This window comes from Variovorax sp. ZS18.2.2 (assembly GCF_024701975.1).
Classification (GTDB): domain Bacteria; phylum Pseudomonadota; class Gammaproteobacteria; order Burkholderiales; family Burkholderiaceae_C; genus Variovorax.
The window spans coordinates 56407-287092 of the sequence record NZ_JANLNM010000007.1; the positions used below are offsets into that span (position 1 = coordinate 56407).

General features: G+C 67.6%; 181 protein-coding genes, 1 tRNA gene, 4 pseudogenes and 1 riboswitch (2 of these 187 running past the window's edge). Of the genes and pseudogenes, 87 read left to right on the forward strand and 99 right to left on the reverse strand.

The annotated features are described in order from the left end of the window. The 8 genes from fabF to NU688_RS24160 all read right to left on the reverse strand — a co-directional run. On the reverse strand, positions 1-414 hold the beginning of the coding sequence (fabF, locus tag NU688_RS24125; protein WP_257863350.1) for a beta-ketoacyl-ACP synthase II. The gene continues 831 nt to the left of window position 1, outside the view; the window shows 414 of its 1245 coding nt (coding positions 1-414); it begins with the start codon at positions 412-414; its stop codon lies beyond the left edge, outside the window. A gap of 96 nt (positions 415-510) precedes the next feature. Further along, positions 511-750, reverse strand: coding sequence for an acyl carrier protein (acpP, locus tag NU688_RS24130; RefSeq protein WP_007830471.1), 240 nt, complete (start codon positions 748-750; stop codon positions 511-513). Between the two features lie 98 nt (positions 751-848). Further along, positions 849-1592, reverse strand: coding sequence for a 3-oxoacyl-ACP reductase FabG (gene fabG, locus NU688_RS24135; protein ID WP_093434874.1), 744 nt, complete (start codon positions 1590-1592; stop codon positions 849-851). 26 nt (positions 1593-1618) lie between these two features. Then, positions 1619-2572, reverse strand: a complete 954-nt coding sequence (gene fabD, locus NU688_RS24140) for an ACP S-malonyltransferase (protein WP_257863354.1) — start codon at positions 2570-2572, stop codon at positions 1619-1621. Between the two features lie 49 nt (positions 2573-2621). Beyond that, on the reverse strand, positions 2622-3599 hold the full coding sequence (locus NU688_RS24145) for a beta-ketoacyl-ACP synthase III (protein ID WP_257863355.1): 978 nt from the start codon (positions 3597-3599) through the stop codon (positions 2622-2624). Beyond that, positions 3599-4696 (reverse strand): phosphate acyltransferase PlsX, encoded by a 1098-nt coding sequence (gene plsX, locus NU688_RS24150; RefSeq protein WP_206177785.1) that lies wholly within the window; start codon positions 4694-4696, stop codon positions 3599-3601. The genes NU688_RS24145 and plsX overlap by 1 nt, the downstream gene beginning before the upstream one ends. A 61-nt stretch (positions 4697-4757) precedes the next feature. Beyond that, a complete protein-coding gene (gene rpmF, locus NU688_RS24155) occupies positions 4758-4940 on the reverse strand; it encodes a 50S ribosomal protein L32 (RefSeq protein WP_007830466.1) in 183 nt (60 codons plus the stop codon). Between the two features lie 164 nt (positions 4941-5104). Further along, entirely contained in the window at positions 5105-5662 is a 558-nt protein-coding gene (locus NU688_RS24160; protein ID WP_257863356.1) for a DUF177 domain-containing protein, read from the reverse strand. A gap of 83 nt (positions 5663-5745) precedes the next feature. Here NU688_RS24160 and NU688_RS24165 point away from each other — a divergent pair, with 83 nt between their 5' ends. The 3 genes from NU688_RS24165 to NU688_RS24175 are packed head-to-tail and all read left to right on the forward strand — an operon-like array spanning position 5746 to position 8236. Further along, positions 5746-6327 (forward strand): nucleoside triphosphate pyrophosphatase, encoded by a 582-nt coding sequence (locus tag NU688_RS24165; RefSeq protein WP_257863357.1) that lies wholly within the window; start codon positions 5746-5748, stop codon positions 6325-6327. Then, entirely contained in the window at positions 6288-7085 is a 798-nt protein-coding gene (locus NU688_RS24170) for an SAM-dependent methyltransferase (protein WP_257863358.1), read from the forward strand. The genes NU688_RS24165 and NU688_RS24170 overlap by 40 nt, the downstream gene beginning before the upstream one ends. A gap of 2 nt (positions 7086-7087) precedes the next feature. After that, entirely contained in the window at positions 7088-8236 is a 1149-nt protein-coding gene (locus NU688_RS24175; protein WP_257863359.1) for an MFS transporter, read from the forward strand. A 15-nt stretch (positions 8237-8251) separates the two neighbouring features. On the opposite strand, the gene NU688_RS24180 is transcribed toward NU688_RS24175, so the two are convergent. Genes NU688_RS24180 through NU688_RS24195 form a run of 4 tightly spaced genes read right to left on the reverse strand, consistent with a single transcriptional unit; the run spans position 8252 to position 11430 of the window. Then, positions 8252-9283, reverse strand: coding sequence for a S49 family peptidase (locus NU688_RS24180; RefSeq protein WP_257863360.1), 1032 nt, complete (start codon positions 9281-9283; stop codon positions 8252-8254). A gap of 3 nt (positions 9284-9286) precedes the next feature. Beyond that, a complete protein-coding gene (locus NU688_RS24185) occupies positions 9287-9655 on the reverse strand; it encodes a Rieske 2Fe-2S domain-containing protein (protein ID WP_257863361.1) in 369 nt (122 codons plus the stop codon). A gap of 10 nt (positions 9656-9665) precedes the next feature. Further along, complete coding sequence (locus tag NU688_RS24190) at positions 9666-10340, reverse strand: HAD family hydrolase (protein ID WP_257863362.1); 675 nt, start codon at positions 10338-10340, stop codon at positions 9666-9668. After that, the gene (locus NU688_RS24195) at positions 10333-11430 is read right to left on the reverse strand and encodes an RluA family pseudouridine synthase (RefSeq protein WP_257863363.1); all 1098 of its coding nucleotides are present in this window, start codon (positions 11428-11430) and stop codon (positions 10333-10335) included. The genes NU688_RS24190 and NU688_RS24195 overlap by 8 nt, the downstream gene beginning before the upstream one ends. 548 nt (positions 11431-11978) lie before the next feature. On the opposite strand from NU688_RS24195, the gene NU688_RS24200 reads away from it, so the two are divergent. Continuing rightward, positions 11979-15260 carry an Rne/Rng family ribonuclease gene (locus NU688_RS24200; protein ID WP_257863364.1) on the forward strand — a complete coding sequence of 1094 codons (3282 nt, stop codon included), beginning with the start codon at positions 11979-11981 and terminating at the stop codon, positions 15258-15260. 58 nt (positions 15261-15318) lie between these two features. Here NU688_RS24200 and NU688_RS24205 read toward each other — a convergent pair whose 3' ends face one another. Further along, positions 15319-16185 (reverse strand): LysR family transcriptional regulator, encoded by an 867-nt coding sequence (locus NU688_RS24205; RefSeq protein ID WP_257863365.1) that lies wholly within the window; start codon positions 16183-16185, stop codon positions 15319-15321. Positions 16186-16293: 108 nt separating this feature from the next. On the opposite strand from NU688_RS24205, the gene NU688_RS24210 reads away from it, so the two are divergent. Next, positions 16294-17841, forward strand: a complete 1548-nt coding sequence (locus tag NU688_RS24210; RefSeq protein WP_257863366.1) for an MFS transporter — start codon at positions 16294-16296, stop codon at positions 17839-17841. Positions 17842-17847: 6 nt separating this feature from the next. Here NU688_RS24210 and NU688_RS24215 read toward each other — a convergent pair whose 3' ends face one another. From NU688_RS24215 to hemC, 4 genes are read right to left on the reverse strand one after another with little or no spacing between them, the layout of a single operon-like run. Beyond that, positions 17848-19131, reverse strand: a complete 1284-nt coding sequence (locus tag NU688_RS24215; protein ID WP_257863367.1) for a heme biosynthesis protein HemY — start codon at positions 19129-19131, stop codon at positions 17848-17850. Positions 19132-19138: 7 nt separating this feature from the next. After that, positions 19139-20239, reverse strand: coding sequence for a uroporphyrinogen-III C-methyltransferase (locus NU688_RS24220; RefSeq protein ID WP_257863368.1), 1101 nt, complete (start codon positions 20237-20239; stop codon positions 19139-19141). Beyond that, positions 20236-21018 (reverse strand): uroporphyrinogen-III synthase, encoded by a 783-nt coding sequence (locus NU688_RS24225; protein ID WP_257863369.1) that lies wholly within the window; start codon positions 21016-21018, stop codon positions 20236-20238. Before NU688_RS24225 ends, NU688_RS24220 begins: the two co-directional genes overlap by 4 nt. Before the next feature lie 16 nt (positions 21019-21034). Continuing rightward, positions 21035-21961 carry a hydroxymethylbilane synthase gene (gene hemC, locus NU688_RS24230; RefSeq protein ID WP_257863370.1) on the reverse strand — a complete coding sequence of 309 codons (927 nt, stop codon included), beginning with the start codon at positions 21959-21961 and terminating at the stop codon, positions 21035-21037. 83 nt (positions 21962-22044) lie between these two features. Here hemC and ppc point away from each other — a divergent pair, with 83 nt between their 5' ends. From ppc to NU688_RS24255, 5 genes are all read left to right on the forward strand, one after another. After that, positions 22045-24888 (forward strand): phosphoenolpyruvate carboxylase, encoded by a 2844-nt coding sequence (ppc, locus tag NU688_RS24235; RefSeq protein ID WP_257863371.1) that lies wholly within the window; start codon positions 22045-22047, stop codon positions 24886-24888. A gap of 165 nt (positions 24889-25053) precedes the next feature. Then, positions 25054-25272 (forward strand): hypothetical protein, encoded by a 219-nt coding sequence (locus NU688_RS24240; RefSeq protein ID WP_257863372.1) that lies wholly within the window; start codon positions 25054-25056, stop codon positions 25270-25272. Beyond that, the gene (locus NU688_RS24245) at positions 25269-33464 is read left to right on the forward strand and encodes a GH36-type glycosyl hydrolase domain-containing protein (protein ID WP_257863373.1); all 8196 of its coding nucleotides are present in this window, start codon (positions 25269-25271) and stop codon (positions 33462-33464) included. The genes NU688_RS24240 and NU688_RS24245 overlap by 4 nt, the downstream gene beginning before the upstream one ends. A gap of 30 nt (positions 33465-33494) precedes the next feature. Continuing rightward, the gene (locus NU688_RS24250) at positions 33495-34031 is read left to right on the forward strand and encodes a hypothetical protein (protein ID WP_257863374.1); all 537 of its coding nucleotides are present in this window, start codon (positions 33495-33497) and stop codon (positions 34029-34031) included. A gap of 196 nt (positions 34032-34227) precedes the next feature. Then, positions 34228-35469 (forward strand): MFS transporter, encoded by a 1242-nt coding sequence (locus NU688_RS24255; RefSeq protein ID WP_257863378.1) that lies wholly within the window; start codon positions 34228-34230, stop codon positions 35467-35469. A 136-nt stretch (positions 35470-35605) separates the two neighbouring features. On the opposite strand, the gene NU688_RS24260 is transcribed toward NU688_RS24255, so the two are convergent. Further along, complete coding sequence (locus tag NU688_RS24260; RefSeq protein ID WP_257863610.1) at positions 35606-35998, reverse strand: tautomerase; 393 nt, start codon at positions 35996-35998, stop codon at positions 35606-35608. Positions 35999-36095: 97 nt separating this feature from the next. Between NU688_RS24260 and NU688_RS24265 the strand changes: the two genes are divergently transcribed. Then, positions 36096-36578 (forward strand): helix-turn-helix domain-containing protein, encoded by a 483-nt coding sequence (locus NU688_RS24265; RefSeq protein ID WP_257863379.1) that lies wholly within the window; start codon positions 36096-36098, stop codon positions 36576-36578. 6 nt (positions 36579-36584) lie between these two features. Here NU688_RS24265 and NU688_RS24270 read toward each other — a convergent pair whose 3' ends face one another. From NU688_RS24270 to NU688_RS24280, 3 genes are read right to left on the reverse strand one after another with little or no spacing between them, the layout of a single operon-like run. Further along, positions 36585-37880, reverse strand: a complete 1296-nt coding sequence (locus NU688_RS24270) for an AI-2E family transporter (protein ID WP_257863380.1) — start codon at positions 37878-37880, stop codon at positions 36585-36587. Next, a complete protein-coding gene (locus NU688_RS24275) occupies positions 37877-38623 on the reverse strand; it encodes a LytTR family DNA-binding domain-containing protein (RefSeq protein WP_257863381.1) in 747 nt (248 codons plus the stop codon). The genes NU688_RS24270 and NU688_RS24275 overlap by 4 nt, the downstream gene beginning before the upstream one ends. Then, the gene (locus tag NU688_RS24280; RefSeq protein WP_257863382.1) at positions 38620-39729 is read right to left on the reverse strand and encodes a sensor histidine kinase; all 1110 of its coding nucleotides are present in this window, start codon (positions 39727-39729) and stop codon (positions 38620-38622) included. Before NU688_RS24280 ends, NU688_RS24275 begins: the two co-directional genes overlap by 4 nt. Before the next feature lie 22 nt (positions 39730-39751). On the opposite strand from NU688_RS24280, the gene argH reads away from it, so the two are divergent. The 5 genes and pseudogenes from argH (at position 39752) to NU688_RS24305 (ending at position 48800) form a co-directional block, all read left to right on the forward strand. After that, positions 39752-41149, forward strand: coding sequence for an argininosuccinate lyase (gene argH / locus NU688_RS24285; RefSeq protein WP_257863383.1), 1398 nt, complete (start codon positions 39752-39754; stop codon positions 41147-41149). A gap of 134 nt (positions 41150-41283) precedes the next feature. Continuing rightward, entirely contained in the window at positions 41284-42762 is a 1479-nt protein-coding gene (locus NU688_RS24290; protein WP_257863384.1) for a rhomboid family intramembrane serine protease, read from the forward strand. A gap of 182 nt (positions 42763-42944) precedes the next feature. After that, the gene (locus NU688_RS24295; protein WP_257863385.1) at positions 42945-44171 is read left to right on the forward strand and encodes an efflux RND transporter periplasmic adaptor subunit; all 1227 of its coding nucleotides are present in this window, start codon (positions 42945-42947) and stop codon (positions 44169-44171) included. 9 nt (positions 44172-44180) lie between these two features. Next, positions 44181-47361: pseudogene (locus NU688_RS24300) on the forward strand (efflux RND transporter permease subunit). Continuing rightward, positions 47361-48800: an efflux transporter outer membrane subunit gene (locus NU688_RS24305; protein WP_257863386.1), complete on the forward strand. Its 1440-nt coding sequence runs from the start codon at positions 47361-47363 to the stop codon at positions 48798-48800. The pseudogene NU688_RS24300 and the gene NU688_RS24305 overlap by 1 nt, the downstream one beginning before the upstream one ends. A 3-nt stretch (positions 48801-48803) precedes the next feature. Here NU688_RS24305 and NU688_RS24310 read toward each other — a convergent pair whose 3' ends face one another. Beyond that, on the reverse strand, positions 48804-50114 hold the full coding sequence (locus NU688_RS24310) for a DUF4013 domain-containing protein (RefSeq protein WP_257863387.1): 1311 nt from the start codon (positions 50112-50114) through the stop codon (positions 48804-48806). Positions 50115-50123: 9 nt separating this feature from the next. After that, positions 50124-50663, reverse strand: a complete 540-nt coding sequence (locus tag NU688_RS24315) for a hypothetical protein (RefSeq protein ID WP_257863388.1) — start codon at positions 50661-50663, stop codon at positions 50124-50126. 157 nt (positions 50664-50820) lie between these two features. Between NU688_RS24315 and NU688_RS24320 the strand changes: the two genes are divergently transcribed. The 3 genes from NU688_RS24320 to NU688_RS24330 are packed head-to-tail and all read left to right on the forward strand — an operon-like array spanning position 50821 to position 52988. Continuing rightward, a complete protein-coding gene (locus tag NU688_RS24320) occupies positions 50821-51396 on the forward strand; it encodes an RNA polymerase sigma factor (RefSeq protein WP_256219423.1) in 576 nt (191 codons plus the stop codon). Positions 51397-51421: 25 nt separating this feature from the next. Further along, complete coding sequence (locus NU688_RS24325) at positions 51422-52189, forward strand: anti-sigma factor domain-containing protein (protein WP_257863389.1); 768 nt, start codon at positions 51422-51424, stop codon at positions 52187-52189. Between the two features lie 31 nt (positions 52190-52220). Then, complete coding sequence (locus NU688_RS24330) at positions 52221-52988, forward strand: SGNH/GDSL hydrolase family protein (protein ID WP_257863390.1); 768 nt, start codon at positions 52221-52223, stop codon at positions 52986-52988. A 7-nt stretch (positions 52989-52995) separates the two neighbouring features. On the opposite strand, the gene opgC is transcribed toward NU688_RS24330, so the two are convergent. Next, the gene (opgC, locus tag NU688_RS24335; RefSeq protein WP_257863391.1) at positions 52996-54138 is read right to left on the reverse strand and encodes an OpgC domain-containing protein; all 1143 of its coding nucleotides are present in this window, start codon (positions 54136-54138) and stop codon (positions 52996-52998) included. Positions 54139-54319: 181 nt separating this feature from the next. Between opgC and NU688_RS24340 the strand changes: the two genes are divergently transcribed. The 17 genes from NU688_RS24340 (at position 54320) to NU688_RS24420 (ending at position 71183) form a co-directional block, all read left to right on the forward strand. Next, a complete protein-coding gene (locus NU688_RS24340; RefSeq protein ID WP_257863392.1) occupies positions 54320-60349 on the forward strand; it encodes an alpha-2-macroglobulin in 6030 nt (2009 codons plus the stop codon). Positions 60350-60437: 88 nt separating this feature from the next. Beyond that, positions 60438-61082, forward strand: a complete 645-nt coding sequence (locus NU688_RS24345) for a hypothetical protein (RefSeq protein ID WP_257863393.1) — start codon at positions 60438-60440, stop codon at positions 61080-61082. 46 nt (positions 61083-61128) lie between these two features. Next, entirely contained in the window at positions 61129-61632 is a 504-nt protein-coding gene (locus tag NU688_RS24350; RefSeq protein WP_257863394.1) for a hypothetical protein, read from the forward strand. Then, complete coding sequence (locus NU688_RS24355; RefSeq protein WP_257863395.1) at positions 61629-62033, forward strand: VOC family protein; 405 nt, start codon at positions 61629-61631, stop codon at positions 62031-62033. Before NU688_RS24350 ends, NU688_RS24355 begins: the two co-directional genes overlap by 4 nt. A 19-nt stretch (positions 62034-62052) precedes the next feature. Continuing rightward, the gene (locus tag NU688_RS24360; protein WP_257863396.1) at positions 62053-62409 is read left to right on the forward strand and encodes an NIPSNAP family protein; all 357 of its coding nucleotides are present in this window, start codon (positions 62053-62055) and stop codon (positions 62407-62409) included. A 71-nt stretch (positions 62410-62480) separates the two neighbouring features. Beyond that, entirely contained in the window at positions 62481-62846 is a 366-nt protein-coding gene (locus NU688_RS24365) for a nuclear transport factor 2 family protein (protein ID WP_257863397.1), read from the forward strand. A gap of 9 nt (positions 62847-62855) precedes the next feature. After that, positions 62856-63311: a GNAT family N-acetyltransferase gene (locus NU688_RS24370; protein WP_257863398.1), complete on the forward strand. Its 456-nt coding sequence runs from the start codon at positions 62856-62858 to the stop codon at positions 63309-63311. Between the two features lie 86 nt (positions 63312-63397). Next, the gene (locus tag NU688_RS24375) at positions 63398-64315 is read left to right on the forward strand and encodes a LysR family transcriptional regulator (RefSeq protein ID WP_257863399.1); all 918 of its coding nucleotides are present in this window, start codon (positions 63398-63400) and stop codon (positions 64313-64315) included. 144 nt (positions 64316-64459) lie between these two features. Next, positions 64460-65137, forward strand: a complete 678-nt coding sequence (locus tag NU688_RS24380; protein WP_257863400.1) for a DUF4286 family protein — start codon at positions 64460-64462, stop codon at positions 65135-65137. A gap of 47 nt (positions 65138-65184) precedes the next feature. Beyond that, complete coding sequence (locus tag NU688_RS24385) at positions 65185-66495, forward strand: MFS transporter (RefSeq protein ID WP_257863401.1); 1311 nt, start codon at positions 65185-65187, stop codon at positions 66493-66495. A 7-nt stretch (positions 66496-66502) separates the two neighbouring features. Continuing rightward, positions 66503-67216 (forward strand): DUF2848 domain-containing protein, encoded by a 714-nt coding sequence (locus NU688_RS24390; RefSeq protein ID WP_257863402.1) that lies wholly within the window; start codon positions 66503-66505, stop codon positions 67214-67216. Further along, entirely contained in the window at positions 67216-68559 is a 1344-nt protein-coding gene (locus NU688_RS24395) for an amidase (protein ID WP_257863403.1), read from the forward strand. The genes NU688_RS24390 and NU688_RS24395 overlap by 1 nt, the downstream gene beginning before the upstream one ends. 69 nt (positions 68560-68628) lie before the next feature. Next, entirely contained in the window at positions 68629-69213 is a 585-nt protein-coding gene (locus NU688_RS24400; RefSeq protein ID WP_257863405.1) for a GNAT family N-acetyltransferase, read from the forward strand. Next, positions 69210-69704, forward strand: coding sequence for a GNAT family N-acetyltransferase (locus NU688_RS24405; RefSeq protein ID WP_257863406.1), 495 nt, complete (start codon positions 69210-69212; stop codon positions 69702-69704). The genes NU688_RS24400 and NU688_RS24405 overlap by 4 nt, the downstream gene beginning before the upstream one ends. A gap of 35 nt (positions 69705-69739) precedes the next feature. After that, on the forward strand, positions 69740-70018 hold the full coding sequence (locus tag NU688_RS24410; protein WP_257863407.1) for a DUF2277 domain-containing protein: 279 nt from the start codon (positions 69740-69742) through the stop codon (positions 70016-70018). Between the two features lie 87 nt (positions 70019-70105). Next, the gene (locus NU688_RS24415) at positions 70106-70507 is read left to right on the forward strand and encodes a GFA family protein (RefSeq protein WP_257863408.1); all 402 of its coding nucleotides are present in this window, start codon (positions 70106-70108) and stop codon (positions 70505-70507) included. A gap of 49 nt (positions 70508-70556) precedes the next feature. Next, positions 70557-71183 carry a LysE family translocator gene (locus NU688_RS24420; protein ID WP_257863409.1) on the forward strand — a complete coding sequence of 209 codons (627 nt, stop codon included), beginning with the start codon at positions 70557-70559 and terminating at the stop codon, positions 71181-71183. A gap of 56 nt (positions 71184-71239) precedes the next feature. Here NU688_RS24420 and NU688_RS24425 read toward each other — a convergent pair whose 3' ends face one another. Continuing rightward, the gene (locus NU688_RS24425; protein WP_374684683.1) at positions 71240-71443 is read right to left on the reverse strand and encodes a thrombospondin type 3 repeat-containing protein; all 204 of its coding nucleotides are present in this window, start codon (positions 71441-71443) and stop codon (positions 71240-71242) included. A gap of 264 nt (positions 71444-71707) precedes the next feature. Between NU688_RS24425 and pbpC the strand changes: the two genes are divergently transcribed. The 5 genes from pbpC to NU688_RS24450 all read left to right on the forward strand — a co-directional run bounded on the left by pbpC (position 71708) and on the right by NU688_RS24450 (position 78575). Continuing rightward, entirely contained in the window at positions 71708-73951 is a 2244-nt protein-coding gene (gene pbpC, locus NU688_RS24430) for a penicillin-binding protein 1C (RefSeq protein ID WP_257863410.1), read from the forward strand. Beyond that, entirely contained in the window at positions 73948-75405 is a 1458-nt protein-coding gene (locus tag NU688_RS24435; RefSeq protein ID WP_257863411.1) for a TPM domain-containing protein, read from the forward strand. Before pbpC ends, NU688_RS24435 begins: the two co-directional genes overlap by 4 nt. An 88-nt stretch (positions 75406-75493) precedes the next feature. Then, the gene (locus tag NU688_RS24440; protein ID WP_257863412.1) at positions 75494-76414 is read left to right on the forward strand and encodes a hypothetical protein; all 921 of its coding nucleotides are present in this window, start codon (positions 75494-75496) and stop codon (positions 76412-76414) included. A 102-nt stretch (positions 76415-76516) separates the two neighbouring features. Next, positions 76517-77197, forward strand: coding sequence for a FadR/GntR family transcriptional regulator (locus tag NU688_RS24445; RefSeq protein ID WP_257863413.1), 681 nt, complete (start codon positions 76517-76519; stop codon positions 77195-77197). A gap of 61 nt (positions 77198-77258) precedes the next feature. Continuing rightward, positions 77259-78575: an MFS transporter gene (locus NU688_RS24450; RefSeq protein ID WP_257863414.1), complete on the forward strand. Its 1317-nt coding sequence runs from the start codon at positions 77259-77261 to the stop codon at positions 78573-78575. Positions 78576-78578: 3 nt separating this feature from the next. Here the strand turns inward: NU688_RS24450 and NU688_RS24455 are convergent, their stop codons facing one another. From NU688_RS24455 to NU688_RS24480, 6 genes are all read right to left on the reverse strand, one after another. Beyond that, complete coding sequence (locus NU688_RS24455; protein ID WP_374684686.1) at positions 78579-79730, reverse strand: M20 aminoacylase family protein; 1152 nt, start codon at positions 79728-79730, stop codon at positions 78579-78581. A gap of 73 nt (positions 79731-79803) precedes the next feature. Then, the gene (locus NU688_RS24460; protein WP_257863416.1) at positions 79804-81306 is read right to left on the reverse strand and encodes a M81 family metallopeptidase; all 1503 of its coding nucleotides are present in this window, start codon (positions 81304-81306) and stop codon (positions 79804-79806) included. Positions 81307-81344: 38 nt separating this feature from the next. Continuing rightward, the gene (locus NU688_RS24465) at positions 81345-82961 is read right to left on the reverse strand and encodes an ABC transporter ATP-binding protein (RefSeq protein WP_257863417.1); all 1617 of its coding nucleotides are present in this window, start codon (positions 82959-82961) and stop codon (positions 81345-81347) included. A 2-nt stretch (positions 82962-82963) separates the two neighbouring features. Continuing rightward, on the reverse strand, positions 82964-83911 hold the full coding sequence (locus NU688_RS24470) for an ABC transporter permease (protein ID WP_257863418.1): 948 nt from the start codon (positions 83909-83911) through the stop codon (positions 82964-82966). A gap of 16 nt (positions 83912-83927) precedes the next feature. Beyond that, positions 83928-84869: an ABC transporter permease gene (locus tag NU688_RS24475; RefSeq protein WP_257863419.1), complete on the reverse strand. Its 942-nt coding sequence runs from the start codon at positions 84867-84869 to the stop codon at positions 83928-83930. Between the two features lie 19 nt (positions 84870-84888). Then, the gene (locus tag NU688_RS24480; RefSeq protein ID WP_257863420.1) at positions 84889-86475 is read right to left on the reverse strand and encodes an ABC transporter substrate-binding protein; all 1587 of its coding nucleotides are present in this window, start codon (positions 86473-86475) and stop codon (positions 84889-84891) included. A 162-nt stretch (positions 86476-86637) separates the two neighbouring features. Further along, positions 86638-86762, reverse strand: a riboswitch (glycine riboswitch). Positions 86763-86845: 83 nt separating this feature from the next. Here NU688_RS24480 and NU688_RS24485 point away from each other — a divergent pair. From NU688_RS24485 to NU688_RS24505, 5 genes are all read left to right on the forward strand, one after another. Beyond that, entirely contained in the window at positions 86846-87553 is a 708-nt protein-coding gene (locus NU688_RS24485) for an ATP-binding cassette domain-containing protein (RefSeq protein ID WP_257863421.1), read from the forward strand. A gap of 149 nt (positions 87554-87702) precedes the next feature. Then, on the forward strand, positions 87703-89940 hold the full coding sequence (locus tag NU688_RS24490) for an NADP-dependent isocitrate dehydrogenase (RefSeq protein WP_257863422.1): 2238 nt from the start codon (positions 87703-87705) through the stop codon (positions 89938-89940). A 142-nt stretch (positions 89941-90082) separates the two neighbouring features. After that, complete coding sequence (locus tag NU688_RS24495) at positions 90083-90481, forward strand: GNAT family N-acetyltransferase (RefSeq protein WP_257863423.1); 399 nt, start codon at positions 90083-90085, stop codon at positions 90479-90481. Between the two features lie 41 nt (positions 90482-90522). Beyond that, positions 90523-90858: a DUF1161 domain-containing protein gene (locus NU688_RS24500; RefSeq protein WP_257863424.1), complete on the forward strand. Its 336-nt coding sequence runs from the start codon at positions 90523-90525 to the stop codon at positions 90856-90858. Between the two features lie 19 nt (positions 90859-90877). Continuing rightward, entirely contained in the window at positions 90878-91468 is a 591-nt protein-coding gene (locus tag NU688_RS24505) for an NADPH-dependent FMN reductase (RefSeq protein WP_257863425.1), read from the forward strand. On the opposite strand, the gene NU688_RS24510 is transcribed toward NU688_RS24505, so the two are convergent. After that, positions 91462-92004 carry a nucleoside 2-deoxyribosyltransferase gene (locus NU688_RS24510; RefSeq protein WP_257863426.1) on the reverse strand — a complete coding sequence of 181 codons (543 nt, stop codon included), beginning with the start codon at positions 92002-92004 and terminating at the stop codon, positions 91462-91464. The genes NU688_RS24505 and NU688_RS24510 overlap by 7 nt on opposite strands. Positions 92005-92073: 69 nt before the next feature. Then, the gene (locus tag NU688_RS24515; protein WP_257863427.1) at positions 92074-92472 is read right to left on the reverse strand and encodes a YbaN family protein; all 399 of its coding nucleotides are present in this window, start codon (positions 92470-92472) and stop codon (positions 92074-92076) included. Between the two features lie 202 nt (positions 92473-92674). Between NU688_RS24515 and NU688_RS24520 the strand changes: the two genes are divergently transcribed. The 4 genes from NU688_RS24520 to NU688_RS24535 all read left to right on the forward strand — a co-directional run bounded on the left by NU688_RS24520 (position 92675) and on the right by NU688_RS24535 (position 94896). Continuing rightward, the gene (locus tag NU688_RS24520; protein ID WP_257863428.1) at positions 92675-93025 is read left to right on the forward strand and encodes an Atu4866 domain-containing protein; all 351 of its coding nucleotides are present in this window, start codon (positions 92675-92677) and stop codon (positions 93023-93025) included. A 79-nt stretch (positions 93026-93104) separates the two neighbouring features. Further along, entirely contained in the window at positions 93105-93470 is a 366-nt protein-coding gene (locus tag NU688_RS24525; protein WP_257863429.1) for a glutaredoxin domain-containing protein, read from the forward strand. 95 nt (positions 93471-93565) lie between these two features. Then, positions 93566-93985, forward strand: a complete 420-nt coding sequence (locus tag NU688_RS24530) for a hypothetical protein (RefSeq protein WP_257863430.1) — start codon at positions 93566-93568, stop codon at positions 93983-93985. A 161-nt stretch (positions 93986-94146) separates the two neighbouring features. Beyond that, positions 94147-94896: an SDR family oxidoreductase gene (locus NU688_RS24535; RefSeq protein ID WP_257863432.1), complete on the forward strand. Its 750-nt coding sequence runs from the start codon at positions 94147-94149 to the stop codon at positions 94894-94896. Between the two features lie 22 nt (positions 94897-94918). Here NU688_RS24535 and cynS read toward each other — a convergent pair whose 3' ends face one another. From cynS to NU688_RS24570, 7 genes are all read right to left on the reverse strand, one after another. Then, positions 94919-95362: a cyanase gene (cynS, locus tag NU688_RS24540; protein WP_257863433.1), complete on the reverse strand. Its 444-nt coding sequence runs from the start codon at positions 95360-95362 to the stop codon at positions 94919-94921. A gap of 57 nt (positions 95363-95419) precedes the next feature. Continuing rightward, on the reverse strand, positions 95420-96247 hold the full coding sequence (locus NU688_RS24545) for an ABC transporter ATP-binding protein (protein ID WP_257863434.1): 828 nt from the start codon (positions 96245-96247) through the stop codon (positions 95420-95422). A 25-nt stretch (positions 96248-96272) separates the two neighbouring features. After that, positions 96273-97142: a nitrate ABC transporter permease gene (ntrB, locus tag NU688_RS24550; RefSeq protein ID WP_257863435.1), complete on the reverse strand. Its 870-nt coding sequence runs from the start codon at positions 97140-97142 to the stop codon at positions 96273-96275. A gap of 3 nt (positions 97143-97145) precedes the next feature. After that, positions 97146-98501: a CmpA/NrtA family ABC transporter substrate-binding protein gene (locus NU688_RS24555; RefSeq protein ID WP_257863436.1), complete on the reverse strand. Its 1356-nt coding sequence runs from the start codon at positions 98499-98501 to the stop codon at positions 97146-97148. Positions 98502-98649: 148 nt separating this feature from the next. Continuing rightward, the gene (locus tag NU688_RS24560) at positions 98650-99318 is read right to left on the reverse strand and encodes a response regulator transcription factor (protein WP_257863437.1); all 669 of its coding nucleotides are present in this window, start codon (positions 99316-99318) and stop codon (positions 98650-98652) included. Position 99319: 1 nt separating this feature from the next. Continuing rightward, positions 99320-100507 carry a PAS domain-containing sensor histidine kinase gene (locus NU688_RS24565; RefSeq protein WP_257863438.1) on the reverse strand — a complete coding sequence of 396 codons (1188 nt, stop codon included), beginning with the start codon at positions 100505-100507 and terminating at the stop codon, positions 99320-99322. 158 nt (positions 100508-100665) lie between these two features. Further along, the gene (locus tag NU688_RS24570) at positions 100666-101088 is read right to left on the reverse strand and encodes a nuclear transport factor 2 family protein (protein ID WP_257863439.1); all 423 of its coding nucleotides are present in this window, start codon (positions 101086-101088) and stop codon (positions 100666-100668) included. Positions 101089-101175: 87 nt separating this feature from the next. Between NU688_RS24570 and NU688_RS24575 the strand changes: the two genes are divergently transcribed. The 5 genes from NU688_RS24575 to NU688_RS24595 all read left to right on the forward strand — a co-directional run bounded on the left by NU688_RS24575 (position 101176) and on the right by NU688_RS24595 (position 106478). Further along, positions 101176-101778, forward strand: coding sequence for a TetR/AcrR family transcriptional regulator (locus tag NU688_RS24575; protein ID WP_257863441.1), 603 nt, complete (start codon positions 101176-101178; stop codon positions 101776-101778). 23 nt (positions 101779-101801) lie between these two features. After that, the gene (locus NU688_RS24580; protein WP_257863442.1) at positions 101802-102686 is read left to right on the forward strand and encodes a LysR substrate-binding domain-containing protein; all 885 of its coding nucleotides are present in this window, start codon (positions 101802-101804) and stop codon (positions 102684-102686) included. A gap of 147 nt (positions 102687-102833) precedes the next feature. Beyond that, positions 102834-103991 carry an alpha-hydroxy acid oxidase gene (locus NU688_RS24585; protein ID WP_257863443.1) on the forward strand — a complete coding sequence of 386 codons (1158 nt, stop codon included), beginning with the start codon at positions 102834-102836 and terminating at the stop codon, positions 103989-103991. 113 nt (positions 103992-104104) lie between these two features. After that, on the forward strand, positions 104105-105439 hold the full coding sequence (locus tag NU688_RS24590; protein WP_257863444.1) for an MFS family transporter: 1335 nt from the start codon (positions 104105-104107) through the stop codon (positions 105437-105439). A 136-nt stretch (positions 105440-105575) separates the two neighbouring features. Continuing rightward, entirely contained in the window at positions 105576-106478 is a 903-nt protein-coding gene (locus tag NU688_RS24595) for a DUF3108 domain-containing protein (RefSeq protein ID WP_257863445.1), read from the forward strand. 48 nt (positions 106479-106526) lie between these two features. Here NU688_RS24595 and NU688_RS24600 read toward each other — a convergent pair whose 3' ends face one another. The 11 genes from NU688_RS24600 to NU688_RS24650 all read right to left on the reverse strand — a co-directional run bounded on the left by NU688_RS24600 (position 106527) and on the right by NU688_RS24650 (position 121152). Beyond that, positions 106527-106856 (reverse strand): L-rhamnose mutarotase, encoded by a 330-nt coding sequence (locus NU688_RS24600; RefSeq protein ID WP_257863446.1) that lies wholly within the window; start codon positions 106854-106856, stop codon positions 106527-106529. Between the two features lie 34 nt (positions 106857-106890). After that, the gene (locus NU688_RS24605; RefSeq protein WP_257863447.1) at positions 106891-107670 is read right to left on the reverse strand and encodes an SDR family oxidoreductase; all 780 of its coding nucleotides are present in this window, start codon (positions 107668-107670) and stop codon (positions 106891-106893) included. A gap of 32 nt (positions 107671-107702) precedes the next feature. Continuing rightward, entirely contained in the window at positions 107703-108983 is a 1281-nt protein-coding gene (locus NU688_RS24610; protein WP_257863448.1) for an L-fuconate dehydratase, read from the reverse strand. Between the two features lie 26 nt (positions 108984-109009). After that, on the reverse strand, positions 109010-109912 hold the full coding sequence (locus NU688_RS24615; protein WP_374684687.1) for an ABC transporter substrate-binding protein: 903 nt from the start codon (positions 109910-109912) through the stop codon (positions 109010-109012). A gap of 89 nt (positions 109913-110001) precedes the next feature. Continuing rightward, positions 110002-111030 carry an ABC transporter permease gene (locus tag NU688_RS24620; protein WP_257863451.1) on the reverse strand — a complete coding sequence of 343 codons (1029 nt, stop codon included), beginning with the start codon at positions 111028-111030 and terminating at the stop codon, positions 110002-110004. A 17-nt stretch (positions 111031-111047) separates the two neighbouring features. Continuing rightward, the gene (locus NU688_RS24625) at positions 111048-112559 is read right to left on the reverse strand and encodes a sugar ABC transporter ATP-binding protein (RefSeq protein ID WP_257863452.1); all 1512 of its coding nucleotides are present in this window, start codon (positions 112557-112559) and stop codon (positions 111048-111050) included. A 19-nt stretch (positions 112560-112578) separates the two neighbouring features. Next, complete coding sequence (locus tag NU688_RS24630) at positions 112579-113463, reverse strand: amidohydrolase (protein WP_257863453.1); 885 nt, start codon at positions 113461-113463, stop codon at positions 112579-112581. Between the two features lie 25 nt (positions 113464-113488). After that, entirely contained in the window at positions 113489-114250 is a 762-nt protein-coding gene (locus NU688_RS24635; RefSeq protein ID WP_257863454.1) for an SDR family oxidoreductase, read from the reverse strand. A 4-nt stretch (positions 114251-114254) separates the two neighbouring features. After that, the gene (locus NU688_RS24640; protein WP_257863455.1) at positions 114255-117227 is read right to left on the reverse strand and encodes a right-handed parallel beta-helix repeat-containing protein; all 2973 of its coding nucleotides are present in this window, start codon (positions 117225-117227) and stop codon (positions 114255-114257) included. 43 nt (positions 117228-117270) lie between these two features. Further along, a complete protein-coding gene (locus NU688_RS24645; RefSeq protein ID WP_257863456.1) occupies positions 117271-120096 on the reverse strand; it encodes a glycoside hydrolase N-terminal domain-containing protein in 2826 nt (941 codons plus the stop codon). A 15-nt stretch (positions 120097-120111) separates the two neighbouring features. Next, positions 120112-121152, reverse strand: a complete 1041-nt coding sequence (locus tag NU688_RS24650; protein WP_257863612.1) for a porin — start codon at positions 121150-121152, stop codon at positions 120112-120114. A gap of 272 nt (positions 121153-121424) precedes the next feature. Between NU688_RS24650 and NU688_RS24655 the strand changes: the two genes are divergently transcribed. Then, on the forward strand, positions 121425-122138 hold the full coding sequence (locus NU688_RS24655; RefSeq protein ID WP_257863457.1) for a FadR/GntR family transcriptional regulator: 714 nt from the start codon (positions 121425-121427) through the stop codon (positions 122136-122138). A 60-nt stretch (positions 122139-122198) separates the two neighbouring features. Here NU688_RS24655 and NU688_RS24660 read toward each other — a convergent pair whose 3' ends face one another. The 3 genes from NU688_RS24660 to NU688_RS24670 are packed head-to-tail and all read right to left on the reverse strand — an operon-like array spanning position 122199 to position 127326. Further along, the gene (locus tag NU688_RS24660; protein ID WP_257863458.1) at positions 122199-123173 is read right to left on the reverse strand and encodes a tripartite tricarboxylate transporter substrate-binding protein; all 975 of its coding nucleotides are present in this window, start codon (positions 123171-123173) and stop codon (positions 122199-122201) included. Positions 123174-123205: 32 nt separating this feature from the next. Beyond that, a complete protein-coding gene (locus tag NU688_RS24665) occupies positions 123206-124555 on the reverse strand; it encodes a S9 family peptidase (protein WP_257863460.1) in 1350 nt (449 codons plus the stop codon). Further along, entirely contained in the window at positions 124552-127326 is a 2775-nt protein-coding gene (locus NU688_RS24670; RefSeq protein WP_257863461.1) for a tannase/feruloyl esterase family alpha/beta hydrolase, read from the reverse strand. Before NU688_RS24670 ends, NU688_RS24665 begins: the two co-directional genes overlap by 4 nt. Positions 127327-127460: 134 nt before the next feature. Here NU688_RS24670 and NU688_RS24675 point away from each other — a divergent pair, with 134 nt between their 5' ends. Further along, positions 127461-128381 carry a LysR substrate-binding domain-containing protein gene (locus NU688_RS24675; protein WP_257863462.1) on the forward strand — a complete coding sequence of 307 codons (921 nt, stop codon included), beginning with the start codon at positions 127461-127463 and terminating at the stop codon, positions 128379-128381. Beyond that, the gene (locus tag NU688_RS24680; protein ID WP_257863463.1) at positions 128378-129385 is read left to right on the forward strand and encodes a tripartite tricarboxylate transporter substrate binding protein; all 1008 of its coding nucleotides are present in this window, start codon (positions 128378-128380) and stop codon (positions 129383-129385) included. Before NU688_RS24675 ends, NU688_RS24680 begins: the two co-directional genes overlap by 4 nt. On the opposite strand, the gene NU688_RS24685 is transcribed toward NU688_RS24680, so the two are convergent. Continuing rightward, positions 129382-129945 carry a putative glycolipid-binding domain-containing protein gene (locus NU688_RS24685; RefSeq protein WP_257863464.1) on the reverse strand — a complete coding sequence of 188 codons (564 nt, stop codon included), beginning with the start codon at positions 129943-129945 and terminating at the stop codon, positions 129382-129384. The two genes, NU688_RS24680 and NU688_RS24685, sit on opposite strands and share 4 nt — an antisense overlap. A 61-nt stretch (positions 129946-130006) precedes the next feature. Between NU688_RS24685 and NU688_RS24690 the strand changes: the two genes are divergently transcribed. Genes NU688_RS24690 through NU688_RS24700 form a run of 3 tightly spaced genes read left to right on the forward strand, consistent with a single transcriptional unit; the run spans position 130007 to position 132612 of the window. Then, the gene (locus tag NU688_RS24690; RefSeq protein WP_257863465.1) at positions 130007-130624 is read left to right on the forward strand and encodes a YiiX family permuted papain-like enzyme; all 618 of its coding nucleotides are present in this window, start codon (positions 130007-130009) and stop codon (positions 130622-130624) included. A 52-nt stretch (positions 130625-130676) separates the two neighbouring features. Beyond that, positions 130677-131918 (forward strand): DNA polymerase IV, encoded by a 1242-nt coding sequence (gene dinB, locus NU688_RS24695; RefSeq protein ID WP_374684684.1) that lies wholly within the window; start codon positions 130677-130679, stop codon positions 131916-131918. 10 nt (positions 131919-131928) lie between these two features. Continuing rightward, positions 131929-132612, forward strand: coding sequence for a TIGR02117 family protein (locus NU688_RS24700; RefSeq protein ID WP_257863466.1), 684 nt, complete (start codon positions 131929-131931; stop codon positions 132610-132612). A 13-nt stretch (positions 132613-132625) separates the two neighbouring features. Here NU688_RS24700 and NU688_RS24705 read toward each other — a convergent pair whose 3' ends face one another. Both NU688_RS24705 and NU688_RS24710 read right to left on the reverse strand, forming a co-directional pair. Next, positions 132626-133030, reverse strand: coding sequence for a hypothetical protein (locus tag NU688_RS24705; protein WP_257863467.1), 405 nt, complete (start codon positions 133028-133030; stop codon positions 132626-132628). A 187-nt stretch (positions 133031-133217) separates the two neighbouring features. Next, positions 133218-134255, reverse strand: a complete 1038-nt coding sequence (locus NU688_RS24710; protein WP_257863468.1) for a purine nucleoside permease — start codon at positions 134253-134255, stop codon at positions 133218-133220. 110 nt (positions 134256-134365) lie between these two features. Here NU688_RS24710 and NU688_RS24715 point away from each other — a divergent pair, with 110 nt between their 5' ends. Next, entirely contained in the window at positions 134366-135577 is a 1212-nt protein-coding gene (locus NU688_RS24715; protein WP_257863469.1) for a DNA topoisomerase IB, read from the forward strand. Here NU688_RS24715 and NU688_RS24720 read toward each other — a convergent pair. Both NU688_RS24720 and NU688_RS24725 read right to left on the reverse strand, forming a co-directional pair. Further along, complete coding sequence (locus NU688_RS24720; protein ID WP_257863470.1) at positions 135523-136203, reverse strand: hypothetical protein; 681 nt, start codon at positions 136201-136203, stop codon at positions 135523-135525. The genes NU688_RS24715 and NU688_RS24720 overlap by 55 nt on opposite strands. Positions 136204-136376: 173 nt before the next feature. Beyond that, a complete protein-coding gene (locus NU688_RS24725; protein WP_042578428.1) occupies positions 136377-136556 on the reverse strand; it encodes a DUF3606 domain-containing protein in 180 nt (59 codons plus the stop codon). A gap of 192 nt (positions 136557-136748) precedes the next feature. Here NU688_RS24725 and NU688_RS24730 point away from each other — a divergent pair, with 192 nt between their 5' ends. Further along, complete coding sequence (locus tag NU688_RS24730) at positions 136749-137216, forward strand: nuclear transport factor 2 family protein (protein ID WP_257863471.1); 468 nt, start codon at positions 136749-136751, stop codon at positions 137214-137216. On the opposite strand, the gene NU688_RS24735 is transcribed toward NU688_RS24730, so the two are convergent. The 3 genes from NU688_RS24735 to NU688_RS24745 are packed head-to-tail and all read right to left on the reverse strand — an operon-like array spanning position 137155 to position 142052. Beyond that, positions 137155-138678 carry a class I adenylate-forming enzyme family protein gene (locus NU688_RS24735; RefSeq protein ID WP_257863472.1) on the reverse strand — a complete coding sequence of 508 codons (1524 nt, stop codon included), beginning with the start codon at positions 138676-138678 and terminating at the stop codon, positions 137155-137157. The genes NU688_RS24730 and NU688_RS24735 overlap by 62 nt on opposite strands. A 3-nt stretch (positions 138679-138681) precedes the next feature. Further along, positions 138682-139677 (reverse strand): tripartite tricarboxylate transporter substrate binding protein, encoded by a 996-nt coding sequence (locus tag NU688_RS24740; protein WP_257863473.1) that lies wholly within the window; start codon positions 139675-139677, stop codon positions 138682-138684. 44 nt (positions 139678-139721) lie between these two features. Then, on the reverse strand, positions 139722-142052 hold the full coding sequence (locus tag NU688_RS24745; protein ID WP_257863474.1) for an acyl-CoA dehydrogenase: 2331 nt from the start codon (positions 142050-142052) through the stop codon (positions 139722-139724). A gap of 106 nt (positions 142053-142158) precedes the next feature. Between NU688_RS24745 and NU688_RS24750 the strand changes: the two genes are divergently transcribed. The 3 genes from NU688_RS24750 to NU688_RS24760 are packed head-to-tail and all read left to right on the forward strand — an operon-like array spanning position 142159 to position 145505. Further along, on the forward strand, positions 142159-142944 hold the full coding sequence (locus tag NU688_RS24750; protein WP_257863475.1) for a citryl-CoA lyase: 786 nt from the start codon (positions 142159-142161) through the stop codon (positions 142942-142944). A gap of 22 nt (positions 142945-142966) precedes the next feature. Further along, entirely contained in the window at positions 142967-144130 is a 1164-nt protein-coding gene (locus NU688_RS24755; protein ID WP_176661520.1) for an acyl-CoA dehydrogenase family protein, read from the forward strand. A gap of 13 nt (positions 144131-144143) precedes the next feature. Next, positions 144144-145505, forward strand: coding sequence for an MmgE/PrpD family protein (locus NU688_RS24760; RefSeq protein WP_257863476.1), 1362 nt, complete (start codon positions 144144-144146; stop codon positions 145503-145505). A 6-nt stretch (positions 145506-145511) separates the two neighbouring features. On the opposite strand, the gene NU688_RS24765 is transcribed toward NU688_RS24760, so the two are convergent. The 18 genes and pseudogenes from NU688_RS24765 to yaaA form a co-directional block, all read right to left on the reverse strand. Then, complete coding sequence (locus tag NU688_RS24765; RefSeq protein ID WP_257863477.1) at positions 145512-146213, reverse strand: arylmalonate decarboxylase; 702 nt, start codon at positions 146211-146213, stop codon at positions 145512-145514. Position 146214: 1 nt separating this feature from the next. Continuing rightward, the gene (locus NU688_RS24770; protein WP_257863478.1) at positions 146215-147219 is read right to left on the reverse strand and encodes a tripartite tricarboxylate transporter substrate binding protein; all 1005 of its coding nucleotides are present in this window, start codon (positions 147217-147219) and stop codon (positions 146215-146217) included. 38 nt (positions 147220-147257) lie between these two features. Next, complete coding sequence (locus NU688_RS24775) at positions 147258-148412, reverse strand: mandelate racemase/muconate lactonizing enzyme family protein (RefSeq protein WP_257863479.1); 1155 nt, start codon at positions 148410-148412, stop codon at positions 147258-147260. 101 nt (positions 148413-148513) lie between these two features. Next, entirely contained in the window at positions 148514-149401 is an 888-nt protein-coding gene (locus tag NU688_RS24780; RefSeq protein ID WP_257863480.1) for a LysR family transcriptional regulator, read from the reverse strand. A 9-nt stretch (positions 149402-149410) separates the two neighbouring features. Further along, the gene (locus tag NU688_RS24785) at positions 149411-150301 is read right to left on the reverse strand and encodes a LysR substrate-binding domain-containing protein (protein WP_257863481.1); all 891 of its coding nucleotides are present in this window, start codon (positions 150299-150301) and stop codon (positions 149411-149413) included. Positions 150302-150388: 87 nt separating this feature from the next. Beyond that, positions 150389-151294 (reverse strand): SDR family NAD(P)-dependent oxidoreductase, encoded by a 906-nt coding sequence (locus NU688_RS24790; protein WP_257863482.1) that lies wholly within the window; start codon positions 151292-151294, stop codon positions 150389-150391. Between the two features lie 137 nt (positions 151295-151431). Next, entirely contained in the window at positions 151432-152727 is a 1296-nt protein-coding gene (locus NU688_RS24795) for a hypothetical protein (RefSeq protein WP_257863614.1), read from the reverse strand. 112 nt (positions 152728-152839) lie between these two features. Further along, positions 152840-154015 (reverse strand): hypothetical protein, encoded by a 1176-nt coding sequence (locus NU688_RS24800; RefSeq protein WP_257863483.1) that lies wholly within the window; start codon positions 154013-154015, stop codon positions 152840-152842. A 313-nt stretch (positions 154016-154328) separates the two neighbouring features. Beyond that, entirely contained in the window at positions 154329-155264 is a 936-nt protein-coding gene (locus NU688_RS24805; RefSeq protein ID WP_257863484.1) for a TauD/TfdA family dioxygenase, read from the reverse strand. 44 nt (positions 155265-155308) lie between these two features. After that, on the reverse strand, positions 155309-156271 hold the full coding sequence (locus tag NU688_RS24810) for a TauD/TfdA family dioxygenase (protein WP_257863485.1): 963 nt from the start codon (positions 156269-156271) through the stop codon (positions 155309-155311). A 41-nt stretch (positions 156272-156312) separates the two neighbouring features. Then, a pseudogene (locus NU688_RS24815) lies at positions 156313-164352 on the reverse strand (amino acid adenylation domain-containing protein); the annotation flags it as partial. A 395-nt stretch (positions 164353-164747) separates the two neighbouring features. Continuing rightward, a pseudogene (locus NU688_RS24820) lies at positions 164748-167912 on the reverse strand (amino acid adenylation domain-containing protein); the annotation flags it as partial. A 212-nt stretch (positions 167913-168124) separates the two neighbouring features. After that, positions 168125-184207: a non-ribosomal peptide synthase/polyketide synthase gene (locus NU688_RS24825; protein WP_257863488.1), complete on the reverse strand. Its 16083-nt coding sequence runs from the start codon at positions 184205-184207 to the stop codon at positions 168125-168127. Next, positions 184204-185586, reverse strand: coding sequence for an MFS transporter (locus NU688_RS24830; RefSeq protein ID WP_257863489.1), 1383 nt, complete (start codon positions 185584-185586; stop codon positions 184204-184206). Before NU688_RS24830 ends, NU688_RS24825 begins: the two co-directional genes overlap by 4 nt. Before the next feature lie 738 nt (positions 185587-186324). Continuing rightward, the gene (gene queF, locus NU688_RS24835) at positions 186325-187200 is read right to left on the reverse strand and encodes an NADPH-dependent 7-cyano-7-deazaguanine reductase QueF (RefSeq protein WP_257863490.1); all 876 of its coding nucleotides are present in this window, start codon (positions 187198-187200) and stop codon (positions 186325-186327) included. Next, a complete protein-coding gene (locus NU688_RS24840; RefSeq protein WP_257863491.1) occupies positions 187197-188120 on the reverse strand; it encodes an alpha/beta fold hydrolase in 924 nt (307 codons plus the stop codon). The genes queF and NU688_RS24840 overlap by 4 nt, the downstream gene beginning before the upstream one ends. A gap of 17 nt (positions 188121-188137) precedes the next feature. Then, complete coding sequence (locus NU688_RS24845) at positions 188138-188980, reverse strand: 2OG-Fe(II) oxygenase (RefSeq protein WP_257863492.1); 843 nt, start codon at positions 188978-188980, stop codon at positions 188138-188140. Next, on the reverse strand, positions 188980-189762 hold the full coding sequence (yaaA, locus tag NU688_RS24850; protein WP_257863493.1) for a peroxide stress protein YaaA: 783 nt from the start codon (positions 189760-189762) through the stop codon (positions 188980-188982). Before yaaA ends, NU688_RS24845 begins: the two co-directional genes overlap by 1 nt. 107 nt (positions 189763-189869) lie before the next feature. Between yaaA and NU688_RS24855 the strand changes: the two genes are divergently transcribed. Together NU688_RS24855 and galU are read left to right on the forward strand one after the other, a co-directional pair. Next, the gene (locus NU688_RS24855; RefSeq protein ID WP_257863494.1) at positions 189870-192749 is read left to right on the forward strand and encodes a valine--tRNA ligase; all 2880 of its coding nucleotides are present in this window, start codon (positions 189870-189872) and stop codon (positions 192747-192749) included. Between the two features lie 100 nt (positions 192750-192849). After that, entirely contained in the window at positions 192850-193740 is an 891-nt protein-coding gene (galU, locus tag NU688_RS24860) for a UTP--glucose-1-phosphate uridylyltransferase GalU (protein ID WP_257863495.1), read from the forward strand. 62 nt (positions 193741-193802) lie between these two features. On the opposite strand, the gene NU688_RS24865 is transcribed toward galU, so the two are convergent. The 3 genes from NU688_RS24865 to cysM all read right to left on the reverse strand — a co-directional run bounded on the left by NU688_RS24865 (position 193803) and on the right by cysM (position 195563). Further along, entirely contained in the window at positions 193803-194030 is a 228-nt protein-coding gene (locus tag NU688_RS24865) for a sulfurtransferase TusA family protein (protein WP_013539858.1), read from the reverse strand. Next, on the reverse strand, positions 194020-194598 hold the full coding sequence (locus NU688_RS24870; protein ID WP_257863496.1) for an NUDIX domain-containing protein: 579 nt from the start codon (positions 194596-194598) through the stop codon (positions 194020-194022). Before NU688_RS24870 ends, NU688_RS24865 begins: the two co-directional genes overlap by 11 nt. A gap of 62 nt (positions 194599-194660) precedes the next feature. After that, positions 194661-195563, reverse strand: a complete 903-nt coding sequence (gene cysM / locus NU688_RS24875) for a cysteine synthase CysM (protein WP_257863497.1) — start codon at positions 195561-195563, stop codon at positions 194661-194663. A gap of 42 nt (positions 195564-195605) precedes the next feature. Between cysM and NU688_RS24880 the strand changes: the two genes are divergently transcribed. Both NU688_RS24880 and NU688_RS24885 read left to right on the forward strand, forming a co-directional pair. Then, positions 195606-195690: transfer RNA gene (locus NU688_RS24880), tRNA-Leu, on the forward strand. A gap of 67 nt (positions 195691-195757) precedes the next feature. Then, positions 195758-196405, forward strand: coding sequence for an SGNH/GDSL hydrolase family protein (locus NU688_RS24885; protein WP_257863498.1), 648 nt, complete (start codon positions 195758-195760; stop codon positions 196403-196405). A gap of 120 nt (positions 196406-196525) precedes the next feature. Here NU688_RS24885 and NU688_RS34085 read toward each other — a convergent pair. Beyond that, positions 196526-197023 (reverse strand): annotated as a pseudogene (locus tag NU688_RS34085) (hypothetical protein); the annotation flags it as partial. 7 nt (positions 197024-197030) lie between these two features. After that, positions 197031-197963, reverse strand: coding sequence for an SDR family oxidoreductase (locus tag NU688_RS24890; RefSeq protein WP_257863500.1), 933 nt, complete (start codon positions 197961-197963; stop codon positions 197031-197033). 56 nt (positions 197964-198019) lie between these two features. Between NU688_RS24890 and NU688_RS24895 the strand changes: the two genes are divergently transcribed. Both NU688_RS24895 and NU688_RS24900 read left to right on the forward strand, forming a co-directional pair. Next, entirely contained in the window at positions 198020-199084 is a 1065-nt protein-coding gene (locus NU688_RS24895; RefSeq protein ID WP_257863501.1) for a CDP-6-deoxy-delta-3,4-glucoseen reductase, read from the forward strand. Between the two features lie 62 nt (positions 199085-199146). Then, positions 199147-200121, forward strand: a complete 975-nt coding sequence (locus tag NU688_RS24900) for a tripartite tricarboxylate transporter substrate binding protein (protein ID WP_257863502.1) — start codon at positions 199147-199149, stop codon at positions 200119-200121. A gap of 1 nt (position 200122) precedes the next feature. On the opposite strand, the gene NU688_RS24905 is transcribed toward NU688_RS24900, so the two are convergent. The 8 genes from NU688_RS24905 to NU688_RS24940 form a co-directional block, all read right to left on the reverse strand. Then, complete coding sequence (locus NU688_RS24905; RefSeq protein WP_257863503.1) at positions 200123-200887, reverse strand: ABC transporter ATP-binding protein; 765 nt, start codon at positions 200885-200887, stop codon at positions 200123-200125. Between the two features lie 16 nt (positions 200888-200903). Further along, positions 200904-201683 (reverse strand): ABC transporter ATP-binding protein, encoded by a 780-nt coding sequence (locus NU688_RS24910; RefSeq protein ID WP_257863504.1) that lies wholly within the window; start codon positions 201681-201683, stop codon positions 200904-200906. Between the two features lie 17 nt (positions 201684-201700). Beyond that, a complete protein-coding gene (locus NU688_RS24915) occupies positions 201701-202909 on the reverse strand; it encodes a branched-chain amino acid ABC transporter permease (RefSeq protein WP_257863505.1) in 1209 nt (402 codons plus the stop codon). 10 nt (positions 202910-202919) lie between these two features. Beyond that, on the reverse strand, positions 202920-203849 hold the full coding sequence (locus tag NU688_RS24920; protein ID WP_013539848.1) for a branched-chain amino acid ABC transporter permease: 930 nt from the start codon (positions 203847-203849) through the stop codon (positions 202920-202922). A gap of 241 nt (positions 203850-204090) precedes the next feature. Next, entirely contained in the window at positions 204091-205383 is a 1293-nt protein-coding gene (locus NU688_RS24925) for a replication-associated recombination protein A (protein WP_257863507.1), read from the reverse strand. Between the two features lie 12 nt (positions 205384-205395). Next, positions 205396-206028, reverse strand: coding sequence for an outer membrane lipoprotein chaperone LolA (lolA, locus tag NU688_RS24930; protein WP_042580842.1), 633 nt, complete (start codon positions 206026-206028; stop codon positions 205396-205398). Between the two features lie 161 nt (positions 206029-206189). Beyond that, the gene (locus tag NU688_RS24935) at positions 206190-208610 is read right to left on the reverse strand and encodes a DNA translocase FtsK (RefSeq protein ID WP_257863508.1); all 2421 of its coding nucleotides are present in this window, start codon (positions 208608-208610) and stop codon (positions 206190-206192) included. Positions 208611-208704: 94 nt separating this feature from the next. Further along, positions 208705-209379 carry a Crp/Fnr family transcriptional regulator gene (locus NU688_RS24940; protein ID WP_013539844.1) on the reverse strand — a complete coding sequence of 225 codons (675 nt, stop codon included), beginning with the start codon at positions 209377-209379 and terminating at the stop codon, positions 208705-208707. A 182-nt stretch (positions 209380-209561) separates the two neighbouring features. On the opposite strand from NU688_RS24940, the gene trxB reads away from it, so the two are divergent. From trxB to rpmG, 3 genes are all read left to right on the forward strand, one after another. Then, a complete protein-coding gene (gene trxB, locus NU688_RS24945; RefSeq protein ID WP_257863509.1) occupies positions 209562-210521 on the forward strand; it encodes a thioredoxin-disulfide reductase in 960 nt (319 codons plus the stop codon). A 183-nt stretch (positions 210522-210704) separates the two neighbouring features. Further along, positions 210705-210938 (forward strand): 50S ribosomal protein L28, encoded by a 234-nt coding sequence (gene rpmB, locus NU688_RS24950; protein ID WP_007830293.1) that lies wholly within the window; start codon positions 210705-210707, stop codon positions 210936-210938. An 11-nt stretch (positions 210939-210949) separates the two neighbouring features. Beyond that, complete coding sequence (gene rpmG / locus NU688_RS24955) at positions 210950-211123, forward strand: 50S ribosomal protein L33 (protein ID WP_007830291.1); 174 nt, start codon at positions 210950-210952, stop codon at positions 211121-211123. Positions 211124-211292: 169 nt separating this feature from the next. On the opposite strand, the gene NU688_RS24960 is transcribed toward rpmG, so the two are convergent. The 3 genes from NU688_RS24960 to NU688_RS24970 all read right to left on the reverse strand — a co-directional run bounded on the left by NU688_RS24960 (position 211293) and on the right by NU688_RS24970 (position 215793). Further along, positions 211293-212507 (reverse strand): fatty acid desaturase, encoded by a 1215-nt coding sequence (locus NU688_RS24960; RefSeq protein WP_257863511.1) that lies wholly within the window; start codon positions 212505-212507, stop codon positions 211293-211295. A gap of 132 nt (positions 212508-212639) precedes the next feature. After that, the gene (locus NU688_RS24965) at positions 212640-213911 is read right to left on the reverse strand and encodes an RsmB/NOP family class I SAM-dependent RNA methyltransferase (protein WP_257863512.1); all 1272 of its coding nucleotides are present in this window, start codon (positions 213909-213911) and stop codon (positions 212640-212642) included. Between the two features lie 28 nt (positions 213912-213939). Then, the gene (locus NU688_RS24970; protein ID WP_257863513.1) at positions 213940-215793 is read right to left on the reverse strand and encodes a M48 family metallopeptidase; all 1854 of its coding nucleotides are present in this window, start codon (positions 215791-215793) and stop codon (positions 213940-213942) included. Between the two features lie 51 nt (positions 215794-215844). Here NU688_RS24970 and NU688_RS24975 point away from each other — a divergent pair, with 51 nt between their 5' ends. Continuing rightward, on the forward strand, positions 215845-216078 hold the full coding sequence (locus tag NU688_RS24975) for a DUF1653 domain-containing protein (protein WP_257863514.1): 234 nt from the start codon (positions 215845-215847) through the stop codon (positions 216076-216078). Positions 216079-216098: 20 nt separating this feature from the next. On the opposite strand, the gene NU688_RS24980 is transcribed toward NU688_RS24975, so the two are convergent. Both NU688_RS24980 and purN read right to left on the reverse strand, forming a co-directional pair. After that, positions 216099-216431 (reverse strand): I78 family peptidase inhibitor, encoded by a 333-nt coding sequence (locus NU688_RS24980; protein ID WP_374684685.1) that lies wholly within the window; start codon positions 216429-216431, stop codon positions 216099-216101. 35 nt (positions 216432-216466) lie between these two features. Further along, a complete protein-coding gene (gene purN / locus NU688_RS24985; protein ID WP_257863515.1) occupies positions 216467-217063 on the reverse strand; it encodes a phosphoribosylglycinamide formyltransferase in 597 nt (198 codons plus the stop codon). 228 nt (positions 217064-217291) lie between these two features. Here purN and NU688_RS24990 point away from each other — a divergent pair, with 228 nt between their 5' ends. The 4 genes from NU688_RS24990 to NU688_RS25005 all read left to right on the forward strand — a co-directional run bounded on the left by NU688_RS24990 (position 217292) and on the right by NU688_RS25005 (position 221836). Next, the gene (locus NU688_RS24990; protein ID WP_257863516.1) at positions 217292-218473 is read left to right on the forward strand and encodes an acyl-CoA dehydrogenase family protein; all 1182 of its coding nucleotides are present in this window, start codon (positions 217292-217294) and stop codon (positions 218471-218473) included. Between the two features lie 12 nt (positions 218474-218485). Beyond that, positions 218486-219601, forward strand: coding sequence for an acyl-CoA dehydrogenase family protein (locus NU688_RS24995; protein ID WP_257863517.1), 1116 nt, complete (start codon positions 218486-218488; stop codon positions 219599-219601). Between the two features lie 82 nt (positions 219602-219683). After that, positions 219684-221036 carry an alpha/beta fold hydrolase gene (locus NU688_RS25000; RefSeq protein WP_257863518.1) on the forward strand — a complete coding sequence of 451 codons (1353 nt, stop codon included), beginning with the start codon at positions 219684-219686 and terminating at the stop codon, positions 221034-221036. An 11-nt stretch (positions 221037-221047) separates the two neighbouring features. After that, positions 221048-221836 (forward strand): enoyl-CoA hydratase, encoded by a 789-nt coding sequence (locus NU688_RS25005; protein ID WP_257863519.1) that lies wholly within the window; start codon positions 221048-221050, stop codon positions 221834-221836. A gap of 2 nt (positions 221837-221838) precedes the next feature. Here the strand turns inward: NU688_RS25005 and NU688_RS25010 are convergent, their stop codons facing one another. Then, positions 221839-222399 carry an HNH endonuclease gene (locus tag NU688_RS25010; protein ID WP_257863520.1) on the reverse strand — a complete coding sequence of 187 codons (561 nt, stop codon included), beginning with the start codon at positions 222397-222399 and terminating at the stop codon, positions 221839-221841. A gap of 167 nt (positions 222400-222566) precedes the next feature. On the opposite strand from NU688_RS25010, the gene NU688_RS25015 reads away from it, so the two are divergent. From NU688_RS25015 to NU688_RS25045, 7 genes are all read left to right on the forward strand, one after another. Then, positions 222567-223604, forward strand: a complete 1038-nt coding sequence (locus tag NU688_RS25015) for a bifunctional riboflavin kinase/FAD synthetase (protein ID WP_257863521.1) — start codon at positions 222567-222569, stop codon at positions 223602-223604. Positions 223605-223727: 123 nt separating this feature from the next. Next, positions 223728-226577 carry an isoleucine--tRNA ligase gene (gene ileS, locus NU688_RS25020; protein WP_257863522.1) on the forward strand — a complete coding sequence of 950 codons (2850 nt, stop codon included), beginning with the start codon at positions 223728-223730 and terminating at the stop codon, positions 226575-226577. Further along, positions 226577-227095: a signal peptidase II gene (gene lspA, locus NU688_RS25025; protein WP_257863523.1), complete on the forward strand. Its 519-nt coding sequence runs from the start codon at positions 226577-226579 to the stop codon at positions 227093-227095. Before ileS ends, lspA begins: the two co-directional genes overlap by 1 nt. Positions 227096-227252: 157 nt before the next feature. After that, the gene (locus NU688_RS25030; protein ID WP_257863524.1) at positions 227253-228263 is read left to right on the forward strand and encodes a LacI family DNA-binding transcriptional regulator; all 1011 of its coding nucleotides are present in this window, start codon (positions 227253-227255) and stop codon (positions 228261-228263) included. Positions 228264-228303: 40 nt separating this feature from the next. Next, entirely contained in the window at positions 228304-229326 is a 1023-nt protein-coding gene (locus tag NU688_RS25035; protein ID WP_257863525.1) for an ABC transporter substrate-binding protein, read from the forward strand. A 12-nt stretch (positions 229327-229338) separates the two neighbouring features. Continuing rightward, positions 229339-230160, forward strand: a complete 822-nt coding sequence (locus NU688_RS25040) for an iron ABC transporter permease (RefSeq protein ID WP_257863526.1) — start codon at positions 229339-229341, stop codon at positions 230158-230160. A 12-nt stretch (positions 230161-230172) separates the two neighbouring features. Further along, positions 230173-230686: the 5' portion of an ABC transporter permease gene (locus NU688_RS25045; protein WP_257863527.1), read on the forward strand. It continues 287 nt past the right edge of the window; the window shows 514 of its 801 coding nt (coding positions 1-514); it begins with the start codon at positions 230173-230175; the stop codon falls past the right edge of the window.

Below are 230686 nucleotides of genomic sequence, written 5' to 3' on the forward strand. Positions count from 1 at the left end.
GAAGAACGGCGAAATGCGGCGCGGGCCGCGACTCGCGTATTCGGCGTGCGTTTGTTCGATCATCGGCAGACCGCCGATGCCCGAGCCGATGTTGCAGCCGATGCGAACGGCCTTTTCATAGGACAGCGCTTCGCCGGTTGGCAGTCCGCTGTCCTGCACCGCCTGGATGGCGGCGGCAAGCCCCAGATGAATGAAGCGGTCCATGTGACGCGCTTCTTTCTCCGAGATGTATTGGGTGATGTCGAAACCCTTCACCTCACCGGCGAACTTGCAGGCGAAGGCGCTTGCATCGAACGCGGTGATGTTCGCAATGCCCGATTTCCCGGCCAACAAGTTGGCCCAGGATTCGGTTGCGGTGTTTCCGACAGGAGCGATGCAACCGAGTCCGGTCACGACGACGCGGCGTTTGGTCATGCCGGCAAACCTTTCTGGAAGCGCTGAACAGTTGCTGGTCGGCGCGTGCGGTTCGATAAAAAGCCGCCGGCCGCAGTCGCAGTGTCAGCTGGCCTATCAGGCCTTTTGATTCTTGGTGGCGTAGTCGACGGCGTTTTGCACCGTGGTGATCTTCTCGGCATCTTCATCGGGGATCTCAATGCCGAACTCGTCTTCGAGTGCCATCACGAGTTCGACCGTGTCGAGCGAGTCAGCGCCGAGGTCGGCCACGAAAGCCTTTTCGTTCGTCACTTGGGACTCTTCCACGCCGAGTTGCTCGGCGATGATTTTCTTGACACGTGCTTCGATATCGCTCATTTGGTTCCCTCTGAGGGTTGTAGGTAATCGGTGGATTTTAGCCGGGCGGATTGTGGCATTTGCCTCACCCCCGGTACGGGAAAGATTGCGCCTTGCGGCTACATGTGCATGCCGCCATTCACATGCAACTCCTGCCCGGTCACGTAGGACGCCTGGGGCGATGCGAGGTACGCCACCGCATGCGCGATGTCGGCCGGCTTGCCCAGATGTCCCAGCGGGATCTGCTGCAGGAGTGCTTGTTGCTGCGCCTCGGGGAGGCTCGCCGTCATGTCGGTTTCGATGAAGCCCGGCGCGACGCAGTTGACGGTGATGTTGCGGCTGCCCAGTTCGCGGGCCAGGGCGCGGGTCATGCCCGCGACACCGGCCTTGGCGGCTGCGTAGTTGGCCTGGCCGGCATTGCCGGAGGCGCCCACCACGCTCGTGATGCTGATGATGCGGCCGTAGCGCTGCTTCATCATCGGGCGGATCACCGCGCGCGAGAGGCGGAACACGGCCTTGAGATTGGTGTCGAGCACCGCATCCCAGTCGTCGTCCTTCATGCGCATGGCGAGCGTGTCGCGCGTGATGCCGGCGTTGTTGACCAGCACGTGGATCGCGCCGTAGGCCTGGACGATCTCGTCGATCAGCGCCTCGACGGCTGCGGCGTCATTCACGTTGAGTGCACGGCCACGGCCGTCGAATGCGCTCAGGGCCGAAGTGATCTTCGCCGCGCTGTCCTCGGTGGTGCCGGTGCCGACCACCTTGAGGCCGCGTTGCGCCAGCTCGAGCGCAATCGCTGCGCCGATACCGCGCGATGCGCCGGTGACCAGAGCGACTTGCCCTTCGAATTTGGGAATGCTCATATAAAAAGTATCGGGTCCTGCGCCGTTCAGCCGGCGAGCGATTGTCGGGTGTCCGCGAGCGTCGCCGGGTCGTACACCGACGCAGCTTCGAGATCGGGGGCGATGCGCTTGACCATACCGGCCAGCACCTTGCCGGGCCCGCACTCGATGATGGCGGCTACACCGCGCAGTTTCAAGGCCTGCACGCTCTCGACCCAGCGAACCGGGCCGGCCGCCTGGCGCACCAGGGCGTCGCGGATGCGGTCCGGGTCGCTTTCGACGGCCACGTCGATGTTGTTCAGCACTGGAATCTGCGGCGCGGCGAGGGTAAGGCTGGCGAGTTTTTCGCGCAGCGCTTCTGCGGCAGGCTTCATCAGGCTCGAATGGAAAGGCGCCGAAACGGGCAGCAGCAGCGCGCGCTTCGCGCCATTGGCCTTGAGCAACTCGCAAGCCTTGTCGACGGCCGCCTTGCTGCCGGCGATCACGGTCTGCGCCGGATCGTTGAAATTCACGGCCTCGACGATTTCAGCGCTGCCTGCGCCGAAGGAGGCCGTCGCTTCCGCGCAGCCTGCCACGACCTTGCCAGACTCCATGCCCAGCACAGCGGCCATGGCGCCGACACCGACAGGCACGGCCTGCTGCATCGCCTGTGCACGGAAGCGCACCAGTGGCGCGGCTTGCGCCAGCGTCAACACGCCGGAAGCCACCAGCGCCGAGTACTCGCCCAGCGAATGACCTGCCACGACGGAAGGCATTGCGCCGCCTTCGGACAACCAGGCGCGCCAGGCTGCGACACCGGCGACCAGCATCACGGGCTGCGTATTGGTGGTGAGTGCCAGATCTTCCTTCGGGCCGTTCTTGATCAGCGCGCCGACGTCTTCGCCCAGCGCTGCGGAAGCCTCGCGCAGCGTTTCCGCGACTGCCGGATGGTCGCCCCAGGCGTCGAGCATGCCGACAGCCTGCGAGCCCTGACCCGGGAATACAAAAGCAAAGGATTTCATTGTTCTATGCGTCATATCGCATCGCAGCCCTGGAGAGGACCGCAATACGCTACAGATTAAGCAGCACGGCGCCCCAGGTGAAACCACCGCCCACGCCTTCGAGCATGAGGGTTTCGCCCTTCTTCACCTTGCCGGAGCGCACCGCTTCGTCGAGCGCCAGCGGAATCGACGCGGCCGAGGTGTTGCCGTGCTCATTGACCGTGACAATCAGTTTCTCGCGCGGCAGCTTCAGCTTCTTGGCCGTGCCTTCCATGATGCGGATGTTGGCCTGGTGCGGAATCAGCCAGTCGATATCCGCCTCAGTCTTGCCGGCCTTGGCCAGCGCAGTGCGCGCGGCCTCTTCGAGCACCCGAACCGCCAGCTTGAACACGGCTTGCCCATCCATATGCAGCAGCGGCGTGCCCAGCACATTGCCACCGGACACATGCCCCGGCACGCACAGGATGCCGACGTGCTTGCCGTCCGCATGCAGATCGCTCGACAGGATGCCGGGCTCGTCGCTGGCCTCCAGCACCACCGCGCCCGCGCCGTCACCGAACAACACGCAGGTGGTGCGGTCGTTGAAATCGAGGATGCGGGAGAACACTTCGGCGCCGATCACCAGTGCACAGCGCGCAGTGCCGGTGCGGATCATGGCGTCGGCCACGGTCAGCGCGTAAACGAAGCCACTGCAGACCGCCTGGACATCGAAGGCCGGGCAGCCGGCAATGCCGAGCTTGTTCTGGAGGATGGCGGCCGACGACGGAAACACCATGTCGGGCGTCGAGGTCGCAACGATGATCAGGTCGACGTCGCTGGGCTTGCGGCCCGCCGCTTCGAGTGCGTGCTTCGCGGCCTCGAGACCGAGATCGCTGCTGCCGACATCCGGCGCGGCAAAGTGGCGCGCATGGATGCCGGTGCGCTCGACGATCCACTGATCGGAGGTTTCGATGCCGCGCGACGCCAGTTCCTTGGCGAGATCGTCATTGGTCACGCGGCGTGGGGGCAGATAACTGCCGGTGCCGGTGATGCGTGAAAAAGGGGTCATCAAACGTGAAGGGCCGTCGCGTCGACCGGCACCGCCGGTTCCTGCCGCGCGAGCAAAGGCGCGGCGTGGGCGATGCGGGCCCGCACGCGATCGAGCAGGTTGTTGCGAGCGGCATCATAAGCGCGATCCAGCGCATGCCCGAAAGCCACTTCGTCGGCCGAGCCATGGCTCTTGAAAACCAGTCCACGGAGGCCCAGCAAGGCAGCCCCGTTGTATCGACGGTGATCCAGACGGCTTTTGAACGCCTTTAGAACCGGGTAAGCAACAATTGCCGCAATCTTGGTGAAAATGCTTCGCGAAAATTCAACGCGAATGAACTCGCCAATCATCGAGGCCACGCCTTCGCTGGCCTTCAGCGCAACATTTCCGACGAAGCCGTCGCAAACGACGATATCGGTCGTGCCCTTGAAAATATCGTTGCCTTCGACGTTGCCGTAGAAGTTCAAATCCTTGGAATTAGCGGCCGTACGCAGCAATTGACTTGCCTTTTTGATCGTTTCGCTGCCCTTGATGGCTTCTTCACCAATATTGAGCAGACCCACCGAAGGCGCTTCGTTGCCAGTCAGCGCCGAAACCAGCGCCGAGCCGAGCACGGCGAATTGAAGCAGGTCTTCGGCATCGCAATCGACGTTCGCACCCAGATCGAGCACGGTGGTCGCGCCACCTTTCGCGTTCGGGAGTTGCGGCGCGATCGCGGGGCGATCGATGCCGTCGAGCGTCTTGAGCAGGTAACGGGCGATCGCCATCAAGGCGCCGGTGTTGCCAGCGGAGATTGCTGCTTGCGCAGCGCCATCCTTGACCTGCTGGATCGCGACACGCATCGAAGAATCCTTCTTCTTGCGCAGCGCAATTTCAATGGGATCGTCCATGCCCACCACTTCGCTGGCGGCAACGATGCGGGCGCGTGGATGTGCAGCGAAACCCGCCAGCGCGGCCGGCGCACCGACCAGCAGCAACGAGGCTTCGCTGTGCCGCTCGAGAAACGCGCGGCAGGCCGCGAGCGTGACGCGCGGCCCATGGTCGCCTCCCATGCAATCCACGGCGAGCGTGATTGCAGAAGGCGCAGCAGTGAATTCGGGAGAAGAAGGCGTAGCCATCAAAACAAAGGCCCGACGCTACAGGGAAAGTAGCTTCGGGCCTTGGCCTTGGAGTGCGAGATCAGGCTTCGGACTTGTTCTTGAGCACCTGACGGCCACGGTAGAAACCGTTGGGGCTGATGTGGTGGCGCAGATGCGTTTCGCCAGTGGTCGGCTCCACGGCGATGCCGGGCACGACCAGTGCATTGTGGGAACGGTGCATGCCGCGCTTGGAAGGCGACTTCTTGTTTTGCTGGACGGCCATGATGGCTCCTGGACTGTTAGGTGAGTGACTGGATACGGGCTCAAGCGGTGGCGATACAAAAAAGTGAGCGGCATGTATGGAATGCCCCTGCCTGTTATCTCTGTATCGCTGCTCACGGCGGCGCGCGCGAAGCCCATGATTATAGCCTAGCCGCCGGAAAAGGGCTACTTGCCCTCTTCCGGCTTGCGCGAACGCAACGCTCCGAGCACCGCGAACGGGTTCGGCTTGGCTTCCTCGGCCGCCAGGAAATCGTCATCGCTGGACGACAGGCGAACTGGCTCGGGGCAGACGTCATGGACGGGCATGACGGGAATCTCCATCAACAGCTCGTCCTCGATCAGGGTGTGCAGGTCGAAATCCCTGCTGATAACCAGCAGGTCTTCGTCGGATTCATCGTCTTCGGCCTCCGCCGTGGCCTCGTCGGCAACGAAACGGAACCAGCGATCGACCACGAGTTCCGCCTCGACAGGCGCAAGGCAGCGCTGGCACGTCAACGGAACGATCGCCTCGGCTTCCAGGTGCAGCCAGGGCGCGGCCTTGCCGTCGGCGCCCGGGCGCTCCTCGCCGGTGGCGTCCCAGTGGACGACGGCATCGACAGCCGGATCCGCCAGTTCGGCGACAAGGCGCACATAGTTAGGGACCGGGTCGGCGGCATTCAGGGTTGCGGCTGCGGCGGCAAAGCCGGCCACGTCGAGCCGTTCGGGGGCAAATTCTCTCTTCATCCGCGCCAGTCTAGCGCGCCAGCCGCTTCACCGGCATGGTGCGTGCCAGAAGGTTTTTGCGCGGCTCACGCACAATCGTCTCCATGCAACGCCCCGTGATCCTCGCCTCGACCTCGCGCTATCGCCGCGAATTGATGACCCGCCTGCGCCTGCCCTTCGATGTGCACGCCCCGGAAGTCGATGAAACCGCACTGGACGGCGAAACGCCCCGCGCGCTGGCCGAACGCCTCGCATTGGAAAAAGCCAACGCAGTCGCCGCCCGCTTCCCCGAAGCGGTGGTCATCGGCTCCGACCAGGTGGCTGACCTCGCCGGCGAGGCGCTCGGCAAGCCCGGCGACCACACCCGCGCCACCGCCCAATTGCGCCGGATGCGCGGCCAGACGCTGATCTTCCAGACGGCAGTCGCCGTCGTCTGCCACGCCACCAGCTTCGTCCAGCGCGACCTGGCGCCCGTGCGCGTCGTGTTCCGCGAACTCAGCGACGCCGCCATCGAGCGTTATCTCCAGGCCGAGCAGCCCTACGACTGCGCCGGCAGCGCCAAGAGCGAAGGCCTCGGCATCGCATTGCTGAATGCCATCGACAGCGACGACCCGACCGCACTGGTCGGCCTCCCGCTGATCCGCACATGCCAGATGCTGCGCGCCGCGGGGGTCGAACTCCTGTGACCCACGGCAAGCTCTACCTCGTCCCCGCGCCGCTCGATTTCGGCTGCGACGTGCAGGCCCCGCTGCAGGACGCGCTGCCGCTCGGCACCCTGCAGGTGGCCGCCGGCATCACGCACTGGATCTGCGAGAACGCAAAATCCGCCCGCGCCTACCTCAAGCGCATCGACGCCGTCGCGCCGCTGGCCGCCCCGCTGCAAGCGCAGGACATCCAGGAACTCCCGCGCGAAGTGCACAAGAAAGGTGATCACGCCGGCCAGTTCGACGCCCGGCCGCTGCTGGCCGCAGCGCTCGAAGGCCACGACATTGGCCTGCTGAGCGAAGCCGGCATGCCGGCGGTGGCCGACCCAGGCTCCTCGGTGGCGCGCGCCGCGCACGACCTGGGGATCACCGTCGTGCCTCTCACCGGTCCGGTCTCGTTGCTGCTGGCGCTGGCCGCGAGCGGCCTGAACGGCCAGAACTTCGCCTTCGTCGGCTACCTGCCGCAGGACGCGAGCGAGCGCCAGACCCGCATCCGCGAGCTCGAAGCGATCGCCCTCAAGACCGGTCAGACGCAGCTGTTCATCGAAACGCCCTATCGCAATGCCGCCCTGTTGCAGGCGCTGGTTCAAACCATGCACCAGAACACCCGCCTTGCCGTCGCACGCGGCCTGACCCTCGCAACGTCCCATGTGCGCAGCGAGACCGTGAAATCCTGGCGCGCCAAGCCCCAGACCGCCACCGACGAACGCCTGCCCGCCGTGTTCGCGATCGGGCGCTGACGATGGTGGTGGTGACCGCCGGCACGCGCTGGGCCTCGCGCGCGCAATTCTTTTCTTCAGGCTTCATCTTCGCGACCTGGGGCGTGCATGTGCCCACGGTCAAAGCGCACTACGGCCTCGACGAAGCCCAACTCGGGCTGGCCCTGCTCGCCGCAGGCGCCGGCGCAATGTTCGGCCTGACCAGCGCGGGCCGCTGGATCGGTCGCCACGGCCCGCGCCGGATCGCCGCCCTTTTCGGCTGCGTCTATGCGCTATTGCTTGCCGGCCTGATCGCCATGCCGGGCTACTTCGCACTGATGGGCCTGCTGGCCGCGTTCGGCCTCGTCACCAGCGTGTTCGACGTGGCCATCAACACCGAGGCGGCCCAACTCGAGATGCAAAGCGGCACGCCCCTGATGAGCGGCATGCACGGCATGTTCAGCCTGGGCGGCATGGCTGGTGCTGCGAGCGGCAGTGCGGTGCTTGCAGCGGGAATGGGTGCACAGACGCACCTGCTGCTTGTCACCGTGGCGATGGTGCTGCTGGTTGCCCTGTCCTCGACACGCATGCTGCCCAAGGCGGCCACGGGCAACACAACCGGTGCCGACCACAGCTTTCGCCTGCCCCGCGGCCCGCTCGCGGTGCTCGGCGTGCTGGCCGCACTGGGCCTGATCGCCGAAGGCGCGATCTACGACTGGAGCGTTCTCTATATGCAGCAGGAGCTCGGCAGCCCGCAGAAGCAGGCGGCGCTGGCCTATGCGGCGTTCTCCGCGGCCATGGCGGCTGCGCGCTTCGGCGGTGACGCGATGCGCGCCCGCTTCACCCCGGTTGCCTTGCTGCGCGGAAGCGGTGTGCTCGCGGCCGCCGCGATGACGCTGGTGCTGCTGACCGACCTCCCCTGGCTCGCGCTGATCGGCTTCGCCGGCGTCGGGATCGGTTTTGCGAACGTGGTGCCGATCCTGTTCGGCGCTTCGGCCCGCGTTCCGGGCGTCGAACCCGCCAGCGGCATCGCGTCGGTGTCGGCCGTGGCCTACCTGGGATTCATGGCCGGCCCCGCGGTGATCGGCCTGCTGGCGCGGGCCAGTTCGCTGACCGCCGCGCTCTACGTGGTGGTGATCTTCGCCGCAGCGCTGGCCGCTTCAGCCCGCTTCACGCGCAGCGAAGCGGCCTGAGGGTTTTTATCTGCTTCAGCGCAGCGCGGGCGTCGCGACCTGCAGCGAACGCACCGAGGCTTCGCCCATCGCGGCGCCGAACTTCTTGGCCAGCTTCTCGGCCACGTTGTCGCGGCGGGTGTAGTCGATGACCTCTTCGGCCTTGATCACCTCGCGCGCGACGAAATCGACGTTGCCGAGCTGGTCGGCCAGCCCGTATTCGACCGCCTGCTCGCCGCTCCAGAAGAGGCCGCTGAACAGGCCGGGAGTGTCGAGCTTCAGCCGATCGCCGCGGCCGGTCTTCACCACGTTGATGAACTGCGCGTGGATCTGGTTGAGCATCGTCTGGGCGTGTGCACGCTGCGCGTCGCTCATCGGGCTGAACGGATCGAGGAAGCCCTTGTTCTCGCCGGCCGTGAGCAGGCGCCGCTCCACGCCGACCTTGTCCATCACGCCGGTGAAGCCGAAGCCGTCCATCAGCACGCCGATGCTGCCGACGATGCTGGCCTTGTCGACGAAGATCTTGTCGGCGCCGGCGGCAATGTAATAAGCCGCCGAAGCGCAGGTCTCCTCGACCACCGCGTAGACCGGCTTCTTGTGCTTGGCCTTCAGGCGCTTGATCTCGTCATTGATGATGCCGGCCTGCACGGGGCTGCCGCCCGGCGAGTTGATCAGCAGCACCACGCCCTTGGCGCCTTCGTCCTCGAAGGCCGTCTTCATGGCGGCCACGACGAATTCGGCGCTGGCGTCGCCGCCGGCTGCGATCTCGCCCTTGATCTCGACGACCGCCGTGTGGGCCGTCGTCTTGGCGGTGCTCGGCGTGCTGCGCGAGAGCGCGAACCACGCCAGGAAGATGAAGAAGGCGAGCCACGAAAGACGCACGAAGGTCTTCCAGCGGCGGGTGGCCTTCTGCTCGCCGAGCGCGGCGAAGGCGAGCTTTTCAAGCGTTGCGCGCTCCCAGCCGGGGCGCTGTGTAGGGTCTTGAGCCATGTTCTTGGGGGTGGTGAGGGGAGCTACCGGTTCCAACGGATCGAAACCCTCGGGTTCCCTGCGATTCGGGTCGGTCATGTGTCAGAAGGTGAGAGGTTGGAGGTTCCAGGCAGTATGCCAGTGCACCACGCCGTCGCGTTCGCTCAAGGCGATCTTCACGAGGCCGCCGCGGCAGGGGCCGCCCATGCATTCGCCGGTGTCGGGCTGGTAGACCGCGCCGTGCGTGGCGCACAGCAGCCACTGGCCTGTGTCGTCGAAGAAGCGGTCGGGCTGGAAGTCCATTTCCATCGCCACGTGGCTGCACCGATTGAGGTACGCATGCGGCTGGCCCTCGAAACGCACCGCGAAGGCACGGCAGGTTTCGCCGCCGTGAACCACATCGAAAGGCACGGCGCGGCCGCCTTCGACGAGGTCCGCGGCATTGCACAGCGGGATGTGCGCTTCGCTCATGACGAAATCTTCAGGCGTTGTCGAGGAGCCACGTTTCGAGCGCGGGCACCGTGTGGGCGACGAACAGCGGCTTGAATTCGTCGAAGCTCGCGGGCTCGTGCGCGCCGTAGCTCACGCCCACGCTGGCGCAGCCGGCATTCATCGCCAACTGCAGGTCGTGCGTGGTGTCGCCGATCATCAACGTGCGCTCGGCAGGCACGTCGAGCTCTTCCATCAGCTCCAGCAGCATGCGCGGATGCGGCTTGCCGAAGGTCTCGTCGGCGGTGCGCGAGGCGTCGAAGCGGTCGCGCAGTGCCACCGACTTCAGCGCCTCGTTCAACCCGCGGCGCGACTTGCCGGTGGCCACGGCCAGCTTGTGGCCGCGCGCGCGCAGGGCGTCGAGCATCTGCAGCACGCCGTCGAACAGCACCAGGTCATCTTGATGCTGCAGGTAGTGATAGCGGTAGCGCGCGCCGAGCTCGGCGTACTTTTCCTTCGGCACATCGGGCGCCGCACGTGCGAGGGCTTCCGCGAGCCCGAGGCCGATCACCCAGGCGGCATCGTTCTCGGTGGGCTTGGCGCCGCCGACATCGATGACCGCGGCCTGTATGCATCGCACGATCAGGCGTGTGGAATCGTAAAGCGTGCCGTCCCAGTCGAAGGCGATCAGGTCGAAGCGGGGAGGTCTTGCGGAGGAATCAGTCATGGGCCGTGGGAGTGGGGTGTTGGGCCAGCGCCTGGAGCGCGGAGGGCGGCATCAGCGCGTGCAGTTCGGGCGGCAGGTCGGCCTGCAGCGCGATGCGCTCGCCGCCCGCCGGGTGGTTGAACTGCAATCGCCATGCGTGGAGAAACATGCGCTTCAAGCCGAGTTTCTGCAATGCGCGCTGGCGCTCGAAATCGCCGTATTTGTCGTCGCCCGCGATCGCATGGCCGGCCGAGGCCAGGTGCACGCGAATCTGGTGGGTGCGTCCGGTCTTGATCGTCACCGCCAGCAGTGACAGCGGCGTGGCGTCGCCCGGCAACGTGAGCCGCGCGAGCACGCGAACCAGCGTGATGGCGCGCATCGCGTCGGGATGGTCCTTGGGGACCACGCGCACGCGGCGTTCGCCGGCACCGGCGCCGGAACCGTCGGGCAGCAAATATTTGGCGAGCGGCGCATCGAGCACCTTCTTGTTGGCAGGCCAGTCGCCTTCGACCAGCGCCAGGTAGGTCTTGCCGGTTTCGCGCTCGCGGAACTGGTCCTGCAGCGCAACCAGCGCGCTACGCTTCTTGGCGACCAGCAGGATGCCGGAGGTTTCGCGGTCCAGCCGGTGGACCAGTTCCAGGAATCTGGCGCCCGGCCGCGCCGTGCGCAGCTGCTCGATCACACCGAAGCTCACACCGCTGCCGCCGTGCACTGCCACGCCGGCGGGCTTGTCGATGGCCAGGACGGCATCGTCTTCGAGCAGCACCGGGAATTCACGGGCCGGTGCGGGAGGTGTTGCGCCCTCCTCCGCGCGCGGAGAAATCCGCACCGGCGGGAGCCTGAGCACGTCGCCCACCTCGATCCGGGTCTCTGCCTGCACACGCCCCTTGTTGATACGAACCTCGCCCGACCGGATGATCCGGTAGACATGCGTCTTCGGCACGCCTTTCAGATGGCGAAAAAGAAAATTGTCGAGGCGCTGCCCCGCCGACTCCGCGTCGACGGTGATGAATTTGATGGCCCCGTGCGCACCTGCCTCGGTCCCGGCATTTCGATCTGCGGGATTTGGAGCGGTCTCGGGGCTTTGCTTCGCACCTATAATGTTTTTCACCAGCGCGGTCGTGTAAGTGCTTGATTAGACAGAAGTTTAGAGCACTGACGACCATGCTGTGAGGTCGATGCCGCTTTGGCGCCGAGCTGCAAACCCCGCGCAATTGCGCAAAGTGGCAGGCCCGGCACCCAAGTCAAGCCGACACCCACGAAACACCGATACGGAATACCCAGCCTGCAGCTTCCAAGCTGCCGGCGGATCGAAGCGAGTCCCTTGTTGTGTTGATGCTGCTGATTCAAATATGCCTTCGCTGGCCGACCTGGCTTCTGCCAGCGGCCTCCGGCATTGGATCTTTTGCAGCGCGCGCCCCCCTTGCGCAACCGGCGATCGAAAAGATCGCCACTCAACACCGAATCTGGCTCGCGCCCATCCACGCGCCCCCACCCCGGCTGTCTTCTTGAGCTGACGCTCGAGAGGCCTGCTCGCGCCTGGCGCGGCAGTCACAGCATCCGGGGCCAAGCGGCAATTCCCTGGTTTCGCGGGCGTCGTCCGTGCATCGTTGGCCCGTCATGGGCTGCAGAGAACGATACATATAAGGACAACGCATCATGAAGCGGATGCTGATCAATGCCACGCAAGCCGAAGAACGGCGCCTGGCCATCGTCGACGGGCAAAAGCTCCTCGACTACGAAATCGAGATCGAAGGGCGCGAACAGCGCAAGGGCAACATCTACAAGGCGGTCGTGACCCGCGTCGAGCCCAGCCTCGAAGCCTGTTTCGTCGACTACGGCGAAGACCGCCACGGCTTCCTGCCGTTCAAGGAAATCTCCAAGCAGTACTTCGCCGAAGGCGTGTCGGCCAGCCAGGCCCGCATCCAGGACGCGATCCGCGAAGGCCAGGAACTCACCGTCCAGGTCGAAAAAGAAGAACGCGGCAACAAGGGCGCGGCCCTCACCACCTTCATCTCGCTGGCCGGCCGCTATGTCGTGCTGATGCCCAACAACCCCCGTGGCGGTGGCGTTTCGCGCCGCATCGAGGGCGATGACCGCGCCGAGCTCAAAGAGGCGATGGACCAGCTCGAGTACCCCAAGGGCATGAGCATCATCGCGCGCACCGCCGGCATCGGCCGCTCGGCGCCCGAACTCCAGTGGGACCTGAACTACCTGCTCAAGCTGTGGACCGCCATCGACGGCGCGGGCAAGGGCGGCAAGGGCGCCTTCCTGATCTACCAGGAATCGTCGCTCGTGATCCGCGCCATCCGTGATTACTTCAATCACGACATCGGCGACATCCTGATCGACACCGACGACATCTACGACCAGGCGCAGCAGTTCATGGCGCACGTCATGCCCGAGCATGCCGCCCGCGTGAAACGCTACCGCGACGACGCGGCGTTGTTCAGCCGCTTCCAGATCGAGCACCAGATCGAATCGGCCTACGCCCGCACCGTGCAGTTGCCCTCGGGCGGCGCCATCGTGATCGACCACACCGAGGCGCTGGTCTCGGTCGACGTCAACTCGGCCCGCGCCATCAAGGGCGGCGACATCGAAGAGACCGCCACCCGCACCAACCTCGAAGCCGCCGACGAAGTGGCCCGCCAGATGCGCCTGCGCGACCTGGGCGGCCTGATCGTCATCGACTTCATCGACATGGACGAGTCGAAGAACCGCCGCGAAGTCGAAAGCCGCCTGCGCGACGCGCTGCGCCAAGACCGCGCCCGCGTGCAGTTCGGCTCGATCAGCAAGTTCGGCCTGATGGAAATGAGCCGCCAGCGCCTGAAACCGGCACTGAGCGAAGGCTCGTCGATCCCCTGCCCCCGTTGCGGCGGCTCGGGCCACATCCGCGACACCGAATCGAGCGCGCTGCAGATCCTGCGCATCATTCAAGAGGAGTGCCTCAAGGACAACACGGCTGCCGTGCACGTCCAGGTGCCGGTCGAAGTGGCGTCGTTCCTCTTGAACGAAAAGCGCCCCGAGATCGCCAAGATCGAACTCAAGCAGCGCGTCACCGTGCTGATGGTGCCCAACAAGACGCTCGAAACCCCGAACTACAAGCTCGAGCGCCTGAAGCACGACGACCCCCGTCTCGATCACATCGAAGCCAGCTACAAGATGGCCGACGAGATCGAAGACCCGACGGCCGTCACCCGCCGCTCGCAGGAGCCGACCAACAAGCAGACGCCGGTCATCAAGGGCGTGCTGCCCGACGCACCCGCGCCGGTCGTTCCGCCCAAGCCCGAAGCGGTGCGCGCGCCTGTCGTAGCACCCGCACCGGTCGCGCCGCCCGTCGTGAGCGCGCCGGTTCCGGCACAGAGCGGCTTCTTCGGTTGGATCAAGAGCCTGTTCGGCAGCACGCCGGCCGAAGCGAAGGCGCCCGCGCCGTCCGCGATTCCGGTCGAGGCACCGAAGCCCCGTCGCGATGGCCGTCCGGGCCGCGATGGCGAAGCCCGCGGCGGTGCACGTGACGGCGAACAGCGCCGTGGCGGCCGTGGTGGCGAAGGCCGCGGCGAAGCGCGCGGTGAAGGCGGCGAACGCCGTGGTGGTCGCGACGGCGAACGCCGCGGCGGCCGCGGTGGCGAGCGCCGCGAAGGTGGCCGTGGCGAAGGACGCAGCGAGAACCGCGAAGGCCGCAGCAGCGAACTGCGCAACGATGCAGCCGCAGGCCAGCCGCGTGAACAACGCGAGCCGCGCGAGCAACGTGAACCCCGCGAACCGCGTGAGGCACGCGCACCGCGCGACGGCGAACAACGCCGTGGCGGCCGTGGCGAGCGCCGCGAAGGCGAAGGCCGCAACGCACCGGCAGAGGCACTGGTCGACGGCAACGTCAACCTCGAAGCCCAGCAGGCAGCGCCCGGCGCCGACGAAGGCAACGCAGCCGAGCGCGCACCGCGCGCCCGCGGCGAGCGTCGTGAACGCGGCGAACGCGGTGGTGACCGTGGCGAACGCGGTGAACGCAGCAACGACCGCGGCGGCGAACGCAACGGCGATGCACAGCCGCGCAGCGAAGCCGTCGCCGGTGAAGACGCCCCGCAAGGCGAACGCCAGCCCCGCAACGGCCGCGACGAGCAACGCGCACCGCGCGGTGACCGTGGCGAACGCGGCGAGCGCAACGACGGCCGCCGCGAGCGCCGCAACGACGCACCGCCCGCCGCCAACGAAGGCGAAGCGCGCGTGGCCGAAGTGGCATCCGCCGAGGGCGAACAAGGCAGCGAGAACGCCGGCAACGACCAGGCACCGCGCCGCGAGGGCGAAGAGCGCCGTGGCCGTTCGCGTGACCGCTACGGCCGCGACCGCCGCGAACGTGGTCCGCGCGACGAGAACGAAGCCAGCAACGCAGCCGAGACACCGGCAGCCGAAGGCGCCGTCGCAGCTGCCATGGAAGCCACCGGCGAGTCGTACGAAGCGCCGGTCGCGCGCCAGCAGCAGCAACTGCCGCTGGCTTCAGAACCTGTCGCCGAACGCCAGGTGAGCGAAGTCGCCGCAGCCCCCGAAGTGCGCGAACCCGCACCGCAGCAGCAGCCACGCTTCGAGCGCCCTGCGCCTGCACCGGTCGCAGCGCCCATCGTGGTCGAAACTGCCAAGGCAGCGCCCGCCGGCAACGGCCGCGCACTGCCCAAGGTGCAGGCCTTCGAACTGCCGCTGAACGAACTCGCGCAGATCGCCGAGGGCTCGGGCCTGCAGTGGGTCAACTCGGATGCCGATCGCATCGCGCAAGCGCGCGCCGCCATCGCCGCCGAGCCGAAGCCGGTGCATGTGCCGCGCGAACGCCCGCCGGCGATCGTGCTCGACGAAGGTCCGCTGGTGCTGGTCGAAACCCGCCGCGACCTGGGCTCGATGTCGCTGCCGTTCGAGAAGACGGCCACCGACGCACAGGCGCCGGGCGCGCACTGAGCACGAAGCAAGCTCGAAAAGCTCGCAAATGAAGAACGGCGCCTCTGGCGCCGTTTTTTTATGCCTGCGCGCCGACCGTCAGGTCCGGCATCTCCAGGATCATCTGGCCGAAGCGGCAGGCGCACGGCGTCTTGCCGCTCTCGCTCCAGATCAGCGCGAACTCGACGCTCGGCAACGGCGGCAGGCCGTAGCGGCCATCGACGATCTTCATGCCCGGCTCGACCTCTTCACGCGTCAGCACCGTCACCGCGAGCCCCGCGAGCACGGCCGCGCGAATGCCCTGCGGGCTGGCCGAGGTGAAGACCACGTGCCAGTCGATCGCCGTGAGGTCGAGCGCCGATCCGGCCACCTGCCGGTTGACGCAGGGCTTGGGAAAGAAGGCCAGCGGCAGCGATGCGCCCTTGGGCGCCTCGAAGGTTTCGGCCGCGGCCCAGACCAGCTGCGTGCGCCGCAGGCGCGTGCCCTCCGCCACGTTGGGCGGCGACATCACCACCGCGAGATCGAGCTCGCCGGCCCGGATCGCCGCGCGCAGGTCGGTATGCATGCTCACACAGACCTCCATTCGCACCGCGGGAAACGCCCGCGCGAACTGCGACAGCAAGGGCGGCAGGCGGTCGCCCATGAAGTTGTCCGGCACGCCGAAACGCACCACGCCCGTGATCGGCGAGGGCTGGAAGCGCCGGGTCATCGCGTCGAGCGTGTCGAGGATCTGCTGCGCATAGCGCAGGAAGTCCTCGCCGTCTTCCGTCACGGTGAGGCGGCGCGTCGTGCGGTGCAGAAGCTGTCGGCCCACCTGCTCCTCGAGCTTGCGGATCTGGTGGCTGACGGCGGACTGCGTCAGGTGCAGCCGCTCCGCCGCGCGCGTGAAGCCGCCGGTTTCCTTGACGGCCACGAAGGCGCGCAGAAGCGTGGGGTCGAAGTCCATGGCTGGCTATAGATGATGGTTTGAAATGAATTCCAGCAAATTAAATCATTTCCATCATGAGGACGCATTCCACAGAATGGCCCGGACCTGATTTCCGAAAGCCTTTCGATGCCTCTCTCCCACGCCGGCAAGAACCGCATTGCCCTCGCCGCGGTCTGCCTCGTCGCCCTCATGTTCGGCCTGGAAATCTCCAGCGTGCCGGTGATCCTGCCCACACTCGAGAAAGTCCTGCACGGCGACTTCAAGGACATGCAGTGGATCATGAACGCCTACACCATCGCCTGCACCACGGTGTTGATGGCCGCCGGCACGCTGGCCGACCGCTACGGCCGCAAGCGCATCCTTGTGGTCGGCATCGTCCTGTTCGGCGTCACCTCGCTGGTCTGCGGTATCGCGCAGAGCGCGCCGGTGCTGATCGCGAGCCGCTTCCTGCAGGGCCTGAGCGGCGGCGTGATGCTGATCTGCCAGCTCGCGGTGCTGTCGCACCAGTTCCAGGAGGGACGCGAGCGCAGCAAGGCCTTCGCGATCTGGGGCGTGGTCTTCGGCATGGGCCTGGGTTTCGGGCCGATCATCGGCGGCGCCATCGCGGCGCTGGCGAGCTGGGAATGGGTTTTCCTGGTGCATGTGCCACTGAGCGTGCTCGCATTGGCGCTCGTGCTGGGCAGCATCGAGGAGTCGCGCGACCCGCATGCGAAGCGCCTCGACCTGCCGGGCATCGTCACGCTGTCGCTGGCGGTGTTCGGGCTCACTTGGTTCATCACGCAGGGGGCGGACCTCGGTTTCACGAGCCCGCTAGGGCTCGGCATCGTCGCCGCGTCGGCCGCGAGCTTCGCGGTGTTCCTGTGGGTCGAAAAGATCAATCCCCACCCGATGTTCGACTTCTCGGTCTTCCGCATCCGCAATTTCTCGGGCGCGATCCTCGGCTCCATTGGCATGAACTTCAGCTTCTGGCCGTTCATGATCTACCTGCCGATCTACTTCCAGAGCGGCCTGGGCTACGACGCGGTCACCGCCGGGTCGGCCCTGCTGGCCTACACGCTGCCCACGCTGCTGATGCCGCCGCTGGCCGAGCGCCTCTCGCTGCGCTGGCGGCCGGGCGCGGTCATTCCGCTGGGCATGTTCGTGATCGGCGTGGGCTTCTTCGCGATGCGCTACGGCAGCAGCGCAGCGCATGCGAGCTGGATGACGATGCTGCCCGGCTGCCTGCTGGCCGGCATCGGCCTCGGCCTGACCAACACGCCGGTAACGAACACCACGACCGGCTCCGTGCCCAGCAACCGCGCGGGCATGGCGTCGGGCATCGACATGAGTGCGCGGCTGATCACGCTGGCGGTCAACATCGCGCTGATGGGGTTCATCCTGCTCGAGGGCATCTTCTCGTCGCTGAGGAATGCCCTGCCCGCGTCTTTCGACGCGCAGCAGTTGCGCCCACTCGCGGAGAAGATCGCGGCCGGCAATTTCGCCGCGCTCGCGCAGGGCTTTCCGGCACTGGCGCAGCTCGATCCCTCCGGTGCGATCGTCCATGCGGCGCTGGTGCACGGCTTCGGGCTGGTGATGCTCTATGGCGCCGCCGGCATCTGGGTGCTGGCGGCGATCAGCTTCGCGATCTTCGGCAGCCGCAGGCCGTCGGTGCAGGCTTCGGGCGCTTGCCCCTGAATCAGATCAAGTACTGGGCGCTTGTGCCGCGCGCTTCCACGCAGCGGCGGCCTGCTCGGCATCCTCGCGCGCTTCGGCCAGTTCGGCCAGTGCGAGCCAGGCGCGGCGATAGAGTTCTGCGTCCTGCAACGCGAGCCCTGCCTGCGTCAGCAGTTGCTGCGCCTTGCCCCACAGCTGGCGCTTCATGCAGGCCATGCCGGCGAGGTACTGCAGGTTCGCGTCGCGCGGGTTGTTGCGCTGCGCGCTTTCGATGCGGGCCAGCCAGTCGGCGTCCACCGAGTCGAGCCCCGCTTCGAGCGCGCGCGCCAGCTTGACGCGCAGCGCATCGCCGAGGGCGCGCGGGTTCGCCACCATGCGGTCCCAGGCGGGCAGCAACCAGCCGCGCGCGAGTGCGAGGTCGCCGTGCAGCAGCACCATGCGTTGCGCGCCGTGGATCGCCACCTCGGGCATCTGGCGCTCGTTGCTGTCGAGTTCGGACCAGGCGCGCATCAGCTGCGCCGGGTCGTGCGCGCCCGACAGCAGCTCGGTCGCGAGGCCGCGCACGATGCTTTGCGCTGCCGCGTCCGAGAAGGCGCGGTGCTTGGCCAGCAGGCGGGCGGTTTCGAGGGCTTCGAGCGTGCGCCGGTCCTGGCGTGCCGCCTTCAGGCGAAGGCGCAGGGCCAGCGTGCGCCGCTGCGCGCCTTGCGGGAGTTCTTCGAGCCGGGCGAGCGCCGCGGCCGCATCGCGGTCTTCGAGCGCCCAGCGCGCGGCGCGCAGTTGCACGCCTTCGCGTGTCTCGGGGCTCGCAAGCAATGTGCGGTCGACGCTTTCGTTGAGCGCCTGTTGAAGATGCGCGTCGCGTGCCGGCTTGTCCTGCAAAGCCTGCGCGCTCTCGGCAGCCAGCAAATGCGACAGCACGCGCACCTGCTGCGCCTGGGGCAGGTTCGCATCGAGCGCGGCCAGTGTCTTTTCCTGCACCAGCGCAGACTGCGCCGCCTTGCGTGCGCGCGAGAAGCGGCCGGCAATCAGCTGCACCATCGCATCGAGCAGCGCCGCGTGCAGCGTGCGTTCCTTCTGCTGGAGGCGCCACTGGCGCGCCTGCGTCGGCAGCGAGAACAACGCGGCCAGCGCGCGCAACGCGACGTGCAACAGCACGAAGGTCCCCAGCAGGATCACGAGCACGAGGTTCAGCGACAGATCGACGCGCCACGGCGGCCAGAACACCGTGATCGTGCCCTGGTTGTTGCCCGCGAAAAGAGCGACTGCCGCAGCGACGGCGAACAGCGCGAGGAGCCAGATTGCAGCGCGCATGACCGGTTCAGCGTCCCGCGGCCGCGGTAGCGAGCGCCGCGAGCGTGTCGTCGACGCGTGCCGGCTCGGTGGTCTTCACCTGCGCCTGCAGTTGCTGCAGCAGCGTGGCGGCTGCCTGCGTGCGGCGCGATGCGGGGTCGAAGTAGCGGTTGAGCGATGCGCCCACCTGGGCCAGTTCGGTGCGCGTGGCATCGACTTGGCGCGACAGCAACGAGAGGCGTGCATTGAGCAGCTTGAGCTTGAGGTTCTCGCGCAGGAAGTAGGTCTGCTCGGGCGCCAGCAGGATCGCCTCCGGGCTCTGGATGCGGCCGACGCGCACCAGCGAACGCGCTTCACCGCGCACCGTGAGCAGCGCCCGACGCCACCACGGCGCATCGGCCGGAATCGGTTCGGGCTGCCAGGCGTTGACACCCGTGCCGCGCACCGCCACCGCGTTGATCGTGGGCAGGTCGTCCACGTTGCGCATCAGTTCGTCGAGCTTCTGCAGCGCCTCGGCGCTGTCGACGCTCGAGTTGCTGCGGAGACGGTCTGCGTCGCGCTGCATGGCACGCTGCAGCGGTGCGAGCCGCGGCTGCGCGGCGCGCGAGATGCGCAGGTCGCCGGCCTTCAGTGCGGCCAGCAGGGGTTCGACATTGCCGGTGACCTGCGCCTGCTGCAGGGCGAGGCGCACGGCCGACTCGATATCGACCACGAGGTTTTCATCGCGCGAGCGCGACAGGCTCTGCATCAGCTCTTCGAGCTGCGAGCGCTGCAGCGCGACTTCGGCCACGCGGGTTTCGATGAGGGCCACGCGGGCCGCGGCATCGCGCACTGTGTCGCTGGCCTGGCGCGCCAGCGTGCGCGCTTCCATCGACTGCGCAGTGGCCTCGGCGCTCTGGCGTGCCAGTTGCTCCTTCATGCCGCTGACCTTGTTCCACAGCGCGATGGTCATCACCAATGCGACCAGCGCCATGAGAGTGAGGAGGCCCAGGCCGATACGGGACAGCAGGGTTGCCGCGGCCGCCATGGCGGCGGGCGTCTGGTGCGGCGCCAACGTGGCGGGCACCGGCGCCGTTGCGGCAGTGGGAGAAGAAGGAGAAATGTCGTCTGACGGGGACGCGGCGCTCATGCCAACGATTCTATCGACGCGATCAACGCATCCCGCAGGGGTGTGCAGACACGCAACGCACCAAAACCCGCGGCCCGCGCGGCTTCGCCGATGCGTGCATGGGTGGCGACCGCGCTTGCGGCGTGCCAGTCGGTGCCGGGCATCGCGCACTGGAGATTGGCGATCGCCTCCGAGCTGCTGAAGAGCCAGATCGCACGGCCTTGCGCACCATCGATGGCGAGCTGATGTTGTCTGACATCGAACAACGGCGGCAATCGGCGATAGGCCACCACCGTGTCGCGATGGCCGCTCGCCGCATCGATCTCCTTGGCCAGCCAGTCGCGGCCAGTGGGCTGCCCTGCTTCATCGCCGCCGCGCACCATGAGCACGCGCACGCCGGCCGACACCTGCGCCTGCACGCGCTCCCACAGCGCTTCGGAGTCGAAGCGCGTGGCCTCGGGCGGCGGGGCGTCGATGGCTTCGGGCGGCACGCCGGCGCGCAGCAGGGCGCGCGTGGTGCCGGGCCCGGTGGCCCAGAAGCGGCGGCCGGCCATCGCCTCGTCGGATGAATCCGCGTCCCTGCTCAGGAAGAAATGCTCGACCGCCGTGGCGCTGACGAACATCAGCGCGGCGTAGTCTTCGATGCGCCGCCAGGCCGCGCGCAGCGGCTCGGCATCGTGGACCGGCTCGATGACGATCAATGGGAGCGCCACCGCATCGAGGCCGGCGGCTCGCAGGTCGTCGACCCATTGCACCGCCTCGCGTGCGGGCCGCGTGACGATGACGGGCCGCACAGTCATCTGATGACCACGGATTTCAGTGGGCGCCGGCGTCGCGCAGCAACGCGGCGGCGTGTTCACCGAGCGCGTCGGCGCGTGCGAAGTCACCGACGTCGGCCTGCGCCTGAACGCGAACGAGCGGCGCATTGCCTTCGGGATCGCCCCAGGCGGCATCGATGCGCAACGCGCCATCGGCCTGCCAGCGGGCATGCGCCGCGAGCGGCATCGAGCAACTGCCACCCATCGCGCGGCTCACTGCGCGTTCGGCGGCGGTCGAGAGCCAGTCGCCCCGGTGCGCGAGTGGCGCGAGCAACTCGATCAGGTCCTTGCGGTCGGCGCGCACCTCGATGCCCAGTGCGCCCTGCCCTGCGGCCGGCAGCATGTCGTCGGGTTCGAAGGCCACGCGGATGCGGTCTCCGAGGCCGAGGCGCTTGAGGCCCGCGGCGGCCAGGATGATCGCGTCGTACTGGCCTTCGTCGAGCTTGCGCAGGCGCGTGTCGAGGTTGCCGCGCAGCGGTTCGATGCGCACGTCGGGCCGCCTGGCCTTGAGCAGCACCACGCGGCGCAGGCTGGAGGTGCCGACCACCGCGCCATGCGGCAGTTCGTCGAGCGAGGCATAGCGGGGGGAGACCAGCGCATCGCGCGGGTCCTCGCGCTCCAGCACGCAGGCGAGGACGAAGCCTTCTGGCAGGTCCATCGGCACATCCTTGAGCGAATGCACCGCGATGTCGGCGCGACCGTCTTCGATTGCCGTTTCGAGTTCCTTGACGAAAAGGCCCTTGCCGCCGACCTTGCTCAGACTCTTGTCGAGGATCTGGTCGCCCCGGGTCGTCATGCCCAGCAGGCTGACCGTGTGGCCTCGTTCTTGCAGAAGCGCTTGCACGTGTTCGGCTTGCCAAAGGGCCAACCGGCTTTCGCGCGTTGCGATCACGATATTGCTCAAGACCGCTCCCAAAAAGTACATGTTTTCAGACGCCGGAATGCTAGCATGTTGCGCCGCAGCAACGCAGGCGGCGCGTCCATTCAAGTCCCCAGGAACAACATCGAATGAAAGCCAGCAAGACCCCTGCCCTCCCCAAGCGCCGCCAGGCCGAAGACCAGCCACTGATCGACGACATCCGGCTGTTGGGCCGGATCCTCGGCGACGTGATCCGGGAGCAGGAAGGAGACGAAACCTATGCGTTGGTGGAAAAGATCCGCACCCTGTCCGTGGCCTTTCGCCGCGACGCCGACCATGCGGCCGACCGCGCGCTCAAGAACCTGCTCAAGGGCCTGAGCGCCGCCGAAACGGTGCGCGTGATCCGCGCCTTCACCTATTTCAGCCACCTGGCCAATCTCGCGGAAGACCGCCACCAGATCCGCCGCCGCACCGAGGCCGATCGCGAAGGCGTGCTGGCCGACGGCGACCTGCAGACCGCCCTCGCCCGCATCCGCAAGGCCGGCGTGAAGCCCGACGAGATCGTCGCCTCGCTCGCCCACAGCTATGTGTCGCCCGTGCTCACCGCGCACCCGACTGAAGTGCAGCGCAAGAGCATCCTCGACGCCGAGCGCGCGATTGCCTTGCTGCTCACCGCGCGCGACGAGATCAGGCTGCGCCAGAACGCCTACGCCGGCGGCAAGGACGCGCTCTCGCCCATCGAACTCGCCGACAACGAAACGCAGATGCGCACCCGCGTCACCCAGATCTGGCAGACGCGCCTCCTGCGCTTTTCCAAGCTCACGGTGGCCGACGAAATCGAGAACGCGCTGAGCTACTACGAAGCCACGTTCCTGCGCGAGATTCCGCGTGTCTACGCCGATCTCGAGAATGCGCTGGCGCACGGCGGCGCCACGCCGTCGGTCGCGACCTTCCTGCGCATGGGCCAGTGGATCGGCGGCGATCGCGACGGCAATCCCAACGTCACCGCCGAAACGCTCGAGTACGCGCTGCGCCGCCAGTGCGAACTGGCGCTGCGCCACTACCTCACCGAAGTGCACTACCTGGGCGGCGAACTCTCGCTCTCGGCCACACTGGTGGATGTGTCGGTCGAGATGCAGGGCCTGGCCGAACGCTCGCCCGATACCAACGAACACCGCAAGGACGAGCCCTATCGCCGTGCGCTCACCGGCGTGTACGCGCGCCTTGCAGCCACGCTGCGCGAACTCACCGGCGGTGAGGCCGCGCGCCATGCTGTCGCGCCGCAGAACCCGTACACCAAGGCCGAAGAATTCCTTGCCGACCTGCGCACCGTGGAAGAGTCGCTCGACGAAAAGCACGGCAGCGTGCTCGCGGCACAGCGGCTGCGTCCGCTGATCCGCGCGGTGGAGGTGTTCGGCTTCCATCTCGCCACGGTCGACCTGCGCCAAAGCTCCGACAAGCACGAGGCGGTGATCGCCGAGCTGCTCGCCACCGCGCGCATCGAGCCGTCTTACGCGTCGCTCGCCGAAGAGGCCAAACAGACGCTGCTGCTCAAGCTGCTCGATGACGCGCGTCCGCTGCGCGTGCCCGATGCCGACTATTCGCCGCTCGCGAAAAGCGAACTGGCCATCTTCGCCGCCGCCCGCACCGCGCGGGCGCGCTACGGCGCCGCGGCCATCCGCCACTACATCATCAGCCACACCGAAACGGTGAGCGACCTGCTCGAAGCGCTGCTGCTGCAAAAGGAAGTGGGGCTCCTGCGTGGCGCGATGGCGACCAACGCGGTGTGCGACCTGATCGTCGTGCCGCTGTTCGAGACCATCGAAGACCTGCGCAACGCCGCGCCGATCGTGCGCGCCTTCTATGCGCTGCCGAACATCCAGGCACTGATCGAGCGCTCGGGCGCCGAGCAGGACGTGATGCTCGGCTACAGCGACAGCAACAAGGACGGCGGCATCTTCACCAGCAACTGGGAGCTGTACCGCGCAGGCATCGCGCTTGTGTCGCTCTTCGACGAGCTCAACAAGAAGAAGGCCAACCCCATTCGCCTGCGCATGTTCCATGGCCGTGGCGGCACGGTCGGACGCGGCGGCGGTCCGAGCTACCAGGCGATCCTCGCGCAGCCGCCGGGCACGGTGCGCGGCCAGATCCGTCTCACGGAGCAAGGCGAAGTCATCGGCTCCAAGTACGCCAACCGCGAGATCGGCCGGCGCAACCTGGAGACGCTGGTGGCCGCCACGCTGGAGGCCACGCTGCTGCCGCAGGGCAAGTCGGCGCCCGCCACTTTTCTCTCGGCCGCGGGTGAACTCTCGAGCGCGAGCATGGCCGCGTACCGCAAGCTGGTGTACGAGACCCCCGGCTTCGGCGACTACTTCTTCGGCTCCACGCCGATCCGCGAGATCGCCGAACTCAACATCGGATCGCGCCCCGCATCGCGCAACCCGAGCCACAAGATCGACGACCTGCGCGCGGTGCCGTGGAGCTTCAGCTGGGGCCAGTGCCGGCTCACGATTCCGGGCTGGTTCGGCTTCGGTTCGGGCGTGGAGCAGTTCCTCGCCGCGGCCGGCAACGCCGCGGGCAAGAAGGAACGCGTGGCACTGCTGCAGCGCATGTACGCGCAGTGGCCGTTCTTTCGCACGCTGCTGTCGAACATGGACATGGTGCTCGCCAAGAGCGACCTCGCGCTGGCCTCGCGCTACGCCGAACTGGTGACCGACCGCAAGCTGCGCCAGAAGGTGTTCTCGATGATCGATGCCGAATGGCATCGCACCTCGGACGCGCTCACGCTCATCACGGGCGCCAAGCAGCGGCTCGAGGGCAATGCGGAGATGCAGCGCTCGGTGCGGCATCGCTTCCCGTACATCGATCCGCTGCATCACCTGCAGGTGGAATTGATGCGGCGCTATCGCGCAGGTGATGGCGGCGAGCGGCTGCAGCGCGGGATTCACATTTCGATCAACGGGGTGGCGGCGGGTCTGCGCAACACGGGCTGATTAGGCTTCGGCCACCAAAGACAGAGGGCGCCTTGTGCGCCCTCTCCTACGTGAATAGGCGCCAATGAGGAACCCGTAAGGTCAATTAAACAGGTACGGTCGGATACGTTCACAGTTCTCGCAATCGCGCGGCAGCTCGAAGTCGTTTCACAGGAGCCCGTTGCAATGTCCGTCCCGCAGTCCCTTACCCATTCGCAAGTCGATTTCGTCAACGACGATTTCGAAGCCCTGGCTTCCCACATGCGCCACTGCGCGCGCGCCCACGGCCGATGGTTCTCGGTGCGAAGCCACATGCAACGTGTGCGCGCACTCGCTGCGGGCCGCATCGTCACGATGGCCTGCATGGCCGCGGTTCTAGTCATCGGTCTCTTTGCGATCGCTTGAGCGCCGCAGCCGTCGTCGACCGCCTCCAGGGGCTCAGTCACTACGCCCGGACCCTGCTTCTGGGTCCGCATGACCCGGTAGCCCTTCCGATCCGCGCCGAACTCTTCGGCGCCCAACGTTTCGAGCAGCATGGCCACAGCCTCGCGCGCGCGCAGGTGGTGGAAGAAGACCGCCGCCGCGCCGGCGAAGGCGCGCCGTTCTTTCCGCGCGTTGACGAAAACCTCGAGTCGCTGCGCGCCGCCTTCGACTACATCGCGCGGATCTCGCAGAGCGGGCGCTATGTGTCGCCGGCGGCCGAATGGCTGCTCGACAACTTCCACCTCGTCGAGGCGCAGCTCCAGCAGATTCACGACGGCGTGCCGCGCAGCTATTACGCGCGCCTGCCCAAGCTGGCGACGCCCCCGCTCGCGGGCCTGCCGCGCGTGTACGGCATTGCGTGGGCCTATGTGGCGCACACCGACAGCGTGCTCAACAAGACGCTGTTCACCGCCTTCCTCAACGCCTACCAGGACATCGACGAACTCACGCTCGGCGAACTCTGGGCGCTGCCCACCACCTTGCGCGTGGTGCTGCTCGAAAACCTGCGCCGCGTGGCCGAGAGCATTGCCGAGAACAAGGTCGCGCGCGAAATCGCGCATGCCGCCTGGGATGCCGCGCCGCATCTCTCGGCGCAGGACCTCGACGTGCTCTACCGCGCGCTGCAGAGCCACGGCCTGCAGGACAACTACCTCACGCAGCTCTGGCAGCGACTGCCGGTCGAGCACGGCGAGAACATGCCCGCGCTCGTGCGCTGGACCGAGCAGCACTGCCCCAACGGCCCGGCGCTGATCAACGACGCGCAGAACGCGCAAGCGGCCGCCAACCTCACGGTGGGCAACATCATCACCACGCTGCGCATGATCGGCCAGGTCGAGTGGAGCGACCTGATCGAGCCGGTCAGCCGGTCGCTGCGTGTGCTGCGCGAACTGCCCAGCTTTGCGAGCGAAAGCGAACGCACGCGCCAGCAGATCACGCATGCGATGGAGCGGGTGGCGCGCGACACCGAACAGCCCGAGCGCGAAGTGGCCGAGGCCGTGGTGCGCATGGCCGCGAGCGCGCCGGCCGACGATGCCGCGGCGGAAACCGACCGTGCCGACGGCACCGCGGGCTATTACCTCTTCGGACAAGGCCGCCCGGCGCTGATCGCCGCACTGGCGTCCGACGGGCAGGCGGGCCGCAACGGCCGCGCGGTTCATGGCCGGTCGCCGGGGAGCCATCGCAGCTGGCGCCTGCCCGTGTACCTGTCGGCCGTCGCCGTGGGCACCGCATTGCTGCTGTTCGCCGTGGCGCGCGGCCTCGCGCACCGCGGTGACTGGACCACCGTGGTCGCACTGGTGCTGCTCGCATGGCCGCTCTCCGAGGCGCTGATCGCGCTGGCGCAGCGGATCATGGCGGAGTCGGTGCGCGTGCAGGCCCTGCCGCGCCTGGACTTCGCGACCGGCATTCCCGAGCGGCACCGCGCGCTCGTCGTCATTCCCACCTTGCTGACCTCGACTGCGAGCAACGCACAGCTTGCGCACCGCCTCGAACTGCACTGGCTCGCCAACCGAGAGCAGCATGCGCAGTTCGCGTTGCTGACCGACTGGGCCGACGCCCCGCTGGCCTCGCTGCCCGAAGACGCACCGCTGCTAGCCGACGCCATCGAGCGCATCGCCGCGCTCAACGCGAAGTACCCCGCAGCCGACGGCGCCGCGCCGCGCTTCCTCGTGCTGCATCGCCCGCGCACCTGGAGCGACACCGAAGAGCGCTGGATGGGCTGGGAGCGCAAGCGCGGCAAGCTAGAGATGCTGATGCGCCTGCTGGCGAGCGGCGATGCCAGCGGCTTCCTGCCGCTCGCGCCGGGCCAGCAACTCGCCCCCGGCCGCACGCCTTATGTGCTGACCCTCGACAGCGACACGGGCCTGCCGCCCGGCGCCTTGCGCGACCTGGTCTCGATCGCAGCGCATCCGCTCAACGCACCCGAGGTGGATGCGCAAAGCCGCCGCGTCGTCGCGGGCTTCGGCATCCTGCAGCCGCGCATCGTCACGCCGTTTCCGATGCGCAACGAGCGCTCGCTCTTCCACTGGATGTTCGCCGGCCAGTGCGGGCTCGACCCGTACGGCAGTGGCGCCTCCGACATCTATCAGGACGTGTTCGGCAGCGGCTCCTTCACCGGCAAGGGCCTCCTGAACGTGCGCGCGGTCCACGCCACGCTGAACCAGCGCATCCCCGACAGCGCGGTGCTGAGCCACGACCTGCTCGAAGGCACGGTCGCGCGCTGCGCGATGGTGAGCGACGTCGTGCTGATCGAAGACCATCCGCACCACGCCGGCGTGGCCGCCTCGCGCGTGCACCGCTGGGTGCGCGGCGACTGGCAGCTGCTGCCGCTGATGTGGCGCGCGCGGCGCTTCGGCATCGATGCGCTCGGCCTCTGGAAGATGGGCGACAACCTGCGCCGCTCGCAGGTGGTGCCCGCCTCTTTCGCGCTGCTGGTGCTCGTGATCTTTACGCAGGCCATGCCGCTCGGCTGGGCGTTGGCAGCCGTCGGCTCGGCGCTCACGCTCGGGCCGCTGCTCGGCGCGCTGGCCGGGCTGGTGCCGACGCGGCGCGCCATCGAGTTGCGCCACTTCTTCGATGTGGGCGCGGTCGAATTGCTGCGCGCGATGTCCGGGGCGGCCTGGCAGTTCGTGCAGCTGGCAGCGCAGACGCGGCTGCTGCTCGACGCGGCGTTTCTCGCGACGTGGCGGCTGGTCGTGAGTCGCAAGCACCTGCTGCAATGGACCACCGCCGCGCAGGCGCAGGCGCAGTCCAGCCAGCAGTTGCTGCCGTTCCTGCGCGGGGGCGCTTTCAGCAGCGTGGTCTGCCTCGCGCTCGCCATCGCGGCGCACTGGAGCGCGTACCCGGTGATCGGCCCGCTGCTGTTCGTCGTCTGGGCGCTCGCGCCTGTCGCCGCGTGGTGGAGCAGCCGCGTCGATGCCGAGGTGCCCGATCTGCTGAATGCCGAACAGCGCAGCTACCTCGAAAAGCTGGCGCACGACACCTGGCGGTTCTTCGAGCATGTGGTCGGCCCCGACGACAACCACCTGCCGCCCGACAACCTGCAGCTGGAGCCGCAGCCCACCATCGCCCATCGCACCTCGCCGACCAACATCGGCATGTACCTGCTGGCGGCGTGTTGCGCGCGCGAGTTCCGCTGGATCGACACCGCCGCGCTGCTCGCCCGCATCGGCGCCACGCTCGACACCGTCGACCGCATGCAGAAGCACCAGGGCCACCTGTTCAACTGGTACGACACGCAGACGCTCAAGCCGCTGCCGCCGGACTACGTCTCCAGCGTGGACAGCGGCAACTTCGCGGGCCACCTCGTGGCGGTGGCGCAGGCTTGCCGCGCCTTTTCAGAGGAGGGCTGCGAGAGCCACGAAGCACCCGCGCTCGAAGCGCTCGCGCAACGCTGCGACGCGCTGCACGCCGGCATGGATTTCAGCGGCCTCTACGACGCCAAGCGGCACCTGTTCCACATCGGCCTGCGCGTCGAGGAGAACGTGCTCGACGCGAGCTACTACGACCTGCTGGCCTCCGAATCGCGTCTCCTGAGCTTTCTGGCGATTGCCAAGGGCGATGTGCCACGCCGCCACTGGATGGCGCTGGGCCGGCCGTTCCTGCTCGTGGGCTTCGCGCCCAGCCTCAAGTCGTGGTCGGGCTCGATGTTCGAGTACCTGATGCCGGCGCTCGTGATGTCCGAGCCAGAAGACGGCCTGCTGCAGGTCGCCAACAGCGCGGCCATCGCCGAGCAACAAGCCTTCGGCCGCGCGCAGAACCTGCCGTGGGGCGTTTCGGAATCGGCCTACTTCGCGCAGGACCACTCGCTCGCCTATCAGTACTCACCCTTCGGCGTGCCGCGCCTCGCGCTGCGCCGCACACCGCCCACCGACCGCGTGTTGGCGCCCTACGCGAGCGTGATGGCTGCGCTGCTGGCCCCCGCAGCAGCGGTGACCAATCTCGAACGGCTCGAATCGCTCGGCGCGCGCGGCGAGTTCGGCTTTCACGACGCGGTGGACTTCACCACCTCGCGCCAGGCCGAGGGGCAGGAGTTCACCGTGGTGCGCAACTTCATGGCGCACCACCAGGGCATGTCGCTGGTGGCGCTGTGCAACGTGCTGTGCGCCGACGGGCCGCGCCGCTGGTTCGGCAGCGCCGCGCTGGTGCAGGCGCACGAATCGCTGCTGCACGAGCGCACGCCGCGGCAGATCATCGGCAGCGCCGATCCGCGCACGCCGCCCGAGCCCAGCCAGACCGAACTCGCGCCGCTGTTCCAGCCGCGCCTGGTCGATCCGATGGCGGCCGGCTTCCAGCCCACGCACCTGCTCTCGAACGGCCGCTACACGGTGGCGCTGCGCGCCAACGGCGCGGGCGTGAGCCGCTGGCGCTCGTTCAACGTGACGCGCTGGCGCGACGACCCGCTGCGCGACAGCCACGGCACCTTCTTCTACATCCGCGACGAGGGACAGCGCGAACTCACCTCGCTCACCGCCCTGCCCGCGCCCGGCGCCGATTGGCTCTACCGCACCCGCTTCCTCGCCGACCAGGTGCAGTTCGACGCGGCCGGCCCCGGCCTGCAGGTGCGCACCACGGTGCTGATCAGCCCCGAGGACGATACGGAGCTGCGCAACATCACGCTGCACAACTCGGGCGACGAGACGCGCACGCTCGAGCTCATTTCGTACTTCGAACCGGTGCTCTCGAACCCCAAGGCCGACGAGGCGCATCCGGCCTTCGCCAACCTGTTCGTCGAGTCGCGCTGGGAACCCGCATGGCGTGCGCTCCTGATGTCGCGCAAGCCCCGGCTGCACGGCGACCCGGTGGTGGCTGCCGCGCACTTCGTCGCCTCGGTCGATGCGCATGTGCTTTCCATCGACTGCATGACCGACCGGCGCGCCTTCATCGGCCGCAACCGCTCGCTCGCGAGCCCCGCGCTCGATGCCCAGCCGCTGCACATCAACGGCACGCCGGTGAATGGCCTGGACCCCATCGCGTGCCTGCGCGTGCGCCTGTCGATCGCACCCGGCGCCACCGCGCGACTGAGCTTCGCGACCGCCGCCGACGAGAGCATCGAGGCACTGATGCCCAGCATCGACCGCTACCTGCAGCCGATGCACGTGGAGCGCGCCACGCGCATGGCCGCCACGCTGGCGCAGGTGCGGCTGCGCGACCTGAGCATCGCGCCCGCGCAGAACCTCGCGCTGCAGGACCTCACGACCATCCTCACCTACACCACGCCGCGCGTGATGAAGGACCGTGGGCTCATCGACCTGCGGCAGATCTGGCGCTTCGGCATCTCGGGCGACAAGCCCATCGTGCTGGTCTACATCCATTCGATGAACGGCATGGGGCTCATCAACACGCTGCTGCGCGCGCAGCCGTGGTGGGGCTTCGGCGGCGTGGCCTGCGACCTGGTGGTGCTCAACAGCGAGCCCAATTCGTACCTGATGCCGCTGCAGCGCGAGATCGAGACCCTGCGCACCCGCGTGCAGCAGCAGACCCAGAACAGCTTTCCGCGCAACGACACGGCCGGCTTCTACCTGCTGCGCGACCACGAGGTGGCGCCGTCGGAGAAGGCTGCGCTCTCCAGCCTGGCGCGCGTGGTGTTCACGGCCGACGGGCGCGCGCTCGAAGTGCAGGTGGCCGTGTTGCACGAAGCGCGCAGCCCGACGATTGCCGACGACAGCAGCGCGCCGGTGCCGCAGCGCACGCCGCTCCTGATGCGCTCGGCCGCGGCCCAATCTGCGCAACCCGCGACGACGCCGATGACGGCGCCCGCCGGCCGCTTCGACGCGGAGAGCGGCGAGTTCCGCTTCGACGTCGACATGGACAACCGCACGCCGCGCCCCTGGGTCAACGTGATTGCCAACGCGAACTTCGGCTTCCAGGTGTCCGAGTGGGGCTCGGGCTTCACCTGGGCCGGCAACAGCCGCATGCACCAGGTCACGCCGTGGTCGAACGACCCGGTGCAGGACCCCGCCTTCGAGCACTACCTGCTGCAGGACCTGGCCACGCGCGAGCTGCTGCCGCTCACGCCGGCCGGCCAGGGCGCGAGCGGCTCCGAAGCCGTGCGCCACCGCGTGCGGCATGGCCAGGGCTACACAGTCTTCGAATGCCGGCTGCGCAACCTGACGCTCAAGACCACCTTCTTCGCGGACCGCGACGACGCCGTCAAGCTGGTGCATGTGCGCGTGCACAACGAGGGCGCGGGCCAGCGGCGGCTGCGCGCGCTCGGCATGGTCGAGTGGCAGATGGGCGCGGCGCGCGGCGAAAGGCGCACCGTGCATTGCTGGAAGCCGGAAGACCAGCCGGCGGTGTTCGGTCAGCAGCGCGAATCGGGCGCGGGCTTCGGCGGGAGCACGGCCTTCCTGCTGCTTGCCGGATTGCCCGGGGCGACGCAATGGACCTGCGACCGCAACGAGTTCTTCGCAGGCCACGGCATCGTCGAGGTACCCGAGACACTCGCGCGACGCGCGGGCAGCGGGCTCGATGCCTGCGCGGCCATCGGCGGCGAGTTCGTCGTCGGCGCGGGCGAGACCGCCACCTTCACCTTCGTGCTGGGCCATGCCGACACCGCCGAGGCCGCGCTCGACCTGGCGCACCGCTGGCGGCAGCGCGACGTGCCTGAAGCATTGGCGCAGGTGCGCGGCTTCTGGGACGAACTGCTCGGCCGCCTCACGGTGCGCACGCCCGATCCGCTGTTCGATGCGATGGTCAACCGCTGGCTCATCTACCAGACGCTCGCCTGCCGGCTCTGGTCGAAGGCCGGCTTCTACCAGGCGGGCGGCGCCTTCGGTTTCCGCGACCAGCTGCAGGATGCGATGGCCTTCGCGCTCACCGATCCGGCGCGGCTGCGCGAGCAGATCCTCGTCAACGCCGCGCGCCAGTTCCCCGAGGGCGACGTGCAGCACTGGTGGCACATGCCCGGCGGTGCCGGCGTGCGCACGCATTTCTCGGACGACCTGCTGTGGCTGCCGTTCGCGACGGCGCATTACGTCGAAGTGACCGGCGATGCCTCGCTGCTCGACCAGGTGGTCGGCTTCATCGAAGGGCCGGCGATTCCCGATGGCGCCGAAGACGCCTACTACGCGCCGCAGAACAACGGCCGCACGGCCACCGTGTTCGACCACGGCGCTCGTGCCATCGACCGCAGCCTGAAGACCGGCGTGCACGGCCTGCCGCTGATGGGCACGGGCGACTGGAACGACGGCATGAACCGCGTGGGCAACGAAGGCCGCGGCGAATCGGTGTGGCTCGCGTGGTTCCTGTGCAGCGTGGTCGAGCACTACGCACCGATCGCGGAAGCACGCGGCGAACACGAGCGCGCGGCACGCTGGACCGAAGCGCGCCGCGGCTGGATCGCCGCGCTGCACGATGCGGGCTGGGACGGCGCATGGTTCCGCCGCGCCTTCTTCGACAACGGCGCGCCGCTGGGCTCGTCGACCAACGACGAATGCCGCATCGACCTGATCGCGCAGGCGTGGTCGGTGCTCTCGGGCGCCTCGGACGCGGCGCACACCGGCCCGGCGATGGCCGCCGTGAAGAAGCATCTGCACGACGAGCCCGCGGGCCTCCTGCGCCTGTTGACACCGCCCTTCGCGCACTCGACCAACAACCCCGGCTACATCCAGGCCTACCCGCCGGGCGTGCGCGAAAACGGCGGGCAGTACTCGCACGGTGCGGTGTGGGCGCTGATGGCGCAGGCGCTGCAGGGCGACCATGAAGCGGCATGGCAGAGCTTCGAGGGGCTGAGCCCGGCGCACCGTGCGGCGCACGCGGAACGCGGGCCGGCCTACGAACTGGAGCCCTACGTGATGGCGGGCGACATCTACGGCGCCGCGCCGTACGTGGGCCGGGGCGGCTGGAGCTGGTACACCGGATCGGCCGCGTGGCTGCACCGCGCGTCCGTCGAGACGCTGTTGGGGTTGAGCGTGAAGGGCAGGCAGCTCTCGCTGACGCCGCACGTGCCCGCGCACTGGCCGGGCTTCGAGATCGCCCTGCGGCTCGGTGGGCGCAGCCTCACGCTGCAGTGGGGCACGCCCGAGGTCGCGGCGACGCCGACGCACCATGTGGCGGTGGGCGAGTGGATCGACTGGCAGGCGCTGCCGGCGGATGCGGTGCTGCGGGTGGGTTAAGGTCCGCGGGCCTCTCTCATCCGCACCTCCATGACCAAGATCCAGTTCCGCCGCAAGCTCATCGTCATCATCCTGCTGTGCGTGGCGGTCACGGGGGCGGTGGTGCGGCACTACGCGGAGCGCGGCACGACCACCCGCGACATCGCCACGCTGCTGATGGTGCTGTGGGTGCCGATCATCGGCAACGTGATCGCGTGGCTCATCGGCAAGCTGCCGCGCCGCGCGCCCCGGCCCGTGCAGGCCGAGCCCGCGAGCTTCGATGCGCGGGGCGCGTTCACGCTGCATCGGCGGGTCGCGCTCACGCTGCGGCCGGCGGCACTGCCGGTGCACGATGTGCCGCTGGGCGCCGGGGAATACCGCGGCGCGCTGGTGATCGACAAGGAAGGCTTCTCGGCCCGATGGATCGTGCCGCAGGGCGAGGCGCTGGCGCGCGGCGAGCCGCACACGATCGACATCGAATTCCTCTCGCCGGACCTGGCCCTGCCGCGCTTTGCACCCGATGCGGAATTTCGCGTGCTGGTCGACGACCTGTTCGTGGCCGACGGCCGGGTGCTGCAACCCACGTAGCACCGTCGGGTGGCGATAGCCATCACCAAGGCGGCAGTCACGCTCTCGACAGCAAAAAAGGGTCGATTGTTCGCTGAAGGGAAACTGACTACTGCCGCGAGCCCTCTTTGTCGCGCGGCAGTCAGCTCCCAAACTCCCTGGACTCCCGCAACAAGCATCGGCACGCGCTTCGCCGATGCGCCCCAGGACCCCTCCCATGATGAATGCACCCAGCAGCACGCCCTGCATCGACGACCTGTCGTCGTCGCCCGAACAGGTCAAGACGACCCGCTCCGCCTGGCTCGCGGTCAGCTCCATTGCCGTCGGCACCTTCGCCATGGTCTCGACCGAGTTCATGCCCATCGGCCTTCTCACCGACATCGCGCGCGGCCTGAACGTCTCCGACGGCACGGCCGGCCTGATGATCACGATGCCCGGCGTGCTCGCCGCCTTCGCCGGGCCGGCGCTGATCGTCGCGTCGGGCAAGCTCGACCGGCGCACCGTGCTGATCGCGCTCACCACCTTGCTGATCGCCTCGAACCTGCTCGCGGCCTTTGCACCCAACTTCGCCACGATGCTCGTCGCGCGCCTGCTGCTGGGCCTGTGCGTGGGTGGTTTCTGGACCTTCGCACCGGCTGCTGCCACGCAGTTGGTGCCCGATGCCTCGAAGGCGCGCGCCATGTCGCTGGTGCTGGCCGGCGTGTCGGCCGCCACGGTGCTCGGTGTGCCCGCGGGCTCGTTCCTCGGCACGCTCTTCGGCTGGCGCGCTTCGTTCGCGGTGACGGGTGCGCTCGCCGCGGTGGTGCTGCTGGTGCAGCTGTGGCTCTTGCCTGCGATTCCGCCGGTGCGCGCCATCGGTGCGCGCGACCTGCTCACGCCGCTCACGCGCCGCATGGCGCAGGTCGGGTTGCTCGCGGTGCTGTTCTTCATCGCCGGCCATTTCGCGGCCTACACGTATCTCAAGCCGCTGCTGCAGCAGGTGTTCGGCCTGGACCCCAACGCGGTGTCGATGCTGCTGCTGGTCTACGGCGCGGTCGGCTTCATCGGCACCTTCGTCGGCGGCAGCCTGGTGGCGCGCAGCGTGCGCGGCACCACCTTGCTGGCGGCGCTGATGCTGGCGACGGCATTGCTGCTGTCCACGCTGATCGGCAGCGGCTTCGTGCCCGGCGCGGTCGTGGTCTTCATCTGGGGCGTGGCCTTCGGCCTGATCCCGGTGGCGCTCACCGGCTGGATGATGGAAGCCGTGCCCGATGCCCCCGAAGCCGGCCAGGCGCTGCTCGTGAGCGGCTTCCAGGTGGCGATCGCCTCGGGCGCGCTGATCGGCGGCCTCACGGTCGACAACTTCGGCATCTCCAGCGCGATGGTGCTCAGCGGCGTTCTTGTGCTGATCGCCGCGCTGATCGTCGGAACGCTGGGCCGGGCGCGCGGTGGTCCGGTGCTGGCTACCTTGCCCGAGTGACTGGTCCCGCAGCCTTCCTGCCTGCCGCCGCGATCGCATCGAGCACCACGCGCAGGGCCTTGTTGACCGGCTTGTCCCGCCGGATCACAACGGCCAGCGTGCATTGGCATCGCGCTGAACCGATGCATCCCGGCGGTCAGCCGGCCTCGTCCTCCGACCACTCCGGGCTGTAGCCCCCCAGCGTCGGGTGGTACATCTCATCCCCCGAATGCTGGGTGAATTCGACATTGAGCCGGTCTTCACGCAGCCCCAGTATCTCGATGCAATCGCGGCACAGGGCCTTCGCGACTTCGAGCCGCAGTTCGGCGGAGCGGCCGCGCCGGATGTCGCACATGAGCACCGACACCTCGGTGGCCTCGCCGTCCACCATGCGCCAGACGCCGCCTTCGCCCACCTCGCGGATCGCGACGCTGATGCGGCGGATGTCCACGCTCATCAGTTGCGCATAGGTTTCGCAGAGCTTGCGCGCGAGGCGCTTCTTGTCGGCCACTTCGTGGCGGCCGTTCACGTCGAGCTGGAGGTAGGGCATGCCGCGCACCTTACGGAAATTCGATGCCATCGGTTGCGTTGCAGGCATTCAGGTTTTCATTTGCCACCGAAAGGCCATCCCCGGTCTAATACGGGCCATGGCCAAGAGACGAAGCCTCAAATCAGACACCTGCCCGATGGCGCGCTCGCTCGACATCGTCGGCGACCAGTGGTCGCTGCTCATCATCCGCGACGCGTTCGACGGCATGAAGCGCTTCGGCGAATTCCAGCAGAGCCTGGGCGTGGCGAAGAACATCCTCGCGGACCGGCTGAAGAACCTGGTGCACGAAGGCGTGCTCGCGCTGGTGCCCGCATCGGACGGCACGATGTACCAGGAGTACGTTCTCACCCCCAAGGGCAACGGCCTCTTCCCCGTGGTGGTGGGTCTCAGGCATTGGGGCGAGCAACACCTCTACGGCAAGGGCGAGGCGCACTCGGTGCTGCTCGAGCGCGACAGCGGCAAGCCGGTGCGCAAGCTCGACCTGCGCACGCACGACGGCAAATCGCTCGATGCGGCCGACACGTTCGTGAAGAAGCTGCCGGTGAAAAAAGCGGTGCGCGGCAAGGCGCAGCCGGGCTGAGCGCCCCTATTCGCCCAGCAGTTCGCCGATGGGCTGCAGGTCTTCCACACGGTCGCAGATCGACTTGATCACCATCGTGATCGGAATGCCCAGCAGCAGCCCCCAGATGCCCCAGAGCCAGCCCCAGAAGATCACGCCCACGAACACCGCCACCGGGTTCATGCGGCTGGTTCGGCTGGTGAGCCAGGGCATCAGCAGGTTGCCCACGACCGTGTGGATGGCCAGCGATATGCCGCCCACCAATACGCCCATCTGCAGGCTGTTGAACTGCAGGAACGCCACCAGCCCCGCCGCCACCAGCACGATCACTGAGCCGATGTAGGGAATGAGGTTGGTCACGGCCGCGATGATTCCCCAGACGGCCGCGTTCTCCACGCCGATGACCCAGAACGCCAGCCCGGTCGTCAGCCCCACCACCACGCTGACCAAAATCTGCACCAGCAGGTAGCGCTCGATGTTGCGGGTGATGTCGTCCAGCACATGCACCGTGACCTTCTTCTTCTGCAGGCTCGACCCGGTGATCTTGATGAGCTTGCGGCGGAAGGTGTCGCCCGAGCACAGCGCGAAGTAGGTCAGAAAGGCCACCAGCGTGAGCTGCCCCAGCGCGCTCAACAGGCCGACGGTGCCGCTGAGCAGGTAGTCGCGCACGTTGAAGCCGGGCCGCTCGATGATGACGCGGGCCACGCCGCGCCGCGAGGCGACGCGCGCGGAGTTCTCCTCCGCGGCTTTCTCGAGCTGCGCGGCGGCCTGCTGCACGCTTTCGAGCGGCGTGGCGCTGGCGCCCTTGTCGCGGCGCATGGCCTGCCCGAGCTTCTGCGCGGCGACCGGCAGCGAATCGACCAGCTGCGATGCATTGGCCGACAGCGAATAACCCGTCCAGCCGATGCCGCCGAACAGGCCCACGAGGATGAACGCGGCGCCGATCCAGCGCGGCAGGTGCCAGCGGTGGAGCATCTCGACCAGCGGCGACAGCGCGTAGGTCAGCAAAAGGCTCAGCATCAGCGGAATGAACACCGCCTGGCCCCACTGCAGCGCAAAGACGCTGGCCAGCACGGCGAGCACCACCAGCGAGGCGCTGCGCACATCGACCGGCATGTGCAGCAGCAGGCGCCTGCGCGCCGCGGCGGGCGTCTCGGTGGGAGATGCGTCGTCGGCGTCTGCTGCGGGCGCTGGCGCCGAAGCAGACGCACGTGCAGGCGAAGGCGACGGCTCGGGCGCTTCGGTGGCCGGAGGCTCGGACGCGGGCTCCGGGGTTTCAGCGGCCTGGGGCTTCTCGGGCGGAGCACTCTTTTCCTCGGTCATCGCGCCTCCTTGAGTACTTCGCGCACAGCGGCCAGCTGGCGACGCGACACCGCGACGGGTTCGGGAATCGCATCGAGCCGCAGGGCCCAGCCTTCGGCGTCTTCGCCGTCATCGTATTTCTCGAGCGCGCGGATGGCCGAGCGGGCGACCAGCGCATTGCGATGCACCCGCAGGAAGCGGTTCGGATAGCGCTCCTCGAACTCGTTGAGCGAGCCATCCAGGATATGGCTGCGCGTGGCGGTGCGCACGGTGAGGTACTTGTATTCGGATTTCAGGTACAGCACCTCGGACAGCGGCACGCGCTCGGCGCGGCCGCGGTCCTGGATCAGCACGGTCTCGGGCACCGCCTCGGCCTGCAGCGCGCGGCGCTCCTTCAGGAAGCGCTCGGCCTTCTGCAATGCCTGCTGCAGCCGCTCGGCGCGCACCGGCTTGGTCAGGTAGTCGACCGCGTCGAGCTCGAAGGCCGTGACCGCGTGCGTCGCATGCGCCGTGACGAACACCACGGCCGGCGCATCGGGGTTGCTGCGCAGCGCACGCGCCACCTCGATGCCGTCGACGCCGGGCATGTGCACGTCGAGCAGCACGAGGTCCAGCGCCATCGTGGCCAGGTGCTGCTGCGCCTCCGCACCCTGCGAGGCCTCGGCCACCACCTCGGCGGCGGGCGAACTGCAATCGCGCAGCAGGGTGCGCATGCGGGAACGTGCCAGGGCTTCGTCGTCGACGATCAGGGTCTTGAGGGTCATGATTCGGCGGGGATCGCGATGCGCACCCGATAGTTCTTTTGATCCATGCCGGCGCTGAACTGCATCTGCATGTCGTGCAACAGGCGCAGCCGGTCGCGCACGTTGGCCAGCGCAATGCCGTGGCCGCGCGGCAGCGGCTCGTCGGCCCAGCGCAGCGGCGGCAGGCTGTTGACCACCTCGATCACGACCATGCTGCCGCGCCGCTCGGTGCGGATGCGCAGCTTGGCACCCTCGGGACTCGGCTCCACACCGTGCTTGATGGCGTTCTCGACCAGCGGCTGCAGCAAGAGCGGCGGCAGGCGCGCGTTGCTGGCGGCGGCGTCGAGGTCCCAGCGGATGCGCAGGCGCTCGCCGAAGCGCACCTGCTCGATGGCCAGGTAGCGCTCGGCCAGCGCAATCTCGTCGGCCAGCGTGCCCGATTCGCCCGGGTCGGCCAGCGCCTGGCGGAACAGCTCGGCCAGGTCTTCGAGCATGGTCTCGGCCTTGGCGGGCTCCTCGCGCACCAGGGCGATGGCGCTGTTGAGCGTGTTGAAGAGAAAGTGGGGACGGATACGCGACTGCAACTCCTCGAGCCGGGCCGTGGTGGCGGCGGGCGTCTGGCCGCGTGCGCGCAGGGCCATCGCGGTCATGACCAGCCCTGCGAAGAGCGCGCCGGCCAGTCCGCTGGCCAGCCACGGCGCATTGGCGAGCACGCCGGTCAGGCGCAAGAGGCCGCAGCCATAGAGCGATGCCAGCGCGCCCAGCACGGCACCGGCCGCGTACTGCCACTGGCGCGGCAGGCGCCGCAGCTGCTTCTTGAGCCCGCAGGCCGTGACCAGCCAGAGCAGCGTGGCGGGCAAGGCGCCGCCGGTGACGGTGGCGGTCTGCACCAGCCATTCGCCGGGCGTGGAGACCACGAAGAGCGCGGCGATGGCCACCACCACCTCGACGAACACCACGGTGCGCAGCACCACCCCGATCTGGCACGCATCGAACAGCGACGGCCCACCGCGCAGGGGCACGCGAGCCCTCTCCGACGGCGTCGGGGGCGTGGAGCCAGAGCTGGCCGATAAAATCGCCGGGTTGCGCATCGCAGACATCACAGTTACATCGGGTGACCAACCCATTATTGCCTCCTGGACGGCTCCCATGACCCAAAACCAACTCGACAAGAAATCCGAAGCCTGGTCGGCCCTTTTCTCCGAACCGATGAGCGACCTGGTGAAGCGCTACACCTCCAGCGTCTTCTTCGACAAGCGCCTCTGGCAGGCCGACATCGAAGGCTCCCTCGCCCATGCCGGCATGCTCGCCGCCCAGGGGATCATCCAGAAGCAGGACCACGCCGAAATCGAACGTGGGATGGCGCAGATCCGCAGCGAAATCGAGTCCGGCGCCTTCGAGTGGAAGCTCGACCTGGAAGACGTGCACCTGAACATCGAGGCGCGCCTGACCCAGCTCGTGGGCGATGCCGGCAAGCGCCTGCACACCGGCCGCAGCCGCAACGACCAGGTGGCCACCGACGTGCGCCTCTGGCTACGCGGCGAGATCGACCTCATCGGCGACCTGCTCACCGAACTGCAGAAGGCGCTGGTGGACATCGCCGAGAAGAACGTCGAGGTGATCCTCCCCGGCTTCACCCACCTGCAGGTGGCCCAGCCGGTGAGCTTCGGCCACCACATGCTGGCCTACGTGGAAATGTTCAGCCGCGATGCCGAGCGGATGGGCGAGGTGCGCCGCCGCGTCAATCGCCTGCCGCTGGGCGCCGCCGCCCTCGCCGGCACCAGCTACCCGCTGGACCGCGAACTGGTCGCCAAGACCTTGAACATGGACGGCGTCTGCCAGAACAGCCTGGATGCCGTGAGCGACCGCGACTTCGCGATCGAATTCACCGCCGCGGCGAGCCTCTGCATGGTCCACATCAGCCGCATGAGCGAAGAACTCATCCTGTGGATGAGCCAGAACTTCGGCTTCATCCAGATCGCCGACCGCTTCACGACCGGCTCGTCGATCATGCCGCAGAAGAAGAACCCCGACGTGCCCGAGCTCGCGCGCGGCAAGACCGGCCGCGTGGTCGGCCACCTGATGGCGCTCATCACCCTCATGAAGGGCCAGCCGCTGGCCTACAACAAGGACAACCAGGAAGACAAGGAGCCGCTGTTCGACACCGTCGACACGCTCAAGGACACCCTGCGCATCTTTGCCGAGATGATCGGCGGCATCACCGTCAAGCCCGAGGCGATGGAAGCCGCGGCGCTGCGCGGCTACGCCACCGCCACCGACCTGGCCGACTACCTCACGAAGAAGGGCCTGCCCTTCCGCGACGCGCACGAAACCGTGGCCCATGCCGTGAAGGCCGCCACCTCGCACAAGGTCGATCTGGCCGAGCTACCGCTGGCGGTGCTGCAGCAGTTCAACCCGAACATCGAGAAGGACGTGTACGACGTGCTGAGCCTGCGCGGCTCGCTGAACGCACGCAACATCCTGGGCGGCACCGCGCCGGCTCAGGTGAAGTCGCAGATCGCGCGCCACCGCAAGCGGCTCGGCTGAACGTGTTGGCCCCCCGGCTTTTCACTCGCTGCGCTCGTGTAACTCCACCCCCCGAGGGGGAGGCGCGGCTCGCCTTGGGGCAGCCCGGCGGCGGCCGCCCGCTGCCGGCAACCTCGGCGCGCTGAAGGCACCACATGTTCTACGCCATCCCGCTCGAAAACAAACCGAGCTGGCGCAATCCACCGTGGCTGACGGTGCTGCTGATCCTCGTGAACATGATCGTCTGGTGGGGGCCGCAGACCAGCGAGGAAAACGGCCGCGAGCGCGCCGCCCAGTACTACGTGAAGAGCGCGCTGCCCGCGCTGGAACTGCCGCCCTTCGTGGAGTGGCTGAAGAAGACCGACGCGAAGCGCGGCAAGCTGGGCGAGCGCATGTTGAAGGCCGAGGCCTACGACCAGCTGATCCAGGCCATGGAACAGGACCGGGCCTTCCAGAAGAAGCTGAAGGCCGAAGAGATCATCACGCCCGCCCACCCGCAGTACGCCGAGTGGAAGCGCGACCGCCAGCAGTACGAGTCGATGCTGCCCGCCCCCTTCACCGAGCGATGGGCGCAGGACTACGCCAAGGACGCCGGGTTCAGCAAGCCCTGGACCCTCATCACCTCCGCCTTCCTGCACGGCAGCACCGGTCACCTGCTGGGCAACATGCTGTTCCTCTTCCTGTTCGGTGCCTCGGTCGAGCTGGCGCTGGGCCGCAGCACCTACCTCAGCTTCTACTTGTTGGGCTGCGTGGGCGCCTCGGCGTTGGCGGCCTGGGCCTATGCGGGCAAGGGGAGCTTCGGGCTGGGCGCCTCGGGCGGGGTCTCGGCGCTGATGGGCATGTACGCGGTCATGTACCGGCTGCGGCGCATCCGCTTTTTCTACCAGCTGTTCTTCTACTTCAACTACGTCAGCGCGCCGGCCCTGCTCCTGCTGCCGGCCTGGATCGTCAACGAGCTGATGCAGCACTGGCTCGCCGACGAGGGCGTTGCCTACATGGCGCATTTGGGTGGCCTGCTCACCGGCGCCGCGCTGATGGCCGGCGCCATGCTGCTCGGCCGCGTGAAGACGCCCGAGACGGTGAAGTCGGAAATGGTGAACGACGACGACCGCTTCGATGCGCACGTGGCCGCCGCCCGCCGGCTGGGCGCCGCGATGAAGTTCGAGCAGGCCGCCGCCGAGTGGCGCGCCGCCGCGGCCCTGCGCCCCGGCGACACCGACACCCTGCGCGCCTGGTTCAACACCGCACGCCTGCAGCCCGCGAGCGAAGACTTCCACCAGGCCGCGCGCCGCATCTTCCGCCTGCCCGCCACCGACCCCGAGACGATCGCCCTGCAGCACGCGAGCTACCGCACCTACCTCGACCAGGCCAAGCCCGGCCTGCGCCTGAAGCCCGACGACATGGCGCGGCTCGCGCGCCGGTTCGCGCGCATCCGCGAATTCGGCGATGCCGACATGCTGTGCCGCATCCTGCTGAAGACGGCGCCCGACCATCCGCAGCTGGCCGATACGCTCTCGGTGTGCGCCAACGGCCTGCTGCACGCGGGCGAGCGCGAGAAGGCCATCGGCCTCCTGCCGCACCTGCTGCGGCTCGCGCCCAACGACATGGTCACGCGCGCCCTGCAGCGCGCCTGAAACCACGCCCCTCCTCCGTTCTCCGGGGGCTGTCATGCCCCTGTAGACCGCCGCAGCCACCATGTGGCACTGCAATTGCTGCGTCCCGCGTGTAAAGCCGGCCCTTGCGCCCGCGCCTCGTTGAACTTGAGGCTGCCCGCCCGCTCAATCTGGAGCTTTTGCCTACTTCCATTGCCTGATTCATGCCTGACCACACCCCCTCCCGCTTCGCCCTGCTCTTGACAGCCCTGGCCATCGCCGCGCTTGCAGGGTGTTCACGCACCAGCGTGGAGACGCCCGGCGCAGCCAAGGCGGCCGCTGCCGCACCAGAAAAGGAAGTCGGCGCCATCACCCTGAAGCACGAAACCCTCGCCCTGAGCACCGAGCTCCCCGGCCGCACCGCCGCGCCGGTCATCGCCGAGATCCGCCCGCAGGTCGGCGGCATCCTGAAGGAACGGCTCTTTACAGAAGGCTCGCAGGTCAAGGCCGGACAGGTGCTCTACCAGCTCGACCCGGCCTCGCTGCAGGCGGCGCATGCCAGCGCCCAAGCCAGCGTGCGCAAGGCCGAATCCGCTCTGGCCACGGCCCGCACTGTGGCGAAGCGCAACGCGGAACTGGTGAAGATCGACGCCATCAGCCGCCAGGTGTTCGACGAATCGCAGGCGGCCGAGCAGCAGGCCGAAGCCGATCTCGGCGTGGCCCGCGCGGCCGAGCAGACCACGCGCATCCAGCTGGGCTACACGCGCATCACCTCGCCAATCACCGGCTGGGCCGAACTCTCCACCGTGACCCCGGGCGCGCTGGTCACGGCCAACCAAACGGCGGCCATGACCACCGTGCAGCAGCTCGACCCGATCCACGTGCATGTCACGCAATCGAGCAGCGAGCTGCTGCGCCTGAAGCGCGAGCTGGCCAGCGGCCGGCTGCAGCGCGCGAACGGCGCCGAGGCGAGCATCCAGTTGCTGCTCGAAGACGGCAGCAAGTACCCGCATGCCGGGCGCCTCACCTTCAGCGGCGTCACGGTCGATGCGGGCACCGGCAGCGTCACGCTGCGTGCGGTGGTGCCCAACCCCGACCGGCTGCTGATGCCCGGCATGTACGTGCGCGCGGTGCTCCAGGAAGGCGTGAACCAGGCCGCGCTGCTGGTGCCACAGCAGGCCGTCACGCGCGCGCCGGACGGCAGCGCCTCGGCGCTGGTGATCGACACCGAGAACAAGGTCGCCAAACGGCCGATCAGCGTGGGCCGCGCGGTCGGCACGCACTGGCAGGTGATCGACGGCCTGGCCGCGGGCGACCGGGTGATGATGGAAGGCTCGCAGCGGGTGAAGGTCGGCGACAAGGTGCGCGTGGTCGACCTGGGCGCGAAGCCGGTGACGAGCCCCGTGGCGGCCGTAGCACCCGACGCGGCTTCCGCAACGCTCGCGCGCTGAGGCCCCGCCATGGCCCAGTTCTTCATCGACCGCCCCATCTTCGCGTGGGTGCTCTCCATCGTCGTCATGCTCGCCGGGCTGATGGCCATCCGCACGCTGCCTCTCGAGCAGTACCCCGACATCGCGCCGCCGCGCGTGTCGATCAACGCCACCTACACCGGCGCCTCGGCCAAGACGGTCGAAGACTCGGTCACCCAGGTCATCGAGCAGCAGATGAAGGGGCTGGACAACCTGCTCTACATGCAGTCGACCAGCAACTCCTCGGGCGTGGCGCGCCTGTCGCTCACCTTCAACGCGGGCACCAACATCGACGTGGCCCAGATGCAGGTGCAGAACAAGCTGCAGCAGGCCATGTCGCGCCTGCCGCAGCAGGTGCAAAGCCGGGGCGTCACCGTCACCAAGGGCGGCAACGACTTCCTGCTGATCGTCTCGATGTACTCGGGCGACGGCAGCGCCTCGGCGGTGGACGTGGGCGACTACATCAGCAGCAACCTGGTCGACGTGATCAGCCGCATCGACGGCGTGGGCGAGGTGCAGACGCTGGGCACCGGCTACGCGATGCGCCTGTGGCTGGACCCCGACAAGCTGCGCAAGTACGCGCTGATGCCTTCCGACGTGGGCAACGCCATCACCGCGCAGAACGCGCAGGTGTCGGCCGGCCAGCTGGGCGCGCTGCCGGCCGGTGCGCAGCAGCAGCTCAACGCCACCATCACCGCGCGCAGCAAGCTGCAGACGGCGGAGCAGTTCGAGAACGTGGTGCTGCGCGCGACGCCCGACGGCGCCGTGGTGCGCCCTGCGCGACGTGGCACGCGTGGAGCTGGGCGCCGAGAACCTCACAGTGCGCTCGCAACTGGGCGGCCGCCCCGGCGCGGGCCTGGGCGTGGTGCTGGCCGACGGCGCCAACGCGGTGCAGGTGGCCGAGGCGGTGAAGGCCAAGGTGGCCGAGCTGCAGCCGCTCTTTCCGAACCAGCTGCAGACCTTCGTGAGCTACGACACCACGCCCTTCGTGAGCGCGTCCATCGACGAGGTGGTGAAGGCGCTGGCCGAGGCCATGCTGCTGGTCGTGCTGGTGATGTATATCTTTTTGCAGAACTTCCGCGCCACGCTGATCCCGGCCATTGCGGTGCCGGTGGTGCTGCTGGGCACCTTCGGCGTGCTCTCCATTGCCGGCTACTCGATCAACACACTCACCATGTTCGGCATGGTGCTGGCCATCGGCCTCTTGGTGGACGACGCCATCGTGGTGGTGGAAAACGTCGAACGCGTGATGCATGAGGAGGGTCTCTCGCCCAAGGAGGCCACGCGCAAGTCGATGGCCGAGATCACGCCCGCGCTCGTGGGCATCGCGCTGGTGCTGTCGGCGGTGTTCATCCCGATGGCCTTCTTCGGCGGCTCGACCGGCGTGATCTACCGGCAGTTCTCGATCACCATCGTCTCGGCGATGGCGCTGTCGGTGTTCGTGGCGCTCACGCTCACGCCGGCGCTGTGCGCGACGCTGCTCAAGCCTGTGGCCAAGGGCCAGCACGCGGTGCCGCGCAAGGGTGTGATGGGCGCGGTCGACCGCTTCTTCGCGGGCTTCAACCGCAACTTCGACAAGGGCGCCGACCGCTACCAGAGCGTCGTCGGCGGCATCGTGCGGCGCGGCAAACGCAGCATCGTGGTGTACCTGCTGATCGCGGCCGCAATGGCGGTGCTGTTCATGCGCCTTCCCACCTCCTTCCTGCCCGACGAGGACCAGGCCTTCCTGCAGGTGCAGGTGACGCTGCCACCGGGCGCCTCGGACGCGCGGCTGCAGCCGGTGGTCGCGCAGATGCAGGACTACTTCACGAAGCAGCCCGAGGTGGTGAGCGTGAACGTCATCACCGGGCAGAACGGCGACCAGAGCTCGGCGCGCGCCTTCGTCAAGCTCAAGGACTGGGCCGAGCGCGAAGGCGAGGGGCAATCGGCCGCGGCGCTCGCCCGCCGTGCCAACAAGGACCTCTCCACCATCCGCGACGCGCGCGTGTTCGTGCTGCTGCCGCCGGCAGTGCGCGGGCTGGGTGCCAACGCGGGCTTCAACTTCTATCTGAAGGACATCAACGGCCTCGGCCACGACGCGCTGGTGAAGGCGCGCGACCAGGTCATCGAGCTGCTTTCCAAGCGCTCCGACGTGGTCGTGAACGTGCGCAGCAACAACCTGGACGACACGCCGCAGTTCGCGGTGGACATCGACGATGCGCGCGCCGGCGCGGCGAGTCTGGCCACGGCCGACATCGACAGCACGCTCTCCAGCGCGATGGGCGGCACCTACCTCAACGACTTCCTGGACAACGGCCGCGTGAAGCGCGTGTACATGCAGGGCGACACCGCCTTTCGCATGCTGCCCGCCGACATCGACCGCTGGAGCGTGCGCAACAGCCTGGGGCAGATGGTGCCGTTCCCCGCGTTCTCGAGTTCGCGCTGGACGTACGGCTCGCCGCAGCTTCAGCGCTACAACGGCAGCCCGAGCTACGAGTTCGTGGGCGATGCCGCACCGGGCGTGAGCTCGGGCGACGCCATGGCCGCAGTGGACGAGGTGATGAAGCAGATGCCGCCGGGCATCGGCTACGAATGGACCGGCGCGTCGTTCCAGGAGCGGCTCTCGGGCGCGCAGGCGCCTGTGCTCTATGCAATTTCGATCCTGTTCGTGTTCCTGTGCCTCGCGGCGCTGTACGAGAGCTGGTCGGTGCCGTTCTCGGTGATCCTGGTGGTGCCGCTGGGCATCGTGGGGGCGCTGCTGTTCACCAGCTTCCGGGGCCTGAGCAACGACGTGTATTTCCAGGTCGGATTGCTGACGACGGTGGGGCTCTCGTCGAAGAACGCGATCCTGATCGTGGAGTTCGCCAAGCAGCTGCAGGAGCAGGGCAAGGGCGTGATCGAGGCGACGCTGGAAGCGGTGCGCCTCCGGCTACGCCCCATCCTCATGACCTCGCTGGCCTTCGGCTTCGGCGTGCTGCCGCTGGCCATCGGCACCGGCGCGGGCGCGGGTGGCCGCCAGTCGATCGGCACCGCGGTGCTGGGCGGCATGGTGGTGGGCACCGCGCTCGGCATCTTCTTCGTGCCGCTGTTCTTTGCGTTGATCCGCGGATGGCTGGAGGGCAGGCGCAAGCCGGCCAAGGCCGAAGCGCCTGACGCATTGCCGGCGACAACCGCGGAACAGGGAGACCACTGATGCGACGCACATCCCTCTCCCGCTTTCCGCTGCGCACGCTGGCCTGCGCGGCCATGGCTTCGGCGGTGCTCTCGGGCTGCATCAACCTCGCGCCCGCCTATGAAACGCCGGCCTCGCCGGTGCCGCAGGCCTTGCCTTCGGGCGGGGTCGCCACGGCCACGCCGCTCGACGTGAGCTGGCGCGATTTCTTCGTCGACAAGCAGTTGCAGGGCGTGATCGAACTCGCGCTCGCCAACAACCGCGACCTGCGCGTGGCGGCGCTCAACATCGAGCGCGCACGCGCCCAGTACGGCATCGCGCGCGCGGGCCTGTTCCCAGGCGTCGACGCCGGCGCGGGTGGCAGCCGCTCGCGCACGCCGGGCAGCCTCGCGACCAGCGGCGAGGCGCGCATCGCCTCGCAGTACAGCGCCGACCTCGGCATGACGGCCTACGAGCTCGACCTGTTCGGCCGGGTGCGCAACCTGAGCGAATCGACATTGCAGAGCTACTTCCAGACCGAGGAAACCCGGCGCAGCACGCAGATCAGCCTGGTGGCGTCCGTGGCCACGGCCTGGCTGCAGCTGGCCGCGGACGAGCAGCGCCTGGCGCTCGCGCGCAGCACGCTGGAGAGCCAGCGCAAGTCCTACGACCTGATCCAGCGCAGCCATGCGCTGGGTTCGCAATCGGGCCTGGCGCTCGCGCAGTCGCAAAGCACGGTGGATGCCGCGCGCGCCGATGCCGCCGCGTTCGACAGCCTGGTGGAGCAGGACCGCAATGCGCTCGCGCTGCTGGTCGGCACCACGCCACCAGTGGAACTGCTGCCGACCACGGCGATGACCGAAGCCGCCCAACTGCTCGTGCCGCCGGCCGGCCTCTCGTCGAACGTGCTGCAGCAGCGCCCCGACGTGCGCGCCGCCGAGCACGCCCTGCGCGCCAGCAACGCCGACATCGGCGCGGCGCGCGCAGCCTTCTTTCCGCGCATCGCGCTCACGGCTTCGGCGGGCACGGCGAGCAGCACGCTCTCGGGCCTGTTCACGAGCGGCAGCAAGGCATGGAGCTTCGCGCCTTCGGTCAGCGTGCCGATCTTCGACGGCGGCGCCAACCGCTCGAACCTGAAGGTGGCCGAGGCGCAGCAGAAGATCCAGCTCGCGACCTACGAGAAGACCGTGCAGACGGCCTTCCGCGAAGTGGCCGACGCGCTGGCCGAGCGCCGCACGCTGGCCGAACGGCTCGATGCGCAGCGCTCGCTGCTGGGCGCGACTTCGCGCAGCTTCGAGCTCTCGCAGTCGCTTTTCAGGAGCGGCGCGACGAGCTTCCTCGATGTGCTGGATGCGCAGCGCGCGCACTACGCGGCGCAGCAGACGCTGATCGGCCTGCAACTCACCGAGCAGACCAACCGGCTCACGATCTACAGGACGCTGGGCGGCGGCTGGAGCGAAGGCGCGGACAGGAACGGTTAACGGTTAGCTGGCTTCCGGCGCCGGCCGCAGCAGCCAGCGCACTTCCTGCGTCTGCTCGCTGTTCGGATAGCGCGACTCCATCGTGGTGAGGATGGGCTGCGCCATATCGGCGCGCCCCAGGCCCTGCACCAGCGCACGGGCCGCGAGTTCATAAGCCTGCGGAATCGCCTCGTGGCCCCGGAAGCGCCGGTCGAAACCCGACAGCAGCGCCAGCGTGGCGTGCGCATCGCCGTTGCGCCATTCGGCCCGCGCCATCGCGATGACCGTGGCCGCGTCGTCGAGCGCGAAGGCCTTGTCCTTCTCGCGGCAGGCCTTGAAGACCTTAAGCGCTTCGGACGACAGATCGCGCCGCATCAGCAGCGGAATGAAGCGCTTGGCCTGATCGAGCATCGTGCTCTGCTTGTCCGGCATCATCGACAGCACGCGGTGGTAGCGGCGCTGCGCGGCCAGGTCGTCGATCGCGGCGGTGCGCTGCGCCTCGTAGGCGGAGCCCAGCGCGGCGGCCAAGTCGCCTTCGGTGATGAACTGTGCCACCTCGGCATCGATGCGCTGCGCGGCGATCTGCGCGGGCGAGCGGCGGTCCACCGGCATGCCTTCGCCCACGCCGCCGCCGGGCACCACGTCGATGCCGAAGGCGTCGTGGTGCTGGTACATCACGTAGCCCAAAAGGCTCGCCATCACCCAGCCGAAGTAGATGAACGCGAAGTTGACGATCGGCAGGATGATGCGGCCGTCGAACATCGGCGCCACCATCGAAATGGCGATCTGCGCGCCCGTGCTCAGCATGAACAGGAACAGGCACAGCAGCGCATAGGGCCAGCCGACGGTGCGGATCGCATCCCACACATGCCCGGGGTTCGTCGCCTGGAAGAAGCTGCCCGACTGCACCAGAACCAGCACCGCGGCCGGGAAACTGAACGACATGACGAACAGCGCCACGGTGCCCAGCACCGGCTCGTACCACGCGAGCCACGCGACCACGGCAGCCTGCATGAGCGAGATGGCGAAGAGCTTCCACGGCAGGTAGGTCCAGTCGTCGCTCGATTCGCGCCCGAAGTCGGCCGATTGCCAGATGCCGCGCGCGCCCAGCGCGGCGATCTTGAAGCCGTAGCGACTGGCCGCCAGCATGATGCCGACTTCGATGACGATGAACGCCAGCACGTCGGGCAGGAAGAAAATCGCGTCGTAGAGCAGGCTGCAGAACGACAGCACGAGGCCGTAGGCCAGCGGCCGCAGCTGGAGCGGAAAGGCGAAGAAGCTGTTGAGGCGGTGCCAGAACGGCGGCGGGGGTGGCAACGAATCCTGGACGATCATGGCCGGCCCCTATTTACGGAAGAACTCGCTCTGGCTCATGGCACCGCGGCCACCCACGCGCACCACCGTGGCCTCCTCGGCGTGCACGAGGCGCACCTGGCCCAGTTCGCGCTCCAGCCGCTGGGTGAAACTGGTCTTGAACTGAAGGAGCGACTCGCCCATCTTGAGTACGTTGGTGCCCTGCACGGTGGCGCTCTTGCGGTCGGGCGCGAGCTCGACGCTGTCGATCTGGTAGTCGTACTCGATGGCAAGGATGCTGCCGACCTGGTCGCTGACCATGCGCAGCTTCTCGAAGGTCCGGTGCTGTGCCTCGCAGGCTTCGTCGCGGTTGTGCGTGGTCTCCACCGTCTTGCCCATCATCGTGGTCTTGCTCTCGATGACGGCCTTGCGGCTGAGCTGCCTGCACAGCTTGTCGGCGTCGTTGGCGGAAATCGCGCGCGCTTCCTTGTAGTAGTAGTCGCGCACCATCGGCTCGTCGAGCTTGCGGCCGCCGATAAAGAAGTACCACGCGCCCACGCAGAGCACGATGACGATCGCAATTTGCTTCATTCCGCCTCCCGCGCATGCGCGGCCCCGCTCCGATTTTGCGGGGCAGTATACGTTAACGAATGTTTCCAAAAACGGTATCTGGAGGCCTGTTGTTTGAATCCGGCGACCCCGCGGGGCCGTACCTTGTCCATGCCCACCGATGCCCGACAATCCGCCGATGACAGCACCCAGCCCCGACGCCGAACTGATGGCGCTGATCGATCGGATCGGCCATCGCGACGAAGCCGCCCTGCGCCAGCTCTACGACCGTACCGCGCCCAAGCTCATGGGTCTGGCGATGCGCGTGGTCCGGCAGCGCGAATGGGCCGAGGATGTGCTGCAGGAGGCTTTTCTGACAGTCTGGCGCGTGGCCGGCGACTACCGCGCCACGCTGAGCCCGCCGCTCGCCTGGCTGGGCCTGATCGTGCGCAGCCGCGCGCTCGACCTCTTGCGCCGCCGCACCGCCGACCGCGCCCAGCTCACGCAGGAATTCGACGAGCTGATGGCCGACACCCTCGAATCGGATGCGCCCAACCCCGCCGACACGGCCGATGCGAGCGAACAGGCCTGGGCGCTGCACCAGTGCCTCCGCCAGCTCGAAGGCAAGCAGCGCGAAGTGGTCAGCCTCGCCTACCTGCGCGAGATGAGCCATGGCGAGCTGGCCGAGCAGCTCAAGCTGCCGCTGGGCACGGTCAAGACCTGGATCCGGCGCGGCCTCGAGAAACTGCGCACCTGCATGGGTCGTTTTGCGTGACGACGGTGAAGAAAGCAGCCCCCTCATGAACCTCACCGCTCACCCCGAACTGCTCGAACTGCTGGCCGCGAGCCACGCGCTCGGCACCCTGCGCGGCGGCGCCCGCCGCCGTTTCGAAGCCCTGGCGCGCGAACAGGCGCCGGTGCGCGCCGCGGCGCTGGTCTGGCAGAGCCGGCTCGCGAGCATGACCGAGCTGCAGAGCCCGATCGTCCCCGACGCCGCCGTCTGGACCCGCATCCGCAACATCATCGACGCCGAGAAGGCGCAGCACGCCATCGAACGGCAGCGCGACGATGCCAATGCCCGGGCCGCCACCGCCACCGTCCAGCCGCAAGGCGGGTGGCTCAGCAGCCTCGCGCTCTGGCGCGGCGCCACGGCTGCCGGCGCACTGGCCACCGTGCTGGCCGTGGTGGTCGGGCTGAACCTGCGCGACCAGCTGGTCAATGCGCCGGCCGTGCAGTACGTGGCCGTGCTGTCCGACGACCAGGCCGCCGCCTCGCTGCTGGTGACCTTCGATCCCCGCAAGAAACAGCTGGTGCTGCAGCGCGTGGGCAGCTACAGCGAAGGCACCGACAAGTCGCTGCAGCTCTGGGCCCTGCCGCCGGGTGGCGCGCCGCGTTCGCTCGGCGTGCTCGACAACGCGCCGGCCCTGCGGCTGGCTGCGTCAGAATCCGATGTGCACCAGGTGCCGACCTTGGCCGTTACCTTGGAAGCCAAGGGCGGCGTGCCACCGGGCAGCGGTCCGAAGGGGCCCATCGTCTTCAAGGGCGCCCTGATCGAAAAAACAATCTGATTTGCTTTCTTCCGTCTTTCCGATGCCTTCGATGAAATCCGCGCTGGCCGCGGTCGCGCTGCTCGCGGCAGCGCTCGCCTCCCACGCCCAGACCGCGTCTGCCGCCTTCCCCTACGAGGCGGACGGCGCCACCGCCGCGGACGCCTCCTCCGAATACCTTGCCGCCAAGGCGCGCTGGCACAACGAACTCGCGGCCTTCGCGCGCGCCGACCAGGAGCGCCTCCCGCCTCCGGGCGGCGTGGTGTTCGTGGGCAGTTCCACCGTCCGCATGTGGACCCGCCTTGCGCAGGACTTTGCCCGCGTGCCCGGCGGCGTGGTCAACCGCGGCTTCGGCGGCTCGACGCTGGCCGACTGCAGCCTGTTCGCCCGCGAACTGGTGGTGCGCTACAAGCCCCGGCAGGTGGTGGTGTACGCCGGCGACAACGACCTGGCCGAGGGCCGCACGCCGCTGCAGGTGCTCGACAGCTTCGCGCGCTTTGCCAACACGGTGCGCGCCGAACTGCCGGACGCGCGCATCAGCTTCGTCTCGGTCAAGCCCAGCCCCTCGCGCGAGCAGCTGATGCCCCAGATCCGCGAGACCAACCATGTGATCTCGGCGTACCTGAACCTGCTTCCCAACAGCGAGTTCATCGACATCTACACGCCGATGCTCGGCGCCGACGGCCGGCCGCGGATGGAACTGTTCCGCGGGGACAGGCTGCACATGACGGATGCGGGCTACCGCCTGTGGCACTCGGTGATCGCCTCGCACCTGCCGGGTGCCGACGCACCGGCGGTGCCGGCCTCCGGCCTGCCCTGAAGCGGCCTCAGGCCTTTGCCGGTGCGGTCGGCATGTCGTCCGCCGGCGGCGGCACATCAGCGCCGCGCGTGAACCGCGCCACGAAGTACATCCCCGCAAACACCGCGAGCAACAGCAGCCCATCGCCCCACCAGGGCCTCGCGGTCTGGCTGTCGCCGTAGAAGGCCAGCACCAGCAGCACCGCCACGAGGTGCGCGCAGAACACGGGCAGCGACGCCGAACCCATTGCCTCGAGCCAATGCAGCCGTGGAATCCGGCGCATCAGCCAGGGCCCGAAGCGCACCGCCAGGATGCCCAGCGCCACGAGGTTCACCAGCCGCAGCGGGCCGAGCTGCCACTTGTCGAACAGCAGGTTCAGCTCCACATCGCCACCGAACGGCGCCTGGCCGTTGATGCCGGTGTGGCGCCAGTAGACCCCGTAGAGCGCGATGCCCGCCGCCAGCACCAGCAGCCACCACGGAAAGCGCAGCGGCCGCGCCTCGGGCCCGTTGCGGGTGGCGCCCAGGCACAGGCCCGCGAACCAGAGGAACTGCCAGGCGTAGGTGTTGAAGGCGCCCATCTCGTGGAACGGCACCGGGATGTGCAGGTAGCGCACGGCCAGCCCGTAGATCCATTCGCTGATGCCGAACTGCGCCGCCGCCCACACGGCGACGCTCGCCACCATCACCAGCGACCAGCCGTGGCGCATGGCGAAGGCCAGCACCCAGGGGCTCATGAGCATGAAGAAGATGTACATCGGCAGGATGTCGAGCAGCGCCGGCTCGTAGATCAGCAGCAGCCCGAAGAGGAAGCCGTCGCGCGGCTCCGCCAGGTAGTACGACACCAGGTTCTTCACCGCCGGCTGGTCGATGTGCAGCCCGAGCGCCGCGATCACGGTGAACAAAAACAAAAGGATCGCCGCCTGGCACAGGTAGACCTTGACCACGCGCCGCCAGAACGCGACACGCATCGATTCGACCCCGCGGACATAACCGATGCGGCTGTAGACCAGCCCCGCCACGAAGGCCGACAGCAGGACGAAGCCCTCGGCGGCCGAGACGAACCCGAAAGGCTGCCCGAGCGGATCGGTCAGCCGCGTGGGGAGGTGGGTGACGGTCATCAGCACGAGCATCAGCCCGCGCAAGGCGTCTATTTCCCAGTAGCGTTTCATCGGTCGGCGGCGAGGTCTTGGTGGCGGTCTGCGCGGCGCACGCACGACGGGATGGATTGTAAGAAGACTGATGCAAACCGCGCCTGACCGGGCCGAAGGCACGAACGGCATATGACGGTTGGCACTGCCGTACTGACGTGCAAATCGGCTACGCTGCGCGCTGCCCCAAGGAGGAGATTCCGTGACCCGTTTCGTTCCCTCATTGCTCCTGGCCGCGAGCACGCTGCTGGCCGGTCCGAGCTTTGCACTCCAGATCGTCAGCCTGACCCCGCAGGGCGAGGTGGCGCGCGTGCGCCAGATCGTCGCCAAGTTCGACCAGGCGGCCGTCAATTTCGGCGACCCCAAGGCGCCCGCGCCGCTCTCGGTGAGCTGCACCGACGCACAGGCCGGCAAGGGCACCGGCCGCTGGACCGACGCCAAGGCCTGGGTCTACGACTTCGAGAACGACCTGCCGCCCGGCGTGCGCTGCACCGTCACCCGCATCCCCACCTTCAAGCCCAGCGCGGGCGGCGAGCTGACCGGCCCCGAGCGCTACCAATTCAATAGCGGCGGCCCGTTCGTGCGCAGCTACATGCCGGGCACCTATTCCCGCATCGACGAGCAGCAGATGTTCGTGCTCGAACTCAACGGCGCGGCCACGCTGGAGAGCGTGCGGCAGAACGTGTGGTGCGCGGCCGATGGCGTGGGTGAACGCATTCCCGTCAAGCTGCTCGATGGCGAGCAGCGCGCGGGCGTGCTCAAGGCCTTCAACCGCGACAAGGCGGCCGAAAAAGACCCGTTGCGCTTCATCACCATGCAGTGCAACCGCACGCTGACGCCCGGCGCCAAGGTGCAGGTCGTCTACGGCAAGGGCGTGGCCACGCCCTCGGGCGTTGCCAACAACGTGGAGCGCCGGCTCGACTACCAGGTGCGCGAACCCTTCGCCATTTCCTTCACCTGCGAGCGCGAGAACGCACAGTCCGCGTGCCTGCCGCTGCGGCCGATGCAGTTGCAGTTCAACGCGCCGGTCACGCGCAAGCTGGCTGCGCAGATCGAGCTCAAGGGCGACGGCAAGACGATCAAGGCCAAGCTCGACAACGACGGCGGCACGCAGAGCGACGACGACGTGGTCAACAACGTGAGCTTCGGCCCGCCGCTGGCCGAGAGCACGCAGTACAGCATCGAGTTGCCCTCCAAGTTCGAGGACGCCTCGGGCCGGCCGCTGGCCACGCCCGACACCTTTCCGCTGAAGGTGGCGACCGGCGCGATGCCGCCACTGGCCAAATTCGCCGCCTCGCCCTTCGGTGTGATCGAGCGGCTGGCCGAGCCCGGCACCCCGGCCATGATGCCGGTGACCGTGCGCCGCGTGGAGCCGCAGTTGCTGGTGAACGCGCTCACGCCCGGCAAGGTGAGCGACATGAACCCGAAGACCGACGCGGAAATCATCGCGTGGTTCCGCAAGGTCCGCCGCTACGACAACTACACCGTCTCGCGCGAGCAAGCGCGCAAGGACGTCAAGGGCGCGCTGCCCCCTGTGATCGACAAGGACGACCGCACCAGCCTGCAGACGCGCATGCTGTCGCTGCTGGCCGGCCAACCGGGCGTGAAGGCGCTCGACATGCCCAAGTCCGACGCCGGCGATCCGCGCCCGTTCGAAGTCATCGGCATCCCGCTGACGCCAGGCTTCCACGTGCTGGAGATCGCCTCGCAGAAACTGGGCGAAGCCCTGCTCGACGAGCGCTACAACGCCGGCCGCACGATGTACGTGCGCACCACCGCGCTGGCCACCAACCTGGCCGTGCACTTCAAGCTGGGCCGCGAGAACTCGATGGCCTGGGTCACCACGCTCGACAAGGGCAAGGTCGTCGCCGGCGCCGAGGTGCGCGTCTCCAGCTGCGACGGCAAGGCCGTGGCCACCGGCACCACCGACGCCAACGGCATCGTCACGCTGCAGGGCGTGTCGCCGCAGGCACCGAGCTGCAACGGCCCGAACGAATACGACAGCGGCGCCTGGTTCGTGAGCGCCCGTGCCAAGGACGACAAGGGCGTGGAAGACCTCGCCTTCACCTTCAGCGACTGGCAACGCGGCATCGAGCCCTGGCGCTTCAACGTGCCCACCAACCTGCAGCCCGAGCCCGACCGCATCGCCCACACCATCTTCGACCGCACGCTGCTGCGCGCCGGCGAGACGGTGTCGATGAAGAGCCTGATCCGTACGCAGACCAGCAAGGGCTTCGGCCTGCCCGAAAGCCGTCCCGACACGCTGGTCATCACCCACGTGGGCAGCGGCCAGCGCTTCACCCAGCCGCTCGGCTGGCGCAAAACCGCCACCGGCGGCCTGAGCGCCGAGAACAGCTTTGCCATTCCGCCCGCCGCCAAGCTCGGCGTGTACGAGGTGATGTTGCGCAGCGGCGGCGGCAAGGACGCCAACGGCGACGGTGAAGACGGCGACGAAGGCGGCGGCAGCCGCAGCTTCAGCACCGGCATGTTCCGCGTCGAGGAATTCCGCCTGCCTGTGCTTGAAGGTCGCATTGCGCCCACCGAGAAAAAACCGCTGGTGGCCGCAACGAGCGTGCCCACTGACGTGCAGATCAATTACGTGGCCGGCGGCGGCGCCGCCAACCTGCCGGTGCGGGTGTCGGCCATGGTGCGCGGCAAGAGCCTGAGTTTTTCCGACTACGACGCCTTCAGCTTCAACCCGCCGCGCGCCGAACAAGGCGAAGGCACGCAGGCAGCCGCCGCGGCCGATACCGCGGGCGCCGACGAAGACATCAACAGCGCCAGCGACACCCGCGTGATCGCCGACAAGCTGCCGCTCACGCTGAACAAGGACGGCGCGGGCAAGGTCACCATCGACAAGGTGCCGAAGGTCAAGGCGGCGCGCGAGCTGCTGCTCGAAGCCACCTACGCCGACCCCAACGGCGAGGTGCAGACCATCCGCAGCACGCAGACGCTGTGGCCCGCTTCCGTCATCGCCGGCATCAAGACCGAGGGCTGGGTCTCCACCAGCCAGAAGCTCAAGTTCCAGGCGCTCGCGCTCGACCTCACGGGCAAGCCCCAGGCCGGCGTGACGCTCAACGTGCGCGCCGTGGCGCGCATCACCACCACCAGCCGCAAGCGCATGGTGGGCGGCTTCTACACCTACGACAACAAGACCGAGACGAAAGACATCGGCACCGTCTGCAGCGGCAAGAGCGATGCGCGCGGGCTGCTCCTGTGCGAGTCGGAGCTGAAGGAAGCCGGCGAAGTCGAACTCATCGCCAGCGCCACCGACGGCGACGGCCGCGACAGCAAGGCCGTGAGCTCCGTCTACGTGACCAAGCAGGGCGAACTCTGGTTCGGCGGCGAGGACAACGACCGCATCGACGTGCTGCCCGAGAAGAAGAGCTACCAGCCCGGCGAGGTCGCCAAGTTCCAGGTGCGCAGCCCCTTCCGCTTTGCGACCGCGCTGGTCTCGGTGGAGCGCGAAGGCATCATCGAAACCCACGTCGTGCAGCTCGACGGCAAGGACCCGACGGTCACCCTGCAGGTCAAGCCCGAATGGGGCCCGAACGCCTACATCAGCGTGCTCGCGCTGCGCGGCCGTTTGCGCGAAGTGCCGTGGTACAGCTTCTTCACCTGGGGCTTCAAGGCCCCGCGCGAGTGGTGGACCGCCTTCTGGTACGAGGGCAAGGAATACGTCGCGCCCACCGCGATGGTCGACCTGAGCAAGCCCGCGTATCGCCTCGGCATGGCCGAGATCCGTGTCGGCACGCGCGCCCACCAGCTGGACGTGACCGTCACCAGCGACAAGCCCAGCTACCCGATCCGCAGCAAGGCCCAGATCACCATCACCGCCAAGCTGCCCGACGGCAAGCCGGCCGCCGGCGCCGAAGTGACGCTGGCCGCGGTCGACCAGGCGCTGCTGGAGCTGATGCCCAATGACAGCTGGAACCTGCTGAATGCGATGCTGCAGCGCCGCAGTTGGGGCGTGAGCACCTCCACCGCGCAGATGGAAATCGTCGGCCGGCGCCACTACGGGCGCAAGGCCGTGCCCGCGGGCGGCGGCGGCGGCAAGGGCCAGACGCGCGAACTGCTCGACACCCTGCTCGTGTGGAACCCGAAGGTGGTGCTCGATGCCAACGGCCAGGCCGTGGTGACGGTGCCGCTGAACGATGCGCTCACCACCTTCAAGATCGTGGCCGTGGCCGATTCGGGCACCAGCCTCTTCGGCACCGGGCAAGCGAGCATCCAGGCCACGCAGGACCTGCAGATCATCAGCGGCCTGCCGCCGCTGGTGCGCGAGGACGACCAGTTCCGCGCCCAGATCACGCTGCGCAACACCACGCAAAAGCCGATGAAGGTCGAGGCCACGCCGCGCGCCACCCTGCTCACGCTGGAGACGCAGACCGTGGACATTCCGGCCGGCGAAGCGCGTGAAGTGGCATGGACCGTGACCGCGCCCGCGCAGCTCGCGCAGACGCGCGCCGAAGCCATCCTCTGGGAGATCGAGGCGAAGGACACGCTCGGCGGCGCGCGCGATGCGCTCAAGGTGCGCCAGCGCATCGTGCCCTCGGTGCCGCTCACGGTGCAGCAGGCCACGCTGGTGCAGCTCGACGGGCCCTTCACGCTCGACGTGGCCCCGCCCGCCGACGCCCTCCCCGGCCGCGGCGGCCTGAAGCTTGCCCTTCAACCCAAGCTGGCCGAAGGCCTGCCGGGCGTGCGCGACTGGTTCGCCAACTACCCCTTCATCTGCCTCGAACAGAAGACCAGCAAGTCGGTGGGCCTCCGCGACGCGAAGATGTGGCAGGGCGTACTGGCGACGCTGCCGACCTACCTCGACGGCGACGGCCTCGCCAACTACTTCCCGCCGCGCGACGGCGAAGCCAACCGCGGCAGCGACATCCTCACCTCGTACCTGCTCGCAGCGACGAACGAGGCCGCGCAGTTGAACCCCGCCTTCGCGCTCGCCGACGACGTGCGCGCGCCGATGGAGTCGGGCCTGATCGCCTTTGTCGAAGGCCGCATCACGCGCGAGTTCTGGAGCCCGCGCAAGGACCTCGACGTGCGCAAGCTCGCCGCGCTCGAAGCGCTCTCGCGCTACGGCAAGGCCAAGGGAAGCATGCTGGGCAGCATCACCATCGCGCCGAACCAGTGGCCCACCAGCGCGGTGATCGACTGGCTCAATATCCTCAAGCGCGTGAACGACGTGCCGCAGCGCCAGCAGCGCCTGGACGAGGCCAACAACGTGTTGAAGGCGCGCCTGTCCTACCAGGGCACCAAGCTCATCTTCAGCACCGAGCAGGACGACTACTGGTGGTGGCTCATGACCAACGGCGACGTCAACACCGCCCGCCTGTTGCTCAGCGTGATGGACGACCCGGCCTGGAAGGACGACATCGGCAAGCTGGCCAACGGCTTCATCGGCCGCCAGCAGAACGGCGCCTGGCACACCACCACCGCCAACCTGTGGGGCGGGCTCGCGCTGGAGAAATTCAGCAAGGTGTTCGAGAGCACACCGGTGGCCGGCGTCACGGCCGCCACGCTCGGCGCGGTCAAGGCCCAGGTCAACTGGAGCCAGGTCGAGCGCGTGAAGACCACCGACGCCGCCGGTGCGCCGAACCAGACCACCTTCTTCGGCGCGCCCGCATCGCCGGGCAACCTGAAGAACAACACGATGTTCCTGCCGTGGGCCACAGCCTCGAACGCGCCGTCGGGTGCACCGGTGCGCGACACGCTGCTGGTCACGCAGCAAGGCACCGGCAAGCCGTGGCTCACGCTGCAGTCGATTGCCGCGGTGCAGTTGAAGGCGCCGTTCGCCGCGGGCTACGCGATCAAGAAGACCATCACCCCGGTCGAGCAGGCCACCGCGGGCAAGTACACCCGCGGCGACGTGTTGCGCGTCACGCTGGAAGTGAACGCCAGCGCGGACATGACCTGGGTGGTGATCAGCGACCCGATCCCGGGCGGCGCGACCATCCTGGGCGGCGGCCTCGGCCGTGACTCCCAGATCGCCACGCAGGGCGAGAAGAAGTCTGGCGCCGGCTGGGCCGCCTTCGAGGAGCGCAGCTTCGAGGCCTTCCGCAGCTACTACGAGTACCTGCCCAAGGGCGTGGTGAAGATGGAATACACCGTGCGCCTGAACAACGTTGGCGACTTCGCGCTGCCACCGAGCCGCGTCGAGGCGATGTATGCGCCCGAGATGTTCGGCGAGGCGCCGAATGCGCGGGTGAAGGTGGAGGCGGCGAAGTAACGACGCAACGGTGAAGGCCGGCCGTCATGCCGCCTTCACCGGTTCTCGCCACCATCGCAGCGAATCCACCCACAACCTGGAGAACCCCATGGGTCTGGCCATTTGCGTCGGCATCCTTGCCGACCTGATCGAAAACGATCCCGAGAGCGCCGAGCACTTCGATGAAGACTTTGCGGTCGTGAACCGCAAGCTCGCCGAGGCGGGCCTGCCGCCGCATGTGGAGCCACGCGTGCTGCCGCCGCTGGATTCGCGCGCACCGATCGACGGCCTGCCCTACTCGTTCATTCACTACCTGCGCCGCGCCTACGCGCATCGCGTGACGACGCCCGGATGGATGGCGACGCCGCTGCCGGAGGACACCGATCCCACGGAAGACGAGACGCTCGAAGACGTGGCCAGCACCTTCGAGAGCCACCTGCTGTGCCACTCCGACGCGGAAGGCTTCTATGTGCCGGTCGATTTCGAGGAAGTGATCTTTGCCGAGGAAGACGAGACCGACCTGCCCGGCGGCATGCTCGGCTCGTCGTACCGGTTGCTCGAGGAACTGGTGCTGGTCGCGCCTGCACTGGGCATCGCGCTGACGGATGGGCAATTGTCGGACGAGGAAGCCGAACGGCTCAGCGAAACCATGGGCGACGACGAAGGCCTCTACCGGGAAATCGAATCGTGGCTGCTGCTGTACGAATCGGCCCGGTTGAGCATTGCGCACAAGACGGCGATTGTTTTCACCTGATCGGAATCACCGTCTCGAGTCGCAGGATGCGCACCGAATCTCCCGCATGAGCATTTCGCCCGCACTGATTCGGCAGCTTGTCGAGACCGAGCTGTCCCGCATCCTCGATACGCGTGTCCGAGCGCACATCCGAGGCCTCCTCGTGGAGCCGGTGGCGATCATGCGCGAGTGGGACTACGGCACTCCGGGTGAAGCGTATCCGTGCTGGGCCGTGCTGAACCACGCAACATCGAACACTGGCATCGCGTACTGCGAAGCCGGCTTCGGGCCTCGAACCCCGTGGGGGCTTGTCACTCTCTCGGGCGCGCAGATGTCCATCGGTATGGACTCCGAGTGGTTACCTTCGTTTGTCGAGGCCTATTTCGGATCTCATGCCTCCACCGATCTTCCAATTTGGCGGGTTTTCAGGCAGGCCGGCGAAGAAGCGTACCCCGGTACCGCCCTGACCCCGGAGTCGGACTGGGCCTCCACCTGGGAAGAGGTCTATCGGTTGCGTGCCGCCGACCCGGCCGCTCGCTACCACTGCAACCACAGCGTGATCCATCGATGATCCAGCCTCTCCCGCCCCGCCACCTCGCCACCATCACCCTCCTCGTCCACGGCTACGACGAAGCCATCCGCTTCTTCACCGAGGCGCTGCGTTTCGAACTCGTCGAAGATACGCCGCGCGGCCCGGGCAAGCGCTGGGTGGTGGTCGCGCCTTCGCGCAACGCGGGTGCCACGCTGCTGCTTGCCAAGGCTGCAAGCGACGAACAGAAAGCGGCGGTCGGCAACCAGGCAGGTGGCCGCGTCTTCCTGTTCCTGCACACGCAGGATTTCGCCGCCGACCACGCGCACATGAAGGCCCACGGCGTGCGCTTCCTCGAAGAACCGAGGCACGAACCGCACGGCACGGTCGCGGTCTTCCTGGACCTCTGCGGCAACAAGTGGGATCTTCTCCAACCCGCATAGGCCCCGACGAAAGCGCCCCATGAACCGCCTCATCGAAATCCGCACCTATCGCCTCAAACCCGGCACGCTCGACGCATTCCACGAGGCCATGCACGAACGTGCCGTGCCGATGCTGCGCAGCAAGGGCATGGACGTGGTGACCTATGGAAAATCGGACCACGAGGAAGAGACTTACCACCTCGTTCGCGCCTACGACAGCCGCGAAGCGCTGGAGGCCGAGCAGGCGAAGTTTTACGGATCTTCGGAGTGGCGCGACGGTCCGCGCGGCGCGCTGGTGGACCGCATCGAGACGTATCTCAACACGCTGCTGTGGGTGTCGCAGGAAGCGGCCGACAGCATGCGCACACTCAACGCCCCGCACACCAAAGATAAGTAGCCGCGCCCGGATGCGCGGGCCTAAACTCCCGCCTCCGTCATCACCCCTTTCGTTCATCCAAGGAGAACCGCATGAACATCCAGGAGATCGCCGCCAAGCTCGTGGCCGTGTGCAAGGCAGGAAATTTCGAGGACGCCCTGGCGCTCTATGCCCCCGACGCAGTGAGCGTCGAGGCCGTTGCACCGCCCGGCGGGGAGCGCGAGACGGTCGGCATCGCGGGCATCCGCGGCAAGGGCGAATGGTGGGTCGCCAACCACGAGGTGCACTCGATGCAGGTCGCCGGCCCCTGGCCGCATGACGACCGCTTCATCGTCGGCTTCAAGTTCGACGTGACCATGAAGCCCACCAAGCAACGCTTCACGATGGAAGAAATGGCGCTCTACACCGTCAAGGACGGCAAGATCGTGCGGGAAGAATTCTTCTACACGATGGGCTGAAGAAGAAAGATGGACGGCGAGCGTGTTGCTGCTGCGCCCCTCGAATGGCGCCACACGCTCGAAGCGCTCGACTGGAACGAGCTCTCCCGCCTCTACGAGATCGCCCCGCTCGGCACCAAGAAGCCGGCCGACCTGCAGGTCGTGTTCTCCAACAGTCTCTTCAAATGCCTCGTCTATGAAGATGGCCGGCTGGTCGGCGCGGGTCGCGCAGTGGCCGACGGCCTGGACTGCTCCTACATCTGTGATGTCGCAGTGCATCCGGACTGCCAGGGCATCGGCCTCGGCAAGGCGATCGTCGCGAAGCTCGTCGAGCTCTCGCGCGGGCACCGCAAGATCATCCTGTATGCGGTGGCGGGCAAAGAGCCCTTCTACAAAAAGCTGGGCTTCAAACGCATGCGCACCGCGATGGCGATCTTCGGCAACGAGCAGCAGGCGTTCGAGCGCGGGCTGATCGACGAGAGCTGATCGATTGGCGGCGAACCCGCCTGCGGCTTCACGCGACATCCCCGCATACAAGGGTGTTGCGGGCAAAATGCCCCGCAGGTGCCCTCATGAATACAAGATTTGTCGAAGCCTTCCTCTGGGCCGCACGCCTCGGCAGCTTTCGCGCGGCGAGCGACCGGCTCCACATCACGCAGGCGGCCGTGTCCAACCGCGTGGCCTCGCTGGAAGAAGACATCGGCGCGCGCCTCTTCGAGCGCGACGCGCGGGAGCTGCGGCTCACGCCCGTGGGCGTGCGGCTCATGGACTACGGCGAGCGGCTGCTCGAGTTGCGCCGCGAGATCGTCTCGCTCGGCCGACCGCGCGGCGACATCCTCGGGCTCGTGCGCATCGGCGCCATCGAAACGGTGGTCCACACCTGGCTCCTGGGCTTTCTCACCAACCTGCGCTCCACCTACCCGGGCATCGAGGTGCAGCTGACCTCCGAGACCACGCTCGCCCTGCACCGGGGCCTGCGCGAAGGCGCGCTCGACATCGCGCTGCAGACCGACCACATCGCCGGCGCGGGCATCGTGAGCACGCCGTGCCTGCCAATGCCGATGGGCTGGGTCGGCCCGGTCAGCGCCGAGGGCACGCAGACCGTCGAGCAGTTGCTGCGCCAGCCCGTGCTCACCATGAGCCCCGGCTCGCAGCCGCACGAGGCGCTCAAGAACCTCTTTCGCGCGGCGGGCATTCCGCTGGGCAAGGTGCACTGCGTGAGCTCGATCTCGGCGCTCGCGCGGCTGGTGAAGGCGGGTTTCGGCAATGCGCTGGTGCCGCTGCCGCCCTGCTATGAATACGTGGCCATCGGCGACGTACGGATCATCGAATGCGATGCGCTCATTTCGCCGCAGCGCATCGTGGTGAGCCATCTGGAGGCGGCCGACTCCGACGCCATCCGGCTCGTGGCCGAACTGGCCTGCCGGGCCTCCGACCAGTTCACGACCTCGGCAATCGCACCAACCTGGAGCGCAGCCTCAGAGGGTTAACCCTCAAGCTGGCGCATTCCGGCCCCGAAAAGGGGCCAGTAATTCTTGTGGCTGTCGCCCAAAAAAACTCGTTTGTGACAGTCCGCCCCCGCGACGGAAGATCGCGCCTTCATTTTTCGAAGGCCCGCCTCTTCTTCCGTCGCCATGAACACACCTGACTCTTCTTCCCCCGCAGCGAACGCGAACGGCATGCTCTTCGTCGCGTCCGACGTCGAGCCGGCCGGCGAGGCCGACTTCAACCGCTGGTACGACAGGGAGCATGTGGAAGAGCGCGTGCGCATCCCCGGTTTCCTCTCGGGTGCGCGTTACTTCTCGCTCGAAGGCGGGCGCAAGTACCTGGGGCTGTACCGCGCCGAATCGCTGGCCGTGTTCGGCTCGCCGGGCTACCGCGCCGCGTTCGAGAAGCAGACGCCGTGGTCCATCGTCAACCTCGACCGCATGCGCCAGCCGATCCGCCGCGTGTGCGCCGTGCGGGCGGTGACGGGCTTCGGCAGCGGCAGCCATGCGGTCGTGCTGCCGCTCGCAGTCACCAGCGATGTCGAGGCGCTGGTCGCACGCGCCGCGGCAGCCGGCCGCCAGCTCGCCGAGCAGGCAGGCTTCGTGCAGTCGTACCTGCTCGCACCCGACACCACGCTCAGCACGCCGCTGCCGCGCGAATCCACCGAAGGCCGCGTGCTGCAGCCGATGCTGGTGATCGAAACCAGCAGCGCCGATGCCGCGCGCACCGCACGCACCGCGGCAGCCGCCGCGCTCGATGCCGACCCGGCCACCGGCTGGCTGCTCGCACTCGGCTGGAAGCTGAGCGCGGCCGAGCTGAACTGATCTCACGCCTCCCGACTTTCCTCTCTCCATTGAACAAGGGCATTTCCATGACCGAACACGTTCTCACCGCCCCGGCCACCGCCGCGGCACCGCCCAAGATGGGCCGGCTCGCCATGGCCAGCTCCATCGGCACCACGCTGGAGTGGTACGACTTCACCGTCTACAACATCATGGCCGCGCTGGTTTTCAACGCGGTGTTCTTCCCATCGTTCGACCCGCTCACGGGCACCATCCTCGCGTTCTCGACCTACGCGGTCGGCTACATCTCGCGGCCGCTGGGCGGCGTGGTGTTCGGGCACCTGGGCGACCGGCTCGGCCGGCGCTTCGTGCTGGTGGCCACGCTGGTCATCATGGGTGTGTCCACCGGCCTCATGGGCCTGTTGCCGACCTATGCCACCTGGGGCATCTGGGCACCGGTGGCGCTGGTCGCGCTGCGCTTCGTGCAGGGCGTGGCGCTCGGCGGCGAATGGGCCGGCGCGGTGCTGCTGTCGATGGAGCACGGCAAGCCCGACGAGCGCGGCCGCAACGCCTCGTTCACGCAGGTCGGCCCGTCGTGCGGCACGCTGATCGGCACCGGCTTCATCGCCATCGTGTCGGCCTGGCTGAGCCCTGAAGAATTCCAGGCCTGGGGCTGGCGCCTGCCGTTGATCTCCAGCGTCGCGCTGGTGCTGTTCGGCCTGTGGCTGCGCCGCGGTGTGGACGAGACGCCCGTGTTCCTGGAGATGGAACAGAAGAAGGCCACCGCCAAGACGCCCATCAAGGAGGTGTTCACGCAGCACTGGCGCAGCCTGCTGGTGGCCGGCGGCTCGCGCATCGGCTCCGACGTGCTGTACGCGCTGGTCGTGGTGTTCACGCTGACCTACGTGACGACGGTGCTGCACCTGTCGCGTCCGCTCGCGCTCACCGCCACGATGATCGGCGCGGCCTGCAACGCGATTGCGGTGCCGTGGTTCGGCAGCCTGTCCGACCGCATCGGCCGTCGTCCGGTCTACATGGCCGGCGCGCTGCTGGGCATCGTGTGGGCCTTCGTGTTCTTCGTGCTGATGGACAGCGCGCACCCGGTCGCCATCTGCGCGGCAGTGGTGGTCGGCCTGCTGATCCACGCCATGATGTATGGCCCGCAGGCGGCCTTCGTGACCGAGCAGTTCCCGGGCCGCGTGCGCTATGCCGGCTCTTCGCTGGCCTATACGCTGGCCGGCATCCTGGGCGGCGGCTTCGCGCCGCTGATCATCGCGAGCCTGTTCAAGTCGTGGGGCAGCACGGTGGCCGTATCGCTGTATGTGACCTGCGCGCTGTGCATCACGCTGGTCGCGCTCTTCATCGCCCGCGAAACCGCCAAGAAACCCCTGGAAGCCTGAGACAGACATGCATTTGCGTTTTGCCTGCGAAACCGTGAGCGCCGACGGCGCGCGCGCCATCGAACTGCGCTCCGTCCAACCCACCGCGCTGGTGGTGGCGGGATGGACCGGCCGCGACGTCGCGGCCATCGAACACCACATCGAGGAGCTGGCCGCCATCGGCGTGCCGCGCCCTTCGAGCGTGCCGCTGTACTACCGGGTGGCGTCCCAACTGCTGACCCAGTCGCCCGCCATCGAGGCGCTGGGCGACCAGAGCTCCGGCGAGGCCGAGCCCGTGTTCTTCTTCTCGGAGGGCGAGTGGTGGCTGAGCGTGGCCTCGGACCACACCGACCGCCAGGTCGAGAGCTACTCGGTGGCCGTCTCCAAGCAGATGTGCGCCAAGCCCGTGGCCCAGGTGGCCTGGCGCTGGCGCGATGTGCAGGCGCACCAGGACGAGATCGAATTGCACTCGCGCATCTTCGAGGATGGCCGCTGGGTGGACTACCAGCGCGGCACGCTCGCGTCGATCCGCCCGCTGGCCGCGCTGCGCGACGGCATGCCCGGCACGAGCGCCGCGCCCGAGGGCCTGTTCATGACCTGCGGCACGCTCGGTGCGCTGCCGAATTCGAAAGGCGAAGGCATCCGCCCCGCCGCGCAGATGGAAATCGAACTGCGCGATCCGCGCCTGCAGCGGCGCATCGTGCATCGCTACGCGGTGAACGCACTGCCGGTGGTGGCCTGATGCGCGGCACTGGCAACCTCACCATCGCCGCCCTGCGCGAACGCATTGCGCGCGGCGAGCTGTCGCACGAAGCGCTGATCCAGCAGGTGCTCGACGCGGCCGCGCTGCCCTCGGCGCAGCATGTGTTCACGAAGACCTACGCCGATGCGGCGCTCGCAGCAGCGCGGCATGCCGATGCGGCGCAGAAGGCCGGCGTGCAGCTCGGCGCGCTCGCGGGCCTGCCGGTGTCGGTCAAGGACCTGTACGACGTCGCGGGCGAAACCACGATGGCGGGCTCTGCCGTCTGCGCAGGCGAACCGCCGGCCGCACGCGATGCGGTGGCCGTGGCGCGGCTGCGCACGCAGGGCGCGGCCATCGTCGGCAAGACCAACATGACGGAGTTCGCGTTCTCGGGCGTGGGCATCAACCCGCACTACGGCACGCCGCGCAACCCGGCCGATGCGGGCACGCCGCGCATTCCGGGCGGCTCGTCCTCGGGCGCGGCCGTGTCGGTGGCGCTGGGTCTCGCGGTCGCGGGGCTGGGGTCGGACACGGGCGGATCGATCCGCATCCCGGCCGCGCTGTGCGGGCTCGTGGGTTTCAAGAGCACGCAGTCGCGCGTGCCGCGCACGGGCGCCTTCGAGCTCGCGCGTTCGCTGGACACCGTCTGCGCGATGGCGCACAGCGTCGAAGATTGCCTCGTTGCCGATGCGGCCATTGCCGATGCGCCCCTCGCGGTGCGCCGGCGTCCGCTCCAGGGCCTGCGCCTTGCGGTGCCGCGCACGCTGATGTTCGATGGCATCGAGCCCGCGGTGGCGCGTGCCTTCGAGCGGTCGGTGCAGGCGCTGTCGGCGGCAGGTGCAGAGGTGGTCGAGATCACGCTGGCCGAACTGGCAGAGATCGCGTCGATCAATGCGCCCGGCGGCTTCTCGCCGGTCGAGGCGTCGGCTGTGCACCGCGAGCGCTTCGCCGCGAAACGTGAAGGCTTCGATTCACGCGTGGCCGCCCGCATCGCGCTCGGCACCGAGGTGCGCGCCGCCGACTACATCGTCATGCAGGACCGCCGCCGCGACTGGATCGGCCGTGTCGGACACGCGCTCGAAGGCTTCGATGCGCTGGTCTGCCCGACCGTGCCGATCGTCGCGCCGCCCATCGCGTCGCTGGCCGAAGATGCCGCCTTCTTCCAGGCCAACGGCCTGCTGCTGCGCAACACCTTCGCGATCAACTTCCTCGACGGGTGTTCATTCAGCCTGCCGTGCCATGCGTCCGGTGAGCTGCCAGTGGGCCTGATGCTGTCGTCGGTGCGCGGCGACGATGCGCGGCTTGCGGCCGTGGCGCTGGCGGTGGAGCAAGCGCTGCGCTGATGGTCTGCCCCCTCTCCCGCGAGCGGGAGAGGGTTGGGGTGAGGGAGCAGCTTGCGCTATCTTCAGCGCATGCCCCCGTCTCATCAGCCCCTCGTCGGTCGCCGCATCATCCTGCGGCCCCTCCAGGCCTCCGACGCCTCCGCCCTTGTGGCGGCCGCCGCCGACGGCGAACTCTGGAACCTGCCGTTCACCGTCGTCCCCTCAGCCCAGACCATCGACGCCTACTTGCGCACCCCGCTCGAAGGTCAGGCAGCCGGCCACGTGATGGCCTATGTCACCGTGCTGCGCGAGACCGACCAGGTCATCGGCTCGACCCGCTTCTGGAAGATCGACCGCATCAACCGCAAGCTCGAGATCGGCAGCACCTGGATCTCGGCGTCGTGGCAGAAGAGCTTTGTCAACACCGAGGCCAAGTACCTGATGCTTCGGCACGCCTTCGAAAAGATGGCCTGCGTGCGCGTGCAGTTCACCACCGACGAGATCAATGCGAAATCGCGCGCGGCCATCCTGCGGCTCGGCGCGAAGCAGGAGGGTATCGTCCGCCACGAACGGATCATGCTGGACGGCCGCAAGCGCAACTCGGTGCGCTTCAGCATCATCGACGACGAGTGGCCGACCGTGAAAGAGCAACTGGAAGCGAGGCTTCGCACATGACCCATTCCGTCGTCGCCACCGAAGAGCGCCACTTCGAGAGTCTGCACAAGGCGCTCGACATCGTGGCGCGCGAAAAGAAGTACCTCGCACAGACCCAGGCGCCACCGTGGGAGCAGTCGCTTGCCTTCTACCGCAACGTGATCGCCAGGGACTTCCCGCATTTCGTGGCGGTCGATGGCAACGGCAAGGTCGTGGGCTGGTGCGACGTGTCGCCGGTCTTCGGAAACTCGCGGGCCCACATCGGCGTCCTGGGCATCGCCCTGCTGCCCGAGGCGCGCGGCCGGGGGCTCGGCGCACAGTTGCTGCAGGCTGCCATCGACAAGTCATGGTCGTGCGGGCTCACCCGCATCGAACTGGCCGTCCGCGCGGACAACCTGAACGCCAAGGCGCTGTACGAACGGCTGGGCTTCGAACATGAAGGCCTCGCGCGGCGCGCCAGCCTGATCGACGGCATTTACCACGATGCCTTCAGGATGGCCCTGCTTCGCTAGACTGAAGCATTCACTGCAATTTGGAGAGAGCGCCCATGTGCAGAAGCATCAAGACCCTCTACAACTTCGAGCCCCCCGCCACCGAGCAGGAAATCCGCGCTGCCGCGCTGCAGTTCGTGCGCAAGCTCAGCGGTTTCAGCGTACCGTCGAAGGCCAACGAAGAAGCCTTCGAGCGCGCGGTCGACGAGGTGGCCGCCACCGCGGCGCGCCTGATCGACTCGCTCGTCACCACGGCCGAGCCGAAGGACCGCGCCATCGAGGCCGAGCGCGCCAAGGCCCGGTCGGCCGCCCGCTTCGGCACCGCACCGGCCTGAAAAGCCCTCGCCGCTGCCCGTTGGCACGGCATTTGATATGGTGTTTGCCGGCTGCTCCCATAGATCAACGGTGCAGCGAACAAGCACATGAAAAAGACCTACACCGGCGGCTGCCATTGCGGCGCCGTGCGATTCGAAGCCGACATCGACCTGAGCCTGGGCACCCTGCGGTGCAACTGCGCCATCTGCACCCAGACGCGCTTCTGGCCGGCCATCGTCGCGACCGATGCCTTCCGGCTGCTCGAAGGCGAATCCGAACTCAGCGACCAGATGCTGGACACCCGCAACAGCCACTACATCGTGTGCCGGCACTGCAGCGTGCGCTCCTTCGGCGTGGGCCATTCGCCCGAGACCGGCGCGAGCGCCTACGGCGTGAACGTGACCTGCCTGGACGACGTGGAACTGGACGATCTGACCAGCTCGCCGATCAGCTACGTGGACGGGCACCGCGGCACCTGGCACGTCGCGCGCACGGCCATCGGCACCTGACGAAGAGAATCGCTTTCCACCCACACAAACACCATCAGGAGACAACTTCATGCCCATCGAACTCTGGCTCGCCTTCGTCGCGGCCTCCGCCGTGCTGCTGATCATTCCGGGGCCCACCATCCTCACCGTGATCAGCTACTCCATGTCGCACGGCCGCCGCGCCAACGTGCCGCTCATCGCCGCGGTGGCGCTGGGCGATTCGACCGCGCTGGTCGTCTCGCTGCTGGGCCTGGGCGCGTTGCTGGCGACCTCGGCGTTCTGGTTCACGGTGGTGAAGTGGATCGGTGGCCTGTACCTGCTGTACCTGGGCATCCGGCTGATGCGCGCCGGGATCATGTCCACCGAAATGGCCGCGCCCGCGGCGCCGGCCTCGCGCTGGAAGCTCTTTGCCAACACCTACCTGGTGACTGCCCTGAACCCCAAGGGCATCGTGTTCTTCGTGGCGTTTCTGCCGCAGTTCATCAGCCCGGCCGCCGACGTGACGCGGCAGATGTGGGTGCTGGCCGTGACCTTCGTGGCCATGGCCGCGCTGAACGCGACGCTGTATGCGGTGTTTGCGGGCTCGGCGCGCAAGCTGCTCTCGTCGCCGCGTGCGCAGCGACGCTTCAATCTGACTGGGGGTTCGCTGCTGAGTGCGGCGGGTCTGTGGGCGCTGATGGCGCGCCGGCCGGGGTAAGGCGGGCCACTCAAAAAAAAGGCCGCGAAGCGCAATGCTTCGCGGCCTTTCTTGCTTCAGCGGTTCGGGTTGTTCGGCGCGCGGTCGTAGCGGTTGGGAATGCCGTCGCCATCGCGGTCGCGGTCGGCGCGGTTCGGTATGCCGTCGCGGTCACGGTCGCGCTGGGCGCGCGGCGGCGGGTTGTTGTCGTACGGTGCGACCACGCAACCGGCCAGGGCGGCCGATGCGGCCAGCACGATCGTCAGTGTCTTGATCATCATGATGCGTTTCTCCTAGGAGTGGTTATGAAACCGGGCTCGCCTCCAGCGAGCCGGTAGGGCATTGAAGGCCACGCCGGTACGCGTTGGGTTTCTCCATTGAAGCCTTCGCGTGAAGTTCGTTACCGGATGTGGAATCTGCTGTCACTCTGGGCCGAAGCGCCCGCACCGGCAAGGCGGCAACCCGCCCGTCCCCGAGTAGGCGAGGTTCCCGTGGTGCATCGCAGAGAATGCGAGGCAGATCGTCTCCAACCCCCTCGCCTTTCGATGCAGCTGCTTGCGCTTTTCACGCCCACCCGCCGGGCCCTCGCCACGGCCCTGCTGGCCGCGGCCTGCGCGCACCCGGCCTGGGCGCTCGTCAGCTTCGACGAAGTGAAGCGCGATTTCCGCTCCTCCGACACCGCCGTGCTCGACCGCAACGGCGAGCTGCTGCAGCGCGTGCGCACCGATGCCACCGTGCGGCGCGGCCAGTGGATCGCGCTGGCCGACGTGTCGCCGGCCCTGCGCACGGCCATGGTGCTGAGCGAAGACCGGCGCTTCTACGAGCACAGCGGGATCGACTGGCGCGCGGTGTCGTCCGCGGCCTGGGGCAATCTATGGAACACGCGCACGCGCGGCGCATCGACCATCACGATGCAGCTCTCGGGCCTGCTCGACGACGACCTGCGCCGCGCGTCCGGCGGTCGCAGCTTCACGCAGAAGGTCGGCCAGACCGTGGCGGCCACCCAGCTGGAGCGCAACTGGCGCAAGGACCAGATCCTGGAGGCCTACCTCAACACCGTGCCGTTCCGCGGCGAGATCGTGGGCATCGACGCGCTCTCGCGCACGCTCTTCAGCAAGGCGCCCAGCGGCCTCGATGCGCGCGAAGCCGCCGTGGCCGCGGCGCTGGTGCGCGCGCCCAATGCCAAGCCCGCGCTCGTCGCGCAGCGCGCCTGCGAGGTGCTGCGTGCAATGGAGCCCGAGCGGAAGGTCGATTGCGATGCGATCGACATGTTCACCAGCGCGGCGGTGCAGCGGCGCGCCTTCGATGCGAATGAGGGCATCGCGCCGCATGCCGCGCGGCGGGTGCTGCGCGAGATGCGGGATGCGACAGCCACCGCTCCGGCCACCGCGCCGAAGGGAAAGGAAACCAGCGCCCGCACCACGCTGCGCGCACCGCTGCAGCGCTTTGCGCTCGACTCCCTGCAGCGTCACCTGCGCGAGCTGCGCGACCGGCACGTGGAAGACGGCGCGCTCGTGGTGCTCGACAACGCGAGCGGCGAAGTGCTCGCATGGGTTGGCTCCTCCGGCCCCTTGAGCCAGGCGGCCGAGGTCGATGGCGTGACCGCGCTGCGCCAGCCGGGCTCCACGCTCAAGCCGCTGCTCTACGGCCAGGCGATTGCCGAGAAGCGGATCACCGCGGCCTCGCTGATCGAGGACTCGTCGGCGCAGATCAGCACCGCGAGCGGCCTCTACATTCCGCAGAACTACGACCGCCAGTTCAAGGGCCCGGTCTCCGCGCGCACCGCGCTGGCCGCATCGCTGAACGTGCCGGCGGTGCGCACGCTGGTGATGGTGTCGCCCGAATCGTTCGCGCGCAGCCTGCGCGCGGCCGGCCTGCCGCTGCGCGAGAGCGGCGACTACTACGGCTACAGCCTCGCGCTCGGCAGCGCCGAGGTGTCGCTGCTGTCACTCGCCAACGCCTACCGCATGGTGGCCAACGGCGGCCGCTACGGCACGACGACGCTGACCGCGCGGCCGCCGGCAACGCCCGCCGACAAGGCGAAGGCCGCGGCCGCCCCGCCGCTGCTCGATCCGCGCGCCGCCTTCATCGTCGGCGACATCCTTTCCGACCCGAACGCGCGCACGCGCACCTTCGGCCTGGACAGCATCCTCTCCACCCGCTTCTGGACCGCGGTGAAAACCGGCACCAGCAAGGACATGCGCGACAACTGGGCCGTGGGCTGGTCGCAGCGCTACACGGTCGGCGTGTGGGTCGGCAACGCGAGCGGTGCATCGATGTGGGACGTGAGCGGCACCAGCGGCGCCGCGCCGGTGTGGGCCGAGGTGATGCGCTTCCTGCACGCCCGCGAGCCGAGCCGCGCGCCCGCGCCGCCCGCCGGCCTCGTCGAGGCACGCGTGGAGTTCGGCCCCGCGGCCGACGGCAACGCCATCGAAGCCGCGCGCAGCGAGTGGTTCCTGCAAGGCACCGAGCAGTCGCTCTTCGCGCTGGACACCGGCATGGCGACCGATGCCTTCGCCGCGCGCATCACCGCGCCCTCGGACGGCACCATCATCGCGCTCGACCCCGACATTCCACCGTTGCGCCAGCGCGTGCGCTTCGAGTCCGAAGGTCGCGGCGTGCAGTGGCGCATCGATGGCAAATTCTTTGCGCGCGGCAACAGCGCGCAGTGGCTGCCCTGGCCTGGGCGCCATGTGATCGAACTGGTCGATGCCTCCGGCAAGGTGGTCGACCAGCGCAAGCTCGAAGTGCGCGGCGCGGGTGTGGTGACGAAGAGCGCGCGCCGATGAAGGTGAAGGCGTTCCGCGGCTGGCTCGGTCTGCTGCTGCTCGGCATCGCGATGCTGGCCGGGCTGCCGGCCGCGCAGGCGAAGCCGGTGCCGGTGCCCGCCATGTCGTCGCGCGTGGTCGATCTCACGAACACGCTGCGGTCGTCGGAAACCGCAGACCTGCGGCAGCAGATCGCCGCGCTGGAAACAAACACCCAGGCGCAGCTCGCCGTGCTGATCGTTCCGACCACGGGCGAGGACTCCATCGAGCAGTACGCCACCCGCGTCTTCGCGCAGTGGCAGCTCGGCCGCGAGGGCGAAGACGACGGCGTGCTGCTGCTGGTGGCACTCAAAGACCGCAGGATGCGCATCGAAGTCGGCACCGGCCTGGAAAGCAGGATCACCGACATCCAGGCCGCCCGCGTCATCGACCAGCAGATGAAGCCGCGCTTTCGCGAGAACGATTACGCGGGCGGCATCCAGGCGGCCGTGCAGTCGCTGTCGCAGATGATCGATGCGCCCACGGCGATGCTGCCGATCGAATCCGAAGCGCCCGTGCCGGAGGAAAAGAAGCCACACCCGCTCGCGGCGTTCATGCAGCCTCTCGAAGACATGCAGATGAACTGGGCCGCGCTCGGTGTGATGCTCTGGACGCTTGCCGTCGGCATCTGGTATGGGCGCAGTGCGCCCGCCACTGGAACCGGGCCGCGCGTGGTGGTGCGCGGCACGGGCAAGCGGGGCCGCAAGGTGCGCCGCGCCGCCGAGCGCGAAACCGCGGCGGCAACAGCACTGTGGGCCGACCTGCAAACGCAGGACACGCCGCCCCGCAAGCGGCCGGGCCGGCTCACGGTGCTGGGGCTGGTCGTCGCCGGCCAGGCGGCGGCGGCGCTGGCGGTGATGAATCTCGCGCTGCCGCTCTTTCTCCTCACGCCCGCCAGCCTGGTGTATGGCGTCGGCTACCTGTCGGGCCGGTTCAAGGGCGCGCGCCGGTTCTTCATCGGCCTCGCGGTGGTGATCGCGGGCCTGGTCGCCCTCGTCGTCTACCTCGGCGCAGACCGCTTCTTCTGGGGCCTGCTCTGGTTCATGTGTGGCGGCGGCGTGCTGCTGTTCGCGAGCCTCATCGTCATCGGCATCGGAAAGAGCTGGCGGCGCAGCCAGCTGGGCTTCTTCATCCGGTGGGTCATCGTGCTCGGCGTCCTCGGCTTCATGCTGATGGAGACGAACCCGGGCCCGGTGCCCGACGAGACCTGGATCCCCGCCGCGCTGGCGACCTTCCTTGCGCTGCTGTTCGCATTTTTCCCGTTCGGGGGAAGCGGCGGCGGGGGTAACGATGACAGCAGCGATAGCAGCGACAGCGGATGGAGCAGCAGTTCTTCAAGCAGCAGCAGCTCATCGGACAGCTCTTCGTCGTCTTCGTCCTCCGACAGCGGCGGGGGTGGCTCCAGCAGCGGCGGCGGGGCGTCGGGCAGCTGGTAGCGGGTTACCCATCCGGTCAAACGCCAGCTATCCACCGCCTCGCGAGTGCCTTAGGATGGCGCCGCCTCCCACTCCCACGGCCCTCCTTATGGATTCATTGACCGCACTCTGGGGTGACTTCCTCGTCTTCGCGGGCGTCATCTTCGGCATCCTGCGGAAAGTGCCCGATGTCTTCTGGGCCGCGCTGATCGCGGCGGCGCTGGCCCTGTGGGGCGTGAAGGTGGCCAACCGGGACAACGCGCGGCACTTCATGCGGCAGCTGCGGCACGACAAGGACGAGAAGGCCGCGCAGCGGCTGGCCGACCTGCGCCGGGACGTGTACCTGCACGCGATCGACCAGTTCGTGCATGCGAGCTCCTACCTGAGCTCGCTGCCGATCGCGGACCTCAACAAGGCCGATGCGGCGCAGCCGCTGCAGGGCTTCTTCGCGGCGGCCGCCAAGCTGCAGATGGTGTCGGAAAGCAAGACCTCCGCACTGGTGTCCGACCTCATCGGCACCTTCAGCGCGCTGCATTTCAAGCTGATCGGCGCGGCCCAGCCGATCCAGCAGGTGCTCAGCGAGATCGACTTCTACACGACCCTCTGCGAAGGCGCGCTGGCCGAGCAGAAGCGCGCGCTCTCGGCCATCGACCAGTTCGTTCCCTCCGGCAACGCCGAAAGCGACGAGGCCAGGCGCCGCGCGCTCGACCTCGCACTCGACACGCAGACCAAGTTCCTGCGCGACCACAGCGAGACGCGCCAAGCCCTGCACGTGGAGCGGCATGCGCTGCACGGCGAATTCGTCAAGAGCCTGATGCTGGGGCTGCAGGCCATCAACACGAAGATGCAGCCGATCATGGTGGCGATCCGGCGCGAGCTGAACATTGACAACCAGATCGATGTCTACGCGGACGCCGTGTCCGAGCAGCAGGACCGCGTGGCGGGCGCGGTTGCCGAGCTGATGGCGCAGCTGGACGACCCGCGGCAGGCGCCGCCGCGGACGAAGCCCGCCAGCCTCGAGAACCGCTGACCCCGGTGGAGGGCCGGAGGGCGAAGAGCCCATGAGGCCGACTGCGGCTTTTCGCGAGTGCCAAAATTCATCCAATGATTCAATGAATAGGCACCGCTAGACATGCTCGCCCAAGCCCCCCGAACCTCCCTGGCGGACACCGCCGCCGACAGCATCCGCAACGAAATCTCCGCCGGCCGCTGGGCCATCGGCGCACGCATTCCCATCGAGCCACAGCTCGCCCAACTGCTGGGCGTGAGCCGCGGCACGGTGCGCGAAGCGGTGAAAACGCTGGTCTCGCGCGGGCTGCTCGAAGTGCGGCAGGGCTCGGGCACCTACGTGCGCTCGGGCTACGACCCCTCGGCCAGCCTGCAGAAGATGCGCCTGGCGAGCCTGCGCGACCAGTTCGAGGTGCGCCGCGCGTTGGAGGTCGAGGCCGCGCGGCTCGCCGCGGTGCGCCACACCGCCCGCGACCTGCGCCGCCTGCACACCCTGCTCGACAAGCGCGGCGTGCCCGATGCGGACGACGACGGCGACGGCTTCATCGAACGCGACCTCGCCTTTCACCTGGCCATCGTCGACATCTCGGGCAACCTCGCGCTGGCCGAGACCTGCCGCTTCATCACCGGCTACATCAAGGAAACCATCGCGAGCACCATGGGCACCAGCCTGCCCGAGCCCGACGAGGCCGCGCACCGCGCCATCGTCGAAGCCATCGCGAGCCGCGACCCCGAGCGCGCCGCCACCGCCGTGCGCGACTTCATGGCGCCGATGCTCGACATGCTGGCGCTGAGGACAGCATGAGCGCCGCGCCGGGCCGCCCCAGGCAAGCTCGCACCGCAGTGCGAAGCACGAAGGTATTCCAATGAGCGCGATTCCCTTGAGCGGCGGGACCGCGCACCGCACCCAGCCCTCGCACCCCAGCACCACCGAAGAGCTGCTGGTCGACGCCGAGGTCGACAGCCAGCCCGCGCCGCGCCCTACTCCCACACCCAACCTCGCCCGCCGCATCCTGCTCGGCGCCAGCGTGGTGCTGATCGCCTTCAACCTGCGGCCGGTGTTCGCGAGCCTCTCGGTCGTGCTGCCGGAAATCATCCAGGCCACCGGCCTCTCGGCCACGGCCGCGAGCCTGCTGACCACGTTGCCGATCCTGTGCCTGGGTGTCTTCGCGCCGCTCGCGCCCTGGCTCGGCCGCCGCTTCGGCACCGAGCGCACGCTGCTCGGCTGCATGGTGCTGATCCTGGTCGGCACGGTGCTGCGCGGCACGGGCAACATCCCGCTGCTGTTCCTGGCCTCGGCCATCGCGGGCAGCGGCATCGCGGTGTCGAACGTGCTGCTGTCGGGCCTCGTGAAGCGCGACTTCGCCAGGCAGGCGGCGCTGATGATGGGCCTCTACACGATGGCCGTGTGCGGCGGCGCCGCGAGCGCCGCGGGCCTCACCGTGCCGCTCGAACATGCGCTGGGCGGCGGGTGGACCTACGCCCTCGCCATGTGGGCCGTGCCGGCCCTGCTGGTCACGCTGATCTGGGCGCCGCAGGCGCTGCCGCTCAAGCCGGTCGCGAGCGAATCGGGCTTTACCGTGCAGGGCCTCTGGCGCGACCGGCTGGCGTGGCAGGTCACGCTCTTCATGGGGCTGCAGTCCGCCCTCGCCTACATCGTGATGGGCTGGCTCGCGCCGATCCTGCGCGAGCGCGGGCTCGGCGGCGAGATGGCCGGCTACGTGGTGTCGCTGTCGGTCATGACGCAGGTGGTGACCTGCCTCGTGGTGCCGGCGCTGGCCGTGAGGCTGCGCAACCAGCGCGGCCTGGGCGTGGTGCTGGCGCTGCTCACGGTGAGCGCGATGCTGGCGATGCTGTTCGCGCCGCTGGGCGGGGCCTGGGTGTGGACGTGGGCCGTGTTGCTGGGCATCGCGCAGGGCGGCACCTTCGCACTCGCGCTCACGATGATCGTGCTGCGCTCGCGCGACTCGCACGTCGCCGCGCACCTCTCGGGCATGGCGCAGGGCGTGGGCTACATGGTGGCCGCCTGCGGGCCGCTGCTGGCGGGGCTGCTGCACGGGTGGACCGGCAGCTTCCGCGCCTCGGCGTGGCTCTTCGTCGGGCTGGGCATTGCGCTGGTGATCGCGGGGCTGGGCGCGGGGCGCACGCTGTACGTGGGCGCCACGACCGTGCCCCGGCACTGACGGTCACTGCAGGTAGGTTTCGGCCAGCAGCGCCCAGTAGGCGGCACCGATCGGCAGGTTGGTGTCGTTGAAATCGTAGCCCGGGTTGTGCACCATGCAGCCGCCGTGCTCGCCCGCCGCACCGTTGCCGATGAACAGGTAGCAGCCGGGCTTTTTCTCCAGCATGAAGGCGAAGTCCTCGCTGCCAGTCACAGCCGGGCCCTGCGGCTCCACGTGCTCGGTGCCGACCAGCTCACGGCCGATGCGTCGCGCGAATTCGGTTTCGTCCGGCGTGTTCACCAGCACCGCGTAGCCCTTGCGGTAGTCGATGTGCGCCTTCACGCCGAAGCTCTCGGCCTGCGCAGTGACGATGGCCTTCAGCCGCTTTTCGAGCAGCACGCGCACCTCGCGGTCGAGGGAGCGCACGCTGATCTCCAGCGTGCAGGTTTCGGGAATCACGTTGTTCGCCTTGCCGGCATGGATGGCGCCGACGGTGACGATCGACATCTCCTGCGGATCGGCGTTGCGCGACACGATGGTTTGCAGCGCCATCACGATGCTCGATGCGGCAACGATCGGGTCGGCCGTGCGGTGCGGCATGGCGCCGTGCCCGCCCACGCCGGTGAGCGTGACGGTGGCGTAGTCCGACGAGGCCATGGCCGCGCCTTCGCGGAACACCAGGTCGCCCTGCCGGCGGCCCGGCGAGTTGTGCATGGCGTAGACCGCATCGCAGGGGTATTTGTCGAACAGGCCGTCTTCCATCATCTTCACGGCGCCGCCCATGCCCTCCTCGGCCGGCTGGAAGATCAGGTTCAGCGTGCCCGAGAACTCGCCGTGCTGCGCCAGGTACTTGGCGGCGCCAAGCAGCATCGCGGTGTGGCCGTCATGGCCGCAGGCGTGCATGATGCCGGGCCTTCCGCTGCGGTAGGCCAGGCCGGTCTTCTCTTCGATGGGCAGCGCGTCCATGTCGGCACGGATGCCGATGGCGCGCGAGCCGCCGCCGCGCTTCAGGCGGCCAACCAATCCGGTCACACCGAGCCCGCGCTCGACTTCGTAACCCCAGGCCGTGAGGCGCTCGGCCACCAGGTTGCTGGTGCCGAACTCTTCAAAACCGAGTTCGGGGTTCTGGTGGATCTGCTGGCGCACCGTGACGAACTCGGCGGCGTTCTTTCTCATGTACTCAAGGTAGTGCTGTGCGTTCTGCGGCATCGTTTTCTCTGAGGTTGAAGGGGAAGGATTCTTCGATCGATCAGGGTTGCAGCGCCATCGTGGCGGGCAGCCGCGTCCACGGCAGATCGGCCGGGTCGGCAGCCATCGGACCCGGCGCCTTGGCGACCAGGATGGTGCTGGCGATGGGTGCGAAGTCGGCGCGAAAGTGCACCGAGCTCTTGTTGACCAGCAGCTTCATCGCCTCGGGCTCGATGCCCAGGTAGCGGAAGAACTCACGGTCGAGCATCTGGCTCTTGCCGCTGGCCACGGCGATCAGCACGCCGTCGATTTCCAGGCAGGCGCTGGCGCCCAGCGACACCATCGACCCGCGCGACATCGGCCCCTTCGCGAGCACCTGGCCATCGCTGAGCGCGCGCACGGTAAAGATGCCCTTTACCGGCGCGTCGCTGTGTTGACCACCCCAGGTCGGCACCTGCGTGCCCAGCGAGAGTTCGACCTGCGCGCCCACGCCGGCGACGTGGGCCGCGTCTGCGGCAGCCGGGTCGAACATCAGGCCCAGCGCCACCTGCCCCGGATAGCGCTTGCCCGCGCCTTCGGCCAGCAGCGCATGCAGCATGCCCGAGGTGTTGCTGTCCGCGCCCGCGCCGGGGTTGTCCTGCGTGTCGGCGATGACGACGGGCTTGCTCGCGCTCTCCGCGAGTTCGAGCGCGCGCGCCACCGCTTCACGCGGTTCCAGCAGGTCGAGGCGCCACTGCGCGCGTGGCTGATCGATGCGCGCGAACAGCGTCGACACGGCCACTTCGGCATCGTCGCCGTAGCCCCACACCACCGGCCCGCATTCCGCGATGTCGGCGGCCGGGAAGCCGGTGGCGAAGCTCAGCACCGCGTCGTGGGTGGTGTCGAGCGACTTGAGCAGCTGGTAGATCGTTGCAGCGGGCTCGATCATGGTCGACTGCACATTGAGCGGCAGCAGGAACGACAGGCGCCGCACGTGCAGCGGCTCGCGCGAGCCGCGTGCCATGCGCCGCGCCAGCAGCTTCGCGGCCAGCCGGCCGGTGTCGGCGGTGTCCACATGCGGATAGGTTCGGTAGGCCACCAGTGCATCGGCCACGGTCAGCATGCGCCCGGTGATGTTGCCGTGCAGGTCGAGGCTCGCAACGATGGGCATGTCGTCGCCGACCATCGCCCGGATGCGCGCCAGCAGTTCGCCCTCGGGGTCTTCGAGGTGCTCGGTCACGGCCGCGCCGTGCAGGTCGAGGTAGACCGCGTCGAGTCCACCCGCCGCCAACGCCGCGGCCAGGTCCTCGGTGATCGCGGCCGAGATGCGCTCGAAGGCATCCTCGGTGACATGCGCGGACGGCGTGGCGCCGGCCCATGCCGAAGGCACGAGCGACCAGCCGTTCTCGCCGGCCGCGTCGATGAAGCCGCCGACCGGAATGTTCTTGCCCGTGTAGGCCTCGATGATCGCGGCGCCGCGCCGGTACGGCGGGAAGCTCGAGCCCTTGTTGAATGCAGCCCAGTCCGCCTTGCTGGGCGCAAAGGTGTTGGTTTCGTGCTGGAAACCGGCGATGAAGACTTTCATGGAATCCTTTTTTTCATTGACGTGGGAACGAAGGAATTTCAACTGCGTGCAAAGGCGAAGTCGCGGCCGGGCGCGGCAGCCAGAAGTTTGCGTGTGTAGTCGTGTTGCGGCGCGAAGAACACGTCGCGCACTGAGCCGCGCTCCACGATCTCGCCCTGGCTCATGACGATCACGCTGTCGCAGATCTGGCTGGCCACGCGCAGGTCGTGGGTGATGAAGAGAATGCCGATCTTCAGCCGTTGCTGGATCTCGTCGAGCAGCCGCAGGATCTGCGCCTGCACCGACACGTCGAGCGCCGACACGGCCTCGTCGGCGATCAGCACCTGCGGGTCGCAGGCCAGTGCGCGCGCAATCGAGATGCGCTGGCGCTGCCCGCCCGAGAACTCGCTCGGGTAGCGGCGCAACGCATCGGGCGACAGCCGCACCAGCCGCATCAGCTCCTCGGCGCGCGCCCAGGCCTTGTCGTGCGGCATGCCGAAGTTGACCGGCCCTTCGATGATGGACGCGCCCACGGTCTGCCGCGGATTGAGCGAGCGGTACGGGTCCTGGAAGATCACCTGCACCGTGCGCCGGAACGGCGACAGCGCGCGCCCCTTGGCATGCGCGACCGACCGGCCGTCGGCAAAGATGTCGCCCGAGGTCGGGTCGATCAGCCGTGCGATGCAGCGCGCCACCGTCGACTTGCCCGAGCCCGATTCGCCCACGATGCCCACGGTTTCGCCGGGCCGCACCGCGAGCGACACGTCGCGCGCGGCCTTCACCGTGCGGCGCTTGCCGGGCCAGCTGCCCGTGATGTAGGTCTTGCAGATGTCGACGGCGTTGAGCAGCGGATAGGCGTCCGCCACCGGCGGGCGCTTGTGCGCGGAAAGCTCGGGCACCGCATCGAGCAGCATCTTCGTGTAGGGCTCGCGCGGGGCAGTCAGCACCGCCATCTTGTCGCCCTTCTCGATCATGGCGCCCAGCTCCAGCACCACCACCTCGTCGGCAATTTCGGCCACCACGCCGAAGTCGTGCGTGATGAAGAGCACGGCGGTGCCGTTCTCGGTCTGAAGTTCGAGGATCAATCGCAGGATCTCGGCCTGCGTCGTCACGTCGAGTGCCGTGGTCGGCTCGTCGCAGATCAGCAGCGCAGGCTTCAGGATCAGCGCCATCGCGATCACGATGCGCTGGCGCTGGCCGCCCGAGAGCTGATGCGGATACGAGGCGTAGATGCGTTCGGGTTCGGGCAGCTGCACGCGCGCCATGATCGCGAGGATCTTCTGCCGCCGCTCGGCCGCGCCCGCCGGCAGGTGCTGCGCGAGCATCTCGTCGACTTGTGCGCCACAGGTCATGACGGGGTTGAGCGCGGTCATCGGCTCCTGGAACACCATGGCCATCGACGGGCCACGCAGCTGGCGCAGCCGCGAGGCAGAGGCGGCGAGCAGGTTCTCGCCCTGCAGCTCGATGACGCCGCGCACCGGCAAGAGGCCTGAAGGCAGCAGCCCCATCACCGCATTGGCGATGACCGATTTGCCCGAGCCCGATTCGCCGAGCAGGCAGACGATCTTGCCGGGCGGCACGTCGAAGGAAATCCTGTCGACCGCATGAGGCCGGTCGCCGCCGCGCGGCAGCGTGATGGCCAGGTCGCGCACGGAGAGAACAGGTGTCTGTGCCATGTTCAGCCTCCGCGCTTGTTGAATTTCGGGTCGAGCGTGTCGCGCAGCCCGTCGCCCAGGATGTTCACCGCCAGCACCGTGAGCGCCAGGAAGATGCCCGGGAACAGCACGTTGTGCGGGTACTGGTTGAACTGCGCGCGGCCCTCGGCCATGATGTTTCCCCAGGTCGCCATGTCCGCCGGCAGGCCCACGCCGAGGAAGGACAGGATGGCCTCCACCAGGATCGCCGAGGCGCACACATACGTCGCTTGAATGATCAGCGGCGCAATCGCGTTCGGCAGGATGTGCCGCGTGAGGATCTTCCAGGTCGGTGTGTCGAGCGCAATGGCCGCCTCGACGTACGGCTCCTCGCGCACCGTGAGCACCACCGAGCGCACCAGCCGCGCCACGCGCGGAATCTCGGGCACCGCGATGGCGACCACCACCGTCAGCAGCTTGCCGCCGAACAACGCGACGAGGCTGATCGCGAACAGGATGCCGGGGATGGCCATCACGCCATCCATCAACCGCATGATCGCGCCGTCGACGCGACGGAAGTAGCCGCCCAGCAGCCCGACAAGCATGCCGAACACCACGGCGAGCGCGGCCACCGCGATGCCGACCGTGAGCGACACGCGCGCACCGTAGAGCGTGCGGCTCCAGATGTCGCGCCCGAGGCTGTCGGTGCCCATGACGAACAGATGCTCGAAGGTGTCGCCGGCCAGGCTGTTGAACTCGCCGCGGGTGCCGGGCAGCAGGTTGCCGCTGCCCGGATCGATGGCCGTGGGGTCGATGGTGCCAAGCCAGGGCGCCGCGAGCGATATCAGGACCAGCAGCAGCAACACGCTGCCGCCCACGCGCACCGACCAGTCGGCCAGGATGCGCTTGAGCAGCGAGCGGCGCCTGGGGGGCGCCAGCGGTTCGACCGCGATGTCTGCCACGGCCGCAAGGGGAAGGGTCGAATCGGTCATGGTGTTTCCGTTCACTTCAATAGCGGATGCGGGGGTCGAACACCAGGTAGCTCAGGTCGATCAGCAGATTGATGAGCACGTAGATGACGGAGAAGAACAGCGTGATGCCCTGGATCAGCGGAAAGTCGCGCGACAGCACCGCATCGACCGTGAGCTGGCCGAGCCCCGGAATGGCGAACACCGTTTCGGTGACCACCACGCCGCCGATCAGCAGCGCGATGCCGATGCCAATGACCGTGACGATGGGAATGGCCGCGTTGGCCAGCGCATGCCGCATCAACACCCGCCTTTCCGAAATGCCCTTGGCACGCGCGGTGCGGATGTAGTCCTCGGTCATCGCTTCGGCCACGGCCGCACGCGTGACCCGCGCGATCAGCGCCACATAGATGACCGAGAGCGTGATCGACGGCAGGATCAGGTGCTTGATCCACAGCAGCGGCCCCTGGCTCAGCCGCTGGTACCCCTGCACCGGGAGCCACTGCAGGTGCAGCGCGAAGATCCAGATGAGCACGTAGCCGATCACGAAGGCCGGTATGGAGAAGCCCATGACCGAAAAGCCCATCAGCATCCGGTCGAGCCAGCCACCATGGCGCCAAGCGGCAATCACGCCGAGCGGCACCGCGACGAGGATGGTCACGACCAGCGTCACGGCCGCGAGCGACACCGTGGCTTCGATGCGCTGGCCGATCAGCTCGACCACCGTCTTCTTCATGAAGTACGACTCGCCGAGGTTGCCCTGCAGCAGTTGGAGGCTCCAGTGGAAGAACTGCACGGGCAGCGACTGGTTGAGCCCCAGCTGCTCCCGCACGCGGGCGATGTTCTCGCTGGTGCCGCTGTCGCCCACGATGGCGGCGGCCGGGTCGCCGGGCGCGAGCCGGAGCATCAGGAACACGATCAGCGCGACGATGACGAGCACCGGCACGGTCGAGAGAATGCGTCGCGCTAGAAAGAGCAGCATGGGTGGCGGTCCCGTGGGCTCAGTTCTTCTTCAGATTCCAGAACACCCCGACCGGCGAGCGCACCACGCCGCTCACCACGCCCTTGCGGTAGGCCGTGAGCGGCTTGTACTCGCCGATGGGCGCATAGATGCCGGTGTCGTACACGCGCTGCTGGATGGCCGTGGCCAGTTCCTTGCGCTTGGGCTCGTCGGCGCTCGCCAGGAACTCTGACTTGAGTTGCTCCAGCTTGTCGTCGGTGGCCCAGCCGAACCAGCCCTTCTCGCCGTTACCCGTGAGCGGTGCGTAGAACATCGGGTTGATGTTGTCGGCAATGCCCCAGCCGGTGATGAAGAGGTTCCAGCCGCCCTTGTCGACCGGGTCTTTCTTGGCGCGGCGCGTGACCAGCGTGGGCCAGTCCATCGACTGCATGTCGACGTTGAAGCCGGCCTGCTTGAGCAACTGCGCCATCACCGGCGGAAACTTGTTGAGCAGCGCGAAGTCGGCTGGGTACATCAGCACCACCGGCTTGCCGTCATAGCCCGCCTCCTTGAGCAGCGCCTTGGCTTTTTCGAACTGCGGCTTGCCGTTGAAATAGCCGGTCTTGTCGTTTGCGAAGGCGCTACCGCACGGATAGACGGAGGCGCAGCTGTTGTAGAGCTCCTTGTGCACCATCTGGGCGCGCATCAGCGCTTCCTGGTTGATGGCCATGATGGCGGCCTGCGCGATCTTGGGGTTGTCGAAAGGCGGAATGACGTGGTTCAGGTGCAGCGCGAACGAGCCTTTCGGTATCGGGTTGTCGACCGTGATGGCGGGGTTGTTCTTGAGCGCGGCGTACTGCTCCGGCGGCAGCCATTCGATCATGTCGACCTCGCCGTTGGCGAGCGCATTGGCCTGCGTCTGCGCGTCCTTGAGGATGATCCACTCCATGCGGTCGACGTACACGTTCTTGCCGCCGGCCGTGCCCGAAGGCGCCTCCGCGCGCGGCACGTATTTGGTGTTCTTCAGATAGACGATCTTCTCGCCGGGACGGTACTCGTCCTTCTTGAAGATGTAGGGGCCGGAGCCGGTGGCGTCGTCGATCTGCTTGTCGGCTGGCGTGGCAGCCACGCGCGCCGGCATGATGAACGGCGGGTTCGACGAGGGCTTGCTCAGCGCTTCGAGCACCATGCCGAAGGGCTGCTTGAAGACGAGCCTGAAGCTGTTGGCGTCGATCGGCTCGGCCTTGTCGAGCGCGGTGAACATCTTCTGGCCCAGGCCGTCGCGCTGGCCCCAGCGCTTGAGCGAAGCAATCACGTCCTCGGAGGTGACGGGCTTGCCGTCATGAAAGGCCAGGCCCTTGCGCAGCGTGAAGCTCCAGGTCTTGCCATCGGCACTGGTCGTGTACTTGTCGACCATCTGCGGATGCACCTTGGCCTGTTCGTCCACGCCGAAGAGCGTGTCGTAGACCATGTAGCCGTGGTTGCGCGTGATGAAGGCGGTGGTCCAGATCGGGTCGAGGATCTTCAGGTCGGACTGCGGCACGAGACGCAGCACCTTGCCGGCATCCTGCGCGAAGCTCGTCGCCGCGGCGGCCGCGAACACCGCGCCCGCGAGGATGGTTTTCATCAGGTTTCGTTTCGACAGCATTTTTCAGTTCTCCGGTTGAAAAAAAGGAAGGAATGCAAGGCTTCGGCCATGCGCATGCAACCGCCACGGCAGAGCCGATGGCAGCGGCGCGCGAGGCGTTCGGATGAAAGTCATGACAACAGGCTCCGGAAGCGAACAAGGACACCCCGCGCGTTGGCACGGGATGCCCTTGCTGTCCTTTGGCCTGAGAGATTCACCATGCACGCTCATCGCGCATGGCTTGCCCCTTCGGCGGCCGCCCTCGGAACCGTGGGTGGTTCCGGGCAGCGCTCTCCAGCGTTGAAAAAATCCAGTCTTGGGACCTGAGCGTTATGGGCTATCGCCTTCGGTAATGCACTAACTCGACGCATCGAGCCGGCATTTCTCCTGGATGGTTTTCTTCCAAGCAGATTGCATGCCACGCCAGCGCGCATCCGATGAGGTACAACCTCGCCTCGTGAACACCCCCTCGCATTCCCCCGTCCTCCGTCTTCAGGACATCGTCTTCGCCTACCCCGACCAGCCCGCCATCGCCGCCGGCTGGAGCGCCTCCATCGCCCCCGGCGTCACGCTGCTGTACGGCGACACCGGCGCCGGCAAGTCGGCGCTGCTACAGGTGATCGCAGGTGTACTGCCTGCCGCCAAAGGCCGCCTGACAGTCGCAGGCACCAGCCTCGACGCCGCACCCGAGGCCTACCGCCGCAGCGTGTTCTTCGTCGACCCGTCAACGGACCGCTTCGACCAGGTCACCGCGCGGGCCTGTACCGCCACCCTGCGCGAGGGCGACGCGCACTTCGACGAAGACCTCTGGCAGGCCCTGGTCGAGGGCTTTTCCCTGCCCCCGCACATCGACAAGCCGATGTACATGCTTTCCACGGGTTCGAAGCGCAAGGTCTGGCTGGCCGCGGCGCTCGCCTCGGGGCGCCCGCTGGTGCTGCTGGACGAGCCGACCGCCGCGCTGGACGCCGGCTCGGTCCGCCGCCTGTGGGGCGCCCTGACCGACCTGGCGACCCAGCCCGGCCGGGCCTTCATCGTCGCCAGCGCCGCGCGGATCGACGAGGCGCCGCTGGCCGCCACCATCGAGCTCCCCCTGCATTGACAGAGCCTGCCGCGGGGAGATAACCCCGATGGCTGTCCGGGCGGGTCGCCGCCCGGCGACAATCGCGGATTCCGGCGGTCAGATCCCGCCGGAGTCCCCGCCGGAAGTTCCCGCCACCCCGACCCCCTCAGCTTTACGGAAGCAAGCGCATGAGCACGAAGCAACCCACCATCGTCTACACCCTCACCGACGAGGCGCCCCTCCTGGCGACCTACGCGTTCCTGCCCATCGTGCGCGCCTTCACGGCCCCGGCCGGCATCGACGTCACCACGAGCGACATCTCGGTGGCCGCCCGCGTCCTGGGCGAGTTCCCCGAATTCCTGAGCGACGCGCAGAAGGTGCCCGACAACCTGGCCGAACTGGGCAAGCTCACGCTCAAGCCCGAAGCCAACATCATCAAGCTGCCCAACATCAGCGCCTCGGTGTCCCAGCTCAAGTCGGCGATCAAGGAACTGCAGGACAAGGGCTACAAGATCCCCGACTACCCCGAGAACCCGACCTCCGACGAGGACAAGGACATCCGCACGCGCTACAACAAGTGCACCGGCAGCGCGGTGAACCCGGTGCTGCGCGAGGGCAACTCGGACCGCCGCGCGCCCAATGCGGTGAAGGAATACGCCCGCAAGAACCCGCACAGCATGGCCGACTGGAGCCAGGCCTCGCGCTCGCACGTCTCGCACATGCACGGCGGCGACTTCTATCACGGCGAAAAGTCCATGACCCTGGACCGCGCGCGCAACGTCAAGATGGAACTCCTGACCAAGAGCGGCAAGACCGTCGTGCTCAAGCAGAAGGTCGCACTGCTGGACCGCGAGGTCATCGACTCCATGTTCATGAGCAAGAAGGCCCTGCTGGCCTTCTATGAACAGGAGATCGAGGACGCGCACAAGACCGGCGTCATGTTCTCGCTGCACGTCAAGGCCACGATGATGAAGGTCTCGCACCCCATCGTGTTCGGCCACTGCGTGAAGATCTTCTACAAGGAAGCCTTCGAGAAACACGGCAAGCTGTTCGACGAGCTGGGCATCAACGTCAACAACGGCATGGTCGACCTCTACAACAAGATCGCCACGCTGCCCCAGAGCACGCAGGACGAGATCAAGCGCGACCTGCACGCCTGCCACGAGCACCGCCCCGAGCTGGCCATGGTCGACTCGGCCAAGGGCATCACCAACTTCCATTCGCCCAACGACGTGATCGTGGATGCATCGATGCCCGCGATGATCCGCAACGGCGGCAAGATGTGGGGCGCCGACGGCCGCCTGAAGGACGTCAAGGCCGTGATGCCCGAATCGACCTTCGCCCGCATCTACCAGGAGATCATCAACTTCTGCAAATGGCATGGCGCCTTCGACCCCAAGACCATGGGCACCGTGCCCAACGTCGGCCTCATGGCGCAGAAGGCCGAAGAGTACGGCTCGCACGACAAGACCTTCGAGATTCCGGAAGACGGCGTTGCCAACATCACCGACCTGGACACCGGCGAAGTGCTGATGAGCGAAGACGTGGAGCAAGGCGACATCTGGCGCATGTGCCAGGTCAAGGACGCCGCGATCCGCGACTGGGTGAAGCTGGCCGTCACGCGCGCACGCAACTCCGGCATGCCGGTGGTGTTCTGGCTGGACGCCTACCGCCCGCACGAAGCGCAGCTGATCACCAAGGTCAAGATGTACCTGCACGAGCACAACACCTCGGGCCTGGACATCCAGATCATGAGCCAGGTGCGCGCCATGCGCTACACGCTGGAGCGCGTTGTGCGCGGCCTGGACACCATCAGCGCCACCGGCAACATCCTGCGCGACTACCTCACGGACCTGTTCCCCATCATGGAACTGGGCACCTCGGCCAAGATGCTGTCGATCGTGCCCCTGATGGCCGGCGGCGGCCTGTACGAGACCGGTGCGGGCGGCTCGGCCCCCAAGCATGTGCAGCAACTGGTCGAAGAAAACCACCTGCGCTGGGATTCGCTGGGCGAATTTCTCGCGCTGGCCGTGAGCCTGGAAGACCTGGGCCTGAAGACCGGCAACGCACAGGCCAAGATTCTTGCCAAGACGCTCGACGCCGCCACCGGCAAGCTGCTGGACAACAACAAGAACCCGTCGCCCAAGACCGGTCAGCTCGACAACCGCGGCAGCCAGTTCTACCTGGCCATGTACTGGGCGCAAGAGCTCGCCGCGCAGACCGACGACACGGCGCTGCAATCCAAGTTCAAGAAGCTGGCCGAGACGCTGAGCGCCAACGAAAAAAAGATCGTCGACGAACTTGCGGCCGTGCAGGGCAAGCCGGTGGACATCGGCGGCTACTACTTGGCCGACCCGGCCAAGTTCGAGGCAGTGATGCGCCCGAGCGCGACGCTGAACTCGGTGCTGGCATCGGCGCAGGGCTGATGACGAAAACGGCGGTGCCTGCGCTTCATCGCTGAAGCCCGATGCATGCCTCGACAACGGCCTGCCGCACACGCGGCAGGCCGTTGTCGCTTGTGATGGGGCTCCCCGCTGGGGCCCCGCAAACCCGGACCGAGGAGACGGAATGCAGATTCGCGAATTCACCGCTTCGGACCTCGAAGCCGTTTACCGACTGCTCGCGGCCAACGGATGGGCGCACCGGATTCCGGATGAGGCCCATCTCGCCAGGTTGATCGCAGCGTCGCAACACGCATGGGTTGCCGTGGTCGATGGAGACATCGCCGGATTCGCGCGCGCCCTCACCGACGGACTCTCGAACGGGTACCTGTCGATGGTGGTCGTCGCGGCACCGTTTCGCGGGCGCGGCATCGGCCGTGCGCTCGTCGAGCGCATCGTGGGCGCCGAGGAGAACATCACCTGGGTCTTGCGCGCAGGCAGGGACGGCGCGCCGGCGTTCTTCGCGAAGCTGGGCTTCGTGCACTCGACGCTCGCGATGGAGCGACCGCGCACGGGGCGAGGCTAGACTGCTCGTCCGTCAACCACGCTGCGAAAGGCAGGCCACTCATGAAACTCTGGTTGATTTCCATCGCGTGCATCGCAACGGCCGGCGCAGCCCACGCCGCCGAGAACTGCGAAGCCCTGCGCGCGCAGATCGAATCGAAGATCGGCGCCGCGGGCGTCACACGGTTCGCGGTGCTGACCGTCGATGCCAATGCGCCGGCAGCCGGCCAGGTGGTGGGCAGTTGCGAACTGGGCACCAAGAAGATCGTCTACCAGCGCGAGGGCGCAGGGTCGGCCCCCGCGGCGGTTCCGGCGCCAGCCCCTTCGCCCGAAGACGACGACATCCTGACCGAATGCAAGGACGGCACCGTCTCCATCGGCGGCGACTGCAAGCGCTGACGACTCAAGAGGAGCAACGATGACTGACAGGATCCTGGTGTTCTATGGCTCGTACCGCTCGGACCGCATGGGCGTGCGGCTCGCAGACTTCATCGTGGCGGGTCTCCACGCGCGAGGCGCCGACGCGGAACTGATTGACGCCAAGGCCGTCGACCTGCCGATGCTCGACCGCATGTACAAGGAATATCCGAAAGGCTCGGCACCCGCGGCGATGGAAGCGCTGGCGGAAAAGATCCGCACGGCGGACGCCTTCATCTTCGTGACCGGCGAATACAACTGGGGGCCGCAGCCCGGATTGAAGAACCTCACGGACCACTTTCTCGAAGAGTGGTTCTGGCGGCCGGCCGCTGTCGCGAGCTATTCGGCCGGGCGGTTCTCGGGCGTGCGCTCGGGGACGGTGTGGCACTCCATCCTGTCGGAGATGGGGATGGTGGTGGTCTCGAGCACGCTGGCGGTGGGGCCGATTTCGCAGACGCTCGATGAAGGCGGGCAACCGACGGGCAAGGCGGGCGAAGCGCTGGAGCGCGCCTTCCCCCGATTTGCGGATGATCTGGCCTGGTGGACCGAGGCTGCGCGCGAGCAGCGGGCGCGAAAGGCCCCGCCCTACTGACGCAGCGCGGCCAGCACCGCGGCCATCTTCTGCAGCGCCGCCTCGGGCGTCGCCTCGATATGAATCGAGCACGCCAGCATCAGATTCAACGGCTGCCCGAAGTCTTCGACCGCGATGCCGGTGCCACTCTCGCGCAGCACGCCGTTCGCGTCGTGCGTGCATGGCAGCGCTGCACGCGCACGGTCCGCATAGCTGCCCTCGGGCACGCCATAGGCCACGACGGGAATCCCCAGCGCCACCGCCGCGCCGACCTCGAACACCGTGCCCGAATCCGGCTCCAGTCCCCTGAAGGACGAGAGGTTCGCCACCACACCGTCTGCGCCGCGAAGGCGCTGCATGTTGGCTTCGTAGATGCGCTTCTCCAGCGCGTCGGGCGATGGCTCTTCTTCGCCATCGGCGGGCAGCAATGCCGCCAGGCCCAACGCGTCGCACGCGACCTTGAGCCGCACGAAATGGTCTCTCGCATCCGGACGAAAAACGTCCGGACCTGCGAGATAGATCCGGGGGCGCGTCGGGGTGTCGGAGGGCTCGTCCATCGCAGGAGCTTCGTCGATTTTCGGGTTGAGCTCAATATGCGACGAAGCACTGCATCCCGGCGCGGCGCATCACTGCGACGGTGGCGGCAACGGACGCGACCACAACCACGCCAGCACGACGGCCATGCACCCGATGGCCAGCGCGGCCATCCACACGCGATGGGCCGTGAACGACACGATGACCGCGCAGGCCGCCATGGTGATCGTCGCGCTCCACTTGGCGCGGCGGCTCACGGTGCGGCCGTTCTCCCAGTTGCGCAGCAACGGGCCGAAGATGCGGTGATTGCGCAGCCACGCATGCAGCCGCGGCGAGCTGCGCGCGGCGGCCCATGCGGCCATCAGGATGAACACGGTCGTCGGCATCCCCGGCAGCACGACGCCGATGAGCCCGAGGACGAGGCACAGCACCGCGAAGCAATGCAGCAACACGCGTGCAAGCAGGGACAGGGGCTTGGGACCAGGGTTCAACGCAAACGCTCTCAAAAGGGGTCGGACGATGGCGACGGCAGACCGGATCGGTGCCTTCGCCAGTGCCCATTCTTCACCAGCTTGCGGCCCGCGCGCCAGCGAACCGACATCGCGAGAAACAGGCAAGAACTCCGCAGGAACGTGGCAGCGCCCGGCGGCCGCCGTTTCCACAATGAACGCCTTCACACGAAAGGCGCACACCATGACCACAGCCACCCGCAACGGCGCGCTCGCCGCTCTCTCGCTGTCCTTCGCGATGGCCTCCACACCCGCCCAGGCGCAGCCCTCCCCGGCCGCCCCGACCGACCAGAACCGCTACGTCGGCATGTGGGTCACCAAGGACGGCTACATCCGCCACGAGCTGCTGCCCGGCGGCCGTTACGACGAAGCGCGCGGCAAGCGCCAGAGCGCCTACCAGGGCCGCTACACGTTGACCGGGGACCACATCGACTATGTCGATGACACCGGCTTCACCGCCGACGGCGACTTCCGCGAGGGCGTGCTGTACCACGCGGGCATGGTGCTCTACCGTGAGAGCACGACGCGGCGTTGAGTGCCCGCATCGCGTTCTGCATGGTCAGGGAGCGAGCGTGCGGGGCCCTTACAGTCACGCGAACCAACGAAAGCTCCTCATGCCCCGTCCCGTCCTCGAAGAAGCCCGCATCCACCCCGCCATCCGCGACAAGGTGGCCGGGAGCCGCCAGACCCTCGTCCGCGAGGTCATGGCGGCAGTCGCGGCCAACGATGTGGTCGTGGTCGGCATGGGCATCAACCCGCATCCGAAGCAGGCGCGCAAGGCGCTCGATGCCATCGGGCAGCCGTACAAGTACCTCGAATACGGCAGCTACCTGAGCCAATGGCGCGACCGCAACGCGCTCAAGATGTGGACCGGGTGGCCGACCTTTCCGATGGTGTTCGTGAAGGGCGTGCTGGTTGGCGGAGCTGCGGATTTGCAGAAGCTCATCGACAGCGGCGAGCTCAAGCGTCTTCTGAGCTGAAATTTGCCGCCGGACACTGCGTTGTTCCCGTAGCCCCGAGGTAGCGGTACAGTCTCCATCCACAGCAAGACAGCCTTCAACAAGGGAGTTTCACAATGATTTTTCGATCCATCTTCGCGCGCAAAACCTTGGCCCTGTGCTTGGGTTCGTTCCTGATGGGAGCCTCCTCGGCCTATGCCGTCGAAGCGACACCCCGGCAGTCGAGCGAGCAGAGTGCGCTCGTTGAAACACTGCCTGCACCAGCGCCTGCAGAAAGAGTCATCGTGGAGGGAACAGGGCCCTACGGTGTCGATGCGCAAGGAGTCAAGCGCCACCTGGCCGCGAGCTTGAAAACCGACGCAGGTCTTTTTCCGCGCACTGAGGTACGGACCTTCTTCAATGGCGATGTGAAGATGAACTATCAGGTCGCACGCCCCGCGATCGATCGCCCCTTCGGCGATGAGCGCGCCATCGTCGAACTGCGCCCGGTGATGAGCGCCGTCGACCGTGCGGTCCGCGCGGTTTTCGCGAACTGACGTCCGGGCATAGGCGGCATTCCGCTCAGTGCTTTTCGCAGAATCAGGCAAGAACCCCGTTCAATCCGGATACCGCTCCAACCCCCATCCACGCGAAACTTCTTCCCATGCCCGGCGCACCTCCAGCGCCATGGTCCACCAACCAGCACGAGGAGTTTCGTATGAGCGCAATCCAGGAAAAAGTCGTCCTCATCACCGGTGCGAGCGGCGACATCGGCGAAGCCACTGCGCGGCTGCTGGCGCGGCGTGGGGCCAGCGTGGTGCTCGGTGCGCGGCGCACCGACAAGCTCGAAGCCCTCGCGGCCGAGATCAACGCCACGGGCGGTTCGGCGAGCTTCCAGCATCTGGACGTGACGCATCGGCCCAGCATGGAAGCCTTCGCCGAATTCGCCTTCGACGCGCACGGCCAGATCGACGTGCTGGTCAATGCGGCGGGCGTGATGCCGATGTCGCCGCTGTGGAACCGCAAGATCGAGGAGTGGGAACTCATGATCGACGTGAACCTGCGCGGCGTGTTGCTCGGCGTTGCCGCCGTGCTGCCGACGATGCAACTGCAGGGCTGGGGGCACATCGTGAACGTGGCGCCCGTTGCCATGCGGGGCGTGTCGCCGGAATCGGCCGTGTACCACGGCACGCAGTACGCGGTGAACGCGATCTCCGAGGGGCTGCGCCAGGAGCACGAGGGGCGCCTGCACGTCACGGTGGTGAGCCCCGACGTGATGGGTCTCGCCGACCCGCTGGCCGAACGCATCGCCGCGAGCTACAGCTTCGAGCGCATGCGCACGCGGCGGCGTCTGGCGGTGCCTGCCGATGGCGTCGCGCGGTCGATCGCCGGGGCGATCGAGGGGTACGGCATCACGGCGCCGATGCGGTCCAGTGCACGGCCTCGCCCGGCCGAGCACGCGTGGTGATCGACGAGGGACGGCGGCCGCGTCAGTAGGTCTTGTAGGGCAGGAACTTGCCCGACAGCACCACGTTGACGCGGTCGCCCTTCGGGTCGGCCTGGCGCTGGATGTCCATGCTGAAGTCGATCGCGCTCATGATGCCGTCGCCGAACTCCTCGTGGATCAGCTCCTTGATGGTGGTGCCGTACACGCTCACGATCTCGTACCAGCGGTAGATGAGCGGATCGGTCGGCACGGGCGTGGGCAGCGAGCCCTTGTAGGGCACGACCTGAAGCCACTTCTGCTCCTCGGGCGTGAGGCCGAAGATCTTGCCGATGACCTTGGCCTGCTTGTCGTCGAGCGTCATCTGGCCGAGGCAGGCGGCGGTGGTCCACTCCTTCGACTGGCCGACCTTTTTGGCCACGTCGGCCCACTGGATGCCCTTGGACACCTTCACGGTGATGATCTTCTCGGTGACGTCGTTGCGGTTCATGCGGGTTTGCTCCTGATTGAAATTGAGAGTGAGTGATTGAGTAAGTGCGCGATGGCGTCACGACGCCTTGGCGCGCGTGACGAGAAAATCGACGATGTGGTTGCGCAGCGCGTAGTAGCCGTCCAGGTGGTGCAGCGAGGCGCGCGTGCGCTCGCGCGGCAGCGGGTTGACCACGGTCTCGACGATGTTGCCGGCGCGATAGCCGCCGCCAGGCTGGTCGGCGCCATTGGTCATCAAGAGGATGCGGTCGGCCAGAAGAATGGCCTCGTCCACGTCGTGCGTGATCATGAAGACCGTCTGCTGCGTCTGGCGCACGATGGTCATCAGCTCGTCCTGAATGGTGCCGCGCGTGAGTGCATCGAGCGCACCGAAGGGCTCGTCAAGCAGCAGCATCTTGGGCTGGATGGCAAACGCGCGCGCGATGCCCACGCGCTGCTTCATGCCGCCCGAGAGCTGCGAGGGTTTCTTGTCGATGGCCGCCTGCAGGCCCACCATGTCCACGAAACGCTCGACCTGCTTGTCCACGTGGCCGGCCGACCAGTCCGGCCAGCGTGAGGACACGGCGAAGGCGATGTTCCTGCGCACGGTGAGCCAGGGCATGAGCGCATGGCTCTGGAAAACCACGCCGCGCTCCAGGCTGGGGCCGGCGACCTCGCGGCCGTCCATGAACACATGGCCCGCGCTCGCCTGGTCCAGGCCCGCCAGCACGTTGAGGATGGTCGTCTTGCCGCAGCCCGAGTGGCCGATGATGCAGACGAACTCGCCACGGTCGAGCGTGAAGGAAACGTCGGCGAACACGGGCCGCGTGGGCACGAAGGCCTTGGCCAGGCCCTCGATGCGCAGGAAGCCGCTGGTCGCGGGCAGGGGCGTGGGAGCAGGTGTCATGAGAGGAGCGCCTTGTGTCAATCGATCACTCCACATAGGTCACCTTCCGCTGCAGACCGGCAAAGGCCTGGTCCAGCAGCATGCCGACGACGCCGATCACCAGGATCGCGAAGATCACGTTGGTGAGCGAGAGGTTGTTCCACTCGTTCCACACGAAGTAGCCGATGCCGGTGCCGCCCACCAGCATCTCGGCCGCCACGATGACGAGCCAAGCGATGCTCATGCTGATGCGCATGCCCGTGAGGATGGTGGGCGCGGCCGCCGGCAGGATCACCCGGAACGCGCGGCGCAGCGGCTTCACCTCGAGCGTGCTCGCCACGTTGAGCCACTCGCGCTTGACCGAGGCCACGCCGAAGGCGGTATTCAGCAGCATCGGCCACACCGAGCAGATGAAGATCACGAAGATGCCGCTGACCGACGAGTCCTTGATGGTGTAGAGCGCCAGCGGCATCCACGCGAGCGGCGAGATCGGCTTGAGCACCTGGATGAACGGATCGAAGGCCTTGCGCAGCAGCGGCGACATGCCGATGACGAAGCCCAGCGGCACCGCCACCACGCAGGCCAGCAAAAAACCCAGCCCCACGCGGGCCAGCGAATAGGCGAGCTGGATCGCAATGCCCTTGTCGTTCGGCCCGTTGTCGTAGAAGGGGTTCGACAGGTGCTTCCACGCCGTGGCGCCCATCTCGGCCGGCGTCGGAAAGCCCGAGCTCTTGACCTGGCCCTGCGTGGGGTCCTTGCCGAGCATCTTCTGGTACTCGATCTGCTCGGCGGTCATGCCGGCCGTGGTATCGACGCTGGCTGCCGGCAGCGTAGCTAGCTGCCACACGCCGATGATCAGCAGGAACATCAGCAGCGACACCAGCGCAGCCTTCAGCGAGAGCGTTTTCTTCGGCATGGCTCAGGCCATCTTGCTGATCGCGAAGCTCTTGACGTAGTCGTCGGGCTTCGCGGGGTCGAACACCTTGCCCATGATCGTGAACTTGGGGTAGGCGCCATCGGGCGCGCTCTGGCCGAGTTCCTTCATGCGCTTCTTGGCATCGGTCAGCAGGAACACCTTCTCCGCGATCTGCTTGTAGTTGACGTCGCCCTTCACATAGCCCCAGCGCTTCATCTGCGTGAGCATCCACACCGCCATCGACTGCCAGGGAATCGGGTCGAAGTCGGCGCGGTCGGGCACGGTGCGGATGTTGCCCAGGCCGTCGGCGAACTTGCCGGTGAGCACCTGGGTGAGCACGGTCTCGGGCTGGTTCAGGTACTGCGCGGGCGCGATCACCTTGGCGATGAGCTCGCGGTTCTTCGGCTCGCGCGCCATGGCCGAGGCGGTGAGCACCGCGCGCACGAGCGCGGCGAAGGTGTTGGGGTTCTTCTCGATGAACTCGGTCGAGGTGCCGAAGGCGCAGCACGGGTGGCCGTTCCACAGGTCGCGCGTCAGCAGGTGGAGGAAGCCGATTTCCTCGAACACCGCGCGCTGGTTGAACGGGTCGGGGCCGAGGTAGCCGTCGATGTTGCCGGCGCGCAGGTTGGCCACCATCTCGGGCGGCGGCACCACGCGGATCTGGATGTCGGTGTCGGGGTTCAGGCCGGCCTCCGCCACGTAGTAGCGCAGCAGGAAGTTGTGCATGCTGTACTCGAAGGGCACGGCGAACTTCAGGCCCTTCCACATCTTCGGGTCGCGCTTGTCCTTGTGCTTGTTGGCCAGCGTGATGGCCTGGCCGTTGGTGTTCTGGATGGTCGCGACATTCATCGCCACCTGGTTGGAGCCCGCGCCCATCGAAATGGCGAGCGGCATCGGCGAAAGGAAATGCGTGGCGTCGTATTCCTTGTTGAGCATCTTGTCGCGGATGAGCGCCCAGCCCGCGGTCTTGACCACGTCGACGTTGAGGCCCTGCTTCTGATAGAAGCCGAGGGGGTGCGCCATGATCAGCGGCGTGGCGCAGGTGATGGGGATGAAGCCGATCTTGAGGTTGGTCTTCTCCAGCGGCGCCTTGTCCTGCGCCATGGCCTGCAGCGCGCCCAGCGGCAGCACCGAGGCAATGGCGGCGCGCGCGGTGTTGGCGCCCACGGCGCGCAGGAAGTTGCGGCGCACGCTGTCGTTTGGAAACAGCGCCTTCATGAGGCTGGCTTCGAGCTTGTTGTCGGGGTCGACATCGATTTCAGCGCCGCGTCCATGGTTGCGGCCGCAGGCGCAGCGCATGTTCAGGGGCCGGTCGGCGTCGTAGAGATCGCAGGCGGTCGAATCGGATGGGCTGGACATGGCGGTGCACCTCGGTGAAAAGATGCTGGCCACGATGCAAGGCCCGGGCCGGAAGCGAGGCCCAAAGGCCTCCAGCCTTCAGATCGTGCCGCGCTTGTCGAGGGCTTGTAGGGCTGGCACTACAAGACGGCCGCCGCCGGCTTCGTTTTCAGGCCGCGGGGGCCGCCTTGCCGTGGCGTTCGGCATACAGCGCGAGCTCGACATCGTTCTTGGTGCCGGTCTTTTCCAGGATGCGCGCGCGGTAGGTGCTGACGGTGTTGGGCGCAAGGCCCAGCTGTGCACCGATTTCGCTCACGCTGTGCCCCGCACTGAGGAGGCGGTAGACCTGATGCTCGCGGTGCGAGAGCTGCTCGGCGCCCTGCCCGGCGCTGCGGCCCACCGCGGCGGCCAGTGCTTCGGCCGTAGCGGCGGAGACGTACAACCCGCCCGCCGCCACCTTGCGCACCGCGCTCACCATGTCGTCGGCATCGGCGCTCTTGTTCAGGTAGCCCGAGGCGCCGAGCTTGATGCAGCGCACCGCGTACTGCTTCTCGGGGTAGGTGCTGAGCATCAGCACCGGAAGCGTCGGCCAGTCCTTGCGCAGCGCCTGCAGCACATCGAGGCCGTCGCGGCCGGGCAGCGCGATGTCGAGCAGCACCACGTCCAGGCCCTCGGGGCCGCCCAGTTCCTGCACGGCGGCGATCACCTCGGGGCCGGTCTGCGCTTCGGCGCGCACGGTCATCGAGGGCAGGCCGTTGGAGAGGTCGCCGAGCATCTGCTTGAGGCCCTCGCGCACGATGCGGTGGTCGTCGCCGATGAGCACGCGGATGTCGTTCATCTCAGGCATCCACCGGCAGTGGCAAGTGCAGGCAGAAGGTGCTGCCCTCGCCCACCCGGCTTTCGATGTCGATGCGCCCGCCGAAGTGGCGCGCCCGCTCGCGCATGCCGAGCACGCCGTAGGAGGTCGCCGCCTCGAAGGCCTGTGCCGGCGCACCGACGCCGTCGTCGCGCACGCTGATGCTCAGTTGCTGCGCCTCGACGCCGATGCGGATGTCGAGGCTCTGCGCCTTCGCATGGCGGCCGACGTTGCTCAGCATCTCCTGGAAGATGCGGAACACCGCAATGGCCGCCGGCTCCGGCAGCTCCACGCCCGCCGGCACGTCGAAGTGCCAGTCGAGCGCCAGTTCGGCCGACTGCACGAACTCGTGGGCCTGCCATTCGAGCGCGGCCCACAGGCCCTGGTGGTCGAGGATGCTGGGGCGCAGGTCGGTGATGATGCGGCCCACGTTGTCGACTGCGCGCTCGATCAGTTGGCTCATGTTGCCGCACTTGCAGCGCATCTGGTCGCGCATGGACTGCGCCGCATCGGGCGTGCGCTCCTGCTGTTCGCCCAGGCGCTTGCCGATCCAGTTGACGTCCATCTTGAGCGCGACGAGCAGGCTGCCGAGCTCGTCGTGCACCTCGCGGGCGATGCGGGTGCGTTCGTCTTCGCGCACCTTGTCGAGCCAGGCGGAGAGTTCGCGCAGTTGCACGAGCGCGTCGCTGAGTTCGCGCGTGCGCTCCTGCACGCGCAGGCCGAGTTCGTCTTTTGCCTGCTGCAGCGCCTCGGCGTGGCGGCGGCGCTCGGTGATGTCGACGAAGGTGATGACCGCGCCGCGCACCTGCGTGCCGTCCATGATCGGGTGGCTCGAATACTCCACCGCGAAGGCGGTGCGGTCGCGGCGCCAGAACACTTCGGTGTCGATGCGGCACGGCAGGCCGCGGCGGAAGGCGTTGAAGATCGGGCAGTCGGTGTCGGCGTAGTGCGAGCCGTCGGGGTGCGAGTGGTGCGTGAGCTCGTGCATGTTCGAGCCGATCACGTCGCGGGCCTCGTGGCCCAGCATCTGCGCACCGGCCCGGTTGATGAACATGCAGTGGCCGTCGAGGTCGATGCCGAAGATGCCCTCGCCGGTCGACTCCAGCAGCAGCCCCAATTGGTGCTGCCAGAGCGGGTGGCTGGCGGTGGGGTTCAGGACGGGCGTCTCCATGCACCAAAAGCAAGCAACAGCCGTGCCCGATGTTTTTGCTCCCTCCCCCTCTGGGGGAGGGTCGGGGTGGGGGCTAGCGGCGCATCAAGCACAGCGGCTTTGCAAAGGTCGCGTGCCCCCATCCCAACCTTCCCCCAGAGGGGGAAGGAGCAAGACCGTCAGCGGTCCCAGCGGAACTTGCGGTCGGACTCCGCGATGGGCTGGTCGTTGATGCTCGCGTAGCGCTTCTGCATCAGGCCGTTCTCGGCGAACTCCCAGTTCTCGTTGCCGTGGCTGCGGAACCACTGGCCCGCGGCGTCGTGCCATTCGTACTCGAAGCGCACCGCGATGCGGTTGTCCATGAAGGCCCAGAGCGTTTTCTTCAGGCGGTAGTCGGTCTCGCGCTCCCACTTGCGGGTGAGGAATTCCACCACCTGCTCGCGTCCGTTGAGGAAGTCGGCGCGGTTGCGCCACTCGGTGTCGGGCGTGTAGGCCAGGCTCACGCGAACCGGGTCGCGGGTGTTCCAGGCATCTTCGGCGGCCTGGACTTTCTTCGTGGCGGTCTCGAGGGTGAAGGGCGGCAGCGGCGGGCGGGATTCCATGGGCGTCTTTCGTTGAGGTGAGGAAGTGGCGAAGGCCCGCAATGTGCCACACGTAGACAGACCTGTCTACGTGCCTACAATCACCGCATGGACATCTCCGCATTGCCCGCACGCGAGCGCATCCTGCTCACGGCGCACGACCTCTTCTATGCGGAAGGCATCCGCGCCACCGGCATCGACCGCGTGATCGCCGCCTCGGGCGTCACCAAGGTCACCTTCTACCGGCACTTCCCCTCGAAGGACGACCTGGTGCGCGAGTTCCTCGACTACCGGCACACGCGGTGGATGGCATGGTTCGTCGATGCGCTGGGCCGGCGCGGCGCACACGAACGCGCGGGCGATGCCAACGCCCTGTTGCTGCTGGCCGACGTGATGGCCGAATGGTTCGTCGACCCGGTGTTTCGCGGCTGCGCCTTCATCAACGCGACGGCCGAAGTGGGCGGTAGCGTGGAAGGCGCGCTGCAACGCGCACGCGAGCACAAGCGCGAGATGGTCGAAGTCATCGCGGGATTGCTGCCTGCACAAGTGACAGCGCGCGTGGCGCTCGCGCAGGCCGCAGGGATCGGCGTGGACGGCGCCATCATCAAGGCCCAGATGGGCGATGCGGCCGTGGTTCGTGAAGCCGTCGACGACCTGCGTCGATTGCTCGAAGCGCTCGTCGCAACCTTGCCTTCGTCGGCGATTCGCTAACATTGCTCGCCCCCAAACAGCCAATGGCTTCGACACGACTCCCCTCGACCCAGGGCCTGCAGGCCTTCGAGGCCGTCGCACGGCTGCGCAGCGTGAACCTCGCGGCCGAAGAACTCAGCGTGACGCCCAGCGCGGTGAGCCACCGCATCCGCCAGCTCGAGACGCAGCTCGAACTCAGGCTCTTCATGGGCAGCGACTTCGGCCTGAGCGCCGACGGCGTGGCCTATCTGGCCCGCGTGCGCGAGGCCATTGCGGCGTTGCAGCAGGTGCCCGGCCGCGAGCCCGCATCGCAGGTGCGGCGGCTGCGCGTGGCGGTGACGCCCACCTTCTCGCGCCAGATGCTGCTGCCCCGGTTGGCGCGGTTTCGCGATGCCTATCCGAACATCGAGTTGATGCTGCAGGTGACCATGCCCGTGCGCAACATGACGGCCGAAGAGGCCGACCTGGAGCTGCGCTTCGGCACCGGGCCCTTTCACGACCGGGAGTTCTGCCAGTTGCTGGCCGACGACGTGGCGCCCGCCTGCAGCCCCGCGTACCTGCAGCGCCACGGACCGTTCGACGGCTTTGCGACCGACGCCGAGGTCTCGCGCGTGCAGCTGCTGCGCACGCCGCTCGAATCGTGGCGCACCTGGTTCAAGGCGCGCGGCATCGGCCTGCCCGAGCCGGCCACGGGCCACCAGTTCAACGACCTGGGCCTGGCGCTCGACGCGGCGGCGGAAGACTTCGGCGTGGTGCTCATGCACCTGAAGCTCGGCAGCGCCTGGCTGGAGAACGGGCGCCTCGTGCGGCTTTCGGCGGAGAGCGTGCCCTCGCCCAACGCCTACTTCCTGTGCTGGCGGCCGGGGGCGATGGAGCGCTGGGAATGCGCGACCTTCGTCGAGTGGCTGCGGCAGGCGCTGCGGGACTGATCGGGCGGCTGAATTCTTTTCAGGTCCGCTCCCGGTATTTTTCAGATCGGAGTCCGTTTCGGGCACCACACTCGGCCCGCGGCGGAGCCTGCCCATAATGCCGGCTCGCGCGATCGAACAAACAGAGACAACCCAGGAGACTCCCCCGTGGCCGACCTTTCCAAGATCACCAACATCGAAGACCTGCGGGTGATCGCCAAGCGGCGCGTGCCGAAGATGTTCTACGACTACGCCGACTCCGGCGCATGGACCGAGGGCACCTACCGCGCCAACGAGAGCGACTTTCAGAAGATCAAGCTGCGCCAGCGCGTGGCCGTGAACATGGAAGGCCGCTCCACCCGCACCACCATGGTCGGCCAGGATGTCGCCATGCCCGTGGCCATTGCGCCGACCGGCCTCACCGGCATGCAGCACGCCGACGGCGAGATCCTCGGCGCCCGCGCGGCCAAGGCCTTCGGCATTCCGTTCACGCTCTCGACCATGAGCATCTGCTCGCTGGAAGACATCGCCGAGAACACCGGCCGCCATCCCTTCTGGTTCCAGCTCTACGTGATGAAGGACCGCGACTTCATCGAGCGCCTGATCGAGCGTGCCAAGGCCGCCAACGTGACGGCGCTGCAGCTCACGCTGGACCTGCAGATCCTCGGCCAGCGCCACAAGGACATCAAGAACGGCCTCACCGCGCCACCCAAGCCCACGATCAAGAACCTCATCAACCTCGCGACCAAGCCGCGCTGGTGCATGGGCATGCTGGGCACCCAGCGCCGCACCTTCGGCAACATCGCGGGCCATGCCAAGGGCGTGAAGGATTTGTCGTCGCTCTCGGCATGGACCTCCGAGCAGTTCGACCCCGCGTTGAGCTGGGCCGACGTGGAGTGGATCAAGAAGCTCTGGGGCGGCAAACTCATCCTGAAGGGCATCATGGACGCGGAAGACGCGCGCCTCGCGGTGGCCAGCGGCGCCGACGCGCTCATCGTTTCGAACCACGGCGGCCGCCAGCTCGACGGCGCGCCCTCCTCCATCGCCGCGCTGCCGGCCATCGTCGAAGCCGTGGGCAGCGAGATCGAGGTGTGGATGGATGGCGGCATCCGCAGCGGGCAAGACGTGCTCAAGGCCCGCGCGCTCGGCGCACGCGGCACCATGATCGGCCGCAGCTTTCTCTATGGCCTCGGTGCCCACGGGCAAGAGGGCGTGACGCGCGCGCTGCAGATCATTCACAAAGAACTCGACATCACCATGGCCTTCTGCGGCCACACGCAGATCGACACGGTCGATTCGCGCATCCTGCTGCCAGGCACCTTCTAAGGCCCCTTCGGGGGTAGGCTGATGCGGTTCCTACTGACACGAGCCACCCCCATGCAGGGGCAAAATGTTGTTGCAATAACAACATAGCCGGCCTGCACGGCGGCACAGCCATCATGAGCGCAGTCACGCCCACTCAAGGAGGCCAGGCGGCCTCGACGTCTTCCCCCCCGCACTACACCGCCGAAGAAAAACGGCACCGCGTCTTCGCCATCATGGCGGCCTCGTCCGGCAACCTGGTCGAGTGGTTCGACTTCTACGTGTATGCGTTCTCGGCGCTTTATTTCGCGCCGGCGTTCTTCCCCAAATCGGACCCCACCGCGCAGCTGCTCAACACGGCCGGCGTGTTCGCGGCCGGCTTCCTGATGCGGCCCATCGGCGGCTGGCTCTTCGGCCGCGTGGCCGACCGGCTCGGACGCAAGACCTCGATGCTGATCTCGGTGACGATGATGTGCGCCGGCTCGCTCGTCATCGCCTGCCTTCCGACCTACGCGCAGATCGGTGCGTGGGCGCCGTTCCTGCTGCTGGTGTGCCGCCTGTTCCAGGGCCTGTCGGTCGGTGGCGAATACGGCACCACGGCCACCTACATGAGCGAGGTGGCGCTGAAGGGCCAGCGCGGTTTCTTCTCGTCGTTCCAGTACGTCACGCTGATCGGCGGGCAGCTGCTCGCGGTGCTCGTGATCGTGGTGCTCGAGCAATTGCTCACCGAGGCCGAACTCAAGTCGTGGGGCTGGCGCATTCCGTTCGTGATCGGCGCCATCGCCGCCGTCGTCGCACTGCTGCTGCGCCGCACGCTGCATGAAACGCAGAGCGCCGAAGCCAAGGCCAACAAGGAAGCCGGCAGCATGGCGGGGCTCTTCAAGCACCACACGCCGGCTTTCCTCACGGTGCTGGGGTACACGGCCGGCGGCTCGCTGATCTTCTACACCTTCACCACCTACATGCAGAAGTACCTGGTGAACACGGTGCACCTGCCGATCAAGACGGCAAGCTATGTGATGACCGGTGCGCTGTTCGTCTACATGTGCATGCAGCCTGTGTTCGGCGCGCTGTCGGACCGCATCGGGCGGCGGACCAACATGCTGTTGTTCGGTGGGCTGGGTGCGCTGGCAACGGTGCCGATCCTGACGGCGCTGCAATTCACGACGAGCCCGGTGCTGGCCTTCGTGCTGATCATCGTGGCGCTGGCGATCGTGAGCTTCTACACGTCGATCAGCGGGATCGTGAAGGCGGAGATGTTTCCGCCCGAGGTGCGGGCTCTCGGTGTTGGCTTGGCCTACGCCGTGGCCAATGCGATCTTCGGTGGGTCGGCCGAGTACGTGGCGCTGGGGCTCAAGTCACTGGGGCACGAGTCGGCGTTCTTCTGGTACGTGAGCGGGATGATGGTGATTGCGTTCCTCGTGAGCCTGCGCCTTCCAAAGCAGGCGAGCTACCTGCATCACGATCATTGAAGACTTCTCGCGCGGCTGCTGAGGATTTGTGGAATATTCCCCAACGCATCAACCGATGTACAGAGATCACATGTCCCAGCCTTCGAATTGAAAGGCCATCTCCAATAATCGCGGCTCACTTAAAAAGGGAGCGATTTTGAAGAAAACCAACGTCAACAATTTGCCGCGTCTTCGGCTGCTGGCTATTGCCACTGCTGCTGTAGCAATTTCCGCATGTGGGGGTGGAGGAGGCGGGGGCGGAGGCGGATTTCCCATCTTGCCAATAGCGCCAACGCCCGAAACCGCACCAGCACCTGCACCAGCGCCACAGCCGCCAGCGCCGGTGGCCGACAACTCGGCACCCTGCTTCAATGAAGCCGACTTCCGCGAAGGAACGACGGTCGAATTCGAGGCAGCGAAGCTGGGAACCGATACAGCATCCGATCCTTTCCATAGAAAAAGTGTGACCGAGGGACGAGAAGCGTTTGCCGGCGCAAATCCGATCTCTGTCAATGTCGAGTCGAGCACCGTCAGAATCATGCGGGCTCTGCAAAGTACCGTTAAGAAAGAGTACAAGGATCTTGTCGGTGGAAACATCCTGATTTACGGCAAGTCCACGACATACAAGCAGACGATAGATCCGGAGTTTGCAGCTACGTTTCCCCCCGGCTTTCCTACGATGGACAAGCTCATTCTTGTTTCGCAGGCTTATGAGCCGCCGTTCTCGTTCCCGGTCGACATGAAGCCCGGTCAGGTAGCAAGTCAGAAATCGTCGATAACCAAGACCAAGGTTTTCGATGGCCGTAGTGATCCGGCGACCTCTATCCCGGCAACCGGCGAACTGACCTATCACGGCCGCGAGAAACTGGAAACGCCACTGGGCACGTTCGACACTTGCAAGCTCTCGCTGAAGATCACGGTCGGTGCTTCGGTGATCACGACGGACGCCACCCGGGAGTTCTGGCTGGCTGCCGAAGGCCCCTACCGAGGCCAACTGCTCAAGGGAGGCGATGCGAAGTCGTCGACGCTCGTGACGAAGATGACCTACTCACCCAAGTAATCGGGCAGTCGGTTTTCAGCAAGCGGACCCTTCGGGGTCCGTTTTTCATTACAGCTCGAAGATCCGATCCATGGCCACCCACTTCTCCCCTTCAGGCGTCCACGGCGTAGCCGCCTGAAACCTCCACATCAACGCCTCCCACTCCCGGATCTTCGGATTGTTCTGCGATGCAAGCGCCATCGCCTCCGCGTCATACCGCGCGTCGTCCGTCTCCATCAACATCACCATCCGCGTGCCGAGCCGGTAGATCTCCATCCCCGTCACGCCCTGCGCATCAAGGTGCGCGCGCACCTCGGGCCAGATGTTGCGGTGATAGGCCTCGTACTCCGCGATCAGCACCGGATCGTCTTTCAGGTCGAGGGCAAGGCAGTGGCGCATGGGTCATTCAATCCAGAGTCGTTGAGAGAAAAGATCAGGTCAACGCCCGATCCAGATGCGTATACCCGCCGTCCACGAACACCCACTGCCCCGTCGTGTGCGATGAGGCCTTGTCGGACAGCAGGAACACCACGGTGTTCGCAATCTCCTGCGGCGTGGTCATCCGGCGCCCCAGGGGAACCTTGTCGGTGATGGTCGCGAGCTTGCGGTCGGGCTCGTCGAAAGCCGAGATCCAGCGCTGGTACAGCGGCGTCATCACCTCGGCGGGAATCACCGCGTTGACGCGCACGCCGTCTTCCAGCAACGACGCAGCCCACTCGCGCGTCAGCGACAGCTGCGCGCCCTTGGCGGCGGTGTAGCCGCTGGTGTTGCCCTGCCCTGTCAGCGCGGTCTTCGACGAGATGTTCACGATGGCACCGCGGCTCGCCTTCAAGTGCGGCAGGCAGAAATGCGCCATCACGTAGTAGTGGATGAGATTTCTGTCCAGAGATGCGATGAACGCTTCGCGCCCCGCTTCGAGCCCAACGCTGTCGTTCACCCCCGCGTTATTGACCAAGCCATCGATGCGCCCGAACTCCGCGACCGTGCTTTCAATGGCCTTGCCGCAAGCCGCCTCCTCCATCAGCTCGAACTGAAGAAACCGCGCCCGCGGCTGCAGTCCGCGCAGTTCTTCCTCGAACGCCGCATCCATCGGATTCTTCCCGCAGATCACCGGCACCGCCCCTTCACGCGCGAGCGTGAGCGAAATGGCTGCGCCGATGCCGCTGCCGCCACCGGTGACGAGCACCACCTTGTCTTTCAGATTCAGGTCCATGACTGCGCGACGTCCTTCTTGTTGTTGTTCACTTACCCGCGAAAGCGATAACGCTCGAGCGACGCCGGCTTCATCGTGATCGAGAAGCCCGCCCCCGTCGGCGGAAAGTACGCCGCATCGCGCACCACGCAAGGCTCTACGAAGTGTTCGTGCAGGTGGTCCACATACTCGATCACCCGCCCTTCGCGCGTGCCCGAGATGCACAGGTAATCGATCATCGACAGATGCTGCACGTACTCGCACAGCCCCACCCCGCCCGCATGCGGGCACACGGGCAGCTTGTACTTCGCGGCCATCAGCATCACCGCAAGGATCTCGTTCACGCCGCCGAGCCGGCATGAATCGATCTGCACCACATCGATGGCGCCGCGCATGATGAACTGCTTGAACATGATGCGGTTCTGGCACATCTCGCCCGTGGCCACCTTCACCGCCGGCGCGATGCCTTCGCGGATCTTGCGATGGCCTTCGACGTCGTCGGGGCTCGTCGGCTCCTCGATGAACCAGGGCTTGGCAAAGGCCAACTGCTTCACCCAATCGATGGCCTGGTCGACCTCCCAGACCTGGTTGGCATCGATCATCAGATGGCGATCGGGCCCGAGCACCTCGCGCGCCACCGTCAGCCGGCGGATGTCGTCCTGCAGATCACGCCCCACCTTGAGCTTGACGTGGTTGAACCCCGCATCGACCGCCTCCTGCGCGAGCCGCCGCAGCTTCTCGTCGGAGTAGCCGAGCCAGCCCGCCGACGTCGTGTAGCAGGGGTAGCCCTCGGCCTTCAGCGTGGCGATGCGTTCGGCCTTGCCGACAGAGGCTTCGCGCAGCAACACCAGTGCCTCTTCGGGCGTGATGCAGTCGGTGATGTAGCGAAAGTCGATGCAGCGCACGAGCTCTTCAGGGCTCATGTCCGCCACCAACTGCCACACCGGCTTGCCTTCGGACTTGGCCCAGAGGTCCCACATCGCGTTGACCACCGCGCCGGTCGCCAGGTGGATCGCGCCCTTGTCGGGCCCGATCCACCGCAGCTGGCTGTCGGAGGTGATGTGCCGCCAGAAGCGGCCCATGTCCTCGGCCACCCACTGCAGGTCGAGCCCGACGACCAGGTGACGCATCGACTCGATGGCCGCGCAGCAGATCTCGTTGCCGCGGCCGATGGTGAAGGTCAGGCCGTGGCCTTCGAGCCCCGGCTGGTCGGTCTCCAGCACGACGTATGCCGCGGAGTAGTCCGGGTCGGGGTTCATCGCGTCGGAGCCGTCGAGCTGCTGCGAAGTGGGAAAGCGCACGTCCAGTACGCGCATGGATCGAACGATGGTCATGAACGGGGTCTTCAGAGAGAAAGGGATCAGTCGTACAGAACCGCGGCGATCTTCGGGTCCGCGATGTTCGTCTTGTCGTACCAGAAGAAGCCCGTGTCCACGACCTTGGGCAGCTTCTCGCCCTTTATCGCCTTCACCGCCATCTCCACGGTCTTGTAGCCCATGCCCACGGGGTTCTGCGTGATCGCGCCGGCCATGCTGCCGTCGATGATCGCGTTCTTCTGCTGCTTGCCGGAGTCGTAGCCGATGATCACGACCTTGCCGTTGCGCTTCATCTCCTTCACGCCGTTGACCACGCCGATGGCGGAGCCCTCGTTGGCGCCGAAGATGCCCTTGAGGTTCGGCGAGGCCTGCAAGATCGACTTGGTGATCTCGGTCGATTTCAGCTGGTCGCCACCGCCGTACTGCACGCTCACGATCTTGATGTTCGGGTAGGTCGACTTGATACGGTTCACGAACCCGTCACGCCGGTCCACGCCGGTGCGGCTGGTCTGGTCGTGCACCACCAGCGCGACTTCACCCGACTTGCCGATCAGCTCGGCCATCTTGTCAGCGGCCAGCGCAGCAGCGGCCTTGTTGTCGGTCGTGGTGGTGGTCACGGGAATGTCGCTGTCCACACCCGAGTCGAAGGCCACCACGGGAATCTTCGCGGCCTGCGCCTTCTTCAGGAGCGGAATCGCGGCCTGGCTGTCGAGCGCGGCGAAGCCGATGGCCTGCGGCTTCTTGGCGAGCGCGGCAGAGAGCATGTCGATCTGCTTGTCGACCATCGATTCCGACTCGGGTCCCTCGAAGCTCACTTTTACCTTCAGGTCCTTCGCGGCCTGCTCGGCGCCGGACTTTACGGCCTGCCAGAACTGGTGCTGGAAGCCCTTGGAGACGAGCGGAATGTAGATCTCTTGCGCCTGCTGTGCGTGCGCGAAGCCCGACATGCCGATGACGGATGCGGCTAGCGCGGTGGTGACTGCTCTTCGTTGAATCATGCAAAGGTCTCCTGTGGTTGTAGAAATTGGGAATCGGGTCAGTGCTTGCTGTTGCTGCGGCGGCGCAGGATGTCCGCGTACACGGCCAGGATGATGATCACGCCCGTGATCACCGTCTGCCATTCCTGCGCGACCGACAGAATGCGCAGCCCGTTGGTCAGCACGCTCATGATGAAGGCGCCGATGATCGTGCCGACGATGGTGCCGGTGCCGCCGCTGAGCGACGTGCCGCCGATGACCACCGCCGCAATCGCATCGAGCTCGTAGCCCTGCCCGAGCGCCGGCTGCGCGGAGTTCAGGCGCGAGGCAATCAAGAGACCCGCGATGCCGCAGATGCCGCCGCTCACCGTGTAGACCACGACCTTCCAGAAATCGGTGTTCACGCCCGAGAGGCGCACCGCTTCCTCGTTGCTGCCGAGTGCGAAGGTGTAGCGCCCGAGGATGGTGCGGTTGAGCAGGATGCTCGCGGCCACCGCCACGAGGAACAGGATCAGCACCGCGTTTGGAATCGGCAGCGACGGAATGAGGTCGCCGATCAGCGAATCCTGCGAGATGGCGGTGAAGCCCGGCGTGTCGTTGAAGTAGATCGGCTTGGTGCCCGAGATCACGAGCGACAGGCCCTTGAGCAGCATCATCATGCCCAGCGTCGCGATGAAGGGGGGGATCTTGAGCTTGGCGATCAGCACGCCCGAGACGAAGCCGGCCAGCGCGCCGAAGAAGATCGCCGCCGCAATGCCGAGCGCGAGCGGCATGCCCATGTAGGTGAGCACCACGCCGGCCATGACGGCGCAGAAGGTCATGAGCGTGCCCACCGACAGGTCGATGCCCGCGGTGATGATGACGAAGGTGCAGGCGATGGCCAGCACGCCGTTCACCGCGGTCGACTGCAGGATGCTCACGAGGTTGTCGGTCTGCAAAAACTGCGGCGAGGCGAAGCTGAAGAACACCATCAGCGCAATGAGGCTGGTGAAGGCCAGAAGCTTCTGTCGTGTGGCGGGACGAAAGAGCCGCGCCTTCAGCGAGAAGCCCGGCGAGGCGGCGGCGGTGGTAGCGGTGGGGGTCGTCAAAGTGTTGTCTCCATTCATCATGCGGCAGCAGCAGCTTCGCGCCGGGTGGCGAGCTGCATGATCTTTTCCTGCGAGGCTTCGCGGCCCGTCAGTTCACCGGTGATGCGGCCTTCGCACATCACCAGCACGCGGTGGCTCACGCGCAATATCTCGGGCAACTCCGAAGAGATGATCACGATGGCCTTGCCCTCGGCGGCCAGCTCGTTGAGCAAGCGGTAGATTTCGGCCTTCGCCCCCACGTCGATGCCGCGTGTGGGTTCGTCGAAGAAGAGCACGCTGCAGTCGCGCAGCAGCCACTTGGCGATCACGATCTTCTGCTGGTTGCCGCCCGAGAGCAGCCGCACCTGCTGGTGCACCGAGGGCGTCTTGATGTTGAGTTGCTTCACGTAGCGCTTGCCAGCGGCCTCGATGGCCGCCTGGTCGATGAAGACGCCCATCGACACGAACTTCTTCATGCTCGGCAGCGCGATGTTGGTCTCCACGTCCATGCCGGTGGCCAGGCCGAAGTGCTTGCGGTCTTCGGAGAGATAGCCGATACCGTGTGACACCGCATCTTCCGGCGACTTGATCGACACCTTCTTGCCGCGCACGAAGACCTCGCCCGCATCGATGCGGTCGGCACCGAACACCGCGCGTGCAAGCTCGGTGCGGCCCGCGCCCATGAGCCCCGCGAAGCCCAGGATCTCGCCCCGGCGCAATACGAAGCTCGCATCGCGGACCATCGATCCACGCGTGATGCCGCGCGCCTCGAGCACGATCTCGTTGCCCGAGGTGTCGGGAAAATCGTTCTCCACCTCGGTGAGCTGGCGGCCCACCATCATGGCGATAAGCGAATCCATCGGCGTATCGGCCATCGACACGGTGGCGATGTACTGGCCGTCGCGCATCACGGTCACGCGGTCGGCGATGCGCTTGAGCTCATCCATCTTGTGAGAGATGTAGACGATGGCCACGCCCTGCGATTTGAGCTGCCCGATGATGCGGAACAGGTCGGCCACTTCCTCGTTGTTGAGTGCGGCGGTGGGCTCGTCCATGATGAGCACGCGCGAGTCGAACGAGAGCGCCTTCGCGATCTCCACCATCTGCTGCTTGGCCACCGTGAGCTCGCCGACCGGCGTGTGCGGGTCGAGCCGCAGGTTCATGCGGTCAAAGATGCGCTGTGTTTCGGCGCGCATCGCCTCCTCGTCGATGAAGAAGCCCAGGCGCCCGCGCGGCTCGCGGCCGATGAAGATGTTCTGCGCGGCGCTCAGGTGGTTCATCAGGTTCAGTTCCTGATGGATGATCCCGATGCCCAGCGCCTGCGCGGCGCGCGGGCTTGCGATGTCCACGGGCTGGCCGTCGATCAGCACCTCGCCGGAGTCCTTGCTGTAGACGCCAGCCAGCACTTTCATGAGCGTGGACTTGCCCGCGCCGTTTTCGCCCATGAGCGCATGCACCTCGCCGGGCCGCAGGTCGAACTGGGCCTTGTCGAGGGCGCGCACGCCGGCAAAGGATTTGCAGAGGTCGCGGATGGTGACGATGGGTTGCATGGAGTGGCGCGTTCGTTCTTCAGTTCGTCGATGGGATGCCGTAGAAGTGCTGCGCGGTGCGGTGCCAGATTTGTTCCTGTCCGTGGGCCGGCAGGTTGCCGATGAGCGTCTCGCTCGCCGCGATCCAGCCCGCGTAGTCGCCGGCCAGCGTGAGCACGGGCCAGTCGCTGCCCCACATCAGGCGGCCGGGCCCGAAGCAGCGCAGCAGCACGCCCCAGATCGGGCGGATCGCGCGCACCAGCGCATCGACGTCGCGATGCACTGTGGATGGTGCTTCGTTCCAGAGGCCCGAGAACTTGCAGCAGACCTGCGGCAACGCGGCCAGCTCCACCATGTGCCGACGCCAGGCCGCGAAGGCTGCGCCTTCTTCTTCCGCATCGCCCACGTCGGGCTTCGCTGCGTGGTCGATCACCACGGGCAGTTGCGGCCACGCCTTCAGGAAGCGCAACAGCGCGGGCAGGTGGCGCGGCTTCACCAGCGCGTCGAAGCGCAGGCCCAGGCGCACCATCGCGCGGATCGCATCGGGATGCGGCTTGTGCGCGATCCAGTCGTCATCGGGGAGGTCCTGCAGCATCGGGCGAACACCCTTGAACTTGGGATGCCGTGCCATGCGCTCCAGCGAGGCGACGGCATCGCGGCTGCTCAGGTCGACCCAGCCGACCACGCCGCCGATCGCCTGGTGCGCCGTGGCCAGTTCGAGCATGAAGTCGGTCTCGGCTTCCGACTCTGCGGCCTGCACCAGCACCGTTCGCGCCACGTCGTGCGCTTGCAGCAGGGGCGCGAGGTGCTCGGGAAGAAAGTTGCGCACGAGCGGTGCCAGCGCCGGCACATCGGCGCGCAGCCACGCGTAGTCGCCGCGCGCGGGTCGCCAGAAATGCTGATGCGAGTCGATGCGCTGTCTCATGCTGCTTGGCACCCTTCGTCTCTCGTCAGATGGTAACGCCGCCATCGACGAGCACCACCTGGCCGGTAACGAAGCGCGATTCGTCGCTCAGCAGGTAAACGACCTGCGGCGCGATGTCTTCCGCCACCGCGAGGCGCCCCATGGGCTGGCGCGCGATGAAGTCGCGCTCGGCCTGCGCCGGGTCGGGTGCGGCGGCGATGCGCTCGCGCAGCGACGGTGTGTCCACCGTGCCGGGACACAGCGCATTGCAGCGCAGGCCTTGCCGCACATGGTCTGCCGCGAGGGCCTTCGTCATGCCGATCACCGCGGCTTTGGAGGCGCCATAGGCAAAGCGGTTCTGAAAGCCCTTGACCGACGAAGCCATCGACGCCATGTTGACGATCGACGCGCCGCCGCCTTCCTGCTCCGCCTTGCCGAGCATGCCCGGCAGCAAGGCGCGCACCATGCGGTACATGCTCTTGACGTTCAAGTCGAAGCTGAAGTCCCACGCGGCCTCGTCGCACTCGAGCACGCTGCCGTGGTGCACGTAGCCTGCGCAGTTGAAGAGGCCATCGAGCGGCGGCAGTTTGGCGGCCAGTGCGGCAATCGCATCGGCGCTGCGCACATCCAGCACCGCCACGCGGATGCCGGGCGAGGACTGCGCCAGCTTGTCGAGAAGCCCGGCGTTGATGTCGGTCGCAATCACCTGCGCGCCTTCGCGTGCGCAGGCCAGCACGGTGGCAAGGCCGATGCCTTGCGCGGCCGCGGTGATCAGGATCGTCTTGTCCTGGAGTCTTTGTGAAGTCATCGGCTTACTGCGTCACATCGATGCGATCGATCTGGAGGTAGGCACCCGACACCTTCTTGAGTACCAAGGTATGCGAGCCCGCGGTGAGGCCCGCGATGCTGTAGACCGTTCTCTGGCCCTTGTACACCGCGACAGCGGGAATGGTGATGTTCTGCGCGGTGGCGCCGTCGAGCGATGCCGAGAACTGCACCGACGTCGTATCGACCGGCGCCAGCACGCGAACGCCGGTTCCGGTGAAGGCGACCGTCATCTCGTCGCCATTCGTCTGCGTGTAGCGCACATCGAAATTGAAGTCGCCCGACGCCTTGTTGCGGTTGGTGGAACGCCCCCAGCTGCCCTTGACGGTGATGCCCGACCAGTCGTCGTTGTGCACGGCCAGCGACGGGAAGACCAGGTCGAATTCGGTCGTCACGTTGTTCCGTTGCACCTTCACATGCAGCTTGCCGTTGGCGGCTTCTGCGCCGAGGGCGGCGTTGAGGTCATTGCTGTCCGCGATGTCCTTCACCTGGCCAGCCACCGTGGCTTGCAGGAACACATCGTTGGCGAGCACACCGCTCTTTGCCGCATCCGAGCCCGCCGTCACCGCCTGCACCAGCACGCCCGCCACGCTCGGCAGGCCGGCGGCGGAGCGCTCGCCCTCTGTCTCCACCGACTTGACCTGGGCTCCCAGAAAGTCCGACGGCGTTTCCAGCACCACGACCTGGACGTTCAGCGGGTCGAAGACCGGTTTCTTCGCCCTGGGCTTGAGCCGCGGGTCCTGCACGCCGAACTTGTCCATCGCGATGTTCTGGAATCCGACGCTCAAGGCGGGCGAGTTCGCGGCCACCGTGAAGTCGCCTTTCTCGCCATCGGCAAACATCGGATCGCCCGAGACCTTCGAGTTGGCATCCCAGCCCATCGCCTGTGCGGCCTTCAGCGCGGCGCTGGTCGGCAGCAGGTTGTTGTCGACGAGTTCGCCGTTGTTGGCGCTGCCTACGCCGATCGGTTGATAGGCCCCCATCACGATGTTCTTCTCGAAATGGTCCAGGCTTTTCGCAAACCACACATGCGGATGGAAGGTGTTGTTCACCAGGATGTTGTTGCGGTTGATGCGCTTGAAGCCTTCGCGGTTCTTCAGCCCGCCCTTGAGCAGCACGTTGTTCTCGATCACGTAGTTCGTCGATCCGTCGTCCAGGTCGATGTCCCAGCCGTGGTCACAGCGAAAGCGGTTGTTGCGGATTGCGGTGGGCTTCATCGCGTCCAGGAACGGCATCTCCGGGTGCGCGGTGAGATCGGCGTTCGCATTGCCCGAATTGCCCGGCGGCAGCTGGCCCCAGTACCGGTCGCGCCCCCATGAGTTGAACGCGCCGTGGTCGCCGGTCTCCAGCACCGTGTCGAACACGTCGTTGAACTCCAGCACATGGCCGCCCCAGGTGCCGTCGCCGATGTTGATGCCCGCGCGCGGCGTGCCGTAGATGCTGTTGCTGCGCACCGTGATCTCCGAGGCCATCGAGATCTCCACGCCGGTGGCCTGCTTCTCCCGGAAGCCGATGTCGTGGATCAGGTTGTTCTCGGCGATGGACTGGGCCGGGTAGGTGTTGGTCTTCGGGCCTTGTTCCTTGTCCATGTCGGCGTAGCTGGTCCGGGCCGCGTAGTGGAAGCCGGGCGATCGAACGGCTTCGGGCGAGCCCACGAAAAGAATGCCGCTCGCGCCGACGTCCTGGATCTCGTTGCCGCGCACGGCGACCCGGCGGTTGTAGCCGCTCACGAACACCGCGTTGCCGCCCAGGGCGTGCATGTCGTTGTCGGCGATCTCCACGTCTTCGGCGCCTTCGATGTAGACGGCGCCGCCACGGAAGACCTTCCAGTCGCTGCGCAGCAACGGCTCGGTGGTCTTCATGAAGGTGGTGCCCGTTTGCGTGAGCACGAGGCCCTTGATGGCCACGTCGTGAATCGGCGTCGCCTCCGATCCCTTGAGCACGATCAACTGCTCGACCAGGCCCTTGTCGGCCCCGCCGCTCACCTCGATGCGCGCGGTCCGCGGATCGGTGCCGGTCTTCGGAATGAAGTAGAGCTTCTTCGCCGCGACGTCGTGGAACCACTCCTGCGGCACATCGAGTTCTTCAAAGATGTTCTCGACGAAGCTGACGCTCCAATTCGGCCCCTGCTCCATGCGGTTGTTGCCGGTGCCTTCGCTCAGGTCGAGCGTGCCGTCGGGCTTCTTGCCCTTGATCTGGTAGTGGATGTCGCCCCACTCGGCATTGAGCATCACGTGCGCATAGCCGCCCTGGGGGTTCTTCCAGGTGGCTACGCGCGCCGGGTCCGTCGCCTTGCCGCTGCCGTTGAAGAAGATCCTCGGGCCGGATTCGCTGCGCGGTTGAAAGTTGGGGTAGCGCGCGCGCACCTGGCGCTCGCCATCGATGTACAGGTCGTCGAAATCGGTGCCGTCGGTGGCGGCAGTCCAGACGCCGTTGCCGGTCATCGACCATTGCAATGCGCCGAGCTTTCGCGCGCCGCTGAGCACGGGCTGCGTGCCGGGCACCGCGGCGATCGTGAAGGGCTTGCCGGGCGTGCCCGAGAGTTCCGGGCCGAGCACGATGGTCGATGCGAGATAGTGCGTGCCTTGGTCGAGAAAGATCGTCCGGCCCGCGGGCGGCAGGCTGCCGACACCGGCTTGCGCATCAGCGGTGGCCTTCGCCACAGCCTGCTTCAGCGTGGCGAAAGGCTTGGCCTGCGTGCCGGAGTTCTGGTCGCTGCCGGTTGGAGAGACATAGAGATTCGCCGCGTCTGCCGGCGTGACGGGCGCAACGGGATCGCCACCGCCACCGCTTCCACCGCCGGGCAGCGGCAAGAAGCTGCTCCCGGCTCCACTGCCACCGCCACACGCCGCCAGCCCGGCCGCCAGAACCATCGCCGCCACCGCACCGCCGATGCGGAACGGCCTGCGCCATCCCGTCTCATGGGTCGCAGGCGCGGACACAGCACATTTCATCGTCATTTTTTGCTCCCTTTCGAATGCACCACTGTCTGTCTGTCGCACATCAAGCCGGCGTCACTTCGCGTTCTTCGCCATTGATGCGCACCTTCACCGGCTTCTTGTCGCGGGCCTTGTCGGCCACGATTTCATAGGACACGACCAACCCGTCCTTCCACGTGCAGCTCACGCGGTAGCCGCCTCGCGCGCGCAGGCCGTTGAATGCGCCGGCTGCCTTCCAGTCGTCCGGGCAGGCCGGCAGCAGCACGATCACGCCCTCGTGGCTTTGCAGCAGCATCTCGGTCAGCGCGCCGGAGATGCCGAAGTTGCCGTCCATCTGGAACGGCGGGTGGTTGCAGAAGAGGTTCTGCAGCGTGTTGTAGGTCAGGAGACCCCGCAGCATCGTCTGTGCGCGTGCGGCATCGCCCAGCCGCGCGAAGAGCGCGCAGCGCCAGGGCCAGGTCCATGAACGGCGGCTGTCGCCCGTGACCATCGATGCGGTGAACGGCTGGCCGGCCACTTCGCCGCAGCGCGCCTTCAGTGACACCAGCGCAGCGGCGGCGAACGCAGGCGTTTTCGCCGGCGTGATCTGGCGCCCCGGGTACACGGCGAACAGGTGCGAGGTGTGACGATGGTTGTCCTTGGGGTCGTCGATGTCTCCCTGCCATTCCTGCAGCTGGCCCCACTTGCCGATCTTGTTCGGGGCGAGCTTCGCCTGCATGCCGGCCACGGTCGCCTGGTAGGCCGCATCGACGTTCAGCGTGCGCGCCGCGTCCAGGTAGTTCTGGAACAGGTCCCAGATGATCTGCTGGTCGTACATCACGCCGTCTTCGGTCGGTCCGTGCTCAGGCGACCAGCCGTTGGGCGCCACGAGCAGGCCGTCGGCGCGCGTCTTCAGGCGGTCCTCCCAGAACTGGCAGATCTCCTTGAGCATCGGGTAGGCGGTGCCTCGCAGGTAGTTCAGGTCCTGCGTGAACGCGAAGTGCTCGTACAGATGCTGCGCATACCAGGCGCTGGAGACGTTGTTCCAGTTCCAGCTGTTGCCGCCGAAGATGCTCTGGCTGGTGCGCGCCGTCCAGCCGCGCGTGTTGGCGCCGAAGGCATTGCGGGTCGCCACGCGGCTGGGCCCCGCCACCTGGGTCACGAAATCGACCAGCGGCAAGTGGCAGTCCGGAAGCCCGGTGCTCTCGGCGCCCCAGTAGTTCATCTGCACGTTGATGTTGGTGTGGTAGTCGCTCGCCCAGGCCGGCGAATTGCTGTTGTTCCACAGGCCCTGCAGGTTGGCGGGCAGGCCGCCCTGGCGCGACGAGCTCACGAGCAGGTAGCGGCCGTAGTCGAACATCGCCTGCTCCAGGCCCGGGTCGGCCGCGCCGCCCGCATAGCGTTCGAGCCGCTGGCGTGTGGACAGCGCCACCGCGGTGGCATCGCTCTCGCCCCATGTGACGGCGGCACGCGACATGACTGCGCCGAAGTCGGCGACATGCGCCTGGCGCAAGGCGGCATAGGTCTTAGAAGCCGCAGCGGCCAGCGCCGCTTGCACGCGCGGTGCGGGGTCGGTGCTGCGCCAGCCGGCGGCATAGTCCAGCTTGTAGTCGGTGCGTGCATCGACCAGCAAGGTGAGGCTGGTGCACTGATCGAAGCGCAGCGCGTTGCGGGACACGGCGAGCTGGCCGTCTTCCTTCACCACCTGCACCGTGCAGGCGTATTTCAGGCTGTTGGCCATGGCGCCGCTGAACGACACCTGGCCGGTGGCGACATCGGCCGTTGCGGTGGCGCCCTGCATGGACGTCAACGTGAGCGTGCCCGAGAACGCACGGGCATCGCTGGCGGTGTAGCGGAACACCATCACGTCGTCGACCTTGCTGGCGAAGGCCTCGCGCACGATCTTGCGGCTGCCGATGCCGAACTCGGTGGTGTGCACGCCGGTGCCGAGGTCCAACGTGCGGCGATAGCCCGAGGTGGCCGCCTCAGCACTCGGCTTCAGATCGACGCCCGCGAGCGCGATCTCCGCGACCTGGAAGTGGCTCACGCCCGCCTTGGGCACGAAGGCGAACCGGTAGAAGCGATAGGCCGTCGTGTTGGTGAAGGCGAACGCCTTGGCTTGCGCGCGCGATTCGAACGGCGCGGGCAGCGAGCGCGTGTCCAGCGCAGTCCATGCCGCGCCGTCGTTCGATCCTGCGAAGGTCCATTGCTGCGGATCGCGCGCCGGCACGTCGTTGGCGCTCGTGAGCGTGTAGGCGGCCACGACCGCCGCCTGCGGCAGTTCGGCCTGCCACAGCACGAGAGCACCCGGGCCGTCGATGCACCACTTGGTCCCGCTGCTTCCATCCACGCTCTTGGCCACGCCTTCGCTGGCCGAGGCGACGCCCTGCGGCGCCGGCCAGGTCACCTGGGGCGATGCGGTGCCGCCGGTGAAAGCGAGCGCGATGTCGCCGAAAGCCAGGTAGCTGCCGAAGCCCGTCACGCTCGTGTCGAAGGCATCGTCGTTCTTGCCGGCGAGCGCGTTGTCGTAGTTGTTGACCCCGCCCCACAGGCTCTGTTCGTTGAACTGGATGCGCTCGTTGAAGGCGCCGCCGAACAGCATCGCACCGAGACGCGCGTTGCCGATGGGCAGCGCCTGCGATTCCCAATCGGAGGCCGGGCTGTCGTACCAGAGGGCGCGTGACGCGATCTTGGCCGGGGCGAACAGCGCGGGCGTTTCCCCGGAGGCGATCGGCTCGCCTGCGCCAGCCACCGGAGCGGCCGCGCCGGTGCCGCCGGCCGGCAGGCCGCCCGATGCCGCACCGCCACCACCACCGCCGCACGCCTGCAGCACCGGCAGCATGGACACCGCGCCGCTGAGCTTGAGCAGCGCACGGCGCCGAAGGTCTTGAGGATTGCGTGTCTCGTTCATGGATCGCCTCCTGCCTCAGAACGTATGGCTGATGCCGAAGTACGTGCCCGACTGCTTGCCGCCCGCGGGCGGGTTGTTGTTGGTGGCTTCCACCGAGAAGTTGGCGGTCTCGCTGTTGTAGACCTTGCCCACCGATGCGTAGAGCAGCGTGCGCTTGGAGAGCGCGTAGTTCGCGCCCAGCATGTACAGGTTGGCGCTGCCCGCATTCCGGTTCTGCGTGACGCGGAACATCGAGCCGATCAGCGTCAGCAATGGCGTGATCCTGTAGTTGGCGCCGAGCCAGTAGTGGTTGGCCTTGCTCGGCGCGCTGAGCGGCGCATCGGGCGCCGACAGCCGCTGGTAGCCGACGAACATCTTCAGGTCGTCGAAGAGGGTGGCGGTGCCGCCGAGCGTGAGCTCCTTGGACTGATTGAAGAGATCGGAGTACTTGCCGTTCTTGTCGCGCGCCACGTCGTAGATGGCGCGCACCTCGAACGAAGGCGCGATGTACGACACCGAGATGCCGTCCTTGCGCAGCTTCGTGAAGCCGTCGGTCTGCTCGCCCAGGCCCGTCTGCACCGTGGCGCTGAAGCCGCCCCAGGTCGGCGTCGTGTACTCGACGCCGTTGTCGTTGCCCTGCCAGTTGCGCCCGCGCACCAGCGTCGCGGTGCCGATGAACTGCTGGCCCGTCGGATCGATGTACCAGACGTCGTTGGCAATCGAGAGGTTCTTGCCCAGCGCCAGCTTGCCCCAGTAGTCCTGCAGGCCGACGTAGGAGCGGCGGTTCAGCAGCAGGTCGGCGCCGTTGGGCGTGGCCTTGGGCAGGTCAAAGCCGCCTTCGAGCACGAAGAAGGCCGCCATTCCGCCGCCCAGGTCTTCCGTGCCCTTCACGCCCAGCATGCTGGTGCCCCATTGGTTGCCGGCCGCGCGCCAGAGGTGACCCCTGCCCTTGCCTGATTCGTTGGCAATGTTGTTCTGGTAATCCGCGCCTGCCACGGCGCGACCGTAGAGGGTCACGCTGCTTTGGGCCTGGGCGTTCGTCGCACCGAGGCCGAGGCAAGCGCACAAGGCGCCCATCACGGCGCTGGTTCTGGAATTCATCTTCTTGTCTCCTGTTGTTTTCTGAATGGATAGATGCCGACCGGGGAACAGGTACTGGTGTGTGACAGCCTTTTTTGGCCTTACCAATTTGGTATGACCACTTTGCCATATTGAATAATTGGCCTTACCAGAACAAACCCTTTTCGGGTTATCCCGAATGGAAGGCGATGAGATAAGCGAAAAGTAGGCGTTTGAAGATGTCAAACTGGCATGACCAGATCGCTCTTCCTCGTTCCCGCATCGACGCCATGCAGCCTTCCGCCAAACCCAACGACACCCGCCGGCTCTACCAACAGATCGCGGACCAGATCCGGGCTTTCATCCGCGACGGCAACCTGCCCGCCGGCGCACGACTGCCTCCGGAGCGGGAACTGGCGTTGCAGCTGGGGGTGTCGCGGCCTTCGCTGCGCGAGGCGCTGATCGCCCTGGAGATCGACGGGCGCATCGAGATACGGATGGGTTCAGGGGTCTACGTCTGCGCGTCGCACGACGCGTCGGAGCGCGCAACGCCGGCGGTCGGCGAGAGCCCGTCGGAAATGATGCAGGCGCGCGCGATGCTCGAAGGCTCGGTGGTCACGCTGGCTTCGGCGCGCGTCACGCCGCAGCTCCTGGAGCGCGTGCGGGCATCGCTGGAAAGCATGCGCCAGGACGGCCTCAACGGCCGCACGCAGATCGAGAACGACCGGCGCTTTCACCTCGCCATTGCGGAGATGACAGGCAACTCGGTGCTCGTGCGATTGGTGGGGGAACTGTTCGACGGGCGGCACAGCCCGATCTCGTCACGCATGAGTGCGCGCACCGAGGATTCGCAAGCCTGGAAGGCGGCGTTCGTGGAACACGAGGCGATCTACCGCGCGCTGGAGGCGCGGGATCCGCACGCTGCGGTGGCGACGATGCTGCATCACCTGAGCGCATCGCATGCGCGGTGGACCGCGGAATCTACGTCTGCCTCTGCGGAGTGAACAACAGGGCAGTTCGGGGCGCGAGCGCCGCCCGGAACGGCGGCGCCCTCCAACAAACGTTCAGTCCGCGTAGACGCCAGCCGCCTTGATGACAGGCGTCCACTTCGCGATCTCGCCGATCACGAACTTCTTGTGGCCCGCGGGCTCGATGCGGCCGTCGGTCGCGACCACCGCGCCCAACAACTCTTCGCGCTTGATGAAGTCCGGGTCCTTCAACGCCACCTTCAGCGCATCGTTGAGCTTCTTGAGCACCGGCGCAGGCGTGCCCTTGGGCGCATACAGGCCGTGCCAGATCGTGACCTCGAAGTTCTTCAGGCCCGCTTCGTCGAGCGTAGGCAGGTCCTTCAGCAGCGGCGTCGTCAGGCGCTTGGGCGTGGTCACCGCATAGGCCTTGACCTTCTTCGCCTCGATCTGCGGCGAGGTGTTGGTGCTCTGGTCGCACAGCAGGTCGATCTGGCCGCCGATCAGGTCGGTGATGGCCGGCGCGGTGCCCTTGTAGGGCACGGGCGTCATCTCGGTCTTGGTCGCGCTCTGGAAGAGCAGGCCGCACAGGTGCGAGGCCGAGCCCACGCCCGCGTTGCCGATGTTGATCTTGCCCTTGTTGGCGGCGATCCAGGCCGTCAGTTCCTTGTAGTTGTTGGCCGGCAGGCTGGGCTTGGAGATGAGCGTCATTGGCACGTCGTTGACGATGCCCAGATACTCGAAATCGGTCTCGACCTTGAACGGCACGTTGCGCACCAGCGTCGGCACTGTCGCCATCGCGATGTGGTTCAGCAGCAGCGTGTAGCCATCCGGGTTGGCGCGCGCCACCTTGGCCGCGCCGATGGAGCTGCCCGCGCCGGGCACGTTGTCGATGATCACGCTCGCGCCGCCCAGGGGCTTGCGCAGCGCCTCGGCGAGGTCGCGCGCCACGCGGTCGGTCGGGCCGCCCGCGGCGAAGGGCACGACGATGGTCACGGGCTTGCCCGCGGGGAAGTCCTGCGCGTGCGCGCCAACGGCAAAGGCAATCGCTGCGAGAGCGAACAGTTTTTTCATGAAGGTCTCCGTCAAGGTCAAAAGAAGAAAAGTCAGGGCGCGCGCGAAGGCACGCGGCTCTCGAGCGTGGGCGGTTGCCACTCGGGCTTGATGTGGCAGCCGTTCTTGCCGTCGGTGTCGTAGCGCGGCGCGAGCGATGCGCAGCGTTGCGCCAGGCTCTGCGGCGTGGGCTTTTCGCCCTTGTCGATCCAGTCCATCAGCGCGCCGAAGAGCGCGGGGTATTCCGAATCGCTCAGGTAGCTGTGCTCGCGCTCGGCGCTGAAGCTCTGCACCAGATTGCCGCCGGTGCCGGCCGCGTCGCGGATGCGGCGGTAGGAGTTTTCGAGTTCGACGAACGCGGTCGGATCGTCGATGGCATGCAGCCCCACCGTGGGCAGCGAGGTGCGGCCGGTCGGCTGGCTGTCGGCCGCTAGCGCGCCCTTGGCCTGCGGGTCGGCCGCATAGCGCAGCACGCCGGCGTTGAGCGCTGCGTCATCGGCCGAGCCGCTGTAGACCACGCCGATGTTGCCGAAGGGGTTGCGGCCGTTCAGGCGCTTCTGCACCAGGTCCTGGAAGAGCCACGTCGCCCAGTTCAGATGGCCGACGAGCGAGCGCTCCTGGATCTTCACGACCGAGAGAATCGTTTTCAGCCGCGCGGCCTGCTCGGGCGTGCGCTGCGCGGCGGGCAGGCCGACGCCGGTGCATTCCTTGACGCGCGCGGCGAGCTCGGCACGCGTGAGCTTCGAATCGAGCGGCAGGCCCATCCACAGCGGGTACTGCGGCTCGTCGGGACGCGGGTGGTTGCGGCAGACGTACTGGTAGACCACGCGCAGGTCGAGCCGGAAGTCGTACGCGCTGTTGCCGCCGCCGAGCACGCCGCTCGTGAGCAGCAGGCCGTCGTACGGGCTCTTCGCATCACCCACCGGCGCATAGAGTTCAGCCGCCTTCGCCGCCACGCCCGCGCCGTAGCTCTGGCCATGCAGCAGCGTGCGCTTGGGCTGGCCGAAGTGGCGCACGAAGATCTGGCGCAGGCGCTCGGTGTCTTCGGCGGCCATCGTCACGCCGTAGCCGCCGCGCCGGTAGGTGGAGCCGGCCCACGCGTAGCCGGCCTTCACGGTGACGGCCCAGCGCTTCAAGTCTTCCTCGCTGCGTTCGAGCTTGGGCGGGCCGGTCTCGGGGCCGCCGTGGGCGTGCATCACGAGCACGCGGTTCCAGTCTTTCGGAATGGCGATCCAGTAGAGCGCGCCCGTGCCGTCTTCACCGGTGTAGCAGCGCGCGGCCTCGGGCACGGGGACCGGGCAGGTTGCGGGCTTCGGTGCTGTTGTCGGCGCCGCGTGCGCGGACAGCAGCGGTGCCGTGCCGAGCAGGGCGAATGCGGCGAGTTGTGAGAGGTGCTTTTTCAATGACGTACTCCGAATTGCAAACCCGCGCTCGTACCCGCGCCGGACACATAGCCGATGACGCCGCTGTTGAAGATGAAGTGGTCCGGCGCACCGGCGCTGGACTCGATGACGGCGCGCGCCGGCTTGTTGTAGGTCAGTGTCGCCGCGGCGCCCGCCAGGTTGAAGTTCGTGCCGGTCGCCGTGGCTGCACTGCTCTGGCCCGAGACGCTCAACATCGCGTAGCTGCCGTCCGCCGCGCCCACGGGCAGTTCCGCGCCCACATCCGGCTGCAACGCGTAGAAGCGCATGCCGAAATCGGTAGGCGATGCGCGTACCAGGTGCAGTGGTACCGCGGCGCCGCCCACCATGCCGATCACCATCGAGCCGCTGAGAGTGCCGCCACTGGTCGGAGCGCCACTGACGGGAGCGGTGAACGTGAACACGTTGAAGGCCTTGTGCGTTCCATCGTAGGTGATGTAGCCCTTCTGGGTGTTCGTGCAGGAGGCGTTGTAGTTCATGAAGCTGCCGGTGCTGTCCGCCGCGCTGCGGCAGTACTGGAAGGTCCCTGCATCGCGCAGGCGCACAGCCCCCGCATAGACCTTCGCCCCCCCCGCGTCCTGCTGCACGCCCACCGTGTTGAAGATGTCGGAGACTGGCTTGAATTCAGTGGGGTCGAGCGTGTTCTCGAAGGTGTTCTGGAACGCGAGCAGCGGCGCGAAACTGGTGCCGACTGGTGCTTTCACGCCCCCTTGCAACACACCGCCCGACGCGAACGTGAACACGGCACCCGCCTCGTCGCTGGTGTAGCTGCACAGCTTTTGCGAAACCAGCGTGCCGCTGCTGGTTGTGGCCGCCGTACGCTGCACGCTGGCATCGATGGTCACGGTGTAGGCCATCGTGGCCGGGTCGATCCGCACGCTGAGTTCCTCGCCGAAGCTGTTGCCACCCTTGTAGGTGGTGACGGTGGCCGGCAGGTTCGGACAAGCCAGCGGATTGGCGGTTTCCGTCACGCAGCTGTAGTTGACCGCCGCATCGAGGCTGCCGCTACCGTTGTATTTCGGCCAGCTCGGGTACTGGCACAGGGGACGCGTACGGCCGTAGGTGGCGGGTACTGCATCGACCGCCACGCCGGTGGCCGGGGCGAGGCCACTCTCGGCCCAGCCCTCGAGCGCCGCGAGCGAATCCCAGTTCGGAATGAACACGCCCGTGCCGTGGCCCATGCCGGGCACGGTGTAGAAGCGCACGTTCTGGTCGACCATGGCCTGGCCCATGGTGGCGATCATCTGCTTGTAGTAGTCGATGGTCGAGTTGTTGCTGATCACCTCGTCGGCCAGGCCGTGCAGCAGGATCAGCTTGCCGCCATGCCCGAAGAACGGGGAGAGGTCGGGGTTGGTCGCGTCAGTGAGGTTCGAGACCTCGGTCACGCGCTCCCTGTACGTGCCCGGGTCCAGTGGATCGAAGTCCAGCGTCTGGAAGAGAGGAATGCGTGTGACGAAGAACTTGACCCACTGGTCGCCCGTCACGTACATGTTGGCGTCATCCGTGCCGGCCGGGTTGTCCGGCTGGTTGTCCGTGCCCAAGTCGCGCGTGGTGTAGGGGCCCGCGACCAGCGTGCCCTCCAGCAGGTTGTAGCCGCCCGCGCGCTTGACGCCGTTGGCCAGGGCGTAGGTGCTGAACTCAAGCGGCGACTCGATGGCCTTCACCGTGTCGATCTGTGCCGTCGACAGGCAGGTGTCACCGGTATCGGTGCCACCCGGGCAGAGCAGGTCCGAGAGGATCTGCGCATTGAGCAGGCGGCAGCTCTCGACATTGCTCACGATGTTGTCGACCGCGCCGTCGAGCTTGTCGCACTTCTGCTTCACCATGTCCTGCACCAGCAGCGTCTTCTTCTTGTTCAGCCAACCCGCGCCGCCATTGCGGTAGAGCGCCCGGCCCACGGCCACGTTCGAGAGTCGCGTGCCCGTGTAGTTGAGCGCAGGCTCGTTCGCGATCACGCCGTCGTAGTCCAGCGGCCAGCGCTGGATGTAGCCCAGCGCATCGCGCCCGCCGGTCGATGTGCCAAGGAAGTAGGCCTTCTTAGGCTTGACGCCGTAGCGCGCGAGAACCAATGCCTGCGCCACGTCGCGCGTTTTCTTGAGCGACAGGCCGCCGTAGTTGGCGAGTTGCTCGTCGTTGGCCGCAAACCGGCCATCGGTGATGCTGCTCGATTGGTGACCCGAGTCGTCGCCGTAGGTGGCGTAGCCGAGCGCGAGCGGCGCGGACTTGTCTCGAGGGCCGAAGCGGATCTGCTCGGTGCCGTCGATCAGCACGCCGTCGAAGCCACCGCCGCCGAAGTGGATGGTCTTCTGGTTCCACTTCTCGGGCAGGTTGACCGCGAAATTGATGGACTGCGAGGCGGGATCGACCGGCTGGATCGTCCCGCGCACCTTGCAGTAGTCGCCATTGGGGTTGCCGGCGTCGGTCGCGGCCACGGGCGTGGCGCTGGTGACGGTCGCGCCGCCAGTTGGCAGGCTGATCAGCGAGGCGGGCAGGCTCTTGCCCGCGAGGTCCGCGCAGGCCACCACCGGCACCACGGTCGGGGGCGGCGGGTTGTCGGGTGGGCCACCGTTGGCCGGTGGGTTGTTCGGCACGATCGGGAAGAAGCCGGCACCGCCGCCTCCTCCCCCACCGCCGCCGCAAGCGGCCAGGACCAGTGAAACCAGCGAAATGCCGATCGCGGGGCCGAACGAACGGCGGGCGCGACGGGCGACGTCGATGATCGAAAGAATCGAGTGGGGGCGCGGTGTGCGCATGGTCTTGTCTCCGGCATGCGGCCTCGGTGGGCCGCTCTTTGTTTTGAATGGGCGGCCGGACGATAGATTCGGGGTGACTTAGGGTCAAATAAAATAAAGAGGTCGTTTCAATACTAAAAAAATATGGAGACACCATGGAGATGAGACCGCTCCGGTATTTCGTGGCCGTCGCCGAGACCGGCCACATGACGCGCGCCGCCGAGCAGTTGGGCATCCAGCAGCCGCCGCTGAGCCAGACCATCAAGGCGCTGGAACGCGAGCTGGGCGTGCTGCTGTTCCGCCGCCATCCGCGCGGCGTGGCACTCACCGATGCGGGGCGCCTCTTCCAAGTGGAGGCGCTGCGCATGCTGCAGGACATGGAGGCCATGAAGCAGCGCATGGCGCGCGTGGCCAATGGCGAAGTCGGCACGCTCGCGGTGGGCTTCACCAGCTCGGCCGCGGCGCACCGCTTCGTGCCCGAGGCGCTGCGCGCCTTTCGCCGCGAGCATCCGGGCGTGGAGCTGCAACTGCGCGAGAACAACGCGGCTGAATTGACCGAAGCGCTGGCGGCGGGCCGTCTGCACTGCGGCTTGCTGCGCGTGCCGGTGGCGCGGCCCGAGGGCCTGATCTTCGAGACGCTGCTGCGCGAGCCGGTGCTGGTCGCGATGCCCAGCGACCATCGCTTTGCCCTCGCGCGCAGCAAGGCTTCGCGCCCGCTGCCGCTCGCGCGGCTGTGCGAGGAAGGCATCATCCTCGTGCGCCGTCCGGGCGCGCCGGGCCTCTATGCCGAGCTGCTGGCGCTGTGCCACGCCAAGGGCCTGCGCCCGCGCGTGGTGGCCGAGGTGGACCGCATGATGACCAACCTGAATCTCGTGGCCGCGGGTGTCGGCCTGTCGGTGGTGCCGGCCTCGATGACCGGCGTGCACGCGCATGCCATCGCCTACGCGCGGCTTGCAGACGGCGGCCAGCTCGACGCGCCGCTCACGCTGGTGTCGCGCGTGGAAGAAGACAACCTGCCCGCGCAGCACTTCGCCGCGCTGCTGCGCAGGCACGCGAGCGAGAACCCCGGGTCATGAGCGAGGTCTCGCTGCACCGTCGCCATTTCGTGCGCAGTACGGGCATCGCGCTGGCCGCTGCCTGCGGCATGCCACACCTGCTGCACGCCGCGCCATCCTCATCGCCCTGGCCGAACCGCCCTGTGCGCCTGATCGTGGTCTATCCGCCGGGCGGCGTGAGCGACGGCATGGCCCGCGTGCTGGCCGACCCGCTCTCGCAGGCGCTGGGCGTGCCGGTGCTCATCGAGAACCGCGCCGGCGCGGGCGGCAGCATCGGCATGGATGCGCTCTCGCGCGCCGCGCCCGACGGCAGCAGCCTCGCCTTCTCCGCCATCAGCCCGCTCACGTTGCACCCGCTGATCGCGCGCGTGCCCTACGACCCGCTGCGCGCTTTTGCGCCGGTGGCGAGCGTGATGCGCACGCCGGTGCTGGTGGTCGGCACGCCGGCTTTCACGGGGCACGGCTTCGGCGACCTGATCGCGCGCGCCCGCAGCCAGCCCGGCGCGGTGCGCTGGGCCACCTCGGGCGTCGCCACCATCGGGCACCTGGTGCTCGCGCAGGTGCGCATGCAGAGCCGCACCGACATCACGCACATCCCGTATGCGGGCGGCGGCCCGCAGCTCAACGATGCGCTCAGCGGACAGTTCGAGGTGCTCTCGACCAACGTCGCGGCGCAGCAGCTGCAGTACATCGAGGGGGGGCGGTTCCAGGCGCTGGCGGTGGGGGCGCCTGCGCGCATCGAGGCGCTGCCCGAGGTGCCGACGCTCGCGGAGTTGGGGTACGAGCGGGCGAATCGCGATTCGCTCTTCGGGATCTTCGCGCCGGTGCGCACGCCGGCAGTGGTGGTGCAGCGGCTCAATGCGGAGATCAACCGCGTGCTGCGCAGCGACACGGTGCGCGCACGGCTACGCGCTGCGTACAACCTCCCGGCTGGCGGGAGCATCGAAGACTTCGCGCATGAGATTGCCGTGGACCGGCGGCGCAATCGGGCGCTGGTGGCGGGGGATCGCTCCCAGTTCGACTAGGTTTCGGCGACCCAGAGCCGCGGATAGTCGCTCACGAAACCGTCCTGCGTGACCTTCAACACCGCCTCGTAGTCGAAGCGCTTCGCCACATACGCGTACTCGCTCTCGCTGCGCCGCTCGTAGCGCTGCATCAACTCGCTCAGCACCCCGCCGCCATCGAGATCCACCCACGCGGCCGGCGCATCCGCCGCTTCTCCCAGCGAGAGATTGAGCCTTCGCAACTGCAGCAGGTTGGTGGCGGGCGTGAACCCCAGGTCGAGGTCCACGCAGTGCGACAGGTCGGGCACGGCCTCGTCGTTGAGCTTCCAGTGGCCATGCGCATCGCGCGCGATCGACAGCTCGATGGCCGAGTCGCCGAGCCAGCCGCGCACCATGCCCCACTGCGTGTGCCAGTGCAGATCGCAGCGCACGCGGTAGTGCAGCTGGGCAATGCGGCCGCTCTCGTGGCGGAACACTGCGGCGCCATCGAGCTGCCAGGCCGAGGCATTGCGCTCGAGCCGGCAGGCGTCGTGGCCCGGGGCATCGAGCCTGCGCCAGAGGATGGAGGCGACGGTTTGCATGGCGCGGATGATGGCACCGGCATGCTGCACTGCGCAAGCGCCATCGCGCAAAATGCCCCGCATGATGAAGGCCCTTTTCACCGCGCTGCTCGCCCCTCTCCTCTCTCTGCTGGCAGGCAGTGCCGCGCACGCGGTGGCGTTGAAGGACGGCGACATCATCTTCCACACCTCCCGCTCGGCCCAGAGCGTGGCCGTGCAGCGCGCCACGGGCTCGCGCTACAGCCACATGGGCATCGTGCTGCTGCGGGACGGCAAGCCCTACGTGTTCGAGGCGGTCGCTACCGTGCGCTACACGCCGCTCGCGCAATGGACGGCGCGCGGCAACGGCGGCCACTACGTGGTCAAGCGCCTGCGCGATGCGGACAAGCTGCTGACACCCGGCGCCGTGGCCCGCCTGCATGCCCGCACCGCCGATTTCGCGGGCCGCCCCTACGACCTGACCTTCGAATGGTCGGACGGCCGCATCTACTGCTCCGAGCTCGTGTGGAAGCTCTACCAGCGCGCGCTGGGCGTGCGCATCGGCGAGCTGCAGAAGATCCGCGAGTTCAACCTCGGCGACCCTGCCGTGCGCGCCAAGATGCGCGAGCGCTACGGCGACAAGGTGCCGATGGACGAGCCGGTGATCTCGCCCGTGGCGATGTTCGATTCGCCATTGCTCGTGACCGTCGAAACACGCTGAACCGGTGCCCCTCGGCGGGCGGAACCCGTCCGGCCGCGAGACAATCGTTTCCGTGAGTTCCCCGCCCTCCTCGACAGGCCCCATACGCCGCATCGCCCACCTCGACATGGACGCCTTCTACGCGTCGGTCGAGCTGTTGCGCTATCCGCAGCTCAAGGGCCTTCCCGTGGTGATCGGCGGCGGGCGCCGCAGCGTCGACGAGGCCATCCGCAACCTGCCCGAGGGCGGCGCGCTGGCCGACATTCCCATCGAGGCCTTTCCGCGCCTGAAGGACTACGCGGGCCGCGGCGTGATCACCACCGCCACCTACCCCGCGCGCCAGTTCGGCATCGGCTCGGCGATGGGGCTCATGAAGGCCGCCAAGCTGTGCCCGCAGGCGCTGATCCTGCCGGTCGATTTCGACGAGTACCGGCGCTTCTCGCGCGCCTTCAAGCAGGTGATCCTGGAGATCGCGCCGCTCATGGAAGACCGCGGCGTGGACGAGGTGTACATCGACTTCACCGACGTGCCCGGCGGCCAGCGCGACGGCGGGCGCTCGCTGGCGCGGCTGATCCAGAAATCGATCCTCGACGCCACCGGCCTGACCTGCTCCATCGGCGTGGCGCCCAACAAGCTCATCGCCAAGATGGCGAGCGAGTTCAACAAGCCCAACGGCATCTCGGTGGTCCACGAAGGCGACCTGGAGAGCCACATCTGGCCCCTGCCCTGCCGCAAGGTGAACGGCATCGGCCCCAAGGCTGACGAGAAGTTGAAGCGCTTCGGCATCGAGACCGTCGGCCAGCTCGCAGCGCGCGATCGCGACTGGCTGATCCAGAACTTCGGCAAGGCCACCGGCGCATGGATGCATGAGGTGTCCTGGGGCCGCGACGACCGGCCGGTGGTGACCGAGAGCGAGCCGGTCTCGATGAGCCGCGAGACCACCTTCGACCGCGACCTGCACGCGGTGCGCGACCGCGCCGAGCTGGGCGCGATCTTCACGCACCTGTGCGAGAAGCTGGCCGAAGACCTGCAGCGCAAGGGCTATGTAGGCAAGACCATCGGCATCAAGCTGCGCTACGACGATTTCAAGATCGCCACGCGCGACCAGACCATCGACCACTTCACCGCCGATGGCAAGACCATCCGGCAGGTCGGCGGGCAGTGCCTGAAGCGCGTGCCGCTGGAGCGGCCGCTGCGCCTGCTGGGCGTGCGCGTGGGGGCGCTGGCAAAGGCCGGCAGCCCGGAGGCGCTGGCACCCCCAGGCGCAGTGCGCTCGACGACAGAGCCGGCTGCGACCACCGCGTCGCTCTTCTGAAGAAGCCGTGATGATCAAACGCTGGCTCCGGCGCATCGCCTTCACGCTGCTGGGGTTCGTGCTCGCGGTGGGTCTGTATGTAGCGGTGGCCTGTGCGCTCGTGCTGTGGCCGGCCAATGCGAAGCCGCCCGCGGAAGCCCCCGCTTTGGAAGCCTGGGTGCTGAGCAACGGCGTGCACACCGACCTCGTGTTCCCGATCCGCTCCGCGACCATCGACTGGCAGCAGCTCTTTCCGCTCGCCGACTTCAAGGCCGTGCCGCCCGACGCCGACTTCATCGCCATCGGCTGGGGCGACCGCGAGTTCTACCTGCACACGCCCACCTGGGCCGATCTGACCGTCGCGCGCGCCTTCGGTGCGCTCGCGGGCGGCAACCGGGCGCTGATGCATGTGACGTACCTGCAGCGTGCGCAGATGCGGCGCGGCGCCTACAAGCTGCCGCTTTCGCAGGCGCAGTACGCGCAGCTCGTGGACTACGTGCGCGCCTCGCTGCCCTCAGGCCGCGCAACGCCGATTGCGGGCGCGCACTACGACAACCAGGACGCCTTCTACGAAGCCGAAGGCGGCTACAACCTCTTCGAGACCTGCAACACCTGGACCGGACGCGGCCTCAGAAGCGCGGGCGTCAAGACCGGCCGCTGGACGCCCTTCGATTTCACGGTGACGTGGCACCTGCAGCCCGGTGCAATGCCGTAGCGCTCGGTCGTGCTCAATAAAGCGAAGGCTCTTCAATCAGTTCGCGCAGCGGCGGCGTGCTCGCGAAGAAGTCGAGCGACTGCGTGCCGTCGACGCACAGCAGGTTGGTCACCTGCCGCTCCCAGGCCCAGTAGTCCCAGCCGTTGGCGCGCCGGTACGTGATCACACGCATCCATTGGCCCGGGCGCAGTACGCCCAACGCATGTGGCTGCCCACTGTGGCGCGTGGCAGCGCCGTGCCAGTGGTCGATGCCGATGCCGATGCCGATGGTGCTGGGGGCGGTCTGCGGCTGCAGCGAGTAGCCGTACTGGCGAAGCTGCTGTGCGTTGCACGGGCGCCAGATGGCGAGCTGGCCTTCGTAGGGCTGGCCTCCGGGGTCCAGCATGATCTCCTGCCACAACACGCGGGACGCCGTCATAGGCTGCGCCAGGGAGGCCTCCAGGCCAGTGAGCGGCTGACGCAGGGGCGCCTCGTTGCGCTGACGGGCTTGCACAAGCTGCCGCTCCGGCTTCCGCCAGCGGCAGCGGATGTTCTGCACGGCCAGCCACAGTGGTCGTTCGCGGGTTATCACGGCGCGGGTGCTGCGAAGGAAACAACCAGCCCGCTCAAGGCTTGGGCACGCCCGCCGACCATGTCGACCACTGCGCGACGATATGGTCCGCCACGCGCGTGCCGACCAGCGCGATGTTCTCCACCGTCTCCGCAAAGCCACCCGCCGTCTCGCCCGGCGCCGGGTCCAGGTGCTGCAGCGTGCTTTCCTTCGGGTTGCCCTGGTCGAAGTTGACCGCGCCGCGCAGGCTCATCACGCGGTCGGTGCCGTGGGTGCGCTTGATCACGAGGGTGATGGCGGCGGCTTCCATTTCGGTGATGACGTAGTCGTCGGCGCCGTAGAGCTTCGCGATGTACTGCGCCTGCTTCGACATGCCCGGGCCGTGGAAGAAGGTGTCGCCCGTCATGTGCGTGCCGGTGCCGACGAAGGGCGCGCGGCGCGCCGCGGCATCGGGGTAGCGCAGGCGGTACTTGCGGGCGGACTCCGAATCCTTCAGCGGCGTGTCGGCCGAGAGCTTCATGGCCCAGCCGACGAGGTCGGGATTGAGCTTGAAGCGGCGGTAGTCCTCGTAGCCCTTGCGCGGCATGAAGGTCGGCTCGCCCGCCTTGTTCTCCTCGGGCGCCCAGCGGTGGCCGAGGTCGTAGTCCACGAGCCAGGTGGCCCAGCTCACTTCGCCGATGGTGCCGCGCGAAGGCGGCGTGCCGGCCACGCCGGAAATCACGTAGTAGGCCTCGGAGAAATCGAACTGCGGGTTCAGCAGGATGGCCTGCATCGACGACGACGAATTCACCTTGCCCATGCCGAGCACCGCGCCGCACACGCCGTCGGCGTTGCAGTACACGGGCTGCAGCGCGCCGGGCACGGCCATCGGCTTGGCGCCCTTCCAATAGCGCTCGTACCAGTACTGGAACTCGCCGGCACGGTCGCCGGTGTTCTGGCCGATCTCGAACATGGCGGCGACGAACACCTTCACCTTGACGGGCGCGGCCGTTGCAGTCGGTGCAGGCGAAGTCGAGGCACAGGCCGTGGCGAGCAGTGCCGCGGCGCACAGCGCCGACCAGCGGGCGCAGAGAGAGGTCCAGCGAGGAAGCATGATTTTTCGGGCGGAGATAAGTGGAAGGGAGGCACCAACAGCTTGCGGCGTCCTACACCGGGCGATTGTCGGTGCTGGCACAAGCGGATGCATCTCCAGACGCAAACCCCATGCCGGCCTCCACCTCGCCCGTTCCCAGGCCGCCCGCCAAGGCGCCTTCCAAGCCCACGCCCATTGCCAACGGGCTGGTTTATGTGAACCCCGACATGCCCGGCATCCGCCGCCTGAAGCAGGGCGAGCGCTTCCGCTACCGCGATGCCAGAGGCCGCTGGCTGCGCGATGTGGACGAGCTGTCCCGCATCCGCATGCTGGCCATTCCGCCGGCCTACACACAGGTGTGGATCTGCCCCCTGCCCAACGGCCACCTGCAGGCCACCGGCCTCGATGCGCGCGGACGCAAGCAATACCGCTACCACGCCGACTGGCGCGTGATGAAGGACGAGACCAAGTTCGACCGGCTGGAGGCCTTCGCACTCGCGCTGCCGCGCATCCGCGCCCGGGTGACGCGCGATCTGCAGCCTGAAAAAGATCGGAAGGTGCCCGGCCGCAGCCAGGTACTAGCCGCGCTGGTGCGCCTGCTCGACACCACGCTGCTGCGCGTGGGCAACGAGGAATACGCGAACAGCAACGGCTCCTTCGGCCTCACCACGCTGCGCAACCGCCATGCGGCCGTGCAGGGCACGGCGCTCAGGCTGCGCTTCAAGGGCAAGAGCGGCGTGATGCACGAGGCGAAGCTGGAAGACCCGCGCGTGGCGAAAGTGGTGCGCCAGTGCCAGCAACTGCCGGGGCAGGCGCTCTTCCAGTACGCGGACGAGGAGGGTGAGCTGCGCGGCGTTTCGTCCACCGACGTCAACGACTACATCGCTGAAGCCTCTGAGGGGGAGCGCTTCACCGCCAAGGACTTCCGCACCTGGCACGGCACGGTGCAGGCGCTGGAACTCACGCGCCTGGCCTGCGAGCCGGGCCGCGTTGCCGCCAACGGCAGCCGCTACAGCGCCAAGGACATCCTCGCCGCGGTCGCCAAGCAGCTAGGCAACACACCGGCCGTCTGCAAGAAAGCCTATGTGCACCCGGCCGTGCTGGCGCTGGGCAGTGCGCTCGCGAACGACGACGAGGATGCGGCCACCGCGCTGTTCGAGAAAATCGCGGGCCGCGCCACCAGGCCTTCGCGCGGCCTGTATGCGGCGGAGCGGCGGCTGCTGGCGTTCCTGCGGACGAACCGGCAGGCGCAAGCACACGAACGGCGCACCGGCGGGCGGCGCAAGCTTCAGCCGGTCGCGAGCGCGAAGCGCACGCTGTCGCCTTCCAGCGCAATGGCGTAGCCCATGTCCTCGGCGAGGTTCTGCAGCGCGACGGCATCGATGGCCAGCGCGCGCGGCGCGCGGTGCGCGTCGAGCACCGGGTTCACGCTGCCGGCTTCGCGCGGCATCGCGACCAGGCGCAGCGCATCGGTGCCGACCGGCTCGATGCGGATCGCACCGGCTTCGGCCGCGCCGTCGTGCAGGTAGCCCAGCGCGCCCAGGAACAGGTAGCGCAGCGCGGCCGCCGCGGGCCAGCGGGGTTCGTCTTCCTGGGGTTCGTCGAGCGCGGCGTCGACGTCGAGCGTCACGCCATGCAAGTCGAAGGCCGAGCGCATCAGGTTCACGCACTGCGCCACCAGCGCACTGCGGGTGATGCCGTCGTCGGTGGTGGCCAGTTCCCAGTCGCGCAACGACCGGATGGCTTCCACCAGCTCCGACACCTGGTTGTCGATGAGGGCCACGCGCTCTTCGCAGGCGGCGGGATCGATGGGGGTGGCGGCCACCTGGCGCTTGAGCATCAGGAGCGCCATGCGCACCACCGAGACAGGCGCCGCCATGTCGTGGCGCAGCGCGGGCAAGGCACGCGTGAGCAGTTCGTGGCGCACGCCGGCAGCGATCCAGCTGCGCGCTCCGGGCGACGACTTCATTGCGCTGCAGCCCTGGTCGGGGCGCAGCCCACACGGCGGAGGGCGGCTGGAGACACGGTCACGGGGAAACTTCCTGAAGCGGGGGAGAAGGCAACAAGTATCGTGCCCGCCTCCCCGGCCAGGTGTAGGAGCGTGCCTACGCCTTCAGCACCCATATCCGAGGATGCAGGGTTTCAGGGTTTCCCGAGGTAGGTGCGGATGTCCTTCACCTCGACACCGGCGGCAGCGACGGCCGAGCGCAGTTGCGCCTCGGTCACGCCCAGCGTCTGCGTCCAGTAGCGGACCTCGTGGGATTCATTGACGTTGATGCGGGCTGCATCCTGCGGTCCGCGCTTGCTCAGGTCATCGGCCATGGTGTGGATTCCTTGTTGAAGGCCACCACGATGCAGCGTCCGCGAGCGCCCGGCTGGCGGACGGCAGCGCACCTCCTTGCAGGATAAATCCGAGGGTGCGCTGCAGAGGTTGGAGATGTCCGGAAGCAGCGTGCCCGTGCGGGGCACCGCACCTATCGTCGGCCGCTCCTTTACTCCCCACCGAAAAGCAGCATGACACCCGAACAGAACAAGCGCGCCGTGTCCGAGGCATGGAAGGCCTTTGCGAGCCGCGACCCCGGGCGCATCCGCGCCGCCTTCACCGACGACGCCGAATGGCTCGCACCGAAGGACAACGCCACCGGCGTGGCCCTCGGCTTCACGGACCACATGATCGGACCCGACACGATCGTGCGTTTTCTCGTGGAGGAATTTCCGAAGCTCTTCGTGGCCGACGTCTCGGTGGACTTCACCCTCCTGCTCTGCGACGGCGACACCGTGGTGCTCGAGATGCGCCTGCGGGCCACGCTCGCCAACGGCCGGCATTACGACAACGACTACTGCTTCATCCTCGAATTGCGCGAGGGCCGCATCGCCCGCATGCGCGAGTACATGGACACGCAGAAGGGCCGCAGCATCGTCATCGGCGACCTTCCTGCAGATCTGAGGTCTGCCGGGCCCGTGCTTGCAGTTCCCGCTTGAGCAGCTTGCCGTTGGCGGTGGTGGGCATGGCGTCGATCACCTCGATGCGGGCCGGCCGCTTGTAGGGCGAGAGGTGCTCGGCCAGGTGCGCGCGCAGTGCCGTCTCGTCGAGCAATGCGCCAGGCTTCATCTCGGCGAAGGCAACGATCTGCTCGTTGCCATCGGCCTCCGGCACGCCGACCACCGCGCACAGGTGGACGCCCTCGAAGCGGCCGATCACCGCCTCGATCTCCGCCGGGTACACGTTGAAGCCCGAGCGGATGATCATTTCCTTCAGCCGCCCGACCACGAACAGCGCGCCATCGTCGCCGAAGCGCCCGAGGTCGCCGGTGGCATACCAGCCGCCCGGGCGCATCACCTGCGCGGTGGCGGCTGCATCGCGGAAGTAGCCGAGCATCAGGCCGGGGCCGCGCAACCAGATTTCTCCGGTCTCGCCGTTCGGCACGTCCTGGCCGTCGATGCCCACGATGCGCGCCTCGCCGCCCTCGACCGCGTGGCCGGCCGCCGTGTCCGCGCGCGGCGCCTCGGTGCGCGTGAGGAACACCGAGCCCGCGTACTCCGAGAGGCCATAGCCGTAGTGCAGCGGCTGGCCGAATAACCGCTCCACGCGCTGCTTGAGCCCGGGGTCGAGCGGCGCGGAGCCGGTGTACACGTAGCGCAGCCGCGGAAAACGCGGCACTGCACGCTCGGCCTCGATGTGCGCCAGCAGCCGCGCATACATCGTCGGCGGCCCGAGCAGGTTCGACACCTGTTCATTGGCGAGCGCGTCCAGCACATCGGCCGGCGAGAAGCTGCCGCGCAGCACCAGCGATGCACCGCCCGTGAGCGCGGCCATCAGCACCGTGCCGATGCCGAAGATGTGCGTCATCGGGAGGAACGCATAGACGCGGTCGTGCCCGTCGAGCGAACGCACGCCGGCCGACACGCGTCCGAAGTGCAGCAGGCCGCGGTGCGACACCATCACGCCCTTGGGCGTGCCTGAAGTACCCGAAGTGAAGATGATCGCGGCCGTGTCGGCCAGCGCCGCATCGGGCTCCGGCCGCGCCTCGGCGCGAACGGCCGAGTACATGACGCCCGGCAACCCGCCCGGCGTTGCGGCTGCACGCTCCGCATGCAGTCGCGCGGCTGCCGAGGCGCCGGCCGTGAAGCAGCACAGGCGCGCATCCGCACGCTCGACGATGGCCGCGATCTCGCCCTGCGCCATGCGGGCATTCACGCCGCACGACCACGCACCGACGCGGCTGCATGCCATGAGCAGCGCGATGTGGGCGGCGCAGTTCTCGGCGACCAGCACCACGCGGTCGGTCGGGCGCACGCCGGCGTCCAGCAGGTCTTGCGCGGCGGTGTCGGCCATCGCCTGCAGCGCCGCGTAGCTGGTGGTGCCGCCGGGTTCGAAGAGGAAGACGGCTTCCGGCGTGCGAGCCGCGCGTTCTTCGAGCAGGCTGTGAATGCGGTGGTGCATCGGTTATTCCGCCTCGATGCCCTTGGACGCGGTCGCCCAGAGCTTGCGATCGGACTGCCCCTTGGTCGCCAGCAGTTCCGCCCCGCCCGACCACACGTCGTAGCCCTGCTCGCGCAGGCGACTCGCGATGTCTTCGCGCGCCAGCATCTTGTGCGCCGCCGCGTTGATGCGCGCGACCAGCGCCGGGTCCATGCGCGCCGGGCCGTAGAGGCCGAACCAGCCGCCCACGTCGTAGTCGGCCACGCCCGATTCGATCATCGTCGGCACGTCGGGCAGCATGCGGTTGCGCTGACGCGAGGTGACCGCCAGCGCACGCAGCCGCCCCGACTGGATGAAAGGCCGCGAGGTCGCGATGATGTCGAACATCATCGGCACCGTGCCCGCCATCACGTCGGCGAGCGCGGGCGCGCTGCCCTTGTAGGGCACGTGCGTGAGCTGCACGCCGGTCATCTTCTCCAGCAGCGCGCCGCTCAGGTGGTTGGAGGCGCCGACACCGGCCGAGCCGTAGAAGAGCTTGCCGGGCTTGGCCTTCGCATAGGCCAGCAGCTCGGCCACGTTGCGCACCGGCAGGTCCTTGTTGACCACGAGCACGTTGGTGTAGTCCACCAATGGCGCGATGGGTGTCAGGTCCTTCATCGGATCGAACGGCATGCTGCGCTGCACGTTCGGGTTGATCGTGATGGTCGGGCTCGCGCCGAAGAACAGCATGGCGCCATCGGGCGACGCCTTGGCAACCGCGTTGCCGCCGAGCGAGCCGGCGGCGCCGGGGCGGTTGTCGACGATCACCTGCGTGCCGAGTTCCTGCGACAGCGCGGGCGCGAGCAGGCGCGCCGCGCCGTCGACCGGTCCGCCGGCGGAATAACCGACCACGAGCTTGATGAGCGATGGCAGCGGTGGTTGTTGCTGTTGCGCGAACACGCGCGAGGGCAGCACGGAAAGCAATGCGCTGCCCGCCAGCGCGGCCACGGCATGGCGCCGGGTGGGATCGAGGGATGGCATGGGCGTTGTCTCCTTTTGTGTATTTCTTCGGCGCCTCGCATCGCTCAGGCCGGAAGGTCCAGCACTTGCCGCGCGAGGATGTTGCGCTGTATCTCGTTGGTGCCGCCGTAGATCATTGCGGCCGTCGAGCCGATGAGCGGCGAGAGCACGTTGAAGGTCTGCCCGTCGAGCACCTGGTCACCCGCGACCGCGCCCTGCTCTTCGCCAGCCTCGACCAGCAAGGCACCGATGCGGTGGTAGGTCTCGCTCGCCCAGATCTTCAGCAGCGATACGGACGCGGGCAGCGGCTTGCCCGCGCGCACGATGTTGGCGAAGCTGGTGTAGGCGGCGGTCAGGTCGGCCACGTCGAGCCGCAGCGCCGCGAAGCGCTGCGCGAACACCGGGTCCGCAAACAGGCGCCGTGCCTGCGCGAGCCGCGCAAGCTGCCCCAGCGCGTACTGCGACTGTTTGGGGCTGCCGAGGAAGATGCGCTCGAAACCCAGCAGCGCCTTCGCGATCATCCAGCCGCCGTGCAGCTTGCCGACGAGGTTTTCGGCCGGCACACGCACGTTGTCGAAGAACACCTCGCAGAACTCGGGCTCGCCCGCCAGCGTGTGGATCGGCCGCACCGTGATGCCCGGCGTGCGCAGGTCGCACAGGAGGAAGCTGATGCCCTCCTGCTTGCGCGCCGCCTTGTCGGTGCGCACGAGCATGAAGATGTGGTTGGCGTCCTGCGCGAGCGTGGTCCAGATCTTCTGGCCGCTGACGATGAAGTGATCGCTCTCGCCATCACCCTCAGCATCGCGCCCCGCGATGGCCTCGGTGCGCAGGCCCGCGAGGTCGGAGCCGGCATTGGGCTCCGAATAGCCCTGGCACCAGACGTGCTCGCCACTCAGGATGCGCGGCAGAAAGCGCTGTTGCTGTTCGGGCGTGCCGTGCTGGATGAGCAGCGGCCCGATCATCACGATGCCCTGGTCGGGCGCGCGCGCCACGCCGTATTGCTCCAGTTCCTCGATCCACGCGATGAGCTTGTCGGCCGGCAAGCCCATGCCGCCGTGCGCCTGCGGCCAGGCCGGGGCGATCCAGCCCTGCGCGGACAGCGTGAGATACCACTCGCGCACCTCGCTCCATCGCGCGCGGTGCGACAGATAACGCAGTGCCTGCGGATAGCGCTGCTGCAGGAAGCCGCGCACCATGCGGCGGAATTCCGCCTCGGGCATGGCGGACCAGTCGGCGGTGCGGGGGAAGTCGCCGTTCCATGCGGTGGTGCTCGCCGCGGCTTCGCTTTCGCTCGTGAGCGCAGCGTGTCGATGCTGATGCGCGGTGACATTGCCCAGCCACGCCGAGAGGCACAGCACGCGCTTGTAGAACAGGCTCAGGTCGCATTCCTGCGTGTAGCCGATGGCGCCGTGCAACTGCACCGACGTGCGCGAGGCCTGCAGCGCGGCGGCGGTGCAGCGCGCATTGGCGCGGCTCGCCTCGGCTTCGAGCCGGTCCACCGGCAGCCCCGCACCAGCCAGCGCAAGCACTTCGCTCAACGTGGCCTGCGCGACTTCGAGATGGATGAACATGTCGACGCAGCGGTGCTGCAAGGCCTGGAAGCTGCCGATGGGCTTGCCGAATTGCGAGCGCGTGCGCAGGTAGGCCAGCGTCTGGGCCAGCATCGCCTGCCCCGCGCCAAGCAGCTCGGCCGCCTGCAGAATCTGGCCGGCCGCGAGCGCATGGCGCAGCGCCTCTTGCGCGGCCGGCCCTTCGGCCAGCACCGCATCGGGCGGCAGCGCGACCTGCTCGAAGCGCAGGCTCGATGCCTGCCCACCATCGACCAGCGGCACCACGGTTTCGCTCACGCCTTCGGTGCCGCGCGGCACCCAGAGGATCACCGCATCGTCATCGCCGCGCGCCGACACCAGCCAGCCGCTGGCGGCCGCGCCGGGCAGCACCATGAGCTTTTCGCCTTGCAGCAGCACGCCGCCGGCTCGTTCTTCGCAACCGCAGGCGAGCGGCACCGCGCTCAGGTCGCCCGCACTCTCCTGCCACGCCAGTGCGGGCAGGCTGCGGCCTGCAATCAGGTCGGCGAGCAATGCACGGGCGGCGGGCGTGTCCAGCCGCGCCAGCAGCAGCGCGCTGAGACCGGCCACGGCCAGCAGCGGTTCCGGTGCCGCGTGCTCGCCGGCCGCACGCAGGATTTCCGCCGCGCCATCCAGTTCCAGCCCCAGGCCGCCCACGGATTCGGGTGCGAGCATGCCCGCCCAGCCCAACTCCGCGAGCGCGCTCCAGCCCTGCGCTTCGCCGGCATCGGGCCGCTCCATCAACGCGCGCCGTCTTTGCGTGGCACGGCTGCGCACGAAGTAGTCGAGCGCCGCTTCGCGCATTGCCGAGAGTGATTCGATATCCATGGCCGCAGCGTGGCAGAAGACCCCGGCGGGCGGCATTTGCATTTGCCGAAGGGAGGGTTTCGCAATCACGGAGCCGCCTCGCGCGGGACGGGACTAGATTCGGCGCATGACCACCAAGATCAAGAAATCCCTGCACACCGAGCTGGGCCACAGCACCCCCGACAGGATCACCGTGCGCGGGCGCGACCTGCCCTCGGAAATCCTCGGCCACCTGAACCTGGGCGACATGGCCTTCCTGGAGCTCACGGGGCGCATCCCGACGCCGCAGGAATCGGTGACCTTCAACGCCATCGTCGTCACGCTGGTCGAGCATGGCGTGACGCCGAGCGCGTTGGCCGCGCGGCTGACTTATGCAGGCGCCCCCGAAGCGCTGCAGGCCGCGGTCGCCGCAGGCCTGTGCGGCCTCGGCACCGTGTTCGTCGGCAGCACCGAAGGCGCGGCCAAGATGCTGTACGAGGCGATCCCCTTCGGCGAGAAGCCGACCCGCCCGCTGGCCGACATGGCGAAAGACATCGTCGCCGATCACCGCGCCCGCAAGCAGATCGTGCCGGGCCTGGGCCATCCGCTGCACAAGCCCATCGACCCGCGCACGCCGCGCCTGTTCCAGATCGCGGCGGAGAACGGCCTGTCCACCCACTACGTCGCGCTGATGCAGGCGGTGCAGGAGGAGGCCGAGCGCGTCTCGGGCAAGTCGCTGCCGATCAACGCCACGGGCGCCATCGGCGCGATTGCCGCGGAGTTCGGCTTTCCCTGGAAGATCATTCGCGGCATCGGCGTGATGGCACGCGCCATCGGCCTGGTGGGCCACATCCTGGAGGAGATCGACGACCCGATGGCCATCGAGATCTGGCAGCGCGTGGAAAAGGAAGCCGGCGGCCCTCGCCAGGATTGAAGAAGAAAAGAAGCAACGACCGATGAACAACGCCAACGACAAGAGCTTCCCCGACATCCGCGACGCCGTGCGCGACCTGTGCGCGCAGTTCCCCAACGAATACTTCCGCAAGATCGACGAGGCCCGCGGCTACCCCGCCGAATTCGTCGATGCGCTCACCAAGGCCGGCTGGATGGCCGCGCTGATCCCGCAAGAGTACGGCGGCTCCGGCCTCGGCCTCACCGAGGCCTCGGTCATCATGGAAGAGATCAACCGCTGCGGCGGCAACTCCGGCGCCTGCCACGGCCAGATGTACAACATGGGCACACTGCTGCGCCACGGCAGCGAGGCGCAGAAGCGCGAATACCTGCCGCGCATCGCGACCGGCGAGCTGCGCCTGCAGTCGATGGGCGTGACAGAGCCCAGCACCGGCACCGACACCACCAAGATCAAGACCACCGCCGTGAAGAAAGGCGACCGCTATGTGATCAACGGGCAGAAGGTGTGGATCTCGCGCATCCAGCATTCGGACCTGATGATCCTGCTCGCACGCACCACGCCGCTCGCGGACGTGAAGAAGAAATCCGAGGGCATGTCGATCTTCATCGTCGATCTGCGCGAAGCCATCGGCAAGGGGATGACGGTGCGGCCGATCCTCAACATGGTCAACCACGAAACCAACGAGCTGTTCTTCGAGAACCTGGAGATCCCGGCCGAGAACCTGATCGGCGTGGAAGGCCAGGGCTTCAAGTACATCCTGGACGGGCTCAACGCCGAGCGCACGCTGATCGCGGCTGAATGCATTGGCGATGGCTACTGGTTCATCGACAAGGTGACGGCGTACACGAAGGAGCGCGTCGTCTTCGGCCGCCCCATCGGCCAGAACCAGGGCGTGCAGTTTCCGATTGCCGAGGCGTTCATCGAGATCGAAGCGGCGAACCTCATGCGTTACGAAGCCTGCCGCCTGTTCGATGCGCACGAGCCCTGCGGCGCGCAGGCCAACATGGCGAAGTACCTCGCGGCCAAGGCGAGCTGGGAGGCGGCCAATGCGTGCCTTCAATTCCATGGCGGCTTCGGCTTCGCTTGCGAATACGACATCGAACGCAAGTTCCGCGAGACGCGGCTGTATCAGGTGGCGCCGATCTCGACCAACCTCATCCTGAGCTACGTCGCCGAACACATGCTCGGCCTGCCCCGCTCGTTCTGAAGGGACCGCACCCATGACCGATTCGAACCATCCGAGCAAGGTGCTCGCCACCTTCGCCGCCGACCTGAAGTTCGCGGACATTCCCGCCCCCGTGCTCCGCCGCACCGAAGACCTGATGCTCGACTGGCTCGGTTCGGTGCTCGCGGCCCGCACTGCGCGGCCGATACGCAGCATCGAGCGCTTCGCGCAAATGATGGGCCCCGCCGATGGACCGAGCGAAATACTGACTTCACGCCGCACCAGTTCGCCGGTGTTCGCCGCGCTCGTCAACGCCGCAGCCTCGCACTTCGTGGAGCAGGACGACGTGCACAACGGCTCGGTGTTTCACCCCGCAGCCGTGGTCATCGCGCCCGCACTCGCGGTGGCGCAGAGCATCGGTGCAAGCGGCGCGCAACTGCTGACCGCCGTGGTCGCCGGCTACGAAGTCGGCATCCGCGTCGGCGAGTTCCTGGGGCGCTCGCACTACAAGACCTTTCACACCACGGCGACGGCCGGAACGATCGCCGCCGCGGCGGCCGTGGGTCGCCTGCTCGACCTCACGCCGCAGCAGATGCTGCACGCCTTCGGTTCGGCCGGTACGCAATCGGCCGGCGTGTGGGAGTTCCTGCGCGATGCGGCGGACTCCAAGCAACTGCACTGCGCACATGCAGCGGCCAGCGGCTTGATGTCGGCGTACCTCGCGCAGGATGGTTTCACCGGCGCAGCGAAGATCCTCGAAGGCGCGCAAGGCCTGGGCGTCGGCATGTCGAGCGACGCCGATCCCGCGAAGCTCACAGATGGTCTCGGCACCCGCTGGGCACTCGCCGAGACCTCGTTCAAGTACCACGCCTCCTGCCGTCACACCCACCCCGCCGCCGATGCGCTGCTGCAGGTCATGACACAGAACAAGCTGAAGCACAGCGACGTGGCCCGCGTCACCACGCACGTGCACCAGGGCGCCATCGACGTGCTGGGCCGCGTGACCGTGCCCGCGACGGTGCACCAGGGCAAGTTCTCGATGGGCACAGTGCTCGGCCTGATCGCGGTGCATGGCCGCGCAGGCCTGGGCGAATTCGACCGCGACTTTCTCGCGCCCGAGGTCGCAGGCTTCCGCGACAAGGTGGCGATGCAGCTCGACACCGAAGTCGACACCGCCTACCCCGCCCGCTGGATCGGCAAGGTCAGCGTGGAGACCGCCGACGGCCGCACGCTGCAAGGTCGCGTGGACGAGCCCAAGGGCGACCCGGGCAACAGCCTGAGCCGTGCGGAGATCGAGGACAAGATGCAGCGCCTCGCGCACTACGGCGAAGGCGCCACGGCCGACGAAGCGAAGGCGATGTGCCAGCGCATCTGGCAGCTGGCCGATGCGCCGAAGGTCGGTCGTCTGCTCGGCTGAACGGGTTCAGGCGAACAGGCGCCCGTGGCCGGGCGAGCGCGCATCGAGCCCGGCCCTGCGCACGAGGTCCCAGAAACCTGCGGGCGAACTGGAGACCACCGGCACCTTCAGCAGGGCCTCGACCTCGCGCACCGCGTCGAGCGTGACCAGCCCGCCACACGAAATCAGGATGCCGTCCGCCCCCGGCTGCGCCTCGAACACCTTCCGGCTCAGATCCACCAGCACCTGCGTCGACACCGTGCCGACTTCCTGCACATCGGAGATCGAAAGGCCTTCGAGGGCCAGCGGTTCGAAGTCGTTCTGTTCGAGATAGCGCCGCAACTGAACATTGACCTCGTCGATGTACGCCGTGGCCACCGCCACGCGCCGCACGTTCAGGCTGCGAAGCCCTGCGACGATGGCGTTGCTCATGGTGGTGCAGGGCAGCCCGGTGGCGCGCGCCATCTCCACTTCCAGTTGCCGGTTGAACGCAGCGCCGCGAAAGAAGCTCAGCGACGTGCCCATGAGCGACACGGCGCTCACGCCATCGGCCTTGAGTTCCAGCGCCTTGCCGATCACCGAGTCGATGACCTCGGTGTAGCCGCGCGTGGAGATCTCGCCGAGGCCCAGGCCCCGCGCGCTGAAGCGGATGCGGTCGCCGTACAGCAGCGGGCCGTCTACCGGTACTGCGCCGGCTGCGGGTGGCACGATCAAGCCGAGATGTTCCACATCAGCCTCCTTCCGCAACGATCCGCTGCTCCGTGATGATCCGTTTCCACCGCACCGTTTCATCGGCCATGTCCTTGCCCAACTGGGCAGGCGTGGCATAGGCACGCAGCGTGCCCTGCGCAGCCGCCGCAGCGCCGGCTTCCGGCGTATCGAGCACCGCCTTCACCGCTGCAGACAACTTCTCGACGATCTCGTTCGGCGTCCCAGCCGGTGCGAGCACGAAGATGCGCGGCGCCACGTCGAAACCCGGCAACGCATCGGCCAGCGGCGCAACACTCTCCGCGCCTTCGAGCTTCGCGTTGTTCATCAACGCTACCGCGCGCAGCTTGCCCGCCTTGGCCTGCGCCATCGCAGCCGTCGCGCTGACCACCCCGATGGGCACCTGCCCACCGATCACGTCGGGCACGATCTGCGCCGCGCCCCGGTACGGCACGTGCACCACGAAACTCCCCGTGGACTGTTTGAGCATCTCGAAGCCCAGGTGCTGCACCGTGCCCACACCCGATGTGGCGAAGGAGAAACGCCCCGGGTTCGCCTTGAGCTGCGCGACCAGTTCGGCCGGCGTCTTCGCGGGAAAGTCGTTGCCGGTGACGATCATCAGCGGCGAGATGAAGGCGCCCGCCACCGGCTTGAAGCTGGTCAGCGGATCGATCGCGATCTTCGGCTGCAGCAGCTTGGCGATCAACAGCGCGCTGTCGCCCATCATCAGCGTGTAGCCGTCGGGTGCAGCCTTGGCGACGAGGTCGGCGGCGATGAGTCCGGTGGCGCCGGAGCGGTTCTCCACGATCACCTGCTGGCCCAGCACCGTGGACAGGCGTGAACTCAGGAGCCGCGCCACGGCATCGACGCCGCCGCCGGCCGAGTAGCCCACGATGAGGCGAATGGGCTTGTCGGGGTACTTCTGCGCCCAGGCCGCGGGCACGGCGAGCGCGCCCGCAAGGCCCAGGGCCATCGCTGCGCGCAACGCACGCCGGCGGGCGGGGCGAATCGCTTGTCTGGTGTTCATCGTGTCTCCGTTTTCTTTTTTCTGGAACCGCCGGCGACTCAGGCCTTGCCCTTGCCGCGCGAGGTCGGCAGCTTCGCGAGCTCGCGCACGCGCTCCGCATTGGGCGCGAAACCGAGCCCCGGCGTCTCGGGCAGCGTGAGCCAGCCCTGGTCGGGCACCGGCAGACCGTCGAAGATCTGCTCGAGCATCTTCACCGCGACGTAGTGGTATTCGACCAGTCCGCCGTTCGACACGCCCGCATGCAGGTGCATGTTGTGGAAGGGCCAGGCGCCGCCGTTGTCGATGGGCACGTTGAAGGCCTGCGCCATGCCCGCGATCTTCAGGCACTGCGAGTAGCCGCCCGAGATGGTCACGTTGGGCTGCAGCACATCGGCCGCCTGGTTCACCAGCAGGTCGCGAAAGCGGAAGGCCAGGCCTTCGTTCTGGCCGCAGGCGAGCGGGATGCTGGTGCGTGCGCGCAGCTGCGCCATCTGGCGCACGTCGTTCTGCGTGAGCGGTTCCTCGAAGAAGCTGATGCCGTAGGGCTCGATGCGGCGCGCGAGCTCGGTCGCGTGGAACAGGTCGAGGCCGCAGTTGGCGTCGACGTACAGCTTCACCTCGGGGCCGACGGCTTCGCGCACGGCCGCCACGCGGCGCACGTCTTCGGCGATGACTTCATCGATGGGCCGCGGCTCGTCGCGGCGCGCGAGCGCGTGGCCGCCCACGGTCATCTTCAGGCGCTGGAAGCCCTGCGACACCCAGAGCTTGGCGGCGGCGGCGAGCTGGTCGCGCTCGAAGAAGCCGAAGCCGAAGGTCGCGTACACCGGCACCTTCGAGCGTGCGCCGCCGAGCAGGCGCCACAGCGGCTGGCCGAGCGCCTTGGCCTTGAGGTCCCACAGCGCGATGTCGAGCGCGGCGATGGCGTGGGTCGCGTAGCCGGTCTGGCCGCGCGGCGAGAGCAGCCAGTAGAGCTTGTCCCAGAGGCGCTCGGTGGCCATCGGGTCTTCGCCGATCAATGCGGGGCCGGCCACCTCGCGCACGGCGGCGGCGATGATTTCTTCCTCGGTGATGGCGGTCATGCCATGGCCGACGAGGCCGGTGTCGGTCTCGATCTCCGTGAGGCACAGCGAGAGCGAGGTCTGCTTGTTCAGGCCCAGCACGTCGATGGTGACGGGAATGTTCAGCGGCGTGGCGCTGACGCGAACGATCTTCAAGGCTGTCTCCTTTGGTATGCACGCATCTTTGCGCGCGGTCCACCGGAGAACAATTCGTTTTTGGCGGGTTCGAGCCTTCGCGCGGCGCGAAGGCTCGCGGCTCAATCCGGCTGGCCGAGATGGGCCAGCACCGAGCGCGCAGCCACGGTCAGCTCCTGCTGCCTGCGCACGCACAGCAGGTGGCGGCGCATGGCCCACGGTGCATCGAGCTTCAGGCAGCGCAGCTTCAATATCTGCAGCTGCGGCAGGATGGCCGCATAGGGCAGCACGCCGATGCCGACGCCCTGCTCCACCATGCGGCAGACCATGTCGAAGCTGCCCACCTGCATGCGCACCTTGAGCGGCACCTGCGCCTCGAGCGCGGCGCTCAGCAGCACGCGATGCAGCGCCGTGCCTTCGCGCACCACGATATGGTCGTGGCGCAGCACCTCTTCCACGCCGATGCGTTTTCGGCGCCCGAGCGGATGGTCGCGCGCCACCACCACGGCCAGTTCGTCGGTGCGGTACGGCAGGCATTCGAGGGTCTCGGCGGGCGTGTTGCCCTCGATCACGCCGATGTCGGCCAGGCCGGCCTGCACCGCCTTCACCACCTCGGTGCTGGCGCGCTCCTGCAGGTCGATCTTGAGCACCGGGTGCAGCCGCAGGAACGAGCCGATCTGCGCCGGAAGAAACTGCGCGATGGTCGACGCATTGGCCGTGATGCTGACCACGCCCGCCACGCCGTTCTGGAAGTCGTCGAGTTCGGCGCCGAGCCGGTCCATGGCCGAGAGCACGGCGCGCGCATGCAGCAGCAGCCCGTGGCCCGCCGAGGTGAGCGTGACGCCGCGCGCATGGCGCACCAGGAGCGGCAGCCGCGCGCGGGCTTCGAGGTCGGAGATGCGTTTGCTCGCGGCGGCGAGCGCGATGTGGCAGCGCTTTGCACCTTCGCTGATGCTGCCGTGGTCGGCCACGGCCACGAAGAGGCGCAGCGATTTCAGGTCGGCCGACATGCGGAGGGTTCAGGAAGCGACGAGATGGTCGAACAGTTCGCGCGCCGAGGCCGGCAGCTGCTCGCGATTGCGCGCAATGAGCTTGAGCTCCCGCTCCGCCCATGCATCGCTCAGCGCGACAGTCGCGATCCGCATCGCCATCGACAGCCGCTGCGCCGACGAGGCCGGCAGCACGCCGACGCCCACGCCCGCTTCGATCATCAGACAGATCGCCTCGAAGCTGCTGACCTGGATGCGCGGGTTGAAACCGCGCCCCGCCAGCTCCGCGCGCCTCTGCAGGAAGCGATGGATCGCGCTGCCGTGGTGCAGGCCCACGTGCTGCTCGTCGAGCGTGTCGGCAAAGGCCACGGAGGGCGCGCCGGCCAGGTGATGCGTCTTCGGCACCACCAGCACAAGCTGGTTGCTGCCGAAGGCGCGTGCGTCGAAATCGCCGGTGTGCACGTCGCCCGCGAGGATGCCGATGTCGGCCTCGCCATCGGCCACCGCGCGCACGATCTCTTCGCTCAGGTATTCGCGCAGGTCCACCTGCACGGCCGGATGCTGCGTGAGAAAGCCCGCGAGCTTCTGCGGCAGGTACTCGGTGATCGAGGTGGTGTTGGCGAACACGCGCACATGGCCCTTGATGCCCTTGCCGAAGTCCTGCATGTCGCAGCGCAGGTGCTCCATCTGCTGCATCACCCGCTTGGCGTGGTAGAGCACCGCCTGCCCCGCGGCCGTGAGGCTCACGCCCTGCGCGCTGCGGTGCAGCAGCTTGCCGCCCACGGCCTCCTCCATCTGCTTGATGCGGGTAGAGGCGGCGGCCAGCGAGATGCAGGCCTTCTCGGCGCCGCGCGTGAGGCTGCGCGCATCCGCCACGTAGACGAACAGTTTCAGGTCGAACAGGTCGAAATGCAGATTCACCGGGCGGGCACGAAGGAAGCAGGAGGAACGCGCATTGTCCGGCGAACGGCGCCACCCGCACCCGCTTGCGGGTTTGTCCTCATGTCCTCAAACAGGGTCCCAGCTGAACACGTCCGCCGAGCGGTCCAGCGGATAGAAGCTCGCGCGCATCGCGGGCATGGCGTGCTCGGCGATGCTCTGCGGTGTCCAGCCCTCCGAGCGATGCACCGAGCGCACCGGCCGCGGCTGGCTGATGAGCGAAATCTCGTTGTTGCGCACCGAGAAGATCTGCCCGTTGACCGCGCCCGCCGCATCGCTCGCGAGGTACACCGCGAGCGGCGCGACCTTGGCCGGCGTCATCTGCTTGATCTTGTCGACGCGGGCGCGCTGCTCGTCGGTGTCGGTGGGAATCGCGCCGATCATGCGGCTCCAGGCGAAGGGCGCGATGCAGTTGGAGCGCACGTTGAATTTCAGCATGTCGAGCGCAATGGATTTCGAGAGCGCGACGATGCCGAGCTTGGCGGCGGCGTAGTTGGCCTGCCCGAAGTTGCCGATGAGGCCCGAGGTCGAGGTCATGTGCACCATCGCGCCCGCGTTCTGTTCCTTGAAATGCGTCGCGGCCGCGCGGCTCACGTAGTAGGCGCCGTAGAGGTGCACCTTGAGCACCGCGTCCCATTCGTCGACCGACATCTTGTGGAAGAAGCGGTCGCGCAGGATGCCGGCGTTGTTGACCACCGCATCGATGCGGCCGAAGCTCTCGACGGCGCATTCGACGATGCGTGCGGCGCTGGCGGCATCGGCCACGCTGTCGGTGTTGGGCACGGCCTCGCCGCCTGCGGCGCGAATCTCGTCGACCACCTGCTGCGCCGGGCCGGCACTTCCGCCTGCACCGTCGAGCGCCGCGCCGATGTCGTTCACCACCACCTTCGCGCCGTTCTTCGCCATGGCGAGCGCGATGTCGCGCCCGATGCCGCCGCCCGCGCCGGTGACGACGACCACTTTTCCTTCAACCATTTTTGTCTCTGCTCCGGATGTTCGTTCGACCGCGGGTTCGCGGGGTCGATCCAGAATGCCACAGCGAGTGGGGAGCGAGTTTCTGATTTCCGAAGAGGGGCTTCGCGAAGCGCGAGCGTCAAGGCATCGGTGCGCTGTCAGTGCTGCGTGGCGGGCATGGCGCCGCCGACCAGCCCCGAATGCCGCGCCGCCGCCGCATCGACGTCGCCGGGCGCGTCCAGCAACGGCCCCTGCAGGAACGCCGCCAGCACATCGTTGCTCGCGGCCTGGCTGCGGGCCGGGCCGCGCGATCCGCCGATCAGTACGGTGATGGCAAAACGCGCCGGTGCCGACAGGTATAGCGGCACGTCGGTGAAGCTGTAGTGATTGGCCCCGGCGATCTGGTAGCGGTATCCGCCGGCGCGCAAGTGGTGCACGAGCGCGAGGTTGCCTTGCAGGTAGTTCTGCGAATGCCGGGTCTCGCGGTGGTCGCTTTCCAGCAGCAGGAACGGCACCGGCATCGGGTCGGTGGCCGCGCGGCCGTACAGGGTGCCGTCGAGGTTGGCGACGGCGCGGATGCGCGCATCGCCCATGGCCGCCTCGACCGCGCTGGCGCCGCCGAAGGAATGGCCGATCGCGGCGATGCGCTGCGGATCGAGCCGCGGCGACAGGCGCGCACCGAACGCATCCGGCCGGCCAACCCGATCGGCGACGTAGCGCAGGTCCGCCGCCCGCACGGCCTGCTGTGCGCTCATGTAGTGCGTGCGGTCAGGGTCGTCGGGCAGGAAGCGCTCGATGGGTGTCGCCAGGCGGCCATCGGCCAGTTCCACGACCGGGGCTTCGCGGGGATGGTCCAGCGCGAGCACGACGAAACCACGGCTCGCCAGATCAGCCAGCAGCCCCGAATAGAACGCCCGCGACGCGCCATAGCCCGGCGAGAACAGCACCACCGGCCAGCGCGCGCGTTGCGTGGCCACCGGCGCGTCGATGCGGGCATGCGTGTCGATGCGGTCGTAGCGCTGCATCACCAGCCCGGGGATCAGCGAGACCCAGGACGGCAGGCGCCCAAGGCCGTCGATGTAGCGCACCCGCGCGCCTTCACCGGGCTCTGCCGGATACCAGGCCTGCACCACGACGTTGCGGTGGTCGTGCGGGTCGTCGGTCGCGGGCTCGTCGCGGTCGGGGTCGATCCACCGGAACACCTGGCTGCCGACCGCGTAGGGGCCGCTCGGCGCGGGCAGTTCCGGCACCGGCAAGAAACTCCACGCGAGCAACGCCCCCATGGCGAGCCCCGCCACGCCGAAGCGCCCCAGCCCTGCGAGCACGCCTTGCGGCGGCGGCCGGCTCCGCCGCCAGGCCAGCACCATCAGCCCCGCGAGCAATGCGTAGATGGCCGCGTACTGCCAATGGAAACCCTCGCGCCAGACCTGCACGAAGCAGGCGACCAGCAGCATCGCCCCCACGGCGGCGATGGCGCGCGGGCCGACCCGCCTCGTCGCCGCCGCGACGAGGGCCAGGGCGACCGCGATCAGGACGATCGCGCCATCCAGCATCGACATCGCCCGCTCAGCCGCCGTACCGGGCCAGCAGGCCCAGCTTCTCGTTCAGCGCGGCCTGGAACTGGTCGCGCTGCGAGGGCACCCACATCGGCGGATCGAACGTGGCGACGATGCGCTGGCTCTCGATGCGGATCGTGCCGGCCAGCGGTTCGCGCACGGCGAAGCTGTCGCCCTGCACGTCCACCTGAAAACCCAGCGCCTCGCCTTCCTTCAGCTGCGCCTTGAGGGTTTCCCGCAACCTGTCCGGGCGCCCGGCGTGCGCAATGGCAAGCTCGATCGGCCGCAGGTCCGGCAGCGGCAGCAGCACCGCGGCGATGACCTTCGACGGCCCGCCCGCATCCGGAAAGCGCAGCCTTGCAGCGGCATCGAGCACCAGCGCGCGGGCCGCGGCGACCTCGTCGTCGGCCGCGTGGCCGCTCCGGGCGGTGACGAAGTTGTCGGTCAGCACATCGACCGACGCCACGCTGCCGTCCGCGGCCACCGCGAGGCGGAAGCTCATCACGCCCTGCACCTCCTTGAAGGGGCGCACCGGTTCGGCAAGGGCGTGATGCAACGCCAGCACGACCTTGCGTGCGGCCGCCGCGTCGAGCGCGCCCGTCACCACCGGCGAGGTGGCGCGCAGATGGCCGACCAGCGCGATGCGTGCCTCCAGCGGGTCCATGCTGCCCTCGATGGTCTGCGTGCCGTGGACGATGCGGTCGTCGAACAGCAGCAGCTGGTTGAACTCGGCCGGCACCAGTTCGTACAGCACCTCACCCTGCACGTGGTGCTTCTTGTAGCTCGGCACGCCGTCGCGCATCAGCAGGGTTTCGCCGCCGGAGAACTTGCGCGTCTGCCAGCGCGTGAGCGAATAGACGAAGCCCCAGGTGCCGTTCTGGAAGTCGCTGTGCAGGCCCAGGGTGCAGCCGTTGACCATGAGATGGAAGTTCGGCGCGCCGGTCGGAAGCATCCCGAGGTGGTCAATGCACCACTGCTTCAGGTGCCGGGTGAAGCGCCCCCACAGCGCCTCGGGAAAGAGCTGCTGCGGCACCGTGCGCAGGTACGTGTACATCTGCGGCTCGCAGAAGTACTGCCACTGCACGGTCTGCTGGTAGGCACTCCTGACCTTGCCGTCGTAGGCCGTGCGCAGGGCTTCGGCCTCGGGGAAGAAGTCGCTCGCGATGTGCTGGCGCTTGATGCTCATTGGGCAGGTTCCGTCTTCGGATGGCCGGGTCTTGCTCCTTCCCCTTCCGGGGGAAGGTTGGGATGGGGGCACGCGGCCTCGAACACCGCGCGGCGATGAAGGCCGCTTGCCCCCACCCCGGCCCTCCCCCGGAAGGGGAGGGAGAAATACAAAGACTCCGAACACGACGCGCGGTCCTTGTCTTGCTCCTTCCCCTTCCGGGGGAAGGCTGGGATGGGGGCTCGCGGCGCTTGCAATGCGGCAGCGCCTGATCGACGGGCGCTTGCCCCCACCCCGGCCCTCCCCCGGAAGGGGAGGGAGAAAGAGAGGAGGCTCATGCCGGCTCTCCAGTGGCGACCGCGGCGTGCTCGCGCATATCCCCCAGCGCAACGCGCACCTGCCGGTTGCCGCTGTACGGCAGGCGCCCGTGGGCCATCAGCAGGTTGTTCACCAGCAGCACGTCGTGGGCCTGGGTGGGAATGTGGATCGCGCACTCGGTCAGCACGCGGTCGATGGTGCGCACCCATGCGGCCGGAATCGGGCTGCCGTCGCCGAAGAACACCGTGCGCGGGTACTGGTCGCGCCGGAAGTGCTTGCTCAGCATGGCATCGACCTGCGTCGGCAGCGCGTCGGGATGGTGCAGCAGGATCTGGTTGAACCAGGCCTCGGAGCCGCGCTCGGGAATCCGCAGCAGCGCGTGGGTGCGGTAGGACACGGTGAGGTCGTTCTCCGAAGCCGCATCGATCTCGTGCCCGGTCGGCGCGATCTTCTCGCGCAGTTCCTGCAGGCTCGCGACCTGGAAGAACTGCTCCCACGAAGCATCCAGGCCGCGGATGAAGCGGCGCCGGTAGACCAGGCCCAGCTCGCGGAAGCGTTCGAGCATCTCCGCGGGCAGGCGTTCGACTACCTGGCGTCCGTCCGACAGGGTCCACTCGCCGCCTTCCGAGGCCGGCTCCAGGCAGAAGAACAACTGGCGAGAGGGCCAGGTCTGGGTGTGCGAGGCCTCGTTGTGAAAGCGGATCTCCAGGTGCTTGGGATACGGCGTCGCGAAGTACACGTTGTCGCTCGCGCTGGCCAGCGGCAGGTCGCCGTAGTGCCGGTAGAGCGCGTCGCAGGCCGAGGCGGCCGAGGCCTCGAAGCCGTCGAGGCCGCCGACGTCGAAATCGCGGAACAGGACATGGCCGTCGGTCCACAGCGCTTCGTCGATGCGGTCGCGGTGCTGGCGGATCCAGGGCGCGAGCGGTTCGCGCGAGGGGGAGGTGATGTGCATGGGCTCGGCTCGCTGTGAAGATGAAAAAACTGAGAAGAGGCCGCTCAGGACATGGCCACGAGAATCCGCCGCGGCCCGTCGAAAGGCAGCCGCCCGTGCGCCGCAAGAACGTTGTCGACCACCAGCAGATCGCCCTGCCGCCAACGGAAGGCGCGCCGCTGCGCACGCAGCACCTCGCGCACGCTGGCCAGCGTGGCGTTGTCGATGCGGCCGCCGTCGCCGTAGTACGCCGCCATCGGCAGGCCGGCCTCGATGCGCGCATCGACGTTGCTCGCCATCGGCGTGTTGGAGGCGTGGAACAGGTGCACCTGGTTGAACCAGACCCGCTCGCCGGTCAGCGGATGCACGCGCGTGGGCGGCCGCCGCTCGTGGATGCGCAGGCCGCCGCCGGGCTGCCATTCGCAGCCGATGTCCATCTCGCGGCAATGGGCCTCGACCTGCGCGCGGTCGTCGGTCTCGAAGGCCTTGCTCCAGGCGTTGTAGCGCGCGTTCGCGGGCGCGAGGTTGCGCACGTACAGGAGCTGGCGGCGCTCGAATGCCTCGACGATGGCGGCCGGCATGGCCTGCAGGATGCGGCGCGAATCGGCCAGCGGCGTCTCGCCGCCCACCTCGGGTTCGGTCGCGCAGAAGAAATACAGCCGCCCGGGCCAGCGCACGCTGTACGACATCTCGTTGTGCAGCGGAATCTCCAGTTGCTTCGGGTACTCGGTCGAGGTGTAGATGCCCTCGGCCACCTGGCTGCGCGGCGACGTGCCACCGGCATAGCCGCGCAGCTGCGGCGTCATCGCTGCGACCACGCGGCGGAAGTCTTCGGCCTCGCGCAGCGGAAAGCCGCGCAGCAGCAGCGCACCGGCGCGCAGCAGCGCGGGCTCCAGACGCGGCATCGCCTGTTCGACCCAGCGCCCGGCATCCGTCACGCCGGGGTCGGCGTGGACGCAATGCGGCAAGCCGCCGGCGATGCCGTCGCCGGCTTCGCGGGGGTCCATGGCGGTTGCGGTCTCGCTCATGCGCATCGCCCCAGGTACCAGTGGCGGCCGACGATCTCGATCACGCGATCGACATGCGGCGGATCGAGGATCGACAGGTGGTCGCTGCCGGGCACATCGAAGCTGCGCAGTTGCGGCGCGTGCCGGCGCCAGGCGTCGGGATCGACGGGTTCGCCGGTGCGCGCACCGGCGACGGCGCGCAGCAGCAACACCAGCCCGCCGAACGCGCCTTCGGGCCGATAGCCGATCGCGCACTGGCGGCAGAACATCTCCAGCACCGGCACGAAGTCCGCCAGCCGCGCGTTGGCCGGCAACAGGCCGGCGCGGCGCATCGCCTCGAAGATCGGCGGCGCCTGTTCACGCGGCGGCAGCGCAGCCAGCGCGTCGGCATCGAGGCCGTGGGGATGCTCGCTCTGCAACGCGATCAACGCGAGGTACTCGTGCAGCGCATGGCCGCGATCGCCGTGGCCTTCCGCGCGCGGCGCGTTGGTGTCGACCAACACCACCGGCGCGACGGCGGCGCCGGTGTCGATCAACTGCCGGGCCGCCTCCAGCGCGACCCAGCCGCCGAACGAATGGCCGATGAGGTGATAAGGCCCTTCGGGCTGCACGGCGCGGATCGCTTCGACGTATCGCCCCGCCGCCGCCTGCAGCGTCGGCGGCTCGCCGTCGCTCCCGAGCAGCGCGGGCGCTTCCAGGCCGATGAAGCTCGCATCGCCGGTGCTGCGCGAAGCGAACTCGAGGAACGAGGTGGCATTCGCGCCCGCGCCCGGCATGCAGAACACCGTGCGCGCCTCTGTGTTGCCACGGCGAATCGTCACTGCGGCGCCCGGCGCGATCTCGGTGGTCCGATTCGGCGTGACGCCGTCGAGGCGCGCGAGGATCGAAGCGATCGCCCCGCCGACCCGTCCGGCGTGCTCGGCCCGCATCATGATGCTCCAGTGATCGCCGCCGACAGGGTGCACCTGCAGGCGGTTGCCGAGCACCCCGCTCCAGCCGTTGGACGGATCGCCCGCATCGCCGGACTGCGCCGCGAACAGGTGCGCGTCGATCGCCAGCGGCTCCGCGTAGTAGCGATGCGCAGCGGCGCGCAGGTTGAACCAGAGCCCGGCGCGCGCGTCGAACTCGGCCGGGCTCATGTCCTTCTTCAGCCAGCCCTCGCTGCGTGCCAGCGCGAGCGCCGAGGGCACGTCTTCGGTCGCCAGAATCCGTTCGATCTCGACCGCCTCGAGCTTGCGCCCGTGGTATTCGGCGAACGCGACCAGCAGCAGCTTCCTGTCTTGCACACCCAGCTCGGACACGCCACGCTCGCCATCGCCGCGGTACCAGCTGTCGATCAGGCCGAGGAACTCGACGCGCTCACCCGCCGCCAGCAGCTGCCGCGCGACTTCGAAGGCCAGCACGCCACCGGCCGACCAGCCCGCGAGGCGGTACGGCCCTTGCGGCAGCGCCTCGCGAATCCGCTGCACATAGCCTGCGGCCAGGTCCTCGAAACGGCTTGCGGCATGCACCGCATCGCGGTCGGCGCGGATGCCGAAGAGGCCCACCTCGGGGTCGATGTGCGCCGCCAGCCGCTCGTACGACAGCACTTCGCCGCTGGGCTCGTGCACGAACACCAGCGGACGCCGCGCACCGCCCTTGCGGATGGTCACCCACTGCGCATTCGCGCTCGCAGCGCCTTCGCGCGGCCTGTCGATCAGTGCCGCCAGCGCACTCAGCTGCTGTGCCAGCAGCACGTCCTGCAGCGCGACCTCGTAGCCCTTCTGCTTCAGCCCCTCGATGACCTGGAACACCATCAGCGAGTAACCGCCCAGGTCGAAGAAGTTGTCGTGGCGACCGATGCGTTCGACGCCGAGCAACTCCGACCAGAGCGCGGCGATGGTGCACTCCGCCTCGCCCTGCGGCGGTGCGTAGCGGCTCGACGCCAGGCCCTGCCCGTCCGGCGCCGGCAGCGCCTGGCGGTCGAGCTTGCCGTTCGGCGTCAGCGGCAGCGCATCGAGGGCGACGAAGGCCGAAGGCAGCATGTACTCGGGCAGATGCGCGGCGAGGCCGGCACGCAGTTGCACCGGGTCCAACGCAGCACCGACCACGTAGGCGACAAGGCGCCTGTCGCCGGGACTGTCCTCGCGCGCGATCACCGCGGCCTCTCGCACGCCCGCCTGCTGCGCCAGGCGCGCTTCGATCTCGCCCAGCTCGATGCGAAAGCCACGCAGCTTGACCTGCGCGTCGTTGCGGCCGAGGTATTCGAGCGTGCCGTCCTCGCGCCAGCGGCCGAGGTCGCCGGTGCGGTACATGCGCGCCTGGGCGTCGCCCGCGAACGGGTCGCGCAGGAAACGTTCGGCGGTGAGCTCCGGCCGCTCGAGATAGCCGCGGGCCACGCCGGCGCCGCCGATATGGATCTCTCCGGCCACGCCGACCGGCACCGGCTGCGCGGCCGCATCGAGCACGTAGATGCGCGCGCCCGGCATGACCTGGCCGATGTGCGGACGGCGCCCGTCGACGATGCCGCAGCTGGCATCGACACTGCATTCGGTCGGGCCGTACATGTTGAAGAACAGGCGCCCGTCGACCGCCGCCAATTCGCGCCACGTGGCCGCGTCGATCGCCTCGCCGCCGAGCAGCAGCTTGCGCAGGCTCGGCGCACGCCCCTGCAGCAGCCCCGCGCCCTGCATCAGGCGCAGGTGCGAGGGCGTGCACTCCATCACCTCGATGCGATGCGCTTCGAGAAAACCGAGCAGTTCCTCCGCACCGAGCCGCGCCGCTTCGGGCAGCAGGAACACGCTGCGGCCGTACGCCAGTTGCCCCCACGCCTTGACCGCCATGTCGAAGCCGAACGAGGCGTTCCACGCGACGCGCCGGCAATCGGGCGCCACGCCGTGGATGCAGGCCTCCATCGCATGGAGGAAATACGCCACGTTGCGGTGCTCGACCATCACCCCCTTGGGCGTGCCGGTCGAACCGGAGGTGTAGATCACGTAGGCCAGGTGCTCGGGCGCGAGGCCGACGTCGGCACGATCCGGGTTGTGGGACGGGGCCAGCGCCCATTCGGGGTGCGCCGCATCGAGCATCACGCGCACGCAGCGCCCGGGGGCCTGCAGGCGCCCGTCCAGCCGCTGCTGGGTCAGCAGCACGACCGCACCGCTGTCGCCGAGCATGTGCGCCAGCCGCTCGTCCGGATAGACCGGGTCCAGCGGCACATAGGCGCCGCCGGCCTTGAGCGTGGCCAGCAGCGCGACGACCAGTTCCAGGCTGCGCTCGGCGCAGATCGCCACGCGGTCATCGGGCTTCACGCCGAGCGCGCGCAGGTGGTGGGCGAGCTGGTTGGCGTGGGCGTTGAGCTCGGCGTAGCTCAAGGTCTCGCCCGCGTATTCGATCGCCTGCGCGTCGGGCCGGCGCGCGGCCTGCGCCTCGATGAGCTCGTGCACCAGCATCGGTTCGGCGGCGGGGGCGTGGCTTTCGTTGAAGCCCTCCACGATCGACGCGCGCTCCTGCGCATCCAGCAGGCCGATGCGATCGACCGGCTGGCTGTCGTCGGCGACCATGGCACGCAGCACCGCCTCCAGGCAGCGCCACTGGCGGCGGACCGTGGCCTCGTCGAACAGCGCGCTGGCGTAGTTGAGCTGGCCGCCGATGCCCTCCTCGCTTTCGCGCAGCTCCAGCGACAGCTCGAACTGCGCGCTGTCGGCGCCGCCGCCCAGGCTCTGCGCCTGCAGGCCGGCCAGGTCGAGCCCGGCCTTGGGCGTGTTGTGCCACGACAGCATGACCTGGAACACCGGATGGTGGGCCAGCGAGCGCGGCGGATTGAGCGCCTCGACCAGCCGCTCGAACGGCACGTCCTGCAGGCTCTGCGCCTGCACCGCGGTCTGCCGCGCCTGGGCCAGCAGCGCCTGCACGCTGGGGCTGCCCGACAGGTCGACCTTCAATGCCTGCGTGTTGATGAAGAAACCGATCAGCGGCTCGACCTCGACGCGGCTGCGGCCCGCATGCGAGCTGCCGATCACGACCTGCTCCTGCCCGCTGAGCCGGGCGAGCACCACCGCCCAGGCCGCGAGCATCGTCATGTACAGCGTGGTGCCGTGGCGCTGGCCGAGCGCACGCAGGCCTTCGCCGAGCGCGGCATCGAGCGCGATGGGGATGTTGGCGCCACGGTAGTCCTGCACCGGCGGACGCGGCCGGTCGGTCGGCAGGTCGAGCAGGGCCGGCGCACCGCGCAGCTGCGCCACCCATTGCTGCAACTGCTGCTGCAGCAGCGGCCCCTGCAGCCACTGGCGCTGCCACATACCGAAGTCGGCGTACTGGATGGCCAGCGGCGGCAGCGGGTCGGGCCGGCCTTCGCGGAAGGCGCGGTACAGCGCCGAGAACTCGTTCGCCAGCACCCCGCCCGACCAGCCGTCGGACACGATGTGGTGCATGGTCACGAGCAGCACGTGGTCGTCCGGGCCCAGCGCGAGCAGGCGGCCGCGGATCAGCGGTCCGAGCGCGAGGTCGAACGGGCGCAGCGCCTCCTCGCGCGCGATGCGTTCCAGTTCGGCGTCGGTGGCGCCGCGCAGGTCTTCATGCCGCAGCGCGAAGCCGCGGGCCTCGTCGATGACCTGAAGGGCCTGCCCGCCGATGCCGACGAAGCGCGTGCGCAGCACCTCGTGGCGCTCGACGATGCGGTCGAATGCGGCCTGCAGCGCCGCGGTGTCGAGCGCACCGCGCAGCCGCACCGCATCGGGCACGTGGTAGGCCTTGCTTGCCTCGGGATCGACCCGCGCGATGAACCACAGGCGCTGCTGCGCGAACGACATCGGCAGCGGCGCCGAGCGGTCGGCGCGGGCGATCGCGCCGAGGGCGTTCTGGCTGGCCTCGGCCACGTCCCGGGCCATGTCGGACAGTTGCGGATGGGTGAAGAGCGCGGGCAACGGAAGTTCGACGCCGAGCCGTTCGCGCAGCTGCGAGACCAGCCGCACCGCGAGCAGCGAGTGCCCGCCGAGCTCGAAGAAGTTGTCATGGCGCCCGACCCGCTCGATGCCCAGCAGCTCGCACCAGATCCGCGCCAGCGTGTCCTCGATCTCGCCGATCGTCGCCTCGTAGGCGCGGTGGACGAAGGCCAGGCCATCGGGCGCGGGCAGCGCCTTGCGGTCGAGCTTGCCGTTCGGAGTCAGCGGCAAGGCCGCGAGCGGCACGAAGGCGCCCGGCAGCATGTGGTCGGGCAACTGTGCGGCCAGGCGCATGCGCAGTTCGGCGGGATCGATGGCCTGTGCATCGCCCACGACGTAGGCGACGAGGCGTTTGTCGCCGGGCACGTCTTCGCGCGCGATCACCGCCACTTCGCGCACGCCGGGCAGCTCGCCCAAGCGCGCCTCGATTTCGCCCGGTTCGACACGGTGTCCGCGGATCTTGACCTGGAAATCGTTGCGGCCGAGGTATGCGATCGTGCCGTCGTCGCGCCAGCGGCCGAGGTCGCCGGTCTTGTACATGCGCGCACCCGCGTCGCCCGCGTCGCCCGCGTCGTTGACGTCACCCGCGAACGGATCGTGCAGGAACCGCTCGGCGCTCGGTTCGGACTGATTCAGGTAGCCGCGCGCGACCTGCACGCCCGCGATGTGGATCTCGCCGGCCACGCCGCGCGGCACCGGCCGGCGCCGTGCGTCGAGCAGGTACAGCCGGCAGTTGTCGACCGGCGCGCCGATCGGCGGCAGGTCGTCCCAGTCTTCGGCCGCGCCGGCGAGCGTGAAGGCGGTGACCACGTGGCTTTCGGTCGGGCCGTAGTGGTTGTGCAGGTTCGCATGGCGGCCATCGAACAGGCGCCGGATGGCGGGCGTGATGCGCAGCTGCTCGCCGGCCACGACCAGGTCGCGCAGCGCAGGCAACGGCGCTTCGCGCTGCGACCACAGTTCGCTCAGGGCGTTGAGCGCGATGCAGGGCAGGAAGAGCCGTTCGATCCGTTGCTCGCCCAGCCAGTCGGCCAGCACGGGCAGGTCGCGGCGCAGCGCGTCGTGCACCAGCACCAGCGTGCCGCCGCCGGCCAGCGTCGAGAAGATTTCCTGGAACGCGACGTCGAAGCCGGGCGCTGCAAACTGCAGCGTGCGCGCCGCGCCCGGCAGCACACCGCGCTGCCACGCCAGCAGGTTGACCAGGCCGCGATGCGGCATCGCCACGCTCTTGGGCCGGCCGGTCGATCCCGAGGTGTAGATGACGTAGGCCAGGTGTTCGCCACGCAGGCCCAGCACCTGCGCCTGCGTCTGTGCCTGCATGTCGGGGCGCTGCGCGGCGGTCTGCGCCCATGGCGCCTGGCCGGTGTCGTCGAGCAGCACGCGTTCGCAGGCCGGTGGCGGGGTCAGGCGCCCGGCCAGCCGCTCCTGCGTGAGCAGCACGCGCGGTGCGCTGTCGCCGAGCATGTGCGCCAGCCGTTCGTCCGGATAGGCCGGGTCCAGCGGCACATAGGCGCCGCCGGCCTTGAGCGTGGCCAGGATCGCGACCACCATCGCCGGGCCGCATTCCAGGCAGATCGCCACGCGCTCGTCGGGGCCGACGCCCAGCGTGCGCAGATGCCGGGCCAGCCGGTTCGCCTCTGCCTCCAGTTCGCCATAGCTCAGCCGCTGCGCGCCGAACTCCAGCGCCGCAGCGGACGGATCGCGCGCGGCCTGGCGCTCGAACAGCGCATGCACCAGTTCGCCATCGGCGCTGTGATCGCGCTGCGTGGCATTGAAGCCGTGCACGACTTCGTCGCGCTCGGCTTGCGGCAGGGTCTCGATCGCGTGCATCGGCGTGTCGGGCGCCCGGTCCAGCGCCTGCACCAGATGCACCAGCGTTTCGCGCACCATCCCGGCAATGCGCGCGGCATTCACGCGCTCGACGATCTCGGCGGTGATGCCGAAGCCCTCGCCGTGGTCATCGACATGCAGCACGAACGGATAGTTGGTGCGGTCGCGGCTCTCGATGTGATGGATGCCGGCGATGCCCTCTTCGCCTCCTGCTGTTTCGTCGCGGCTGTGGCGGTAGTTCAGCAGCGCCGAGAACAGCGGCGTGTTCGCGGCCAGCCCGCTGCAACGCTGCGCCAATGTCAGCGGCGCGTGCTCGTGGCGCAGCAGTTCGGCGAGCGTGGCCGCGGTCTCTTCGAGCGCCGCGGCGGCGCTGCGCCCGTCCAGCCGCACGCGCAGCGGCAGCGTGTTGATGAACATGCCCATCGCGCGATCGGCACCGGCGCCGCCCTGCAGGCGCCCGAACAGCACCGTGCCGAACACCACGTCCTCGCGGCCGCTGCAGCGCCCCAGCACCTGCGCCCACGCGAGGTGGAACACGCAGGCGGGAGCCACGCCGCGCGCCCGCGCAACCCGGCGCAGGTCCGCGCACAGAACCGCCTCGAGCCTGAGCTTCGCCTGCACCGCGTCGCTGCCGTTGCCCTGCACATCTAGCAGGTCGAAGGGCGCGGTCGGCTGGTCGATGTCGCCGAGCATCGTTCGGAAGAACTGCTCGTGCTCGGCCTCGCGCGCCGAGAGCCGCGCCTGCGCGACGAAGTTGCGGAACGGCACCGGCGCGGGCAGCTCGGCGCGGCGCTCCCGCATCACCAGCCCGACCTCGTTCACCAGCAACTCCAGCGTGACGTGGTCCATCACCAGGTGGTGGTAGAGCATCTGCAACAGCCAGCGGCCGCCGGCCGCGTCGAAGGCGGCAACGCCGCGCATCATCGGCGCCTGCCGCACATCGAGCCGGTAGCGGCCCGGCTCGGCGTGGGCCTGCAGGCGCGCCTGCGCGTCGCCGCCGTCGAGTTCCAGCGTCTCCACCTCCAGCCGCGCGCGCCGCCACACCACCTGCACCGGCTCGGGCAGGCCGTCCCATTGCACCGCGGTGCGCAGCACGTCGTGGCGCGCGATCACCTCGTTCATTGCGGCGACGAAGCGGTCGAGCAGCACGCGGCTGTCGAAGCCCATCAGCAGCCGGTTCAGGTAGGCATCGCCCTGCTGCTGCAGCAGGTGATGGAACAGGATGCCCTCCTGCAGCGGCGCGAGCGGATAGATGTCCTGCACGTTGCCGGCCCCGCCCGGCGTGGCGGCGACGATGCGGTCGATCTGCGCCTGCTCGAGCCGCACCAGCGGCAGCATCTGCGGCGTGATCCGCGCCTGCTGTGCCACCGGCGGCGGCGCGGCGTGGTCGCCGTTGGCCGCGACCCAGTTCATCAGCGCCTGCTTGTGCAGCTTCAGCGAGGCCATCACGCCCGGCGTCAGCACGCCGCGCGGCGCCTTGACCACCAACTCGCCCTCTTCGATCCGCGCGTGGACGCGGCGTTGTTCGAAAAGGCCGATCAAGGCCGGTGCATCCAGCGATTGCACGCTCGCAAGTTCCGCATTCACAGTCTGAACTCCTCGGTTTCCGATTCGGTGGCATCCCACGCGGCCAGCGCCGGCGGGATGGCGTTGCGCGGCACCTCGACATCGCCGTGGCGCGGCCCGTCGCCGGTGGCCGCTGCGGTGCCCTCTGCGGTGTGCACGGCGGTGTGCATGGCGGCCGCCATCGCGGCCAGTTCGGGCCGGGCGAAGACCGCGCGCACGTCGATGCTCCAGCCGCGCCGGCGCAGGTGTTCGAGCAGTTGCAGCGCGAGCAGCGAGTGCCCGCCGAGCGCGAAGAAGCTGTCGTGGCGCCCGATGCGCTCGATGCCCAGCAGTTGCGACCAGATCGCGGCAAGCACCTCTTCGATCTCGCCCTGCGGCGGCGCCCAGGCGCGGTGGCCGAAGGCCTCGTCGTCCGGCACCGGCAGCGCCTTGCGGTCGAGCTTGCCGTTGCCGTTCAAGGGCAGTGCCGCCAGACGCACATAGGCTGCCGGCAGCATGAAATCGGGCAGGCGCCCGGCGAGCCGGTCGCGCAGCCGCGCCGGCTCCAGCACGTCGTCGGGCGAGGCCGGCACCACATAGGCGACCAGCGCCGGCGCACCGGTGCGGTCTTCCCGCGCGAGCACCGCCGCCTCGGCTATGCCATCGAGCGCGCGCAACTGCGCCTCGATCTCGCCCGGCTCGATGCGTTGTCCGCGCAGCTTGATCTGGAAGTCGTTGCGGCCCAGGTACACGATCGCGCCGTCGGCGCGCCAACGGCCAAGGTCGCCGGTGCGGTAGAGGCGGCCGCCTTCGGCAAAGGGGTCGGCAATGAAGCGCTGCGCGCTCAGGTCCGGGCGGTTCAGGTAGCCGCGCGCCACCTGCACGCCGCCGATGTAGAGCTCGCCTGCAACGCCGATCGGCACCGGGCGCAGCGCAGCGTCGAGCAGGTACAGGCGGGTGTTGGCGATCGGCCGGCCGATCGGCACCGCATCGCCGTCGTCGCTCCCGCAGGTCCAGGCGCTCACATCCACCGCCGCTTCGGTCGGGCCGTAGAGGTTGTACAGGCGCGCATGCGGCAGGCGTTCGCGGCATTGGCGCGCGAGCGCGGCCGGCAGCGCTTCGCCGCTGCAGATCACGCGCCGCAGGCTGGCGCAGCCGGCAACGGCATCGGGCCGGGCCAGAAAGGCCTGCAGCATCGACGGCACGAAATGCAGCGTGGTCACGCCGCGCGCGCGGATCAGTTCGCCCAGGTAGGCCGGGTCCTTGTGCCCGTCCGGCCGCGCCAGCACCAGCCGCGCGCCGGCCATCAGCGGCCAGAAGAACTCCCACACCGACACGTCGAAGCCGAACGGCGTCTTCTGCAGCACCACGTCGTCCGGCGTCAGCGCATGGGCCTGTTGCATCCAGTGCAGGCGGTTGACGATGCCGCGGTGTTCGTTCATCACGCCCTTGGGGCGGCCGGTCGAACCCGAGGTGTAGATCACGTAGGCCAGGTGGCCTTCGTGGAGCGCCGGGCCGGAGGCATCGGGATCGGCCTCGATGTCGGCGAACGCGTCGATGGGCGTGTCGCGATCCATCACGAGGGTGCGCACTTTCGAAAGGCGCGGCGCCAGTTCCGGATCGGCCAGCACCACCACCGGCTCGGCCTCGTCGAGCATCTGCCGCAGGCGTTCCGGGGGATGCGAAGGGTCGAGCGGCAGGTACGCGCCGCCGGCCTTGAGGACCGCGAGCAAGGCGACCACCAGCATCTCGCTGCGCTGCATGAACACACCCACGCGCGCGTCCGGCCCGACACCCGATTCGCGCAGTTGCCGCGCCAGGCGGTTGGCGCGGGCATCGAGCCCGGCATAGCTGAGCTGGCGGTCCTCGAACACCAGCGCGGTCGCATCGGGGCGCTGCGCGGCCTGGCGCTCGAACAGCTGGTGCAGCAACAGGCCGCGCGGGTAGTCGACGGCGGTGGCATTGAAGCCGGTCAGCACCTTCTGGCGTTCATCCTCCGGCAGGACATCGATGCGCAGCAACGGTCGCTGCGGTTCGCCTTCGAGTGCATCGACCAGCGCATGCAGCGCTTGCGCGACGAAGCCGCAGATCCGCCGCGCATCGATGCTGCGGTCGATCTCGGCGGTGAGGCCGAAGCCGTCTCCATGGTCGTCCACATGCAGCACGAACGGATAGTTGGTGCGGTCGTGCCCGCCGAGCGATTCGATGCCCGGCAGGCCCGCGGCCTCGCCGTCGCGGCGGCTGTAGCGGTAGTTGAGCAGGCTGGCGAAGAGCGGCGCGCCGGCCGGCAAGCCGCTGCAGCGCTGGACCAGGCTCAGCGGGGCGTGCTCGTGGCGCAGCAGCTCGGCCAGGTCGGCATGCACGCGGCGCAGCGCCGCATCGGTTTCGGCGCCCTCCACGCGCACGCGCAGCGGCAAGGTGTTGAGGAACATGCCCATCGCGCGCGCCGCCTCGGCACCGGCCTGCAGGCGGCCGAACAGCACCGTGCCGAACATCACATCGCTCCGGCCGCTGCAACGCGCGAGCACCAGTGCCCAGGCGAGATGGAACACGCTGGCAGCGCCCACGCCGCGCAGCCGCGCCTGTTCGCGCAGGCGCTGCGCGAGCGAGGGATCGAGTTCGCTGCGCGCCTGCACCACGCCGCGGCCGTCGCCGCGCACATCGCCCAGGCCGAACGGCACGGTGGTCGCGTCGACATCGCCCAGCACGGCACGGAAATAGGCTTCGTGTTCGCCGTCGGCCGCGCCCTGGCGGGCCTGCGCGACGAAGCGCCGGAACGGCATGGGCACCGGCAGGAGGTCACGCTGCCCCCGCAGCATCAGCATGACCTCCTGCACCAGAAGCTGCGAGGCGGTGTGGTCGAGGATCATGTGGTGGTGCAGCAACTGCAGCCGCCAGCGCCCGCTGTCGCGCTCCTCGATGGCGTGGCCGCGCAGCATCGGCGCGCGGCTCAGATCGAGCCGCGCGCCGGCGAGTGCGCTCAGGCGTTCGGCCGCCTCTTCCGCAAGCGCGCTGGCAAGCATCTCGATGTCCAGCTCGGCCCGGCGCTGAACCAGCTGCACCGGCTGTTCCAGGCCCTCCCAGTGCACGCTGGTGCGCAGGATGTCGTGCCGCGCGATCACTTCGCGCAGGGCCTGCACGAACCGGTCCAGCCGTTCGCGGCTGTCGAAGCGCAGCAGCGTCGGCATGACGTAGGCATCGCCGCCCTCGCCTTCGCCGTGCAGCCGGTGATGAAAGAGGATGCCTTCCTGCAGCGGCGCGAGCGGATAGATGTCCTGCACGTTGCGCACGCCGCCCGGCACCTGCGCCACGAGGCGGTCGATCGCGCCCTGGTCGAGCGCAAGCAGCGGCAGCATCGCCGGCGTGATCGCCCCGGCCGCCTCATCGATGCGGTACGTCAGGGGATCGCTGCGCTGGCGCTCCCGCAGCAGCGCGATCAGCTCCGGCTTGCGCTCGCGCAAGGCCTGCACCAGCGCCGGATCGGCGAGCAGGCGCGCGTCGCCCTGCAGCGCCAGCCGCTCGCCGTCCAGGCGCAGGGTGAGGCCGCGCGAGGCCAGCGTGTCGAGCAGTTGCGCTGCACTCATAGAACGATCTCCTCCAGTTGCACGGTGGCGGCGGCAAGGTCGGCCAGGGTCTGCGCGTTGAACACCATCTGCACGTCGACCTGGAGTTGCTGCGCACCCATGGCGTGGATCAGCTGGATCGCCAGCGCCGAATGCCCGCCAAGTTCGAAGAAGTTGTCGTGGCGGCCGACCCGCTCGACACCGAGCAGCTCGCTCCACACCGCCGCGAGGCGGATTTCGATGTCGGTTGCCGGCGCGGCGTAAGCCTGCCGTGCAAGGCCGTCGTCGCCCGGCAGCGGCAGCGCCTTGCGGTCTAGCTTGCCGTTCGCATTGAGCGGCCAGGCGGCCAGCACGATGTAGGCGCCGGGCAGCATGTAGTCCGGCAGTTGCGCACCGAGTTGCGCGCGCAGCGCCGAGGGCTCCACGGCAGCGCCCGGCTGTGCGAGCAGGTAGGCGATGAGGCGCGGCTCGCCGGGCGGCTCGGCGCTCGCGACCACGACGGCTTCGCGCACACCGTCCAGGCGCGCGAGCCTCGCCTCGATCTCGCCGAGCTCGATGCGGTAGCCGCGGACCTTGACCTGGAAGTCGTTGCGCCCCAGGTACGCGATGCTGCCGTCGGCGCGCCAGCGGCCGAGGTCGCCGGTGCGGTACATGCGCGCGCCGCCGTCGCCGTCGCCCTCGCTTTTGAACGGATCGGGCAGAAAGCGCTCGGCGGTGAGGTCCGGCCGCCCCAGGTAGCCGCGCGCGACCCCGGCACCGCCGATGTGGATTTCGCCGGCCACGCCGATCGGCACGGGCTCGCCGTGCGCATCGAGCAGGTAGATGCGCGCACCCGGCATCGGGCGGCCGATGTGCGGCACCGCGCCCGCGACCGGGCCGCAGGTCGCATCGACGCTGCATTCGGTCGGGCCGTACATGTTGTGGAACTGCACGATGTCGGCTTCGGCAAGGCGCTGCCATGTCGCGGCATCGAGCGCTTCGCCGCCGAGCAGCAGCTTGCGCAGCGAAGCGGCGCGCCGCTGCCCGAAGCCGGCCGCATGCAGCATGCGCAGGTGCGAGGGCGTGCACTCCATCGCCTCGATGGCATGGCGCTCGAGAAAGTCGAGCAGAGCCTCCGCATCGAGGCGAGCGCGCTCGGGCAGCAGGTACACGCTGCGGCCGAACGCGAGCTGGCCCCAGGCCTTGACCGCCATGTCGAAACCGAACGAGGAGTTCCACGCGACACGGCGGCAGTCCGGCGCCGGGCCGTGAATGCGCCGTTCCATGCCGCGCAGGAAATTGAGCACGTGGCGGTGCTCGACCATCACGCCCTTGGGCACGCCGGTCGAGCCCGAGGTGTAGATCACATAGGCCAGATGGGCCGGCACCAGGCCGACCGCTTCGGGGTCGGGATCGTGCGTGGGCGCATCGGCCCAGCGCGGGGGCGAGGCGTCGTCGTCCAGCACCAGCACCGCGCATCCGTCGGGCACCCGCAGCCGCGCGCGCAGGCGGGCGTGGGTCAGCACCGCCACCGGTGCGCTGTCGGCCAGCATGTGGGCGAGGCGGTCGTCGGGATGCACCGGGTCCAGCGGCACGCAGGCGCCGCCGGCCTTGAGCGTGGCCATCAGCGCGACGCCCAGGTCCACGCTGCGTTCCAGGCACAGCGCGACGCGATCGTCGGGACGCAAGCCCAGGCGGCGCAGATGATGGGCGATGCGGTTGGCGCGGCGGTTGAGTTCGCCGTAGTCGAGCGCGTCGTCTTCGTACGCGAGCGCCAGCGTGCGCGGCTGCGCCGCGGCCTGCGCCTCGAACAGGCGATGCAGCAGGCCATCGCCGTCGGTGTTTCCGCCGGCATTGAACGCATGCAGCACCTGCGCACGTTCGTCCCCGGCCATCAGGCCGATCCGGTCCACCGGCGCCGCGGCATCGGCCACCATGCCGCGCAGCATCGCCACCAGCGCATGCCAGTGACGCCGCACCGTGGCCTCGTCGTACAGGGCCGTGGCGTAGTTGAACTGGCCGGTGATTCGTTCGCCGGCCGGTTCCAGGTCGAGCGACAGATCGAACTGCGCGCTGCCGGCGTGGCTCGCGAGGTTGTCGAATTCGAGGCCGTCGAGTTGCAGCCGCGCGGGCGGCGTGTTCTGCCACGCGAGCCGAACCTGGTAGACCGGGTTGAAGGCGCTCGAGCGCGTCGGGTTGAGCGCCTCGACCACCTGCTCGAACGGCACGTCGCGGTGTTGCTGGGCCTGCAGCGCGACCTGCCGGGCCTGGGCCAGCAGGCTGCCGACATCGATGCCGTCGTCGATGTCCAGGCGCAGCGCCTGCGCATTGACGAAGAACCCGATCAACGGTTCGAGCTCGGCCCGGTCGCGTCCCGCGATGCTGCTGCCGAGCACCACCCGCGACTGGCCGCTCAACCGCGCCAGCACCGCCGCCCACGCCGCCAGCACGGTCATGTACACGGTGACGCCGTGGCGCTGTGCCAGCGCGCCCAGTTCGCGGGTCAGCGTCCCGTCGAGGCCGACGTCGATGCTGGCGCCGCGGTAGTCCTGCTGCGGCGGCCGCGGCCGGTCGGTGGCCAGGCCGATGAGCGGCGGTGCATCGCGCAAGCGCTCGACCCAGTACCGCAACTGCGGCTGCAGCGCCTCGCCCTGCAGACGGCGCCGCTGCCAGGCGGCGTAGTCGCCGTACTGGACCGGCAACGCCGGCAGCGGATCGGGTTCGCCGCGGCGGAACGCGCCATACAGCGCCGAGAACTCATGCGCCAGCACGCTGAGCGACCAGCCATCGGAGACGATGTGGTGCATGGTGACCAGCAGCACGTGGTCGTCTTCGGCCAGGCGCAGCAACTGCACGCGCAGCGGCGGGTCGCGCGCGAGGTCGAACGGCGCCGCGGCCTCGGCCTGGCACAACGCGCGCAAGGACAACGCGCGCAAGGCGCTGTCGCCAGGTCCGTCGAGTTCGCGGTAGCCCAGGGCGACGCCGTGGGCCGGTTCGATGCGCTGGCGCGGCTCGCCGTCGATGACGACGAAGCGCCCGCGCAGCGACTCGTGGCGCGCAGCGATCCGGTCCAGCGCGTTCTGCAGCGCGATGCGATCCAGGGTTCCGCGCAAGCGCAGCGCGGCAGGCAGGTGATAGGCCGCGCCGGCCTGTGCGTCGATCCGGGTCACGTACCACAGGCGCTGTTGCGCGTGCGACAGCAGAAGCGGTGCGCTGCGATCCGCCGGCACGATCGGATCGATAGGATCGATCGCGCAGGGCATGAGTATGGGTATGGCCCGCGCCATCTCGGCGGCCAGTTCCGCGAGCCGCGGCTGTGCGAACACCGTCGTCAGCGCCAGCTCCACGCCAAAGCGCTGGCGCAGTTGCGAGAGCATCCGCACCGCCAGCAGCGAATGCCCGCCCAGCTCGAAGAAGCCGTCGTCGCGGCCGATGCGCGCGATGCCGAGCAGCGACGACCAGATCTGCGCCAGCGCCTGCTCGTGCGCACCCCGTGGCGCCTGGTAGCTGCGTTGCGCGCGGGCCCCGTCGTCCGGTGCGGGCAGCGCGGCGCGGTCGAGCTTGCCGTTGGCGTTGAGCGGCAGCGCGTCCAGCCGCACGAAGGCGGCCGGCAGCATGTGCCCGGGCAGGTGTTCGGCCAGGCGCGCGCGCCACTGCGCCACGTCGGGTGGCGAGCGATCCGGGTCCGTGACCACATAGGCCAGCAGGCGCTTGTCCCCGTCTGGCCCCTGCGCGGCAATCACCACGGCTTCGCGGATGCCGTCCAGGCGCATCAGCGCTGCCTCGACCTCGCCCGGTTCGATGCGGAAACCGCGGATCTTGACCTGCTGGTCGTCGCGGCCGAGGAACTCGATCGAGCCATCGCCGCGCCAGCGGCCGAGGTCGCCGCTGCGGTACATGCACGGTGTCGGCGCGTGCGCCGGCGGCGCTGCGAACGGATCGGCCACGAAGCGCTGCGCGGTCAACCCGGGCCGATGCAGATAGCCGCGCGCCACGCCGGCGCCGCCGATCCATATCTCGCCGACGACACCGACCGGCACCGGTTCGCCATGCGCATCGAGCAGATGGACGCGCGCGTTGGGCACCGGATGGCCGATGCTCAGCGGCGAGTCCCCGGCGCGGCAACGTGCGACGGTGGCGTTGATCGTGGTCTCGGTCGGGCCGTAGGCATTGGCCAGCGCGGGGCGATGGCCCCTGCGCTGCCACCATGCATCGAGCGCGGCGGCGCCGACCGCATCGCCGCCGATCACGATCTGGCGCAGCGACGGTGGAAACACCGCATCGGGCGCATGGGCCAGTCGCTGCCAGAACAGCGTCGGCAGGTTGGCGACGGTGAGCCGGTGCGCGGCGCACAGTTCGCACCAGCGCCGGGGTTCCGCGAGCCATTCGTCGGTGCGCAGCACCAGGGTCGCGCCATGGCTGAGCGCGCCGAAGATCTCCTCGCCTGCGACGTCGAAGCTCAGGCCGGAGAACTGCAGCACGCGGTCTTCGGCACCGAAGCCGTAGAGCGATTGCAGTGCCGCGATCTGATGGGAAAGCTGCCGGTGCTCGACCATCACGCCCTTGGGCGTGCCGGTGGAACCGGAGGTGTAGATCACATAGGCCAGGTGCGAACCGTCGTCGGCCAGGTCCTTTCGATCGGGCGCATGCGTGGGCGCGTCCGCCCATGGCGCGGGTTCGTCGAGCGCGATCGTCGTGCAGCACGAGGGCGGGTGCAGGCGCGAGTGCAGACCGGTTTGAGTGAGCAACACCGCCGGTGCGCAGTCCTCCAGCTGCCAGGCCAGCCGACGGTCCGGATGGGACGGATCGAGCGGCACATACGCGGCGCCGGCCTTGAGCGTGGCCAGCACCGCGACGATCAGGTCGAACCCGCGCGGCAGGCACAGCGCGACGCGCCCCTCGGCGCCGACGCCGAGGCCGCGCAGGTGGTGGGCGAGCCGGTTGGCGCGCCGGTCGAGTTCGAGGTAGCTGAGCCGTTCGCCATCGTGTTCCAGCGCGATGGCCTGCGGCCGCAGCGCGGCCTGGTGTTCGAAAGCGGCGTGCGCGAAAGCGTGTGCGGGAAGTGCCGACTTGCCTTCGGCGAATGCATGCAGCAGCCGGTCACGCGCGTCGGCGTCGAGCAACGCGATGCGATCGACCGGCCGGCGCTCGTCGGCGGCCATGCCGCGCAGCATCGCGACCAGGCTGCGCCAGTGGCGGCGCACCGTGGCCTCGTCGAACAGGGCGGTGGCGTAGTTGAGCTTGCCGGCGATGCGGTCGCCCTCTTCCTGCAGGTCCAGCGCCAGGTCGAACTGCGCGCCGGCCGGCAGGCTCTCGACCCGTTCGACGGCAAGGCCGGCCAGTTCCAGCGCCACCGCGGGCGTGTTGTGCCAGGCCAGCATCAGCTGGAACACCGGATGGTGGGCCATCGAACGCGGCGGGTTCAGCGCCTCGACCAGGCGTTCGAAGGGCACGTCCTCGCGCGCCTGCGCCTGCAACGCGGTGCGGCGCACCTGGGCCAGCAGGTCGGCCACTGTCGGGGTGCCGTCCAGCGTGATCTTCAGCGCCTGGGTGTTGATGAAGCAGCCGATCAACGGCTCGATCTCGACCCGGCCACGGCCGGCGTGCGAACTGCCGATCACCACCTGCGACTGGCCGCTGTAGCGCGCCACCACGGCGGCCCAGGCGGCCAGCACGACCATGTAGAGGGTTGCGCCGTGGCGCTGGCCGAGTGCGCGCAGGGCCTGCGTGGTGCCGGCGTCGAGGTCGACCGCGAAGCTCGCGCCGCGGTAGTCCTGCAACGCTGGCCGCGGCCGGTCGCAAGGCAGCTCGGTCAATGCCGGCGCGCCCTGCAATTGCGCGACCCACGCCTGCAGCCGGGCCTGTGCAGGCTCGCCTTGCAGGTGCTCGTGCAGCCACGCCGCATGGTCGGCGTACTGAATCGGCAGCGAAGGCAGAGAGGGCGCTCGCCCATCGCGCCGTGCGCTGTAGGCGATGGCGAACTCGCGCATCAGCACGCTCAGCGACCAGCCGTCGGAGACGATGTGGTGCATCACCACCAGCAGCACGTGATCTTCGTCGGCCACGCGCAGCAGCAGGCCGCGGATCGGTGGACCCGCCGCGAGATCGAAGGGCTCGGCCGCAGCCTCGCGGCACAGCGCTTCGATCCGCGCCGCATCCGAACCGATCGCATCCTGCTCGCGCAGATCGAAACCGTGCGGGGCATCGATGTGCTGCCAGGGCTGGCCGTCGATCGCAACGAAGCGCGTGCGCAAGCTTTCGTGCCGGGCCACGACCTGGTCCAGCGCGGCGCGCAAGGCCACGCGGTCGAGCGCGCCGCGCAGGCGCAAGGCGCCAGGGATGTGGTACGCAACGCTGGCCTGCGCATCGACACCCGCGATGAACCACAGGCGCTGCTGTGCCGGCGACAACGGCAGCGGACGGCTGCGATCGGCGGGTGCGATCGCCGCCATTTCGCTGCGGCCGGCGGCGGCCACGCTTGGGGCCAGTGCGGCCAGGCGCGGGTGCGCGAACAGGGTGGCCAGCGCGAGTTCGGCGTCGAAGTGTTCGCGGATACGGGAGATCAATCGGATGGCCAGCAAGGAGTGGCCGCCGAGTTGGAAGAAGTCGTCGTTGCGGCCGACCTGCTGGACGCCCAGCAGTTGAGACCAGATTTCGGCGAGGGCTTGCTCGATCTCGCCTTGCGGTGCTGCGTAGGCACGCTGACCGAACGCATTACCCTCGGGCGCTGGCAGCGCCTTGCGGTCGAGCTTGCCGTTCGGTGTCAGCGGCAACGCATCCAGCACCACGTAGGCCACCGGGACCATGTAGTCCGGCAAGTGCTGGCTCAGCTGTGCGCGCAGTTGTGCGGCATCGGCATTCCCTGTCAGGTACGCGACCAAGCGCTTGTCGCCGGGCTGGTCTTCGCGTGCGAGCACTGCGGCCTCGCGCACGCCGTCCAGGCGAGCCAGCTGCGCTTCGATCTCCCCCAGCTCGATGCGGTAGCCGCGGATCTTCACTTGATGGTCGTTGCGGCCCAGGTACTCGATGCTGCCGTCTGCGCACCAGCGGCCCAGGTCGCCGCTTCGGTACATGCGTGCACCGTCGAACGGGTTGGTGAGGAAACGCGCTTCGGTGAGGTCGGGCTGCGCCAGATACCCACGCGCAACCTGGACTCCACCCAGGTACAGCTCGCCAACGACGCCCACCGGCACCGGAGTGCGCTGCGCGTCCAGCACGTAAATGCGGCTGTTGCCTATGGGTTGGCCGATTGGAGGCAGGTCTTCCCACCCTTCGGGCGCACCACTCAGAGTGTGCGCGCTGACCACATGGGTTTCGGTCGGCCCGTAGTGGTTGTGCAGCCGCGCCTGCGGGTGCCTCTCGAACATGCGACGGATCGCCGGCGTGATCCTGAGTTGCTCTCCTGCCGTGATGACATCCCGCAGCATCGCCAACGGTTCACTGCGCTGTGACCAGAGTTCGCTCAGGTTGTTCAGCGCGATGTAAGGCAGGAACATGCGCTCGATCGACTCTTCGGCCAGCCATTCGGCCAGAGCCGGCAGGTCTTGACGCAGCGCTTCGTGCAGCAGCACCAAGGTGCCACCGCCAGCGAGCGTGCTGAAGATCTCCTGGAAGGCGACGTCGAAACCCAATGCAGCGAACTGCAGCGTGCGCGCGGGCTCGGGCAACTGCTCGCGCTGCCAGGCCAGCAGGTTGACCAGGCCACGGTGCGGCATCGCCACGCCCTTGGGCACACCGGTCGAGCCGGAGGTGTAGATCACATAGGCCAAGTGCTCGGGGCGCAGGCCCAGCTCGTTCGCGTGCAGATTGGCCGTGGATGCGTTGGCCCATGCCGGCTCGGCTTCGTCCAGCAGGACCGAGGCTGCATTGCCCAGCGCCAGGCACTCGATCAGTCGGTGTTGACTCAGCACCACCACCGGCTCGCTGTCACGCAGCATCTGCGCCAGACGCTCATCGGGGTACGTCGGATCGAGTGGCACGCAGGCACCGCCGGCCTTGAGCGTGGCCAGGATCGCCACCACCATCGCCAGGCTGCGTTCGACGCAGATCGCCACGCGGTCGTCCGGCCCGACCCCCAGCCGGCACAGGTGCCGCGCCAATCGGTTCGCCTGCTCATTGAGGTCGCGGTAGCTCAGCTGTGCGCCATCGAGTTCCAGCGCAATGCGATCCGGATGCGCCGCCGCCTGCTGCTCGAAGGCTTCATGCACCAAGGCCGGTGCGGTGTATTCGCAGCTCGTGTCGTTGAAGCCGTGGAGCACGCGCTCGCGTTCCTCGGCAGGCAGCACATCGAGCGCCAGCAGCGGCGTATCGGGTGCTTCTTCCAAAGCCTGCGCAAAGGCTTGCAACGCCTGCTGCACGAACCCCGCGACTCGCCCGGCCGACACCGCGGCATCCACCTGCACCGTCAACTCGAAATCGCTCCCGTCGTCGTCGACGTACAGGCCGAAGGGATAGTTGGTGCGGTCGCGCACCTCGAGCAATCGCACGCCATCCAGCACCTGCGCATGCGCGACCCGGCTGTGCCGGTAGTTGAGCAATGCAGAGAACAACGGCACCTGCGCCGGCATCGCGCTGCAACGCTGGGCCAGCACCAGCGGCGCATGTTCGTGGCGCAGCAGTCCGCTCCATGCCGCATGGGTCTCGCGCAGGCCCTGCACCGCCCCGCGCCCGGCCAGCGCAATCCGCATCGGCAGCGTATTGATGAACATGCCGACCGCGCGATCGGAGCCAGTGCCGCCGTGCATGCGGCCGAACAGCACCGTGCCGAAGACGACATCGTCGCGCCCGCTGCACAGGGCCAGCACCCGGGCCCAGGCCAGATGGAACAGGCTGGCCGCGCCCACGCCGTGGCGCATGGCCAGCGCGCGCAGCCGCGCCGAAAGCGCCTGCGGCAGCGTGACGCGCGCCTGCTCGATCTGCGAGCCGTCGCCCTGCACGTCGAGCAGACCGAAGGGCGCGGTCGGCTCATCGACATCGCCGAGCATCGCGCCGAAGAACGCCTCGTGCTCCGCCGCGCTCACGCCATGGCGCGCCTCTGCGACGAAGTTGCGGAACGGCACCGGCGGCGGCAACCCGGCGGCGGAGCCGCGCTCGATCGCATCGATCTCCTCCACCAGCCGCTCCAGGGTGGTGTGGTCCATCACGAGGTGGTGATAGGACAGCAGCAGCAGCCAGCGCCCGCTGGCCTCGTCGCGCGCGGCAACGCCATGCAGCATCGGCGCGCGCCGTACGTCGATGCGCAGGCCGCGCACTTGCGGATGCGCGCGCAGGCGCCCGGCCGCGGTGCCCGTACCCGGCGCCAACGTCAGCGTGTCCACAGCGAAGCCGGCACGCCGCCACACGACCTGCACGGGCTCGCTCAGGTTCTCCCAATGGACCGCGGTGCGCAGGATGTCGTGGCGTTCGATCACCTGCGACAGGGCCGCGATGAAACGGTCCATGCGCGGCCTGCTGTCGAACTCGAGCAGCGTCGGCAGCACATAGGTGTCGGTGTCGCGCTCCAGCAGGTGGTGGAACAGGATGCCCTGCTGCAACGGCGCGAGCGGATAGATGTCCTGGATGTTGGCCGCGCCGCCGGGCGTGGCCTGGACGATCCGCGCGATCGCGGCTGCGTCGAGATCGACCAGCGTCAGCATCGCGGGTTCGATCGCAGTGCAGCCGGGGGGAATCAGAGGGGGCGGCACGGCCACCGCATCGTCGTGCCGGATCGTCGCGGCCAGGGCCGCCAGCTTCGGATGCGTGAACAGCGAGCGGATGTCGGCCGACCAACCGCGTCGGCCCAGTTGGTCGAGCAGCCGGATGGCCAACAAGGAGTGGCCGCCGAGTTGGAAGAAGTCGTCGTTGCGGCCGACCCGCTCAACGCCCAGCAGTTGAGACCAGATTTCGGCGAGGGCCTGCTCGATTTCGCCTTGCGGTGCTGCGTAGGCACCCTGACCGAACGCATCTCCCTCGGGCGCGGGCAGCGCCTTGCGGTCGAGCTTGCCGTTCGGTGTCAGCGGCAATGCATCCAGCACCACGTAGGCCACCGGGACCATGTAGTCCGGCAAGTGCTGGCCCAGCTGTGCGCGCAGTTGCGCGGCATCGGCTTGACCGACGAGATACGCGACCAAGCGCTTGTCGCCGGGCTGGTCTTCGCGTGCGAGCACTGCGGCCTCGCGCACGCCGTCCACACGCACCAACTGCGCTTCGATCTCACCCAGCTCGATGCGGTAGCCGCGGATCTTCACTTGATGGTCGTTGCGTCCAACGTATTCGATGCTGCCGTCGGCACGCCAGCGGCCCAGGTCACCGCTTCGGTACATGCGTGCACCGTCGAACGGATTGGTGAGGAAACGCGCTTCGGTGAGGTCGGGCTGCGCCAGATAACCCCGCGCAACCTGGACTCCACCCAGGTACAACTCGCCGACAACGCCAACCGGCACCGGCTGGTGCTGCGCGTCCAGCACGTAAATGCGGCTGTTGCCGATCGGCCGGCCAATCGACGGCAGGTCTTCCCATTGCTCCGGCTGCCCGCTCAAGGTGTGCGCGCTGACCACGTGCGTTTCGGTCGGCCCGTAGTGGTTGTGCAGCCGCGCCTGAGGGTGCCTCTCGAACATGCGACGGATCGCCGGCGTGATCCTGAGTTGCTCTCCTGCCGTGATGACATCCCGCAGCATCAGCAGCGGCGCGCTGCGCTGCGACCAGAGTTCGCTCAGGTTGTTCAGCGCGATGTACGGCAGGAACATGCGCTCGATCGACTCTTCGGCCAGCCATTCGGCCAGAGCCGGCAGGTCTTGACGCAGCGCTTCGTGCAGCAGCACCAAGGTGCCACCGCCAGCGAGCGTGCTGAAGATCTCCTGGAAGGCGACGTCGAAACCCAATGCAGCGAACTGCAGCGTGCGCGCGGGCTCGGGCAACTGCTCGCGCTGCCAGGCCAGCAGGTTGACCAGGCCACGGTGCGGCATCGCCACGCCCTTGGGCACACCGGTCGAGCCGGAGGTGTAGATCACGTAGGCCAGGTGCTCGGGGCGCAGGCCCAGTTCGTTCGCGTGCAGATTGGCCATGGATGCGTTGGCCCACGCGGGCTCGGCATCGTCCAGCAGGACTGAAGTCGCATCGAGTCGCGCTGCCAATCCGCGCTGGCTCAGCACCACCACCGGCTCGCTGTCGCGCAGCATCTGCGCCAGACGCTCATCGGGGTACGTCGGATCGAGCGGCACACAGGCACCACCGGCCTTGAGCGTGGCCAGGATCGCCACCCCCATCGCAAGACTGCGCTCGGCGCAGATCGCCACGCGGTCGTCCGGGCCCACCCCCAGCCGGCACAGGTGCCGCGCCAATCGGTTCGCCTGCTCGTTGAGGTCGCGGTAGCTCAGCTGTGCGCCATCGAGTTCCAACGCGATGCGATCCGGATGCGCCGCCGCCTGCTGCTCGAAGGCTTCGTGCACCAAGGCCGGTGCGGTGTATTCGCAGCTCGTGTCGTTGAAGCCGTGGAGCACGCGCTCGCGTTCCTCGGCAGGCAGCACATCGAGCGCCAGCAGCGGCGTATCGGGCGCTTCTTCCAAAGCCTGCGCAAAGGCTTGCAACGCCTGCTGCATGAACCCCGCGACGCGCCCGGCCGACACCGAAGCATGGATCTCGGCAGTCAGCACGAAATCCCCACCCAGATCGTCGACGTACAGGCTGAACGGGTAATTGGTGAGATCGCGGCCGCCAAGGTAGTGCATGCCCGCGGCGATCTCGGTGTCGCCGAAACCCTCGCTGCGGCTGTGGCGGTAGTTGAGCAGCGCCGAGAACATCGGTGTGTTCGGCGCCAGGCTGCTGCAACGCTGGGCCAGCGTCAGCGAGGCATGCTCATGGCGCAGCAGCCCGCTCAGCGCCACGTGCGTCTCGCGCAGTCCCTCTGCCACCCCGCGCCCGCCCAGCGCGATGCGCACCGGCAGCGTGTTGATGAACATGCCCATCGCGCGGTCGATGCCCGCGCCGCCCTGCATGCGGCCGAACAGCACCGTGCCGAAGACGACATCGTCGCGCCCGCTGCACAGGGCCAGCACCCGGGCCCAGGCCAGATGGAACAGGCTGGCCGCGCCCACGCCATGGCGCATGGCCAGCGCGCGCAGCCGCGCCGACAACGCCGGCGGCAAGGTCAGGCGTGCCTGCTCGACCTGCGAGCCGTCGCCCTGCACGTCGAGCAAACCGAAGGGCGCGGTCGGCTCATCGACATCGCCGAGCATCGCGCCAAAGAACGCCTCGTGCTCCGCCGCGCTCACGCCCTGGCGCGAGCGCGCAACGAATTCGCGGAACGGCACCGGTGGCGGCAGGGCCTCGCCGCGCCCCTGCAGCAGCGCCACCACCTCGTGCAGGATCAGCTCGGTGGTGGTGTGGTCCAGCGTCAGGTGATGGTGCAGCAGCTGCAGCAGCCAGCGCCCCGACACCGGGTCGAACGCCGCATGGGCCTGCAGCATCGGTGCGCGGCGCAGGTCCAGGCGCACCTGCCGCGCATCGGCACGGGCCTGCAACTGCGCCTGCACGTCGCCACCGGCCGGGTCGACGTGCAGTTCCTGCAGCATCAGCGCAGCGTGGCGCCAGACCACCTGCACCGGCGCGTCCAGCCCTTCCCACTGCACGGCCGTGCGCAGGATGTCGTGGCGCGCGATCACCTGCTGCAACGCGGCCATGAAGCGGTCGAGGCGTTGGCGGTCGTCGAAGCGCAGCAGCGCCGGCAACACGTAGGCATCGCCCTCGCCCTGCAACAGGTGGTGGAACAGGATGCCTTCCTGCAGCGGCGCGAGCGGATAGATGTCCTGCACGTTGCGCGCGCCGCCGGAAACGCCATCGACGATCCGATCGATCTGCGCCTGGCTCAGTGGCACGAGCGGCAGCATCTGCGGCGTGATGCGCTCGCACCGTGCGGGGATCGCATTGGCCGGCACCGGCGCCGCGCCCTGCCCGGCCTGCCCGGCCTGTCCGGCCTGTGTCACGCGCGCCGCGAGCGCGCTCAGCGTCGGCTCGGCGAACAGGTGGCGGATCTCCAGCTCCAGGCCTTCGCGCTGCATGCGCTCGACCAGTTGCACGGCGAGGATCGAATGGCCGCCGAGCTCGAAGAAGTTGTCGTGGCGGCCGACCCGTTCGACGCCGAGCACGTCGGCCCACAGCCGGGCCAGCGCCGCTTCGGTCGCGCCTTGTGCCGGCGCGTGGTCGCGGTGCTGCCACGCGCGAGGGTCGGGCGCCGGCAGTGCCCGGCGATCGAGCTTGCCGTTCGGCGTGAGCGGCAGCGCATCCAGCACGACGAAGGCGGCCGGGACCATGTGGTCCGGCAGGTGCTCGCGCAAGGCGGCGCGCGCAGCGGATGGATCGAACGCGGCCCCGGCAACGAGGTAGGCGACCAGGCGCGTGTCGCCGGGCATGTCCTCGCGCGCGATGGCGACCGCGTCGGCGACACCATCGCGCCGCATCAACTGCGCCTCGATCTCGCCCAGTTCGATGCGGAAGCCGCGGACCTTGACCTGCTGGTCGTTGCGGCCGATGTATGCCAGGCTGCCATCGGCGAGGTAACGGCCCAGGTCGCCGGTGCGGTACATGCGCGCGCCCGGCACGCCGCCGAACGGATCGGGCACGAAGCGCTGCGCATCCAGTTCGGGCCGCCGCAGATAACCGCGCGCGACGCCGGCGCCGCCGACGTACATCTCGCCCGTGCAGCCGACCGGCAGCGGCCGGCCCTCCGGGTCGAGCACGTACACGCTCAGGTCGGGAATGCGCACGCCGATCGGGCTCGCCCCGGTGCGCCCTGCGTCGGCCGGTTCCAGCACGCGGCAAGTGACGTGCACCGTGGTCTCGGTGATGCCGTACATGTTGACGAGGCGCGTGGCCGCGTTGCGCTCCTCCGCATACCAGGGCCCGAGCGCTGCCATGTCCAGCGCCTCGCCGCCGAGGACGACATGGCGCAGCGCATGCCGCGGCAGCTCCGGCGAGCCGGCCTGGCAGGCGGCAGCGGCGAACTGGCGGAACGCGCCCGGCGTCTGGTTGAGCACGGTCACGCCCTGCTCGCACACCAGGCGATGGAACTCCGCCGGCGCGCGGCTGACCGCGTGCGGCACCACGACCAGGCGCCCGCCGTGGATCAGCGCGCCCCACAGTTCCCACACCGAGAAATCGAAAGCGAAGGAATGGAACAGGGTCCACACGTCGCCCCGGCCGAAATCGAACCATGCCCGGGTCGCATCGAACAGGCGGCTGACCTGCGCGTGTTCGACCATCACGCCCTTGGGCAGCCCGGTCGAGCCGGAGGTGTAGATCACGTAGGCCAGGTGCGATGGCGCGAGCCCTTCGACATGCGGGTTGCCGGCGGGCGCATCGGCCCACGGTGCCTGCTGGTCGAGGTTCACCCGCCTGCATGACGCTGGCGTCTGCAGGCGATCGAGCAAGGCAATGTCGCCGAGCAACACCACCGGCGCGCTGTCGCGCAGCGTGTGCGCCAGGCGCTCGTCCGGATACACCGGGTCCAGCGGCACGTAGGCGCCGCCGGCCTTGAGCGTGGCCAGGATCGCGACCACCATGCCGAGCCCGCGCGCAAGGCCGATCGCGACCAGATCGTCCGGACCGACGCCGAGCGCTCGCAGGTGATGGGCCAGCTGGTTGGCGCGCCGGTTGAGTTCGCCATAGCTCAGCCGTTGGCCGTCGAACTGCACCGCGACCGCATCGGGTTGTTGCCTGGCCTGCCGCTCGAACAACGCGTGAATCAACGACGGCGCACCGGTGTCGAGCCGCGGCCGGTTGAAGCCGTGCACGACGAGTTCGCGCTCGGCCGCGTCCATCAGCGGCAGGTCGCGCACGCGCGTGTCCGGCGCATCGAACGCGGCGCGGCACAGGCCCTGCAGCCGCCGCAGATGCGCGGCCATCTCCTCTGCGGAGAACAGCGCCGGGTCGTGGTTGAACTCGATGTGCACCGGGCGCCCGTGCTCGTAGTCGCGCACGTACACCGCCAGCGGCTGGCGCTCATGGCCGTTGTGCAGCGGAAGCACCGAGGTGCGGATGCCTTCGAACCCCAGGTCGCCCTGGAAGGACTCGACCGACAGCGACAGGTCGAACAGCCCGCGGCGCTCGCCCACCCCGGCCAGCAGTTCGCGGTGCAGGTCGGCCAGCGGATAGCGCTGGTGGCGGTAGCACTGCTTGAGCTCGCCAGCGACGCGGCGCAGCGTCTGCGCAAAAGTCTCCTCGGGATCGACCGCGATGCCGACGGGAATCGCGCCGGAGAACATGCCGGGCATGCGCCTTTGCGCCGCGCCGGTGCGGTTGTGCACCGGCATGCCGATCACCACTTCGTCGTCTTCGCGTCCACTCCAGCGCGCGAAGTACACCGCCAGCAACGCCGCGAGGAAATGCGTGCTCGATGCGCCCTCGGCCGCGGCCACTTCGCCAAGGCGGTCGTGGTCGGCGCGGTCCAGCAGCCAGACGGCCTGCGCGACCTTGCGGCCGATGCGGCCGCGCTGCGCGGCCTCGAACAGCGGTGCGGCCAGGCGCGAATGGCGATGCAGCCAGAAGGCGCGATCGGCGGCGTAGCGCGGCGAGGCCAGGTACTCGGCGTCCTTGCGGATGAAGTCGGCGTAGTCGGCGTAATCGGCGTCCTCATGAACATCGCCGCCGACCGCCGGCTCGCCGCGCCCGAGCCGGTTGTAGGCGTCGGCCACGGCATTGCCGATCAGCGACACCGACCAGCCGTCCGCGACCAGGTGATGGAAGCACCCGAGCCAGTAGCCGCGCCCGGGCGCGACCTGCAGCCATTGCATGCGCCACAGCCGCTGGCCGTACAGCGCGAACGGGGCGAGGAAGGCGGCGCGCATGTGCGCCCAGGCGCTCGCCTCCGGATCGGCCTGGCTGCTGAAATCGAAGCGCTGCAGCGGTGCGTCCACCGTCTCGGCGAAGCGTTGCATCACCCCGCTGGCGCCACGCTCGAGCACGGTGCGCAGCGCCTGGTGGCGCCCGGCGACCGCACGGATCGCGGCCTCCAGCCGGTCGGGGTCGGTCGGCCCCTCCAGGCGGGTTGCGACGCCGATGTTGTAGCAGGGCAGGTCCGGCGCGAGCGACTGGTCGAGCCAGACCGCCTGCTGGGGCGAGCTCAGGGGATGGAGGAGTTCGCTGCTCATGGCCCGCTGCCGTCCGGCACCAGCGTTTCGAGCCGGCGCAGGCGCCGGTGGCCGAGCGCGAGAACGGTCAGCACCAGGCCGATCGCGCCGCTCACGAAGAACAGGAAGCCGATGCCCCGGCCCGGCCCGGTGCCGAACCATGCGCCGACCGTGGCGGCCAGGGCGCCGCCCGGGCGCAGCGCCGGCTCCAGCACCGCGTCGGCGAGCCAGCCGCCGGCCAGCAGCACCACGCACATCACCCCCATGTTGGACGCGGTGATCAGCGCGAACACGCTTCCCTGCCGGCCCATCGGCGCCTTGCGCATCCACAGCGCATGCGAGCACGCCACCGAGGTGCTGCCGCAGAAGAGGCACACGAACGCCGCCGCGCACCACCAGGCCGGCGTGGTCGCGCAGCCGGCGGCCAGCACCGCCGCGCACTGCACCGCGTCGCAGGCCAGCACCCATCGCATCAGCCCGTGGCGAATGAAGGCGGTGGCGACCAGGACCGAACCGAGCAGGCCACCGGCGATGCCGACCGACATCACCAGGCCCAGCACGTCGCTCGAATGCGTGGACAGCACCAGCGGCGTGACCAGCGTCGTTGCCAGCACCAGCAGGCACTGCACCAGCGCGCCGTAGCCCAGCAAGGCGGCCATCAGCGGCTGCTCGCGCAGGTACGCCAGCGCGCCGGCAAGGCTGGCCCACGGCGATGTGCGGACGGGCGGGTCGCCGGCGCGCGGCCCGCCGCGCACGTCGCTGCCGGCCCGGGTCAGGGCCGCGAACACCAGCGCGGCGCCGGCCAGCAGCAGGCACAGCTGCGTCGCCATGACGCCCTGCAGGCCCGTCCGCGCCATCAGGAAGCCGGCCGCGGCGGGCGCGCCGACCTGCACCAGCGCGCGCGAAATGCCGGTCAGCCCGCCGACCTGCGCGAAGCGGTCCCTGGGCACGAAGCGGCTGACCGCCACCCGGATCGCCGGCCGCCGCAGCGCGCCGACCGCCGCCGCGACCGCGGCGTAGGCATACAGCGCGCCGATGCCGAGCCGGCCGGACATCAAGGCCAGCACGATCGCGAACGTGCCGACGATGGCGGCGACATCGCACGACAGCACCACCCAGCGCCGGTCATGCCGATCGGCCAGCGCGCCGGCGAACGGCGTGACCAGCATCGCCGCCAGCGCGGCGGCCAGCACCGAGAACGAATAGTCCTGCGCGGAGCCGGTGCGGGAGAAGATCCACACGCCCACCGCGAAGCTGACCAGCGTGGTGCCGAGATCGAAGGCCGTCTCGCTCAGCCACAGCAGCGCGAACGTCGATCGCGCACGCAACAGAGGTTGCAGCGGGGTGACCGGTTCGTCGCGGGTCGAAGTCGCTGCGGCTTCCACGGTCGCTTCCTGCATGGCGTGCGCTCTCTGGATTCCCACGCTCAATGAAGCGCGGGGACGATTAATACAAATGGCGCAATATTTGAATTATTGGAGTTGGACATGATGGGAAGCCTTGAAACAATGTTGACCCATCGATTAAGAAAATTCGTTCCATTTCGATTCACTGTGGCAACGCCAGCCTCGCAAGCGCGGCAAATAACATGAATAACGCAGTGTTTATGTTTAAATTTGTTGGCGCGTACACAATGAGAACTTCGGAATAGAGTCACCAAATGAATTACAAGGACTCTTTCTGTTTCAATTCGCGCCGCAGCATGAATGCACGGCGTCGACAGAGGGAACTCAGTCTAATTCGAAACGCAATCCCGGATTCCTGCTGCGTGTTCAGATGGCCACGAGACACCGGTATCCGGGTGCGGCGGAGCCCGGCGATATTCGCCGAGGTCGTTCGCAATAAACGACGTATTGTTTTAATTTGTTGGAGCAAATTCGCGAAAACGCCGGAATGGCATCGTGCGAATTAAGAAGATTCGTTCCATTTCGATGGAACGCGACGACACGACCAGGTCACAATTTCAACAAGACGTATTGGGCCTTTTGACTGAAGGCCAAATCCCTCGAAATACCGGGTCTTTTCGCGCATCCGGGCGCGCAAGCACAAGCCGCCGGCCGTTGCAGCCGGCAGCAGACGCCATGAGGCGGGTGGCTCAGGTTCGCTGGGGGTTCAACCGCTGCGCGCGGTTGCCGAGGCTATTGCCGCGCCGTGCGGATGTTCGCCGGCAGCGCCTGCGGCCAGCTCGTGCGGAACGGGTTGATGTCCAGCCCGCCGCGCCGCGTGTAGCGCGCGTACACCGCGAGCTTGGTCGGTTTGCAGCGGCTCCAGATGTCCGTGAACATCCGCTCGGCGCACGGCTCGTGGAACTCGTTGTGGTTGCGAAAGCTCACGATGTACGCGAGCAGCCCGGCCTGATCGATCGGCGGGCCGCTGTAGCGGATCTGCACGCTGCCCCAGTCGGGCTGGCCGGTCACGAGGCAGTTGCTCTTGAGCAGGCGGCTGGTGAGGGTTTCGTTCACATGCACCTGCGTGGTGTCGCTCGTGAGCAGCTCGGGCGCGGGCTGGTAGTGCGTGCATTCGATGTCGAGCCGGTCGAGATCGAGGCCGTCGATCTCGTGCACCGGTTCGCGGTCGAACAGGTCGGGCGTGAGCAGCTTCACGCCGATGCCGGCCGATTGGTCGCTGCCGCGCCAGGCGGCTTCGGCCAGGTCGGTGCGCAGGTGCTCGCGCACCGCATCGATGCTCGCGAAGGTGCTGTTGTTGAAGCTGTTGAGGTACAGCTTGAACGACTTGCTCTCGATGATGTTGGGCGTCTCGCAGGGGATGGTGAAGTGTGCGATGGCCAGTTGCGGCTTGCCGCGCGGATTGAGCCAGCTCACCTCGAAGGCGGTCCAGAGGTCGGCGCCGAAGAAGGGCAGCGCATCGCTCTTGATGCCCATGGCCTCGCGCTGCGTGGCGCGGGCGATGGGGAAGAGCAGCGACGGGTCGTATCTGTCGGCGTAGGCCGAGGCGCGGCCGAGCTGCGATTGCTCGGGGGTGTTGGGGTTGTCCGGGTGGTTGTCGAGGCTCATGGCGTCTTGTCCTTGGCGAGGACCGCGTTCGTGGCGGCATCGGCAGCATGGGCGAACGGGGCGATGTGGTTGGCGAGGATGGTGCAGACCTCGGGCGGCAGGTCGTGGCCCATGCCGGGCACGGAGATGAATGTCGAACCCGGGATGCGCGCAGCCGAATCCTTGCCGCAGGCGATGGGCACGAGCGCATCGGCTTCGCCGTGCAGCACCAGCGTCGGGCGCTGGATGCGCGCGAGCACATTGGGTCGGTCGTCGTCGGCGCCGATGGCAAGCATCTGCCGCATCAGCCCGGCCGGGTGGTAGGCGCGGCGCATGCTGAAGGTGAGGCGCTCGGCCAGTTCTTCGTCGGTCTGCGGATAGGCCGGGCTCTGGATCAGCCGCAGCAGCTTGATGCTGTGCGCCACGAGCTCGGCTTCGCCCTTGCCCAGGGGCCTGCGCATGAGCATGGTGCCCACTTCACGGCGCGGGCCGGGCAGGCCGCGCGCGCCGCTCGAACTCATGATGCTCACGAGGCTGGCGGTGCGCTCCGGCGCCGTGGCGGCCAGGCGCTGCGCGATCATGCCGCCCATCGAGGCGCCGACGATGTGCGCCCTGGCGATGCCCAATGCATCGAGCACGCCGATCGAATCGTGCGTCATGTCCTGCAGCGTGTACGCCGAGCGCACCTTCAGGCCGAGCCGGTGGCGGATGGTTTCCCACACGATGTTGCCGACGCCTGCATGGTCGAAGCCCTGGCTCAGGCCAATGTCGCGGTTGTCGTGGCGCACCACGCGAAAGCCCGCGTCGACCAGTTGCTGCACGAAGGCGGTGGGCCATGCCACCAGCTGCATGCCCAGGCCCATGATGAGCAGGATGACGGGGCGCCCTTCGCCTCCGGTGTCGTCGACTTCGATCTGCAGCCCGTTGGCGGTGACTTTCATCAGGTCCTTGTTGTTCTTTATTTGAATTCGCGCTCTCGCAGCCACTTGGTGGCAACCCACTTCTCGCCGGCCAGCACCGGCGCGCCGCCGTGCAGCGTGCGGGTGACCGGATCGGGCCGGTCGTAGCTGAAGAAGACGCCGGTGCCGCGCACGGGCGCCACTTCGAGCCCCACGTCGGGGAAGGTGGTGGCGCCGCCCTGCTCGGGCTCCTGCAGGTACATCACGAGCGTGGCCACGCGCTGGCCGCCGCGTTTCAGGATGGTGGGCGTGCCAGGCTCGTTCGGGTCGAAGTAGTCGTAGTGCGGGCGGTACTGGGCACCGGGTGCATAGCGCAGGATCTGCAAGCCTTCGCCGTATTCGAGCGGCCAGCGCAGCAGCATGGCCAGGCGCTGCTCCAGCCGCGCGACGATCTCGTTCTCGCCGCGCTCGAAGAACATGCCGTCGCTGGTGCGGTCGATGTTGAGCACCTCGCCGCCGGTGCGTGTTTCCACGGTGAGCGAACGCGCGAGCCGCACGCGCGCCGCGGCGATCAGCCCCTCGCACTCCTCGACCGACAGCAGGTTGCCGAAGACGATGACGCGCGGATGCCGCATCGTTTGCAGCACCTGAATACGGCGGTCGCCGGCATCGAGATAAAGCGGCGCGCCATCGAGATCGGGACCCGGCATCTCGGTGCGCACCGGCGCCAGCGCCACCTCGACATTGGGAAAGCCGGCCTCCAGCTGGGCCAGCGCCACGTCGGCGGCCGCATCGTGCCAGCCGGCCGCGCGCATCGACGCACGCAGTGCAGGCACCGAATGACCGGCCGCCAGCTGGGCAACCAGCCATTCGCGCAGCTCCGGACTGATCGGTTGGGACATCAGACTTTTCTCCTGAACACCAGCCTTTCGGCTGTCGACACGGTTGCGTCGAAACCATAACCCTCGAGATCGAACTTTTCCAGCGCCTTGGGCGTGGCCGCCTTGTGCTGCACGGCCCAGCGCGCGAGCAGGCCGCGCGCGCGCTTGGCGAAGAAGCTCACGATCTTGTACTTGTCGCCCTTCCACTCCTGGAACACGCATTCGACCACGCGGGCCTTGAGCACTGACTGGTCGACCGACTTGAAGTACTCCTGCGAGGCCACGTTGACGACCACCGGCGTGCGGTCGGCCGCGAGGCGCTCGTTCAGGTGCTCGGCGATGCGCGAGCCCCAGAAGGCGTACAGGTCCTTGCCGTGGCGGTTGGCCAGCTGGGTGCCCATTTCGAGCCGGTAGGGCTGCAGGCGGTCGAGCGGGCGCAAGAGGCCATAGAGGCCGCTCAGGATGCAGACGTGGTCTTGCGCCCACGCCAGTTGCGCGGGCGTGAAGCTGCGGGCATCGAGGCCGCCGTAGACGTCGCCGTCGAACGCGAAGGCGGCCTGGCGGGCGTTCTTCGCGGTGCCCTTGGAGGACCAGGCCTCGTAGCGCGCCGCGTTGAGCGCGGAGAGCTTGTCCGACAGGTGCATGAGCTCGGAGATCTCGAGCGGCGATTTCTCGCGCAGGATCTTGATCAATTCGACCGAGGGGCCTCGGGAGCTTTCGAAATGGGGTTGGGTGGCGGGGACTTCAGGGGGAACCGGAGTGTCGTAGTCCAGCGACTTTGCAGGGGAAAGCAGGAAGAGCATCCCGGAATTATGAGTGGCGCCTGTGTCACCAAGTCGCCCCGGTAAAATCGCCGGCTGTCCCACCTGTCCCCACGCGGCGCCCCCGAAGGCGCCGCTCTGCATCCCCCATGAGCGAATCCACCACCCCTGCCGCCCAACCTGGACTGGAGAGCCTGTCCAAATCATTCGAACCCACCGCCATCGAGGCGCACTGGGGCCCCGAATGGGAGAAGCGCGGCTACGCCAAGGCGGGCTTCCGCGGTACGCAGCAGCCCAAGGAAGGCGCCGACTCGTTCGCGATCCAGCTGCCGCCCCCGAACGTGACGGGCACGCTGCACATGGGCCATGCGTTCAACCAGACGGTCATGGACAGCCTCACGCGCTACCACCGCATGAAGGGCGACAACACGCTGTGGCTGCCGGGCACCGACCACGCCGGCATCGCCACGCAGATCGTGGTGGAACGCCAGCTGCAGGAGCAGAAGATCAGCCGCCACGACCTGGGCCGCAAGAACTTCGTGGCACGTGTGTGGGAATGGAAAGAAAAGTCGGGCAACACCATCACCGAGCAGATGCGCCGCATGGGCGACACGGTGGACTGGAGCCGCGAGTACTTCACGATGGACGACGACCTCTCGGCGGTCGTGACACAGACCTTCGTGAAGCTCTACGAAGAAGGCCTCATCTACCGTGGCAAGCGCCTGGGCAACTGGGACCCGGTGCTCAAGACCTCGGTGAGCGACCTCGAAGTCGAGAGCGAAGAAGAAGACGGCTCGCTCTGGCACATCGCCTACCCCCTTGAAGACGGCAGCGGCACGCTGACGGTGGCCACCACCCGGCCCGAAACCATGCTCGGCGACACGGCCGTGATGGTCCACCCCGAAGACGACCGCTACAGGCACCTGATCGGCCAGCGCGTGAAGCTGCCGCTGGTGGACCGGCTGATTCCGATCATTGCGGACGACTACGTCGACAAGGCATTCGGCACCGGCGTCGTGAAGGTCACGCCCGCGCACGACTACAACGACTACGCGGTCGGCCAGCGCCACAAGCTCGAGATGATCGGCATCCTCACGCTGGACGCGACCATCAACGACAACGCGCCCGAGAAGTACCGCGGCATGGACCGCTTCGTGGCGCGCAAGGCCATCGTGGCCGACCTCGACGCGCTGGGCCTGCTCGTCGAGGTGAAGAAGCACAAGCTCATGGTGCCGCGCTGCGCGCGCTCGGGCGCCATCGTCGAGCCGATGCTCACCGACCAGTGGTACGTGGCGATGACGCGCCCCGGCGCCGATGGCCAGTCGATCGCGCAGAAGGCCATCGACGCGGTGAAGTCGGGCGAGGTGCGCTTCGTGCCCGAGAACTGGGTCAACACCTACAACCACTGGATGGAAAACATCCAGGACTGGACCATCTCGCGCCAGCTCTGGTGGGGCCACCAGATTCCGGCCTGGTACGACGAGGAAGGCAATGTGTACGTGGCCGAGAGCGAAGCCGATGCACAGGCCAAGGCGCCGGGCAAGAAGCTCACCCGCGACGAGGACGTGCTCGACACCTGGTACTCGGCATCGCTGTTTCCTTTTTCCACGCTGGGCTGGCCCGCGAAGACACAGGACCTGGACCTCTACCTGCCCTCGCAGGTGCTCGTGACGGGCTACGACATCATCTTCTTCTGGGTCGCCCGGATGATCATGATGACCAAGCACTTCACCGGCAAGGTGCCGTTCAAGGACGTGTACATGCACGGGCTGGTGCGCGATGCGCAGGGCAAGAAGATGAGCAAGTCCGAAGGCAACGTGCTCGACCCGGTGGACCTGATCGATGGCATCGAGCTGCCCGCGCTGCTCGACAAGCGCACGCAGGGCCTTCGCAAGCCCGAGACGGCGCCCACGGTGCGCAAGAACACGCAGAAGGAATTTCCGGAGGGCATTCCGGCCTTCGGCGCCGATGCGCTGCGCTTCACGTTCGCATCGCTCGCATCGCTCGGCCGCAACATCAACTTCGACTCGAAGCGCTGCGAGGGCTATCGCAACTTCTGCAACAAGCTGTGGAACGCCACGCGCTTCGTGCTGATGAACTGCGAAGGCCAGGACTGCGGCCTCTTGGAGCACACGAAGGAAGACTGCAAGGTCGGCGGCCCGGCCCACGGCTACCTGAAGTTCAGCCGCGCGGACTACTGGATCGTCTCGCAGCTGCAGCGCATGGAGGCCGAAGTGGCCAAGGGCTTCGAGGAATACCGCCTCGACAACGTGGCCAACGCGATCTACCAGTTCGCCTGGGACGAGTTCTGCGACTGGTACCTGGAAATCGCGAAGGTGCAGATCCAGACCGGCGACGAATCGCAGAAGCGCGCGACGCGCCGCACGCTGATCCGCACGCTGGAGACGCTGCTGCGCCTGGCGCATCCGGTGATTCCGTTCATCACTGAAGAGCTGTGGCAGAAGGTCTCGAAGGTGGCGGGCCGCGAAGGCGAGTCGATCATGATCGCGGCCTATCCGAAGAGCCAGCCCGAGAAGATCGACGAGGCGGCCGAGGCGCATGTGGCGCGCCTGAAGGCGCTGGTCGATGCATGTCGCACGCTGCGCGGCGAGATGAAGCTGTCACCTGCCGTGCGCATGCCGCTCTATGCCGTGGCCGACGACGCGGAAAGCGCAGCGTTTCTGCGCGATGCAGCGCCTGTACTGCAAGCCCTCGGCAAACTCAAAGAGGTGAAGGTGTTCGACGACGAAGCCTCCTGGGTTGCAGCTGCAGAAGCATCGCCTACGGCCGTCGTCGGGCCCCTGCGACTTTGCCTCTTCATGCCCATCGACAAGGAAGCCGAGCGTGCACGGCTCAAGAAAGAGATCGAACGCGTCGAAGGCGACGTCGTCAAGATCGAGGCCAAATTGGGCAATGAAGCTTATGTAACCAAGGCTCCGCCGGCAGTAATCGAGCAGGATCGCAAGCGTTTGTCAGAACTTAGGGCTACGTTGGAGCGACTTCGCGACCAACTTGTACGCCTAGGCTGACAGACGCAGGGCATCGAAGGCGTTTAGGATTCCAGACGCGGCTTCTTGCCGTCCCGCATCCGGAATTTCCCTCCCCTTTCAGAAAGACGCTGAACTGCCCATGTCCACTTCCTCGACACGCATCCGCAAGGCCGTATTTCCTGTTGCAGGCTTCGGCACTCGCTTCTTGCCGGCCACCAAGGCACAGCCCAAGGAAATGCTGCCGGTGGTCGACAAGCCGCTGATCCAGTACGCCGTTGAAGAAGCCTATGCCGCGGGCATCCGCGACATGATTTTTGTGACCGGCCGCAACAAGCGTGCGATCGAAGATCACTACGACACCGCCTACGAACTCGAAAGCCAGCTCGAAGCCAGCGGCAAGGATGCGCTGCTGAAGATCGCGCGTTCGGTGATGCCCGACGACATGACCTGCTCGTATGTGCGCCAGCCGCGCATGCTGGGCCTGGGCCATGCCGTGCTGTGCGCCGAGCACCTGGTCGGCAACGAGCCCTTCGCCGTGCTGCTCGCCGACGACTTGATGGTCGGCCCCGAGGGCGGCCAGCCGGTGCTCGCGCAGATGACGGCTGCGTTCGCGCGTCTGGGCGCCTCGCTGCTGGCCGTGCAGGAAGTGCCGCTCGCGCACGTCAAGCGCTACGGCATCGTGGCCGGCGAGCAGGTCGAAGAGGGCCTCGTGAAGGTCAATCGCATGGTCGAGAAGCCCAAGCCCGAAGACGCGCCCTCGCGCCTGGGCGTGGCGGGCCGCTACATCCTCACGCCGGGCGTGTTCGACGAGATCCGCAACCAGCCCAAGGGCGCGGGCGGCGAGATCCAGTTGACCGACGGCATCGCGGCGCTGATGAAGAAGGAATCGGTCTACGCCTACGCCTACAAGGGCATCCGCTACGACTGCGGCAGCAAGGAAGGCTTTCTGCAGGCCAGCGTGGAACTGGCGCTGGCGCACCCCGAAGTGGGCGCCGAATTCCGTGAATACCTCAAGAGCCTGAAGCTCTGAGGGCTGCCGAGAAGCACTGAACAAAAAAGGGGCCACACAGGCCCCTTTCCTTTTGGTGCTCGCTAGCGCCGCTTCAATACGTGGATGAAGTCGGTGCCGACCGTCTGCTGCTCCATGAGCTCGTTGCCGGTCTGGCGCGCGAAGGCCTGGAAGTCGCGCACCGATCCCGGATCGGTTGACACCACCTTGAGCAGTTGCCCGCTCGCCATGTCGTTGAGCGACTTCTTCGCCTTGAGGATGGGCAGCGGGCAGTTCAACCCGCGCGTGTCGATTTCGCGATCAACTTCCATGCCTGGGCTCCTCGGGCGGCAGCTGCAGTCCGCGGCGGCGCTCTTCGTTCTCGGCCGCGCTGAAGAACACGGGCTCGTGGCCCCGCGTGCGCAGCCAGTCGGCCAGCGCATAGCCGGTGCCCGCGGGCCAGCATTTCAAATCCGGCAGGTCGTAGAGGCGGTAGTCCACCAGCTCGGGTGAGAGCTTCACCTCGCCATCGGCCACCACGTGGTAGGCGATGATGATCTGGTTCATGCGCTGGAAGTCGTAGGCGCCCACGAGCTTCGTCGCGCTCACGTCGAGGTTGGTTTCTTCCTTCACCTCGCGCGCAATGCCTTCCTCGGGCGTCTCGCCGGCTTCCATGAAGCCGGTGATCAGCGCGAACATCTTGCCGGGCCAGGCCGCGTTGCGCGCCAGCAGCACCTGGCCGCGGTACTCGACGATGGCCGCGAGCACGGGCGTGGGGTTGTTCCAGTGCGTGTGGCCGCAGTTCGGGCAGCGCAGGCGTTCCTTGGGACCGCCGTCTTCCATCAACGCGATCCATTCCAGCGGCGTGGCACAGACCTGGCAAAACTTGGGGTGGGGCATGGGGCTGCTCTTGTTATGGCTCACGGCACCCGGGGCGGGTGCTGCGGCGGGTTTCTATGGGCTTACGCGGGGAAGACGCCGGTCGACAGGTAGCGGTCACCTCGATCGCACACAACGAAGACGATGGTGGCGTTCTCGACCTTCTTCGCGACCTCGAGCGCCGCCCACAGCGCGCCGGCCGCGGAGATGCCGCCGAAGATGCCCTCTTCGCGCGCAAGGCGCCGGCACATTTCCTCAGCGTCGTCCTGGCTCACGCTGATTTCTTCGTCGACGCGGCTCGGGTCGTAGATCTTCGGCAGGTATTCGGTGGGCCACTTGCGGATGCCCGGGATGCGCGAGCCTTCGGCCGGCTGCGCGCCGATGATGCGCACCGCAGGGTTCTTTTCCTTCAGGAATCGCGAGACGCCGGTGATGGTGCCGGTGGTGCCCATGGCGCTCACGAAATGCGTGATCTTGCCCTCGGTGTCGGCCCAGACCTCGGGGCCCGTCGTCTCGTAGTGGATGCGCGGATTGTCGGGATTGGCGAACTGGTCGAGCACCCGGCCCTTGCCTTGAGCAACCATCTGCTCGGCGAGGTCGCGGGCGTATTCCATGCCGCCGCTCTTGGGCGTGAGCACCAGCTCGGCGCCGAACGCCTTCATGGTCTGGGCGCGTTCGACGGAGAGGTCCTCCGGCATGATCAGCACCATGCGGTAGCCCTTGATGGCTGCAGCCATCGCGAGCGCGATGCCGGTGTTGCCCGAGGTGGCTTCGATCAGCGTGTCGCCGGGCTTGATTTCGCCGCGCTCCTCGGCGCGCTTGATCATCGAGAGTGCCGGGCGGTCTTTGACCGATCCCGCGGGATTGTTGCCTTCGAGCTTGCCGAGGATCACGTTGCCGCGCTTGGCATTTTCGGCCGCATCGATGCGTTGCAGGGCGACCAGGGGGGTCTTGCCAATGGCGTCTTCGATCGTCGGATAATTCATGGCAGCCACTGTGCCATAATTTTGGGCTTCGTTCAGAACCCTGCCCGGGTGGTGAAATTGGTAGACGCAGGGGACTCAAAATCCCCCACCGAAAGGTGTGCCGGTTCGATTCCGGCCCCGGGCACCATCGATACCTTGCTGTCGATATGGGAAAAGGGATCCCCCGTTCATCGTCGAGAGGCACACTGAACGCCATGCGAAATTGCTCGCACCGTACCGTGCGCCCCCTCCCCCTTCTTCTCTGGCTGGCCCTGGCAATTGGCGCCGGTCCTGCTGCTGCCGCACCCGACTGCACCGTCGCCCTGTGGGGCGATTCGATCCTCTATGGCGGGTTCGGCGCGTCGCTGACGAACCGCATCAAGGAACCACCGGCCGCCGCGATCAAGCGCATCCGCCCTGCCTGGACGATTGCCGACTTCAGCTCCCCGGGCGACAGCGCCCACAAGCGCCTGCCGACCTTTGTGCTGCAACCGATGCCGGCGCGCGTCGTGGTGCTGCAATACGGCATCAACGATGCCGGTAACGGCTACCAGTACGAGCCGGCCTTGCGCGGGATGGTCGACTACGTCCAGGCGGCCGGCAAGACATCGATCGTCACCGGCCTCTCGAAGGTGAAAGCCGACCGACTGCCGCTGCGGGACGGCTACCACGCCACGGCACAGCGCGTGGCCCAGGAAGAAGGCGTGTTGTTTGCCGACTGGGGCGCCGTGCGCTTCGACGCCGCCGACATGGTGGACGACGTCCACCCCCGACAACCGTACAGCACGCGCCTCGTGGAGCGGCTCGTGCTGGCGCTCGATCAGGTCGCGCCCGAGTGCGCGCCCCGCGTCAAACGCGGTTAGCCGATCGCTTCGATCGCGGTGACGAAGCGCATCGCATCCGGCACCGCGGCACAAAAAAAAGACCAGTTCCGCCGGCCGATGGCTGGCCGCGCGCACCGGTTGCCGAGGCAGCGCTTCCGAAGTCCAGCCGTCCGCCTGCCATTGCGCCAGCGGCACCAATGTGCGCAGCCCGCGTGCAGCCGCCTTGCGCATGGCGCTGCCGGTATTGAACGGTGTCACATGCGCCGCGGCCTCGCAGGCAATCACCAGCGCTCTGGCATCGAAGGTCAACAGCACCTGCGGCCGGTTGCCCAGCGCGGTCCGATGGCGCTCCACGCGATCAGGGTCGAGCCAGAAGAACACGCAACTGTTGAGCAGCGCATACCAATCGGTCGGCGCCAGGCCCGGGTCGAGGCAACGCGCGAGCGCCTGCGGCGGCATCGGCCGCTGGTCGCGGATGTAGCAGCCGTCGGGCAGAGTCACGCCCTGCGGACGATGGGCGCGCACGGCCGCGTTGACCTCGGTGCCGAACGCGCCGCGGCGCAGCAGCTCGTCGGTGCTGCACAGCCCCTGTGTCCGCACAGCCGCCCAGTTCGCTCGATCGACAAAGTGAAAGGCCTCAGCGGGCAGGCTGGGCATGACGTCGTCAAGCCTCGGCGCGCAGGCCGGTGTGCACGGTCGGATGCGCAAGCCGCACGCGCAGCTCGCGCTTGAGCCGCGTGTTGTCGAGCCGGCGCGATTCGCCCATGAAGCTGAGCAACTGCAGCGGCAACTGGCGCTCGGCTTCATCGCGCGCCACGCGCGGCGGGCGCGGCATGCCGTAGAGATCGGCCGCGAGATCGACGTAGTCGCCCATGCGCAGCTCGGTGTCGTCCGATGCATGGACGATGCGCTGCGGCCGGCCGCGGAACAGCGACGCGATGCAGGCGCGCGCCAGGTCGTCGGCATGGATGTGGCTGGTGTAGACGTCGTCCTCCTGCCGCAGCACTGGCGTGCCGCGCTGCAGGCGCGCGCGGGGCGTGCCGTTCTCGCGGTCCGGCGCGTAGATGCCCGGAATGCGCAGGATGCTCGCGCGCACGCCGGCGCTGCGCCCGAACCAGCGCACCGCGCGCTCGGCGTCCACGCGACGGTGGGAGCGCGGCGTGTCGGGTCGCACGGCGCGCGTTTCGCTCACGCGGGCACCACCGCAATCGCCATACACGCCGCTGGTCGAGCCGTAGACGAAGGCAAGAGGCACCGAGCGCAGCCTCAAGGCGCGTGCCAGGGCCGTGGTGCGCTGGTCGCGCCACCAGGCGGCGCCGCCATCGCGCGCGGGCGGTGCAAGGTGCAGCACCCGCGTAGCGATGCCCGCCAGCCGGCGCAGCGTGGCCGGCTCGTCCAGGTTGCCCACCAGCGGGCGGATGCCGGCCTCGCGCAGTGCGGCGACTCGCTCCGCCGAGGACGTGAGCGCCACCAGTTGCATCCGGCCGCGCTGGTCGCGCGCCACGCGCTGGCCGACGTCGCCGCAACCGACGATCAGGAGGCGCTCGCGCCGGAACCGCGCCGGCAGCGCGCCGGAGGGGCTATTGATTGAAGGCAAAATCCTGTTCCCTTTCCGTTTCAGACCCAGGCTGAAAAACAAGCCGAAGAATACAGATGACTGCTGCACCGCCGCACGAAGCCGGCTTTTCCATCACCGTCGAACCGAGCGGCCGTCATTTCGTAGTCCATGGCGACGAAACCATCCTGGCAGCCGGCATCCGTCAGGGCATCGGCCTGCCCTATGGCTGCAAGGACGGCGCCTGCGGCTCCTGCAAGTGCAAGAAGCTCTCGGGCGAGGTCACCCTCGGCCCCCACCAGAGCAAGGCGCTGAGCGCCGAGGAGCAGCTCGCAGGCTACGTGCTGACCTGCTGCGCGCACGCCACGAGCGACGTGGTGCTCGAATCTCGCCAAGTCACCGAGGCCGGTGCCCTCCCGATCCGCAAGATGCCGGTGCGGGTGCTGGCCCTTACGCGGCAATCGCACGACGTGATGATGCTGCGCCTGCAACTGCCGGCCGGCGAGCCGCTGCAGTTCCATGCGGGGCAGTACGTGGAATTCATTCTGCGCGACGGCGCGCGCCGCAGCTATTCGATGGCCAACGCGCCGCACACGCTGGGCGTGCCGGGCACGGGCATCGAACTGCACCTGCGGCACCTGCCGGGCGGCAAGTTCACCGACCACGTCTTCGGCGTCATGAAGGAAAAGGAAATCCTGCGCATCGAAGGCCCCTTCGGCAGCTTCTTCCTGCGCGAGGACTCCGACAAGCCGATGGTCCTGCTGGCCTCGGGCACGGGCTTCGCGCCGATCAAGGCGCTGCTGGAGCACATGAAGTTCAAGGACATCGAGCGGCCCGCCACGCTCTATTGGGGCGGCCGCCGACCCGAAGACCTGTACATGGACGAGTGGGTGCGCGGTCAACTGGCCGAGATGCCGAACCTGCGCTACGTGCCCGTGATCTCCAACGCCACGCCCGACGACAACTGGACCGGCCGCACCGGCTTTGTCCACCAGGCGGTGCTGGAAGACTTCGCCGACCTGTCGGGCCACCAGGTCTATGCCTGCGGCGCGCCCATCGTGGTCGACTCGGCCAAGCGCGACTACGTGGCGCTGGCAGGCCTGCCCGAAGAAGAGTTCTTTGCCGATGCGTTCACCACCGAGGCCGACAAGGCCATGCCCTGATTTCCGACTTCTTGATTTCCCGATTCCCGCTCCCTGATTTGCCATCTGCAGACGACAAAAAAATGAAGACGAGACACTTCCTCCTCACCCTGCTCGCAGGCGCCGCAACCCTCGCCGCGGGCCATGCCACGGCCCAGCAGCAGCGTCCCATCCGCCTCGTCGTGCCCTACGCCGCAGGCGGCCCCATCGACCTCACCGCGCGCATGCTGGCCGAACGCGTCAAGGACGTGTTCGGCCCGGTCATCATCGACAACAAGCCCGGTGCGGGCGGCAACATCGGCGCCGACATCGTGGCCAAGGCGCCGCCGGACGGCCTCACGATCGGCATCGCGGCCACCGCCACCAACGCGGTCAACCCGTGGCTCTACAGCAAGATCCCGTTCAATGCCGCGACCGATTTCGCACCGATCACGCAGATGGTCCGCGTGCCCAACGTGCTGGTGATGAACGCCGAGACCGCGAAGCGCCTGCACATCGAATCGGTCGCCGACCTCATCCGCTATGCCAAAGCCAACCCCGCCAAGCTCAACTACGGCAGCGGCGGCAACGGCAGCGCCGGGCACCTGGCGGGCGAACTCTTCAAGAAGGAAGCGGGCATCTTCGCGGTGCACATCCCGTACAACGGTGGCAACCCGGCGCAGCTCGCGCTGATCTCCGGACAGGTCGATTTCAACTTCGACAACCTCGCGACCGCGGCGCCGAACATCCGCTCGGGCAAGCTGAAGGCGATTGCGGTCACGACGCTGCAGCGCAGCAGCGCGCTGCCCGAGGCGCCACCGGTGGCCGACACGCTCAAGGGTTTCTCGATCGACACCTGGTGGGGCCTGGTCGCGCCGGCCGGCACGCCGCACGACGTGGTCGTGAAGCTGAATCAGGCCTTCGTCGCCGCGCTGAATGCGCCGGAAACGAAGACCCGCTTTGCATCGCTGCTGGCCGAGCCGGTGGGCAACTCGCCCGAGCAGTTCGGCGCTTTCATGAAGACCGAACTCGCCAAATACGAGAAGGTCGTGAAAGCGACAGGCGCGAAGGTGGACTGAGTTATTCGCCGAGGTACGCGGCGCGAACCCGTGGGTCGCGCAGCAGTTCCTTGGCATCGCCGTCCATCGTGATGAGCCCGGACTCCATCACATAGCCACGGTCGGCCAGTTGCAGCGCGCGGTTGGCGTTCTGCTCCACCAGGAGGATCGTGACACCCTGCGAGGCCACGGTCTGCACCACCTCGAAGATCTTGTCGCACATGATCGGCGACAGGCCCATGGTGGGCTCATCGAGCAGCAGCACCTTGGGGCGCGCCATCAGCGCGCGGCCCATGGCGAGCATCTGCTGTTCGCCGCCCGACATCGTGCCGGCCAGCTGGTCCTTGCGCTCGCGCAGGCGCGGGAATGTGACGAACACGCGCTCCATGTCGCTCGCGATGCCGGCCTTGTCGGTGCGGATGTAGGCGCCGATCTGCAGGTTCTCGGTGATCGTCATGCGCGTGAAGACACCGCGGCCTTCGGGCACCATCACGAGGCCTTCGCCCACGAGGTCCCAGGCGCCGCGGCCCTTGATGCTGCGGCCGAGGAATTCGATGCTGCCCGCGCCCGCCGGCAGCGTGCCGGTGATCGCCTTCATGGTGGTCGTCTTGCCGGCGCCGTTGGAGCCGATCAGCGACACCAGTTCGCCCTCGCGCACCTCGAAGTCCACGCCCTTGACGGCCTGGATGCCGCCGTAGCCGACCTTCAGGCCGCTGACCTTCAGCAGCGTCTTGCCGGCCGCCTTGGCCTGCACCGCGGTGGCGCGGGTTTCTTCTTCGCTCGTCATCGTTGCTGTGCTCATTTCAGTGGCCCCCCGTTCCGAGGTAAGCCTCGATCACTTTTTCGTTCTTCTGCACGTCGGCCGGCGTGCCCTCGGCAATCTGCTTGCCGTAGTCGAGCACGGTCACGCGGTCGCACAGGCCCATGATGAGCTTGACGTCGTGTTCGATGATCAGGATGGTGCGGTCGTCGCGGCGGATGCGATCGATCAGCTCGCGCAGCAGCACCTTCTCGGTCGAATTCATGCCGGCGGCGGGTTCGTCGAGGGCGATGAGCTGCGGGTCGGTGGCCAGCGCGCGGGCGATTTCGAGGCGGCGCTGGTCGCCGTAGCTCAGCGTGCGCGCCTTGTAGTCGGCGAACTTGCCGATGCCCACGTAGTCGAGCAACTCGTGCGCACGGTCGGCAATGGCTTTTTCCTCGGCCTTGAAGCTGCCGGTGCGCAGCATCGCGCCGAACACGCCCGAATGGGTGCGGATGTGGCGCCCGACCATCACGTTCTCGAGCGCCGTCATTTCGGCGAAGAGGCGGATGTTCTGGAAGGTGCGCGCAATGCCGGCCTTGGCCACTTCGTGCACGGCCGTCGGCTGGTAGGGCTTGCCGGCCAGCTCGAAGGTGCCGCTGTCGGGCGTGTAGAGCCCGGTGATCACGTTGAAGAAGGTGGTCTTGCCGGCGCCGTTCGGGCCGATCAGGCCATAGACCTGGCCACGCTTGATGGTGATGCCGACGTCGGAAAGGGCCTGCAGCCCGCCGAAGCGCTTGGAGATGCCGCGAACGTCGAGGATGGTGTCTGTGGTTGTCGTCATGTCAGTTTCTCCTCGGCTCACGGATTGATCGACATGGGACGCGAAGCGGCACCCGGCACTTCGTCGGCGGGCGTATCGATGCCCGGTGCGTGTGTCTGCAGCGAGCCAGGGGCTACTGCCGCATGGCTCGGATCGACCGGCACGCCGCCCTTCTTCGTCAGCGTCTTGCCGTGCTCGGGCGAGGGCCACAGGCCGCGCGGACGCACCAGCATGATGACGATCATGGCGAGCGCGATGAAGAGCTGGCGCAGGATCGAGGCATCGAGGCGACCGTCGGTCAGCGACTGCAGCGGGCCGGCCACGTAGCGCAGCACTTCTGGCAACGCAGCCAGCAGCACCGCGCCCAGGATGACGCCGGGCAGGTGCCCGATGCCGCCGAGCACCACCATGGCCACGATCATCACCGACTCCATCAGGCTGAAGGACTCGGGCGACACGAAGCCCTGGAAGGCCGCGAACATCGCACCCGAAACGCCGCCGAAGCTCGCGCCCATGCCGAAGGCCAGCAGCTTCATGTTGCGGGTGTTGATGCCCATGGCCTTGGCAGCAATTTCATCTTCGCGAATGGCCATCCAGGCACGGCCGATGCGCGAGACCTGCAGGCGGTGCGAAATGATGATGGTGGCGATCACGAGCGCCAGGAACAGGTAGTAGTACAGCGACACCGAGGAGATCGTGAAGCCGTCGAACTTCCATGCCTTGCCGAGGTCGAGGCCCCAGAACTTGATGGAGTCGATGGCCGTGATGCCCTTGGGACCGTTGGTGATGTTCACCGGCTGGTCGAGGTTGTTCAGGAACACGCGGATGATTTCGCCGAAGCCCAGCGTCACGATGGCGAGATAGTCGCCGCGCAGCTTGAGCGTAGGCGCACCCAGCAGCACGCCGAGACAACCGGCCACCACCAGCGCCAGCGGGACCACGATCAGCAGCGAGGTATGCAGCCCGTTCGGGAACATCTGGGCGAACCAGGGGAAGGTCTCGGTCAGGTGCGACGAGCCCATCAACGCATAGAGGTAGGCCCCCACCGCGAAGAAGGCCACGTAGCCCAGGTCGAGCAGGCCGGCGTAGCCGACCACGATGTTGAGGCCCAGGGCCAGCAGCACGTAGAGCAGTGCGATGTCGGCAATGCGCACCCAGGCGTTGCCCTGCATCTGCAGCAGCAGGGGCAGCGCGAGCACCGCAATGGCGCCGATGACGTAGAGAGCGAGGTTTTTGCTGTTCTTCATGTCTCGCTCCTTACGCACGGTCTGCCACGCGTTCGCCGAGCAGGCCCGACGGTCGCAGGGTGAGCATGACGATCAGCACGATGAACGCGAAGATGTCGCTGTAGTTGCTGCCCAGCACGCCACCGGTGAGGGTGCCGATGTAGCCGGAGCCGATGGCCTCGATGAGCCCCAGCAGGATGCCGCCGACCACTGCGCCGGCCAGGTTACCGATGCCGCCGAACACCGCCGCGGTGAAGGCCTTGAGGCCGGGCAGGAAGCCCATCGCGTGTTGCGCGATGCCGTAGTTCGATGCGTACATCACACCGGCGATGGCCGCGAGCACGGCGCCGATGATGAAGGTGGCCGAGATGACCATGTCGGGGCGGATGCCCATGAGCGCGGCGACGCGTGGGTTCTCCGCGGTGGCGCGCATGGCGCGCCCGAGCTTGGTGTAGTTGACCAGCCACATCAGCACCACGAGCGAGAACGCGGTGACGCTGAGGATCATCACCTGCGTGGGCGAGATCACGGCACCGCCCACGTGGATGGGGTCGGTCGGCAGCAGGTTGGGATAGGCCTTGTTGGTCGGCTTCCAGATGATCATGGCCAGCGTCTGCAGCAGGATCGACATGCCGATGGCCGTGATGAGCGGCGCGAGCTTGGGGCTGTTGCGAAGCGGCCGGTAGGCCACCTTCTCGATCACGAAATTGAGCGTTGCCGCGACGATGCAGGCAATGATCAATGCGATGAGAAGGACCAGCCAGCCCGGCGTGTTGGGCATGCCGTCCTTCATGAGGCCGATGATGGTCCAGCTTGTGAGAGCCCCCACCATCAGCACTTCTCCGTGCGCGAAATTGATGAGGTTGATGATGCCGTACACCATGGTGTAGCCCAAGGCTATCAAGGCATACATGCTGCCCAGGACCAGACCGTTGATGATCTGCTGCAGCAATATTTCCATAACGCGATTCCCTATGTGTTGCACCGTTGAGGGGTGCCATTCACCCACCGTGGCACCGGTTTGGCGCCCTTGGCTGGACAAGCAAAAAACCAGCCAGCATGTGTCGCAGGCGGATTTGTGGGCGGGATTGTAAGCAAGCACCAGCGCTGATTTGGTGCGCAGCGACCGGGGTTTACCCGCTCACGCCATGCTGTATGGGCGTAAGTTCATGCGCGGCATGCGCAGGGCGCGCAAGAGGGTATCAGTCGCCTTTTCCAGCGTTCAGACGGCGCAGTTCGCGCAGCTTTTCGCCGATGCGGATTTCGAGGCCACGGTCCACGGGCTCGTAGAAGACCTGCCCTTCCAGCCCCTCGGGAAGGTAGTTTTCGCCGGCGGCGAAACCGCCCTCCTCGTCGTGGGCGTAGCGGTAGCCCTTGCCGTAGTCGAGCTCCTTCATGAGCTTGGTGGGTGCATTGCGCAGGTGCATGGGCACCGGTCGCGTGCTGTCCTTCTTGATGAGGGCGCGCACGGCGTTGTAGGCCTTGTAGACGGCGTTCGACTTGGGTGCGATGGCGAGGTACACGACGCATTCGGCCAGCGCGAGCTCGCCCTCGGGCGTGCCCAGGCGCTCGTAGACCTCGGCCGCATCGAGCGCCAGGCGCAGCGCGCGCGGGTCGGCCAGGCCGATGTCTTCGCTCGCCATGCGCACGAGGCGGCGCGCCATGTAGCGCGGATCGGCTCCGCCGTCGAGCATGCGCACGAACCAGTAGAGCGCGGCATCGGGGTCGCTGCCGCGCACCGACTTGTGCAGCGCACTGATGGTGTCGTAGAACTGCTCGCCGCCCTTGTCGTAGCGCCGCATGCGCTCGCCGAGCACGCGCAGCAGCCATTCGTCGCCGATGTTCTCCAGCTTCTCGGCGCGGGCCGCGACGGCCAGTGTCTCGAGCGTGTTGAGCAGGCGGCGCGCGTCGCCGTCGGCATAGGCGACGAGCCGGTCGATGGCCGCCTCGTCGATGGCCGGGACCGCCTGGATCGATTGCGCCTTGGCGACGATCTGCTTGAGATCGCCCTCTGTGAGCGGCTGCAGCACGTACACCGCAGCCCGCGACAGCAAGGCCGAGTTGACCTCGAACGAGGGGTTCTCGGTGGTCGCGCCGATGAAGGTGAAAAGCCCCGACTCCACATGCGGCAGGAAGGCGTCCTGCTGGCTCTTGTTGAAGCGGTGCACCTCGTCGACGAAGACGATGGTGCGCTGCTGCTCCAGGCCATCGCGCGCAGCCGTGGCGCGCTCGACGGCCTCGCGGATGTCCTTCACGCCGCCCAGGACCGCGCTGATGCTCAGGAACTGTGCGTCGAAGGCGTCGGCCATCAAACGCGCGATGGTGGTCTTGCCGGTGCCCGGCGGCCCCCAGAGGATGCAGGAATGCGGCTGGCCCGACTCGAAGGCGATGCGCAACGACATGCCCGGGCCGAGCAGGTGCTGCTGGCCGATCACTTCGCCGAGCGTCTTCGGGCGAAGGCGCTCGGCAAGGGGTTGGTGGGAACTGATGGCCAAACCTTGTAGCGATTACTGCTTGACGACGTCGGCGCCGGCGGGCGCCTTGAAATCGAACACGCTGGCGGCGAGCGAGGGATTCACCTCGACCTTGCTGAACTTGAGCACCGAGCGCTGGCCGAAGCTGTCGAGGATTTCGAGCGCCGCGAGGGCATCGCCCTGGAAGCCGACCAGCACGCTTTGCAATTGGCCGTCCTTGTTCTTTGGGGTGGCCTTGACCCATTCGAGGCCGTCGCGCTCGGGCGCGGCTTCGAGCGTGAAATCGGCTTGCAGCGCGCGCAGATCGGGCGCCGCGGCAATCAGCGCCGCCGGGGTGGAACCCAGCGCCTGCGCCTGGGCGCGCTGCGTGACCTGGTTCAGGTCGGCGTCGTAGAGCCACAGCGTCTTGCCGTCGGCCACGATGCTCTGGGCAAAGGGCTTGCGGTAATCGAACTTGAATTTGCCGGGGCGCTGGAATTCGAAGGTGCCGGTCGATGTCTTGACGCGGCCGGGCTGGCCTTCGCGCGATGGCGCGGTCACGGTCTGGGTGAATTCGGCGCGGCCCGATTTGACCGTCTTAACGAAGGTCTCGAGGCTTTCAAGGCCGCCGGCCCAGGCGTTGGCGGAGCAGAGAAGACCGATCAGTAGCCAATGGCGGATTTTCAATTTGGATTCCTCGGAAAAGCTGTTGCATTGGGCATCGACCCTACTCGCCGCGAATTGCGGCATGTGTAGGTCTTCATGAAGATTTGCAATGCCGGCGAGCGCTTCTGCAAATTGCCTTTCAGCACGTAACCGGAATTGCGAGCCGCTGTCGCGTCAATTGTTTATTCGGTGCGCGAGGGCACCAGGATTTCACGTTGGCCGCTGCCGCTCATGGCGCTCACGAGGCCGGCCTTTTCCATGTCCTCGACGAGGCGCGCGGCGCGGTTGTAGCCGATCTTCAGATGGCGCTGCACCAGCGAGATGCTGGCCTTGCGGTTCTTCAGCACGACCTCGACCGCCTGGTCGTACATCGGATCCTTTTCTGCATCGCCGCCGCCACCGAGCAGGTCGCCGTCGTCGCCATCGACCGTGCCGCCTTCGAGCACGCCCTCGATGTAGTCGGGCTCGCCCTGGCTCTTGAGGTAGGCCACCACGCGGTGCACTTCCTCGTCGCTCACGAAGGCACCGTGCACGCGGATCGGCAGGCCGCTTCCGCTGGCCATGTAGAGCATGTCGCCCATGCCCAGCAGCGCCTCGGCGCCCATCTGGTCGAGGATGGTGCGGCTGTCGATCTTGGAGCCCACCGAGAACGCGATGCGCGTGGGGATGTTGGCCTTGATGAGGCCGGTGATCACGTCCACGCTGGGCCGCTGCGTGGCCAGAATCAGGTGGATGCCGGCGGCGCGCGCCTTCTGCGCGAGGCGGGCAATGAGCTCCTCGATCTTCTTGCCCACCACCATCATCAGGTCGGCCAACTCGTCGATCACCACCACGATGTGCGGCTCGCGCTTGAGCGGCTCCGGATCGTCCGGCGTGAGGCTGAAGGGGTTGTAGATGAACTCCTCGCGCGCCTTGGCTTCGTCGATCTTGGTGTTGTAGCCGGCCAGGTTGCGCACGCCGAGCTTGCTCATGAGCTTGTAGCGACGCTCCATCTCGGCCACGCACCAGTTCAGGCCGTGGGCCGCCTGGCGCATGTCGGTGACCACGGGCGCCAGCAGATGCGGAATGCCTTCGTAGACCGACATTTCGAGCATCTTCGGGTCGATCATCAAGAGCCGCACATCGCGTGCCTCGGCCTTGTAGAGCAGCGACAGGATCATGGCGTTGATACCCACCGACTTGCCCGAGCCGGTGGTACCGGCCACCAGCACGTGCGGCATCTTCGCGAGGTCGGCCACCACGGGGTTGCCGATGATGTCCTTGCCGAGGCCCATGGTGAGCATCGACTTGCCTTCGTTGTAGATCTGCGAGCCCAGGATTTCGCTGAGCTTGATCGACTGGCGCTTGGCGTTCGGCAATTCCAGCGCCATGTAGTTCTTGCCGGGGATCGTTTCAACCACGCGGATCGACACCAGCGAGAGCGAACGCGCGAGGTCCTTGGCGAGGCCCAGGATCTGCGAGCCCTTGACGCCAGTGGCGGGCTCGATCTCGTAGCGCGTGATCACCGGGCCCGGCGAGGCAAGCACCACACGCACCTCGACGCCGAAGTCCTTGAGCTTCTTCTCGATCATGCGCGAGGTCATCTCGAGCGTATCGGCGGACACGGTTTCCTGACGCACCAGTGCCGCATCGAGCAGGTCGACCTGCGGCAGCTTGCTGTCGGGGAGCTCCTTGAAGAGCGGCTTCTGGCGCTCCTTGACGACGCGATCGCTTCGGGGCACCTCGGTCATCGCGGGCTCGATCTGCACCGGCGGCGACGGCGGACGGCGCTTGGGACGCGGCTCGATGAGGATCTCTTCGTCGTCGGGGAAATCGGTGGTCATGGCGGGCTCGCCGCCCTTGCTGCCCGAATCGCCGCGCGTGAACGCAGGCTCATCGGCTTCGGCGCGCTCGCGGGCGGCCTGCTTGCCCATGGCGATGTCGGCGGCCATTTCGCGTTTCTCGCGGCGCGACTCGAAGAGCGAATAGGCGCGGGCACCGATGCGCTCGGCAATCAGGCTCCACGAGAAACGGAAGACCAGCGCCGAGCCGATCACGCCGCCGGCAATGGCGACCAGCGCCGAACCGGTGAAGCCCATCCATCGCACGCTGGCCGGCCCCACGAGATAGCCGAGCGCACCGCCGCCCGAACCCGGCAGGTGCGATTCGAGCCGGTACAGGCGCGACCATTCGAGCATGGTGCTCGCGCACAGCAGCAGGATGAGGCCGAACCAGAACGCGAGGCGGCTGCGATTGAAGCGGCCGCGAGGGGGCTGCTCGGCCGGTGCGGCTTCACCGCCGCGCAGCCAGTTGGCCAGCGAAGACAACCAGGCACGCAGGCCGGCTGCGAGGCACCACCAGACGGAATAGCCGGCCGCGTAGTAACTGCCATCGGCCAGCCAGGCGCCGATGCGGCCGCCCCAGTTCTTGATTTCGCCACCGGTGCCCGAGGTCGACCAGGCGGCGTCGGAAGGCGTGAAGCTCAGCATCGCGAGCAACCAGAACAACAGCGCTGCGAATCCGGCGATCAGCGTGATTTCGTGGGCGAAGCGCATGGCGCGCACGCGCACGGGTTGCCCATCGGCGGCAGAAGAAGATTGAAGCGTATTGAGCGAATAGGTCATGAAAAACACGGCACCCGGCCCTGGGAATCGGAGGCCGGACGCCCGAACACTACAACAAAAGACCGGGGCCGCCAGAAGCGCCCGGCCCGAAGGCTCACGTGAGCGTCAGCAGCCGTTCCTTGACGATCATCGCGCCATCGTCCAGGGTCTGAACGAAACCGCGCTCTTCCAGATCCTTCATCACGCGGCTCACCATTTCGCGCGAAGCACCGACCATCTTGGCCAGGTCCTGGCGGGAGATCTTGTCGCGCACCTTGAGGTTGCCAGCGCCGTCGTCGACGGCGAATTCGAGCAACGAGCGGGCTACGCGGCCGTAGACGTCCATCAGCGCGAGGGACTCGATCTTCCGGTCGGCATGGCGCAGGCGCTGCACCAGGCCGCGCATGATGTTGTAGGCCATCGAGGAGTTCTCGGGCAGGCAGCGCGCAAATGCATCGCGGCCGAGCATGAGGACGTCGCACTGGATCTCGGTGCGCACCGTGGCCGAGTGCGGCTCGTCGTCGATCAGGCTCATTTCGCCGAGGTAGTCGCCGGGGTGCAGCGTGGCCAGGATGACCTCGCGGCCCCGGCTGTCGGCACTGGTCACGCGGGCTCGCCCAGTGAGGATGATGTAGAGCGCATCGGACTTCTTGCCCTGCTCCACGACAACTTCGGCGCGCTTGAAGCGCTTCTTGATGATCGCATCCGCGATGCTTGCGGACTGCGTGGCCGTCAACGACGCGAACAAAGGAACGCGCCGAAGCAATTCAAGGTTGGACAGCATCGACATTTATCAATCCCTGAGACAGCGCGCGGAGTTGGTCCAGAAGTCAAGCCAATGGATTACTACAATCGCGCGCATTGAAAACACCGTGCACCCGGTTGTTGAACCGGGCGGTGATACTCCATATATATCGCTACCACCCTGAAAATGTACACGCTGACGCAGCGTATATCCTAGGTTTTCTATTCATGTCTGCTCCCCAACACGCCAAGGTTTTGATTCTCGGCTCCGGCCCCGCCGGCTATACCGCGGCCGTCTATGCGGCCCGCGCAAACCTGCAGCCTTTGCTCATCACGGGCATTGCCCAGGGCGGTCAGTTGATGACCACCACTGAAGTCGACAACTGGCCGGCCGATGTGCATGGCGTGCAAGGTCCGGAGCTGATGCAGCGCTTTCTTGAGCATGCCGAACGCTTCAAGACGCAGATCGTTTTCGACCACATCAACAAGGTCGACCTGAGCAAGCGCCCCTTCACCCTGACCGGCGACAGCGGCACCTACACCTGCGATTCGCTGATCATCGCCACGGGTGCATCCGCCAAGTATCTGGGCCTGGATTCGGAACAGAAGTTCATGGGCCGCGGCGTCTCCGCCTGCGCAACCTGCGACGGCTTCTTCTATCGCGAGCAGGAAGTCTGCGTGATCGGCGGCGGCAACACGGCCGTCGAGGAAGCGCTGTACCTGGCCAACATTGCGAACAAGGTCACGCTGGTGCATCGCCGCGACAAGTTCCGCGCCGAGCCGATCCTGATCGACAAGGTCAAGGAGAAGGTCGCCGAAGGCAAGATCGTGCTGAAGCTGCACAACGAACTTGACGAAGTGCTGGGTGACGGCACGGGCGTGACGGGCATCCGCATCAAGAACACGCAGACCGGAGAGACCGAGCAGATCGATCTCAAGGGCTGCTTCATCGCCATCGGGCACCACCCGAACACCGACATCTTTCAGGGCCAGCTGGAGATGAAGGACAACTACATCCTGACCCGCTCCGGCCTGCAGGGCTTTGCCACGATGACCAGCATTCCAGGCGTCTTCGCCGCCGGCGATGTGCAGGACAACGTGTACCGCCAGGCCATCACGAGCGCTGGTACGGGCTGCATGGCTGCCCTGGACGCCCAGCGCTTTCTGGAGCAGGACGGCACCCTCTAAATCCGGGCGCGGCCCAAAAGGGCTATAATCCGAGGCTTTGCCGAAACAGGGCTCTCTCGCGGGGGCTCGCTGCGTTCAGGCAAAGCCGGGGTACCGCCACCCGTTTCTGGCGAGGTCAAGCTGCAAAACACCCGCGATCGCCACGATTGCACCGGTGCCAGCTGTTCAAGAAAGAGTGTCCACATGGCACGCGTATGCGACGTAACGGGCAAAGGCCCGATGGTCGGAAACAACGTTTCCCACGCCAACAACAAAACCAAGCGCCGGTTCCTGCCGAACCTGCAATACCGCCGTTTCTGGGTCGAGACTGAAAACCGCTGGGTTCGCCTGCGCGTTTCGAGCGCTGCACTGCGCCTGATCGACAAGAACGGTATCGACGCCGTGCTCGCAGACCTGCGCGCACGCGGCCAAGCTTAAGGAGCTGAATCATGGCAACGAGCAAAGGCGGACGCGAAAAGATCAAGCTGGAATCCACTGCGGGTACCGGCCACTTCTACACGACCAGCAAGAACAAGAAGACGATGCCTGAAAAGATGTCGATCATGAAGTTCGACCCGAAGGCACGCAAGCACGTCGAATACAAGGAAATCAAGCTGAAGTAATTCAGCCTTGGTTCTGCAAACAAAAAACCCGCTGCTTACCCAGCGGGTTTTTTGTTGCCCGTCGATTTGCATTGGCCCGCCAAACCATTGCGGCAATACCACCCCGTAAATACGACGGACACAAAAAAGCCGACCCAAGGCCGGCTTTCTTATTGCGAGGCCAAGCCTCTCAGGCGCGCGCAGCGCGCAAGCGCGTCGAGAATTCGCGCAAACCTGCAATGCCGCTGGCCTCGGCACGATGGCACCAAGCTGCCAGATCGGCCGCCAGTTGCTCGCGCGACTGCGAGGTGTTCAGCCAGAGCTGACGCAATTCTTCGCGCATCGTCACCATCTTGTCGAGCACAGGGTGTGCTGCACGTGCCTGCACGATGTGCGTGCGGGCCGATGCGGGCACCTTGTCGTCGTCGCGGTGCAGCCAGCGCTTGGCTGCCTTGAGCACCGACAGATCGGCGCCCTTGGTCTTCAGCAGGGCCAGTTCTTCGCTGGTTGCACGACGCATTTCGCGGGCGAAACCGGCCATGACTTCGTAGCGATTGGCGATGACGGCCTCGAGCGTCTTCTCGTTGGCCACGGGCTGGATGTCGCCCATCTGCATCTTCGGCGGCACCTTCTTGACCTTGGCCCAGCCGATGGCCTGCATCGCCTGGATGTAGATCCAGCCGATGTCGAACTCGTACTTCTTGACCGAGAACTTGGCCGACGTCGGGTAGGTATGGTGGTTGTTGTGCAACTCTTCGCCGCCGATGATCAGGCCCCAGGGCATGATGTTGCGGCTGGCATCAGGTGCCTCGAAGTTGCGGTAACCCCAGTAGTGGCCGATGCCGTTGATGATGCCGGCGGCGGTGATCGGAATCCAGAGCATCTGGACGGCCCACACGGCCATGCCGAGCGTGCCGAACAGCGCCAGGTTGATCACCAGCATCAGGCCCACGCCTTGCCAGCTGTAACGCGAATACAGGTTGCGTTCGATCCAGTCATCGGGCGTGCCGTGGCCGTAGCGATCGATCGTGTCCTTGTTCTTCGATTCCTTGCGATACAGCTCCGCGCCGCGCCAGAACACCTCGTCGATGCCCTTGACCTGCGGGCTGTGCGGGTCTTCCTGAGTTTCGCACTTGGCGTGGTGCTTGCGGTGAATGGCAACCCATTCCTTGGTCACCATGCCGGTGCCGAGCCACAGCCAGAAGCGGAAGAAATGCGAAGGAATCGGGCCCAGATCCATGGCCCGGTGCGTTTGCGTACGGTGCAGGAAAATCGTGACCGCAGCGATCGTGATGTGCGTGGTGACGAGCGTGTACAACACGACTTGCCACCATGTGATGTCCCACAAGCCGTGTCCGAGCCATTGGATGGCCGCATTGAGAACGGCAGAGTCAGGAAGCAACATTGAGTCAGGTACTCCATAGCCACACGAAGGTGCAGCCTCAAGATAACCAGCGATTTTAAGGCGACAGCGTCAAAACGAGGCCGTTTACCCTTCAGGAAAAGCGCTGATTAACCCTAGTTTGGAGTCCTGCCCCTATTTGCGGTTCCACACGGCCGCGAAGAAACCGTCGGTCGAATGGCGGTGCGGCCACAGGCGCAGGTAGCGCCTTCCGTCCGCGCCACCGGCGCAAAGCGCCTCGAAACCGTCTACTTTGAGCCCCTGCAACAGTTCCGCAGCGTCCTGGGGCTCGAAATCGGGGTTGGCGGCGCCAAAAGCTTCGGCAATGGCCTCGTTTTCCTCCGGCAGCACGCTGCAGGTGGCGTAAACCAGCCGGCCGCCCGATTTCACAAGCCGGGCCGCGCTTTGCAGGATGGCCGTCTGCTTGACCGTCAATTCCTCTACCGACTTGGGCGACTGGCGCCATTTCAGGTCGGGATTGCGCCGCAGCGTCCCAAGCCCCGAACAAGGTGCGTCGACCAGCACCCGGTCGATCTTTCCCGCCAGGCGCTTGATCCGGTCGTCCCGCTCATGGGCGATGGCGGCCGGATGGACGTTCGAGAGCTTGCTGCGCGCCAGCCGTGGCTTGAGCGCGTCGAGCCGATGCGCCGAAGTGTCGAAAGCGTAGAGCCGCCCGGTATTTCGCATCGTGGCACCGATCGCCAGGGTCTTGCCGCCGGCGCCGGCGCAGAAATCGACCACCATCTCGCCGCGCTTGGCGTCCAGCAGCAATGCGAGCAATTGGGAGCCCTCGTCCTGCACCTCGAAGGCGCCACGAGCGAACGCGTCCAGCTTGGTCAGCGCCGGCTTGCCTTCGATGCGCAAGCCCCAGGGCGAAAACGGCGTCGCTTCAGATTTGATAGCAGCCTTCGCAAGCTCCGCCTTCACTTCCGCCCGCTTGTCGGTCAGCGCATTGACGCGCAGATCGAGCGGCGCCGGCTGCTGCAGGCTTTCGACCAGCGGCCAGAACCCGTCGCCGAGCTGTGCCTTGAGCGGCGCCACCAGCCACTCCGGCAGGTTGTGGCGATGGCGCTCCAGCAGATCGTCCGGCTTGACGGCATCGCAGTTGTCGAGCCAGCGCTTCTCGGTGTCGTTGAGCGCGCTCTTCAGAAAATCGCGCGGCCCGTGAAAGCCGAGGATCGCCATGCGGCGCTCCTTCGAGCCACTGCCCGAGGGAGAGAGATGGTCGAACAGGAGCTTCTTGCGAAGCACGGTGTAGACCGTCTCAGCCAGCGTCGCGCGCTCGCGCGGGCCGAACTCGCGGTGGTCGCGAAAGAAGCGGGAAACGACCTGGTCGGCCGGGTGATCGAATTTCAGGACAAGGCCCACCAGATCGGCGGTGGCCTCCAACAGGGCTTTGGGGTGCATCCCCTGATTGTCTCAGGCGCCCGCCGTGCTAGGCCTCGCGCGTCCAGACCGCCCCGAAAGCGTGCTGCTCGATGTCCGCCAGCGTGGGCGAATGCCCAGCCCAAAGCACCAGCGCGGCGCCCGGCAGAGTCAGCGTCTGCTCAAGCTGGCGACACAGCTGCCAGCGGTCGTCGTCGTCGAGTCCCGGCAGTTCGACGAACACGATGTAGGCGCGGCGCCACGGAAATTCACGCAGGTTCTTGCGCACCAGCCAGGCGCGCGACACGGGAAGGCAGCGAACGAGATCCGCCTTCAATTCGCCCAGCTCATGGTCGTTCAGGTCGTGCCGCCCGATCTGGCTGAAGAACGGCGTCTCGGTGATTTCCTCCCAGGCGCGCGCCTCGGCCTCTTCCGCCTCCTTGAGCCGGCCGCGCCACAGTTTCAGCGCTTCTTCGTCGTGCGACCCAGCGTCGGGGTCTTCCAGCGAAGCGACGGCGCTCTTGGCCGCCCACCAGCGGCTGGCGGCGCCGGACTCGTGCAGCCGCTCGAGCACCGCGAGCCGGCCGGCGCGATCGTTCACGGGCAGCATCTGGACCAGCCCGCGCAGCGCCCCCGGGTGCTCCGGCGCGATGCGCAACGCGCTCTCGTAGCGCACGCGCACCGGCGCCGCCGGATCGAGCCGGCGCTCGGAATCGGCCCACTCGACCATTTCGTCGGGCGTGTTGCGCTCACCCCGTGCCGCCAATACCGCGATGCGCTCGCGGATGCGCGCGCGGTGCGCATGGTGCTGCTTCCAGTCGCCGGCGTGGGCGCGGCGCCACTGGTTGTCGAAATGCCCGATCCATTTCGCGCTGTCAGCCAGGAAATCGAGCGCCGGCCGCTCCGACCACGGCGGCAGGGCCGCCTTTTGTCCGAGCGCTTCCAGCCGGTCGCGCAGCACCGGATGGGTGTCGTCCAGGTCGCTGACGCGGCGCATCGCCTCGCGCAGCGCCTGGCGGGCGAAATCGTCGCTCGGCGGTGCGTGGGCGAGCTTGCGCAGGGCCGCAAAGGGCCCCGGGGCTTGCGGCTCCAGTTCGGCGCGGGCCCAGTGCGAAGGCCAGAACTCGTTGGCGTACCAGTTGCCCTTGATCGCGATCTCGGTCAGCGCGGCGGCCGCCACCGCGGTGCCCAGCAGCCGGCCCGAAATGCGGTCGGCCTCGTACTCGTCCTGCCGGGCCAGCGCGAAGGTCTTCGCCGCGAAGCGCGGGAAATACCAGCGGAAAAAGGCCTGCGACACCAGCGCCATCACGCCTTCGTCGCGCTGCAGGCTCGCGTCCAGCTTGAGCCAGGAGAGCCGCGTCCGGTAGATCCAGGCACTCAGCTTCCCGTGGTTGCCGCGCAAATGGCCGTACTCGTGCGCCAGCACCGACAGCAACCGCTGCCGGTTCAGCATCATCAAAAGAGGCAGGCCGATGCTGAGCGAGTTGACCGCGCCGCCGAACAGTCCGAAGCGCGGCACCTGGCGAATGCTGGCGTTGAAATCGTCGTCGAGGAAGACGCGATGGACCGGCGGCCCCTTGATCTTGCTGCGGATGCGGTCCAGCGCCTCGAAGAGCGCCGGCGCATCCTCCCGAAAGAGCTCCTTGCCCTCCGGCTCCTCGAAGCGCACCCAGAGTGCGCGCACCGTGGCCCAGAGCAGCCCCAGGGCAAAGACCAGCAGCCAGCCGCGCGATACGCTGAAGCGCTCGCGCCCGAGGGACGAGGCCACCCAGGCGATGATGCCCACCGAGAGTCCGAGGCAGCCCAGCACCCAGAGATAGCCGAGCGCGGCGAACGCCGCCACGCTGCGCCGGTAGCGCGCGCTGTTGTCGGCACTGGCATGCTCGCTCAGTCGAACCAGGTGAACAAAATCCGCGCGATCCATTCGACTCCCGTCAAATCAAGCACCGACCGTTTTTGAAGAAAGAAGCTCCCGTTGAACGACAACGACCTGCCACCCCTGATCGAAACGCCTCCAGGCCGCTACCGCCACTACAAGGGCGGCGAATACGAAGTCCTGGGCACCGTGCGCCACAGCGAGACCCTGGAGCCCATGACGCTGTATCGCGCGCTTTACGGGGCCCACGGCCTCTGGGTCCGCCCCGCCGCAATGTTCGGCGAAACGATCGAAATCGACGGCGTGGTGCAGCGCAGGTTCGCGCCGATCTAGCCGGGCTGGCGGGACACGGGTCAGCCGCAGCCGACCTCGGTCACGCGGTTGCGCGCATCGACGTGGAGGTTGAGCCGCCCGCCGTTGAATTCCATCGTGACGGCCTCACCCGGCTTCAGCGTGCGGACGATTCCCGCGCCGGACCGGGCCCGGACCGCAGCTTCGAGTTGCGGCGTCAGAGGCTGGCCGACGGCGAACCTGGCGCCATCGACATTGCATTGGTAGACGGGCTCCGTCCGCGCAGCGGGAGCCGGGGCGGGTGCAGGTGCGGGCACCGGTGCCGACGCCGCACAGCCCGCCACGAGAGCAGCTCCGGCGACGGTCATCAGCAGGGTTGGGTATTTCTTCTTCACTTCGAACTCCCGAAAACCCGTCAATATAAACAAAATTAACGAATGTGACGTGATGTATCCGCGAGCCATCCGGCAATGGCGCGCGGATACAACTGATGCTCCTGCGCCAGCACCCTGCCCGCCAACGTGGCAGCGGTGTCGTCGGGCAGCACGGGCACCACGGCCTGCGCGAGGATCGGCCCGTGGTCGAGTTCGGTGGTGACCTGGTGCACGGTCACGCCGGCCACCTTGCAACCCGCGTCGATGGCGCGCTGATGGGTATGAAGCCCCGGAAAGGCCGGCAGCAGCGAGGGATGGATGTTCACCAGCCGCCCCGCATAACGCCCGACGAAGCCCGGCGTCAGGATGCGCATGAACCCCGCCAGCACCACCAGCGCCGGCGAATGCGCGTCAACGACCTTCGCCAGCGCCTCGTCGAAGGCTTCCCGGGTCGGAAATTCCTTGTGCGGGACGACTTCGGTGGCAATGCCATGCGTCTTGGCAAACGCCAGCCCGCCAGCTTCGGCCTTGTTGCTCACGACCGCCGCAACGCGCGCGCCGAATCGCTCGGCCCAGCGGTCGCGCTCGGCGGCACGCACGATGGCCGCCATGTTGGAGCCGCCGCCGGAAATCAGGATCACGATGTTCTTCATGGGAGGGCGGGATTATCCGTGTACGGCGGCCGCCGCCGGGCCGCCCCAAGGCGAGCCGCGCCTCCCCCTCGGGGGGTAGCGAGTTACACGAAGCGAAGCGAAGTGAAAAGCCGGGGGGCACATGCTTGTCGCCGCGCGGACACCGAATCACAGCACGACCGTGCTAAAACTCGAAGCTCCGGAGACACACCGCGTCTGCGGTGAACCGATCAACACAGCGAGGCACGCATGGATTTGAGCTTCACGCCCGAAGAACAGAAGTTCCGCGAAGAGATTCGCGCATGGGTCAAGGACAACCTCCCCCAAGAGATTTCGCACAAGGTGCACAACGCGCTCGAACTCACGCGCGACGATCTGCAGAACTGGGCAAAGATCCTCGGCAAGAAGGGCTGGCTGGGCTACGGATGGCCCACCGAATTCGGCGGCCCCGGCTGGACCGCCATTCAGCGCCACCTCTTCGAGGAAGAAACAGCCCTCGCCGGCGCCCCGCGCATCGTGCCCTTCGGCCCCGTGATGGTCGCCCCGGTGATCATGGCCTTCGGCAACGCCGAGCAGCAGAAGCGCTTTCTCCCGGGCATCGCCAGCGGCGAAGTCTGGTGGAGCCAGGGCTACAGCGAACCCGGTTCGGGCTCCGACCTCGCCTCCGTCAAGACCAAGGCCGAGCGCAAGGGCGACAAGTACATCGTCAACGGCCAGAAGACCTGGACCACGCTCGGCCAGTACGGCGACTGGATGTTCAACCTCGTGCGCACCAGCAACGAAGGCAAGCCGCAGACCGGCATCAGCTTCCTGCTGCTCGACATGAAGTCGCCTGGCGTCACCGTGCGCCCGATCAAGCTGCTCGACGGCGGCCATGAAGTCAACGAAGTGTTCTTCGACAATGTCGAAGTGCCCGCCGAGAACCTCATCGGCGAAGAGAACAAGGGCTGGACCTACGCCAAGCACCTGCTCTCGCACGAGCGCACCAACATCGCCGACGTGAACCGCGCCAAGCGCGAACTCGAGCGCCTCAAGCGCATCGCCAAGAGCGAAGGCGTCTACGACGACACGCGCTTCCGCGACGAGATCGCCAAGCTCGAAGTCGACATCGTCGCGCTCGAGATGATGGTGCTGCGCGTGCTCTCGGCCGCGACCTCAGGCAAGAACTCGCTCGACGTCGCGGGCCTGCTCAAGATCCGCGGCAGCGAGATCCAGCAGCGCTACAGCGAACTGATGATGCTGGCCGGCGGCCCCTACGCGCTGCCGCTCATCCGCGAAGCGATGGAAGCCGGCTGGCAGGGCAACTTCCCGGGCGGCAACCCGGCGATCGCGCCGCTGTCGTCGACCTTCTTCAATATGCGCAAGACCACCATCTATGGCGGATCGAACGAAGTGCAACGCAACATCGTCGCGCAGACGGTCCTGGGCTGAGGAGACAAGAACATGGATTTCAATTTCACCGACGACCAGGAACAGCTGCGCGACGCCGTCCGCAAATGGGTCGACAAGGGCTATGACTTCGAGCGCCGCCGCGGCATCGAGGCCAAGGGCGGCTTCTCGCGCGAGGCGTGGGACGAACTGGCCGAGTTGGGCCTGGGTGGCCTCTACATCGCCGAAGACGACGGCGGCCTGGGCATGGGCCCGGTGGCCGGCATGGTCGTCATGGAAGAACTGGGCCGCGGCATCGTGCTGGAGCCCTTCGCGCAGACGCTGATCGCCGGCGCGGTGCTCGGCGGCTATGCCGACGCAGGCACCAAGGACAACTGGCTGCCGCGCATTGCCGGCGGCCAGGCGATCGTGGTGTTGGCCTACCAGGAGCGCAAGGCCCGCTACCGCCTCGACGTGTGCGAAGCCCATGCCGCAAAAGCCGGCGACGGCTGGTCCCTGACCGGCGCCAAGAGTGTGGTGCCCGTGGGCGACGAAGCCGATGCGTACCTCGTCCCGGCCAAGGTGGACGGCAAGATCGCCCTCTTCCTGGTCGAGCGCAGCGCCAGCGGCGTCGAGGCCCGCGGCTACGGCACGCAGGACGGTGGCCGCGCGGCCGAGGTCGTGTTCGACAAGGCCGACGCCACGCTGGTCACGGCCGATGGCCTGGCCGCGCTGGAATACGCGGTCGACGTCGGCATCGCCGCCACCTGCGCCGAAGCGGTCGGCGTGATGGACAAGACCGTCGCCCTCACCGTCGACTACATGAACCAGCGCAAACAGTTCGGCGTGACCATCTCCACCTTCCAGGCGCTGCGCCACCGCATCGCCGACATGAAGATGCAACTGGAACTCGCGCGCTCGATGAGCTACTACGCGACGCTCAAGCTCAACGCCCCGGCCGAAGAGCGGCGCCAGGCGCTGGCGCGCGCCAAGTACCAGCTGGGCACGTCGATGCGTTATGTGGCCGCGAACTCGGTGCAGCTGCACGGCGGCATCGGAGTGACCGACGAGTACATCGGCAGCCACTACTTCCGCAAGCTCACGCAGCTGGAGATGACCTTCGGGGACACGCTGCATCACTTGAGCGAAGTGTCAGCGCGCATGCAGGACACGGCTGGCGTCTTCGCCTGACAGCCGTTTTCTCATAGCATCCAACGCCCGCCCGCCTTGCGCCGGCGGGCGTTTTCACTTGGAACCCAGCCAGGACCGCTACATGCCATCCCGCCGCATCCTCCTTGCCCTCGGGCTCGTATCGACCGCCATGCTGACCGCCTGCGCCACCGCGCCAACGCCTTCGTACACCGAGCGCCCGCCGATCGTCTTCATGCACGGCAACGGCGATTCGGCGGCGCTGTGGCAGACCACGATCTGGCGCTTCGAGTCGAACGGCTGGCCGCGCGACCGGCTCTTTGCGGTCGACCAGCCGAACCCGGTCGCCCGTGACGACGACGCAGTCGCCCAGCCCGGCCGCAGTTCGACCAAGGATTCGGCCGTCTTCCTGAAGGCCGAGGTCGACAAGGTGCTCAAGGCGACGGGCGCGAGCAAGGTCGTGCTGATCGGCAACTCGCGCGGCGGCAACACGATCCGCAACTACGTGCAGAACGGCGGAGGTGCGGCGGTGGTGAGCCATGTGGTGCTGGGCGGCAACCCGGCGCACGGCATCTGGGCGGTGAAGGGCTTTCGCGAGAACAACGAGTTCTCGGGCCTCTCGGGCTTCATGCAGCAGCTCAATGCGCCCAAGGGTGCGAACGGCGACGAAGTCACGCCCGGCGTGAAGTGGCTCACCCTGCGCTCGGACAACAACGACAAGTACGCGCAGCCCGATGGCGTGTGGATCGGCGCGCCCGGCAAGCCGACGAACATCGGCTTCGACGGGCCGGCGCTCAAGGGCGCGACCAATGTCGTGATGCCGCGCGTCGATCACCGTGAGACCTCGTTCTCGCCCGCTGCGTTTGCCGCGACGTGGCAGTTCCTGACCGGCGAGGCGCCGCGCAGCACGGCGGTGGCGGTCGAGACGAACATCGTGCTCGACGGTCGCGCCATCGGCGCGGAGAACCTCTCGCTGAACGGCGCCCAGCTCCGCATCTACGCCGTCGATCCGGCCACGGGCGTGCGGCAGGGCGACGCGGTGCACAGCAAGAACATCGGCGCCGACGGCCGTTGGGGGCCTTTCAGCGCGCGCGGCGGCACGGCTTACGAGTTCGTCTTGAGCGCCCCCGGCTACGGCACCACCCACATCTACCGCAGCCCCTTCCCGCGCAGCAGCGGCGTCGTGAACCTGCGGCCCGAGCGCATCACGCCCGGCGATGGCAGCGCCAACGTGGTCGTGGTCTTCACGCGGCCGCGCGGGTACTTCGATGCAGAGCGCGACACCCTGCGCTTCGACGGGCAAAGCCTGCCGGCCGGCGTGCCGCCCAAGGGCTCGGGCGTGTCGAGCTCCAGGCTGCGCATCGCCGCGAGCGAGCAGCAGCGCGCGGTCGTCGGCGAATTCAATGGCGAACGCATCACCGGCCTGACGTGGCCGGCGGTGAAGGAGCATGTGACCGTGCTCGAGCTGACTTACTGAGGACAACGGACATGAGCGACATCAGTTCCCCTTTCGTGCTGAACACACGCGATGCGCGCGGCGTGGTCACGCTGACGCTGAACCGCCCGGCTTCGTTCAACGCGCTGTCGGAGGGCATGCTCGGCACGCTGGAAACAGCGCTGGGCAACATCGCGGCCGACGAGACCGTGCGCGCAGTCGTCATCGCGGCCGAGGGCAAGGCCTTCTGTGCGGGGCATGACCTGAAGGAAATGCGCGCGGAACCGTCGCTCGGCTACTACCAGCAGCTCTTCGAGCGTTGCGGCGCAATGATGCTGTCGATCCAGCGGCTGCCCGTGCCGGTGATCGCGCGCGTGCACGGCATCGCGACCGCTGCCGGGTGCCAGCTGGTCGCGGTGTGCGATCTGGCCGTGGCATCGAGCGAGGCGCGCTTTGCGGTCAGCGGGGTGAATGTGGGGCTGTTCTGCGCCACGCCGAGCGTCACGCTGTCGCGCAACCTCGGCCGCAAGGAAGCCTTCGAGATGCTGGTGACCGGTGAATTCATCAGTGCGCAGGAAGCGCGGGAGAAAGGGCTGGTCAATCGAGTGGCGGCGCCCGCCGAACTCGATGCGGCCGTCGAAGCCCTGGTCGCCAGCATCGTCGCCAAGCCCCGCAAGGCGCTGGCGCTCGGCAAGGCCCTCTTCTATCGTCAGCTGGAAACCGGCATCGAGGCCGCATTGGCCGACGCCAGCCAGACCATGGCCTGCAACATGATGGACGAGAGCGCGCTCGAAGGCGTTCAGGCGTTCATCGAAAAGCGCCCGCCGGACTGGAAACGCTGAGGCTAGACGTCGTGCAGCCGCGAGCTTTGCGGCAGGTGCGCCATGAGGAATTCCATCTGGTCCGCCAGGATGCGGCGGTTTCGCAGAATGAAATCTTCCCAGAGGCTGGGCACGTAAGGCGCATACAGCAGCGGCATGTTCGCCTGCTCGGGCGTGCGGCTGCTCTTGCGGTGGTTGCACGGCTTGCAGGCCGTGACCACGTTCATCCAGGTGTCGATGCCCTTCTGGGCAAAGGGAATGATGTGCTCGCGCGTGAGCTCGTCTTCGTGGAAATGCCCGCCGCAATAGGCGCAGACATTGCGGTCGCGCGAGAACAGCTTGCTGTTGGTCAGGCCCGGGCGCTGGGTGAAGGGATTGATGCGCGGCACGCCCTTGGTGCCGATGATGCTGTTGATCGCAATCTGCGACTGCTCGCCCGTGACGGCGTTGTGCCCGCCGCGGAACACCGCCACCTGCGCGCCCACTTCCCAGCGAACTTCGTCCGCCGCGTAGTGGATCACCGCCTGTTCGAGCGATATCCATGACTGGGGCAGCCCTTGGGCCGACAGCTTCAAGACCTTCACACACGCCTCCTCAAGAAAGTGAGAGAACACGGAAAGACCAGGGACACGGAGCGCATCGGAGACCCACGCCAAGCGACGCACTGCGTCACAATATACCGGCTTTGTGACAAATCGGCCTGATTCGCCCATTTGACGGGCGAAAGGCGCTATCAAAAAGATACTCACCAATGCAGGTTTTCCGCGGCTTCAGGCATCCGGGCGTCGCCCCGGCCTGCGCCCTCACGATCGGGAATTTCGACGGCGTGCACCGTGGCCATCAGGCCATGCTCGCGCTTTTGCAGACCGAGGCCCGCCAGCGCGGGCTGCCGAGCTGCGTGCTGACTTTCGAGCCGCACCCGCGCGACTATTTCGCTGCCCTGACCAAAAAGCCCGACCTGGCGCCCGCCCGCATCGGCACGCTGCGCGACAAGCTCAGCGAGCTCGCGGCCTGCGGCGTGGCGCAGACCATCGTGCTGCCGTTCGACGGCCGGCTCGCCTCCCAATCGCCCGAGGAATTCATCCAGAACGTGCTGGTCGACGGCCTGGGCGCGCGCTATGTGCTTGTGGGCGACGACTTCCGTTTCGGCGCCAAGCGGGCCGGCGACTACGCCATGCTGGATGCGGCAGGCGACAGGCGCGGCTTCGACGTGGCGCGCATGAACAGCTACGAGGTGCACGGCCTGCGAGTTTCCAGTTCGGCGGTGCGCGAAGCGCTGGCCGAAGGCCGCATGGCCGACGCCCAGACGCTGCTCGGCCGTCCGTACACGATTTCGGGCCACGTGGTCCACGGCCGCAAGCTCGGCCGCGCGCTGGGCGCCTCGGCGCCGGGCCAGGACGACGGCTTTCGCACCCTCAACCTGCGCTTCAAGCACTGGAAACCGGCCGCCAGCGGCATCTTCGCGGTGCTGGTACATGGCCTGGCCGACAAGCCGCTGCCGGGCGTCGCCAACCTCGGCGTGCGCCCCTCGCTGGACGCCAACGACGTCAACGCCGGCCGGGTGCTGCTGGAGACCCATTGCCTGGAGTGGCCCTCGCATCTGGGGTCCGAAGGGGCCTACGGTAAAATCGTCCGCGTGGAACTCCTGCACAAACTGCACGACGAATTGCGCTACACCAGCCTCGAGGCCCTCACTGCGGGCATCGCCAAGGATGGGCGCGACGCACGCGCGTTTTTCGCATCGACCCACGCCGAAACCCACCGCCAGACCACGCGCGACCGAATTTAGCCCTGCACGCCCCGTGCTGCCGCCCTTCGACAAGCTCAGGGCGAACGGCTATATCTTCCGCACCGACCGCTCAATGCAGTTCGGGCTGAGCCTGTCGAAGCCCCTCTGTTTCGCACTCCCAACATGTCTGACGCTGCTTCCCCCACCGACTACCGTTCCACGCTGAACCTGCCCGACACCCCCTTCCCGATGCGCGGCGACCTGCCCAAGCGCGAACCGGGCTGGGTGAAGGAATGGAACGACGAAGGCCGCTATCACCGCCTGCGGGACGCCCGCCACGGCGCGCCCAAGTTCATCCTGCACGACGGCCCCCCGTACGCCAACGGCCAGATCCACATGGGCCACGCGGTGAACAAGATCCTCAAGGACATGATCACCAAGGCGCGCCAGCTCGAAGGCTTCGACGCGCTCTACGTGCCCGGCTGGGACTGCCACGGCCTGCCGATCGAGAACGCCATCGAAAAGCAGTTCGGCCGCAACCTGAGCCGCGACGAGATGCAGGCCAAGAGCCGCGCCTTCGCCACCGAGCAGATCGCGCAGCAGATGGTCGATTTCCAGCGCCTGGGCGTGCTGGGCGAATGGGACCATCCCTACAAGACCATGGATTTCGCCAACGAAGCCGGCGAGCTGCGCGCGTTCAAGCGCGTGATCGAGCGCGGCTTTGTCTACCGGGGCCTGAAGCCCGTGTACTGGTGCTTCGACTGCGGCTCGTCGCTGGCTGAGTTCGAAATCGAATACGCCGACAAGAAGAGCCAGACCATCGACGTGGCCTTCAAGGCGCACGAGCGCGAGAAGGTGCTCAAGGCTTTCGGCACCGACCACACGATCCTGGGCGACATCTTCGCGGTGATCTGGACCACCACCGCGTGGACGATCCCGGCCAACCAGGCGATCAACCTCAACCCCGAGATCGAGTACTCGCTGGTCGATACCGAGCGCGGCCTGCTGATCCTGGCCAACTCGCTGGTCGAGATGTGCATGACGCGCTACGCGCTCGACGGCAAGGTACTGGCCACGGTGAAGGGCGAGGCGCTGGGCGGGCTCGAATTCGAGCATCCGCTGTACGACGTCGATGCTGGCTACAAGCGCCTGTCGCCCGTGTACCTGGCCGACTACGCCACCGCCACCGACGGCACCGGCCTCGTGCACTCCTCGCCCGCCTACGGCGTGGATGACTTCAACTCCTGCATCGCCCACGGCGTGGCGTACGACGACATCCTGAACCCGGTACAGGGCAACGGCAGCTACGCGCCCGACTTCCCGCTCTTCGGCGGCCAGAACATCTGGAAGGCCGTGCCGGTGATCATCGCCGCGCTGCGCGATGCCAACCGGCTGATGACCACCGAGACCATCACCCACAGCTACCCGCACTGCTGGCGCCACAAGACGCCGGTGATCTACCGCGCGGCCGCCCAGTGGTTCATCCGCATGGACGAGGGTGAAGGCGTGTTCACCAAGGACAAGGCGCCCAAGACGCTGCGCCAGACCGCGCTCGATGCCATCGAGCAAACCAGCTTCTACCCCGAGAACGGCAAGGCCCGCCTGCACGACATGATCGCCGGCCGGCCCGACTGGTGCATCAGCCGCCAGCGCAGCTGGGGCGTGCCGATCCCGTTCTTCCTGCACAAGGATTCGGGCGAGCTGCATCCGCGCACGATGGAAATCCTCGACCAGGCCGCCGACATCGTCGAGAAGGGCGGCATCGAGGCCTGGAGCCGCGTGACGACCGAGGAGATCCTGGGCGCCGAAGACGCGCCGAGCTACACCAAGAGCACCGACATCCTGGAGGTGTGGTTCGACTCGGGCTCGACCTTCTATCACGTGCTGCGCGGCACGCACCCGAACGTTCATCACGAAACAGGGCCCGAGGCCGACCTGTACCTCGAAGGCCATGACCAGCATCGCGGCTGGTTCCACTCGTCGCTCCTGATCGCCTGCGCGCTCGAAGACCGCGCGCCGTACCGCGGCCTGCTCACGCACGGTTTCACGGTCGATGCCAAGGGCATCAAGATGAGCAAGTCGCTCAAGAACGGCATCGACCCGCAGGAAATCAGCAGCAAGCTGGGCGCGGAAATCATCCGCCTCTGGGTGGCTGCAAGCGACTATTCGGGGGACATCGCGGGCGACGACAAGATCCTCGCGCGCGTGGTCGACTCGTACCGCCGCATCCGCAACACGCTTCGCTTCCTGATGGCCAACACCAGCGACTTCGACATCCAGAAGGATGCGGTGCCGCTCGACCAGCTGCTCGAGATCGACCGCTACGCGCTCGCGCGCGCCTCGCAGTTCCAGGCCGAAATCCTTGCGCACTACAAGGTGTACGAGTTCCACCCGGTGGTGTCCAAGCTGCAGATCTACTGCTCGGAAGACCTGGGCGGCTTCTACCTCGACATCCTGAAGGACCGCCTCTACACGAGCGCACCCGGCTCGCTCGCACGCCGCAGCGCGCAAACGGCGCTCTGGCACATCTCGCAAGCCATGCTGCGCTGGATGGCGCCGTTCCTGAGCTTCACGGCCGAGGAAGCGTGGAAGTTCGTGAGCACCGGCAAGCCGGGCGAATCGATCTTCGCGGAGACGTACTGCAAGTTCGATGCGCCCGACGAAGCATTGCTCGCCAAGTGGAGCCGCATACGCGAGATCCGCGACGTGGTGAACAAGGACATCGAAGCCGTGCGTGCCGAAGGCAAGGTCGGCTCGTCGCTGCAGGCCGACCTGCAGCTCACCGCGCCGGCCGACGACTTCGCGCTCCTGAGCACGCTGGGCGACGACCTGAAGTTCGTCTTCATCACCTCGGCCATCGCGCTGGCGGCGGGCGAAACGCTCGCGACCACCGTGGCGCCGAGCACCGCGCAGAAATGCGAGCGCTGCTGGCACTACCGCGAGGATGTGGGCCACGACCCGGCGCACCCGACGATCTGCGGCCGTTGCACGAGCAACCTGTTCGGCGCCGGCGAATCGCGGAGCTTTGCCTGATGGCCACGACACGCTCCGCATCGGCATCGCGTTCGCGCGGTGGCAGCCTGGGCATCTGGCCCTGGCTCGGGCTGGCGGTGATCATCGTGATCATCGACCAGTTCACCAAGACGCTGATCCTGGGCTACTACAAGCTCGGCGACGCGACCTACGTGACGAGCTTCTTCAACGTCGTGCGGGCGCACAACACGGGCGCGGCTTTCTCGTTCCTGGCCGATCACTCGGGCTGGCAGCGCTGGTTCTTCACGGCCATCGGCGTGGGCGCGGCGGTGTTCATCGTCTGGATGCTGAAGTCGCACGCGGGGCAGAAGCTCTTTTCGTTCGCAATGGCCTGCATCCTGGGCGGCGCGATCGGCAACGTGGTCGACCGGATGATGCACGGCTACGTCGTCGACTTCCTGAGCTTCCACGCGGGCAACTGGTACTTTCCGGCGTTCAATGCGGCGGACAGCGCGATCACGCTCGGGGCCATCTGCCTGATCGTGGACGAGATCCGGCGGGTTCGCCGGGGCAAATAGCGCCAGTCAAGCAAGTAACTCAAGGGCCTTCGGGCCCTTTTTCTTTGGCCGCTGCGCCCTCGCCGGCAGGCCGAGGGTTTCTCCCCGCTTTCAGGCGATGTCATGATGAAGTCATACTGCCGCGGTCCAATGTAATCGATTACATGAACACCGCACGATGAGCATCCAAGCCGTAGCCGCCAAAGCCAAGGTCTCCGTGGCCACCGTGTCGCGAGCCTTCAATTTCCCCGACAAGGTCACGCCCGCCACGCGCGAACTGGTGGAGCGGGTGGCGCGCGAATTGCACTACGTGCCCAACGCCAGCGCGCGCACCTTGCGCACCCAGCGCAGCCGTGCGCTGGGCGTCGTGCTGCCCACGCTGCTGAACCCGACCTTCGCCGAGTGCCTGCAGGGCATCGCGCGTGCCGCCGTCGCAGGCGGCTACGCGATCCTTCCCGTCACCACGGGCTACCGGCTCGACGAGGAAGAGCGGGCGGTCCAACTGCTGCTCGCCGGCAATGTCGACGGGCTGATCCTCGTGGTCTCCAACCCGTCCACCTCGAAGGCACTCGCACGGCTTCGCACCACCGGCACGCCCTATGTGCTCGCCTACAACCGGCACGCGGACCATCCGTGCGTCACCGTCGACAGCGAAGCCGCCGTGGCCGACGCGGTCGCGCGCCTCGTGCTGCTCGGCCACCGCCGCATCGCGATGGTCAGCGGCACGCTCGCCGCCTCCGACCGCGCGCAGCAACGCTTGCGCGGCTACCGGAAAGGCATGGCCGATGCAGGGCTCAAGGCGCCGCCGCTGATCGAGGTGCCCTTCGTCGAAAGCGCCGTCGATGCGCTCGCCAACGTGCTGCAGGCCGACAACCGCCCCACCGCGCTCGTCTGCTCGAACGACCTGCTCGCCATCCGCAGCATCCGCGCCGCGCACCTGGGCGAGCTCTCGGTGCCCGACGACCTCAGCGTGATCGGCTTCGACGGCATCGCGCTCGGCGAAGACCTCACGCCCGCCCTCACCACCATCGCGCAGCCCAACAGCGACATCGGCCGCCACAGCGTCGAGTTGCTGATCCAGGCGATGGCCGGCGGCACCACGCTGCAGGCCGACGCGAGCCTGCTGCTGCCCCACACCTTCCGCGACGGCGAGTCGTGCGCATCCGCGTGCGACGTTGCCGCCGGTTGATTTCTCCTCACCACACCTCGTCCATCCAAGGAGCTTCTTCATGTCCCTCCGCCTTTCGAGCATCTCCCGCATCGCCCGCCTCGGGCTGATCGCCGCCACCTTCGTTGCCGCCGGCAGCGTCATGGCCCAGACCGCCATTTGCTACAACTGCCCGACCGAATGGGCCGACTGGGGCACGCAGCTCAAGGCCATCAAGGCCAGGACCGGCGTCACCGTACCGCCCGACAACAAGAACTCGGGCCAGTCGCTCGCGCAGATGTCGGCAGAGAAGGCGAGCCCCGTCGCCGACGTCACCTACCTCGGCGTGACCTTCGCGGTGCAGGCCGCCAAGGACGGCCTGATCGAACCCTACAAGCCCGCGGAATGGAAAGACATTCCCGATGGCCTGAAGGACCCGGCCGGCAACTGGTTCACCATCCACTCGGGCACGCTCGGTTTCATGGTCAACGTCGATGCGCTCAAGGGCAAGCCGATCCCGAAGTCGTGGGCCGACCTGCTCAAGCCCGAATACAAGGGCCTGATCGGTTATCTCGACCCCGCCTCGGCCTTCGTCGGCTACGTGGGCGCGGTGGCGGTCAACCAGGCGCGCGGCGGCACGCTGGACAACTTCACGCCGGGCATCGACTACTTCAAGGCGCTGCAGAAGAACGAGCCCATCGTGCCGAAGCAGACCTCGTACGCGCGCGTGCTGTCGGGCGAGATCGCGATCCTGCTGGACTACGACTTCAACGCCTACCGCGCGAAGTACAAGGACAAGGCCAACGTCGCCTTCGTCATCCCGAGCGAAGGCACGCTGGTCGTTCCTTATGTGATGAGCCTGGTCGCCAAGGCGCCGCATGCGGCCGACGCGAAAAAAGTGCTCGACTTCACGCTGTCCGACGAAGGTCAGGCGATCTGGGCCAAGGCGTACCTGCGCCCGGTGCGCGCGAACGCGATGCCCAAGGAGATCGAGGCGCAGTTCCTGCCCGCGAGCGAATACGCGCGTGCCAAGAGCGTGGACTACGGTCGCATGGCCGAAGCGCAGCGCGCGTTCTCCGACCGCTACCTCAAAGAGGTGCGCTGAGTCCGCATCGAGATGAAGCCCGCCAACGCCTGGAACCCACGCTGGCGGCTGCTCGCCTGCGTGGCCCCCGCAGCCGCCTTCTTCACGGCCTTCTGGCTGCTGCCGGTGGTGCGCCTGCTCGCACTGCCGGCAGAGAAAGGCTGGGCCACTTACCTCGCGGTGCTGACCGACTCGCGCTACCTGCAGAGCATGGCCAACACCGTCGTGCTGTCGGTGGCGGTGACGCTGGCGACGCTGGTGCTCGGCGCGGCGGTGGGCATCTATCTCGCGCGCCATGCCTTCATCGGCAAGCGCGTGCTGCTGTCGCTGCTCACGCTGCCGCTCTCGTTTCCGGGCGTGATCATCGGCTTTTTCGTGATCCTGCTCGGCGGGCGGCAAGGGCTGGTGGCCGATGTCAGCGACAGCCTGATCGGTGAGCGCATCACCTTCGCCTACGGCCTGCTCGGCCTCTTTCTCGCGTACCTGTATTTCTCGTTGCCGCGTGCCATCGCCACCTATGCCGCGGCCGCCGAAGCGATGAACATGCAGCTCGAGGAAGCCGCCCGCTCGCTCGGCGCCTCGCGGCTTCGTGTGGCGCGCGACGTGTGGATGCCCGAGCTCGCGCCCACCACGCTGGCCTGCGGCGCGATCCTGTTCGCGACCTCGATGGGCGCCTTCGGCACGGCCTTCACGCTGGCCAGCAAGTTCGAGGTGATCCCGATCACCATCTACAACGAGTTCACCAACTACGCCAATTTCGCGCTCGCCGCGTCGTTGTCGATTGCGCTGGGCCTCGTGACCTGGCTGGTGCTGTTCGTCGCGCGGCGCTTCGGGGCCAACCCGGTCGCGCGCTGAAAGGGAGCCCGAATGCGTACGACATCGCAACCCCGCGCACCTTTCCTCCTGGCCATCACCGTGCTGGTGAGCCTCTTCATGATCGCGCCGATGCTGCTGTCGGTCATGGCAGGGCTGGTCAACAACTACAGCGCGGGCCTCAAGAGCGGCCTCACGCTGCGCTGGCTCGGCGAGGTGTGGGAGAACTACGGCGGCACCGTCGGCTGGTCGATCGGGCTGGCCGTCGCTTGCGTGATCAGCACCGTGCTGCTCGGCGTGCCTTGCGCGTATGCATTGGCGCGCAGCCGCTCGCGCGCGGCGCGCATCTTCGAGGAACTGCTGACGCTGCCCGTCGCCGTGCCGGGCCTCGCGACCGCCCTGGCGCTCATCCTCGCCTACGGCCAGCTCACGGCCTTCCGCACGAGCTTCGCCTTCATCCTCGTGGGCCACATCATCTTCACGCTGCCCTTCATGGTGCGCACCGTGAGCTCGGCGTTCCAGCGCGACGACCTGCTCGCGCTCGAAGAGGCCGCGCGCTCGCTGGGCG

What these genes read in the sequence shown, in the direction of transcription:
- NU688_RS24210 (WP_257863366.1), top strand. Translation starts at nt 16,294, where the DNA reads ATGCCTCTCTCCCACGCCGGCAAGAACCGCATTGCCCTCGCCGCGGTC.
- NU688_RS24735 (WP_257863472.1), bottom strand. Translation starts at nt 138,678, where the DNA reads ATGCACCACCGCATTCACAGCCTGCTCGAAGAACGCGCGGCTCGCACG.
- cysM (WP_257863497.1), bottom strand. Translation starts at nt 195,563, where the DNA reads ATGAATTATCCGACGATCGAAGACGCCATTGGCAAGACCCCCCTGGTC.
- acpP (WP_007830471.1), bottom strand. Translation starts at nt 750, where the DNA reads ATGAGCGATATCGAAGCACGTGTCAAGAAAATCATCGCCGAGCAACTC.
- NU688_RS24855 (WP_257863494.1), top strand. Translation starts at nt 189,870, where the DNA reads ATGAGCGAATCCACCACCCCTGCCGCCCAACCTGGACTGGAGAGCCTG.
- NU688_RS24555 (WP_257863436.1), bottom strand. Translation starts at nt 98,501, where the DNA reads ATGTCCAGCCCATCCGATTCGACCGCCTGCGATCTCTACGACGCCGAC.
- NU688_RS24845 (WP_257863492.1), bottom strand. Translation starts at nt 188,980, where the DNA reads ATGTCCCAACCGATCAGTCCGGAGCTGCGCGAATGGCTGGTTGCCCAG.
- NU688_RS24265 (WP_257863379.1), top strand. Translation starts at nt 36,096, where the DNA reads ATGGCCAAGAGACGAAGCCTCAAATCAGACACCTGCCCGATGGCGCGC.
- NU688_RS24915 (WP_257863505.1), bottom strand. Translation starts at nt 202,909, where the DNA reads ATGAAGAACAGCAAAAACCTCGCTCTCTACGTCATCGGCGCCATTGCG.
- NU688_RS24390 (WP_257863402.1), top strand. Translation starts at nt 66,503, where the DNA reads ATGCATTTGCGTTTTGCCTGCGAAACCGTGAGCGCCGACGGCGCGCGC.
- NU688_RS24185 (WP_257863361.1), bottom strand. Translation starts at nt 9,655, where the DNA reads ATGAGCGAAGCGCACATCCCGCTGTGCAATGCCGCGGACCTCGTCGAA.
- NU688_RS24570 (WP_257863439.1), bottom strand. Translation starts at nt 101,088, where the DNA reads ATGGAATCCCGCCCGCCGCTGCCGCCCTTCACCCTCGAGACCGCCACG.
- NU688_RS24655 (WP_257863457.1), top strand. Translation starts at nt 121,425, where the DNA reads ATGCAGCCTTCCGCCAAACCCAACGACACCCGCCGGCTCTACCAACAG.
- NU688_RS24870 (WP_257863496.1), bottom strand. Translation starts at nt 194,598, where the DNA reads ATGCCCCACCCCAAGTTTTGCCAGGTCTGTGCCACGCCGCTGGAATGG.
- NU688_RS24470 (WP_257863418.1), bottom strand. Translation starts at nt 83,911, where the DNA reads ATGACCGATTCGACCCTTCCCCTTGCGGCCGTGGCAGACATCGCGGTC.
- NU688_RS24205 (WP_257863365.1), bottom strand. Translation starts at nt 16,185, where the DNA reads ATGGACTTCGACCCCACGCTTCTGCGCGCCTTCGTGGCCGTCAAGGAA.
- NU688_RS24710 (WP_257863468.1), bottom strand. Translation starts at nt 134,255, where the DNA reads ATGCTTCCTCGCTGGACCTCTCTCTGCGCCCGCTGGTCGGCGCTGTGC.
- NU688_RS24215 (WP_257863367.1), bottom strand. Translation starts at nt 19,131, where the DNA reads ATGCGCGCTGCAATCTGGCTCCTCGCGCTGTTCGCCGTCGCTGCGGCA.
- NU688_RS25030 (WP_257863524.1), top strand. Translation starts at nt 227,253, where the DNA reads ATGAGCATCCAAGCCGTAGCCGCCAAAGCCAAGGTCTCCGTGGCCACC.
- pbpC (WP_257863410.1), top strand. Translation starts at nt 71,708, where the DNA reads ATGCAGCTGCTTGCGCTTTTCACGCCCACCCGCCGGGCCCTCGCCACG.
- NU688_RS24440 (WP_257863412.1), top strand. Translation starts at nt 75,494, where the DNA reads ATGGATTCATTGACCGCACTCTGGGGTGACTTCCTCGTCTTCGCGGGC.
- NU688_RS24895 (WP_257863501.1), top strand. Translation starts at nt 198,020, where the DNA reads ATGACTGCTGCACCGCCGCACGAAGCCGGCTTTTCCATCACCGTCGAA.
- NU688_RS24810 (WP_257863485.1), bottom strand. Translation starts at nt 156,271, where the DNA reads ATGAGCGAGACCGCAACCGCCATGGACCCCCGCGAAGCCGGCGACGGC.
- NU688_RS24220 (WP_257863368.1), bottom strand. Translation starts at nt 20,239, where the DNA reads ATGAGCGCCGCGTCCCCGTCAGACGACATTTCTCCTTCTTCTCCCACT.
- galU (WP_257863495.1), top strand. Translation starts at nt 192,850, where the DNA reads ATGTCCACTTCCTCGACACGCATCCGCAAGGCCGTATTTCCTGTTGCA.
- fabG (WP_093434874.1), bottom strand. Translation starts at nt 1,592, where the DNA reads ATGAGCATTCCCAAATTCGAAGGGCAAGTCGCTCTGGTCACCGGCGCA.
- NU688_RS24165 (WP_257863357.1), top strand. Translation starts at nt 5,746, where the DNA reads ATGCAACGCCCCGTGATCCTCGCCTCGACCTCGCGCTATCGCCGCGAA.
- NU688_RS24670 (WP_257863461.1), bottom strand. Translation starts at nt 127,326, where the DNA reads ATGCGCACACCGCGCCCCCACTCGATTCTTTCGATCATCGACGTCGCC.
- NU688_RS24450 (WP_257863414.1), top strand. Translation starts at nt 77,259, where the DNA reads ATGAGCGCGATTCCCTTGAGCGGCGGGACCGCGCACCGCACCCAGCCC.
- NU688_RS24225 (WP_257863369.1), bottom strand. Translation starts at nt 21,018, where the DNA reads ATGACTGTGCGGCCCGTCATCGTCACGCGGCCCGCACGCGAGGCGGTG.
- NU688_RS24755 (WP_176661520.1), top strand. Translation starts at nt 142,967, where the DNA reads ATGAACAACGCCAACGACAAGAGCTTCCCCGACATCCGCGACGCCGTG.
- NU688_RS24645 (WP_257863456.1), bottom strand. Translation starts at nt 120,096, where the DNA reads ATGAACGAGACACGCAATCCTCAAGACCTTCGGCGCCGTGCGCTGCTC.
- NU688_RS24415 (WP_257863408.1), top strand. Translation starts at nt 70,106, where the DNA reads ATGAAAAAGACCTACACCGGCGGCTGCCATTGCGGCGCCGTGCGATTC.
- NU688_RS24800 (WP_257863483.1), bottom strand. Translation starts at nt 154,015, where the DNA reads ATGAGCATCAAGCGCCAGCACATCGCGAGCGACTTCTTCCCCGAGGCC.
- argH (WP_257863383.1), top strand. Translation starts at nt 39,752, where the DNA reads ATGACCCAAAACCAACTCGACAAGAAATCCGAAGCCTGGTCGGCCCTT.
- NU688_RS24650 (WP_257863612.1), bottom strand. Translation starts at nt 121,152, where the DNA reads ATGGGCGCCTTGTGCGCTTGCCTCGGCCTCGGTGCGACGAACGCCCAG.
- NU688_RS24190 (WP_257863362.1), bottom strand. Translation starts at nt 10,340, where the DNA reads ATGACTGATTCCTCCGCAAGACCTCCCCGCTTCGACCTGATCGCCTTC.
- NU688_RS24720 (WP_257863470.1), bottom strand. Translation starts at nt 136,203, where the DNA reads ATGAAGTCGTCGCCCGGAGCGCGCAGCTGGATCGCTGCCGGCGTGCGC.
- NU688_RS24145 (WP_257863355.1), bottom strand. Translation starts at nt 3,599, where the DNA reads ATGACCCCTTTTTCACGCATCACCGGCACCGGCAGTTATCTGCCCCCA.
- NU688_RS24560 (WP_257863437.1), bottom strand. Translation starts at nt 99,318, where the DNA reads ATGAACGACATCCGCGTGCTCATCGGCGACGACCACCGCATCGTGCGC.
- hemC (WP_257863370.1), bottom strand. Translation starts at nt 21,961, where the DNA reads ATGTACTTTTTGGGAGCGGTCTTGAGCAATATCGTGATCGCAACGCGC.
- NU688_RS24275 (WP_257863381.1), bottom strand. Translation starts at nt 38,623, where the DNA reads ATGACCCTCAAGACCCTGATCGTCGACGACGAAGCCCTGGCACGTTCC.
- NU688_RS24990 (WP_257863516.1), top strand. Translation starts at nt 217,292, where the DNA reads ATGGATTTGAGCTTCACGCCCGAAGAACAGAAGTTCCGCGAAGAGATT.
- queF (WP_257863490.1), bottom strand. Translation starts at nt 187,200, where the DNA reads ATGAGCCTCGACAACCACCCGGACAACCCCAACACCCCCGAGCAATCG.
- NU688_RS24770 (WP_257863478.1), bottom strand. Translation starts at nt 147,219, where the DNA reads ATGAACACCAGACAAGCGATTCGCCCCGCCCGCCGGCGTGCGTTGCGC.
- NU688_RS24200 (WP_257863364.1), top strand. Translation starts at nt 11,979, where the DNA reads ATGAAGCGGATGCTGATCAATGCCACGCAAGCCGAAGAACGGCGCCTG.
- NU688_RS24400 (WP_257863405.1), top strand. Translation starts at nt 68,629, where the DNA reads ATGCCCCCGTCTCATCAGCCCCTCGTCGGTCGCCGCATCATCCTGCGG.
- NU688_RS24250 (WP_257863374.1), top strand. Translation starts at nt 33,495, where the DNA reads ATGACCAAGATCCAGTTCCGCCGCAAGCTCATCGTCATCATCCTGCTG.
- NU688_RS24740 (WP_257863473.1), bottom strand. Translation starts at nt 139,677, where the DNA reads ATGCCATCCCTCGATCCCACCCGGCGCCATGCCGTGGCCGCGCTGGCG.
- NU688_RS24305 (WP_257863386.1), top strand. Translation starts at nt 47,361, where the DNA reads ATGCGACGCACATCCCTCTCCCGCTTTCCGCTGCGCACGCTGGCCTGC.
- NU688_RS25035 (WP_257863525.1), top strand. Translation starts at nt 228,304, where the DNA reads ATGTCCCTCCGCCTTTCGAGCATCTCCCGCATCGCCCGCCTCGGGCTG.
- NU688_RS24725 (WP_042578428.1), bottom strand. Translation starts at nt 136,556, where the DNA reads ATGGCCGATGACCTGAGCAAGCGCGGACCGCAGGATGCAGCCCGCATC.
- NU688_RS24425 (WP_374684683.1), bottom strand. Translation starts at nt 71,443, where the DNA reads ATGATGATCAAGACACTGACGATCGTGCTGGCCGCATCGGCCGCCCTG.
- NU688_RS24780 (WP_257863480.1), bottom strand. Translation starts at nt 149,401, where the DNA reads ATGTCGGCCGACCTGAAATCGCTGCGCCTCTTCGTGGCCGTGGCCGAC.
- NU688_RS24535 (WP_257863432.1), top strand. Translation starts at nt 94,147, where the DNA reads ATGAGCGCAATCCAGGAAAAAGTCGTCCTCATCACCGGTGCGAGCGGC.
- NU688_RS24680 (WP_257863463.1), top strand. Translation starts at nt 128,378, where the DNA reads ATGAGCGAGGTCTCGCTGCACCGTCGCCATTTCGTGCGCAGTACGGGC.
- NU688_RS24795 (WP_257863614.1), bottom strand. Translation starts at nt 152,727, where the DNA reads ATGCTGCTGGTCGCCTGCTTCGTGCAGGTCTGGCGCGAGGGTTTCCAT.
- NU688_RS24490 (WP_257863422.1), top strand. Translation starts at nt 87,703, where the DNA reads ATGAGCACGAAGCAACCCACCATCGTCTACACCCTCACCGACGAGGCG.
- NU688_RS24310 (WP_257863387.1), bottom strand. Translation starts at nt 50,114, where the DNA reads ATGATCGTCCAGGATTCGTTGCCACCCCCGCCGCCGTTCTGGCACCGC.
- NU688_RS24610 (WP_257863448.1), bottom strand. Translation starts at nt 108,983, where the DNA reads ATGACCATCGTTCGATCCATGCGCGTACTGGACGTGCGCTTTCCCACT.
- NU688_RS24520 (WP_257863428.1), top strand. Translation starts at nt 92,675, where the DNA reads ATGACCACAGCCACCCGCAACGGCGCGCTCGCCGCTCTCTCGCTGTCC.
- NU688_RS24420 (WP_257863409.1), top strand. Translation starts at nt 70,557, where the DNA reads ATGCCCATCGAACTCTGGCTCGCCTTCGTCGCGGCCTCCGCCGTGCTG.
- NU688_RS24690 (WP_257863465.1), top strand. Translation starts at nt 130,007, where the DNA reads ATGATGAAGGCCCTTTTCACCGCGCTGCTCGCCCCTCTCCTCTCTCTG.
- NU688_RS24605 (WP_257863447.1), bottom strand. Translation starts at nt 107,670, where the DNA reads ATGGACCTGAATCTGAAAGACAAGGTGGTGCTCGTCACCGGTGGCGGC.
- NU688_RS24700 (WP_257863466.1), top strand. Translation starts at nt 131,929, where the DNA reads ATGATCAAACGCTGGCTCCGGCGCATCGCCTTCACGCTGCTGGGGTTC.
- NU688_RS24270 (WP_257863380.1), bottom strand. Translation starts at nt 37,880, where the DNA reads ATGACCGAGGAAAAGAGTGCTCCGCCCGAGAAGCCCCAGGCCGCTGAA.
- ileS (WP_257863522.1), top strand. Translation starts at nt 223,728, where the DNA reads ATGTCTGACGCTGCTTCCCCCACCGACTACCGTTCCACGCTGAACCTG.
- rpmG (WP_007830291.1), top strand. Translation starts at nt 210,950, where the DNA reads ATGGCAACGAGCAAAGGCGGACGCGAAAAGATCAAGCTGGAATCCACT.
- fabD (WP_257863354.1), bottom strand. Translation starts at nt 2,572, where the DNA reads ATGAAATCCTTTGCTTTTGTATTCCCGGGTCAGGGCTCGCAGGCTGTC.
- ntrB (WP_257863435.1), bottom strand. Translation starts at nt 97,142, where the DNA reads ATGCCGAAGAAAACGCTCTCGCTGAAGGCTGCGCTGGTGTCGCTGCTG.
- NU688_RS24830 (WP_257863489.1), bottom strand. Translation starts at nt 185,586, where the DNA reads ATGCAGGAAGCGACCGTGGAAGCCGCAGCGACTTCGACCCGCGACGAA.
- rpmF (WP_007830466.1), bottom strand. Translation starts at nt 4,940, where the DNA reads ATGGCCGTCCAGCAAAACAAGAAGTCGCCTTCCAAGCGCGGCATGCAC.
- NU688_RS24280 (WP_257863382.1), bottom strand. Translation starts at nt 39,729, where the DNA reads ATGGGTTGGTCACCCGATGTAACTGTGATGTCTGCGATGCGCAACCCG.
- NU688_RS24290 (WP_257863384.1), top strand. Translation starts at nt 41,284, where the DNA reads ATGTTCTACGCCATCCCGCTCGAAAACAAACCGAGCTGGCGCAATCCA.
- NU688_RS24885 (WP_257863498.1), top strand. Translation starts at nt 195,758, where the DNA reads ATGCGAAATTGCTCGCACCGTACCGTGCGCCCCCTCCCCCTTCTTCTC.
- NU688_RS24395 (WP_257863403.1), top strand. Translation starts at nt 67,216, where the DNA reads ATGCGCGGCACTGGCAACCTCACCATCGCCGCCCTGCGCGAACGCATT.
- NU688_RS24505 (WP_257863425.1), top strand. Translation starts at nt 90,878, where the DNA reads ATGACTGACAGGATCCTGGTGTTCTATGGCTCGTACCGCTCGGACCGC.
- NU688_RS25005 (WP_257863519.1), top strand. Translation starts at nt 221,048, where the DNA reads ATGAGCGACATCAGTTCCCCTTTCGTGCTGAACACACGCGATGCGCGC.
- NU688_RS24355 (WP_257863395.1), top strand. Translation starts at nt 61,629, where the DNA reads ATGATCCAGCCTCTCCCGCCCCGCCACCTCGCCACCATCACCCTCCTC.
- NU688_RS24940 (WP_013539844.1), bottom strand. Translation starts at nt 209,379, where the DNA reads ATGTCGATGCTGTCCAACCTTGAATTGCTTCGGCGCGTTCCTTTGTTC.
- NU688_RS24485 (WP_257863421.1), top strand. Translation starts at nt 86,846, where the DNA reads ATGGTTTTCTTCCAAGCAGATTGCATGCCACGCCAGCGCGCATCCGAT.
- NU688_RS25040 (WP_257863526.1), top strand. Translation starts at nt 229,339, where the DNA reads ATGAAGCCCGCCAACGCCTGGAACCCACGCTGGCGGCTGCTCGCCTGC.
- NU688_RS24295 (WP_257863385.1), top strand. Translation starts at nt 42,945, where the DNA reads ATGCCTGACCACACCCCCTCCCGCTTCGCCCTGCTCTTGACAGCCCTG.
- NU688_RS25015 (WP_257863521.1), top strand. Translation starts at nt 222,567, where the DNA reads ATGCAGGTTTTCCGCGGCTTCAGGCATCCGGGCGTCGCCCCGGCCTGC.
- NU688_RS24745 (WP_257863474.1), bottom strand. Translation starts at nt 142,052, where the DNA reads ATGGATATCGAATCACTCTCGGCAATGCGCGAAGCGGCGCTCGACTAC.
- NU688_RS24510 (WP_257863426.1), bottom strand. Translation starts at nt 92,004, where the DNA reads ATGGACGAGCCCTCCGACACCCCGACGCGCCCCCGGATCTATCTCGCA.
- NU688_RS24375 (WP_257863399.1), top strand. Translation starts at nt 63,398, where the DNA reads ATGAATACAAGATTTGTCGAAGCCTTCCTCTGGGCCGCACGCCTCGGC.
- NU688_RS24315 (WP_257863388.1), bottom strand. Translation starts at nt 50,663, where the DNA reads ATGAAGCAAATTGCGATCGTCATCGTGCTCTGCGTGGGCGCGTGGTAC.
- NU688_RS24465 (WP_257863417.1), bottom strand. Translation starts at nt 82,961, where the DNA reads ATGGCACAGACACCTGTTCTCTCCGTGCGCGACCTGGCCATCACGCTG.
- NU688_RS24685 (WP_257863464.1), bottom strand. Translation starts at nt 129,945, where the DNA reads ATGCAAACCGTCGCCTCCATCCTCTGGCGCAGGCTCGATGCCCCGGGC.
- NU688_RS24805 (WP_257863484.1), bottom strand. Translation starts at nt 155,264, where the DNA reads ATGCACATCACCTCCCCCTCGCGCGAACCGCTCGCGCCCTGGATCCGC.
- NU688_RS24630 (WP_257863453.1), bottom strand. Translation starts at nt 113,463, where the DNA reads ATGAGACAGCGCATCGACTCGCATCAGCATTTCTGGCGACCCGCGCGC.
- NU688_RS24575 (WP_257863441.1), top strand. Translation starts at nt 101,176, where the DNA reads ATGGACATCTCCGCATTGCCCGCACGCGAGCGCATCCTGCTCACGGCG.
- NU688_RS24175 (WP_257863359.1), top strand. Translation starts at nt 7,088, where the DNA reads ATGGTGGTGGTGACCGCCGGCACGCGCTGGGCCTCGCGCGCGCAATTC.
- NU688_RS24825 (WP_257863488.1), bottom strand. Translation starts at nt 184,207, where the DNA reads ATGAGCAGCGAACTCCTCCATCCCCTGAGCTCGCCCCAGCAGGCGGTC.
- lspA (WP_257863523.1), top strand. Translation starts at nt 226,577, where the DNA reads ATGGCCACGACACGCTCCGCATCGGCATCGCGTTCGCGCGGTGGCAGC.
- NU688_RS24405 (WP_257863406.1), top strand. Translation starts at nt 69,210, where the DNA reads ATGACCCATTCCGTCGTCGCCACCGAAGAGCGCCACTTCGAGAGTCTG.
- NU688_RS24675 (WP_257863462.1), top strand. Translation starts at nt 127,461, where the DNA reads ATGGAGATGAGACCGCTCCGGTATTTCGTGGCCGTCGCCGAGACCGGC.
- NU688_RS24160 (WP_257863356.1), bottom strand. Translation starts at nt 5,662, where the DNA reads ATGAAGAGAGAATTTGCCCCCGAACGGCTCGACGTGGCCGGCTTTGCC.
- plsX (WP_206177785.1), bottom strand. Translation starts at nt 4,696, where the DNA reads ATGGCTACGCCTTCTTCTCCCGAATTCACTGCTGCGCCTTCTGCAATC.
- NU688_RS24445 (WP_257863413.1), top strand. Translation starts at nt 76,517, where the DNA reads ATGCTCGCCCAAGCCCCCCGAACCTCCCTGGCGGACACCGCCGCCGAC.
- NU688_RS24410 (WP_257863407.1), top strand. Translation starts at nt 69,740, where the DNA reads ATGTGCAGAAGCATCAAGACCCTCTACAACTTCGAGCCCCCCGCCACC.
- NU688_RS24730 (WP_257863471.1), top strand. Translation starts at nt 136,749, where the DNA reads ATGACACCCGAACAGAACAAGCGCGCCGTGTCCGAGGCATGGAAGGCC.
- NU688_RS24970 (WP_257863513.1), bottom strand. Translation starts at nt 215,793, where the DNA reads ATGGATCGCGCGGATTTTGTTCACCTGGTTCGACTGAGCGAGCATGCC.
- trxB (WP_257863509.1), top strand. Translation starts at nt 209,562, where the DNA reads ATGTCTGCTCCCCAACACGCCAAGGTTTTGATTCTCGGCTCCGGCCCC.
- NU688_RS24865 (WP_013539858.1), bottom strand. Translation starts at nt 194,030, where the DNA reads ATGGAAGTTGATCGCGAAATCGACACGCGCGGGTTGAACTGCCCGCTG.
- NU688_RS24760 (WP_257863476.1), top strand. Translation starts at nt 144,144, where the DNA reads ATGACCGATTCGAACCATCCGAGCAAGGTGCTCGCCACCTTCGCCGCC.
- NU688_RS24900 (WP_257863502.1), top strand. Translation starts at nt 199,147, where the DNA reads ATGAAGACGAGACACTTCCTCCTCACCCTGCTCGCAGGCGCCGCAACC.
- NU688_RS24180 (WP_257863360.1), bottom strand. Translation starts at nt 9,283, where the DNA reads ATGACCGACCCGAATCGCAGGGAACCCGAGGGTTTCGATCCGTTGGAA.
- NU688_RS24460 (WP_257863416.1), bottom strand. Translation starts at nt 81,306, where the DNA reads ATGAAAGTCTTCATCGCCGGTTTCCAGCACGAAACCAACACCTTTGCG.
- NU688_RS24545 (WP_257863434.1), bottom strand. Translation starts at nt 96,247, where the DNA reads ATGACACCTGCTCCCACGCCCCTGCCCGCGACCAGCGGCTTCCTGCGC.
- NU688_RS24385 (WP_257863401.1), top strand. Translation starts at nt 65,185, where the DNA reads ATGACCGAACACGTTCTCACCGCCCCGGCCACCGCCGCGGCACCGCCC.
- NU688_RS24565 (WP_257863438.1), bottom strand. Translation starts at nt 100,507, where the DNA reads ATGGAGACGCCCGTCCTGAACCCCACCGCCAGCCACCCGCTCTGGCAG.
- NU688_RS24750 (WP_257863475.1), top strand. Translation starts at nt 142,159, where the DNA reads ATGACCACCAAGATCAAGAAATCCCTGCACACCGAGCTGGGCCACAGC.
- NU688_RS24715 (WP_257863469.1), top strand. Translation starts at nt 134,366, where the DNA reads ATGCCGGCCTCCACCTCGCCCGTTCCCAGGCCGCCCGCCAAGGCGCCT.
- NU688_RS24365 (WP_257863397.1), top strand. Translation starts at nt 62,481, where the DNA reads ATGAACATCCAGGAGATCGCCGCCAAGCTCGTGGCCGTGTGCAAGGCA.
- NU688_RS24240 (WP_257863372.1), top strand. Translation starts at nt 25,054, where the DNA reads ATGTCCGTCCCGCAGTCCCTTACCCATTCGCAAGTCGATTTCGTCAAC.
- NU688_RS24370 (WP_257863398.1), top strand. Translation starts at nt 62,856, where the DNA reads ATGGACGGCGAGCGTGTTGCTGCTGCGCCCCTCGAATGGCGCCACACG.
- NU688_RS24590 (WP_257863444.1), top strand. Translation starts at nt 104,105, where the DNA reads ATGAGCGCAGTCACGCCCACTCAAGGAGGCCAGGCGGCCTCGACGTCT.
- NU688_RS24530 (WP_257863430.1), top strand. Translation starts at nt 93,566, where the DNA reads ATGATTTTTCGATCCATCTTCGCGCGCAAAACCTTGGCCCTGTGCTTG.
- NU688_RS24455 (WP_374684686.1), bottom strand. Translation starts at nt 79,730, where the DNA reads ATGAGAAAGAACGCCGCCGAGTTCGTCACGGTGCGCCAGCAGATCCAC.
- NU688_RS24615 (WP_374684687.1), bottom strand. Translation starts at nt 109,912, where the DNA reads ATGTCGGGCTTCGCGCACGCACAGCAGGCGCAAGAGATCTACATTCCG.
- NU688_RS24920 (WP_013539848.1), bottom strand. Translation starts at nt 203,849, where the DNA reads ATGGAAATATTGCTGCAGCAGATCATCAACGGTCTGGTCCTGGGCAGC.
- opgC (WP_257863391.1), bottom strand. Translation starts at nt 54,138, where the DNA reads ATGAAACGCTACTGGGAAATAGACGCCTTGCGCGGGCTGATGCTCGTG.
- NU688_RS24345 (WP_257863393.1), top strand. Translation starts at nt 60,438, where the DNA reads ATGGGTCTGGCCATTTGCGTCGGCATCCTTGCCGACCTGATCGAAAAC.
- NU688_RS24840 (WP_257863491.1), bottom strand. Translation starts at nt 188,120, where the DNA reads ATGAAAGTCACCGCCAACGGGCTGCAGATCGAAGTCGACGACACCGGA.
- NU688_RS24495 (WP_257863423.1), top strand. Translation starts at nt 90,083, where the DNA reads ATGCAGATTCGCGAATTCACCGCTTCGGACCTCGAAGCCGTTTACCGA.
- NU688_RS24905 (WP_257863503.1), bottom strand. Translation starts at nt 200,887, where the DNA reads ATGACGAGCGAAGAAGAAACCCGCGCCACCGCGGTGCAGGCCAAGGCG.
- NU688_RS24380 (WP_257863400.1), top strand. Translation starts at nt 64,460, where the DNA reads ATGAACACACCTGACTCTTCTTCCCCCGCAGCGAACGCGAACGGCATG.
- rpmB (WP_007830293.1), top strand. Translation starts at nt 210,705, where the DNA reads ATGGCACGCGTATGCGACGTAACGGGCAAAGGCCCGATGGTCGGAAAC.
- NU688_RS24600 (WP_257863446.1), bottom strand. Translation starts at nt 106,856, where the DNA reads ATGCGCCACTGCCTTGCCCTCGACCTGAAAGACGATCCGGTGCTGATC.
- NU688_RS24635 (WP_257863454.1), bottom strand. Translation starts at nt 114,250, where the DNA reads ATGACTTCACAAAGACTCCAGGACAAGACGATCCTGATCACCGCGGCC.
- NU688_RS24995 (WP_257863517.1), top strand. Translation starts at nt 218,486, where the DNA reads ATGGATTTCAATTTCACCGACGACCAGGAACAGCTGCGCGACGCCGTC.
- NU688_RS24325 (WP_257863389.1), top strand. Translation starts at nt 51,422, where the DNA reads ATGAACCTCACCGCTCACCCCGAACTGCTCGAACTGCTGGCCGCGAGC.
- NU688_RS24910 (WP_257863504.1), bottom strand. Translation starts at nt 201,683, where the DNA reads ATGACGACAACCACAGACACCATCCTCGACGTTCGCGGCATCTCCAAG.
- NU688_RS24960 (WP_257863511.1), bottom strand. Translation starts at nt 212,507, where the DNA reads ATGTTGCTTCCTGACTCTGCCGTTCTCAATGCGGCCATCCAATGGCTC.
- purN (WP_257863515.1), bottom strand. Translation starts at nt 217,063, where the DNA reads ATGAAGAACATCGTGATCCTGATTTCCGGCGGCGGCTCCAACATGGCG.
- NU688_RS24480 (WP_257863420.1), bottom strand. Translation starts at nt 86,475, where the DNA reads ATGCTGTCGAAACGAAACCTGATGAAAACCATCCTCGCGGGCGCGGTG.
- cynS (WP_257863433.1), bottom strand. Translation starts at nt 95,362, where the DNA reads ATGAACCGCAACGACGTCACCGAGAAGATCATCACCGTGAAGGTGTCC.
- NU688_RS24330 (WP_257863390.1), top strand. Translation starts at nt 52,221, where the DNA reads ATGAAATCCGCGCTGGCCGCGGTCGCGCTGCTCGCGGCAGCGCTCGCC.
- NU688_RS24640 (WP_257863455.1), bottom strand. Translation starts at nt 117,227, where the DNA reads ATGACGATGAAATGTGCTGTGTCCGCGCCTGCGACCCATGAGACGGGA.
- NU688_RS24255 (WP_257863378.1), top strand. Translation starts at nt 34,228, where the DNA reads ATGATGAATGCACCCAGCAGCACGCCCTGCATCGACGACCTGTCGTCG.
- NU688_RS24360 (WP_257863396.1), top strand. Translation starts at nt 62,053, where the DNA reads ATGAACCGCCTCATCGAAATCCGCACCTATCGCCTCAAACCCGGCACG.
- yaaA (WP_257863493.1), bottom strand. Translation starts at nt 189,762, where the DNA reads ATGCTCTTCCTGCTTTCCCCTGCAAAGTCGCTGGACTACGACACTCCG.
- NU688_RS24790 (WP_257863482.1), bottom strand. Translation starts at nt 151,294, where the DNA reads ATGGTTGAAGGAAAAGTGGTCGTCGTCACCGGCGCGGGCGGCGGCATC.
- ppc (WP_257863371.1), top strand. Translation starts at nt 22,045, where the DNA reads ATGAAAGCCAGCAAGACCCCTGCCCTCCCCAAGCGCCGCCAGGCCGAA.
- NU688_RS25000 (WP_257863518.1), top strand. Translation starts at nt 219,684, where the DNA reads ATGCCATCCCGCCGCATCCTCCTTGCCCTCGGGCTCGTATCGACCGCC.
- NU688_RS24260 (WP_257863610.1), bottom strand. Translation starts at nt 35,998, where the DNA reads ATGCCCTACCTCCAGCTCGACGTGAACGGCCGCCACGAAGTGGCCGAC.
- NU688_RS24320 (WP_256219423.1), top strand. Translation starts at nt 50,821, where the DNA reads ATGACAGCACCCAGCCCCGACGCCGAACTGATGGCGCTGATCGATCGG.
- NU688_RS24475 (WP_257863419.1), bottom strand. Translation starts at nt 84,869, where the DNA reads ATGCTGCTCTTTCTAGCGCGACGCATTCTCTCGACCGTGCCGGTGCTC.
- NU688_RS24625 (WP_257863452.1), bottom strand. Translation starts at nt 112,559, where the DNA reads ATGCAACCCATCGTCACCATCCGCGACCTCTGCAAATCCTTTGCCGGC.
- NU688_RS24660 (WP_257863458.1), bottom strand. Translation starts at nt 123,173, where the DNA reads ATGAAAAAACTGTTCGCTCTCGCAGCGATTGCCTTTGCCGTTGGCGCG.
- NU688_RS24435 (WP_257863411.1), top strand. Translation starts at nt 73,948, where the DNA reads ATGAAGGTGAAGGCGTTCCGCGGCTGGCTCGGTCTGCTGCTGCTCGGC.
- NU688_RS24965 (WP_257863512.1), bottom strand. Translation starts at nt 213,911, where the DNA reads ATGCACCCCAAAGCCCTGTTGGAGGCCACCGCCGATCTGGTGGGCCTT.
- NU688_RS24350 (WP_257863394.1), top strand. Translation starts at nt 61,129, where the DNA reads ATGAGCATTTCGCCCGCACTGATTCGGCAGCTTGTCGAGACCGAGCTG.
- NU688_RS24500 (WP_257863424.1), top strand. Translation starts at nt 90,523, where the DNA reads ATGAAACTCTGGTTGATTTCCATCGCGTGCATCGCAACGGCCGGCGCA.
- NU688_RS24705 (WP_257863467.1), bottom strand. Translation starts at nt 133,030, where the DNA reads ATGACGGCGTCCCGCGTGTTGTGGCAGGAGATCATGCTGGACCCCGGA.
- NU688_RS24525 (WP_257863429.1), top strand. Translation starts at nt 93,105, where the DNA reads ATGCCCCGTCCCGTCCTCGAAGAAGCCCGCATCCACCCCGCCATCCGC.
- NU688_RS24580 (WP_257863442.1), top strand. Translation starts at nt 101,802, where the DNA reads ATGGCTTCGACACGACTCCCCTCGACCCAGGGCCTGCAGGCCTTCGAG.
- NU688_RS24935 (WP_257863508.1), bottom strand. Translation starts at nt 208,610, where the DNA reads ATGACCTATTCGCTCAATACGCTTCAATCTTCTTCTGCCGCCGATGGG.
- NU688_RS24170 (WP_257863358.1), top strand. Translation starts at nt 6,288, where the DNA reads ATGCCAGATGCTGCGCGCCGCGGGGGTCGAACTCCTGTGACCCACGGC.